Origin of the sequence: Myxococcus dinghuensis (genome assembly GCF_024198235.1) — a bacterium.
Taxonomy (GTDB): domain Bacteria; phylum Myxococcota; class Myxococcia; order Myxococcales; family Myxococcaceae; genus Myxococcus; species Myxococcus dinghuensis.
The window spans coordinates 283533-508233 of the sequence record NZ_JAKCFB010000003.1 but is presented as its reverse complement, the minus strand read 5'-3'; the positions used below and the strand labels follow the sequence as shown (position 1 = coordinate 508233).

At 70.2% G+C, this 224701-nt stretch carries 175 protein-coding genes, 2 tRNA genes, 1 rRNA gene and 2 pseudogenes (1 of these 180 running past the window's edge); 114 read left to right on the top strand and 66 right to left on the bottom strand.

Features of this window, described 5'->3' with window-relative positions:
* A 5S ribosomal RNA gene (gene rrf, locus LZ198_RS43830) occupies positions 1 to 65 on the top strand; the annotation flags it as partial.
* Positions 66 to 231: 166 nt separating this feature from the next.
* Here rrf and LZ198_RS43825 read toward each other — a convergent pair.
* Positions 232 to 654 (bottom strand): annotated as a pseudogene (locus LZ198_RS43825) (zinc-binding dehydrogenase); the annotation flags it as partial.
* A 424-nt stretch (positions 655 to 1078) separates the two neighbouring features.
* Here LZ198_RS43825 and LZ198_RS07030 point away from each other — a divergent pair.
* From LZ198_RS07030 to LZ198_RS07020, 3 genes are all read left to right on the top strand, one after another.
* Positions 1079 to 3958 (top strand): serine/threonine-protein kinase, encoded by a 2880-nt coding sequence (locus tag LZ198_RS07030; RefSeq protein WP_253971096.1) that lies wholly within the window; start codon positions 1079 to 1081, stop codon positions 3956 to 3958.
* Positions 3959 to 4057: 99 nt separating this feature from the next.
* Positions 4058 to 5428, top strand: a complete 1371-nt coding sequence (locus LZ198_RS07025; RefSeq protein WP_253971095.1) for a KamA family radical SAM protein — start codon at positions 4058 to 4060, stop codon at positions 5426 to 5428.
* Positions 5428 to 6675, top strand: a complete 1248-nt coding sequence (locus LZ198_RS07020; RefSeq protein ID WP_253971094.1) for a KamA family radical SAM protein — start codon at positions 5428 to 5430, stop codon at positions 6673 to 6675. Before LZ198_RS07025 ends, LZ198_RS07020 begins: the two co-directional genes overlap by 1 nt.
* A gap of 270 nt (positions 6676 to 6945) precedes the next feature.
* Here LZ198_RS07020 and LZ198_RS07015 read toward each other — a convergent pair whose 3' ends face one another.
* The 3 genes from LZ198_RS07015 to LZ198_RS07005 all read right to left on the bottom strand — a co-directional run bounded on the left by LZ198_RS07015 (position 6946) and on the right by LZ198_RS07005 (position 8791).
* On the bottom strand, positions 6946 to 7656 hold the full coding sequence (locus tag LZ198_RS07015; protein ID WP_253971093.1) for a hypothetical protein: 711 nt from the start codon (positions 7654 to 7656) through the stop codon (positions 6946 to 6948).
* Between the two features lie 151 nt (positions 7657 to 7807).
* On the bottom strand, positions 7808 to 8143 hold the full coding sequence (locus tag LZ198_RS07010; RefSeq protein ID WP_253971092.1) for a hypothetical protein: 336 nt from the start codon (positions 8141 to 8143) through the stop codon (positions 7808 to 7810).
* A gap of 87 nt (positions 8144 to 8230) precedes the next feature.
* Positions 8231 to 8791 carry a hypothetical protein gene (locus tag LZ198_RS07005; RefSeq protein ID WP_253971091.1) on the bottom strand — a complete coding sequence of 187 codons (561 nt, stop codon included), beginning with the start codon at positions 8789 to 8791 and terminating at the stop codon, positions 8231 to 8233.
* A gap of 73 nt (positions 8792 to 8864) precedes the next feature.
* On the opposite strand from LZ198_RS07005, the gene LZ198_RS07000 reads away from it, so the two are divergent.
* The 6 genes from LZ198_RS07000 (at position 8865) to secF (ending at position 15825) form a co-directional block, all read left to right on the top strand.
* On the top strand, positions 8865 to 9974 hold the full coding sequence (locus LZ198_RS07000) for a SpoIID/LytB domain-containing protein (RefSeq protein WP_253971090.1): 1110 nt from the start codon (positions 8865 to 8867) through the stop codon (positions 9972 to 9974).
* 61 nt (positions 9975 to 10035) lie between these two features.
* Positions 10036 to 11121, top strand: coding sequence for a tRNA preQ1(34) S-adenosylmethionine ribosyltransferase-isomerase QueA (gene queA, locus LZ198_RS06995; RefSeq protein WP_253971089.1), 1086 nt, complete (start codon positions 10036 to 10038; stop codon positions 11119 to 11121).
* 6 nt (positions 11122 to 11127) lie between these two features.
* Positions 11128 to 12345 (top strand): tRNA guanosine(34) transglycosylase Tgt, encoded by a 1218-nt coding sequence (tgt, locus tag LZ198_RS06990; RefSeq protein ID WP_253971088.1) that lies wholly within the window; start codon positions 11128 to 11130, stop codon positions 12343 to 12345.
* A 145-nt stretch (positions 12346 to 12490) separates the two neighbouring features.
* The gene (gene yajC / locus LZ198_RS06985) at positions 12491 to 12856 is read left to right on the top strand and encodes a preprotein translocase subunit YajC (protein ID WP_253971087.1); all 366 of its coding nucleotides are present in this window, start codon (positions 12491 to 12493) and stop codon (positions 12854 to 12856) included.
* Positions 12856 to 14628: a protein translocase subunit SecD gene (gene secD, locus LZ198_RS06980; RefSeq protein WP_253971086.1), complete on the top strand. Its 1773-nt coding sequence runs from the start codon at positions 12856 to 12858 to the stop codon at positions 14626 to 14628. Before yajC ends, secD begins: the two co-directional genes overlap by 1 nt.
* A 24-nt stretch (positions 14629 to 14652) precedes the next feature.
* Positions 14653 to 15825 (top strand): protein translocase subunit SecF, encoded by a 1173-nt coding sequence (gene secF, locus LZ198_RS06975; RefSeq protein ID WP_253971085.1) that lies wholly within the window; start codon positions 14653 to 14655, stop codon positions 15823 to 15825.
* A 123-nt stretch (positions 15826 to 15948) separates the two neighbouring features.
* Here secF and LZ198_RS06970 read toward each other — a convergent pair whose 3' ends face one another.
* Positions 15949 to 16548, bottom strand: a complete 600-nt coding sequence (locus LZ198_RS06970; protein ID WP_253971084.1) for a hypothetical protein — start codon at positions 16546 to 16548, stop codon at positions 15949 to 15951.
* Positions 16549 to 16774: 226 nt separating this feature from the next.
* On the opposite strand from LZ198_RS06970, the gene recJ reads away from it, so the two are divergent.
* The gene (recJ, locus tag LZ198_RS06965; protein ID WP_253971083.1) at positions 16775 to 18487 is read left to right on the top strand and encodes a single-stranded-DNA-specific exonuclease RecJ; all 1713 of its coding nucleotides are present in this window, start codon (positions 16775 to 16777) and stop codon (positions 18485 to 18487) included.
* 45 nt (positions 18488 to 18532) lie between these two features.
* Here the strand turns inward: recJ and LZ198_RS06960 are convergent, their stop codons facing one another.
* From LZ198_RS06960 to LZ198_RS06945, 4 genes are all read right to left on the bottom strand, one after another.
* Positions 18533 to 18766, bottom strand: a complete 234-nt coding sequence (locus LZ198_RS06960) for a YHS domain-containing protein (protein WP_234070631.1) — start codon at positions 18764 to 18766, stop codon at positions 18533 to 18535.
* A gap of 179 nt (positions 18767 to 18945) precedes the next feature.
* The gene (locus tag LZ198_RS06955) at positions 18946 to 19704 is read right to left on the bottom strand and encodes a hypothetical protein (RefSeq protein ID WP_253971082.1); all 759 of its coding nucleotides are present in this window, start codon (positions 19702 to 19704) and stop codon (positions 18946 to 18948) included.
* A gap of 11 nt (positions 19705 to 19715) precedes the next feature.
* The gene (locus tag LZ198_RS06950; protein WP_253971081.1) at positions 19716 to 21005 is read right to left on the bottom strand and encodes a hypothetical protein; all 1290 of its coding nucleotides are present in this window, start codon (positions 21003 to 21005) and stop codon (positions 19716 to 19718) included.
* A gap of 24 nt (positions 21006 to 21029) precedes the next feature.
* Positions 21030 to 22079 (bottom strand): hypothetical protein, encoded by a 1050-nt coding sequence (locus LZ198_RS06945; RefSeq protein WP_253971080.1) that lies wholly within the window; start codon positions 22077 to 22079, stop codon positions 21030 to 21032.
* 260 nt (positions 22080 to 22339) lie between these two features.
* On the opposite strand from LZ198_RS06945, the gene aspS reads away from it, so the two are divergent.
* Positions 22340 to 24157: an aspartate--tRNA ligase gene (aspS, locus tag LZ198_RS06940; protein ID WP_253971079.1), complete on the top strand. Its 1818-nt coding sequence runs from the start codon at positions 22340 to 22342 to the stop codon at positions 24155 to 24157.
* Positions 24158 to 24164: 7 nt separating this feature from the next.
* Here the strand turns inward: aspS and LZ198_RS06935 are convergent, their stop codons facing one another.
* The gene (locus LZ198_RS06935; protein WP_253971078.1) at positions 24165 to 25568 is read right to left on the bottom strand and encodes an aminotransferase-like domain-containing protein; all 1404 of its coding nucleotides are present in this window, start codon (positions 25566 to 25568) and stop codon (positions 24165 to 24167) included.
* 129 nt (positions 25569 to 25697) lie between these two features.
* Between LZ198_RS06935 and LZ198_RS06930 the strand changes: the two genes are divergently transcribed.
* Complete coding sequence (locus tag LZ198_RS06930; protein ID WP_253971077.1) at positions 25698 to 26585, top strand: PhzF family phenazine biosynthesis protein; 888 nt, start codon at positions 25698 to 25700, stop codon at positions 26583 to 26585.
* A gap of 387 nt (positions 26586 to 26972) precedes the next feature.
* Complete coding sequence (locus tag LZ198_RS06925) at positions 26973 to 27902, top strand: diacylglycerol/lipid kinase family protein (protein WP_253971076.1); 930 nt, start codon at positions 26973 to 26975, stop codon at positions 27900 to 27902.
* Positions 27903 to 27970: 68 nt separating this feature from the next.
* Here the strand turns inward: LZ198_RS06925 and LZ198_RS06920 are convergent, their stop codons facing one another.
* Positions 27971 to 28633: a type IV pilin protein gene (locus LZ198_RS06920; protein ID WP_253971075.1), complete on the bottom strand. Its 663-nt coding sequence runs from the start codon at positions 28631 to 28633 to the stop codon at positions 27971 to 27973.
* A 218-nt stretch (positions 28634 to 28851) separates the two neighbouring features.
* Between LZ198_RS06920 and LZ198_RS06915 the strand changes: the two genes are divergently transcribed.
* Positions 28852 to 29259: a hypothetical protein gene (locus LZ198_RS06915; RefSeq protein WP_253971074.1), complete on the top strand. Its 408-nt coding sequence runs from the start codon at positions 28852 to 28854 to the stop codon at positions 29257 to 29259.
* A gap of 22 nt (positions 29260 to 29281) precedes the next feature.
* Here LZ198_RS06915 and LZ198_RS06910 read toward each other — a convergent pair whose 3' ends face one another.
* Positions 29282 to 29563 (bottom strand): hypothetical protein, encoded by a 282-nt coding sequence (locus LZ198_RS06910; RefSeq protein WP_253971073.1) that lies wholly within the window; start codon positions 29561 to 29563, stop codon positions 29282 to 29284.
* A 294-nt stretch (positions 29564 to 29857) separates the two neighbouring features.
* Here LZ198_RS06910 and LZ198_RS06905 point away from each other — a divergent pair, with 294 nt between their 5' ends.
* Positions 29858 to 32218: a hypothetical protein gene (locus tag LZ198_RS06905; protein ID WP_253971072.1), complete on the top strand. Its 2361-nt coding sequence runs from the start codon at positions 29858 to 29860 to the stop codon at positions 32216 to 32218.
* Between the two features lie 14 nt (positions 32219 to 32232).
* Here LZ198_RS06905 and LZ198_RS06900 read toward each other — a convergent pair whose 3' ends face one another.
* Positions 32233 to 32955, bottom strand: coding sequence for a DUF2306 domain-containing protein (locus LZ198_RS06900; RefSeq protein WP_253971071.1), 723 nt, complete (start codon positions 32953 to 32955; stop codon positions 32233 to 32235).
* Positions 32956 to 33081: 126 nt separating this feature from the next.
* Between LZ198_RS06900 and LZ198_RS06895 the strand changes: the two genes are divergently transcribed.
* The 4 genes from LZ198_RS06895 (at position 33082) to LZ198_RS06880 (ending at position 36710) form a co-directional block, all read left to right on the top strand.
* Positions 33082 to 34242, top strand: coding sequence for a sensor histidine kinase (locus tag LZ198_RS06895; protein ID WP_253971070.1), 1161 nt, complete (start codon positions 33082 to 33084; stop codon positions 34240 to 34242).
* Entirely contained in the window at positions 34239 to 34880 is a 642-nt protein-coding gene (locus LZ198_RS06890) for a response regulator (RefSeq protein WP_253971069.1), read from the top strand. Before LZ198_RS06895 ends, LZ198_RS06890 begins: the two co-directional genes overlap by 4 nt.
* Before the next feature lie 126 nt (positions 34881 to 35006).
* On the top strand, positions 35007 to 36059 hold the full coding sequence (locus LZ198_RS06885; RefSeq protein ID WP_253971068.1) for a DUF72 domain-containing protein: 1053 nt from the start codon (positions 35007 to 35009) through the stop codon (positions 36057 to 36059).
* A 279-nt stretch (positions 36060 to 36338) separates the two neighbouring features.
* Complete coding sequence (locus LZ198_RS06880) at positions 36339 to 36710, top strand: Smr/MutS family protein (RefSeq protein WP_253971067.1); 372 nt, start codon at positions 36339 to 36341, stop codon at positions 36708 to 36710.
* Here LZ198_RS06880 and LZ198_RS06875 read toward each other — a convergent pair.
* The 4 genes from LZ198_RS06875 to LZ198_RS06860 all read right to left on the bottom strand — a co-directional run bounded on the left by LZ198_RS06875 (position 36692) and on the right by LZ198_RS06860 (position 42899).
* Positions 36692 to 39454, bottom strand: coding sequence for an SNF2-related protein (locus LZ198_RS06875; protein WP_253971066.1), 2763 nt, complete (start codon positions 39452 to 39454; stop codon positions 36692 to 36694). The genes LZ198_RS06880 and LZ198_RS06875 overlap by 19 nt on opposite strands.
* 202 nt (positions 39455 to 39656) lie before the next feature.
* Positions 39657 to 41006 carry a DUF58 domain-containing protein gene (locus LZ198_RS06870; RefSeq protein WP_253971065.1) on the bottom strand — a complete coding sequence of 450 codons (1350 nt, stop codon included), beginning with the start codon at positions 41004 to 41006 and terminating at the stop codon, positions 39657 to 39659.
* The gene (locus LZ198_RS06865) at positions 41003 to 41938 is read right to left on the bottom strand and encodes an AAA family ATPase (RefSeq protein WP_253971064.1); all 936 of its coding nucleotides are present in this window, start codon (positions 41936 to 41938) and stop codon (positions 41003 to 41005) included. Before LZ198_RS06865 ends, LZ198_RS06870 begins: the two co-directional genes overlap by 4 nt.
* 25 nt (positions 41939 to 41963) lie before the next feature.
* Positions 41964 to 42899, bottom strand: coding sequence for a zinc ribbon domain-containing protein (locus tag LZ198_RS06860; protein WP_253971063.1), 936 nt, complete (start codon positions 42897 to 42899; stop codon positions 41964 to 41966).
* Between the two features lie 55 nt (positions 42900 to 42954).
* On the opposite strand from LZ198_RS06860, the gene LZ198_RS06855 reads away from it, so the two are divergent.
* Complete coding sequence (locus LZ198_RS06855; RefSeq protein WP_253971062.1) at positions 42955 to 45108, top strand: peptidylprolyl isomerase; 2154 nt, start codon at positions 42955 to 42957, stop codon at positions 45106 to 45108.
* A gap of 16 nt (positions 45109 to 45124) precedes the next feature.
* Here LZ198_RS06855 and LZ198_RS06850 read toward each other — a convergent pair whose 3' ends face one another.
* Positions 45125 to 46240: an HD domain-containing phosphohydrolase gene (locus LZ198_RS06850; protein WP_253971061.1), complete on the bottom strand. Its 1116-nt coding sequence runs from the start codon at positions 46238 to 46240 to the stop codon at positions 45125 to 45127.
* A 238-nt stretch (positions 46241 to 46478) separates the two neighbouring features.
* On the opposite strand from LZ198_RS06850, the gene LZ198_RS06845 reads away from it, so the two are divergent.
* The 4 genes from LZ198_RS06845 (at position 46479) to LZ198_RS06830 (ending at position 50670) form a co-directional block, all read left to right on the top strand.
* Entirely contained in the window at positions 46479 to 47480 is a 1002-nt protein-coding gene (locus LZ198_RS06845; RefSeq protein ID WP_253971060.1) for an NAD(P)H-dependent amine dehydrogenase family protein, read from the top strand.
* A 16-nt stretch (positions 47481 to 47496) separates the two neighbouring features.
* Complete coding sequence (locus LZ198_RS06840) at positions 47497 to 47946, top strand: MaoC family dehydratase N-terminal domain-containing protein (protein ID WP_234070579.1); 450 nt, start codon at positions 47497 to 47499, stop codon at positions 47944 to 47946.
* Positions 47946 to 48641 (top strand): MaoC family dehydratase, encoded by a 696-nt coding sequence (locus LZ198_RS06835; RefSeq protein ID WP_253971059.1) that lies wholly within the window; start codon positions 47946 to 47948, stop codon positions 48639 to 48641. Before LZ198_RS06840 ends, LZ198_RS06835 begins: the two co-directional genes overlap by 1 nt.
* Before the next feature lie 184 nt (positions 48642 to 48825).
* Positions 48826 to 50670, top strand: coding sequence for an acyl-CoA dehydrogenase (locus tag LZ198_RS06830; protein ID WP_253971058.1), 1845 nt, complete (start codon positions 48826 to 48828; stop codon positions 50668 to 50670).
* A gap of 132 nt (positions 50671 to 50802) precedes the next feature.
* Here LZ198_RS06830 and LZ198_RS06825 read toward each other — a convergent pair whose 3' ends face one another.
* Both LZ198_RS06825 and LZ198_RS06820 read right to left on the bottom strand, forming a co-directional pair.
* A complete protein-coding gene (locus LZ198_RS06825; protein WP_253971057.1) occupies positions 50803 to 51255 on the bottom strand; it encodes an ExbD/TolR family protein in 453 nt (150 codons plus the stop codon).
* 18 nt (positions 51256 to 51273) lie between these two features.
* Positions 51274 to 52005, bottom strand: a complete 732-nt coding sequence (locus tag LZ198_RS06820) for a MotA/TolQ/ExbB proton channel family protein (RefSeq protein ID WP_253971056.1) — start codon at positions 52003 to 52005, stop codon at positions 51274 to 51276.
* Between the two features lie 43 nt (positions 52006 to 52048).
* Between LZ198_RS06820 and LZ198_RS06815 the strand changes: the two genes are divergently transcribed.
* From LZ198_RS06815 to LZ198_RS06680, 28 genes and pseudogenes are all read left to right on the top strand, one after another.
* A complete protein-coding gene (locus LZ198_RS06815; protein WP_253971055.1) occupies positions 52049 to 52879 on the top strand; it encodes a DUF4292 domain-containing protein in 831 nt (276 codons plus the stop codon).
* 60 nt (positions 52880 to 52939) lie between these two features.
* Positions 52940 to 53704 (top strand): GspE/PulE/PilB domain-containing protein, encoded by a 765-nt coding sequence (locus LZ198_RS06810; RefSeq protein WP_253971054.1) that lies wholly within the window; start codon positions 52940 to 52942, stop codon positions 53702 to 53704.
* A 9-nt stretch (positions 53705 to 53713) separates the two neighbouring features.
* Positions 53714 to 54718, top strand: a complete 1005-nt coding sequence (locus tag LZ198_RS06805; RefSeq protein ID WP_253971053.1) for a GspE/PulE/PilB domain-containing protein — start codon at positions 53714 to 53716, stop codon at positions 54716 to 54718.
* Positions 54715 to 55740 carry an ABC transporter ATP-binding protein gene (locus tag LZ198_RS06800; RefSeq protein WP_253971052.1) on the top strand — a complete coding sequence of 342 codons (1026 nt, stop codon included), beginning with the start codon at positions 54715 to 54717 and terminating at the stop codon, positions 55738 to 55740. The genes LZ198_RS06805 and LZ198_RS06800 overlap by 4 nt, the downstream gene beginning before the upstream one ends.
* The gene (locus LZ198_RS06795; RefSeq protein WP_253971051.1) at positions 55737 to 56792 is read left to right on the top strand and encodes an ABC transporter ATP-binding protein; all 1056 of its coding nucleotides are present in this window, start codon (positions 55737 to 55739) and stop codon (positions 56790 to 56792) included. Before LZ198_RS06800 ends, LZ198_RS06795 begins: the two co-directional genes overlap by 4 nt.
* Positions 56761 to 57168 carry a DUF2085 domain-containing protein gene (locus LZ198_RS06790; protein WP_253971050.1) on the top strand — a complete coding sequence of 136 codons (408 nt, stop codon included), beginning with the start codon at positions 56761 to 56763 and terminating at the stop codon, positions 57166 to 57168. Before LZ198_RS06795 ends, LZ198_RS06790 begins: the two co-directional genes overlap by 32 nt.
* 81 nt (positions 57169 to 57249) lie before the next feature.
* On the top strand, positions 57250 to 57882 hold the full coding sequence (locus LZ198_RS06785; RefSeq protein WP_323382070.1) for an RNA polymerase sigma factor: 633 nt from the start codon (positions 57250 to 57252) through the stop codon (positions 57880 to 57882).
* The gene (locus LZ198_RS06780) at positions 57879 to 59342 is read left to right on the top strand and encodes an anti-sigma factor family protein (protein WP_253971048.1); all 1464 of its coding nucleotides are present in this window, start codon (positions 57879 to 57881) and stop codon (positions 59340 to 59342) included. Before LZ198_RS06785 ends, LZ198_RS06780 begins: the two co-directional genes overlap by 4 nt.
* Before the next feature lie 102 nt (positions 59343 to 59444).
* Positions 59445 to 60428: a TadE/TadG family type IV pilus assembly protein gene (locus LZ198_RS06775; RefSeq protein WP_253971047.1), complete on the top strand. Its 984-nt coding sequence runs from the start codon at positions 59445 to 59447 to the stop codon at positions 60426 to 60428.
* A 15-nt stretch (positions 60429 to 60443) separates the two neighbouring features.
* Complete coding sequence (locus tag LZ198_RS06770; protein ID WP_253971046.1) at positions 60444 to 62501, top strand: Tad domain-containing protein; 2058 nt, start codon at positions 60444 to 60446, stop codon at positions 62499 to 62501.
* A gap of 8 nt (positions 62502 to 62509) precedes the next feature.
* Positions 62510 to 63685: a TadE/TadG family type IV pilus assembly protein gene (locus LZ198_RS06765; protein WP_253971045.1), complete on the top strand. Its 1176-nt coding sequence runs from the start codon at positions 62510 to 62512 to the stop codon at positions 63683 to 63685.
* A complete protein-coding gene (locus LZ198_RS06760) occupies positions 63648 to 64463 on the top strand; it encodes a hypothetical protein (RefSeq protein ID WP_253971044.1) in 816 nt (271 codons plus the stop codon). The genes LZ198_RS06765 and LZ198_RS06760 overlap by 38 nt, the downstream gene beginning before the upstream one ends.
* Positions 64460 to 65275, top strand: a complete 816-nt coding sequence (locus LZ198_RS06755) for a hypothetical protein (protein ID WP_253971043.1) — start codon at positions 64460 to 64462, stop codon at positions 65273 to 65275. Before LZ198_RS06760 ends, LZ198_RS06755 begins: the two co-directional genes overlap by 4 nt.
* A complete protein-coding gene (locus tag LZ198_RS06750) occupies positions 65272 to 65499 on the top strand; it encodes a hypothetical protein (RefSeq protein ID WP_253971042.1) in 228 nt (75 codons plus the stop codon). Before LZ198_RS06755 ends, LZ198_RS06750 begins: the two co-directional genes overlap by 4 nt.
* Complete coding sequence (locus LZ198_RS06745) at positions 65496 to 66242, top strand: hypothetical protein (protein WP_253971112.1); 747 nt, start codon at positions 65496 to 65498, stop codon at positions 66240 to 66242. Before LZ198_RS06750 ends, LZ198_RS06745 begins: the two co-directional genes overlap by 4 nt.
* A 129-nt stretch (positions 66243 to 66371) precedes the next feature.
* Positions 66372 to 67100, top strand: a complete 729-nt coding sequence (locus LZ198_RS06740) for a hypothetical protein (protein WP_253971041.1) — start codon at positions 66372 to 66374, stop codon at positions 67098 to 67100.
* A gap of 217 nt (positions 67101 to 67317) precedes the next feature.
* Positions 67318 to 68133, top strand: a complete 816-nt coding sequence (gene cpaB, locus LZ198_RS06735; protein ID WP_253971040.1) for a Flp pilus assembly protein CpaB — start codon at positions 67318 to 67320, stop codon at positions 68131 to 68133.
* A 39-nt stretch (positions 68134 to 68172) separates the two neighbouring features.
* Positions 68173 to 69018 (top strand): type II secretion system F family protein, encoded by an 846-nt coding sequence (locus LZ198_RS06730; RefSeq protein ID WP_253971039.1) that lies wholly within the window; start codon positions 68173 to 68175, stop codon positions 69016 to 69018.
* Between the two features lie 10 nt (positions 69019 to 69028).
* Entirely contained in the window at positions 69029 to 69916 is an 888-nt protein-coding gene (locus tag LZ198_RS06725) for a type II secretion system F family protein (RefSeq protein ID WP_253971038.1), read from the top strand.
* A pseudogene (locus LZ198_RS06720) lies at positions 69900 to 70205 on the top strand (FHA domain-containing protein); the annotation flags it as partial. The gene LZ198_RS06725 and the pseudogene LZ198_RS06720, both read left to right, overlap by 17 nt.
* A gap of 1581 nt (positions 70206 to 71786) precedes the next feature.
* Positions 71787 to 74075 (top strand): hypothetical protein, encoded by a 2289-nt coding sequence (locus LZ198_RS06715; protein ID WP_253971111.1) that lies wholly within the window; start codon positions 71787 to 71789, stop codon positions 74073 to 74075.
* Between the two features lie 34 nt (positions 74076 to 74109).
* Positions 74110 to 75855, top strand: a complete 1746-nt coding sequence (locus LZ198_RS06710; RefSeq protein WP_253971037.1) for an FHA domain-containing protein — start codon at positions 74110 to 74112, stop codon at positions 75853 to 75855.
* Complete coding sequence (gene xseA, locus LZ198_RS06705) at positions 75852 to 77588, top strand: exodeoxyribonuclease VII large subunit (protein WP_253971036.1); 1737 nt, start codon at positions 75852 to 75854, stop codon at positions 77586 to 77588. Before LZ198_RS06710 ends, xseA begins: the two co-directional genes overlap by 4 nt.
* A 48-nt stretch (positions 77589 to 77636) precedes the next feature.
* Positions 77637 to 77987 carry an exodeoxyribonuclease VII small subunit gene (xseB, locus tag LZ198_RS06700; RefSeq protein ID WP_253971035.1) on the top strand — a complete coding sequence of 117 codons (351 nt, stop codon included), beginning with the start codon at positions 77637 to 77639 and terminating at the stop codon, positions 77985 to 77987.
* A 26-nt stretch (positions 77988 to 78013) separates the two neighbouring features.
* Positions 78014 to 78394, top strand: coding sequence for a response regulator (locus tag LZ198_RS06695; protein ID WP_253971034.1), 381 nt, complete (start codon positions 78014 to 78016; stop codon positions 78392 to 78394).
* Between the two features lie 14 nt (positions 78395 to 78408).
* Complete coding sequence (locus LZ198_RS06690) at positions 78409 to 79302, top strand: polyprenyl synthetase family protein (protein ID WP_253971033.1); 894 nt, start codon at positions 78409 to 78411, stop codon at positions 79300 to 79302.
* Complete coding sequence (locus tag LZ198_RS06685; protein WP_253971032.1) at positions 79302 to 81053, top strand: 1-deoxy-D-xylulose-5-phosphate synthase; 1752 nt, start codon at positions 79302 to 79304, stop codon at positions 81051 to 81053. The genes LZ198_RS06690 and LZ198_RS06685 overlap by 1 nt, the downstream gene beginning before the upstream one ends.
* On the top strand, positions 81050 to 81790 hold the full coding sequence (locus tag LZ198_RS06680; RefSeq protein WP_253971031.1) for a TlyA family RNA methyltransferase: 741 nt from the start codon (positions 81050 to 81052) through the stop codon (positions 81788 to 81790). Before LZ198_RS06685 ends, LZ198_RS06680 begins: the two co-directional genes overlap by 4 nt.
* Positions 81791 to 81847: 57 nt before the next feature.
* Here the strand turns inward: LZ198_RS06680 and LZ198_RS06675 are convergent, their stop codons facing one another.
* On the bottom strand, positions 81848 to 83329 hold the full coding sequence (locus LZ198_RS06675) for a hypothetical protein (RefSeq protein ID WP_253971030.1): 1482 nt from the start codon (positions 83327 to 83329) through the stop codon (positions 81848 to 81850).
* Positions 83330 to 84017: 688 nt separating this feature from the next.
* Here LZ198_RS06675 and LZ198_RS06670 point away from each other — a divergent pair.
* The 9 genes from LZ198_RS06670 to LZ198_RS06630 all read left to right on the top strand — a co-directional run bounded on the left by LZ198_RS06670 (position 84018) and on the right by LZ198_RS06630 (position 93092).
* Positions 84018 to 86525 carry an ATP-binding protein gene (locus LZ198_RS06670; protein ID WP_253971110.1) on the top strand — a complete coding sequence of 836 codons (2508 nt, stop codon included), beginning with the start codon at positions 84018 to 84020 and terminating at the stop codon, positions 86523 to 86525.
* A gap of 43 nt (positions 86526 to 86568) precedes the next feature.
* Positions 86569 to 88443, top strand: a complete 1875-nt coding sequence (locus LZ198_RS06665) for a tetratricopeptide repeat protein (protein WP_407667382.1) — start codon at positions 86569 to 86571, stop codon at positions 88441 to 88443.
* A 12-nt stretch (positions 88444 to 88455) separates the two neighbouring features.
* Positions 88456 to 89295, top strand: coding sequence for an alpha/beta hydrolase (locus LZ198_RS06660; protein WP_253971029.1), 840 nt, complete (start codon positions 88456 to 88458; stop codon positions 89293 to 89295).
* A gap of 55 nt (positions 89296 to 89350) precedes the next feature.
* On the top strand, positions 89351 to 89692 hold the full coding sequence (gene bacN / locus LZ198_RS06655) for a bactofilin BacN (RefSeq protein ID WP_046714731.1): 342 nt from the start codon (positions 89351 to 89353) through the stop codon (positions 89690 to 89692).
* Between the two features lie 52 nt (positions 89693 to 89744).
* Entirely contained in the window at positions 89745 to 90068 is a 324-nt protein-coding gene (locus tag LZ198_RS06650; RefSeq protein ID WP_002636698.1) for a bactofilin family protein, read from the top strand.
* A gap of 3 nt (positions 90069 to 90071) precedes the next feature.
* Positions 90072 to 90767 carry a bactofilin BacP gene (gene bacP, locus LZ198_RS06645; protein WP_253971028.1) on the top strand — a complete coding sequence of 232 codons (696 nt, stop codon included), beginning with the start codon at positions 90072 to 90074 and terminating at the stop codon, positions 90765 to 90767.
* 100 nt (positions 90768 to 90867) lie between these two features.
* The gene (locus LZ198_RS43160; protein WP_267145457.1) at positions 90868 to 91896 is read left to right on the top strand and encodes a ParB/RepB/Spo0J family partition protein; all 1029 of its coding nucleotides are present in this window, start codon (positions 90868 to 90870) and stop codon (positions 91894 to 91896) included.
* Positions 91897 to 92466, top strand: coding sequence for an orotate phosphoribosyltransferase (gene pyrE, locus LZ198_RS06635; protein ID WP_253971027.1), 570 nt, complete (start codon positions 91897 to 91899; stop codon positions 92464 to 92466). It begins immediately after the preceding gene.
* Positions 92463 to 93092 carry a hypothetical protein gene (locus LZ198_RS06630; protein WP_253971026.1) on the top strand — a complete coding sequence of 210 codons (630 nt, stop codon included), beginning with the start codon at positions 92463 to 92465 and terminating at the stop codon, positions 93090 to 93092. Before pyrE ends, LZ198_RS06630 begins: the two co-directional genes overlap by 4 nt.
* A 22-nt stretch (positions 93093 to 93114) precedes the next feature.
* Here LZ198_RS06630 and LZ198_RS06625 read toward each other — a convergent pair whose 3' ends face one another.
* From LZ198_RS06625 to nadB, 3 genes are read right to left on the bottom strand one after another with little or no spacing between them, the layout of a single operon-like run.
* Positions 93115 to 93708, bottom strand: a complete 594-nt coding sequence (locus LZ198_RS06625; protein ID WP_253971025.1) for an LOG family protein — start codon at positions 93706 to 93708, stop codon at positions 93115 to 93117.
* Position 93709: 1 nt separating this feature from the next.
* Positions 93710 to 94441 (bottom strand): rhomboid family intramembrane serine protease, encoded by a 732-nt coding sequence (locus LZ198_RS06620; RefSeq protein ID WP_253971024.1) that lies wholly within the window; start codon positions 94439 to 94441, stop codon positions 93710 to 93712.
* Positions 94442 to 94446: 5 nt separating this feature from the next.
* Positions 94447 to 96036 (bottom strand): L-aspartate oxidase, encoded by a 1590-nt coding sequence (gene nadB, locus LZ198_RS06615; protein ID WP_253971023.1) that lies wholly within the window; start codon positions 96034 to 96036, stop codon positions 94447 to 94449.
* Between the two features lie 87 nt (positions 96037 to 96123).
* Between nadB and LZ198_RS06610 the strand changes: the two genes are divergently transcribed.
* From LZ198_RS06610 to LZ198_RS06565, 10 genes are all read left to right on the top strand, one after another.
* On the top strand, positions 96124 to 96810 hold the full coding sequence (locus LZ198_RS06610; protein WP_253971022.1) for a lytic transglycosylase domain-containing protein: 687 nt from the start codon (positions 96124 to 96126) through the stop codon (positions 96808 to 96810).
* Positions 96767 to 98263 carry a tetratricopeptide repeat protein gene (locus LZ198_RS06605; RefSeq protein WP_253971021.1) on the top strand — a complete coding sequence of 499 codons (1497 nt, stop codon included), beginning with the start codon at positions 96767 to 96769 and terminating at the stop codon, positions 98261 to 98263. The genes LZ198_RS06610 and LZ198_RS06605 overlap by 44 nt, the downstream gene beginning before the upstream one ends.
* Positions 98264 to 98275: 12 nt before the next feature.
* Positions 98276 to 98965, top strand: coding sequence for a CDP-diacylglycerol--glycerol-3-phosphate 3-phosphatidyltransferase (gene pgsA, locus LZ198_RS06600; RefSeq protein WP_253971020.1), 690 nt, complete (start codon positions 98276 to 98278; stop codon positions 98963 to 98965).
* A 90-nt stretch (positions 98966 to 99055) separates the two neighbouring features.
* Positions 99056 to 99130: transfer RNA gene (locus tag LZ198_RS06595), tRNA-Gly, on the top strand.
* A gap of 28 nt (positions 99131 to 99158) precedes the next feature.
* Positions 99159 to 99233, top strand: a tRNA-Gly gene (locus LZ198_RS06590).
* A gap of 561 nt (positions 99234 to 99794) precedes the next feature.
* A complete protein-coding gene (locus tag LZ198_RS06585) occupies positions 99795 to 100577 on the top strand; it encodes an ABC transporter permease (RefSeq protein WP_253971019.1) in 783 nt (260 codons plus the stop codon).
* A gap of 9 nt (positions 100578 to 100586) precedes the next feature.
* Entirely contained in the window at positions 100587 to 101879 is a 1293-nt protein-coding gene (locus tag LZ198_RS06580; protein WP_253971018.1) for an ABC transporter ATP-binding protein, read from the top strand.
* Positions 101880 to 101956: 77 nt separating this feature from the next.
* Positions 101957 to 105778: a rhamnosyltransferase WsaF family glycosyltransferase gene (locus LZ198_RS06575; protein WP_323382060.1), complete on the top strand. Its 3822-nt coding sequence runs from the start codon at positions 101957 to 101959 to the stop codon at positions 105776 to 105778.
* A 15-nt stretch (positions 105779 to 105793) separates the two neighbouring features.
* The gene (locus LZ198_RS06570) at positions 105794 to 107776 is read left to right on the top strand and encodes a methyltransferase (RefSeq protein WP_256559293.1); all 1983 of its coding nucleotides are present in this window, start codon (positions 105794 to 105796) and stop codon (positions 107774 to 107776) included.
* Positions 107773 to 109998, top strand: a complete 2226-nt coding sequence (locus LZ198_RS06565) for a glycosyltransferase (RefSeq protein ID WP_253971016.1) — start codon at positions 107773 to 107775, stop codon at positions 109996 to 109998. Before LZ198_RS06570 ends, LZ198_RS06565 begins: the two co-directional genes overlap by 4 nt.
* Before the next feature lie 351 nt (positions 109999 to 110349).
* On the opposite strand, the gene LZ198_RS06560 is transcribed toward LZ198_RS06565, so the two are convergent.
* Both LZ198_RS06560 and LZ198_RS06555 read right to left on the bottom strand, forming a co-directional pair.
* Positions 110350 to 110985, bottom strand: coding sequence for a hypothetical protein (locus LZ198_RS06560; protein ID WP_253971015.1), 636 nt, complete (start codon positions 110983 to 110985; stop codon positions 110350 to 110352).
* A complete protein-coding gene (locus tag LZ198_RS06555) occupies positions 110975 to 112612 on the bottom strand; it encodes a glycosyltransferase family 4 protein (protein ID WP_253971014.1) in 1638 nt (545 codons plus the stop codon). Before LZ198_RS06555 ends, LZ198_RS06560 begins: the two co-directional genes overlap by 11 nt.
* 108 nt (positions 112613 to 112720) lie before the next feature.
* Here LZ198_RS06555 and rfbB point away from each other — a divergent pair, with 108 nt between their 5' ends.
* The 4 genes from rfbB to rfbC are packed head-to-tail and all read left to right on the top strand — an operon-like array spanning position 112721 to position 116092.
* On the top strand, positions 112721 to 113746 hold the full coding sequence (rfbB, locus tag LZ198_RS06550; RefSeq protein WP_253971013.1) for a dTDP-glucose 4,6-dehydratase: 1026 nt from the start codon (positions 112721 to 112723) through the stop codon (positions 113744 to 113746).
* 4 nt (positions 113747 to 113750) lie between these two features.
* Complete coding sequence (locus LZ198_RS06545) at positions 113751 to 114653, top strand: SDR family oxidoreductase (RefSeq protein ID WP_253971012.1); 903 nt, start codon at positions 113751 to 113753, stop codon at positions 114651 to 114653.
* Positions 114654 to 114668: 15 nt separating this feature from the next.
* Positions 114669 to 115550 carry a glucose-1-phosphate thymidylyltransferase RfbA gene (gene rfbA, locus LZ198_RS06540; RefSeq protein ID WP_253971011.1) on the top strand — a complete coding sequence of 294 codons (882 nt, stop codon included), beginning with the start codon at positions 114669 to 114671 and terminating at the stop codon, positions 115548 to 115550.
* Entirely contained in the window at positions 115547 to 116092 is a 546-nt protein-coding gene (gene rfbC, locus LZ198_RS06535; protein ID WP_253971010.1) for a dTDP-4-dehydrorhamnose 3,5-epimerase, read from the top strand. Before rfbA ends, rfbC begins: the two co-directional genes overlap by 4 nt.
* 12 nt (positions 116093 to 116104) lie before the next feature.
* On the opposite strand, the gene LZ198_RS06530 is transcribed toward rfbC, so the two are convergent.
* The 3 genes from LZ198_RS06530 to LZ198_RS06520 all read right to left on the bottom strand — a co-directional run bounded on the left by LZ198_RS06530 (position 116105) and on the right by LZ198_RS06520 (position 117893).
* The gene (locus LZ198_RS06530; RefSeq protein ID WP_253971009.1) at positions 116105 to 116485 is read right to left on the bottom strand and encodes a GFA family protein; all 381 of its coding nucleotides are present in this window, start codon (positions 116483 to 116485) and stop codon (positions 116105 to 116107) included.
* A 22-nt stretch (positions 116486 to 116507) separates the two neighbouring features.
* Entirely contained in the window at positions 116508 to 117377 is an 870-nt protein-coding gene (locus LZ198_RS06525; protein WP_253971008.1) for an EamA family transporter, read from the bottom strand.
* 75 nt (positions 117378 to 117452) lie between these two features.
* The gene (locus LZ198_RS06520; RefSeq protein WP_253971007.1) at positions 117453 to 117893 is read right to left on the bottom strand and encodes an SRPBCC domain-containing protein; all 441 of its coding nucleotides are present in this window, start codon (positions 117891 to 117893) and stop codon (positions 117453 to 117455) included.
* Between the two features lie 49 nt (positions 117894 to 117942).
* Here LZ198_RS06520 and LZ198_RS06515 point away from each other — a divergent pair, with 49 nt between their 5' ends.
* A complete protein-coding gene (locus LZ198_RS06515) occupies positions 117943 to 118272 on the top strand; it encodes a helix-turn-helix domain-containing protein (RefSeq protein WP_253971006.1) in 330 nt (109 codons plus the stop codon).
* Here the strand turns inward: LZ198_RS06515 and LZ198_RS06510 are convergent.
* Genes LZ198_RS06510 through LZ198_RS06495 form a run of 4 tightly spaced genes read right to left on the bottom strand, consistent with a single transcriptional unit; the run spans position 118238 to position 123552 of the window.
* Positions 118238 to 119053 (bottom strand): AAC(3) family N-acetyltransferase, encoded by an 816-nt coding sequence (locus tag LZ198_RS06510; RefSeq protein WP_253971005.1) that lies wholly within the window; start codon positions 119051 to 119053, stop codon positions 118238 to 118240. The two genes, LZ198_RS06515 and LZ198_RS06510, sit on opposite strands and share 35 nt — an antisense overlap.
* A 40-nt stretch (positions 119054 to 119093) precedes the next feature.
* Positions 119094 to 120974, bottom strand: coding sequence for a serine/threonine-protein kinase (locus tag LZ198_RS06505; RefSeq protein WP_253971004.1), 1881 nt, complete (start codon positions 120972 to 120974; stop codon positions 119094 to 119096).
* Between the two features lie 33 nt (positions 120975 to 121007).
* Positions 121008 to 122003 carry a tetratricopeptide repeat protein gene (locus tag LZ198_RS06500; protein ID WP_253971003.1) on the bottom strand — a complete coding sequence of 332 codons (996 nt, stop codon included), beginning with the start codon at positions 122001 to 122003 and terminating at the stop codon, positions 121008 to 121010.
* Positions 121993 to 123552 (bottom strand): PEGA domain-containing protein, encoded by a 1560-nt coding sequence (locus LZ198_RS06495; protein WP_253971002.1) that lies wholly within the window; start codon positions 123550 to 123552, stop codon positions 121993 to 121995. Before LZ198_RS06495 ends, LZ198_RS06500 begins: the two co-directional genes overlap by 11 nt.
* Before the next feature lie 220 nt (positions 123553 to 123772).
* Here LZ198_RS06495 and LZ198_RS06490 point away from each other — a divergent pair, with 220 nt between their 5' ends.
* Together LZ198_RS06490 and LZ198_RS06485 are read left to right on the top strand one after the other, a co-directional pair.
* Positions 123773 to 124849 carry a YihY/virulence factor BrkB family protein gene (locus tag LZ198_RS06490; protein ID WP_253971001.1) on the top strand — a complete coding sequence of 359 codons (1077 nt, stop codon included), beginning with the start codon at positions 123773 to 123775 and terminating at the stop codon, positions 124847 to 124849.
* A 126-nt stretch (positions 124850 to 124975) separates the two neighbouring features.
* Positions 124976 to 125434 carry an RrF2 family transcriptional regulator gene (locus tag LZ198_RS06485; RefSeq protein ID WP_253971000.1) on the top strand — a complete coding sequence of 153 codons (459 nt, stop codon included), beginning with the start codon at positions 124976 to 124978 and terminating at the stop codon, positions 125432 to 125434.
* Positions 125435 to 125507: 73 nt separating this feature from the next.
* Here LZ198_RS06485 and LZ198_RS06480 read toward each other — a convergent pair whose 3' ends face one another.
* A complete protein-coding gene (locus tag LZ198_RS06480; protein ID WP_253971107.1) occupies positions 125508 to 127106 on the bottom strand; it encodes an ABC-F family ATP-binding cassette domain-containing protein in 1599 nt (532 codons plus the stop codon).
* 212 nt (positions 127107 to 127318) lie between these two features.
* Here LZ198_RS06480 and tgt (LZ198_RS06475) point away from each other — a divergent pair, with 212 nt between their 5' ends.
* From tgt (LZ198_RS06475) to LZ198_RS06450, 6 genes are all read left to right on the top strand, one after another.
* Positions 127319 to 128488 carry a tRNA guanosine(34) transglycosylase Tgt gene (tgt, locus tag LZ198_RS06475; protein ID WP_253970999.1) on the top strand — a complete coding sequence of 390 codons (1170 nt, stop codon included), beginning with the start codon at positions 127319 to 127321 and terminating at the stop codon, positions 128486 to 128488.
* Positions 128485 to 129336, top strand: coding sequence for an MnmC family methyltransferase (locus LZ198_RS06470; protein ID WP_253970998.1), 852 nt, complete (start codon positions 128485 to 128487; stop codon positions 129334 to 129336). The genes tgt (LZ198_RS06475) and LZ198_RS06470 overlap by 4 nt, the downstream gene beginning before the upstream one ends.
* Positions 129337 to 130475: 1139 nt before the next feature.
* Positions 130476 to 131297: a hypothetical protein gene (locus LZ198_RS06465; protein ID WP_253970997.1), complete on the top strand. Its 822-nt coding sequence runs from the start codon at positions 130476 to 130478 to the stop codon at positions 131295 to 131297.
* 8 nt (positions 131298 to 131305) lie between these two features.
* On the top strand, positions 131306 to 133804 hold the full coding sequence (locus tag LZ198_RS06460) for a kelch repeat-containing protein (RefSeq protein WP_253970996.1): 2499 nt from the start codon (positions 131306 to 131308) through the stop codon (positions 133802 to 133804).
* Positions 133805 to 133902: 98 nt separating this feature from the next.
* On the top strand, positions 133903 to 134766 hold the full coding sequence (locus LZ198_RS06455; protein ID WP_253970995.1) for an alpha/beta fold hydrolase: 864 nt from the start codon (positions 133903 to 133905) through the stop codon (positions 134764 to 134766).
* Between the two features lie 871 nt (positions 134767 to 135637).
* Complete coding sequence (locus LZ198_RS06450; protein WP_253970994.1) at positions 135638 to 138583, top strand: CBM96 family carbohydrate-binding protein; 2946 nt, start codon at positions 135638 to 135640, stop codon at positions 138581 to 138583.
* Between the two features lie 79 nt (positions 138584 to 138662).
* On the opposite strand, the gene LZ198_RS06445 is transcribed toward LZ198_RS06450, so the two are convergent.
* The 6 genes from LZ198_RS06445 to LZ198_RS06420 form a co-directional block, all read right to left on the bottom strand.
* Positions 138663 to 139181 carry an OmpA family protein gene (locus LZ198_RS06445; RefSeq protein WP_253970993.1) on the bottom strand — a complete coding sequence of 173 codons (519 nt, stop codon included), beginning with the start codon at positions 139179 to 139181 and terminating at the stop codon, positions 138663 to 138665.
* Between the two features lie 98 nt (positions 139182 to 139279).
* Positions 139280 to 140641: a sigma-54-dependent transcriptional regulator gene (locus LZ198_RS06440; protein WP_253970992.1), complete on the bottom strand. Its 1362-nt coding sequence runs from the start codon at positions 140639 to 140641 to the stop codon at positions 139280 to 139282.
* Complete coding sequence (locus LZ198_RS06435) at positions 140631 to 142745, bottom strand: two-component system sensor histidine kinase NtrB (RefSeq protein WP_253970991.1); 2115 nt, start codon at positions 142743 to 142745, stop codon at positions 140631 to 140633. Before LZ198_RS06435 ends, LZ198_RS06440 begins: the two co-directional genes overlap by 11 nt.
* A gap of 114 nt (positions 142746 to 142859) precedes the next feature.
* Positions 142860 to 143651, bottom strand: coding sequence for a DUF3014 domain-containing protein (locus LZ198_RS06430; protein WP_253970990.1), 792 nt, complete (start codon positions 143649 to 143651; stop codon positions 142860 to 142862).
* Between the two features lie 183 nt (positions 143652 to 143834).
* Positions 143835 to 144455, bottom strand: a complete 621-nt coding sequence (locus LZ198_RS06425; protein ID WP_253970989.1) for a DUF2378 family protein — start codon at positions 144453 to 144455, stop codon at positions 143835 to 143837.
* Between the two features lie 80 nt (positions 144456 to 144535).
* Entirely contained in the window at positions 144536 to 145594 is a 1059-nt protein-coding gene (locus LZ198_RS06420; RefSeq protein ID WP_253970988.1) for a LysR family transcriptional regulator, read from the bottom strand.
* Between the two features lie 81 nt (positions 145595 to 145675).
* On the opposite strand from LZ198_RS06420, the gene LZ198_RS06415 reads away from it, so the two are divergent.
* From LZ198_RS06415 to LZ198_RS06385, 7 genes are all read left to right on the top strand, one after another.
* The gene (locus LZ198_RS06415; RefSeq protein ID WP_253970987.1) at positions 145676 to 146575 is read left to right on the top strand and encodes an NmrA family NAD(P)-binding protein; all 900 of its coding nucleotides are present in this window, start codon (positions 145676 to 145678) and stop codon (positions 146573 to 146575) included.
* Positions 146576 to 146700: 125 nt separating this feature from the next.
* Positions 146701 to 147426, top strand: a complete 726-nt coding sequence (locus tag LZ198_RS06410) for a siderophore-interacting protein (RefSeq protein WP_253970986.1) — start codon at positions 146701 to 146703, stop codon at positions 147424 to 147426.
* A gap of 82 nt (positions 147427 to 147508) precedes the next feature.
* A complete protein-coding gene (locus LZ198_RS06405) occupies positions 147509 to 150253 on the top strand; it encodes a bifunctional acetate--CoA ligase family protein/GNAT family N-acetyltransferase (RefSeq protein WP_253970985.1) in 2745 nt (914 codons plus the stop codon).
* Between the two features lie 124 nt (positions 150254 to 150377).
* The gene (locus LZ198_RS06400; protein ID WP_253970984.1) at positions 150378 to 150821 is read left to right on the top strand and encodes a hypothetical protein; all 444 of its coding nucleotides are present in this window, start codon (positions 150378 to 150380) and stop codon (positions 150819 to 150821) included.
* A 154-nt stretch (positions 150822 to 150975) separates the two neighbouring features.
* The gene (locus LZ198_RS06395; protein ID WP_253970983.1) at positions 150976 to 152514 is read left to right on the top strand and encodes a TraB/GumN family protein; all 1539 of its coding nucleotides are present in this window, start codon (positions 150976 to 150978) and stop codon (positions 152512 to 152514) included.
* A 28-nt stretch (positions 152515 to 152542) separates the two neighbouring features.
* A complete protein-coding gene (locus LZ198_RS06390; RefSeq protein ID WP_253970982.1) occupies positions 152543 to 152929 on the top strand; it encodes a hypothetical protein in 387 nt (128 codons plus the stop codon).
* A 261-nt stretch (positions 152930 to 153190) separates the two neighbouring features.
* Positions 153191 to 154381 carry a hypothetical protein gene (locus LZ198_RS06385; protein WP_253970981.1) on the top strand — a complete coding sequence of 397 codons (1191 nt, stop codon included), beginning with the start codon at positions 153191 to 153193 and terminating at the stop codon, positions 154379 to 154381.
* 59 nt (positions 154382 to 154440) lie between these two features.
* Here the strand turns inward: LZ198_RS06385 and LZ198_RS06380 are convergent, their stop codons facing one another.
* The 4 genes from LZ198_RS06380 to LZ198_RS06365 form a co-directional block, all read right to left on the bottom strand.
* Positions 154441 to 155883 (bottom strand): ankyrin repeat domain-containing protein, encoded by a 1443-nt coding sequence (locus tag LZ198_RS06380; RefSeq protein WP_253970980.1) that lies wholly within the window; start codon positions 155881 to 155883, stop codon positions 154441 to 154443.
* Between the two features lie 143 nt (positions 155884 to 156026).
* Entirely contained in the window at positions 156027 to 156365 is a 339-nt protein-coding gene (locus tag LZ198_RS06375) for an HPF/RaiA family ribosome-associated protein (protein WP_253970979.1), read from the bottom strand.
* 223 nt (positions 156366 to 156588) lie between these two features.
* A complete protein-coding gene (locus LZ198_RS06370) occupies positions 156589 to 157989 on the bottom strand; it encodes a right-handed parallel beta-helix repeat-containing protein (protein WP_253970978.1) in 1401 nt (466 codons plus the stop codon).
* Positions 157990 to 158232: 243 nt separating this feature from the next.
* Positions 158233 to 160947 (bottom strand): galactose oxidase-like domain-containing protein, encoded by a 2715-nt coding sequence (locus tag LZ198_RS06365; RefSeq protein WP_253970977.1) that lies wholly within the window; start codon positions 160945 to 160947, stop codon positions 158233 to 158235.
* A gap of 168 nt (positions 160948 to 161115) precedes the next feature.
* Between LZ198_RS06365 and LZ198_RS06360 the strand changes: the two genes are divergently transcribed.
* On the top strand, positions 161116 to 163662 hold the full coding sequence (locus LZ198_RS06360; RefSeq protein ID WP_253970976.1) for a DEAD/DEAH box helicase: 2547 nt from the start codon (positions 161116 to 161118) through the stop codon (positions 163660 to 163662).
* A 6-nt stretch (positions 163663 to 163668) separates the two neighbouring features.
* On the opposite strand, the gene LZ198_RS06355 is transcribed toward LZ198_RS06360, so the two are convergent.
* Positions 163669 to 164151, bottom strand: coding sequence for a hypothetical protein (locus tag LZ198_RS06355; RefSeq protein ID WP_253970975.1), 483 nt, complete (start codon positions 164149 to 164151; stop codon positions 163669 to 163671).
* 320 nt (positions 164152 to 164471) lie between these two features.
* The gene (locus LZ198_RS06350; protein WP_253970974.1) at positions 164472 to 165872 is read right to left on the bottom strand and encodes an FAD-binding protein; all 1401 of its coding nucleotides are present in this window, start codon (positions 165870 to 165872) and stop codon (positions 164472 to 164474) included.
* Positions 165873 to 166786: 914 nt separating this feature from the next.
* On the opposite strand from LZ198_RS06350, the gene LZ198_RS06345 reads away from it, so the two are divergent.
* Positions 166787 to 170875, top strand: coding sequence for a M4 family metallopeptidase (locus LZ198_RS06345; protein WP_253970973.1), 4089 nt, complete (start codon positions 166787 to 166789; stop codon positions 170873 to 170875).
* A 17-nt stretch (positions 170876 to 170892) separates the two neighbouring features.
* Positions 170893 to 172449, top strand: a complete 1557-nt coding sequence (locus LZ198_RS06340) for a hypothetical protein (RefSeq protein WP_253970972.1) — start codon at positions 170893 to 170895, stop codon at positions 172447 to 172449.
* Positions 172450 to 172792: 343 nt separating this feature from the next.
* On the opposite strand, the gene LZ198_RS06335 is transcribed toward LZ198_RS06340, so the two are convergent.
* A complete protein-coding gene (locus tag LZ198_RS06335; protein ID WP_253970971.1) occupies positions 172793 to 173704 on the bottom strand; it encodes a hypothetical protein in 912 nt (303 codons plus the stop codon).
* Between the two features lie 470 nt (positions 173705 to 174174).
* Between LZ198_RS06335 and LZ198_RS06330 the strand changes: the two genes are divergently transcribed.
* On the top strand, positions 174175 to 174813 hold the full coding sequence (locus LZ198_RS06330; RefSeq protein WP_253970970.1) for a protein phosphatase 2C domain-containing protein: 639 nt from the start codon (positions 174175 to 174177) through the stop codon (positions 174811 to 174813).
* Between the two features lie 146 nt (positions 174814 to 174959).
* On the top strand, positions 174960 to 176000 hold the full coding sequence (locus tag LZ198_RS06325) for a tachylectin-related carbohydrate-binding protein (RefSeq protein WP_253970969.1): 1041 nt from the start codon (positions 174960 to 174962) through the stop codon (positions 175998 to 176000).
* 558 nt (positions 176001 to 176558) lie between these two features.
* Here the strand turns inward: LZ198_RS06325 and LZ198_RS06320 are convergent.
* A complete protein-coding gene (locus LZ198_RS06320; RefSeq protein ID WP_253970968.1) occupies positions 176559 to 177008 on the bottom strand; it encodes an ester cyclase in 450 nt (149 codons plus the stop codon).
* 391 nt (positions 177009 to 177399) lie between these two features.
* On the opposite strand from LZ198_RS06320, the gene LZ198_RS06315 reads away from it, so the two are divergent.
* The gene (locus LZ198_RS06315) at positions 177400 to 177552 is read left to right on the top strand and encodes a hypothetical protein (RefSeq protein ID WP_253970967.1); all 153 of its coding nucleotides are present in this window, start codon (positions 177400 to 177402) and stop codon (positions 177550 to 177552) included.
* An 84-nt stretch (positions 177553 to 177636) separates the two neighbouring features.
* Here LZ198_RS06315 and LZ198_RS06310 read toward each other — a convergent pair whose 3' ends face one another.
* A complete protein-coding gene (locus LZ198_RS06310; RefSeq protein WP_253970966.1) occupies positions 177637 to 178206 on the bottom strand; it encodes a hypothetical protein in 570 nt (189 codons plus the stop codon).
* A gap of 255 nt (positions 178207 to 178461) precedes the next feature.
* On the opposite strand from LZ198_RS06310, the gene LZ198_RS06305 reads away from it, so the two are divergent.
* Positions 178462 to 179721: a hypothetical protein gene (locus LZ198_RS06305; protein ID WP_253970965.1), complete on the top strand. Its 1260-nt coding sequence runs from the start codon at positions 178462 to 178464 to the stop codon at positions 179719 to 179721.
* A 704-nt stretch (positions 179722 to 180425) separates the two neighbouring features.
* On the opposite strand, the gene LZ198_RS06300 is transcribed toward LZ198_RS06305, so the two are convergent.
* Positions 180426 to 181340, bottom strand: a complete 915-nt coding sequence (locus tag LZ198_RS06300; RefSeq protein WP_253970964.1) for a DMT family transporter — start codon at positions 181338 to 181340, stop codon at positions 180426 to 180428.
* Positions 181341 to 181370: 30 nt separating this feature from the next.
* On the opposite strand from LZ198_RS06300, the gene LZ198_RS06295 reads away from it, so the two are divergent.
* Positions 181371 to 182294, top strand: a complete 924-nt coding sequence (locus LZ198_RS06295; RefSeq protein WP_253970963.1) for a LysR substrate-binding domain-containing protein — start codon at positions 181371 to 181373, stop codon at positions 182292 to 182294.
* A gap of 108 nt (positions 182295 to 182402) precedes the next feature.
* Here the strand turns inward: LZ198_RS06295 and LZ198_RS06290 are convergent, their stop codons facing one another.
* A complete protein-coding gene (locus LZ198_RS06290) occupies positions 182403 to 183281 on the bottom strand; it encodes an SDR family oxidoreductase (protein WP_253970962.1) in 879 nt (292 codons plus the stop codon).
* Positions 183282 to 183381: 100 nt separating this feature from the next.
* Between LZ198_RS06290 and LZ198_RS06285 the strand changes: the two genes are divergently transcribed.
* The gene (locus tag LZ198_RS06285) at positions 183382 to 184206 is read left to right on the top strand and encodes a helix-turn-helix transcriptional regulator (protein WP_253970961.1); all 825 of its coding nucleotides are present in this window, start codon (positions 183382 to 183384) and stop codon (positions 184204 to 184206) included.
* Positions 184207 to 184782: 576 nt separating this feature from the next.
* Here LZ198_RS06285 and LZ198_RS06280 read toward each other — a convergent pair.
* Positions 184783 to 185478 carry a pirin family protein gene (locus tag LZ198_RS06280; protein WP_253970960.1) on the bottom strand — a complete coding sequence of 232 codons (696 nt, stop codon included), beginning with the start codon at positions 185476 to 185478 and terminating at the stop codon, positions 184783 to 184785.
* 294 nt (positions 185479 to 185772) lie between these two features.
* On the opposite strand from LZ198_RS06280, the gene LZ198_RS06275 reads away from it, so the two are divergent.
* Entirely contained in the window at positions 185773 to 186603 is an 831-nt protein-coding gene (locus tag LZ198_RS06275) for a LysR family transcriptional regulator (RefSeq protein WP_253970959.1), read from the top strand.
* A gap of 24 nt (positions 186604 to 186627) precedes the next feature.
* On the opposite strand, the gene LZ198_RS06270 is transcribed toward LZ198_RS06275, so the two are convergent.
* The gene (locus tag LZ198_RS06270) at positions 186628 to 188982 is read right to left on the bottom strand and encodes a glycosyltransferase family 39 protein (RefSeq protein ID WP_253970958.1); all 2355 of its coding nucleotides are present in this window, start codon (positions 188980 to 188982) and stop codon (positions 186628 to 186630) included.
* 145 nt (positions 188983 to 189127) lie between these two features.
* Here LZ198_RS06270 and LZ198_RS06265 point away from each other — a divergent pair, with 145 nt between their 5' ends.
* Together LZ198_RS06265 and LZ198_RS06260 are read left to right on the top strand one after the other, a co-directional pair.
* Positions 189128 to 191800, top strand: coding sequence for a phosphoenolpyruvate carboxylase (locus LZ198_RS06265; protein WP_253970957.1), 2673 nt, complete (start codon positions 189128 to 189130; stop codon positions 191798 to 191800).
* Between the two features lie 31 nt (positions 191801 to 191831).
* A complete protein-coding gene (locus LZ198_RS06260; protein WP_253970956.1) occupies positions 191832 to 192545 on the top strand; it encodes a hypothetical protein in 714 nt (237 codons plus the stop codon).
* A gap of 22 nt (positions 192546 to 192567) precedes the next feature.
* Here the strand turns inward: LZ198_RS06260 and LZ198_RS06255 are convergent, their stop codons facing one another.
* Together LZ198_RS06255 and LZ198_RS06250 are read right to left on the bottom strand one after the other, a co-directional pair.
* Positions 192568 to 193839 (bottom strand): SGNH/GDSL hydrolase family protein, encoded by a 1272-nt coding sequence (locus LZ198_RS06255; RefSeq protein ID WP_253970955.1) that lies wholly within the window; start codon positions 193837 to 193839, stop codon positions 192568 to 192570.
* 210 nt (positions 193840 to 194049) lie between these two features.
* Positions 194050 to 194640: a hypothetical protein gene (locus LZ198_RS06250; RefSeq protein WP_253970954.1), complete on the bottom strand. Its 591-nt coding sequence runs from the start codon at positions 194638 to 194640 to the stop codon at positions 194050 to 194052.
* A 465-nt stretch (positions 194641 to 195105) separates the two neighbouring features.
* Between LZ198_RS06250 and LZ198_RS06245 the strand changes: the two genes are divergently transcribed.
* The gene (locus LZ198_RS06245) at positions 195106 to 195474 is read left to right on the top strand and encodes a TIGR02266 family protein (RefSeq protein ID WP_253970953.1); all 369 of its coding nucleotides are present in this window, start codon (positions 195106 to 195108) and stop codon (positions 195472 to 195474) included.
* Between the two features lie 31 nt (positions 195475 to 195505).
* Here LZ198_RS06245 and LZ198_RS06240 read toward each other — a convergent pair whose 3' ends face one another.
* The 4 genes from LZ198_RS06240 to LZ198_RS06225 form a co-directional block, all read right to left on the bottom strand.
* Positions 195506 to 195907: a GNAT family N-acetyltransferase gene (locus LZ198_RS06240; RefSeq protein WP_253970952.1), complete on the bottom strand. Its 402-nt coding sequence runs from the start codon at positions 195905 to 195907 to the stop codon at positions 195506 to 195508.
* A gap of 197 nt (positions 195908 to 196104) precedes the next feature.
* Positions 196105 to 197160 carry an alpha-ketoacid dehydrogenase subunit beta gene (locus LZ198_RS06235; protein ID WP_253970951.1) on the bottom strand — a complete coding sequence of 352 codons (1056 nt, stop codon included), beginning with the start codon at positions 197158 to 197160 and terminating at the stop codon, positions 196105 to 196107.
* Positions 197161 to 197163: 3 nt separating this feature from the next.
* Complete coding sequence (locus LZ198_RS06230; protein WP_253970950.1) at positions 197164 to 198171, bottom strand: thiamine pyrophosphate-dependent dehydrogenase E1 component subunit alpha; 1008 nt, start codon at positions 198169 to 198171, stop codon at positions 197164 to 197166.
* A gap of 123 nt (positions 198172 to 198294) precedes the next feature.
* Positions 198295 to 199434: a site-2 protease family protein gene (locus LZ198_RS06225; RefSeq protein ID WP_253970949.1), complete on the bottom strand. Its 1140-nt coding sequence runs from the start codon at positions 199432 to 199434 to the stop codon at positions 198295 to 198297.
* Positions 199435 to 199621: 187 nt separating this feature from the next.
* Between LZ198_RS06225 and LZ198_RS06220 the strand changes: the two genes are divergently transcribed.
* Positions 199622 to 200185, top strand: coding sequence for a hypothetical protein (locus LZ198_RS06220; RefSeq protein ID WP_253970948.1), 564 nt, complete (start codon positions 199622 to 199624; stop codon positions 200183 to 200185).
* 182 nt (positions 200186 to 200367) lie between these two features.
* On the top strand, positions 200368 to 206079 hold the full coding sequence (locus LZ198_RS06215; RefSeq protein ID WP_253970947.1) for an AAA family ATPase: 5712 nt from the start codon (positions 200368 to 200370) through the stop codon (positions 206077 to 206079).
* Between the two features lie 22 nt (positions 206080 to 206101).
* Here the strand turns inward: LZ198_RS06215 and LZ198_RS06210 are convergent, their stop codons facing one another.
* Positions 206102 to 206410, bottom strand: a complete 309-nt coding sequence (locus LZ198_RS06210) for a hypothetical protein (RefSeq protein WP_253970946.1) — start codon at positions 206408 to 206410, stop codon at positions 206102 to 206104.
* Positions 206411 to 206664: 254 nt separating this feature from the next.
* Here LZ198_RS06210 and LZ198_RS06205 point away from each other — a divergent pair, with 254 nt between their 5' ends.
* Positions 206665 to 207216 (top strand): SLOG cluster 4 domain-containing protein, encoded by a 552-nt coding sequence (locus LZ198_RS06205; RefSeq protein ID WP_253970945.1) that lies wholly within the window; start codon positions 206665 to 206667, stop codon positions 207214 to 207216.
* Between the two features lie 283 nt (positions 207217 to 207499).
* On the top strand, positions 207500 to 211774 hold the full coding sequence (locus LZ198_RS06200) for an AAA family ATPase (RefSeq protein WP_323382017.1): 4275 nt from the start codon (positions 207500 to 207502) through the stop codon (positions 211772 to 211774).
* Positions 211775 to 211790: 16 nt separating this feature from the next.
* Here LZ198_RS06200 and LZ198_RS06195 read toward each other — a convergent pair whose 3' ends face one another.
* A complete protein-coding gene (locus LZ198_RS06195) occupies positions 211791 to 212615 on the bottom strand; it encodes an ATP-grasp domain-containing protein (RefSeq protein ID WP_253970944.1) in 825 nt (274 codons plus the stop codon).
* Positions 212616 to 213098: 483 nt separating this feature from the next.
* Between LZ198_RS06195 and LZ198_RS06190 the strand changes: the two genes are divergently transcribed.
* Positions 213099 to 213632: a YceI family protein gene (locus LZ198_RS06190; RefSeq protein WP_253970943.1), complete on the top strand. Its 534-nt coding sequence runs from the start codon at positions 213099 to 213101 to the stop codon at positions 213630 to 213632.
* A 16-nt stretch (positions 213633 to 213648) separates the two neighbouring features.
* On the opposite strand, the gene LZ198_RS06185 is transcribed toward LZ198_RS06190, so the two are convergent.
* A complete protein-coding gene (locus LZ198_RS06185; RefSeq protein WP_253970942.1) occupies positions 213649 to 214737 on the bottom strand; it encodes an endonuclease/exonuclease/phosphatase family protein in 1089 nt (362 codons plus the stop codon).
* A 363-nt stretch (positions 214738 to 215100) separates the two neighbouring features.
* Between LZ198_RS06185 and LZ198_RS06180 the strand changes: the two genes are divergently transcribed.
* Positions 215101 to 215244: a hypothetical protein gene (locus tag LZ198_RS06180; protein WP_253970941.1), complete on the top strand. Its 144-nt coding sequence runs from the start codon at positions 215101 to 215103 to the stop codon at positions 215242 to 215244.
* 22 nt (positions 215245 to 215266) lie between these two features.
* Here the strand turns inward: LZ198_RS06180 and LZ198_RS06175 are convergent, their stop codons facing one another.
* A complete protein-coding gene (locus tag LZ198_RS06175; RefSeq protein ID WP_253970940.1) occupies positions 215267 to 215557 on the bottom strand; it encodes a hypothetical protein in 291 nt (96 codons plus the stop codon).
* Positions 215558 to 215735: 178 nt separating this feature from the next.
* On the opposite strand from LZ198_RS06175, the gene LZ198_RS06170 reads away from it, so the two are divergent.
* Genes LZ198_RS06170 through LZ198_RS06160 form a run of 3 tightly spaced genes read left to right on the top strand, consistent with a single transcriptional unit; the run spans position 215736 to position 221163 of the window.
* Positions 215736 to 217172, top strand: coding sequence for a DUF3375 domain-containing protein (locus LZ198_RS06170; protein ID WP_253970939.1), 1437 nt, complete (start codon positions 215736 to 215738; stop codon positions 217170 to 217172).
* Positions 217169 to 217783, top strand: coding sequence for a DUF4194 domain-containing protein (locus LZ198_RS06165; RefSeq protein ID WP_253970938.1), 615 nt, complete (start codon positions 217169 to 217171; stop codon positions 217781 to 217783). Before LZ198_RS06170 ends, LZ198_RS06165 begins: the two co-directional genes overlap by 4 nt.
* Positions 217780 to 221163, top strand: coding sequence for an ATP-binding protein (locus LZ198_RS06160; RefSeq protein ID WP_253970937.1), 3384 nt, complete (start codon positions 217780 to 217782; stop codon positions 221161 to 221163). The genes LZ198_RS06165 and LZ198_RS06160 overlap by 4 nt, the downstream gene beginning before the upstream one ends.
* Before the next feature lie 25 nt (positions 221164 to 221188).
* Here LZ198_RS06160 and LZ198_RS06155 read toward each other — a convergent pair whose 3' ends face one another.
* The 3 genes from LZ198_RS06155 to LZ198_RS06145 all read right to left on the bottom strand — a co-directional run.
* Entirely contained in the window at positions 221189 to 222157 is a 969-nt protein-coding gene (locus LZ198_RS06155; protein WP_253970936.1) for a class I SAM-dependent methyltransferase, read from the bottom strand.
* Positions 222158 to 222308: 151 nt separating this feature from the next.
* Positions 222309 to 223460, bottom strand: a complete 1152-nt coding sequence (gene mraY, locus LZ198_RS06150) for a phospho-N-acetylmuramoyl-pentapeptide-transferase (protein ID WP_253970935.1) — start codon at positions 223458 to 223460, stop codon at positions 222309 to 222311.
* Between the two features lie 132 nt (positions 223461 to 223592).
* Positions 223593 to 224701: the 3' portion of an FUSC family protein gene (locus LZ198_RS06145; protein WP_253970934.1), read on the bottom strand. The gene runs 982 nt beyond the window's last position; 1109 of the gene's 2091 nt are visible here — the last part of the coding sequence; its start codon lies off the right edge, out of view; its stop codon occupies positions 223593 to 223595.

The following is a 224701-nucleotide window of genomic DNA, read 5'->3' as shown; positions in this document are numbered from 1 at the left end:
TTAAGCCCTCCAGAGCCGATGGTACTCCGCGGGAAACCGCGTGGGAGAGTAGGTCGCTGCCGGATTCTTTTTGAGAAGCCCTCGTCGCCTCGTGCGACGGGGGCTTTTCGTCTTTCTGGGCCCTGGGCGCGGCCGGCGACTTCCCGCCCGGGGGCCTCGAGGCCCCCCGGGGCCCGCCGCGTGGCTTTCAGGGCACGCGCAGCACCACCTTGCCCACCGTCGCGCGTGCGCCTGGGCGGCTTCGGCCAGCTCCACCACCAGCCCCAGCTTCACGGACAGCCTCCGCGCCGCCAGTGCCCGGCCCAGGGCCTCGCGCGCCTGGGCTTGCACTCCCGGCGGGTGCGGCGTGCGCAGCCAATAGGCCGTCACCGTCAGCGATTTCTCATACAGCGACTCCACCTCCAGCGCCGGTGGTGGGCCGCTCGCATTCCCATACGCCACCACCTGGCCGAAGGGCGCCAACGACGCCAGGCTCGCGCCCCACGTCTTCGCGCCAATCGAATCCAACACCACGTCCACCCCGCGGCCCTCCGTCTCCCGGCGCACCCAGTCCGCCAGGTCCCGCCGCGCTCCGTGGATGAACACCGCGTCCGCCCCCACCTCGCGCGCCAGCTCCGCTTTCGCGCCTGTCGACACCGTCGCTCGAGGCGACATCCTGGATGGCGCGAGGATCGTTTCAGTCCTCTGCGCCGCGAATCTCCCTACCTCTCCCGATAGGGCGGGGTGGGCATACCCGGGGTGCTCCCTCGCGGATCAGGGCCTGCGCTCCTGGGGGGCCTCCGAGGATCACCTGGTGACGTGAGGGCGACGCCGCGAGGCCGTTCCTCCACCTGGGAAAGCGGATTTCGCAGGCCTTCCAGCCGCCAACGGACGAAGTCATCCGACATGGGCGGGCGGGGAGGCGTGGTGGGCAGTCCCAAAATGAAGTCAGGAGGTCTCAAGCTGTTGGATTCCTTGAGGATTCGGCCTCTTTCTGCTGTTTGACTCGCTATCAGACCTGGGTCTAGAGTCCCTTACTCCGCCCGGTCTGCGCTCCGCCTGCCGCGGTGCTCACGCCGGCTCCGGGCCGCTCCACGAGATGAAGAAGCCGACCCTTTTTGGGAAGTACCTGCTCCTCGAGCGCATCAACGTCGGCGGCATGGCCGAGGTGTTCATCGCGAAGGCCTTCGGCGTCGAGGGCTTCGAGCGCATCCTCGCCATCAAGAAGATCCTCCCCACGATGGCGGAGGATGAAGAGTTCATCACGATGTTCATCGACGAGGCGCGGATCAGCGTTCAGCTGAACCACGCCAACATCGTGCACATCCACGAGCTCGGGAAGCACGACGACACCTACTTCATCGCCATGGAGTACGTCGCCGGGCGCGACGTGCGGACCATCTTGGAGCGCTACCGGCGGCGCAAGGAGATCATGCCCACGGCGCAGGCGGTCTTCGTCGCCTCCAAGCTGTGTGACGGTCTCGACTACGCGCACCGCAAGAAGGACGCCCGCGGGCAGGATCTGCACATCATCCACCGCGACGTGTCGCCGCAGAACGTCCTCATCTCGTACGAGGGTGAGGTCAAGGTCATCGACTTCGGTATCGCCAAGGCCGCCAACCGCTCGCAGAAGACGCAGGCCGGCATCCTGAAGGGCAAGTTCGGCTACATGAGCCCGGAGCAGGTCCGGGGCATGCCCATCGACCGGCGCAGCGACATCTTCGCCGTGGGCGTGTTGCTGTACGAGATGCTCACCGGCGAGAAGCTCTTCGTCGGAGAGTCGGACTTCTCCACGCTGGAGAAGGTGCGCAACGCGGACGTCCCGCTGCCTCGCGAGTTCAATCCGAACATCCCGCCGGGGCTCGAGAAGGTCGTCCTCAAGGCGCTCGCTCGCGAGCCGGAAGAGCGCTACCAGTGGGGCTCGGACCTCGCAGAGGACCTGATGCGCTTCCTGCTGGCTGGGGATGCCATCTATTCGTCCAAGCATCTGTCCTCGTACATGAAGGAGGCCTTCGCCGAGGACATGCTCCGTGAGGCGGAGAAGATGGAGCGTTACGCCTCCATCGAGCGTCCGGATCAGATCGAGGCCTCGGGCATCACCGCGATTCCTCGCCCCGCGCCCGCGAGGCGCGCGCCGCCTCCCGCCGTGGTCGTCACCGGCCCCGCCGCGGGCCGCTCGCCCACCGCGCCCGCGCACCCGGCGCCGGGCTACATCCCTCCGCCCACGGCCGAGGAGATGGAGGAGATGGACGGCGTCTCCTCGGCCGACAAGACGCAGATCGTCGACTCGACGCAGACCTTCAGCTCCCCCGAGACGCGCGTCGCCGAGAGCAGTGTCCTGGTGGACGACAGCATCACCGGGCGCACGGAGAACCCCATCCAGAGCGGGGGCACTGCGGCCGCGTTCCCCTCGCAGGGCGAGGGTGGAAATCGTCGCGGCAAGAGTGGCCCGAAGGCCCAGGTCGTCATCTCCACGGATGACGAGGCCGAGCCCTATGCCGGCGCGACGATGATCGGCCCCGCGCCCACCGCGCCTCCGGGCCGCTCTCGCGTGGAGGATGAGGCGCCCGAGGAGACGACGGGCAACATGACCATCCCGGCTCCGGGTCGCGTCAACCGCGCCCAGGGGCGCAACACCGCGCCTCGCGTCGAGGAGGAGCCCGCCACGTTCGATGCCCCGATGGATGAGGGGTATCCCGCGCAGGACGACTACCCGCCCGAGGACGAGGGTGGGGCGTACGCGGACGAGTCCCAGGAGGTCACCGGGTCCCAGACCCCGGCCCCCGCACCGAAGAAGGCTCCCAAGAAGGCCGCGCCGGTTCCCAAGAAGCCGACGAAGGTGCCCTCGAAGGGTGGCGCGCAGGGTGGCGACGTCCTCGCGAAGCTCAAGAATCTGCCCAAGCCGGCCCTGTTCGGCATCGCCGCCGGTGTGGCCGTGTTGTTCGTGGTCCTGCTCGTGGTGGCCTTGAGCCCGTCCGGGGGCAAGGTCATGTTCCGGGTCTCCCCGGTGGAGGGCGCCGAGGTCCTGGTGAACGGGCAGAGCGTCCAGCCCAACATGTTGCTGTCGCTGTCCCCCGGTCAGTACGAGGTCGTCGCGAGCGCCCCCGGACACAAGTCCGAGAAGCAGTTCATCACCGTGACCGAAGGGGCGGAGCCGCTCGGCGTGTCGTTCAGCCTCGCCGCCGCCGGGGCGCCGCCCCCGGAAGCCAAGCCCGCCGAGCCTCCGACGCCGCCGCCTTCCACCGTCGTGGACCCAGGCACGGCCACCGCCCCACCGCCGACGCCCACGGAGAACACGCCGCCTCCCACCGAGGTGGCGCAGAACACGCCGCCGCCGACCCAGCAGGGGACGGAGGAGCCCGCGCAGCCCGCCGCGAATCCTGCGACCCCCGAGACCCGGCCTCCGCCGCAGCCCGAGGCGCCACCGCCGGCTCCGAAGACCGTCGTCGCCGTGTTCGAGGGCGAGGATGGCGCGGAGATCGCCGTGAATGGCAAGAGCGTGGGCAAGACTCCGGACGCTCGCTCGGCGACCCTGGAGGTCGGCAAGACCTATCAGTTCACCGCGAAGCTGGCGGGCTACAAGCCGTACGCCGGCAAGTTCCTGGCGAAGGGAGACGGCGAGGAGCAGACGGTCTCCTTCGAGATGGTGAAGGAGGCGCCTGCCCCGACCCCGGTCGCGGAGGCCCCCAAGCCGAAGCAGCCCGCGACCCAGCCGAAGCCGCCTCCGGCGCCCGCCGCGCCGCCCAAGGCCAAGGCCACTGGCATGCTGGCGTGCAGCACGAAGCCCGCTGGCGCGGAGATCATCGTCGACGGCAAGAAGACGGGGCGTCAGACCCCGGTCACCCTCGGCAGCCCCCTGGTGCTCCCGGTGGGCAAACGGAAGATCTCCTTCAAGCTCGGCAACAAGACGACCAAGCCGGTCGTGGTCTCCATCTCCGAGAACAAGATGGAGAAGCTGGTCAACGTTGCCATCGAGTGATCAACCGGGCATGCGCCGCGGCGTCGATTTGTTGAATGAAGTGGCGTCTGGCGCGGTATGACGCCCGGCCCGCGAAGCAACATGCTGAGGTGATGCGCCATGCAGACGACGCCCATCCGGGGCAAGGCAGAGGCCGGCCCCGCGCAACAGCCGTTTTCCTATCCGCTCCGTCGTGAGTTCGTCGAACCCGATTGGCGACGCATCCCGGGGTACAAGGACGTCACCCAGGCGGAGTGGGAGAGTTCGGTCTGGCAGCGGAAGAACACCGTCAAGAACATGAAGGAGCTCCGGGCGACGCTCGGAAACCTTCTGCCTGACGACCTGGCCGAGAGCATGGAGCGCGACCAGCGCGAGCGCGCGACGATGTCCATCCTCGTCCCGCCGCAGATGCTCAATACGATGGATTTCTCGGACCTGTGGAAGGACCCGGTGCGGCGTTACATGCTGCCGGCCTTCGCGGACCGACTGCTGGATTGGCCCAACCACCCCAAGGCCAGCCGCGACAGCCTCCACGAGCAGGACATGTGGGTCGTCGAGGGGCTCACGCACCGCTATCCCACGAAGGTCCTCGCGGAGATGCTCCCCACGTGTCCCCAGTACTGTGGGCACTGTACCCGCATGGACCTGGTGGGGAACGACGTCCCCCAGGTCAGCAAACATAAATTCTCCATCGGACCGAAGGAGCGGTACGAGCAGATGCTCGATTACCTGCGTCGCACGCCGACCGTGCGTGACGTCGTGGTGTCCGGTGGAGATATCGCCAACCTTCCCATCCAGCAGCTCGAGCCGTTCGTCAGCTCCCTGATGGACATCCCGAACATCCGGGACATCCGTCTGGCCAGCAAGGGACTGATGGCCATTCCCCAGCACTTCCTCCAGGACTCCGTGCTCGCGGGCCTGGACCGGCTGGCGAAGAAGGCGGTGGAGCGGGGCGTGGACCTGGCGCTCCACACGCACGTGAACAACGCGGCGCAGCTCACCCCGCTGGTGGGCAAGGCCGTGCGCAAGCTGCTCGACATGGGCTTCCGCGACGTGCGCAACCAGGGCGTGTTGCTGCGCGGCGTGAACGACACTCCGCAGCAGTTGCTCGAGCTGTGCTTCACGCTGCTCGACCACGCGAAGATCCTGCCGTACTACTTCTACATGTGCGACATGATCCCCAACAGTGAGCACTGGCGGGTGTCGGTCGCGCAGGCGCAACACCTGCAGCACGACATCATGGGCTACATGCCCGGCTTCGCGACGCCGCGTATCGTCTGCGACGTGCCCTTCGTCGGGAAGCGGTGGGTGCACCAGGTGGCGGAGTACGACCGCGAGCGGGGCATCTCCTACTGGACCAAGAACTACCGCACGGGCATCGAGGCGAATGACGCCGAGGCGCTCAACCGGCGGTACGAATACTTCGACCCCATCGACTCCTTGCCCGAGGCTGGCAAGGCGTGGTGGCGGGAGCAGACCAAGGCGGCGTGATGGATTCCCCCGCGCTTGCGGCGGCCCTGCCGCTCGAGCCCCGTTCCGCGCGCCCCTCGCTCAGTGCCGAGGGGCGTCGTCGTTTGTTTCCCCAGGCCACCGACGCGGAGTGGGCCGACTGGCGTTGGCATCAGCGCAACGCGGTGCGTGGGATGGCGCAGTTGGAGCGCTATGTCCCGCTGACGGATGACGAGCGCGCGGGCGTGCAGGAGACGTCCGCGCTGTTCCGCATCGGCATCAGTCCGTACTACCTGTCGCTCATCGACCCCGAGCACCCGTTCTGCCCGGTGCGGATGCAGTCCATCCCCGTTCGCGCCGAGGCTCGCGTGCGTCCCGGCGAGTTGGAGGACCCGCTCGGCGAGGACAAGACGCGGCCGGAGGAGTGCATCGTCCACAAGTATCCGGACCGCGTGTTGTTCCTCGCGCTGGATACGTGCTCGGTCTACTGCCGCCATTGCACGCGGCGGCGCATCACCCAGGGCGGCGTGGCGGAGCTCTCCAAGGAGCAGATGCGCCGTGGCATCGAGTACGTGCGCAACCACCCCGAGGTGCGCGACGTGCTCATCTCGGGGGGAGATCCGTTCCTGCTCACCGAGCAACGGCTGGAGGAGCTGTTGGCGCCGCTGAGTGAGATTCCCCATGTGGAGATGATCCGCATCGGGACGCGCGTGCCGGTCTGCCTGCCGATGCGCGTGACGGACGCCCTGGCGAGCACGCTGCGCCGTTACGCGCCCGTCTTCGTCGTCACGCACTTCAATCATCCGAAGGAGCTGACGCCGGAGGCCCGTGAGGCCTGTGAGCGATTGATCGACCACGGCGTGCCGGTGGAGAACCAGGCCGTGCTGATGCGGCGGATCAACTCCGATGCCCGCATCATCAAGGAGCTGTCGCATCAGTTGCTGCGCAGCCGCGTGCGGCCGTACTACCTGCACCAGATGGACGTGGCCGAGGGCTGCGAGCACCTGCGCACGCCCATCGAGAAGGGCCTGGAGATCATCCAGCAGCTCCGGGGCTTCACCACGGGCCTCGCGGTGCCACACCTCGCGGTGGACCTGCCGGGTGGTGGCGGCAAGGTGACGCTCCAGCCCGACTATGTCGTGGAGCGGGGTGAGAAGGAGACGGTGTTCCGCAATTTCAAGGGTGAGCGCTACGCCTATCCGGAGCCCGAGGAGACCGACTGCTCGTGCCCCTACGACGACACGTGGCGGCTCCGGGCGGAGCAGTTCGGCTACCACTCGAAGCGCTGACGGGCGGCCCGCTCTCCGTGGGCCGAGAACGATGCCCGGGGCGGTGCTCTCCGGGCTCGCGGGTTCACGTCGCCGCGCTCCGCACCTGAAGTCCCGTGAGCAAGTGCCCTCGCAACCGTCCGCGCTGACGGCACGACAGTGTCACTGAGCCAGGGGCTTGTGTCGACGCTGCCGCGGAGCTCTCTCGACATCCCGTGAGGCCCGCGCCCGCGTCCGCGCTGACGGCGCGGTGGGACCACTCGTGCGGCCAGGTCTGGCCGATACCGCTCGTCAGTCCGCGTTCGAGCTCTTCTTGCGCGAGTACTTCTTCTTCGCCTTCTTCGTCTCGGTGTTGGAGCGGTGCGGAGCCTTCTTGGCCGGCTTCACGCTTTCGTCCGTTCCAATCTGCACGGGGATGTTGTTCGTGTCGGCGGCTGCCTCGGCTCCCACGGCGCCACCACCTCCAGCGCCGCCGGCCTCCATGGCCTCGTCGTCACCGTCCTCGCCGTCTTCGTCCTCGACGGGGATGCCGATCTCCACCACGGGCGCGTCGCCCTCCAGGGACTCCAGCTCCACGGGGTTCGCGTTGCTGAAGCCCGCCTGGATGGTGACTTCCTTCTCCTCCGCGGGCTTGGCGGCCGCCTGCTTCGCGGACTTCTCCTGCGTCTCCAGCCGCTGATTCTCCGCCGCCGCGCGCTCGTTCCCCTCACGGCCCATCTTCGCGGCGAAGCGCTCGTACTCCTTGGCGCTCACGCCGTGCTTCTCCAACACCGACGCCGTGGCTCCCGCCTGCTTCGCCGCCTGCTGGCCGCGCTCCTCGTTCGACATCTCCGAGGATTTGCGGTCTCCGAACTCCGCGCTCACCTTCTTCATCGCCGCGGCTTCGTCTCGGCGAATCTGCGCGACCTTCTCGGGCGTGAGCTCTCCCCCCTCCGCCGCCGAGGCAAAGCCCGGAAGGACGAGGCACGCAGCCATGAGCAGGGACACGGGACGACGGGACATGAAAGACACTCCTCGGCGGTGACGACGACCCCGCATCTAATCACGCCACCCGGCGCCGGGTATCGGTCAGCCTGTCGCGCGACGTGACTTCCTTGGCTGTTGCCCACGTGGATTCCACGACTCCCCAGCCCTCGTCAGTGGGCAGGGCGGGTCAGCCGTTCTGACAACTGACGCACCCGGAGCGCGCGTCGGAGCACTGCTCCCGTCCCCTCGCGCAACGCGGTGGCAGGTCGTCCCGGTCCGGGTTGCGGTCCACCAGGGCGCAGAGTTCCTCGGCCACGCCGCAGGTCCGTGTCGCCACGTCGCAGCGGTCCTGGCAGGACGCGTCATCCTCGGCGCCATGGGCCCCGAGCTCCTCGAGCCTCGCGGAGGCGCTGTCGATGGCCTCGTCGTCCGTTCCCGCGACGCGGGTGTCCATGTTCTTCGCGCAGCCGGCCACCGCGAGGCTGGCCACGAGCACCCACAGGACCCGGGAACACACGCGCATGGGCGTCCCATAGCCCTCCTTCCTCACCTCCGTCCAGGGCGCCGCGTCCCCGACGCTCGGGGGACGACGCTTCCTTGGCTCACGGGCTCAGTGCCGGTCCGGCGTCGCGGCGGGGGGCTCGGGGGCGGGCGGGGGACGACGGGACGGCTCCCCTGGCCGCGACAGGTACAGGTACGCCGTCAACGCCAACAGCGCGGTGATGGCGAGCCGCCGCAGCCACTCCTCCCGGCGACGCTGGGGAGAGGCCAGATCCTCCTGCGCCGCCGCCTCCAGCCCCCGAGCGACCTCCTCCGACTGCGCCTGGAGGCGCCGACACAGCTCCACCCCGGGGACGAGCCCCGTGGGGACCGGCGAACCCTCACGTTCCAGCGCCGTGGTCAGCATCCGGGCCCAGGCCTCCTCCTCGTCGCGGCCCTCGGGCTCCCTCTGAGGGCTCTCGACCTGCCGCGCCAGCAGCACCACGGCACGCAGCAACTGGACGGAGAAGGCCTCGGAGGACACGCCGTAGAAGGCCGCGCAGTCCCCAGGGAGGTGGCCCGCCACCAGCCGGCGGTTGAGCAACGCGGCGGAACGGGGCTCCAGCGAGCGCAGGGCCTGGACGAAGCGAGGGGCGGTCAGGTGGGGTGGGGTAGGGACGCGGGGTGTCACGGGCGCGCCCATCCTCCCTCATCCGGCGGCCGTTTTCTTGAGGCGCGATCCCACCCTCCTACACTCCCAGGCCATGTTGCGACCTGTTGCACTGCTCCTGTTCCTGTTCGCCCCGCTGAGTGCCCGCGCCGTGGAGACGCTGCGCATCGCCATCGACGACACCGGCAGTGAGGTGAGCATCAAGGGGAAGGGGCTGGGCTTCGGGCCCGACAGCGAGGACGCGACCTACGTCCCCATCCCCACCGACGTGGCCACCGTGCGTCGCCGGGCCGGGAAGCTGGAGGTCAACGGCGCGCCCGTGGTGGGGGACTCGGTGCGCTTCCGCGCGGGCGTGAGCGCCGCGGGCGACGCGGGGGTTCCCGGCAGCGAGCCGCTCAAGGCGGGCAGCACCCAGGTGCGCGGCGACGTCGTCGTCCGCCCGCTGCGTGACGGGCTCCAGCTCATCAACGTCATCCCCTTGGAGGAATACCTCGCCGCGGTGCTCGGCAGCGAGATGCCCGTGTCCTTCCCGCCCGAGGCCCTCAAGGCCCAGGCCGTGGCGGCCCGCACGTACGCGCTCCAGAAGAAGCTGGACACCTACAGCAATGCCTTCCACCTGGGCAGCAGCGTGCTCCACCAGGTGTACGGCGGCGTCAACCGCGAGGACCCGCGCACGCGCGCCGCCGTGGACGCCACGCGCGGCCAGGTGCTCACCTACGAGCTGGCGCCCATCGAGGCCTACTTCCACGCCTCCTGCGGCGGACGCACCGAGTCCGGACAGGACGCCCTTCAGCGGGACCTGCCCTACCTCCAGCCCGTCGATTGCCCCTGTGGCCGGCTGGCCGCGAGCCGCTGGTCCGCCTCCATGTCCGACGCGGAGATCAAATCCGCGCTCAGGCACCCGGCCCAGGGCATGCGCGTGACGAGCCGCACGTCCACCCGCCGCGTGACGCGCGTGACGCTGGGGGACGGCACGACGGTGGACGGGGTGGAGCTGCGCCGCAAGCTCGGCTACACGCGCCTCAAGAGTCTCGACTTCGAGGTGGAGAGGACCGACGGGGGTTATCAGTTCTCCGGTCGCGGTTACGGCCACGGGGCCGGCCTTTGCCAGTGGGGCGCGAAGGCGCTCGCCGACAAGGGCCGGGGTTACGTGGAAATCCTCACCCACTACTACCCCGGGGCCGAGCTGCAGCACCTCTATTGACGTCCCCCACGTCCGGCGCGCTTTCCGTGGCGGCGTGGGGGCTGCTACAAGCGCCACCCCCGTGTCGTCCCGCCTCTCCGACTACGACTTCGACCTGCCCGAGTCCCAGATTGCCCAGGCGCCCCTGGCGACGCGGGACGCCTCGCGCCTGCTGACGGTGAGCCGCTCCTCCGGGGAGCTGGCGCACCGGCGCTTCTCCGACGTGCTGGAGCTGCTGCGCCCGGGCGATGTGCTCGTCCTCAACGACGCCCGCGTCATCCCCGCGCGCCTGCTGGGCCAGAAGGCGGGCACCGGGGGCCGCGTGGAGTTGCTGGTGGTGCGCCCCGCCGCCTCCACGCTGACCTCGGCGGCGCTCGGCGGCGCGCCGGAGTCGCTCGACTGGATCTGCCTGGGCCAGGCCTCCAAGGGGCTCAAGCCCGGCCAGCGCCTCGCGTTCGCCAGCGGCCTGGAGGCCGAGGTGCTGGAGGCCATGGGCGGCGGCGAGTACCGCGTGCGTTTCCACGCGCCGGCAGGGGCCTCGCTCGCGTCGCTGCTCGACGCGGCGGGGAGGCTGCCCCTGCCGCCCTACATCACCCGCGAACCCGACGCGGCCGACGCCGAGCGCTACCAGACGGTGTACGCGCGCGCGTCCGGCGCCGTGGCCGCTCCCACCGCGGGCCTGCACTTCACCGAGGCCACCCTGGCGGCGCTGGAGGCCCAGGGCGTGCGCCGCGTCCACGTGACGCTGGACGTGGGGCCGGGCACCTTCCTCCCCGTGCGCGAGGACGACCTGGACCGGCACCACATGCACCCGGAGCGCTTCACCGTGCCGGAGGCCACCGCGCGCGAGGTCAACGCCGCCCGCGCGGAGGGCCGCCGGGTGGTCGCGGTGGGCACCACGGTGGTGCGCACGCTGGAGTCCGCCACGGACCCGACCACGGGCCGGCTGCGCGAGGGCCCCGGCGAGACGACGCTCTTCATCCGGCCCGGCTTCACGTTCCGCCAGGTGGACGTGCTGCTGACCAACTTCCACCTGCCGCGCTCCACGCTGGTGGTGCTGGTGAGCGCGCTGCTGGGGCGAGAGCGGACGCTGGCCACGTACGCGGAAGCGGTGCGGGCCGGCTATCGGTTCTTCAGCTACGGCGACGCCATGCTGGTGTCGGAGTGAGTCCTCATGGGTGAGCAACAGCAAGGACAGCAGGCGGTGACGGGCGCGGCGGCGCGCGAGCGGGGCGACACGCGGGTGGCGCCGGGGCTGGTGCGCTACGAGCTGCTCCACGAGGACGCCTCCGGCACGCGCGCGCGCCGGGGACGGCTGCACACGCCGCACGGCCCCGTGGAGACGCCCATCTTCATGCCCGTGGGCACCGTGGGCAGCGTCAAGGGCGTGGGGCCGGACGACCTGCTGACGCTCGACGCGCAGATCATCCTCGGCAACACGTACCACCTGATGCTCCGCCCCGGCGAGGCGCTGGTGGGGGAGATGGGCGGCCTGCACCAGTTCGTCTCCTGGAACCGCCCCATGCTCACCGACAGCGGCGGCTTCCAGGTCTTCAGCCTCTCCGAGAAGCGGAAGATCACCGAGGAGGGCGCCACCTTCCAGTCCCACCTGGACGGCGCGCGGCACTTCCTCACCCCGGAGCGCTCCATCGACATCCAGGAGACGCTCGGCGCCGACATCATCATGGCCTTCGACGAGTGCCCGCCCTCCACCGAGGACCGCGGCTACCTGGAGAAGTCCCTGGCGCGCACCACGCGCTGGCTGCACCGGTGCGAGCGCGCGTGGACGCGGGGGCGCTCGTCGCTGTTCGGCATCGTCCAGGGCGGCCTGCACGACGACCTGCGCAAGCGCCACGCGGAGGAGGTGTGCGCCGTGGACCTGCCGGGGTACGCGCTGGGGGGCTACTCGGTGGGGGAGACGCCGGAGGCGATGCACGCGGGCGTGGCGTACTCCGCGCCGCTGCTGCCCCGCGACAAGCCCCGCTACCTGATGGGGGTGGGGACCCCCCTCGACCTGGTCACCTGCGTGGAGCACGGGGTGGACATGTTCGATTGCGTGCTGCCGACCCGTTGCGCGCGCAACGGCCTGCTCTTCACCTCGGAGGGCAAGCTCACCATCCGCAACGCGGCATTCGCCAAGGACCCGCGGCCAGTGGACCCGGCGTGCGCCTGCTACACCTGCCGCAACTTCAGCAGGGCCTACCTGCGCCACCTGTTCGCGGCGGGGGAGATCCTCGCCATGCGCCTGAACACCCTGCACAACCTGCATTACTTCCTCGGCCTCATGGCGGACGTGCGCCGAGCCATCGCCGAGGACCGTTACGCGGCCTTCGCCCGCGAGTTCCGGGCGAGGACACAGGCACAGGAGGCCGAGCGGACCCGTGGTCGCTGAGCGACCGGATGGAAAGCCGGGCTTCCCTCGTTCACTTGCTCACATGGGCCCCCCTTGCTAAGAGGGCCCCCTTTCAGGATGGGTTCCTCGGCTACCGTGGGGGGTCTCCCATCCCAAGCCTTCCTCAACCGACACGAGGCAGTCAGTGTTTGAGAGCTTTTTGATGCTGGCGCAGGCCGGGGGCGGGTCCAGCCCGATTCAGCCCCTGTTGCTGGGCGTAGGTGTGGTGGCGGTCATGTACTTCGTCATGATCCGCCCCCAGCAGAAGCAGATGAAGGAACACCGCAACCTGCTCGCTTCGCTCAAGAAGGGGGATGAGGTCGTCACCGCGGGAGGAATCCTCGGGAAGATCCACCTCGTCGAGGAGCGGGCGGTGCTGCTGGAGATCGCCAGCGGCGTGCGCATCCGCGTGCTGAAGACGTCCATCAGTGCCAAGGGCACGGTGGCCGAAGGCGCCCAGGCGGCGCCCGCCGAAGAGAAGAAGGACGAGAAGAAGAAGGAGGAGAAGTAATGGACCGCGGCTGGTGGTGGAAGTTCGGAATGATTGTCGCGGTGACGCTGGGGACCTTCTGGTTCCTCATCCCGACGTATTACTCGCTGGTGGTCATGGATCGTGACCAGCGCAACAACCTGGCGCTGCTGCAGGAGCGGCTGCCGGCGTGGGCGCCCCCCGCGAAGTACAGGCTCAACCTGGGCCTGGACCTCCAGGGCGGCATCCACATGGTGATGCGCGTGGACACGAAGACGGCGCTCCAGAAGCGGACCGAGCGCCGGGGCCAGCAGATCGCCACGTACATCGCCGACAAGAAGCTCGGCGAGGTCACGGCGGATACGGATCCGGAGAAGCTCCAGCTCACCCTGACCGCGAAGGACCCGGCGACCATGGACGCCATCGAGAAGGACGTCCTGGCCACCTACGGGGACTTCAAGCAGGTCCGCCGCGACGGCGCGACGCTGGTGCTTGCACCGGACGAGTCGCAGACCAACCGCTTCCGCGAGGAGGCCGTGGACCAGGCGATGCTCGTCATCCGCCGCCGCATCGACAAGTGGGGCGTGGCGGAAGTCGACGTGCGCAAGCTGGGCACGGACTCCATCCAGATCTCCCTGCCGGGCCGCAGCAACCCGGAGCAGGCGAAGGAGCTGGTGGGCACCACCGCGCAGCTCGAGTTCCGGATGGTGGATGACTCCAACCCCCAGTTCTTCGCGCAGATGTTCCAGAGCAACCCGCCGCCGGCCGGCAGCAACATCACCCTGGCCGACGAGGGTGGCTTCCCGCAGTTGCAGGCGCCCACGCGCGAGGCGCTGCTGGACTACACCAAGGGCAAGGTGCCGGAGAACCGCGTCGTCCTCACCGAGTGCATCGCCAACCCGATGAAGAAGAACGAGTGCACCTCCTACCGCACGTTCCTCCTGGACAAGAACGTCCCGTTGACCGGCGAGAGCCTGGCGGGCGCGGACGCGTCCGTGAGCCAGATGAACGAGCCCGAGGTGAACATCGCGTTCGACGCCGCGGGCGCGCGTGAGTTCGAGAAGCTGACCGAGGCGGGCGTGGGCAAGCGCATGGCCATCGTGCTGGACGACAACGTCCACACCGCGCCGAACATCAACGAGAAGATCGCTGGCGGCCGGGCCCGCATCACCATGGGCCGCATGGGCGCTCGCAGCTTCAACGAGTGGCTGGGCGAGGCGCAGACGCTGGCGCTGGTGCTCAAGGCGGGCGCGCTGCCCGCGCCGGTGACGGTGGGCGAGATTCGTCAGGTGGGCGCGAGCCTGGGTGACGAGCTCATCAAGAAGGGCAGCCTGGCGGCGCTGATGGGCCTGGGCCTGGTGGTGGCCTTCATGGCCCTCTACTACCGCAAGGCGGGCCTCATCGCGGACATCGCCCTCATCCTCAACGGCCTGCTCATCCTCGCGGGTCTGGCGTTCTTCAACGCGACGCTGACCCTGCCGGGCATCGCCGGCTTCGTGCTGACGCTGGGCATCGCGGTGGATGCCAACGTGCTCATCAACGAGCGCATCCGCGAGGAGCTCAGCCACGGCAAGAGCGCCAAGGCGGCGGTGGACCAGGGGTATGATCGCGCCTTCTGGACCATCTTCGACGCGCACGTGACGGCGCTCATCGCCGGCTTCATCCTGTTCTTCACGGGAACCGGGCCGGTGCGAGGCTTCGCCACGACGCTCATCGTCGGACTGTTGGCGTCGCTGTTCACGTCCATCGTCGTGACGCGCGTCATCATGACCTACTTCGTCCACGGTAAGAACGCGCAGTCGGTGTCGGTCTGACCGGCGGGAGCACGGGAAACTGCCATGCAGATCCTCAAGAACAAGACGAACATCGACTTCATCGGCAAGCGCAAGCCCGCCGTGTTCATCTCCACGCTGGTCAACCTGGCCATCATCGTGGGCATCGCCACGGTGGGGTTCAACTTCGGCGTCGACTTCGCCGGCGGCACGGTGGTGGAGCTGAAGTTCGACCACCCGGTGAGCGCGGCGGAGGTGCGTGAGCGCGCGGAGAAGGGTGGCCTGCACGACGTGAGCGTGCAGAACATCGGCAGCGAGGCGGACAACTCGTTCCTGCTGCGCCTGGGCGGCGTCACGCAGCTGAACGAGGCGAACGCGGAGAAGGCGAAGGCGGCCATCCAGGGCCTGGGCAACGTGCGCAACGTGTACGCGGACCTGGCCAACGGCATCGTGAACTTCCGCTCGGCCACCCCGCTGGACGTGCAGACCATCAAGAAGGCCGTGGAGGACTCCGGCACGGGTGTGCAGGAGGTCCGCGTCCTGGGCGAGAACCAGGGTGGCGCCGGCGTCGACTACCAGGTCGTCGCCAGCGGCATGGCGGACAAGGTCTACTCCGCGCTGAGCGCAGGCCTGGAGAAGCCGGACTTCGAGCAGCGCCGCGTGGACTACGTGGGTCCGCAGGTGGGCAAGCAGCTGCGCAACCGCGGCGTCATGGCGCTGCTCTACGCGATGGTGGCCATCCTCATCTACGTGGCGTTCCGGTTCGACTTCAAGTTCGGCCCGGGCGCGCTGCTGGCCATGCTCCACGACGTCATCATGGTCGCCGGCTACTACCTGGTGAGCCGGCGCGAGTTCGGCCTGACGGCCATCGCCGCGCTGCTGACCATCGTCGGCTACTCGGTGAACGACACCATCGTCATCTACGACCGCATCCGCGAGGACATGGCCAAGTACAAGGGCAAGCCGCTGGCGGAGGTCATCAACATCGCCATCAACGACACCCTGGGCCGCACCATCCTCACCTCCGGCACCACGGCGCTGTCGCTCATCGGTCTGCTGGTGTTCGGCGTGGGCGAGATCTTCGACTTCGCCATGGCGATGCTCGTGGGCATCGTCGTGGGCACGTACTCGTCGGTGTACATCGCCAGCCCGCTCACCATCTGGCTGGATGAGCGCGCCGCGGCCAAGGATGCCCGTCACCGCGGCGGTGACATCAAGCACGAGCCGAAGACGGCGTGAGCCGCCTGTCCACCGCGTCCGCCCGGCACGTCACCGTGCCGGACGCTCGCGGCGGACCCACTCGAGGGCCCTGGACTCCCGGATGCACGGGGGGCAGGGCCCTCGGTGTTTTTCGGGGCGCCGCTAGAAGCGCGCGCCCAGCGTCAGCGAGGCGTCGAGCAGGCCGCCGTCGGTGTCCTCGTCGAGGGCGCCGTCGGCGAAGCCGTCGTTGAGCAGCAGGCGCCAGGTGGCGCGCACGCCCGCGGTGAGCGCCCCGCTGTTGAACTCCAGGCCGGCCGCCAGGGGCAGCTCCTGCATGGTGTCGGAGGCCCACAGGCCCTCGCCCGCGCCCCGGACGTCCACGTAGGAGATGCCCAGGCCCGCCCCGACGAAGGGCCGCACGGCCGTCAGCAGGGGCGGGGAGAGCTTCACCAGGGCGCTGCCGCCCTGGCGCACGAGCGCCGGGCCGTCCCCCAGCAGGCGGTCGTCGGCGATGCCGTTGCGCGAGCCCTCGTAGCCGAGCTCGATGCCCAGGAATGTCGTGGGCTGCACGTTGAGTGTGAGTCCCCACGAGGGGCCGGTGTCGGTGAAATCCCCCAGGTTGCCCGTGTAGTCACCGAGTCCGCCGCGCAGGAAGACGTTCACGTCCCCCCGCTTGGCGTCCTTGCGTTCCTGCGCCGAGGCCGAATCCGTGGCCACCAGCGCGAGGGCCGCCACGGCGACCCAGCGTCCGTTCGCAGTCATGTTTCCTCCCTGTCAGGTTCTGTGCAGACAAGCTGGGCATCGCGCGCATGGCGCGCTCCCCAGAGGCAGACGGGGAGTCGAGCGCACGGCTGAACGCGTGTGCAGGAAGGGAAATGTCGTGCCCCAGGTTGGACTTTCCTCGTCAGACGTCTGGGGTACTGTCCGCGTGTCAAGATTTCGTCCCGGCCGCCGGGTGTCGTCGGTAGGCCGAGGAGGGGAGCTGCAAGTGCGGTGGTTGCTTCCAGACGTGGTCGAGGAGGAGGTGGGGTCGCTGGCCGGGGAGCTGTCGCTCCATCCGCTCGCAGCGAGGGTGCTGTTGCACCGAGGTTACCGCACGCCGGAGTCCGCGTCGGCGTTCCTGTCGGACCGGCTGGCGGACCTGCCGGACCCGTTCCGGATGAAGGGGATGGCGGCGGGCGTGGAGCGGCTGGTCCGCGCGCTGCACGCGCGGGAGAAGGTGACGCTCTACGGCGACTACGACGTGGACGGGGTGTGCTCCACGTCGCTGCTGTACCTGTTCCTGCGTGAGCTGGGCGTTCCGCCGGCCACGTACATCCCCCACCGCCTGGACGAGGGCTACGGCCTCAACATGGGCGCGGTGGAGCGCATCGCCGCGGACGGCACGCGCGTGCTGGTGACGTTGGACTGCGGCATCACCTCCGTGGCGGAGATCACCCGTGCGAAGGAGCTGGGGCTGGACGTGGTGGTGGTGGACCACCACACGGTGCCGCCCACGCTGCCGCCGGCGGTCGCGGTGCTCAACCCGCACCAGCCCGGCTGCGAGTACCCCACCAAGGCGCTCTGCGCCGCGGGCGTGGCGTTCAACCTCTGCATGGGCCTGCGCAAGCGGCTGCGGGACGACGGCTTCTTCGCCACGCGCAAGGAGCCCAACCTGCGCACGATGATGGACCTGGTGGCGCTGGCCACGGTGGCGGACGTGGTGCCGCTGACGGGCGCCAACCGCATCCTCGTGTCGCATGGCCTCCAGGAGCTGACGGCGGCCCGCAGGCCCGGCGTCCGCGCGCTGAAGGAGGCGGCGGGCATGGACCCGGACACGCCCATCACCGCGGGCCAGGTGGGCTTCCGGCTGGGGCCCCGCATCAACGCGGCCGGGCGTCTGCACGACGCGTCCCTGGGGTTGCAGTTGCTGTGCTCGGAGACGCTGGAGTCGGCGCGCGCGCTGGCGTCCGTGTTGGACCGGGCCAACGCGGAGCGCCAGGGCATCGAGAGCCACATCCTCACGCAGGCGCTGGCCCAGGCCGAGTCGCGCAAGGACGCGCGTGGCTTCGTGCTCTTCGACGAGGGTTGGCACCCGGGCGTCATCGGCATCGTCGCCTCGCGCGTGGTGGAGCGCTTCCACCGGCCCACCGTCATGGTGGGCGTGAAGGACGGGGTGGGGAAGGGCTCGGCGCGCAGCATCGAGGCGTTCCACCTGTACGACGCGCTCAGCGGCTGCTCGCACCTGCTCACCAAGTTCGGTGGCCACAAGCACGCCGCGGGCCTGACGGTGGACGCGGACAAGCTGCCCGAGCTGCGCGACGCGTTCGAGCGGATCGCCCTGCAGCGGCTCACGCCCGAGGACCTCATCCCGCGCTGCCGCGTGGACGCGGTGGTGAGTCCGCGCGAGCTGGACGCGACGGCGGTGGAGGCGCTCCAGCGGCTGGGGCCCTTCGGTCAGGGCAACCCGGAGCCGGTGCTGGTGCTGCGTCACCAGATGGCCCGCCCGCGCGTGCTCCCGGCGAAGGCCGGCGGCGTCAGCGGGCACCTCAAGCTGGCCCTGGCGGACGCGCCGGAGCTGGACGCCATCGGCTTCGGCATGGCGGACCGCGCCCAGTTGGTGGCGGGGCCCGTGGACCTGGCCTTCCAGGCCGGCTTCGACACCTTCCGCGGTCAGCGCAAGCTGTCGCTGCGCCTCAAGGACGTCCGCATCGCCGCGTGACGTGCGCGGCGCGTGGGCCCGCGGGTCGCGGGCCCACGCCGCGCCTCAGGCGATGCCCCAGCGCACCCGGCCCGGCGTCATCAATGCGCCCACCCGGGCCAGCTCGTTGAGACGGAAGCGCTCCGCCTGTCGCTCGAACGCGTGGCGGCAGCGCTCCGAGCAGAAGAAGTACCGCCGCTTCTTGTACTCGGAGGATGGTTGGTACTCGGGGGTGTCCAGCTGCTTGCCGCAGACCGGATCCCAATGCTTGCCCTGTCCCTGCCCCTGCACGCCCTTCATGCGCCCTCTCCCCGCCCGTGGGGGCCCCACCGCCCACTCCCGACGGTGGGGATAAGCAGGGCATGTGCCAACCCCCAACCCCTTGGAAACCGAGGGGCGGTGGAGGGCACGGATGGCTGGAGGGTGAAAAACTTCCACGGGCGGCCAGAGGCCGGGCCCGTGGAAGTGTCCGGCGGACTTCAGAAGGCGGCGCCGAGGCTGCCACCCAGGAACATGTCGTTCAGGTAGCCGCGGCGGAAACCCATGAACTCCACGCGGAAGGACAGGCTCATCTTGTTGGTCAGGCGGGGCCTGCCACGGAAGCCCACGCCGTACTGGAAGACGGGCTTCATGCCGTTCACCTTCGTCTCGTCGGCGTCGATCATGAGCGACGACGTCTGGTAGCCGAGACCGCCGCCCAGCTGGCCGTAGAAGCCGAAGGGCGACTTGCCCAGCTTCAGCTCGTACGCGGGCGCGATGGTGAAGTAGTGCACGCCGGTGCTGGTGTTGATGAAGTCCGTGCCGTCGCTGTAGCTGCCGTACGTCCAGCGCAGGTCGGCCCAGAGGTTCTCGCGCAGCGGCTCGAGGTTGAAGGTGCGGCCGTACTCCCACGTCGCGCGCACGCCCATTCCGGCCACCGTCTTGGCGAAGTTGCCCTCGGAGCTGTCGAGCATGAGCGCGCCGCCGATGAGCTCCACGGCGAAGCCGTAGTTCGGGTCGTCCATGTTGGCGAGGGACTTGAAGTCGCCTTCCTCGCCTTCCTCCTCGGACACGCGGCGGAAGTCGTCGGTCTCGTCGACCTGACGGCGGCGGCGCTCGTAGGCGTCGTCGTCCGCCTCCCGCTGCTCGTCGCGGGCGGGTTCGTCGTCCGGGTACTCGTAGGGGGCGTCGTCTTGTGCCAGGGCGGGGGAGGCCGCGAGGAGGCCGCCAACGAGGCAGCGGGTGAGCCAGGTCTTCACGGGGGCGGTCCTCATCCTTCGTTGCCCAGGGGCGGGCAGGTGGTGCCGCCCGCGGCGCTGGCCGGGCAGAGGTTGGGGTTGTTGGTGCCGACGAGCAGGTCCCTGGGAATCTGGAGGTGGTCCATCAGCTCGTTGCACACGGCTTCCTTCAGCCGCAGGTCGGTGACGTGGGTGATGATGGCGCCGGCGGCGACGGCGAGCGTGAACTTGCCCTGGTCCGTCAGGTACTGGCGGGTGAGCTGCTGGAGGCCGGGCGTGGCCACCGTCTCGTCGTCGTACGCGGCGACGATGGAGCGCAGCAGCACGTCGCGCTGACCGGTGGCCTCGCCGGCCTGGTACAGCGCGCTCGCCAGCAGGGTGCCGACCACGTACTCGTAGCCGCTGAACTGGTCCAGGCTCATGTTCCGGAGGTTGTCGCGCAGGGACTGCGTCATGCAGCGGTCGGTGCGCGCCAGGTCGCGGTCGTCGGTGACCGAGCCGAACTTGCCGCCGTGGAAGGACGTGGAGAGGAACCGCGTGTCGCAGCCGTGCGCCGAGCGGCAGGTGCTGCCGTAGGCGTGCAGGTCCGCCAGGCCCTCGTCGAAGGACTTGAGGATGTTGGCGCCCGGGCTGGAGCCCCCCGCGGCCCAGGTGCTGAGCGCCACCGGGAACGGCTGGGCGTCATAGGTCTTCAGGTTGAAGACGCGGTGCGAGTACTCGTGGGCGAGGATGCCGGCGTTGATGGAGAGCGGCGCGCGCTGGAGCTGGTCGAACGGGAGGATGAGGAAGGACTCGTTCGCGGAGAAGTACAGCGCGTTGTCCTTGAGCGGATCCTTGTCCACGTCCGGGAGGACGAACTCCGGGAAGTAGTACGTCCGCACGGGCTCCTTGAAGTCCGCCGTGGGGATGTTGGTGACGTCGTGGAAGTAGTCGAACGCGCGCTCGAGGTTGTAGTACGTCGTCACCATGTTCCAGGTGTGGAAGTCCGCCGGCCACAGCACCCCATCCTGGGTGATGTAGTTGGCCGTCACGTCCCGCCCGGACTCCTTGAGCAGGGCGTTGGCGAAGGACTCCGGCGTGGTGGCGTTCTGGAGGTCCGGGTCGTTGAAGTCGAGGACGATGCGCGCCCCGCCATGCAGGTCGGCCACGTTTCCGCTGAGGCCGACGATGTCGGAGATGGTCTTGAGCTCGACCTCCTGGGGTGTGTACTCCCCGTTGCTGGAGAGCACCAGGGCGCGAACCTTGACCGGGGCGCTCGTGTCGGGCGCACAGCCGGTGGCCAGGCCGAGCACGGCGGTGGTGGCGATGACTGTTCGGAGCATGGGGCCCGTTTTACTCCGGACCGCTCAGAACGTGTATTCCCCTCCGAGTGTCACCATCCCGGAGCGGTTCCGGGGCGGGGTGTCCCCGGCGTCCTCCCCGGAGGACTCCTCCCGGACGTCCTGCTGGAGTGCCACCGCGGCCCACACGCGCAGAGGCGCTCCCAGGCGCACCGTCCAGCGCGTGGAGACGAGGTGTGAGTGGCCCTCGCCGGCCACGTACCGCGTGAAGGCGTAGGCGAGCTGGCCCCGCACGCCGGGTCCAGGCTTCCAGGTGAGGCTGGGGCGGAGGTCGAAGCGGGCGGGGGCGGTGGGGATGCCGGCCGTGGCGTTGACGTCCGCCAGCCGGCGGGAGAGCGCGGCGCCCAGGTCGCGGTTGATGCGCGACTGGAAGCGGCGCAGGAGGCGGCGGGCCTCCACGGCGTTCTCGAGGCGGCGGGAGAGCGTGGCCTCCTCCTCCGAGGTGAACTGGCCGGCGGAGAGCGGATCCTCGCTGTACAGCGTGAGGCCGCCTCGGGCGCCAAGCTCCCAGTGCGTGCCGAGCAGGAGGCGACCTCCCACGGCGGGGCGCGCGGCCCAGAGCACGTCCTCGCGCGTGTACCGGACGGGGGCGCCCGTGGCGGTGGTGGTGGTCAGCTCGCGACTCAGCGGGTAGCGGGTGACGGCCACGCTGGCGTCGCCGCCGAACTCCACGTCCGACAGGCCCGCGGAGTCCCAGGCGGCCGTCACCTGCGCGCCCTGGCTGGCGTAGCCGGTGGTCGCGTCCACGGGGGCCGGCCGGCGCGGCGGCTGTTCGCGGAACAGCTCGACGCGCGTGGACTTGGGCAGGCCCACCTGGAGGGCGGCCGACAGCAGGGCGTGCAGCCCGAGCGACTGGTCGACGCCCACGGTGAGGACGTGGGAGGGGGGCGTGCCGGGCTCCGGGCGGGTGCCCAGGTAGCCGAGCGTGAGGAAGGTGCTGTCGGCGCGCAATTCGACGTCCCCCAGCAGGCTCCAGGCGCGGTAGTCGCGGCCGCCGGTGGCCTCCATGGCGACGGTGGCGTCCCCGGGCTCGGCCCGGACGCACAGCGGGGTCACGAGCAGGACGCAAAGCACGAGCGGGGGCCAGCCCCGTCCCCGGGCTTTCGGGCGGTGCGCGCTGGCGGGCTCCCCCTGCATGCCGGTGAGAACCCGCGAGCGGGGCGGAGGTTGCGCGGCCCCGTGGCGACCGTCAGGAAACACCCCCGATACCGACCGTCTGAGAGCGGTCATGACTGTGCGGACTCCTTGACGCATCGTTTCCACGATCCGTATGGTGCCGCGCCTTTCCCCTCTACGAACAAACGCAGGCGGTCTCCATGGCGGTCCCGTTCATCTCCGAGGTCAAGCGTACCCATTCTTGCGGCCAGCTCACCGCGGCCAACGTCGGCGACGAGGTCGTGCTCTTCGGCTGGGTGCACAATCGCCGGGATCACGGCGGCGCGGTGTTCATCGACCTGCGGGATCGCGAGGGGCTGACCCAGGTGGTGTTCGAGCCGGACCACGCGGAGGCCCACGCCCTGGCCGGCAGCCTTCGCCTGGAGTACTGCATCGGCGTGCGCGGCAAGGTCGTGTCGCGCGGCAAGAACGTGAACCCGAAGATGAAGACGGGGGAGATCGAGGTCAAGGCGAGCGACCTGACCATCTTCAACCGTTCGGAGCCCACGCCGTTCCCCATCGAGGACAACATCGACACCTCGGAGGAGAAGCGGCTGGCCCACCGCTACCTCGACCTGCGGCGCTCGCCGCTGCAGCAGTCGCTGATGACGCGCTCGAAGATGAACGCGCTGACGCGCGCGTACATGGTGGGGCACGGCTTCCTCGAGCTGGAGACGCCGTTCATGGGCAAGTACACGCCCGGCGGCGCGCGCAACTTCCTGGTCCCCAGCCGCATGAACGCGGGCAAGTTCTACGCGCTCGCGGAGAGCCCCCAGTTGTACAAGCAGCTCTTCATGGTCGCGGGCTTCGACCGCTACTTCCAGATCGTCAAGTGCTTCCGTGACGAGGACCTGCGCGTCGACCGCCAGCCGGAGTTCACGCAGATCGACGTGGAGATGAGCTTCGTCAACCAGGACGACATCTTCACCATCATCGAGGGCCTGCTGAAGAAGCTGTGGGGCGAGGTGCTGGGCATCGACGTGCCCACGCCGTTCATGCGCATGGACTTCTACGAGTCCATGGCGAAGTACGGCAACGACAAGCCGGACCTGCGCTTCGGGCTGGAGCACGTGGTGCTCACCGACCTCATCCGCGAGCACGGCGAGGGTGGTGGCGTGCCGATGATGCACGAGGCCGTCCAGGCCAAGGGCATCGTCAAGGCGATGGTCATCCCCGCGGAGAAGGCGATGAGCCGCGCGGAGAGCGACAAGCTGGAGGAGTTCGCCAAGCAGGCGGGCGCCAAGGGCCTGGCGCGCGCGAAGGTGGGCGAGGGGGGCGAGTGGACGCAGTCGCCGCTGTCGAAGACCATCTCCCCGGCGCTGCGCGCGGCCATCAACCAGGCCGTGGGCGCGAAGACGGGCGACCTCATCCTGTTCCAGTTCGGCAAGGAGGCGCTGGTCCACACGGTGATGGCGAACCTGCGCGTGCACGTCGCCAAGAAGCTGGGCCTCATCCCGGAGTACGGCAGCGGCGGCCAGTGGAAGTTCCTCTGGGTGGTGAACCCGCCCCTGTTCGAGCACGACGAGGAGTCGAACACGTGGGTGGCGGCGCACCACGCCTTCACCCGTCCGCACGACGAGGACGTGCCGTACCTCTTGTCCGACCCGGGCCGCGTGAAGTGCCACCGCTACGACGTGGTGCTCAACGGCTTCGAGATCGGCGGCGGCTCCATCCGCCTGCATGACCCGAAGATCCAGGCGGAGGTCTTCAAGGCGCTGGGCATCACCGACGAGGAGGCCCAGGCGAAGTTCGGCTTCCTGCTGGACGCGCTCAAGTACGGCGCGCCTCCGCACGGCGGCATCGCGCTGGGCATGGACCGCCTCTCCTTCCTGCTCACCGGCTCCGAGTCGCTGCGCGACGTGATTCCGTTCCCGAAGACGAAGACGGGCACGGACCTGATGACGGGCGCCCCCGGCGACGTGGACGACAAGCAGCTTCGCGAGCTGCACGTGCGTCCGGTGCCGCTGCCGCAGAAGTAGTCCGGCGTCAGACGATGGAGGCGAGGGGCTCCGGTCCCGCCTCCAGCGTCTCCACGAGCCGCCCGAGGCCCTTCGTCAGCGAGGCGCGGGTGCGCGGTGTCCCCAGGCACACGCGCACCGCGGCCGGCGCGGCGGAGGGCCCCACGGCGAAGACCTCCGAGGGGATGAGGGAGACGCCTCGCCGTCGCGCGTTCGCGGCGAAGCCCTCGGCGCGCCAGCCCTCGGGCAGCTTCAGCCAGAGGTGGTACCCGGCCCGCTCGTCCGGGCGGGGCAGGTGGGCGCCGAGCAGCTCGCGCGCCAACACCATCCGCTCCCGCGCCTCGCGACTCCGGCTGGCGACCAACGCGTCGGCGGTGCCGTCGTGGATCCACCGCGAGGCCACCTCCGCCGTCAGCGAGGGCGTCATGCGCGTGGCGAGCGCGGACTCCTCCGCCAGCCGCTCCACGCTCCCGCCGACGGGGGGCGCCAGGTAGCCGATGCGCAGGCCCGGCGCGAGCAGCTTGGACACCCCCGCGATGAACCAGCACGACTCCGGGAGGAGCGCGTGGAGCGGGGGTGGACGTCGCTCGAGCAGCAGCCCGTAGGCGTCATCCTCGATGACGGTGAGGCCGTGCTTGCGGGCCACCGCGGCGATGCGGCGGCGGCGCTCCTCGGGCATGACGCCGCCCGTGGGGTTCTGGAGATTGGGCAGACAGAAGAGGACCTTCGCGCCCGTGCGGCACGCGGCGTCCAGCGCGTCCGGCACGAGGCCGTGTTCATCCAGCGCCACGCCATGCAGGCGCAGGTGGAGCCTGCTGGCGAGCACCTTGAGGCCGGGATACGTGAGCGCCTCGCAGAGCACGGTGTCGCCCGGGCGGGTGAGGGCGCTCAGCGCGACGTCCATGGCGTGCTGACCTCCGGAGCACACCACCACCTGGGCGGGTGACACCTCCACGCCGAAGCGGGACAACCACGCGGCGCCGGCTTCCCGGTGTGCCTCGTGGCCCGCCTGCGGCGCGTAGTCGAGCTGCTCGGAGAGCCGCGGCGAGCGCGCGAGCGCCTCCAGGGCCGCCCGCAGCGCGGTGGTGGCCGGGTCTCCGGGAGGCGTGGCGGGCCAGTTGAGGCCCAGCTCGACGAGCTTGTCGTCATCGACGGGCACGGAGGGCGCGGGCAGGTGTCGCGGTGTCTCGCGGTGGCGCACGAAGGTGCCCCGGCCCACCTCTCCGCCGATGAGGCCCCGGCGCTCGGCCTCGGCGTAGGCGCGCGTCACCGTGCCCACCGTGACGCCGACCTTCTCCGCCAGCTCCCGGTGGGTGGGCAGGCGGGTTCCCGCCGAGAGGCGCCCGGTCTCGATGTCCGCCCCGAGCGCGTCCGCGATGACCCGATAGAGCGGGCCGTCACGGCCTCGGAGGTCCGGCTTCCAGCTTGTCATGGTGACAATCCCCACGGTTGACGCGCGTCGCGGCGCAATGCATCCATTGTATCCAGTTCGCCGTCGAATTGTATCGACACAATCCGGTCGCGCGGTGGGAGCCGCGGCGCGACGGAAGGGAGCAACGCCATGCAGGTGAGCATCGTCGACGCCTTCACGCAGACACCCGGGGCGGGGAACCGCGCGGGGGTGGTGCTGGATGCCGCGGGGTTGGACGAAGAGGTGATGCAGCGAATCGCGGCGGCGGTGGGCGCCTCGGAGACGGCGTTCGTGCTGTCCGGTCCGAGCGAGGAGGGGGTGCGGCTGCGCTACTTCACGCCCGTGGACGAGATCGACTTCTGCGGCCACGCCACGGTGGCGACGTTCCACCTGCTCGCGGAGCGGGGCCTCCTTCCTCGCTCGGGTGCCACCCGGTTGGAGTGCGCGGCGGGGACGCTGGAGGTGGAGCTGGAGACGGCGGGAGCGCGTGGCAGTCGGGTGTGGATCGTCACGCCGAGACACCCCTGGCTGGAGACGCCCGTCCCGCTGTCCCAGGTGCTCCCGCTGGTGGGCGGGACGGTGGACATGGTGGACACGTCGCTCCCGGTCCATCGCAACGCGCACCGGCTGGTGGTGCCGTTCCGTCGCAGGGAGGATGTCTGGAGCCTGGCGCCGCGTTCGGGCGCGCTCGCGGAGCTGCTGCGTCCCCATGGCGTGAGCGGCGTCTACGTCTTCACCCGTGACACGCGCGAGGCCGGGAGCGTGGCGCACTCGCGCTACTTCGTTCCTGGATTGGGCATCGCCGAGGACCCCGTCACGGGCTCGGCGGCGGGACCGCTCGGCATGTACCTCGCGAAGCAGGGCGTCATCGTGCTGCCCTCCGAGGGCGGTGTCGTGCGCGCGCGCATCGAGCAAGGCGATGCCATGGGCAAGCCGGGACGCATCGAGGTCGAGGTCTCCGGTCGTGCCGGGGCTCCCGAGCGGGCGCGCATCGGTGGCGTCGCCGTCACCGTCTTCGAAGGGACGCTGCGGCCGTAACCGTCGTCTGCCCCCCGTCCGTCGGCGGGGGGCCTGGCCCGTCTCCACGCAGCGGAGGGGTTCACCGCCGCCAGGTGCTTCCGCCGCTGCGTCACATGTTCCCAGGCCAACCTCGTGAAGGAGGGCTGGCTCGTCTGCGTGTTTCCGCGCCGCGGAGCCGCCCACGACCTGGAGCGTGGCCCCGCGCAGGGCGGTCGAGGTGGGGCTCGCTCGGGGGCCGAGGCCACCGCCTGGACAGGGCCGTGACGTCCTGGCTCGCTATGCGGTGCGTCAGCCCCGACGTCGCAGGTGGGGTGAATGGGGACCTTCCGACCTCCGGACGCGTGTCGGGGAGTGGAGTACCGAGCCACAACCGCGTAAACAGGGGCGCTACACGGAGGGGCATCGGTGCCGAAGAAGACGTTCCTGGTGGTCAATCCGCGCAGCGCCAGTGGGCAGACGGGGAAGCGCTGGGTCGAGATTGCCGCGCAGGTGGGGAAGGTGCTCGGGGAGTTCGGGCATGGCTTCACCCAGGGCGGGATGGATGCGGCGCGCCTCGCGCGCGAGGCCATCGAACAGGGCTACGAGTGCATCGTCGCCGTGGGCGGTGACGGCACCCTCAACGAGGTCACCAACGGCTTCTTCCGCGACGGCAAGGTCATCAACCCGGACGCGGCCCTGGGCCTCATCCCTCGCGGCACGGGGGGAGACTTCCGCCGCACCTTCGGCTGGGCGCTGGACCTGGAGTCCTCCCTGGAGCGGCTGCGCACGGACACCACCGAGCCCTTCGACGTGGGGCGGCTGGACTTCATCGACAACGAGGGGCGGCCGGCGACGCGCTACTTCGCGAACATCGCCTCGTTCGGCGTGAGCGCGGTGGTGGCCCGCGAGGTGAACAGCGGCAGCAAGGCGCTCGGCGGCAACTTCAGCTTCGTGTGGGGCACGCTCAAGGGGCTGGTGAAGTACTCCGAGCGCAAGGTCCTCATGTCCACCGACGACAACCCGGCGCAGCCCCTCGACGTCACCGCCGTGGCCGTGGCCAACGGGCGCTACTTCGGCAGCGGCATGTTCGTGGCGCCGGACGCGCTCACCCATGACGGCTTGTTCGACGTCACCATCTGGTCCGGCTACGGCCTGAGTGACTTCCTGCTCAAGTCGAAGGGCGTCTACAGCGGCGCCCACGTCACGTGGAAGGGCACGCGCCGGCTGCGCTGCCGCACGGTCCACGCCGAGTCCGTGGATGGGCAGGACGTCTACCTGGACGTGGATGGCGAGACACCGGGCAAGCTGCCCGCGACCTTCAGGTTGCTGCCCGGCGCCATCCGCCTCAAGGTCTGACACGTCCGCGGCTGCACGGAGCCCGCTGGAGTGCAGGCTCGGGCCGTCCTTCCAGCCGCGGTCGTCACTCAGTGCTGCAGGTCCTTCTCGAGGTGCACGGGCTGACCGGGGGGCGTGGGCTCTCCGTCTTCGCCGGTCAAGGGCAGGGCTCCGGTGGAGATGACCCACACGTCGAACGAGTCGCCCTTGACGAGGTCGCCCACGCAGGCCGCCGTGATTTCACAATCGGGGCAGGTCCCCGACAGGCCGACGACCGCCGCGGCGGCCGGTGGGAGCGCGTCCGGTGTCAGCGGCGGGAAGCGCTTCGGGTCCGCGTCGATGAAGGTGCCGGTGTCCTCTCCGGGGACGGGCTTCGCCGCGAAGTACGCGTAGCGGTTGCCGGGCTCCGGGGCGAAGCCGACCTCGGCGAAGCGGGGCTCGTATCGGTCGTGCTGGGCGCGATACGCCTGCTGCGCCAGGTACCAGCTCTTCAGGTAGGTCTTGCACTCGGCCTGCTTGGCGCGAAGCTGGAAGCGGATGAAGTTGGGGATGGCGATGGCCGCCATGATGCCGGTGAGCGGACAGCACAAGACCAGGGCCACCGCGCCGATGATGGCGGCGATCCACTTGCGGCTGAGTGGCTTGGTCGCGGTCGCGATGTTCCCGCAGGTCTGACATGCGACGGTGGCTCCGGCTGCGACGCCTTGGAGGTCGATGGGGTTCTTGCACCGGGGACACGTCATCTTCGGCATCGAATCTCCTCCTCGAGCGGGCCCGACATCCATCTCGATAGCCGACACCCAGGGGACGGTGCCAGCGGGGAGTCGTGTCGGGGGAGGGTTGGACTATACCCTCTCACGTGGGGCGGGTGACGTGTCTGGCCTGCCAGGAATCCGCCTCGAGGTGTGCGACACTCGGTAGCGCCGCTCCGTTCAACGGGAAGTCGTGCCTGGCGGATGAGGAAGTCGCAATGCGTATCCAGACGCGGGTGTGGGGAGTCCTGGCGCTCTTGTTGTCGACCCCGGCCTGGGCCAGCGACATGTGCCCGATGGTCGTGTTCGTCTTCATCCCCCCGAGTTATCTGCTGGCCCTGGTCGCGGTCCTCGTCGGGATCATCGTCCGGGGCCACAGGGCCGCGAACATCTGGTTGGTCGTGCTGCTGCTCTGTGTCGTGCCCGCCGTGGGGATGTTGATGCTCTGCGTGGAGGGCGCGTATCACGGCTCGGAGCTGCGCCACGAGGAGATGATCCTCCCGACGGTGATCGCGTTCGGTGTCCTGGCGGTCGCTTATGCCTTCAGCCTGTGGCGGCTGTGTCGGGTGCAGCCACCAGCTCCGACGACGGCAGGCTCGGAGCTGGCGCGTACCACGGCCGAGTAGCGGGCTCACCGGCTACGACAGCTCACCAGAACTGCCACGTCAGCGCGGTGGTGACGCCGTTGGTCGAGCAGACGAGCTCGTCCGTGTTCGTCCCGTTGCAGCAGGCCAGGCGGCTGTAGAGCGGCGAGCAGCTCTTCCCGGAGTACAGGGAGCACGCGGGCAGGCCGCTGGTGGAGCACGTCGCGAATTCGGACACCGTCCGGGTGTCCTCGGTGACGGGCTCGGAGGACTCGTCGGCCTCGGGGGCGCCACAACCCAGGAAGGAGAGCGCCGCGCACATCATCACCGCCATTGGTAGTCTCATGGTGCATGCCTCGGAGGGGACTGCGGGGGCTTGTTGCAATATCATGTCTCAAGCATCTGGGTGGCAGATGCTTGCGCCCTGATGGGTAATGTGCGCCCTGTGCCAGGCCTTGTCCGGGCTGGGGCCCGCCGATGCAGCTCCCATGGGTCGAAGCTCCAGGCGTGGTCGCGGATGGACTGACCGGGCCCTGCGGGGCAGACGTTCGGCCTTCCTGCGCAGACTAGAAGACAACTCACCGCGCTCCCCGCTCGCGCGGGGACTTTCCGCTCGTAGCGCCACGCTATCTTCGGGCGCATGGCACCCGATGACGCGCTCGTCGAAAGTGGTGTCGTCCCGGCCTCATCCTCCGCGGACCTCCGGGTCCGCTCCGTCAATGTGCTCGTCGCCGACCCGTGGACGCTGCTGCATACGCAGTACACTCGCAACGCGGAGGAGGTCGTCAGGCAACTGCAATGGCGGTATGACTCGGGACCGCGCCGGGCGGGGCCGTCCTTCCTGAAGCGGCTACCCCTCGGGTCCTATCAAGTCTGTCTTTGGGTCGACTCCGCGCGGCTCCACACCTCCATCGCCAGTCCACCGGGCTACGAGGCGCTCTCCGAGGAGGAGGTCCGGCTCGCCGTCCCACTCGAGACCTCGTGGCTCGTGCGCCTGAAGACCATCCTCCGAGGGCGGCTCTGGGTGTGGTGGACGAAGAAGGGCGCGGGGCTGGATGCCCACGCCACGCTGGACCTGGAGCTGAGGGGCTTCCGTCTGGTGGGCGCGGCGCACCTCGAGCCTTCCCCCGAGGCGGGAGGGCTTCCCCGGCTCTCGCGCCTCCGAATCAGGCCCCAGGGGCGCTTGGAGCTGTCCGCCCTGAGCTTCCTCTCGCTGCCGTTGGATGTCTTCCGGCCCGTCATCGACCCGGAGGGGGGGCTGCGCTTCGAATACCCGCTCGGCGCGTTCCCCCTGCTCGAAATCCCTCCCCTCGGAGAGGCCCTCTTCTCCGGGGTGGTGGTGGTGAGGCCCCTGCCGACGCTGACCTTCCAACTGGTCGGCGAGCTGCTCTTCGACCTCCCCGTGCTGGGCCGGACGCGGGTGCCGTTCTCGTGGTCGATGGACACCGGGCTCCCGGTCCCCCTGGTCGACGAGCTGGCGGCGATGCTCCGAGGCCCCCTGCCTCGGGACTGGGGCGGGCCCCCGCTCGACGACCTCGCGCCGGTGCCTCCGGGGACGGACTTCCTCGCGCCCGCGTGGGTGCTGGAGGAGGGCATCGCGGCGCACCTTCCGCATGGCGCCCTCTTCGAAATCAAGCGAAGCCCTCCTCCGAAGCAGCCCGTGTACGAGGGCTACGTCGACTCGGCCATCTGGACCGGTCACTACCTGGCGGCGGAGTCCCTGCGCCATGCCGTGGCGACGACCGCCGAGGGACGTGCCGCGGCCCTGGCCCGCGTCCGGCAGACCATGGAGGGACTGCGCAAGCTGTTCGAGGTGACAGGTGTTCCCGGGCTCGTGGCCCGCGCCGCGCTCCCCGACGACGCTCCCATCCAGACAGAGCCTCCCTTCGCCCATCCCCAGGACCATCTGGACCGGTACTACGGGCCGGTGACGTTGGACGGCCGGGACTGGCACGGCTTCGGGCGCGGAGACAAACCGCCGAGTCGAGACACGTACCTCGGGGTGCTGTTGGGGTTGGCGTACGCCTTCCGCTTCGTGGAGGACGCGGAGGTGAGGGCCGCGTCGGCCTCCCTGGTGACCGCGATGCTCCAGCATCTGCTGAGCCACCACTGGAACGTGGTGACGCCCAGGCGCGAGCTGTCCGAATGGAGCGCCGCGACCGCGGGCGGCCCCTTGGAGCCGGAGGAGTCCCAGCCCATCGTCACCACCTTCTTCAACCAGTTCACCCACCAGCTCGCCTTCCTCCGCGTGGGGAAGACGGTGAACCCGACGGCGTTCGGCGCGCTCTACGACAGTGTCGCGGCGGCCGCGGGGGCCTCGTGGCTCACGACGTGGGGCGCGGCGGCGGAGCCGCTGGAAGAGCCGTGGAAGTTCAACCTCGGGCATGCCTCGGCGTCGTTGCTGCTCCTCCTCGAGGACGCGCCCGCGCCGCGGGACGGATATGTCCGCATGTTCGAGCTGCTGCGCCACGGCGTCGCGCACCACCGCAACGCGTACTTCGACCTCGTGAGCGTCCTCGTGGCGCTCCCCGAGCAGCGACAGGCGCTGCTCGACGGTCCCGGGGGCTACGACCCGACGGTGACGCTCGCGGAAGAGATTCGCGCGCTCCTCCACGAGTGGCTCCTGCGACTCCAGCAGGTTGCCTCGCCCACGGGGATGCCGACCCTGAAGACGCCCGACCCGGCCTATCTCCAGTCCCTCTATCCCGACCGCGTCGCACCCTATGCGCCGCAGGGACGGAAGACGCCGGTCTCGTGGTGCAGCGTCTGGGCGCTGCCGGTCCACAAGCGGCCCGGGAGCCACATGGAGTTCGTGTGGCAGCGGCATCCCTTCGAGACCGGGTTCCTCGCGCCCTTGCCTCCCTGGCCCCCCATGCTGCCGCATGACCCGGCGCGGATCGCCATCGACCCGGGCCAGCCTGATACCGAGGCTGCCGGGGTCGACTACCTGCTCCCGCTCTGGCTCGCCGTGTACCTCGGCGTCCTCCCCAGGCCCGAGTAGGGGGGCCTGGGGGCTCACTCCCCGGAGAGTGCGGGTGGCACGGCGTCGGACGGCGTGCTCGTCGCGGTCGGGCGGGGCGAGAACTTCTGGCGGTAGTAGCGCTTCCAGATGCGCAGCCCCGTGACGCCCACCACCGTGGGCGCGAGGAACACCGCGAGCTGCATGCCGCTGATGCCCAGGTGCCGCGCGTTCACCACGAGGACCGCCGTCAGCGTGCCGATGCCCGAGGTCACCATGGCGCCCATGTGCTGGAACCACCAGTGCATGCGCTCCTTGGGCGGGTTGAGCCAGTAGTGCAGCGTCGTCGCGCCCGTGTAGATGCCCACGGGCGCGAAGCCCCACAGCAGCGGCACGTGCATCACCACGCCCCAGCCCGCCGTGAAGAGCCCCAGGCCCAGGAGGAGCCCCGCCATGGCCAGGTCGAGCAGGCTCCGGTGCGCGCCGGTGCGGTGCCTGGCGCGCAGCACCCGCACGCCCAGCGAGGAGGCCGCCGCGCTCTGCGCGCTCAGGTAGATGAAGAAGAGGGCGGTGGAGCGCGCGGCCGGCTCCAGGACGAACCGCGACCCGGAGAGCACCAGCGCCGACGCGGCGACGACGCCCATGGCGCCCACGTACACCCAGCCCACGCGGCGGTGCAGCGTGCCTCCCTTCCTGGCCACCAGCGGCAACCAGAGCGAGATGAAGCCGACGACGCCCGCGGCGATGTGGATGGAGCGGGCGAGCGAGAAGAGCGTCATGGGTGTCTCCGACGAACGGCGAGTCGGGAGTCAAGGTACGCAAGCGCTCCAGGGCCCACATCTGCGGGAAGTCACACCGCGCGCATGTGACTTCCGGCACATGCCCCGGGGCGCGGTGGACGCCCTATGCTGCGACGCATGGCCCAGCGGCACGGCGCGACGAAATCCCCCGCCACCCGGCGACTGTTCCTGGCGGCCGGGTTGCTCACCTGGGGCGTCGTCGGCTCGACGCACGCGGGAGACCTCCTGCGTGCAGGGCCGACGTCCGAGGCACTGCCGTGGCTCGCGGCGTTCCTCGTCTTCGGCGTGGCCTACTTCCGCAACGCGGCCGCCGACGATGTCGGCAGTGTTCCCCTGCTGGCGCTCGAGACGCTGTCGGCGCTGGTCGTCGTGGCGACGGGCCGCACCGGGGTGGATGGCGCGCTGCTGGCCATCGTCGCGGCCCAGGCCCCCGAGCTGCTCTCGCAGCGCCGTGCGGTGCTCTGGGTGGCCGCGCAGTCCGCGGCCCTGGTGGGCGTCTACCTCTGCTTCCATCCGCTCGCGGGTGCGCTCATCCAGGGGCTCATCTTTTTCGGCTTCCAGGGGTTCACGCTCGCGTCGGCCATCGTCATGGTGCGCGAGGCCCAGGCGCGCAGGGAGCTGGCGCGGCTCCACGCGCAGCTTCAGTCCACGCAGATGCTGCTGGCGGCCCGGGAGCGGGAAGGGGAGCGGCTGCGCATCGCGCGCGAACTGCACGACTCGTTGGGCCACCACCTCACCGCCCTGTCCCTCAACCTGGAGGCCGCCGTGTACACCGCGAAGGACACGCCCTCCGCCGAACACCTGCGGCGCGCCCGCGAGGCCGCGCGGACGTTGCTGTCCGAGGTCCGCGAGACGGTGTCGGCCCTGCGCGACACGCCGCCGCCCCTGCGCGATTCGCTGCGCGCGCTCGTGGCCAACACGCCCGGCCTGACGGTCCACCTCGACGTGCCGGAGGACCTCGAGGTCGCGTCGTCGGAGGCGGCGCATTCGCTCATCCGCTGCGTGCAGGAGGTCCTCACGAACACGCTGCGCCACGCGCGCGCCACGCAGCTGTGGGTCCGCATCGAGTCCTCGGAGGCCGGTGGGGTGCGCGTCGTCACGCGGGATGACGGGCTGGGCGCCGAAGCCCCCGTTCCGGGCGCCGGGCTCACGGGCATGCGCGAGCGCTTCACCCGGTTGGGTGGCGACGTGGCCTGGCGCGCGGAGGCCGGGCGGGGCTGGGAGCTGGAGGCGTGGTTGCCGGCGACGGCGAGGGGTGAATCATGATTCGACTCGTGCTGGCGGATGACCACGCCCTCGTCCGACAGGGACTGAGGAGCCTCCTGGACCTCACCCCGGACCTGCGGGTGGTGGGCGAGGCCGTGGATGGAGAGGACGCGCTGCGCAAGGTCGCGGAGCTGGACCCGGACGTGGTGCTGATGGATGTGCGCATGCCTCGGATGACGGGCCTGGAGGCGCTGCGCGCGCTGCGCGGCGACTCGCCCCACCGCCGCGTGGTGCTGCTCACCACCTTCGACGAGGACGCCGCCATCATCGAGGCGCTGCGCGCGGGCGTGCAGGGCTTCCTCCTCAAGGACGTGTCCCTGGACGAACTCGCGGACGCCATCCGCCGCGTGCACGCGGGCCAGACGCTGCTGCCGCCCGGCGTGGCGGAGCGGGTGGCGCGCGGCATGGCGGAGGTGCCCCGGGACTTCCCCCACGCGCAGTTGCCGGAGGGCCTCACCCGCCGCGAGGTGGAGGTGCTGCGGCTCATCGCCCGGGGCTTGAGCAACCGTGAAATCGCCGAGGCGCTCGGCACGGCCGAGGGCACGGTGAAGAACCAGACCTCCAGCATCCTGTCCAAGCTGGGCGTCCGCGACCGCACGCGCGCCGTCCTCCGGGGCATGGAGCTCGGCTGCCTGTAGGGGAGACATCCCGCTTGGGTCACCCCGTGTTCTGGGGCAACCTCCTGAATCCTGTCCGGCCAGGCGTTATGCCCGCCGGGGGGGCGGCACCCACGGGAGGTGTCGTCAGGACTCGGGAGATGTCCGATGGGCCAGCGCGGACCTTCACAGCTCGACCTCTTCACGGGCGCGCCCGTGGAGGCACCGACCCGGGGGCGCTCGCGTGCCCAACCTGTGGAGTCCGCTTCCCACCCGGAGGCGCTCGTCACGCTCGGGCGTGAGCTGCCCTCCGGCATCTACCTGGGGACGTCGTCCTGGACCTTCCCGGGTTGGACGGGGCTCGTGTACGACCACGAGGCCAGCGCGTCCCAGCTCGCGCGCGAGGGCCTGGCCGCGTACGCGCGCCACCCCGTGCTGCGCACGGTGGGCATCGACCGGACGTTCTACGGCCCCATCTCCGCGAGCGCCTTCGCGGAGTACGCGGAGCAGGTGCCGGAGGACTTCCGCTTCCTCGTGAAGGCCCACGAGGCCTGCACCCTGGCGCGCTTCCCCATGCACGAGCGCTACGGCGCCCAGCGGGGGCAGTCCAACGACCGCTTCCTCCACGCGGCCTACGCGGAGGAGGCCGTGGTGCGCCCCTTCGTCGAGGGACTGGGCGACAAGGGCGGGCCGCTCGTCTTCCAGTTCCCACCGCAGGACCCGCAGGTGCTGGGCGGCGTCGCGCGCTTCGTGGAGCGCCTCCATGCCTTCCTCGCCGCGCTCCCCAAGGGGCCGCTGTACGCCGTCGAGGTGCGCAACGAGGAGCTGCTGACGGAGGGCTTCGCGCAGGCGCTCGCGGACGTGGGCGCCTGCCCCGTGCTGGCGGTGTGGGCGCACATGCCCTCCATGGGCATCCAGGCGAAGCGGACCCGGGCGCTGGAGGCGCGGGCGCTGGTGGTGCGGTGGATGCTCCCCCCGAACCTCGGCTACGAGGAGGCGCGCGCCCGCTACGCGCCTTTCGACAAGCTGGTGGACGAGGACCTCCCCACGCGGGACCTGCTGTCACGCGCGTGTCTCGCCGCCGTGCGGCGCGAGCGCCCCATCTTCGTCACCATCAACAACAAAGCGGAGGGGAGCGCGCCGCTGTCCGCCGTCAGACTGGCGGAGCGCATTGTCACGAGCAGAACGACGGAGGGGCACCAGGGGAGCGTCTCATCGTGAACGGGGCTTGCCTCCGTGCATGAGTCTTGCTTACCTGTTTGGGCATGATGTCCGTCACCGTGGCAGCGCTGATGGTCCAGATGATGACAGCCGGCGGGGCTGGTGCGCGCGGTGAGCGTGCGGACGAGCGTCGTGACTCGGCGTCGGCGGACGACACGGGCAAGCACCTGTCGGCGCTGAAGAACGAGGTCGCCGCCCTGCGCTCGCAGTATCAGCAGGCCCGGGAGCGGCGCCGGCTGGAGGCGGAGCGGCTCAAGCGCGAATCGGGGGAGTGGACGAATGAGCCCCAGGCGCCTGCCGCCGCAACGGACGGACGAGCCGCCACTCCCTCCGGAGGGGGACGCCCCTCCGCCCGGTGAGGACGAGGTCGTCGAGCTGCCGATCGACGGCACGCTGGACCTGCACCCGTTCCGCCCCCAGGACGTGAAGGACCTGGTCGTCGAGTACCTCTGGGCGTGTCGCCAGAAGGGCCTGCTCGACGTGCGCATCATCCACGGCAAGGGCACCGGCGCGCTGCGGCGCACGGTGCAGGCGCTGCTGCCGAGGCTGCCGGAGGTGGAGTCGTTCCACTCCGCCTCCGAGCGGGACGGCGGGTGGGGCGCGACGTGGGTGCGCCTGCGCCCGCCGGAGCCTCAGGAGAGCCAGAAGTAGGCGGACGCGATGAGCGCGCGCTTCTCGGCGACCTTCGCCTTCTGGGCGAGCTCGGCCAGCTGGCGGTCCTTGGAGGCGTAGCGCTTCTCCTCCTCGTTGCGCAGCGAGGACAGCTTGCGGCGGTACTCGCGCTCCATCCGGTCCGCGTTGGCGCGGGCCTTGGCGCGCTCGGCCACGTCCTCCTCCGCGGACACCAGCTTGCGCGCGTCGGCCCAGGCCTGCCGGGCCGCGTCCACGCCCTCGCGGGACTCCATCAGGCAGTCCTCCACGTAGCGGTCCGCGCGCTCCTTGGCCTTGTCCAGCTCCAGGGCGTTGCGGCGCTCGGCGGCGCGGAGGATCTCGTCCTTCGCCGCGACGAGCGACTGCTCCTGCATGAGCTGCACGGACACCGGCGCGGGCTGGCGGCGCTTCTCCTCCTTCGCGGCCAGCTTCACGAAGTGCGAGCCGTCCTGGAGGGGCAGGGCGCGGAAGTTGCCCTCGCGGTCCTTCACCAGCACCAGGTGGACGAGCTTCTCCTCCGGCTTCAGGCCCGTCGTCTCGAACTTGTAGCAGAACCACCAGCCCTCGCTGCCGGCCAGCCGGGCCAGTCGTGAGGGCAGGCCCGCGGCGTCGAGCTGGAGGTAGCTGACCGCGTCCTGCTTGCGCTCCTTGACGGCGTAGGCGGCCTTGGCCACCTCCAGCCGCCCCGACGTGCGGCTGCCCAGCACGGAGTTGGTGAGCGCGCGCGCCTCCTGCTGCCGCTTGGCGAGCGCCTCCTTCGTGGAGTCGTTCTGGCCGCGCAGCCGGCGGCGCACGTCCCCGTCGAAGCGCTCCAGCACCACCGAGCGCATCTCCGTCATGCGCTTGCTGATGCGCTGCTCCATCTCCGAGCGCAGCCGGTCGAAGGCGGCGTTGATGTCCTCGACCTTGCGGCAGGACTGGTAGATGTCGAGCACCCGGCGCTCGAAGTCCACGCCGCTCTCCAGCGCGCCCAGGATTTCGTCCGACGCCCCGAAGACGCCGTCGAACAGGTTCAGCTTCTTCTCGAGCAGCTCGAACAGCCGCGCGTCCGCCGCGTTGGAGCGGTTGAGGAAGTTGATGACCAGCACGTCCCGCTGCTGTCCGTACCGGTGGCAGCGGCCGATGCGCTGCTCCACCCGCTGCGGGTTCCACGGCAGGTCGTAGTTCACCACCAGGTTGCAGAACTGGAGGTTGAGGCCCTCCGCGCCGGCCTCGGTGCAGATGAGGATCTGCGTCTTGTTGCGGAACTCGTCCACCAGCGCCCGGCGCTCCTCGGGCGTGCCGGCCATGTCACCGGACAGGAGGGAGATCTTCCCCCGGTAGCCGTTGTCCGACAGCAGGTTGAACAGGTACTGCTGCGTGCGCTTGGACTCGGTGAAGATGAGGGCCTTCTCCGGCCAACCGTGCGCCTTCATCACCGTGAAGGTGCGGTCCAGGCCGCGCTTGAGCGCCTCGCCCTTGGCGTTGACCTTGATGGAGTCCGCCAGGTCCGCGTACTGCCGCAGCTCCCAGACCTCCTGCTCCAGCACGCGGATGTTGGGCGCCTTGGCCGGGTCGTCCGACCACTCCTCGCCCTCCTCGACGAACTGCTTGGCCTCCTCCGGCTCGAACATGGCCAGGGCCTGCTGGCCCAGCTTCGCCGCGGCCAGCCGCTTATCCAGGTTGTCGGAGAGCCGGCGCAGGGTGGGGGCGATGGCGTACGTCGAGGACGCCAGCAGCTTGCGGTAGCACAGCGTGAGCAGCGTCTTCTTGCCCGGCTCGATGGCCGCGGCCTCCGAGCGCTGCAGGTACTCGCTGACCTTCTCGTAGAGGTCGTGCTCCTCAGGCGAGGGCGTGAAGTCCTCCACGATGGAGCGGCGGTTGGTGTACCGCACGTACTCGCGCACCTGCCGGCGCAGCGTGCGCTGCACCACGGGGGCCAGTCGCTCCTTCAACTCGCACGCGGCCGCCTCCGACATGCCGCCGCCCTCGTCCACCCGGTAGCGGGTGCGGAAGGCGTGCTCGGGGCCGAGGATCTGCTCGTCCAGGAGCGACATCAGCCCGAACAGCTCCATCAGGTCGTTCTGGAGCGGGGTGGCGGTGAGCAGCAGCTTGGGCTTGCCGGCCAGGGACGCGCGCAGCGCCTGGCCCATCTTGTTGTTGGCCCGGTGCGCGTTGCGCAGGCGGTGGGCCTCGTCGATGACGATGAGGTCCCAGGGAATCTCCGACGTCAGGTGCGCCTTGTTGGCCGCGAACGGGTGCGAGCAGATGACGGGGAAGGGCTGGTCGAAGCAGTTGCCCGTGGCCCGGACGGTGCGGCCGTCCACCAGCACGCTGTCCAGGTCGAACTTCTCGCGCAGCTCGCTGTTCCACTGCGCGCGCAGCGTGGCGGGCGCGAGGATGAGGATGCGCGTCTTCCCCTCCGCCATGAGCTGGGCGATGACGAGCCCCGCTTCGATCGTCTTCCCGAGCCCCACCTCGTCGCCCAGCATGCAGCCGCCGCGCGACAGCGAGTCGAGCGCGAACATGGCGCCCTCGACCTGGTGCGGGTTGAGGTCCACCTTCGCTTCCGACAACGCGCCGGCCAGACGCTGCTGCGTGTCACCACTGCGTGCGAGCAGCTCCTCGGCCAGCAGTCGCTCGTGGAACGGCGTCAGCGTGCGCGCCGGCTCCTGGGCCTCCATCGCCCGGGCCGCGACCGCCGCCGCGTCCGCCTCCACCTCCACCCTGAGTCCCCTCGCGACCTCCGCCAAGTCCATCTCCATCCGTGCTGTTTCGGGGTGCCCACCGATGCGGCAGGCGAGAGAGACCGGCCATTTTGTTGACGGAGCCGGCGCTGTAAAGGGGGTCGTCTCCGAGGCCGAAAAATCGGCCTCCGCGCGATTGGCACGCGATCTCGCGAGCGATGCGCGCTCGCGGCGTGCGTGCGCGATGCACGAACTTTCCACTGGACATGGCTCGAGAGGGCTACAGCAGTCCGCGGGCCTTGACGTCCAGGTACGTGTTGAGCGCGGCCGCGCCGAAGCCGGTGGCCGGCGCGCGCACGACGAGCGCTCCGGCGTCGCGCAGCGTGGACGCCGTCCGGCGGTACTCGGATTCCAGCCGCGTGGCGGCCTGGCGCGCGTACGCGTCCTGGGCCTCGAGGGGGACGTCCATGGCCGCGTCGCGCACGTCCTCGTCGAGCAGCGACGCGACGACGGGCAGGTGCCGGGGCCTCAGGGCCAGCGTGCGGGTGAGCAGGCCCGCGGAGGCGTCCGGGTCCACCAGGTCCGTGAACAGCACCACCAGCGTCCTGCGCGACTGGCGGGCGAAGGCGAAGTCGTAGGCGCGGCCGTAGTCGCTCTCCTCCAGCGCCGCCTCGACGCGGTAGAGCGATTCGGTGATGAGCCGCAGGTGCTCGTGGCCCTTGCGCGGCGGGAGGAAGGCCGTCACGTCGCTGGCGAAGGCCATGACGCCCACGACGTCCCCGGCGTCGAGGCCCACCTTGGCCAGTCGCAGCGCCGCGTCCACCGCGTGGTCCAGCTTGCGCCGGCCGTGGACCTGGCCCGCCATGTGGCGTCCACAATCCAACAGCAGCAGCACCGGCTGGTGTCGCTCCGGCTGCCACGTGCGCACGAGCGTGTTGGCGTGGCGCGCGGAGGCCTTCCAGTCGATGTGGCGGTAGTCGTCTCCGGGGCGGTACTCGCGCAGCGACTCGAACTCACGCCCCTCGGACACGCGCCGCCGCACCGTCCGGGCGGAGGGGGCGTCCGCGGCGCGCGCCAGCGCCAGGGCCTCGCTGGAGAGCGCGGTGAGGTCCGGGTACACCTTCACCTGGCAGGCGGAGGGGACGCGCACCTGGCGCATGCTCAGCCCCAGCGGGCCCGTCAGCCGCAGGTGGAGGTCCCCGAAGTGCGCGTCGCCGCGAGCGGGCGGGGTGATGAAGTAGGTGAGCCGCGCGGGCGGGGCCGCGGGGCCGGGGCTCCGCGCGGGCAGCGTCACGGCCTGCCGGTGTCCGGCGCTCGTGACGTCCAGCGGGGGCTCGTCGCGCACCTCCAGGCGCAGCGGCGAGGCGCCCGCGTCGAGCCGCTCCAGCGTGAGGTGGACGGGGTTTCTCACGCCGGAGGACAGGATGGCCTCGACGTCGCGCCGCACGGCCACGTCCGAGGCGCGCGGGGCTCGCAGGAAGTCCACTCCACACAGGACGAGGACGGCCACGTCCAGGGCGAGGGCGAGCCAACCGAACGCGGGGCTCGCCACGGTCAGCGCGGCCGGGACGAGTCCCACGGCCAGCAGCGCCACCGCGAGCCCCGTGGGGACGGGACGGCCCTGGCTCACCGGGGGACCTTCACCCGCTCGAGCGTCTGCTTGAGGACGTCGTCGGCGGTGACGCCCTCCACCTCGGCCTCCGCCTTGAGCAGCAGCCGGTGGTTGAGGACGCTGGAGGCCACGCCCTTCACGTCGTCGGGCGTGACGAAGTCGTTGCCCATGAGCGCGGCGCGGGCCTTGGACGCGGCGAGCAGGGCCTGGGCCGCGCGGGGGCTCGCGCCCAGCTTCACGCGCGGGTTGGCGCGGGTGTCGCGCACCACGGCCACCACGTACTGGAGGATGGAGTCGTCGCACGTGACGCGCGCGGCGCGGGCCTGCAGCTCCATGAGCGTGGGCGCGTCCAGCACCCGGTCCACGGAGGGCGGGCGCCCCTCGCGCTGGTGGAAGGTGCGCAGCATGGTCGTCTCCGCGTCGACGTCCGGGTAGCCCACGCGCACGCGCATCAGGAAGCGGTCCAGTTGGGCCTCCGGGAGCGGGTAGGTGCCCTCCAGCTCCAGCGGGTTCTGTGTGGCCACCACGAAGAAGTGCGGCGGCAGCGCGTGGGTGACGCCGTCGATGGTGACCTGCCGCTCCTCCATGGCCTCCAGCAGCGCGGCCTGGGCCTTGGGGGGCGTGCGGTTGATTTCGTCCGCCACCAGCACTTCCGTGAAGATGGGGCCCTTCACCAGGCGGAACGCGTTGTCCTGCGGCTGGAAGACGTTGGTGCCGAGGATGTCCGCCGGCATCAGGTCCGGCGTGAACTGGATGCGGGTGAACAGCAGGCCCAGGGCGCCCGCCATGCTGCGCGCGGTGAGCGTCTTGGCCACGCCCGGCACGCCTTCCAGGAGCACATGGCCGCGCGCGAGGAAGGCGGTGACCAGGTCCGCGAGCACGCGGGGCTGACCGAAGACGGTGCCGCCGAGCGCCGCGGTGAGTCGGGAGAGGGGAGAGGCGTCGGACATGGCGCGTGGGGAGCGGAAGGTGGGGTCAGTCGTTGCGGCGCAAGCCGAGGAAGGCGCCCACGAGCGAGGCCACCGCGCCGAGCAGCGCGATGAACACCCCGAAGCTGGGTGACGAGTTCATGATCTCCTCGTTGCCGATGTCGTTGGGCACCAGCGTCGTGTCCGAGGAGACCTTGATGAAGACGATGCACCAGATGAGGCACAGGAAGGTGCCGAGCAACTGCGCCATCCACGGCACCACCTGATTGATGTTCGGGAACGTCTGGCGCACCCGCACGCCGATGGCGGACATCACGAACAGCGCGAGGACGACCGCGACCACGCCGGTGCTCATCAATCCGAGCACGTCTCCGTCCGCCGCCGTCTCCTTCCACGGCACGAAGGCCGACACGATGATGGCGGCGGCGCCGTAGAAGGCCACCTTGTCGCCGGTGTTCATCGCCCCCAGGAGCTCCTTGGCGTCCTGGATGAGCTCGTCCGGGTCGGCGATGGGCTGGTTCCTCGCCGCTTCCTCCTCGCGCAGGCTGCGATCCCACGGGTCGGACCCCGGGTCCTCGACCTGCTGGGGCGCGGCGCGCCGGGGCGCCGGGCCCGAGCCACCCCGGGAGGGCGCGGCGGGCCGCGACGCCCGGGGAGGCGCGTTGCGGACGACGTCGTTCATGTCGCGGATGTTGGTGGCGTCCGGGTTGGACGGAGCGGGCCGCGCGCCGGACTTCGCCGGGCGCGGGCGGGCCGGAGGCTTGGGGGCCGGGACGGGCGCGGCGCGCGCGTCGGTGGACTCCTCGTCGTTGTCCGCGGGCGGCGCGTCCGAGAGGAACGAGCCGTCGATGATGTAGTCGCAGACGGGACAGATGGACGTGTTGGCGGCTACCTTCGAGCCGCAGCCAGGGCAGTTCAGGACCGGCGCTCCTGCTGAGAGATGCGAACGCGCATCCTCGGAGCGCGGGGGCGCACGTGTCAAACGCCATGCGCCCTAACCCCTGGATTCTCACGGAGATTTGGCCTAGGCCCACCGCATGCGCCGCGCACGTCTCCGTCGTCTCCCGAGTCTGTCCCTGGCCCTCCTCGTCGCCGCCTCCGGTTGTGTCCGCGCGGTGCCGGGGCGAGACGCGAATCCCCCGGATCCTCAGGCCCTGGCCCGCATCCAGGACTGGGAGGACCGCCGCTCGCTCGGGGACGGCCAGTTGTCGGCGTGGGTGGGCGGGGCCGAGGACCCGCGTGTCCGCGCCCGGGCGCTGCGCGCGCTGGCTCGCATCCAGGACGTGACCACCTCCCCGGCGGTCATCGCGGCGCTGCGGGACGCCGATGCGCGGGTGCGTGGCGAGGCGGCGTTCGCGGCGGGCGAGCTGGCGCTCGCCTGGGAGCCCCTGACGGAGGACGAGCGGGCGGCCCTGGCGGGCCCGCTGCTCGACGTGGAGGCCAAGGAGGAGGACGCGTCGGCGCGGGCGGCGCAGTGGGAGGCGCTCGGTCGGCTCGCGACGCCGCCAGCGTTGGAGCGCCTGGTCGAGCGGCTCGGGGACAGGGACGTGGACGTCGCGGGCCACGCGGCGCTCGCGCTGGGGGTCGCCGCGAGGCGGGGTGGGGCGGCGGTCGTGAAGACCGTGCCCCTGGCGCCCGTGCGCGGGCTGCTCGCGGCGAACAACCCCGTGGAGGTCCGATATGCCGGTGCCTATCTGCTCGCGACCGCGAAGCGGACCGAGTCGCTTCCCACGCTGCGCGCGTGCCTGGCGGATGACGAGGCCGACGTGCGCGGCCTGTGCGCGAAGGCGTTCGGGGACGTGGGTGGGCCCGAGGACGCGATGGTGCTCGGACGGCTGCTGGACGACACCGTCCCACGCGTGGCGGCGGAGGCGGCGCGCTCGCTGGCGAAGCTGGCGGCGACGTGCAGCGGCCCGTGCACGGCGGTGGAGGCCCTGGAGCCCCTGGCGGCGCGGGCGAAGCGCGTGGCGCGCGGGCTGCCCCCGCCCGAGTCGACGGCGACGGGGGCGTCCTCTCCGGTGGAGACGCTGGCGCGCTCGGCGGAGGGCCATCCGCTGCTCGCCCTGGCGCAGCAGGGGCTGCCCGACTTCGGCGCGCCGTTGCTCAACGCCCTGCGGCTGGCGCTGGCGGACGCGGAGCGTGGGGCCGCCTCCGAGCTGGCGCGCGCGGACCTGGGTTGGCTGGACTGCCGGCTGGCGGCGGCGCTGGACCGACAGCGCGGGGTGGTCGCGGACACGGGCCACTGCGGCTTCGGTCGGGTGTCCGAGGCGCGGCGGCTGGCGCTGGGGCTCCGCGAGGTGGCCCAGTCCCCGGTGAAGACGCCCGCGGCGTTCGCGGTGGGCTACCTCAATCACCCGTCTCCCAGCGTGCGGCTCACCGCGATGGAGGTGCTCGCCGAACGCCCCGCGCCCCGGACCGCGACCGCCGTGCGGCCCCTGCTGGGCGGTGAGGACCTGGTGGTGGCGGGCGCCGCCGCCGCGACGCTCGGGCGGTTGAAGGACGAGGGGGCCTTGCCCGGCGTGGAGGCGCTCGCGGACCGCGTGCCGTCCGAGCCGGACCTGGCGGACCCGGTGGCGGGCGCGCTCGTCGCGCTCCAGGGGCCGGCCGCGGAACCGCGCCTGCGGCAGTGGCTGTCGTTGCCCCATGCCAACGTGCGCCGCGTCGCGGCCCAGGCGCTCACGCAACTCACCGGACAGCCGGTGCGCTCGTCGCGCGTGGAGCTCCCGCCCTACGCCTTCCGCCCGGAGCCCGCGCCGGCGGGAGCCGCGCTCGTGCTGCGCACCGACAAGGGCGACATCACCGTGCGGCTCGACGACGCGCAGGCGCCCCTCACCTCGGGCAACCTGTTCGCGCTGGCGCGCAAGGGGTACTTCAACGGCGTCACCTTCCACCGCGTGGTGCCGGACTTCGTCGCGCAGGGCGGAGACCCCCGAGGGGACGGGGAGGGCGGGCCCGGGCACGCCCTCCGCTGCGAGATGACGCGGCGGCCGTACACCCGGGGCACGCTCGGCATGGCGTTGTCGGGCAAGGACACCGGCGGCAGCCAGTTCTTCTTCACGCACGCGCCCCAGCCACACCTCGATGGCCGCTACACGGCCTTCGGCGAGGTGGTGTCCGGCCTGGACGTGGTGGACGCGCTCCTCGAGGGCGACGTCATCCGCGAGGCGCGGGCCGTGACGCTCACGCGCTGACGCGGGGCGGGGCGCGTCACCCGCCGCTGGCGCGGGCCAGCGGCGCGGGCGGGCCGAGCGGATGGCGGTGCCACCGCTCCAACTCGTCCGCTTCCATGGACTCCACCTGGTGGCGGATGCGCTGCCACTCCGTCTCCGGGACGTTGAGGAAGGCCTCGGCCAGGGTCGGGTCGAACTGCGTCCCGGCGCACCGGCGGATCTCCTCCCGGGCCACGCTCATGGGCCGTCCCTTGCGGTAGGGGCGGTCGGAGGTGATGGCGTCCACGGTGTCCGCGATGGAGAAGATGCGCGCGCCGATGCCGATGTCCTCGCCGGCCAGCCCCTGGGGGTAGCCCTTGCCGTCCCAGCGCTCCTGGTGCTGCAGGACGATGGTCGCCGCCTCGTGCAGGTACGGCATCTTCGCCATCATCCGGTAGCCGAACTCCGGGTGCTTGCGCATCTCCACCCATTCGTCCGGCGTGAGCGGCCCGGGCTTGAGCAGGATGGAGTCCCGCACGCCAATCTTGCCGATGTCGTGCAGGAGCGCGCCCTGCTCCACCACGTCCAGCGCCGCGCCCGTCAGCCCCACCTCCTCCGCCAGCCGCCGCGAATAGAGCGACACGCGACGCGAGTGCCACTGCGTCTCCGTGTCGCGGTAGTCCAGCGCGCTGATGAGCCCGTCCAGCAGGCCCGTGGTGCGCTCCACGACCCGCCGCTCCAGGTCCTGGTTGATGGCCACCAGCTCCGCGTTCTTCTGGGCCACCTCGGCCGTGAGCCGCTCGTTGGCCTCCACCAGCCGGAAGTGCTCGAAGGCCTGGCGCACGCTGCTGGTCAGGTCGCTGAGCGACCACGGCTTGCCCAGCAGCCGGAAGACCTCGCCCCGGTTGACGGCCTCGGACGCGGTGCGGAAGTCCGCCGCCGCCGTCAGCATCAGCCGCACCGCCCTGGGGTTCTTCTCGCGCAGCACGCCCAACAGCTCGATGCCGTTGAGGTACGGCATCATGAAGTCCGTGAGCACGACGTGGAAGCCTGTCTCCCGAGCGGCCAGGGCAGGGTCGCTGTGGCTGACCACTTCGTAGCCCTCCGTCTGGAGGATCCGGGAGAGCGCGGCGAGGATGAGAACGTCGTCATCCACCACGAGGATGCGGTCCATGCTGAGGAGGTCTCCGGCAGAGGCGGGCTTCGGGTCGTTATACACGCCTTCTGTCGGCCCCAAACAGAGGCCCAAACGACCCATCCGCGCTTGCAAGCCCCGGAAATCCTTGGAGGTTCTCCCTGTCCGCAAGATGCGGGGAACCAAGTGTGCTTGCCTGCCCGCCAAGGTGTGATTTATGGTGGGCGGCATCGCCGAACTTCAACGCTAACCCCTTGTAATCCTGGAGCAATCTCCGATGGCTAGAGCCCCAGCAGGGCCGGTGCCGGTGGTGGTGATGGGGCTGGGATTCATCGGGCAGGAGATCGCCAGGGCGGCGCTTTCCAGTCCCGAGGTGGAGCTCATCGGGGCCGTGGATACACACGCTTCCCTGGTTGGTCGCCCGCTGGGCGACGTGCTGGGAGGTCCCGCGCCACGTGTGAAGGTGGTGGACTCGCTGGAGAAGGCCGTGGGCCGCCGCAAGGGCGCGGTGCTGCTGCACGCCACCGGTTCGCGGCTCCCGCAGGTGATGGAGCAGCTGTTGTCCGCGGTGAAGCTGGGCCTGTCCGTCGCGAGCACCTGTGAGGAATTGGCCTTCCCCTACCTGAAGTACCCGGAGCTGGCGGACAAGCTGGACCGCGCGGCCGAGCGCGCCGAGGTGTCCGTGGTGGGCGCGGGCGTCAACCCGGGGTTCGTGCTGGACCGGCTGGTGGCCACCGCCGGACAGGTCTGCGGCCCGGTGCGGCGGGTGACGGTGACGCGGGTGGTGGACGCGCGCACGCGCCGAGAGGCCCTGCAGCGCAAGGTGGGCGCGGGCCTGACGGAAGAGGAATTCTTCGAGTTGGTGGATGGTGAGCAGCTCGGGCACGTGGGCCTGGTGGAGTCCGCGGCACTCGCGGCCCTGGGCCTCGGGTTGGATTGCGACGACTACGAGGAAGAGGTAGCCCCTGTCTTCGCGGAGGAGGACATCTCCGGCGGCGCGTTTGCCGTGAAGAAGGGACGTGTGGCGGGCATGTTCCAGTCGGTCGTGGGGTTGGAGGACGGGCAGGAGCGGGTGCGACTGGAGCTGACCATCGCCGTGGGGGCGGATGAACCGAAGGACCGCATCGAAATCGACGCGGATCCTCGACTGGTGTTGGAAATCCCGGGGGGAGTGGCGGGCGACCGGGCCACCGCGAATGCGCTGGTGAATGCCGCGCCACGCTTGACGGCCGCCGAAGCAGGGCTCCTCACAGTGCTCGAGCTTCCGGCCGGACGTTAGAGTCAGGAGAGGGATAATGCTGGACAAGAACGCGATCGGCCGCGCCTCGCCGCCGACGCTCAACGAAGTGGAGAAGGGTGCCATCCGCCGCTTCGCGGAGGCCATCGGCGACTACAACCCGATCTACTACGATGAGGAGTACGCGCGCGCCTCGGGCTATCCCACCATCATCGCGCCTCCCACGTTCCCTGCCTCGTTCCATTCGGCGGCGGACCTGCGGGAGCTCCTGGGCGTAGGCATCAAGAGCCTGCTGCACGCCGAGCAGGGGTTCGACTACGAGCGGCCCATCTTCGCCGGGGACCGCATCTACGTCTCCACCCGCGTCGCGGACGTGTCCGAGCGGCAGGGGATGTCCGGGAAGATGGACATCGCGGTCATCGAGGACGAGGGCCGCGACGAGGAAGGCAATCTCGTGTTCCGCGCGCGCCGGACGCTGGTGGTCCGCGCCGCCAAGGAGACGCCGTGATGCCCGCGCGCAAGCTCTACTTCGAGTCCATCCGTGTCGGCGACGAGCTGCCGGCACTGGCCAAGGCCCCCGTGGACCGCGTCCAGCTCTCGCGCTACGCGGGCGCCTCCGGCGACTTCAACCCCGTCCACGTCGACGAGATCTACGCCAAGAGCGTGGGCATGCCGAGCGTGTATGCCCCGGGCATGCTGGTCATGGGCATGCTCGGCCAGCTCATCAGCGACTGGGCCCGCGGCGGCCAGATGCGGCGCTACAACGTGCGCTTCATCAAGATGGTCTGGCCCGGCGACACCGTGGTCTGCAAGGGGCGGGTGAGCAACCGCCACGGCACCGGCGGCCGCTACTACGTGGAGATCGACCTGTGGGCGGAGAACCAGCGCGGCGAGCTGGTGATGAAGGGCTCCGCGCAGATCCAGTTGTTCTATTCGCTGGAGGACGAGAACCGGCAGCGCTCGGGACAGGCCCCGCTCGTCATCGAGGTCCCCCGCGAGAGCCTCGCCCCGCCTGCTCCCACGACCGCCTCCTCGCCCGCCTCCTCTCCGGGCGACGTGCCCTCCGCCTCCGACGAGGATGACGAGGACGACGAGGCGTCGGACGAGCGCCGCGGCGGCGCCACGTCCAAGAAGACCGCGCCTCGGGAGAAGCCCGCCGCGAAGACGGCGACGCTGCCCTCGGCCCGGAAGGCCAAGAAATAGCGGTTGGCCATGGCGGTCCCTTGCCCCGTGGGGAGGGCGGCTCATCCGGCCCCCTCAACGCGGGGTGTCATTCAGGGTTGACTCAAAAATCAGCCGCCGCCACACTTCCTGTGTCTCATTCGCGCCGCTGACCCGGGACCCTCCTGCGTGGGGGTGGGCAGCGAGCCGTCACGCAGGAGTGGCCATGTCCGCCGGCATCAACACCTACAAGACCGACCTTCGAGAGATCTTCTTCACGTTGTTCGAGCAGTTCGGCTTCGGCCAGGTGGCCGGTCAGGCGCCCTATGACGCCTGGGGCTCCGACGAGGCGAAGGCCGTCTTGACGGAGACCTACCGCTTCGCGCGCGAGGTCCTCGGGCCCCTCAACTCGGTGGGCGATCGCGAGGGCTGCCGGGTGGAGAACGGCTCCGTCCTCACGCCGACGGGCTTCAAGGACGCGTGGAAGAAGCTCTACGAGCAGGGCTTCAAGACGGTGTCGGTGAGCCCGGAGCACGGCGGCCAGGGCGCGCCGATGATGCTGCAGGTGACGGTGGAGGAGCTGCTGTCGGGCGCCAACACGGCCTTCAACATGTACCCGGGCCTGTCGTTCGGCGCGGCCGAGGTCATCGCCGAGTGCGGCACGAAGGACCAGCAGCACCTGTTCGTGGAGCGCATGCTCAACGGCACGTGGGGCGGAACCATGTGCCTCACGGAGCCGCACGCCGGCTCGGACGTGGGCGCGGCCAAGTCCACCGCGCGCCGCAACGGCGACGGGACGTACAACATCAAGGGGACGAAGATCTTCATCTCCGGCGGCGACCACGACATGGCGGAGAACGTCATCCACCTGGTCCTCGCGCGCATCGACGGCGCGTCCCCCGGCACCAAGGGCCTGTCGCTCTTCATCGTCCCCAAGCTGCGCATCAACAAGGACGGCTCGTCCGGCCAGGCCAACGACGTCACCGTGGGCTCCATCGAGCACAAGATGGGCATCAACGGTTCGGCGACGTGTGTGCTGAACTTCGGTGAGAACGACGGCTGTCTGGGCGAGCTCGTCGGCACCGTCGAGCACGTCGGCATGAGCCAGATGTTCAAGATGATGAACGGCGCGCGCATCGCCGTGGGCATCCAGGGTGTCGCGCTGGCGGCGGCCGCCTACTTCAACGCGCTGGACTACGCGAAGGACCGCAAGCAGGGCTCCCACTTCACCAAGTGGAAGGACCCCACCGCGCCGCGCGCCGCCATCATCGAGCACCCGGACGTCCGGCGCATGCTGCTGGACATCAAGTCCCACGTGGAGGGCATCCGCGCGCTGGTCATCAAGCTGGCCATGCACACGGACAAGGCGCGGCAACTGGCCGGCAAGGACGACGAGGCGGCCACCTACCACAAGGGCCAGGTGGAGCTGCTCACCCCGCTGGTGAAGTCGTACGGCTCCGACCAGGCCTTCCGCCTCTGCGCGCAGGCCATCCAGGTCTACGGCGGCGCGGGCTACATCCAGGACTACCCGGTGGAGCAGTACACGCGTGACTCGAAGATCTTCTCCATCTACGAGGGCACCAACCACATCCAGGCCATGGACCTGGTGGGCCGCAAGCTGGGGCAGGCCGGCGGCTCGCACTTCCAGCAGTTCATGGGCGACGTGGGCGCGTTCATCGAATCGTACCGCGAGCACCCCGTGTACGGCGACGCGGTGAAGACGCTCGCCAGCGCCCAGGAGGCGCTGATGTCCAGCGCGATGACGGTGTTCGGCTGGTCGCAGGACGGCGCCAAGTTCCCGCTGATCCCGCTGTCCGCCAACCGCTTCCTCACGATGATGTCCGAGGTCGCCGTGGGCTGGCTGCTGCTCGACGCGGCGCTCATCGCGGAGAAGGCCAAGGCGGACCTGTCCGCGGACCACCCGGACCGCGCCTTCTACGAGGGCAAGAAGTTCAGCGCCCTCTTCTACGCCCGCAACGTGCTGCCCGGCGTGGAGCAGGCCGCGCGCCTCATCGCCATCGAGGACACGTCGCCCATGGACATCACCGACGGGATGTTCGCGTCCGTCTGAGGTCGGCGTCGGCCGGAGGGGAGCGCCCGCGCGGGTTCCCCTCCCGGGCCAGACGCGGAGAAGGCCACCGGGGCGAGTGCCCGCGGTGGCCTTCGTGTTTCCAGGAGGTCGGTGTGGCTTCGGCGTGGCGGGCTATTCGCCCTCGCGCACGCCGATGGCGAGCTGGGCGAGGCCGGCCTTCTTGGCCAGCTCCATCACTTGCACCACGGTGCCGTGGGGGACCCCCTCGTCCGCCTGGACGATGACCACGGTGTCCGGGTCCTTCTGCTTGGCGTCCTCGAAGGACTTCTTCAGCTCCTCCTCGCTGACGACGTTGCCGGCGACCATGAAGCGTCCGTCCGCGAGCACCGCCACGGACATGTCCGTGGTGCGGGCGGTGACGTCCGCGGCGCCGCCCTTGGGCAGGTTCACCTTGAGGCCGGACTTGGCGCCGCCCCCCGGGCCCTGCTGCACGATGACGGAGCTGGTCACCATGAAGATGATGAGCAGCACGAGGAAGATGTCGGTGAGCGGGGTGATGTTGATCTCCGCGAAGACGCCCTCGTCGCCGTCCTCGTTGGACCCCGGTGTCTTGCCCATGCCCATGGTGCGTGCTCCCTGGCCCTAGGCGGGCTGCGTGTCCACGCGGGTCGCGGTGGCCGGCGGCTGCGAGTCCCGGGAGATGACGGGCTCCGGCGGAGGCGGGGGGCTGCTGGCGCGCTCCTTGAGCAGCTCCGCGAACTCGTCGCCCAACAGCCGCAGCTCCACCTGCACGCGCGACAGCCGGGCCTGGAAGTAGTTGTAGAAGACCATCGCCTGCACGGCGACGAGGATGCCCACCGCGGTGGCGACGAGCGCCTCGGAGATGCCGGTCATCACCGCGCCGGTGCCGCCGGTGCCGCCGGACGACACGTCGAGGCCCAGGTCCTTGAACGAGCGCATGATGCCCGCCACGGTGCCGAACAGGCCCACGAACGGGGTGATGGACCCGATGGTGGCGAGGATCCACAGGTTGCGTCGCAGCCGCAGGCCCACCTGGGCCCGCTCGCGCTCGACGGCGGCCTCCACGCCCGCGCCACCGGACGTGCGCGTGCGCTCCCAGCGGTCGAAGCCCGCCAGGAAGATGTCGGCGGCGACGGCGTCGGAGCGCTCGGCCGCGGTGCGGGCTGCCGCGACGTCGCCGCGCAGCAGGTGCTTGTTGACTGCCTCGCCCAGGAGGCGGGAGCGCTCGCTCACGCCCCACAGGGCGATGAAGCGCTCGACGGCGACGATGAGGGCGCCCACGGAGGCGAGCAGCAGCAGGGCCAGGGTGACGCCGCCGAGGCGGAGGTAATGGAGGATGTCGTTCAGGCTCATTGGTGGGTGACCTGGCAGGGCGCCATGGCCCAGACTAGATGATATGAACCGCGCAGCCGCCGCAATCTTCCTGGCAGTGCTCTGTTCGGCCTGCCCCAAGCGCATCGAGTTCGGTCCGGAAGGCCAGCTCACCGACGCCGAGCAGGTCTTCCAACGCGTCCGACAGAACCAGGACAACGTCGCGTCCCTGGAGGGCGACGCCAAGCTCCACGTCGACTCGCCCCAGCAGAGCGGCACCCTCGGAATGTTTCTGTCCGTGACGCGGCCGGGGCTGCTCCACCTGGAGACCTTCGACTTCTTCAACCGGCCGCTCGCCTCCCTGGTGGCGGACGGCACGCGCTTCGGCCTGTATCAGGCCCAGACGAATACCTACTACCAGGGACCCGCGAGCCCGCAGAACGTGTCGCGGTTCCTGCCGGTGGTGCTGCCGGGCGAGGAACTGGTGGCCATCATGCTCGGCCAGGTGCCGCTGCTCCCGCCGGAGCGGATGACGCTCGAGATGGACATGAAGGAAGGGGTCTACGTGCTGACGCTCTTCCGCGGCCCCGCCACCCAGGTGCTACAGGTTCACCCCAAGTACCTGCGCGTGGTGAAGAGCCAGGTGCGCGGCGTGCCGGGCTACGACCTGGCCTTCGACGACTTCCTCGAGCGCGGCAACCTCATCTTCCCCGGGCGCGTGGAGCTCATCGCCTCGCAGGCGAAGACGAAGATCCAGCTGCGCTACCAGCAGGTGAAGCTGAACGGGCGCCCGGACCTGACGCTCTACGACCTCGCTCCCCCGGAGGGGGCGAAGGTGGTGGAGGTGGATGACGCGGGGCGCGAACTGGCCGCGCCGCCCCCCGAGTCGACTCCGCCCCCGGCGCCGGGTTCCTGACCTGGCAGGCACGGAAGAAGGAGCGCGGACGCCGGAGTCGGGTAGAGTGGCCCCCACGACATGGCACAGATCAAGCTCGGAGAACTGCTGATCAAGGCGAACGTGCTCCAGGAGAGCCAGCTGAAGGCCGCGCTCGCCGAACAGGCGAAGTGGGGCGGGAAGCTGGGGGAGATCCTGGTCCGGATGAGCCTCGTGTCCGAGGACATCCTGGTGCGAGCGCTCTCCAAGCAGCTCGGCATGCCGGCGGTGAACCTGGACGCGGTGCAGATGGTGCCGGCCCACGTGAAGGCCAAGATTCCGTCACAGACGGCGCGGGACTTCTCCGTGCTGCCGTTGCAGCTTCGCGACGAGGGCAAGACGCTCGTGGTGGCGATGTCGGACCCACTCAATGTCCGCATGCTGGACGAACTGCGCGCCGTCACCAAGTGCCGCATCGTCCCCAACGTGGCGGGCCGCACCTCCATCGCCCGGGCCTTCGCGCGCATCTACGAAGAGAACATGGAGCTGGAGGACGCGGACACCAACTTCAAGGTGGTGGACGCCCAGGGCCGCACGGTGGTGAAGAACCTGAAGGACCTGGACCCGGCGGCCGCGGCGGTGGCCTCCGCGCCCAAGCCCGCGCCACCCCCCGTCGCGGCCCGTCCCGCGCCGCCGGTCATGGAGGTCCCGTCCCGCAGCGCCCCAGGAGGCAGCCCGGCGGACCTCCTGCGCAGCGTGGAGGAGGTCCAGCGCAAGGAGGTCGCGGCGCTCAAGGCCATGGTGGAGCTGCTCATCGAGAAGGGTGTCTTCTCTCGCGACGAGTACCTCGCGAAGGTCAAGCGGTAGTCCGGCCCCATGCGCAAGAAGATTGGCGAGCTGCTCGTCGAGGCGGGAGTCGTGACGGCGGAGCAGGTGCGGGTGGCGCTCGGGCGCCGGGGTGCTCCGGGGACGCAGCGGCTGGGTGAGGTGCTGGTGGCGCAGGGCGTGTGCGCGCCCATCCACGTGGCACGAGCGCTGGCGGTCCAGCACGCGCTGCCCTTCGTGGAGCTGCCGGAGGAGATTCCGTCCGAGGTGTCGTCGCTCGTGTCGCTGGACTTCCAGTCCGAGCACCGCGTCCTGCTGTTCCGCAGCGAGGTGGAGGGCCGCAGCGAGCGCATCCACCTCGCGGTGGAGGACCCGGGGGACCTCACCCTCGTGGACGAGCTGCGCTTCCAGTTGCGCAAGCAGGTTCGCGTGTTCGTCGTCGCGTCGGATGACCTGGACGCCGCGCTGGCACGTGCCCGGGGGGAGCCGTTGGACATCGTGGAGGCCATGGCGCTGGAGGAGGACGACGCCGCAGGCGCGCCCCCGCCGGTCGCCGCTGGTACGCCGTTGGAGTGGGACATGCCCGAGACACCGAAGCCCCCAGCGAAGCCCGCAGCCCCCGCCGCTCCCGCTCGCCGTCCCGGGACGCCCCCGCCGCCGCCCGCCGAGGCGTTGTCGGGGCAGGGGGGAGATGCCCTCGACGACCTGCTCGGCGTCCGCGCCGCGGCGGCCCGTCCTCCGCCCCCGCCGCCCATCCTGGAGGCGGACGAGGAGGAGGAAGAGGCGTCCGCCGACAAGCCCCGCGTCCCGGTGGTGATGTTCGGCGGCGCGGCGAAGGGCTCGCGGCCGGCGTTGGCGCTGACGCCCACGCCGGATTTCTCCGATGACGACCTGGCCATCCTCGACGACCTGGAGCGCATGTCGCGCGGGGACGAGGCGGTGCTGGACACGGAGAAGGTGAAGCCCGCGCGCATGGTGGCCAGCCTCATCCGGTTGCTCATCCGCAAGGGGCTCATCCAGGAGGTGGAGTTCCTGGAGGAGCTGGCCAAGAAGTGACGGGCGCGGCGCGGCCTTCCGGGGACGGCCCCCTCCTGGACGTCCGGGGGCTCGTCGTGGAGTTGGCTCGGGATTCAGGGCCCGTGCGCGCGGTGGACGGCGTGTCCTTCAGCGTGGCGCCGGGAGGGACACTCGGCGTGGTGGGCGAGAGCGGCTGTGGCAAGAGCCTCACCGCGTTGTCCGTGCTGCGCCTGGCGCCGGAACCTCCGGTGCGCGTCGCGGCGGGGCAGGTGCTCTTCCAGGGGCAGGACCTGCTCGCGCTGCCCCAGGACGCGCTGCGCCGGGTGCGCGGTCGCCACGCGGCCATGGTGTTCCAGGAGCCGATGACGTCGCTCAATCCCGTCTTCACGGTGGGAGAGCAGATCGCCGAGGGCGTCCGGCTTCACCTGGGCGCGTCGCGCTCGCAGGCGCGCGAGCGCGCGGTGGAGATGCTCCGGCAGGTGGGCATCCCCGCTCCGGGCGAGCGCGTGGACGCGTGGCCCCACCAACTGTCGGGAGGCATGCGGCAGCGGGTGATGATCGCCATGGCGCTCGCGTGCGACCCGGCGCTGCTCATCGCCGACGAGCCGACCACCGCGCTGGACGTCACCATCCAGGCGCAGATCCTCGAGCTGCTCAAGCGGCTGCAGGCCGAGCGGGGCATGGCGGTGATGCTCATCACCCATGACCTGGGCGTGGTGGCGGAGAGCTGTGACACGGTGGTGGTGATGTACGCGGGCCGGGTGGTCGAGCACGCCCCGGTGCGGGAGCTGTTCGCGCGGCCCGCGCACCCGTACACCGCGGGGCTCTTGCGCTCGTTGCCGGCGTTGGCCCGGGGGCAGGAGGAGGGCGCTCCGGGGGCGCGGCGCAGGCTCCGGGCGATCCCCGGCATGGTGCCCTCGTTGGGGCGGCTGCCCACCGGATGCGCCTTCCGGGAGCGGTGCGACCGCGCGCAGGAGCTCTGCGCGCGGGTGGCGCCGGTCCTCGAACCCAAGCGGGGCGCCCAACTGGCGGCCTGCCACCACCCGGTGCCCGCGTCATGACGGAAGGACCGCTGCTCCAGGTGGAGGGATTGAAGGTCCACTTCCCGGTCCGCGGAGGGCTGCTGGGGCGGGTGCGCGGCGCGGTGCGCGCCGTGGACGGCGTGTCGTTCGACGTGGCGCGAGGCGAGACGCTGGGGCTGGTGGGGGAGAGCGGCTGTGGCAAGAGCACGTTGGGGCGTGCCCTGCTGCGGCTCGTCCCGTCCACGGAAGGCCATGTCCGCTTCGACGGGCAGGACCTCACCCGGATGTCCCAGCGCGCGCTGCGTCCGCTGCGCCGGCGGATGCAGCTCGTCTTCCAGGACCCCTACGCGTCGCTCAACCCGCGCATGACGGTTCGAGACATCCTGGGGGAGCCGTTCGACATCCATGGCCTGGCCCGAGGCCCCGGTGAGCGCGAGCGCGAGGTGGCGGCGCTGCTGGACGCGATGGGGCTGCCGCGCGAGGCGATGGGGCGCCAGCCGCACGAGTTCTCCGGCGGGCAGCGACAGCGGCTCTGCATCGCGAGGGCCATCGCCCTGCGTCCGGACCTCGTGGTGGCGGACGAGCCCATCAGCGCGCTGGACGTGTCCATCCAGGCGCAGATCGTCAACCTGCTGGTGGACCTGCAGCGCGAGCGCGGGCTCACCTATGTCTTCATCGCGCACGACCTGAACATCGTGGAGCACGTGTCCACGCGCGTGGCGGTGATGTACCTGGGCCGCATCGTGGAGCTGGCGCCGTCCGCGGCGCTCTACCGCCGTCCTCACCACCCGTACACGCAGGCGCTCCTGTCCGCGGTGCCGGTGCCGGACCCCGGCCATTCCCGTCCCCGGTTGTTGGTGCCGGGAGAGCCTCCGTCGCCCCTGGCCCCGCCGCCTGGGTGTGCCTTCCATCCGCGCTGTCCCCAGGCGATGGAGCGCTGTCGTCACGAGTCGCCGCCGTTGTATCCCCTGGGGGGAGGCCACGCCGCGGCCTGCTTCCTGGCGGAGGCGGAGTCTCGACAGGCCGCGCCCGCCCCGTTGTCCGCAGGAGGTGTCGACGGTGTTCTGGCTCAGTCACCATCACCCGGATGAGTACAACCGCACGTACCTGCTCGGAGGGCTGCGGGTGTGCGCGCGGTGTCTGGGCACCTACCCGGTGATGCTGGCCGCGATGGTGGGCCTCTTCGCCGCGCGGGCGCCGCTCCACTGGGCGTTCGACGTGCCCGCGGTGCTCCTGCTCACGTTGCCGGCGCTCGTCGACTGGGCGGTGGGACGCTTCCGTCCGGTCTCGGGTTCCAACGCGGTGCGCACGGCGACGGGTGTCCTGCTGGGTCTGGCGCTCGGCCGTTCGCTCCACGTCCACCTCCAGCGGCCGCTGCCCGTCGTGCTCCTGGCGCAGGCGGGGCTGGTGACAGCGGTCGCGCTCCCTGTCATTCTCGCCACTTACCAGAGGCCACGTCCTGGATAGACCGCCGCGAGCCGTCGCCCGTTAAGAGGGCACGGGTTGAGGGTGGGCCGAAGTGAGCGTGGCTCCACGAGCGATGGGGGAGTGTTGGGACCGGAAACCTCAGACGAGCGGCTGATGCTCGCCTTCCAGGCGGGGGATGCTCGTGCCTTCGAGGTGCTGGTGCGAAGGCATCGGACACCGGTGTTCAACTTCATCCTTCGCTTCGTCGGGCACCGCGCACGGGCCGAGGACGTCCTGCAGGAGACGTGGCTGAAGGTGGTACGCAGCGCCGGCGAATACCAGGCGAAGGCCCGCTTCACGACGTGGGTCTACACAATCGCGAGGAACCTCTGTGTGGACAGCGCGCGCAAAGAGAGCTACCGCCAGGCCGCGTCGCTGGAGGCCCCGGTGAACGGGGCGGACGGCGACGAGGGCCGGGCGCTGGGCGAGGCGCTGCCGGACGCGGGGGCGAGCCCCGAGCGTGGCGCCCACAACGCGCGCCTGCGCCCCCTGCTGGAGCGGGCCCTGGCGTCGCTGCCGGACGAGCAGCGCGAGGTCTTCATCCTCCGCGAGTACAGCGGCATCCCGTTCAAGGACATCGCCGAGGTGACGGGCGTCTCGGAGAACACGGTGAAGAGCCGCATGCGGTACGCGCTCGATGGCTTGCGCCGGCGCCTGGCGGAGCTGGGCGTGGACGGCGACCTGGCCGAGGATGGAAGGACGGTGGTGGGATGAAGCCGCAGAACCTCCATGCGCACGAGGACCGGCTCCTCGACTTCGCCTACGGCGAACTGGCCGCACCGGACGCGCAGGCCGTCGAGGCACACCTGCAGGGCTGCACCCGCTGCACCCAGGCGCTCGCCGACATCCGGGGGGTGCGCGTCACCATGGCCCACCTGTCGACGGAGAGTGCCCCCGACGCGGGACTCGACTCGCTGCTGGCCTATGCGCAGCAGGCCGCGCGTCGCGCCGCGGAGGGGCCGGCTCCAGCGCCCTCGCGTTGGCGCCGGTGGCTGCTTCCCGTCATGGGGCTCGCGTCGGTGGCGATGGTCGGTGTCTTCGCCCTGCGCAGCGTGGCGCCGGTCGCCGAGGCTCCGCTCGCGCTCCGCACCAACGCGGACCTGAGCCGCCAGGTCGCCGAGGCCGTTCCCCCCGAAGCGCGCCACCCGACGTCCTCCGCGGCGCCCCCGGCCCCGGCTGAGGCACCCATGGCGATGGCCATGGCGCCAGCCCCGGCGCATGCCGAGCCGTTCGACGGCGAAGCCCCCAAGGAGTCGTATGCGAAGAAGGCTTCGTCGACGCGGGCGAAGGCGGAGCTCGAGTCTGGCCGGGCCGAGGGCTGGGAGAGCGCTGGGAGCGGCGGAGGACTGAGTGGGGCGGTGGCCCAGGGGCCTCGTGGTGGCGCCGCGGCGAAGTCCAAGGCTTCGGGGCAGTCGGTCTCGGACCCGCCCGCTCTCGGGCAGAAGGAGAAGAGCGTTCCGAGGAAGCCTGAATCCGTGGAAGGCGGTGCCCTGGATAACCAGGTGGCCGTGGCCGAGGCGCGGCGGGAGCCCTTGCGGCTGGGGGGCTCGACCTCGCGCGAGGAGGCCGAGTCCTCGTTCGACGATCTCGCCGGGATGGAGAAGGACACGGACGACATGGCACCTCCGCCCGCCGCGCCTGCCCTGGCGGCCGAGGCTCCACGCAGGGATGCCGCGGTCCAGCGCCCGGCCCCCAGTGCTCCTGCCGCGGCCATCCCGGGGCAGGGTGGGGTGGAGACGAAGGGGGGCCGGTTGCCGCCCACCGCGTCCAGGTCCCGGTCGCTCCCGTTGCCCGCGAAGAAGCTGGATGATGACCGGTTGGGCGGTGCCCCTGCGACTCCTCCGCAGGATGCGGACAAAGGTGGGAGGCCCTCCTCGATGGAACTCTCCCGCCAGGCGCAGGACGCGAGGCGCTCGGGGAACCGGGAGCTGGAGGTGAACCTGCTTCGCCAGGCGCTCTCCGTGGAGACCTCTGGGACGGAGCGTCTGGGCCTCCTCAACCGGTTGTGTGACGCGGAGTTTGCACTGGGGCGACGGCGGGAGGCACAGGCCGCCTGCAACCAGGTCCTGTCGGAGGCGCCGGGTTCCAGCGCGGCGCAGGTGGCCCGCTCCCGGCTGATGCGGCAGGATGGCGCCCTCGAGGCACCGGCCGCGCCTTCTCAGCCCACGGAGTAACGCCGCCCGCTTTCCCAGGAATTGAAAAGAGGGGAAAGGTAAGCGCAGGTCTGTCCATTTGACCGATGCGTAAGCGGGGTGGCGATCGGGATAATGGGTGGCATGGGACAGGAACGAGACTCGCGGTCGCGGGGGGCGGCCGGAAGGCAATCTGGCCAGGCGGCGGTGGAAGCGGCGATGATCATGCCGCTGGCCGTCTTCATGACGCTGGGGATCATCCAGCTCACGCTGATCCAGCACGCCAAGCTGATGACCGAGTACGCCGCGTACCAGGCGGCGCGAGCCGGTATCGTCTGGAACGGCAACAACGAGCGCATGCATGACGCGGCCATCGTCGCGCTGCTGCCGACGTTGGGCCGCACCGACGACATCGGCAACCTGGCCAAGACCTTCGCCATCCACCAGATCTACGACTCGGCGATGCGCACGCTGAACTTCGGTGGTGGCGTGGTGCCGCGCACGGTGAACGGCTCGAACCTGTTCGGCCTCATCCGCGTGGACACCATCAACCCGGCGTACTTCACGCCCATCGACACCATCTGGAAGCTGCGCTCGGGCTACAACTGGCAGGAGCTCGACTTCGACGGCGCCGACAGCTTCCCGGAAGTCCCCTCGTTGGAGAACAAGATCCGCAAGTTCTTCAACCTGCCGGAGCCGGACGACTCGGAGATCGTCTACCGCAAGGCCACGCGCCTCACCATCCGGTTGCGCTACTTCTACGAGATGAAGATCCCGTTCGCGAACTGGATCATCTTCACGGCGTGGTACGCCTCCAACGCGAAGGTCGCGCTCCATGGCGCCATCGACCGCGCGACGATCGTCCCCAAGGCCAACATGATGGCGGATGGCAACATCACGCCCCTGGCGGCGCTGGGCAAGGGCATCGAACACGAGAAGGGCTACGACTCGATGTACCCCGCGGAGATGTGGGTCCTCTGGGGGCTCGCCACCGGCAGCATCCCCCTCGTCTCCAGTCTCGTGGGCAAGCGCTACTTCATCCCGCTGACTTCGACATACACCATGCGCATGCAGTCCAACTTCCACCGGAAGTGGGTCATGCACCTCAACCCCGACTGGGGCATGTAAGAGGAAGCCCGCACCATGTTCACCCAGATCCTCCGACAGAGCTTCCGCCGTCAGGAAGGCCAGGCCCTCATCCTGGCCGCCTTGATGGTCCTGGTGATGTCCATCGCGGTGTTGACCACGGTCAACATCGGTCACACCGTCACGGAGCGCGTGCGTCTGCAGAACACCTCGGACGCGGCCGCATACTCCATGGCGGCCATGGAGGCGCGCGCCTTCAACTTCTACGCGTACGCGAACCGCACCCAGGTCTCGCACTACGTGTCGGCGATGATGTGGCACTCGCTGCTGTCGCTCATCTACTCCGCCGAGGCGTTCTTCACGGACCTGTTCGGGTTCATGAAGACGCTCAACCCGTGCGCGGGCAAACGCAAGAAGCTGTGGATCGTCCTGTGTCCGATCCTCGAAGTGGTTCCGTATGTGGGGCAGGTGATCAAGGCCGTCAACAAGATCATGTCGCTCTACAAGACGGCGTTCCTCCAGCCCCTCCAGCAGGTCATCAAGGCGGCGAACCCGGACAGGATCATCGGCAGGATGTTGATCCCCGCGCACCGTGTGCTCAACGGCGTGCTCTACTTCGCGTCCCAGGCGGTGATGATGTCCGCGTCCACGCACGTGACGCAGACCACGCAGGGCGTGCTCGACGCGAACGACAAGAACCTGAACTCGATGGCGAGCCAGCTGGCGACGGGTATCTACAGCCAGTGTCTCTTCAGCCAGGCGCACAGCGGCGCCGCGGGTGGCAAGCCCCTCAATCCGGGCACGTGGAAGAACCCCTTCGGCGCGCTGGACGTGACGAAGAAGGATGCGAACGATCCGATCGCCCGCGCCAAGCGCTCGATGGGTGGCATCACCAACGGCACGCGCTACGCGTGTGACCACTCTGGTGGCATCTGCCCGGAGCGCTTCACCACCTCGCGTGAGCTGGGTGACGTCCTCCCGCTGCCGGACGCGCTGGGGTTCTTGCGCGACATGCTCAACAACGGCGTGAACGCCCCCGGCATCATGGAGTTCAAGAAGATGGGGCAGACGCGCATGCTGTCCGCGACGTTCCCCAGGGCCCAGAACGTCATCAACTCGCGCAACTACATCCGCGACTGGAATGACAACCTCTACCCCTGGGGCATGACGGCGCAGGGCGACAACATGGGCGCCGACGACCTCTACTGGCTGAAGCTCGGCCCCGCGGAGATCGACGTGGGCGTGGGCAAGGCGGACAACCCGCTGTCCTGCAACAACAAGGACCCGTACACGCGCTGCTTCGGCGACAACCGCAAGGGCCTCAACGACAAGGGAAGCACCAAGCTGCCCTTCCAGGCCACGATGAAGCCCAGCGTGTGGGCGCTCAACGACACGGACTCCGGCTCGAAGAAGGGCGGCGTGCACTGGCGCATCCACTACCCGCAGAACAGCGAGGGCTGGAGCAACCACCGCGCGCCGAGCGGCCCCGAGCGCCAGGTCGGCATCCACGAGGAGAAGGTCTGCGTCCTCCAGCTGTTGATCTGCTGGTTCAAGGTGAGCGTGTACACGGCCAACGTGCGCCCCGCCCAGGACGGCAACCACCCGTGGGGTGGCGTGACGCCCTTCATGCACTTCGAGCCCGGCCAGTACAACGACAAGTTCTGCAACCCCACTTCGAACGCGAACATCCAGAAGGTGGAGACGCGTGAGAAGGACTTCAACCAGCCCTCCGCCTGGGTGGCGCTGAACAAGTCGCCGGACGAGATCGTGAACAAGGGCAACGTCGATGGCACGGGGACCAACGCTCCCGCGCTGCTCAACGACGGAGGCAAGGTGAAGTTCGCCTTCACGCCCGACACCGAGGGCCTGGAGATGCTCAACAACCGCAAGAAGTTCCTGAGCCTCGTCGAGGGCCTCAACGTCATCTCGCGCGGCCAGACGTACTACCACCGCCCGGGCAACTGGACGGAGCAGCCGAACTTCTTCAACCCGTACTGGCGCCCGCGCCTGGCCTCCGTGTTCCAGGGGCGCAACCAGCTGCCGGCCATTGGTCCGATGATTGACGCGCTCCCCGGTCCCATCCAGGGCCTGGGCTCCAAGATCATCACCCACTGAGGACTGCGATGAGCTCCCCGAAGATTCGCCAGAGGTCCCGTCGAGGTGCCGCCACGGTCGAGTTCGCGCTCTCCGTGCCGGTCCTCGTGATGATCCTCATGTTCAGCATGTACCTCACGGAGTTGGTGAGGGCGAAGCTGAAGCTCCAGGAGATGGCGCGCTACGCCGTCTGGGAGATGACCAGCTACACGCTGTCCGACTTCGCCAAGGGCAACCACGACTCGGCCTTCGAGGTCGCGCGCAAGGAGACCAGCGACGAGCTGATCGAGCGCTTCAAGGACATGGACTCCGTGGAGCCCAACGCGCCCCTGGCGGGCCTCATCGTCCGCTACTCCGGCGTGCAGGGCACCATCACCAACAAGGAGATCCCCTTCATCGAGTCCGGGATGCTCCCCGGCAGCACCAGCGAGGGCGGCGGCTTCGCTGGCGCCATCCTCGGCGCCGTCAATGGCGGCGCGGGGGCCCTGCTGAACACGTGGGGCTTCAACAACAAGGGCTGGGTGGAGTCCGCCGTCCAGATGAACTTCGAGAACGTCATCCTCCCGAAGAGCTACCTGGACGAGGGCACCGGTCCCGGCGGGTTCTTCAAGTCGGACACGTTCGGTGGTCAGAACCTGGCCAGCATCCCGCTGAAGGCGAAGTACTCCATGTACGCGAACGGCTGGCACATGCCGGACGGTGGCGATGCGGTGGTTCGGGATCGCCGCGCGGGTAACCACCGTTCGGGCAGCCAGCCCCACGGCATCTACGAGCAGGTGGGCCGGATGAAGTTCCTCGGCCTGGGCAACGTGATGTCGGGCCTGGGTATCGGCGGTGTGCTCGACTTCCTGGGGAGCTTCCTGCCGAACTTCTTCGGCACCTTTGTCGTGGCGCGCAACTACGGTATCGATCCCCAGCAGAAGAGTAAGTGCAACGGTCTCACCACCTACGATGCGACAGCCAGCAGCGGTCTGCATGCGATGAGGGACCTGCTGGACCATGACCGCCCCGACTGCTTCGACACCGCCCCCTTCCGCGACGAGATGTCGTACGAGAAGAGCGCCTACATCCAGCTGTTCCAGGCACGGGGTCCGCACTTCATGGGCTGCAAGAAGGCCATGGCGGACGACCCTTCTGACGGAACGGGCCCGCAAGAGGCCACGAGCCATGACGAGCAGGACGACAAGATCCGCTGCATGCAGTAGCGCGCTGGGAGGCCTGCTCCTGCTCGTGCTGCTGGCGGCGACGCCAGCGGCGGCCGAGCAGGAGCTGCCCGTGTACCCGGGCACCCTCCACACGCGCATCGGCAGCGACCTCGTGATTGGCGGCGAGTACTACCGCCTGGCGTACTTCACGACCACGGACCCCATGAAGAAGGTGGCCGCGTACTTCGCCCAGAAGTGGCGGGACGAGGGCTATCCGACGGTCGTCGAAGGGGACCTGGAGGAGGAGGCGGTGGTTTCCGCGCTCTTCACGCGCGAAGGACTCCAGCGCGGCGTCGTGCTGCGCATGCACCAGGGCAAGACGGTGGGTTTCACCGCGCTCCGGGACTTGTGGACGCGCCCTCCGAAGGCGGCGCCCAAGGGGCTGGTGAAGCTCGAGGGCACGGTCTACAGCCAGGACCTGGCGACGCGGGACGACCCGGGTGGCTCGCAGAACCGCACGTCGCTGGTGGCGGGTGACCTGTCGGACGTGCAGCAGCGGGTGTCCGGGGAGCTGACGCGCCAGGGCTTCGAGCCAGTGCGGCACACGGCGACGAAGCTGGGAGGCACCACACAGGTGACCATGGAGCACGCGCGCAAGGGCGAGCAGGTGATGACCACGTTGTCCCAGGTGGACGAGGGGATGACGGCGGTGGTGCAGACGTGGGTGGGCTCGGATCGCATCGACGCCGTTCCCAACGACGACGCGGTCCGCAAGAGCCGCGAGGCGTGGGAGCAGGAGCAGAAGGCGAAGGCGAAGGCGGAGGGCAAGGGGCGATGAAGGGGCTGATGCTGGCGGCCGTGCTGCTCCTGGTGGCGGCACCCGCGCGGGCGCAGGACAACGCCGCCGCGCAGGTGATGTCCCACTTCGCCAAGGGTGTGCGCAGCGCGAAGGCGGGGGATTGGGTCACCTACCGCTTCGATGGTGGCGGCATGCGCGTGTACTACTGGCGCATGGCGGTGGTGGGGGAGGAGAAGGACAAGCTCGGCCGCGACGCGACATGGGTCGAGATGGAGGCGGGAACCCACCCGGCCATGAAGTCGCCGCTCATGCAGATGCGCATGCTGGTGGCGCGCGAGGGCGAGCAGATCAACTTCGACGCCATCACCCGTCTCTACATCGGGGGTCCGTTCAGCCGTCCCCAGGAGTACTCGGACGAGGCGCTGGCGCACGTGATGAAGAAGATGGGGCAGGAAGCCGCCGAGAGCGGCAAGCCCGACCCGGAGGACGACAAGGAGCCGCCGCTGCCCGCGGGTCTGAAGCCCGTGCTACGCTCGGGCAAGGAGACGCGCCTGATGACGCTGGCGGGCACGGTGACGGCCGTGCAGTTGGAGCTGATGGTGAAGCGCACCGTCGTCAAGCGCATGTGGCTCAGCCGGGAGATTCCGTTGCTCCAGTTGGCGAAGATCGAGATTCCCGGCATCGCCCACTCGATGGAGGTGGCGGAGTACGGTATCGACGCCAAGCCGCGCATGCTGATGCCGCCCCCCAACCTGCCCAAGGTCCAGCTCGAGTATGCGGACCGTGTCTTCCCGGACCTGCCGACCGGGGAGCCTTCCAAGGATTCCGAAGCACCGGAGAAGCAGCCATGAACTCCATGAAGACGCCGCGCTCGCGCGCCCGCGCCCCCCGTGGGCAGGCCATGGTCGAGTACTCCATCCTGAACTGGGTGCTCGTGGTCGCGCTCATCATCGGCGCGTCCGTGAAGATCCGGTGGACGGATGACGTGCAGTCCAACGTCATCGACCTGTTCATGCAGTCGTACCAGATCTACTACGACTCCTTTTACTTCGTGCTGAACCTGCCGTTCCCGTGACGACCCGAAGCGTTGCCGCGGCGCGCTCGCCTCTGGCGCTGCGCCTGATTCATGCGGTCATCTTCCTCGCGATGACCGCGGGGGTGCTGGTGGTGGCGCGGCCGGAGTGGGAGCACCTGTTGCTGGCGCTGAACCAGCCGTTCCATGCGGGCGCGGCACCCCGGGTGCCGCTGCTCGCGGGGGCCGTGGTCGCGGCGGTGGGGGGGCTGGCCATCGGCCTCGCGCTGTTGCGTGGACGCTCGGCCCCGCTGTGGGCCTCCGCCGTCGTGCTGCTGGGCGTGGCGGGCACCGTGGCGGGCGGCAACGGGCGGGGGCTGATGGAGAACCGCTCCGAGGAGTCCGGAAACCTGGCCATCCTGCGGGTCGCCCGGCGCGTCCACCTCACCATGATTCAAGAACTCCAGGCCCACGGAGAGGTGCCCGTGGAGCCCTCCGCCTGGCAACAGGCGCTGGCGAACGCGACGCCTCGTGACGACGTCTTCCGCACGCAGGACTTCAAGCCGCTGCCCATGCAGCTCAAGTGGCTGGAGTCCGAGGAGGCGAAGCCGGAGCCGATGATTCCAGGCACCCTCTGGGCCTTCGTGACGCCGGACGGCATCGGCTTCAGCCTGCGGATGGTGGGGCTGAAGGGAGGCAAACCCGCCCTGCTGCCGGATGACCGGGGCCAGGACCTGGTGTTGCGCGGCCTCTACAACCCCGACCTGCCCGCGGCGCCTCCGACCCCCTCTTCGAATATTCCCTGAGACGCTCGGGAAACGTGGGTGTTGCCCTCGACCCGGGAGTCGGCCAGTCTCTGCCCACCTCATGACGCGGTGGCCCATGGCCGGAGGGGGCCACGTTCCGCGTCGGACGACGAGGACAAGGAGCGCGAGATGGCGCATTCGGCCTGGAAGTGGATGGTCGTCGCGGTGACCGTGGTGGGCGTAGGCGTGGCGGCATGCAGCGACGATGACGAGCCCGGTCCGGGGCCCAGTGATGGGGGCTTCGACGCGGGGGTGAACAAGGAGCGCCCGGGCTTCGGCGAGGACCCCGGGACCATCATCGGAACGGCGTTCACCTTCCCGTCGGGGGTCGAGCTTGCCGGCCCCATCTACGGCGCCGACGAGGTGACCGGTGAGTGTGACAACGGCGTGTCCCCGCTGGGTACGGGCCAGGCCGTGCGCATCTGCGTGCCGCTGCGCAACCTGTCGGGTGCCCCCGTGCTGGTGACGTTCCCTCCGGGGCTCACCATGATTCACGTCGGGGACAGCCGTATCCAGAACGGCATGTTGATTGGCCGCATCCGCGTCAACGTCCCGCCCACGGGCGGCGGCCCCGGTGGCATCGACGCCGGCACCGATGGTGGCGTCGACCCCAACGCCTTCGTGGTGCCGTTGCACCTGTATTGCCTCAACGAGCAGCGCGGCCCGTCCGAACTCAATGCCCCCTACGCCCTGGGGCCCGTCTCCACCGACGAGGACATCCAGGAGCTGCTCCGACTGCTGGAGGGCAAGGTCATCGACGACCAGGACGCCATCGACGTCGTCCAGCACGCGCTCTACAGCATCACCGAGGGCAACGGTCTGACGAAGGAAGACCGCGACGCCATCGACGACCTCTAACGCGTCGCGTTCCAGCGCTCCGGTGGAGGCTCCGGGGCGCTGGAACGATGCGGGATGAGATGCCGCTGCGGGAGGTGCTTTTGACACCCGCTGTATTGGACGGCTAACATCGCGCGCCATTGGCGCCAAGGTGCGCCTTGTTGGCTTTGGATTTCTACACCCATCGGACCGCCTTCGCCGCAGAACGGCGCCCCCCCGTTGTGGAGGTTCCTGAATCATGTTGAAGGGCAAGACTCCGCTCGTCGTCGCGCTCGTGCTCGGCCTTCTGGCCGGCGTCATCGCGTACTCCGCCATCAAGAAGAAGGAGGCGGACGTACGTCGCGGTTGGAACCTGGTGCCGGTCGTCGTGGCCGCGCAGGACATCCCGGAAGGGACCGTCATCACCTTCGAGATGATCTCCCAGCGCTCCGTGCCGGAGCAGTTCGTCACCTCGTCGGTCGTCCGTCCGGACTCCGCGTCGTACGTGGTGAACCAGAAGGTGCTCGTGGCCCTGCAGGCGGGTGACCCGCTGCTGTGGAGCCAGTTCGAGACGACGAAGGCCGCCGAGCGCCTGTCGTCGAAGGTGCAGAAGAAGATGCGCGCGATGACCATCGAGGCCAAGAACACCACGGCCGTCGGTGGCTGGATCCGCCCCAACGACCACGTGGACATCATCGGCACGTTCCGCGATCCGCAGACGGACGAGAACGTCGGCGTGACGCTGCTGCAGAACATCATCGTGGTGGCGACGGGCAAGATCACCGGCACCACGAACGTGAACCTCATCCCCGAGGGCCAGCGCGACTACAACAACGTGTCGCTGATGGTGCTGCCCGAGGAGGCGGAGATCCTGGTGCTCGCGACGGAGCTCGGCGCGCTGACGCTCAGCCTGCGCAACGAGGACGACGTGGACCTCATCGAGGAGCGCGGCCGCGCCACCATCAGCACGCTGCTGTCCGGCGAGCGTACCCGCGTGCTGGAGATCAAGCGCCGGGAGATCATCCAGATCATCAAGGGTGGCAGCGACAAGGCCGCCGCCGCCGGCGCTCAGTAACCGGCGCACGCCCACGGCTGCCCAGAGGGAACCGCGCGCATGTTCGCAGGTATCGTTCTCCTACTCGTCACCGGCTCGGTCTTCTTCTTCAGCCTGGTGATCTTCAGCGTCCTGTCGAAGGCGTATGAGCAGTACCAGGAGCGCTACGTCGCCAAGTCGATGAACGACTTGAGCGACATGTTCCTCTTCATCGATGCGCGCCAGATGTTGGTCCTCAACATCGCGTGCATGTGCTTGCTGGGCATCCTGTCGTACATCATCTTCAACCCCATCCTGGCGGTGCTGGCGACGGTGTTCGGCTTCTTCCTGCCGATGCTGATGGTCAAGCACTACCGCAAGCGCCGCATCAAGAAGTTCAACGTGCAGTTGGTGGACGCGCTGCAGGCCATGGCCAACGCGTTCAAGGCGGGTCTGACCTTCCCGCAGGCCATCGAGCACGTGGCGCGCGAGGCGATGGCTCCGCTGTCCCAGGAGTTCGGCCTCTTCGTGAAGGAAGTGAAGCTGGGCGTTCCCCTGGAAGAGGCGCTCATCAACATGGGCCGCCGGGTGGGCAGCGACGACCTGGAGCTGGTGGTGGTGTCCACCAACATCGCGCGCCAACTGGGCGGCAACATGGCGGAGATGTTCGAGACCATCTCCACGGTGATTCGCGAGCGCTTCCGCCTGGAGGGCAAGATCGACGCGCTCACCTCGCAGGGAAAGCTGCAGGGGTGGATCGTGGCGGCGATGCCCGCGGTGCTGGGCATGGTGCTCAACTACATGCGACCGGACCTGATGGAGCCCATGATGGACCACTACTTCGGGTGGATCCTCGTGGTGATCATCGCCATCATGGAAGTGATGGGCATCCTCATCATCCGCCGCATCGTCAACATCGATATCTGAGGGACGTGCCGTGGACATCCTGACGCAAGTGTTGGTCGGCAGCTCAGCGCTCCTGTTCGCGGGCGCGGTGGGCTTCCTCGGGCTCGGCCTGTACCAGACGCTGTTCGAGACCTTCTTGTCGGAGGTCCGCGACGAGTCTTCGGGCGGCATGAAGGGCTTCGGCTCGGTGGCCATCCGCCGGCTGGGCGCGTTCAACCGTCGCTTCATCTGGCCCAGCTACGAGGCCAAGTCGCGCCGCAACCTCATCAAGGCGGGCGAGCCCCAGGGCTACAAGCCCGAGGACATGATGGCGCTGCAGGAAGTGAGCGCCGTGGTGGGCCTGTTGATGGGCCTGTTCATGCTGAACGGGCTCGGTCAGAACCTGGTCTGGTCGGTGCTGTTCCTGCTCTTCGGCATGTACTACCCGCTGCTGTGGCTGAACGACCAGGTGAAGAAGCGTCACCTGCAGATCAGCCGCGCGCTGCCGTACAACCTCGACCTCCTGACGCTGTCGGTGGAGGCGGGTCTGGACTTCACGGCCGCGCTGGCGAAGGTGGTGGAGAAGGGCAAGGCGGGCCCGCTGCGCGAGGAGCTTCAGCTGGTGCTCAAGCAGTTGAAGATGGGCAAGACGCGCGAAGAGGGCCTCAAGAGCATGATCGTCCGCGTGGACCTGCCGGCGCTGACGACGTTCGTCACGGCGCTCATCCAGGCCGACAAGATGGGTACGAGCCTCGGCAAGGTGCTCCGCATCCAGTCGACGCAGATGCGCATCGACCGCACGCAGCGCGCGGAGAAGCTCGCCGGCGAGGCGCCCGTGAAGATGCTCTTCCCGCTCATCGCGTGCATCTTCCCCACCGTGTTCATGGTCCTCTTCGGACCCATCGTGTTCCAGTTCTTCTTCGGTGATCTCGCGGGGTGACGTCGAGGGGGCTCCTCTGCCATTCCGGCTCGCCATCACCCGCGGTCCCCAGGCAGGGAGGGAACTCGTCTTCGAGCAGGCCGAACTGAAGTTCGGCCGGACCTCGGAGAACGACGTGGTGCTGAACGACCACGGTGTCTCCCGCCTCCATGCCCGCCTCGTCGTTCGGGGCGGGCAGGTGTTCCTCGAAGACCTGGGGAGCGCCAACGGCACCACGCTCAACGATGTGCTCGTCGAGGGCTCCCGGCCCGTGGGGGATGGGGACCGCGTCGGCATCGGGGCGGTGGAGTTCACGTTCTTCGCGTCGTCGCAGGCAGGGCGCGGCGGCGTGTCGCGGCCCTCGGCTCGAATCGCGGTGGGGCCGCCTCCCGGCATGGAGGCGCCGCAGGAGTACAGCCCCACGGTGGAGTTTCCCGTCCCCAAGCCCACGCGGCCGCGCGATGCGCAGGGCCCCTCTCCGCGGGAGGCGCAGGCGCTCGAGGAGCGGACCGCGACCGAGATGCCCTTGGTCGCTGAGGATGGCCCCGAAGAGAGCACGGCGATGCTGGCACCCGCGGCGGTGTTGGCTCAACTCGATGTGGCTTCGGTTGCGGCGGCATTGCCCCCGGTGGCGGACGATGGCCCCGAGGAGAGCACGGCGATGCTGGCACCCGCGGTGGTGCTCGCTCAACTGGGCAAGGTCGCACCCGCGAAGCCGCCAGCTCCGGTGCCGTCGACTCCCGCGCAGTCGCGCCCCGACATGGCGCGGGGGCTTGTTGCCGAAGACGGTGCCTCGACTCCTCGGACGAGGACCGTAGAGCGTCCGACGGTGGAGCGTGGACCGACGACCGAGGGTCCCAAGCCGAGGGCGCCGCATCCGGGACTCTTCACGGACGAGGAGCGCACGTCGTCGACGGGGCCTCGAGGCGCGGATGAGGGGGAGTCGACGCTCCCTCCGTTCTCGGAGGATGACCCCGAGGAGAGCACCGCGATGCTCTCGCCCTCCGCGGTGCTGGCCCAGTTGTCTCCCGTGCGTCCTCCCGGGGTGGCGGGTTCCTCGAACACCGCGGTTCCGTTCGCGGTGCCCCCGCCCGAGGAGCGGACCGAGACGTTGCAGCCGGGCTCCGCGAAGAGAGGGCTCTCGGCTCCATTGCTCGATGAGCGGACGGAGAACCTGGTCCCTGGCACGGTGGCGCGTCCCGAGCCCACCCGAGACGTGGTCTCGCCAGCTCCTGGCATCGCGAAGCCGCCGGTCCCACCGACGCAGCCCCCTCCGAAGCCTTCGCTGACGACCAGCTTCCCTGTTCTCGTGGCGGCGCCGTCCCTGACGAGAGCCATCCCCGTTGTGTCGGCGAGCGCGGGTTCTCCGCCAGTAGCGCCTCCCACCGCGCCCAAGTCCGTCCCTCTCGTTCTTTCCTCCGAGCCGAAGACCCTTCCTCACGAAGGACGCGCTGCTGGCGCTCCCATGCCCAGCGTGGCCTCGCGAAGTGCGACGGGGGCTGTGCCCGCCGTACCAGGCATGCCCCGTGGTGTTGTCGCAGGAGGTCTGTCGACTCCGCCCTCGGCTGGCGCCGGTGTCGCGCAAGCACCTGGAGTCGCGAGGCCCACGGGCGTGCCGGGACAGGCCCCTGTCCTCGCGAAGTCTGCGCCGACAGTGGCTCCCGTGAAGCAGGTGGGGGTTGCTGCCGGGCAGGGCGTGTCGGCGGAGTCTCCGCGTTCCGGTCCTGTCTCGCCAGGCGGTCCCACGGCGTCGCCGGCCGGCCGGCCCCCCTCGGCAGTGGGTGGGCCAGCTCCCGTCGGTGTTGGCTCGCCGGGAATTGTCGGAGCCGCGCCGCGCGGTCCGCCCATCCTGAGCGCAGCGCCAGTATCCGTGAGCCCGTCCCCCGGAGGCATGACGGGCAGCGACAAGCCCCCGCGTCGTCCCACGCTCGAAGGCGCATCGCCCGCGCTCGCTCGGCGTGAGGCCGAGCGCCCGTCTCCGAGTACGTCCTTTCCCGAGCGCACGAACGCGGCGGAGCGGGGCGTCCAGTCGATAGGTCTGCCTCGAATCTCCGAGGAGGAAGTGTCGGAGGTCTCGGGCGTCGAGGAACTCTCGGACTCGGCCATCTCGAGCATCGAGGAGGGCGACCAGACGTTGCCTCCCATGTCCATGGGGGGGGCCGAAGCCGACGCGGACCCGGTCGTCTCCGATGCGCCCGTCGCCTCCTCCTCTCACGTGGGCACTGGCTCGAGGATCGAGGAGGACGACCAGACGTTGCCGCCCATGTCCATGGGGGCGTCCGACGTCGACGCAGACCTGGTTGTCCCCAGTGCGTCCCCGCGCGTGGGTACTGGCTCGAGGGTCGAGGAGGACGACCAGACGTTGCCTCCGATGTCGTTGGAGGCGGCGGACGCCGACGAGGACCTGGGTGTCTCTGGTGCGTCCTCGCGCATGGGCACTCGCTCGAGGGTCGAGGAGGACGACCAGACGTTGCCTCCGATGTTGCTGGACGAGGCCGACGCCGACGAGAACTCACTCGTCCCCGATGCGCCCGTCGCAGCGTCCTCGCGGGCGGGCGCTGGCGCGTCGTCTGGAGCCGGTCCGGACGCGGACTCCGAGAAGACGTTCGATCTCCTCGAGAACGTCCCTTCCGCTGCCTCGCTTCCCAGCGCTGCCCCGAAGGTGTCCCCGACGCGGATGTTCGGCGCCGCGACCGTACCTCCGGCGTTCCCTCCAGGCGTCGACGTGGGGCAGGGGCCTTCAGGTTCTCGTCCATCCGCGGCCCCTCCAGGGCCTCCCAGGGGACTGTCACCTCCGGACTTCGGCGACGAACCGACCCACATCAAGGTTCCGCCCCTGACCGCGCAGGCGACGGGCAGGGCGGCCCCGCCCACCACGAGGCCCGAAGGACTCACCGCAGGGGGCACTCCGCCCGCGCCCGCGCTGCGAGCCTCCGACTTCGACGACGTTCCCGCCCCGAGCGTGGCGCGCGTCGGACCGCCGGTCAGCGAAGGGGACGAGGGGCCGACCCTCGCTCACGTTCCACCGACCGTGGGCGCACCCATCGCCAGCGAAGTGCCCGACTACGCCATCACGCCCCAGGTGGCTCCTGCTTTCATCGCCGCCCCCGCCCGGGCGAAGGCCCCGCGCATGCTGGCCCTTCCCGCGCCGGATGACGCGCCCACGCCAGCGCACCAGGTCGTCCCTCGCCTCGCGACCTCGTCGGCATTGGTCGCGGCGAAGGCTCCTGCGGCGCCCACGGCCGCGGAGCTCGCCAGGAGACGCCGGGAGCTTGCCAGCACGAGGTGGGGACAGCTCCTCCTGGGCTGGCGCGCGCTCCCCCTGGCGCGCCGGCTCCTGGCCATCACCGTGTCGCTCTTCGTGCTGGGCGTCGCGAGTGGCGCGTTGATCCTCGCGTTCCGCAAGGTGGTGGCCTCGGGCGCCGGGGCACTGGAGCCCATGGCCCTGGGCGTCGAGCCAGTGGTGGACTCCTTCGGTGTGGGAGAAGGTGTGAAGTGGGTCCACGCCGACGAGAAGTCCTTCGACTTCCAGTTCGTGGCGCCGACCCGGGCCGTCGCGCTGCTGCACTACCAGGCCAGCGGCATCGCCTCGGAAGAGGTGAGCATGGTCCTCAACGGGGCGAATATCGGGTGGATCCCCCCGGACACGCTCTCCACCGCCGAGCGCGAGCTGGAGGTCATCCTCCCGGCGAGACTGCTCAAGCGCGGGGTGATGAACCACTTCGTCTTCGACAACGTCCACAACCCTCCAGGTCAGGACGCGTGGCGCGTCTGGAACCTCCGCCTGGAGGTCTTCCCCGTCCCGGAGCTTCCCCCAGAGGAGCTGCTGAGCAAGGCGCGTGAGTACGTCTCGACGGCGGGGCGCTACTATGAGACTCGGGGGGTAGGGGCGGAGAGCCTGTTCCGGGCCTGGCAGCAGTATCGCTTCGCCTGGATTACGCTGGAGGCGCTCGACCCCAAGCCGGACCTCTACCAGGACGTTCGATACCGTCTCGCCCAGGTTTCAGCCGAGCTGGACCATCAATGTGCCCAGTTGATGCTGGAATTCCAGCGCGGCGTGCAGTTCCGAAGCGCGCGACAGGCTCGGGCTGCGCTGCAAGAAGTGAGCAGGCGCTTCCCTACGACCGAGCATCGCTGTCACAATCTCGCCCAGGAAAAGGCGTTCGAGCATGAGCTATAAGCGCGTGCTCATTTCAGGAAGTCGGTGATTCCCCATGTCGAACGGTTCCCCTCCTGCTCGTCGCAGGCCTCCTTCCGGGACGTCCACGGGCGGGACCGGAGCTCGCCCTGCGGCGCGCAGGTCTGCTCCCGTTGCCGCCGCCGTGCCGGCCTCGTCCGGTTCCCGTCTCGTCGTCATCGCCGGTCCCAAGGCCGGTGACGAATTCTCGCTGGAAGACGGCGAGTACGTCATCGGTCGAGCGGCCGATAACCCCATCTGCATCCCGGACACGTCCGTGTCCCGCAAGCACGTGATGGTGCTGCGCAGCGGGGCGGGCTGGGCCGTCAAGGACCTGGGGTCTGGCAACGGAACCCTGGTCAACGGCGACGCCATCGAGGATGAGGTTCCGCTGTCCAATGGCGACGTCATCACGTTGGGCGACACGGAGCTGCGCTTCGAGGATGTCTCCAACTCCACGATGATGGTGGCCGCGCCGCCGCCGCGCCGCCCTGGTGCCGCCGCCGCGCCGGCGTCCGGAGCGCGTGGCCCCATCCCCGCGCGCCCCGGTGCGCGTCCGGAAGGGGGGCGCGTGCGCAGCTCCCGCTTCGCGGCCAAGCCCGAGCCGACCCCCGAGCAGTTGCTGCGCAAGAAGCGGCTGATGCTGCTGGGCGGCGGTGTCGTCTTCGTGCTCTGCGCCCTGCTGGTCGTCCTGAAGGTCAAGCAGGACAACCGCAACGCCGAGGACCTCAAGACCTCCATCCAGGTCCAGGAGCGCAAGCAGCAACTGGGCTCCATCTTCCAGGACGCGAAGAACCTGGTGCGCGAGGGCAAGTGGGTCGAGGCCAAGGCGAAGCTCGAGGAGCTGTCGGAAGCGGCGCCGGACTACCCGGGCGTGAGCGACTACCTGGAGCACGCCAAGCGCGAGATCCCCATCCAGCAGAAGCTGGTCGAGGCCAAGACCGCGCTCGCGAAGAAGGAGGTCGGCGCCGCCGCGGCGGCGCTCGCCCAGGCTGGTGAGAGCCAGTTCCTCTACGAGCAGGTGAACGCCGCGAAGCGCGAGCTGTCCGACGTCGCGGACAAGCGGACGCGCGAGGCGCGCACCGCGTTGGACAATGGCCAGTTGGATGCGTCGAAGGCCATCACCGACGACGTGCTCAAGGCCTTCCCGGAGCACCGCGACGCCAAGCTCATCAACGAGCAGGCGGTGCAGGCCATCGCCGTGCGTGACGCGCCCAAGCCGGTGGCGCCCACCGTGGCGCCCAAGCCCTGGGAGCCCGCGGTGGACCGCTTCCGTGACGGCGACATGTCCGGCGCGGTGGCCATCCTCAACGCGTGCATGTCGCGCACGCCGCAGTGCAAGAAGCTGCTGGCGCAGATGACGGAGTTCGGCACGCTCTACAAGCGCCTCGAGGACCTGGACGCGAAGGGGCTGTCGAAGTTGCTGCAGCTCGACAAGGAGATCACCGACGGGCGCACCAGCAAGATGGCGCGCAACGCGGGCACGCGCGCGGCCACCATCTTCTACAAGGGCGCCACCGCGGCGAAGGCCGCCGGGCAGTGGGCCCGGGCGATGGAGTACTCGCGCCGCGCGCTCCAGGCGGACCCGGGCCACGCCGGCGCCACGAACATCATCAGCGAGCTGAAGACGAAGGCGCGGGACCTGTACCTCCTGGCCTACTCCCTGAAGGACGGCAGCCCCGAGGAGGCGCTGCCCAAGTTCAAGGACGTCGTGGCCATGACGCCTCCCGAGGACGAGTACCACGACAAGGCGAAGACCTGGGTCGAGAAGCTGTCGCGATGAAGAAGCGCAAGGGCGTGGGTGGCGAGGTGCCCCCGGTGGTCTCCGGCCAGGGGGATTTGTTCGGCGCGCTGGCCCCCACGCCCGCGCCCTCCGTGCCCGCGCGAGCGGCGGTGTCGCCCATGGTGGCGGCCCCGCCGCGCAAGCCGCCGCCCCCTCCCGTCGACTCGGACGGGACGGGGCTCCTGGGGCCCATGGAGGGGGCTCCGCCACCGCCGCCCAAGCCCGAGCGCTCGGTGCTGTCGGTGGGGGAGCTGACCCGCCAGCTCAAGCAGACGCTCGAATCCCGCTTCGCGCGCGTGCTCGTGCGCGGCGAGGTGACGGGCTTCCGTGGGGCGAACGCGCGCGGGCACTGGTACTTCTCGCTGAAGGACGCGGCGGCCTCCATCGACGCGAAGGTCTGGGCGTCGATGGCGGGGCGCATGCGCTTCGCGCTGCGTGACGGCATGGAGGTGCTGGCCGAGGGCAGCGTCGACCTCTACGAGCCGCAGGGCCGCTACAGCCTCATCGTCTCGCGGCTGGAGCCGGTGGGCGAGGGCGCGCTGGCGCTCGCGTTCGAGCAGCTCAAGGCGCGACTGGCGGCCGAGGGGCTCATCGGTGAGCGCCGCGTGCGTCCGCCGCGCCCGCTGCCGTTCCTGCCTCAGCGCATCGGCGTGGTGACGAGCCGCACCGGCGCGGCGCTCCAGGACTTCCTGCGCGTGCTGCACTCGCGCAACCCCCGGTTGAGCGTGCTGCTCGCCGACGCGCGCGTGCAGGGCGAGGGCTCCGCGCCGGAGGTGGCCCGGGCCATCTCACGACTGGGCCGCAGCGACGTGGATGTCATCGTCGTGACGCGCGGTGGTGGGTCGGTGGAGGACCTGTGGACGTTCAACGAGGAGGAGGTGGCGCGCGCCATCTTCGCCTCGCCCGTGCCGGTGGTGTCGGCCATCGGCCACGAGATCGACTTCACCATCTCCGACTTCGTGGCGGACTGGCGCGCGCCCACGCCGAGCGCGGCGGCGGAGCGGCTGGCGCCGGTGCTCGCGGACCTGGAGCTGTCGCTGGCGACGCAGGCCGGGCGACTGCGGCGCGCCATGGAGCGCCGCATCCTCGAGCTGCGTGAGGAGCAGGGGCAGCTCGCCTCCCGACTGGACGACCCCCGGCGCGCCATCAACCACCAGCGGCTGCACCTGTCCGAGCAGGTGGAGTCGATGATGCGCGTGCTGCGCCCCCGCGTGCGTGAACACCGCGAGTCGCTGCGGGCGCTGACGGAGCGTCTCCAGCGCGCCCGGCCGCAGGCTCGGCTGGGGGAGCAGCGTGCCCACCTGCTGAAGCTCGCGATGCGGCTGACCGAGGCGGCGCGGGCGGACGTGGCGGCGCGACACGCGACGCTCTCCACGGCGCGACTGGGGTTGGAGCGGGTTTCGCCCGCGGCGCTCGTCGGCCGCGAACACGCCCGGCTGGCCGCACACCAGGCACGGCTGCTGGCGCTCCAGCAAGGCGCGCTGGCGGATGCGCAGCGCCGGTTCCAGCGTCTGGAGGGGCGGCTGGACGCGATGAGCCCGCTCAAGGTGATGTCGCGCGGATATTCGGTGGTGTTCCGTCAGCGGGACGGCGCGGTGGTTCGCGCCGCGTCCGACGTGGTGGTCGGGGAGCGGTTGGGCATCAAGCTGGCAGTGAACGGGGCGAAGACGCTGGGCGGATGTGAAGAAGTCGAAGCCACCGTCACCGCGCTGAAAGGCCCGGTGGACTGCTGACGGGGCTCCCTCTAGAGTCCCGCGCCCCGAACGGGGAGGTGGAAGGCCGTGGCGAAGGCGGACAAGTCATCCAAGGTGGACAAGGCGGCGGAGGCCGACGTTCCCAGCCAGTACGGGGACGTCGTGGCCCGTCTCGAGGAGACGGTGGGGCGGTTGGAGAGTGGCAACCTCTCCCTGGAGGACTCGCTCAAGGCGTTCGAGGAAGGCATCCGTCTGGTCCGCCGGGGCGAGAAGCTCCTCACGGAGGCGGAGCAGCGCATCGAGCAGTTGTTGCAGGACGAGGATGGCAACGACGTGGTGGCCCCCCTGTCGGTGGCGGCCCGTCCGGCGCCCCAGGCCCAGCCGGCGCCCAAGGCGCCCGCTCCCCGTCCCCCTCCCGAGGATGACGTCCCGTTCTAGGCGGTGCGGGACGCCCACGTGCCGGCATGTCGAAGCCGAAGATCACCATCGTCGACGATGACCGCGACACGCGGGAGCTGCTCGCGACGGCCCTGGAGGACGAGGGCTTCGAGGTCACCCTCGCGGCCAACGGGTTGCGGTTGATCGCTTCCCTGCAGTTGCACCGCCCTCAAGCCATCCTCCTGGACGTGAACATGTCCTGGATCGACGGCTTCGAGTTGTGCAAGGCGGTGAAGAAGAACGAGCACTTCCGGGACATCCCCATCATCTTCATCAGCGGACGGGGAGATTCCGAGGACAAGCGGCGCGGCCGGGAGGTCGGCGCCGCGGACTACTTCGTCAAGCCCCTGGACATCGAGAAGCTCGTCGGACGCATCCGCGAGCTGGTGGCCCCGGCGGCGACCTAGAGGAGTACCGACGGTTGGCCCCCTTCGACCTGGAAAGCTACCTGACCACCCAGTCGTCACGGGTGGAGACGATGTTGCGAGAGCGCCTCGATCGGCTCGGGCCCGCGGGAGCACCTCCCCGGCTCGTGGAGGCCATGCGCTATTCGCTGACGGCGGGGGGCAAGCGGCTGCGCCCCATCCTCTGCCTGACGTTCGCGGACGCGGTGGCGCGCGCGTCGCTGGTGTCGGCGTTGGCCGGGGACGCGGCGAGCTCGCTCGAGTACGTGCACACGTATTCGCTCGTCCATGACGACCTGCCGGCCATGGACGACGACGACTTCCGCCGGGGCCGACCCACCAACCACAAGGTGTACGGCGAGGGCATGGCCATCCTCGCGGGCGACGCGCTCCTGACGGAGGCCTTCGCGTTGCTGGCGGACGGGCCGGAGCCGGTGCGCGCCGCGCTGTGCCGCGAACTGGCGGTGGCCTCGGGGGCCGTAGGCATGGTGGGCGGCCAGGTGCTCGACACCGCGGAGGACCGCCCCGCGGACCTGGACTACCTGGTGCGCATGCACCGGCTGAAGACGGGCGCGCTCATCCGCGCCGCGTGCCGCATGGGGGCGCTGGCGGGCGGCGGCGACGGCGAGGCGCTGGCGCGGGCGCAGATCTACGGCGACGCCGTGGGACTGGCCTTCCAGATCGCCGACGACGTGCTCGACGTGACGGCCACGCGGGAGCAGCTCGGCAAGCCCGCGGGCGCGGACGCGGAGGCGGGGCGCTTCACCTTCCCGGCGGTGGTGGGCCTGGAGGCGTCGCGGCGCATGGCGAACGAGCACGTGTCCCTGGCCATCGAGGCGGTGCGTCCGCTGGAGGGCGAGGGAGGGCCGCTGGCCGCCCTGGCGTGCTACGCGGTGGAGCGGAAGTCCTGATGGCGGAGCTGCTGGCGCGCGTCGCCTCGCCGTCGGACGTCCGGTCTCTCCCGGAGGACGTGCTGCCCCAGTTGTGCGCGGAGCTGCGCGAGGAGATCATCGCCATCTGCGGGCGCGTGGGCGGGCACCTCGGCGCGTCGCTGGGCGCGGTGGAGCTCATCGTCGCGCTGCACCGGGTGTTCCACTCGCCCACGGACGCGCTGCTGTTCGACGTGGGCCACCAGACCTACGCCCACAAGCTGCTGACCGGCCGCCGTGAGCGGATGCACACGCTGCGGCAGGCGGGCGGCGTGGCGCCGTTCCTCGACCCGAAGGAGAGCCCGCACGACGCGCTGCTCGCGGGGCACTCCTGCACGGCGGTCTCCGCGGCCCTGGGCGTGCTGGAGGGCCGGCGGGTGATGGGCCAGCGAGGCCACGTGGTGGCGGTGCTGGGAGATGGTGGGCTGACGGGAGGCCTCACCTTCGAGGGATTGAACAACGCGGGGGGCAGCGACCTGCCGTTGGTGGTCGTGCTCAACGACAACCAGATGTCCATCAGCGCCAACGTGGGGGCCATCCCCGCGCTGTTGCGCACGCGGGGCGCGCGGGACTTCTTCGAGGGCCTGGGCTTCACCTACCTGGGCCCGGTGGACGGTCACGACCTGGGCGCGCTCGTGCGAGCGCTGCGCGAGGCGCGCGCGTCCTCGCGTCCCGTGGTGGTGCACGCGCTGACGCTCAAGGGGCGGGGCTTTCCACCCGCGGAGGCGGACGCGCAGACGCGCGGGCACGCCATGGGGCCCTATGAGTGGCGCGACGGGAAGCTCGTGCGCTCACGCGGAGGGCATCGCACCTTCAGCGAGGCCTTCGCCGCGGTGCTGGAGGAGGCGATGGCGGCGGACTCGCGCATCGTCGCCGTCACGCCCGCGATGCTGGAGGGCTCGGCGCTCAACGCGCTGAAGGCGCGCTTCCCGGACCGGGTCCACGACGTGGGCATCGCCGAGCAGCACGCCGTCACGTTCTGCGCGGGGCTCGCCGCCGCGGGAGCGCGCCCGGTGTGCTGCATCTACTCGACCTTCCTCCAGCGGGCATACGACCAGGTCATCCACGACGTCTGCCTGCCGGGCCTCCCCGTCATCTTCGCGGTGGATCGCGCGGGGCTGGTGGGCGCGGATGGTGCCACGCACCAGGGGACGTACGACGTGTCCTCGCTGCGGCCGCTCCCGGGACTGAGCCAATGGGCGCCCGTGGTGGGCGAGGACCTCGTGCCCATGCTCGCCACGGCGCTGGCGTCGCCGGGGCCGTCCGTCATCCGCTTCCCCCGGGGGACGCTGACCCCCGCGCCGCCGGAGGTCGAGGTGGGCGTTGCCCCACTGTCGGGGGCGCGCTGGCTGCGGCGCGCCGAGCACCCGCGCCTCACGCTGGTGACGTTGGGGCCGCTGGGCCTCGCGGCCCTGGAGGCGGTGCGGGACGAACCGACGTGGAGCGTGCTCGACGCGCGGGGCGCCTCGCCGCTCGATGCGACCGCGCTCCTCGAGGCCTCCGCATGTGGCCATGTCGTGGTGGCGGAGGAGGGGACGACGCGTGGCGGCCTGGGGAGCGCGGTGCTGGAGCTCTATGCCGAGCGTGGCGCCTCCCCGCGTGTCCACCTCCTGGGGATGCCGGATGACTTCGTGCCGCACGGCGACGCTCGGGCGCAGCGCGCGGAGCTGGGGCTGGATGCCTCGGGCCTGAGGCGTGCGGGGCGGATGCTGCTGGAAGGGAGCGCGCGGTGAAGCCTCGCAAGGAGCGCCTCGACATCCTGGTGGTGGAGCGCGGGCTGGCCGAGTCGCGCACCAAGGCCCAGGCCCTCATCCTCGCCGGGCAGGTGGTGGTGGCGGACCAGCGGGTGGACAAGCCCGGTTCGCTCGTGCCGGTGGAGGCGGAGCTGCGCCTCAAGGGCGAGGTGCTTCCCTACGTCTCCCGGGGCGGGCTGAAGCTGAAGGCCGCCATCGACCGCTTCGGGCTCGACGTGCGGGGCAAGGTGGGCGCGGACATCGGCGCCAGCACGGGTGGCTTCACCGACTGCCTGCTCCAACACGGCGCGGTGCGGGTGCACGCCATCGACGTGGGCTATGGGCAGCTCCACGAGAAGCTGCGGACGGACGCGCGCGTGCGCTCGCGCGAGCGCGTCAACGCGCGCTACCTGACGGAGGAGGACCTGCCGGAGAAGGTGGGTGTCGTCGTCATCGACGTCAGCTTCATCTCGCTCACCCAGGTGCTTCCGGCGGTGCTGCCCTTCCTGGAGCCCGGAGGCCTGCTCGCGGCGCTGGTGAAGCCCCAGTTCGAGGTGGGGCCGGACCGCGTGGGCAAGGGAGGCGTGGTGCGGGACGCCGCCGCCCGCCAGGAGGCCATCGACACGGTGACGGCCTTCGTGCGCGCCCAGGGCCTCACCGTGCGCGGGCTGATGGACTCGCCCGTGCCGGGCCCGGCGGGCAACGTCGAGGCACTCCTCGTCGCCGAGCGGGCCTGACGGGACGCGGGCACGGCGCGCGGACGGGCCGCCGTGCCCTTCGCTGGCGTCGACGGCCTACTGGGGCCGCGCGCTGCGGTACTGCGTCGAGGGCTGCGTCTGCAGCAGCTTGAGCCCGGTGCGCAGCCAGACCCGGTTCGTGCTGTCCAGCGCGGCGCCCAGGGACACGGGGACCTGATAGCGGAACAGCTCGCGCGACTCGCCGGAGCTGCCCGCCTGCTGGTCCATCCCGACGATCTCCACCGGCAGCGTCGGCGTCGAGCCCGTGGGCGCGGGCGCGCTGAGGAAGAAGAGGTCCGTCGAGGACGCCGGCAGGAGGAGGTGGCGCACCTGGAGCGCGCCGTTGGCGTCCACCGAGCGCTGCTCCTTGTTGCGGATGGCGCCCGTGGTCGAGTCCAGCACCCACACGCGCTGCGTGGTGATGGCGGCGACGCGGCTGCCACTGGCGTACGGCACCACGCCCACCACCTTGCCCGCGAAGGAGCGGACCCACTTGGAGTTCGTGCCCTGGCAGCCGTCTCCCACCGTGACGCAGGCGGTGACCTGCGACTGGTCCGTCCCGGTGATGAAGCCCAGGTACACCAGCGCGCCGTCGTCGCTGAACGACGCGATGGGCAGCGGCGGCGTCGACGTGGAGCTCACGTTCTCCGTCTTCTTGTACTCGGCGCGGAGCTGCCCCGTCGTCGTGTCGACGACCTCGACGATGATCGACGCGCGGTTGTTGATGAACGGGAGCTGCGAGGCGATGAGCACGGTGTTGTCGCCCGTGACCAGCGGCGCGGCCAGTGCGTTGCCCACCTCGAGCTGGCGCGTGTAGCGCCACTTCGTCTGGCCCACGCCGAGCCCGCCGGAGGACTGGTGGGAGACGCGCACGACGTCACCGGACATCATGCGGATGAGGGCGTCGCCATCTCGCAGCACCGACAGGGACTCGACCTCCATCGTCGCCTCCGTCTGCGAGGCCAGCGCGAAGCTCTCGTCGATGGCGAACGCACCCGACCCGGGCGTCCACACCCATCGCTTGCCGGTGACGCTGTTGCGGTCGGTGATCTGCGTGGAGCCGTTGCAGGGGAAGGGCACGGTGATGCTCGTGCCGACGCCCCCGTTGGCGCCGTGCCGGTACATCGTCTCCAGTCCGCCCGCCGTGGCCTTGCCGCAGCTCAGGAAGGACATGGTGCTGCCGGTGCCGTCGATGGCGAACGGGTGGGCGTAGACCTGGCCGCCCTGCGGGTCCTCCACCACCTTGCTGACGGGGAAGAAGATGGCCGGCTGCGGCAGGGACGTGTTCTTCCGCCCGTCGTCGCAGATGGCCTCCGCCGTCAGGGACAGGCTCGCGGCGATGCCCACCAGCGGGTCGCTGTAGCGGATGTCACTGGCCTGCAGCTCCAGGGTGGTGGAGCCGGTGGCGTAGGGGAACGTCTTGAGGAAGGTGGTGCGGTCGTAGACGTTCAGCGTCGTCACCGCGTCGCAGCCGGTCACGTTGACGATGAACTTGAGCGACAGGCCCGCGACGTTCCCCTCGGGGACGAGCAGGGTCACCTGGGGAGGGTCCGGCGTCGGGGGTGGCGGATCCCCGCCACACGCGACGGCCAGGCCGGATGCGAGTACGAAGATCGTGCGCCATGCACGCCGAGTCACAGGAGAGTGGAGCATGGCACCGCACTCTACCTCGCTCCCTCCCTTCCGGCATCCTCCCGGCCTCCGGGCCGCCGCGCGGCGGGATGGCGGATTCCCTGCGCGCCAGGCCAGGGTCCGTGATAGCCGCGCGGTCCCCCCTGGCGCGGTGGCTGCGCGACGGGTGGGAGGCACGAGGTCGGGACGACGAAGGTGAGGACCCCACGATGAGCGCCGCACGACGGCTCGACGGCACGCACGCAGGGCGACCAGACCGCCGCCAGGACGCGGGAGGTGGGGAAGCTTTCGCGTGCCTCGTCGTTCCGGGGCGCGCCTCGCGATATCCGGTGGATGGGACGCCCGGAGTCGCTCGGGGGCCACGCGGGCGGGCGCGGTGGCCCACTGCGGAAAGCCACGATGGGCGGACCCCCGCTTCGACCGTACACACTTTTCCTGGCTTGTCTGGATGTGCGCCGCTCTGGCCCACGGACCGGATCAGCGGCATGATCGGGATTCGAACCATGACCCCTTACGCACTCAGCGGGTTTTTGCAGCCTCCCCACCCGGTCCCTCCGAGGGACCCCGGGGCGCGAGGTTCACTGTGAGAGTCGAGATGCAGCCGGAGCAGCGGGGACGCGTGCTGGTGGTCGCGGGCAAGGAGGCCGGCGACGCACTCATGGAGCGGCTGACCGCGAGCGGCTACCACTGCGCGGCGGCGGAGCGAGAGAGCGGGTTGGTGGAGGCGGCGGACTCGCTGCAACCGGAGGTCGTGCTGCTGTCGGCCAGCGCGAAGCGCGCGGCGGAGCTGCTCGAGACGCTGCGCCGCGTCGAGCGGCTCCAGCGGGTGCCGGTGCTGGTGGACCTGGGCAAGGCCCGGTCCGCGGAGGCCTTCAAGCGGCTGGCCGTGGATGACTGGATTCGCGGCGCGGACGAGGTCGTGCCCCGGCTGGAGGCCGCGCTGCGCGCCGGACGGATGCGCGACCGCGAGGAGCGGGTGCGCCTGCGCATGGGGATGCTCCTGGAAATCACCCAGGCGGCCACCAGCTCGCTGGAGCTGGAGGAGATCCTCCGCATCGCCGTGGACAAGGTGGGGCGCGTCACCGGGACGGACCGGTGCTCCGTGGTGCTGGTGGAGGGCAGCCACGCGCGCACGGGCCGGGTGGTGGCCACGCAGGAGGACCCCAGCCTCGTCCAGTTGGACATCGAGGTGGCGCGCTACCCCGAGCTGCGCCGCGCCCTGGAGACGCGCGAGCCGGTGCTCATCGAGGAGGCCCAGCGAGACCCCCTCATGGCGGAGGTGCGCACGTCGCTCGTGCCCCTGGGCGTGAAGTCCATCCTGGTGCAGCCGCTCATCTGCCAGGACGACCTGCTGGGCGCGCTGTTCCTGCGCATGTCCCGCATGGACGTGTCCTTCGGCCGCGACGAGCAGGAGTTCACCCAGGCCGTGGCGGGCGTGCTGGCCAACTCCATCCGCAACGCGCGCCTGCACACGGCGGTGAAGAAGAAGCGCGAGGACCTGGAGCTGGCGTACGTGGAGCGCTACCACGAGCTGCTCGAGGCCAACCGCCGCCTGAAGGAGCTCAACCGGCTCAAGGACGAAATCATCGCGGTGGTGAGCCACGACCTGCGCGCGCCCCTCCAGGTGCTGCTGGGCCACGGCCGGCTCCTCCTGGAAGGTCCGCTGGAGTCGCAGCAGAAGCAGTCCGCGGAGGCGATGATCCGCCAGGGCAAGAAGATCCTCGGCCTGGTCGAGTCGCTGCTGGAGAAGGGCAAGGGCGAGGCGGCGCGGCTGTCCATCGAGCCGCGCGTGCTGGACGTGGCCCAGTTGTGCCGCGACGCGGTCAACGAGCTGGAGATCCTCGCCGCCGAGCGTGGCGTGGCGCTGCGGGCGGACTGCCCCGACAGCCTGATGCTCATCGGCGACGAGGTGAAGCTGCACGAGGTGCTCCAGAACCTCATCACCAACGCCATCCACCACGCGCGCGACGCCGGAGAGGTGGTCGTCTCCACCCGCCGGCTGTCCCGTCCGGACGGGGACGCCGCGAAGGTGTGCGTGCAGGACGACGGCGTGGGCATCCCCCAGGACGAGCTGCACCTGGTGTTCGACCGCTACCGCCACGGTGGCAAGGGCACGGGGCTGGGGCTGGCCATCTGCAAGGAGTTCGTCGAACTCCACGGCGGGGAGATCTGGGCGGAGAGCCCGCCGGAGCACGGCTGCCTCTTCGTCTTCACGCTGCCGCTGGCGCAGGAGGCGCCGCGCAACCCGCGCCCGGTCATCGCCGCGACGTCGGTGTCGGAGCAGCCGCGCGTGCTGGTGGTGGAGGACGAGCCGGAGATCGCCGCCGTGCTGTCGGAGGTGCTGCGCTCGAAGTATCGCGTGGAGGTGGCGCGCGACGGCGCGGAGGGCCTGGCGCGGGCACGCGCGCAGCGGCCGGACCTGGTGGTGATGGACGTGTTCCTGCCCAAGCTGGATGGCCTGGACGCGGCCATGGCGCTGAAGTCCTCGTCGGACACGGCGAACATCCCCGTCATCCTGCTGTCCGCCCACCAGGGCGTCGCGGAGAAGGTCCGCTCGCTCAACCTCGGGGCGGTGGACTACATGAGCAAGCCGTTCAACGCGGTGGAGCTGCTCAACCGCACCGAGCGCGCCCTCAAGCTGCGCCAGGGTGAGCGTGAGCAGATGGAGCGGGAGAAGACGAACCCGCCCCTGCAGCGCCGCACCGGCAGCGACCCCGCCACCGGGCTCCACGACCGGCGCGGGCTCCTGCTGCGCCTGGAGCAGGAGCTGGCGCGCAGCCGGCGCTACCACCGGGCCCTGAGCCTGGCGGTGCTGCGCCCGGACCGCCCGGTGGAGCCGGTGCCCGGCAACATCGCGGACATCATGCGCAAGCGGGTGCGCCATCCGGATGCCATCTCCCACCTGGGCGCCGGTGTGTTCGTGGTCGTCCTGCCGGAGTGCAACGCGGAGGCCGCGCGCAACGTCATCAGCCGTCTGCTCCCGGACGTGGAGCGGGCGACGGACATCGAGTACCGGTCGTCGGTGGCGGACGTGAGCCAGGACAGCGACCCGGTGGAGAAGCTGCTGGAGAAGTTGGGGGCACCACCCCCGGAGGCGAGCTGAGGCGCCTGCACGGCGCCGGGGGCCGCGCTAGACTTCCCCTCGCGTGAGCCCCTTCCGCCGCCCCGCCTCCGTCCTGCTCGTCGCCCTGCTGGGGTCGGCCGCGCTCGCGGCCCCACCGCCCCACCGCCCGCACGTCGACCGGGAGGCGATGCGCGAGGCCATGGACGCGGCCGCCACGGACGAGGGGGCGTTCTCCTCGTCGGCCAGCTACGGCCACTACCTGCGGGCGAGGCTGGCCCACCACGCGGGGGACCACCGCGCCGCGGTGGACGCGCTGCGTCTGGCGCTGGCCACGGATGAGGGCCACCCCCTGCTGCTCACCCGGCTGGCGGAGGAGTATGCCCGGCTGGGCGACCTGGAGAAGGCGGAGCGGGAGCTGCGCCGCGCGGTGGAGCGCGCCCCGGCGTACTACCCGGCCCACGTGCTGCTGGGCCGGGTGCTGCTGGAGTCCGGGCGGCTGACCCGCGCCCGCCTGCACCTGCGTCGCGCCATCGCCCTCAAGCCGCGCGAGCCGGAGGCGTACCTCGTGCTCGCCCAGCTCTTCCTGGAGTCCGGCGCCGCCGACGAGGCCGTGAAGGTGGTGGATTCGCTGGCCCGGGCCCTCCCGGGAGAGGCGTCCGGCTACCGGCGCCTGGGCCTGGCGCTGGCGGAGCGGGGAGATACCCGTCGCGCGGAGCGGCTCCTGGTCGAGGCCGCCGCGAGGGACCCCGGCGACGTGGAGGTGCTGGGGACGTTGGCCCGGCTCTACGAGGAGACGGACCGGCCCTCCCTGTCCGAGGAGACGCTGGCGCGGGCCCTGGAGCGGGAGCCGGACAGCCACGAGGTGCTGATGGCGGCCGGTCGCTCCGCGCTGAAGGCCGGCTCCATGGTGCGGGCGCGCGCGTACTTCGACCGGCTGCTGTCGCTCTCCGGCGAGCCCGAGACGGCGGTGCGGGTGGCCTTCAGCTACCTGTCCGCACGCGAGCCCACCGCGGCCGCGGAGGTGCTCGAGTCCGCGCGCCGCACCGGCGCCAAGGAGCCCCGCCTGGACTACTACGCCGGGCTGGTCCACGAGCGGATGCGCCGCTTCTCCGAGGCGGCGGACGCCTTCGCCAGCGTGCCGGAGGACTCGGACGTCTTCCAGGATGCCCGGCTCCGGCGCGCCCGGTGCCTGTCGCTGGTGGGGCAGCACGCACCCTCGCTCGCGCTCCTGCGCGACGCGCTCCAGGCCTCGCCGCAGGACCCGGAGGTGCGCGCGCAGTACGCGCGGGCCCTCGAGCGGGGTGGGGCGCCGGCCCGCGCGGTGGAGGCGCTGAAGGAGGCGCTCGGTCGCACCGGCTCGCCGGTGCTGTACGACGCGCTGGCCGCCACGCTCCACCGGCAGGGGCGGGGCACGGAGGCCCTGTCGCTGCTGCGCGACGCGGTCGCTCGCAACCCCCGGGACGAGGTCCTCCAGTACGTCCTGGGCTCCGCCTTCGAGCGCCAGGGCGACCTGTCCAACGCCCAGTCGCGGATGCGGGCGGTCCTGGAGATGGACCCGGACAACGCGCCCGCGCTCAACTTCCTGGGCTACCTGATGGCCCTGGCGGGAAAGGACCTGGAGGAGGCGGAGCGGCTGGTGCTGCGCGCGCTGGAGCTGCGCCCCGACACCGGGGCCTATCTGGACTCGCTGGGGTGGGTGTACTTCCGGCGGGGGGACCTGCCGCGTGCGGTGGAGGCCCTGGAGCGGGCCTCCGCGCTGGCGCCGGACGAGCCGGTCATCCTCGAGCACCTGGGGGACGCGTACCAGAAGTCCGCCCGGGGCGCGGAGGCGGTGGGCGTGTGGCGGCGGGCGCTGGAAGTGCTGACGCTGGAGCCGGAGGCCGCCGCGCCTCCCGGGCAGCGCGAGGTCCTGGAGCGCAAGCTCAAGGCGCTATCCACGGGTGCGCCGGGCCGCTAAGTTGTGAGCCCTATGGCGCGTCATGACGAGGGCTACTTCACCAGCAGGGACGGGACGCGGCTCTTCTGGAGGAGCAGTCTTCCGGACTCCGAGCCGCGCGCGCACGTCGCGATCATCCATGGCTACGGCGACCACTTCGGCCGCTACCGCTACGTCGAGTCCGCGCTGCTGGCGGACGGCTTCGCCGTGCACGGCTTCGACTACCGGGGCCACGGGCGCGCCGAGGGGCGCCGGGCCTACTGCGAGACGTGGCCGTCCTACGTGGACGACCTGGAGGTGTTCTGGGAGCGCGTGCGCGCGGCCGCGGGCGACAAGAAGACCTTCGCGCTGGGGCACAGCCACGGCGGACTGATGGCGGCCCACTGGGCGGGGGCCCGCGCCGTGGAGGGACTGACCGGGTTGGTGCTGTCCGCGCCGTACTTCAAGCTGGCCATCTCTCCGCCGGCGGTGAAGGTGATGGCCGCGCGCGCCGTGGGGAAGCTGGTCCCCTGGCTGGGCATCGCCTCCGGCCTCAAGGTGGAGGACCTGACCACGGACGTGGAGGTCCAGCGCCTCACCCGCGAGGACCCGCTCTACCTGTCCATCGCCACGCCTCGCTGGTTCATCGAATCCACGAAGGCCCAGGCGGAGGTGATGCCGCTGGCGCCGAAGATTCGAGTCCCGCTGTTCGTGCTGTGTGGCGCCGCGGATGGTGTGGCGGCCCCGGCGGCGGCGAAGACCTTCTTCGAGGCGGCGGGCTCGACGGACAAGAAGTTCCTGGAGTACCCGGGGATGAAGCACGAACCCCTCAACGAGGTGGGGCGCGCGGAAGTGTTCCGGGATATCTCCGGCTGGATCTCCGCGCATCTCTGACATAATCAAGGCGCTCGGCTCCTCGGTGGGAGCGGGCTCTGGGTGAGGTCACCGCATGGCAACGGGTGAAACGGGCATCATCGGCAAGGGCATCGTCATCAAGGGCAACCTCACCGGAGGTGGGGACCTGGTCATCGAAGGGCGGGTGGAGGGGCAGATCGCCCTGAAGAACCACCTCACCATCGAGAGCACCGGCAAGGTGCAGGCGGACATCCGGGCCGAGGAGTTGACCATCAACGGCGAGGCGAGCGGGAACATCGACGCCTCCACCCGGGTGGCCATCAACGCTTCGGCCAAGGTGGCCGGCGACATCAAGGCGCCTCGCGTCGTCATCGAGGATGGGGCCGTGTTCAACGGCTCCATCGAGATGGACGTGCGGTTGCCGGACGACATCTGAAGCTCACGCCGCGCGTACGGCACACACCTTTCGAGAGGGGCGGACAACACTCATGGCGAATACGGTCATTGGTTCGAGCATCGTCATCGACGGGGAGATCTCCGGGGACGAGGATCTGGTCATCCAGGGCACCGTGAAGGGGAAGATCTCCCTCAAGGAGAGCCTCTACGTGGAGGGCAGCGGCGTCGTCGAGGCGGACATCGAGACGCAGAACGTGGAGATCGCCGGTCGCGTGACGGGCAACATCGTCGCCAGCGACAAGGTCGAGCTGAAGACGGACTGCCGCGTGGTGGGCGACATCAAGGCCCCGCGCATCCTCATCGCCGACGGTGCCTCCTTCAAGGGCAACGTCGACATGGACATGAAGGAGCGCTGATTCGTGGCCACCCCCAAGGAGTTGAGCGCAGACGCCGTCAACAACACCGTGGTGGGGCCCTCCATCCTCATCAGCGGCAAGTTGACCGGTGACGAGGACCTCACGGTCCGGGGCCGCGTCGAGGGCGAGCTGACGCTCAGCCGCACCCTCATCGTCGAGCCCTCGGGCGTGGTGAAGGCGAACGTGGCGGTGAAGAACGCCATCGTCAGCGGCGTGGTGGTGGGCAACATCAACGCCACCGAGAGCGTGGAGCTGACCCGCGAGGGCCGCATGGTGGGCGACATCCACGCCCCCCGCGTCATCATCGTGGACGGCGCCAGCTTCCGCGGCCGCGTGGACATGGGCGACGTGGAGCCCGGCCGGCTGCCGGCGGAGCGCCCCGTGGTGGCGCGTCCGACCACCGTGGCGCGTCCCACGACCCCCGCCGCCCGCCCGTCGACCACGCCTCCTCGGCCGCCGGTGGCGCCGTCCCGGCCCACGCAGGCCACGGTGGTGGCGCGTCCCACGCCGCCGCCCCCGCCCGTCGCGCGTCCACCCCAGAGCAAGCCCCTGCCGCCCCCCCCGCCTCCGCGGGCGGAGCCGCGCCCGGCCGCTCCGGCGCCGGTCGTGGAGCAGACGGCCTCTGCCGAGCCGCCAACGCCCTTCGCGGTGGGTGCTGGCGCGAAGAAGAAGGTCGTGGTGAAGAAGAAGACCCGCTAGAGCCCGCCTCCCGCGCCGCCGGACCTCCGGTCGCGCGGGAAGTGGGTAGACCAGGGGTGCCACCATGGACGCCGAGCACAGGGTTGACGGACAGGAAGGGATGCCGGGATCTCCGGACGGGGGCTCGTCGTCGACGTCCGAGCAGGTCTCGGCGCGTGGCGGCGAAGCCGTGCCCGAAGGTGGGGTGGGTGCCGAGGCCCGGCCCGAGGAGCCCCGCGCGGGTGAGGAGGCGTCGTCCTCCCAGGTCGTCCCGCGCGACGGGGAGCCCGCCGCGTCCCAGACGCAGCAGAACGGAGTGGAGGGCGTGAGCGGCGCGGTGTCCCCCGAGGGCGCCGCCGCCGAGCCCCCCGCCACGTCGGCGGAGCCGGCGGCACGGGAGCCCGACGCGGCGAGCGACGTCGAGGCGTCGGGCGACGTCGAGGCGTCGGCCGAGGCCCCGAGCGACGTCGAGGACGCAGCGGGTGCGAGCGAGGACGAGGACTCGGAGGAGTTCGAGCCGCTGGTCGCGCCCGAGGAGCGCCTCGCCGGCCGCGTGGTGACGGTGTTGATGCCGTTGGAGCGGCTCGAGGACGAGGCCTCGTTCCGGCTGCGCCCGGAGGGCGACGTGTCGGGCCTGGCCACGGACATCGCCCGGCTGGGGCAGTTGTTCCCGGTGGACGTGCGTCCCCTGGGCGGTGAGCGCTTCCAGTTGGTGTGCGGCTTCCGGCGCGTGGCGGCGCTGCGCTTCCTCAAGCGCGACGCGGTGCAGGCGCGTGTCCACACGGACCTGTCGGACGAGGACGCGCTCCTCATGTCGCTGGCGGAGGCCATCCACGCCACGCCGGTGGAGCCGGAGGTGCTGGAGGCCAAGCGCGACCAGCTGGAGGCCCAGGGGCGCCTGAGCGCCGCCGTGGCGGACATGCTGGAGAAGGCGCTCGCCACCGAGGAGTCGCTGGCGCCCGAGGGCGTGGAGGAGGAGATCGACGCGGACGAGCTGGCCGCGGACGTCTCCCAGCGGTTGGGCGCCATCAACCAGGACCTGTCGCTGCTCGCGGACGTCTTCGCGTCGCTGGACGAGTCGAGGCGCGCGGAGCTGCTCATGCAGCTGCGCTACTCGTCCGAGCTGGTGGCCTATCTGGAGGGACTCTAGGTGTTCGCGGATGCCCTGGTGCGTGATCGCGCGCGGCTCCTGGAGCTGCTCACCCAGCGCTCCTTCGAGCGCCGCCGCGTCGTCCTCTCGTCCGGCAAGGAGTCGGACTTCTACATCGACTGCAAGCGCACGGCGCTGCTGGCCGAGGGGCACTTCCTCATCGGCCGGCTGTTCCTGGACGCCATCCGCCGGGAGGCCCCGGAGGCGGTGGGCGTGGGCGGCCTGACGCTGGGCGCGGATCCGCTGGCGTCGGCGGTGAGCCTCACGGGCTACCTGTCCAGCCACCCGCTGGCGGCCTTCATCGTCCGCAAGGAGCCCAAGGGCCACGGCACCGGCCAGTGGATCGAAGGGCTCAGCGGCCTGGGCGCGGGCGCGAAGGTGGCCATCGTCGAGGACGTCGTCACCACGGGGGGCTCCACGCTCAAGGCCATCGAGCGGGCCCAGGCCGAGGGGCTGACGGTGCTGGGCGCCTTCGCGCTGGTGGACCGGCTCGAGGGGGGACGTGAGGCGGTGGAGGCCGCGGGCCACCGGCTCACCACGTTGTTCACCCGCAAGGACTTCATTCCGTGAAGAAGCTTCTCGTCGCCGGGGCGCTGGTGGGCGTGCTGTCCGGTTGTTCCACCACGCCCCCGGCCGTCGGCGAGCAGGCCCCGACGCTCCCGGACGAGCGCGCGGAGCAGGCCTACCGGTTGCTCCTCGCGCGCTACTCCGGCCAGGACCAGATCTACGACGGCTTCGACACCCGCCTCTTCGCGGGCGTGACGCTGCAGACGCTGAAGTTCCGCGAGGCGCGGGTGAAGCGCCAGGCCGTCTTCCAGATGCTGCCCACGGCCAAGACGGAGCAGCTGCTCGCGGAGGAGCGCGCGGAGGCGTCCCAGGTCCACGAGTTCTTCCTGGGCGTGCACGTCAACGACTACCGGTACCTCGACTTCGACTTCAAGCGCTCCATCTGGCGCATGGCGCTGGTGACGCCGTCGGGCGAGGTGACGCCCACCCGCATCCGCCGCCTGGGCCGCGCCGACCTGGAGATGCGCGCCTACTACCCGTACACGAGCGTGTTCTGGGTGGGCTACGAGGTGCAGTTCCCCACGACGATGGCCAACGGCGAGCCCGTGATTCCGCCGGGCACGGGGCACGTGACGTTCCGCCTGGCGTCGTCGCTGGGACAGGCGCAGCTCACGGTGGCCGCGGAGTAGCGGCCCGGCCCGCGTCCGCGTCTCAGGTCTGCTCGGGGCGCTTCAGCCACTTCTCCGTCGCCGCGAGCGTGGGGCCCTGGAGCAGGCGCTCCACCAGCGCCGCGGGCGAGTCGCTCACCGCGAAGGGGAGGGCCTGCTCGGCGGGGACGAAGCCCTCTCCCGCGAGGTGCCGGGCCATGGCCACCAGCGGCTGGTAGAAGCCGAGCGTGTCGAGCAGCCCCATGGGCTTGCGGTGCAGGCCCAACTGCGCCCAGGTGATGATCTCGAACAACTCGTCCAGCGTGCCGAAGCCGCCGGGCAGCGCGATGAACGCGTCCGAGCGCTCGGCCATGAGGGCCTTGCGCTCGTGCATGGACTTCACGCGGATGAACTCGGTGAGGCCCAGGTGGGCAATCTCCCGCGCGCCCATGAAGTCCGGCAGCACACCCACCACGCGGCCTCCCGCGGCCAGCGTGGCGCTCGCCACCGTGCCCATGAGGCCCACGCTGGCGCCGCCGTAGACGAGCGTCAGCCCGTGGCGCGCCAGCTCCGTGCCCACGAGCCGGGCCGCCTCCGTGTACTCCGGGTGGGTTCCGGACCGGGAGCCGCAGAACACGCAGACGCTGCGCACGCTCATGTCAGAAGGCTCCGCGCTTCTCGGGGTGGGCCGCGTAGAGGGCCACGAGCGCCGTGAGGAAGAGGATGATGGGCAGGGCCCGGGCGTACACGAGCCGGCCCATGCGCAGGGCGAGTCCGCACGGCAGGCCGAAGAGGAAGCCCCCCAGGTGCCCCGACCAGCTCACGAAGGGCAGGAGGCTGAGCACGGCCACCTGGACCAGCCAGATGCCCAGCTCCCGCCGGCCCTGTCTCGTGGCGATGGAGAGCATGGCCCCGGCCCAGCCGAGAATCATGCCCGAGGCCCCCACCATGGGCGTGTCGAAGTTGAACAGCAGCGAGAACGCGGACGCGCCCAGCGCGGTGACGAGCGACAGCCCCAGGAAGCGCAGGCTGCCGATGCCGCGCTCCAGCGTGAAGCCCAGCGTCACCACCACGGACATGTTGAAGACCAGGTGGAGGATGCCGCCGTGCTCCACCGCCGCACCCAGGAGGCGCCAGTATTGGCCCGCCTGGACCGCGGGGCCATACAGCGCCAGCAGCGGCAGGCTCCGTGAGCCGAAGGACGGCAGCACGCGCGCCTCCTCGAGCACGAACATGGCCACCGACAGGCCGATGATGGCGTAGCTGACCCACGGGCGGGGCAGGGCGGGGCGGACGGCGGGTGGCGGGGCGAAGGGGGGCCCACCACCAGGGCCCTCCGGGCCAGGCCGTCCGCGCGGGTCGTCGAGGATGTGGCGAGGTCCGGAGGACATGGCGTTCACACCTCTCGCGAGAGGACGGTGTCGCGGGGCCCGTGGAGGTCGTCCACGTGGGGGTAGTCGAGCGTGTAGTGCAGCCCGCGGCTCTCCTTGCGGCGCGCCGCGCAGTCGACGATGAGCATCGCCACGTCCGCGATGTTGCGCAGCTCGATGACGTCGCGGGTGACCTTGAAGCGCCAGTAGTAGTCGCGGATCTCCTCGCGCAGGAGCTGCAGCCGGCGCCGGGCGCGCATCAGCCGCTTGTCCGTGCGGACGATGCCCACGTAGTTCCACATGAGCCGGCGGATCTCATCCCAGTTGTGGCTGACCACGACGCTCTCGTCGGACTCCACCGCGCTGCCCGGGTCCCACTCCGGCGGGTCCTCGCGGGGCGTGGGCAGCGACGCCAGCTCCTCCACCGCCGTCTTCACCGCGCGGTGCCCGAAGACGAGCCCCTCCAGCAGCGAGTTGGACGCGAGCCGGTTGGCGCCGTGCAGGCCCGTGCAGGTGACCTCGCCGATGGCGTACAGCCCCGGCACGTTGGTGCGCCCGTGGAGGTCCGTCACCACGCCGCCGCACTGGTAGTGGGCCGCGGGCACCACGGGGATGGGCTGCACGGCGATGTCGATGTTGAAGGCCTTGCAGGTGGCGTAGATGTTGGGGAAGCGCTCGGCGAGGAACGCCCGGCCCATGTGCGTCATGTCCAGGTACACGCACTCGTCGCCGGTGCGCTTCATCTCCGCGTCGATGGCGCGCGCCACCACGTCGCGCGGGGCGAGCGCGCCCAGCGGGTGGTAGCGCTCCATGAACGTCTGGCCGCCCTTGAGCCGCAGCTTGCCGCCCTCGCCGCGCAGCGCCTCGCTGATGAGGAAGCTCTTGGCCTCCGGGTGGTACAGGCAGGTGGGGTGGAACTGGTAGAACTCCATGTTCGCCACCTGGGCGCCCGCGCGGTACGCCATGGCCACGCCGTCACCGGTGGCCACGTCCGGGTTGGACGTGTACAGGTACACCTTGCCCGCGCCGCCGGTGGCCAGCACCGTCACCCGACCGAGGAACCGCTCGATGCTCCCGTTCTCCAGGAGCGCGTACACCCCCAGGCATCGGCCGGCGCCCGGCCGCGGCACGTGCCGGTCCAGGATGAGGTCGATGGCGGCGGTGTTCGGGAAGAAGGTGATGTTCGGCGTCTCGTCGCACTTGGCGAGCAGCGCGCGCTGCACCTCGCGGCCGGTGAGGTCGTGCGCGTGGATGATGCGGCGCGCGGAGTGGCCGCCCTCGCGCGTCAGGTCGAACTCACCGGAGGTGTGCCGGTCGAACTCCGCGCCCAGTTGCACCAGCTCCCGGATGCGCCCCGGTCCCTCGCGCACCGTCACCTCCACCGCGTCCCGGTGGCACAGGCCCGCGCCCGCCACGAGGGTGTCCTCGATGTGCGCATCGAACGAGTCGGTGGGGGCGAGCACGCTGGCGATACCGCCCTGGGCATAAGCGGTGTTGCTCTCGCTGCGCTCCCGCTTGGTCAGCACGGCCACGGTGCCATGCCTGGCTGCTTGGAGGGCGAACGAGAGGCCCGCCACGCCGCCTCCCAGGACGAGAAAGTCGAACCGATGGGGCATGGCCAACAGGCTTAATGGGTGTAAGTGCTGGAAACAAGGCGATTTCTTGAGGACTTTCCGCCCCTTGAATAAGGTTGGTGCGCCGATATGCGTGCCATTCCCGCGCTCCTCCTCGCCGTGCTGCTGTTCCCGCCGTGGGCGGGGGCGGCGGACGCCGTCTTCCGGTACGTCGAGAAGGACGGGACCATCGTCTACACGAACGTCCCGCCCACGGGGGGCAAGCGCGCCACGAAGATGAAGGGCGGGTTCGCCCAGGCGCCGGCCAAGAGCGCCCCGGTGGTGGGGCGTTCCCGGACGCCGCCGGAGCTCGACCCCCACATCGCGGCCGCGGCGCTGCGCTACCGCATCCCCACCGCGCTGGTGCGCGCCATCATGCACGCGGAGAGCAACTTCAATTCGAACGCCCTGAGCCACAAGGGCGCCAGCGGGTTGATGCAGCTCATGCCGGCCACGGCGTCGGACATGTACGTGAAGGACATCTTCGACGAGCGGGACAACATCGAGGGCGGCGTGCGCTACCTGCGGGTGCTCGCCAACATGTTCGACGGCGACATGGTGAAGATGATCGCCGCGTACAACGCAGGCCCGGACGCGGTGAAGCGCTACGGCGGCAACGTTCCCCCCTACGAGGAGACGCAGGGGTACGTGCGCAAGGTGCTCCAGCTCTACTACCACTACAAGGAGCGCGAGCGGCCCGCCGAGGGCGGACCCCGCGAGTCCACATCCCAGAATGACGACGCGCGCGAAGGGGCGGGCGGAGACGAGCCCCGCTGACGACGAGTTCCTCCAGCAGATCCACCGGGGCGGGGAGCTGCTGGCCGCCAACAAGACCCTCGAAGCGAAGGAGTTCCTGGAGCGCGCCCATCAGCTCCAGCCCCGGAACGAGAAGGCCCAGAACCTGTTGGGCCTGTGCTACTTCAAGCTCGGCAGCTTCGACCGCGCCGCCGAGCTCTACGAGATGCTCGTGCGCGACAACCCGGTGGACCCGACGCTCCGGGTCAACCTGGGGCTCGTCTACCTGAAGACGAACGCCCTGCAGCGCGCCGTGCGCGAGTTCGAGACCGCCACCGACCTGGCGCCCGAGCACCAGAAGGCCCAGAACTACCTGGGCCTCGCGCTGGCGCAGATGGGCGAGTACGGGCGCGCGCGCGAGCACTTCCTGCTCGCCGGCAGCGACGCCATGGCGGACAAGATGTCGCGAGCCATCGCGGGGGAGAACTACGCCCGCGGCACGCCCGCTCCGGTGCCACCACCGGCCGCCGCCGCCGCCCGCCCCGCGCCGGCCACGCGCGAGGAGGCCTCCGTGGTCCCTCCGCCCGCGCCGCCTCCGGAGCCGGAGGAGGAGGACATCCGGTTCGCCGAGGACGAGGGCCCCAGCGCCCTCACCGACGGCGAGGTGACGCCGGTCCCCGCCGCCCCGCCGGAAGAGCCCGCCTCGCCACCACCTCCGGCCCCGGTGCCGGCGGTCGTCGAGAAGTCCGCGGTCCCCCTGACGAAGCTGCAGTTGACCCGGGTCGCCGCGCCCGCGGTGGCCCCCGCGGACAGCGAGCCCGCGCCGCGCCGCGCCGCGGGGACGGAGTCCACCACGCCGGTGTTGGGGGAGCTGGCGCCGTCGCTGGCGCTGGAGGGGGCGGGCGCCGGAGGCCCCTTCGTGCTGGGGCGCGGCTCGTTCTCCATCGCGGTGGAGGGAGAGGTGCTCACGCGGCTCGACGGGCTGGTGGCCATCCAGGGCCAGCTCGCCTTCCAACCGGAGATGAAGCGCTTTCGCGGCCGGGCCACGGACAAGCCGTTCGGGGACGGGGGCTCGCGCATGGTCCGCGCGCGCGGCAAGGGCGTGCTGCACCTGGAGCCCGCCGAGCGGCGCACGCTGCTCGCGGTCGACCTCGGTGAGGACTCGGCGTACTTCCGCGACGAGTACCTCTTCGCCTTCGAGGAGCCGGTGATGTTCGAGAATGGCCGGGTGCCGTCGGACATCGCGCCGGACCTGGACCTGGTCCACCTGCGCGGCCAGGGGCGGGTGTTGCTCAGCCTGCCGGGGCCGCTGCGCTCCGTGGCGGTGCGCCCGGAGGAGGCGGTGACGGTGCCCTTGACGCACCTGGTGGGCTGGCAGGGCAACCTCACGCCCCGGGTGGTGCCCCTGCTCAAGTCACCCAGCGGGGAGGCGCTCCGGGCGGCCGTGGAGCTGGGCGGCGAAGGTTTTGCCCTCATCGCCCTCGGCCTCCGCTAGAAGGAGCGCGCCATGGCCACGGACCGAGCGACCCGGAAGCAGCGCAAGCGGGAGGAGCGTGCGCGCCGCCGCGCGGAGCGCAAGCCGAGCGTGCTGGTGCAGGAGTTCTGGAACCTGCCCAACATGCTCACGTTGGGGCGCATCCTCCTCATCCCCCCCTTCGTCTGGCTGATGTACGACGCCGACCCGCGCAGCTCCCTGTTCGCCGGGCTCGTCTTCGCGCTCGCCTCCATCACCGACGTGGTGGACGGCTACCTGGCGCGCAAGTGGAACCTCATCACCGTGGTCGGCAAGTTCATGGACCCGCTGGCCGACAAGCTCATCGCCATGGCGGCGCTGGTGATGATGGTGCGGCTGGGACGTATCGCGGCGTGGGTGGTCATCGTCCTGCTCGCGCGCGAGTTCATCGTCAGCGGCCTGCGCACCATCGCCGCCAGCGAGGGCATGGTCATCGCCGCGGGGCAGGAGGGGAAGTGGAAGACCTCCCTCCAACTCGTCGGCATCATTTCACTCTGTGTTCACTACGTGCACCCACTGGAGCTCGGCTCGTTCAGCACGCCGGTCGACTACAACCTGGTGGGCAAGGTGCTCGTGTACCTGTCCGGCGGCTTCTCCGTCTGGAGCGCCGTCGTCTATTTCCGGGCGTTTCTCGCCATGCTCGCGAAGCGAGGAGACGAGGCACCGGTCGCGAAAAGTGTTTGACGTGTCCGGCACGGCTCTATATACCGCACCTCACTTCGGACGCGCCGCCCACACAGCGGAGCCGACGGAGTCTAGCGACTGCCGGATTCTGCGGGAATAGCTCAGCGGTAGAGCATCGCCTTGCCAAGGCGAGGGTCGAGGGTTCAAATCCCTTTTCCCGCTCCAAGAAAAGTCAGCAGTCGCTGGTGCACATGCGGGAATAGCTCAGCGGTAGAGCATCGCCTTGCCAAGGCGAGGGTCGAGGGTTCAAATCCCTTTTCCCGCTCCATCAAGACGTTCGACGGCCGGAATCTCCTCGTGGGATTCCGGCCGTTGGCGTTTCAGGGGCCTCGCGCGCTGGCCCGCATGTCGCTCGCGAGCCGCTGCGGGGACGTGTTCCCGACGTCCAGGTCGGGTCCCTTCGACACGACCTCCCGGGTTCAAGAAGCGCGGGCGCGTGTTCCACCTCACGCGACGTCGACGCGCATGGTCTGCTCGGCGCGTCACCGTCCGATTGGGTCGGATGACGCCTTCCGTCGTGGTGGGTCACCGCCGCGCTGGTGGAAATCTGAGGCGTCGCGGACACACGCGTCCGGCATGCGCGTGGGGGGCCGCGCGTCGCGGGCCTGCCCGGTGGGGAGGGAGGAGACGTGGGGCGCGGACACTCGGATGCCCTCGCCGCCGACGTGTCCACTCGACGGCGACACGGCGCGGCTGGCGAACGACGCGCGACGTGGAGGCGGGGGCCTGCCCTGGAGACGGACGGCCCGGCGGATGCAGTGACGAGACGCCTCGTGTTCCCCGTCTACCTCGCATCCTTCCTTGGCCCTGCTATATGAAGGGCCCCCTCATGATCCGCCTCGTCCGTGAACTGTACCAGTACCGGGGCTTGCTCCTCAGCCTCGTCCAGCGGGAGCTGAAGGCGCGCTATCGCGGCTCGTTCCTCGGGTTCCTCTGGACGTTCCTGAACCCCACGCTGCACATGCTGGTGTACGCGCTGTTGTTCACCGTGGTGATGCGGCAGAACACCCCCAACTACGCCTACTTCATGTTCGTGGGCCTGCTGCCGTGGATCTGGTTCTCCTCGTCGCTGAGCGCGGGCGCCAGCGCCATCAGCGACCGCCGCGACCTGATGACCAAGGTGCGCTTCCCCGCGCAGGTGCTGCCCACCACGGTGGTGGTGACGAACCTCTGCAACTACATGCTGTCGCTGCCGCTGATGCTGGTGCTGGGGGCCTTCTACGGGCAGCTCCCCACCTGGCACGTCATCGCCTTCCCGTTGGTGGTGGCCATCCAGCTCGTCTTCACGCTGGCCATCGTCTACATCCTGGCCGCCATCAACGTGGCGTTCCGGGACCTGCAGCACATCGTCAACAACGTGCTGACGCTGTGGTTCTTCACCACGCCGGTGCTCTACCAGACGTCCACCATCCAGGATGAGCGCATGCGCCTGGCGGTGCTGACGCTCAACCCCATGTCGAGCCTGCTCGTCTCCTACCAGGCCATCTTCTACGAGCACCGGTTGCCGGACGCCGGACCGCTGGCGGGGCTGGCCGTGTTCTCCCTGGTGCTCCTGTGGGGCGCCTCGACGATCTTCGAATCCCGCCGCGAGGAGTTCGCGGAGTCCATCTGAGCGGTCGCCATGCAGGAATCCATCGACGCCATTGTCTTGCGCGACGTCGTGAAGAGCTTTCGGAAGCGCACCATCCGAGGCGAGTACACGACCTTCAAGTCCGAGCTGCTCCGCTGGCTGCGGGGCGAGCGCAAGCCCCGGGAGGCGGGGCTCATCACCGCCCTGCGCGGCATCAACCTCAACATCCCCCGGGGCAAGACGGTCGCCATCATCGGCCGCAACGGTTCGGGCAAGAGCACCCTGCTCAAGCTCATCACCGGCATCTACGCGCCCACCTCCGGGGTGATGGAGATCAACGGGCGCATCTCCGCGCTGCTGGACCTGGGCGCGGGCTTCCACCCGGACTTCTCCGGCCGCGAGAACATCCTCATCAACGGCATCATCCTGGGCATGTCCCGCGCGGAGGTCCGCGCGCGGATGGATGAGATCATCGCCTTCAGCGAGCTGGGGGAGTTCATCGACGAGCCGGTGCGCACCTACTCCAGCGGCATGTACATGCGCCTGGCGTTCGCGGTGGCCACGCACGTGGACCCGGACATCCTCATCGTCGACGAAATCCTCGCCGTGGGCGACGAGCACTTCAGCAAGAAGAGCCTGGCGAAGATGAAGGAGTTCAAGCGCCAGGGGAAGACCATCGTCCTGGTGACGCACGACCTGAACACCGTGGAGCAGTGGTGTGACCTGGCCGCGTGGATCGACGGAGGCTACATCCGCCGGGTGGGCCGTCCGTCGGACGTGGTCACCGAGTACAAGCAGGCCATCGCGTTGGCGGAGGCGCAGGACGTGGCCTTCACGCCCCCGGCGCTGACGGAAGGGGGCGGCGCGCTGCCGGAGGTGTTCGGCGTGGGTGGGGAGGCGCCGGTGCGCATCAGCGGCCTTCGCCTGACGGACACCGCGGGAGGGGAGTGCCCGCACCTGTCGCCGGAGACGGCGGTGGAGGTTCGCGCGGACTTCTCCGCCCAGGGGCGCTGCGAGGACGTGGAGTTCGAGGTCGCCCTCCAGGCGGCGGACGGCAAGACGCTCTACGAGACGAGCACCCGCGTGGAGTCGGTGGCCCTTCCGGACGAGCTCCCCGCGTCCGGCCGGATGCGGCTCGTGTTGGAGCGCCTGGGGTTGTTGGCGGGCAGCTACGTGCTCCAGGTGACGGCGCGCACGCGCGGCGGCGAGTCCACGGAGCGGTGTCCCTTCGTGGTGAACTCCTCGGTGGCGGAGCGCGGGGTGTTCCGCCCCGTCCACCACTGGGTGGTGGAGTCGGTGCCGGTGCCGGTGGCGCCAGCGCTGGTGGGCAACTCGCATCCCTGAATTTCCGGGCGGGCGCGTCGTCATGGGCCGGGGGGCGTGTGCTCCCCGGGGCCCGGGCGCGAACGAGAGAGGGGGTCATGGCGGTGAAGACAATGCTGGAGAAGCTCGCGTCCGACGTGGGGGCGCCGGATGCCGCGCCAGGGGCCGGGGAGCTGGCGGCGATGGTGGCCGTGGTGCGCGCCTTGTTGGACGAGCGGCGCCCCTGCCTCCCGGAGAGGTGCGCGGAGGTGACGGCCCTGGAGGCCGCGCTGCGGCTGCTCACCACGCGGCTCCATCAGGCGGCCCCGGACGGCGCGCATGCGCTGTCGCCGCTGCAGGAGGCCGCGCGGCTGGCGGTGCCGCACGAGTTCGCGGTGCCGGAGTCCCACCGGCGCGACCACGTGGGCAAGGTGGTGACGGCCACCAAGCGCGCCTTCATCGACGGGCTGCACCCGTTCCACGTCGAGTCCCTGCGCCCGCAGGCGGACTTCAACAAGGCCGTGGTGCGCGTGCTGGAGTACCTGGGCGTGCACCGCGCCCTGGGCCTGCGCGAGGACGTGTCCGCCTGGGTTCGCGCGCAGTTGGAGCCGAAGGCGGACCCCACGCGGTGGCGGGTCGCCCGTTCGCACCGGGGTGGGGCCCTGGGCTCCGTGGTGGAGGCGGCCAAGCGCTCCTACCTGTCCGCGGTGGGGCCCGTGCTGGAGGGCCTCTTGCGAGGCCAGGCGGCATGGAACCGGACCCTGGTGGAGGCCCTCGTCGCCGCGGCCGCCCCACGCCCCCCCGACGAGGCGACGGGCGCGAAGTGGGTGGCGGAGCTGTGCGAGCGCAACGACCCGCTGCGGCCGGAGGTGCTGCCGCGGGCGCTGCGTGCTGGAGGCCCCTTGTGGACGGAGCTGCTGCGCCGTCAGACGCGCTTCAACGAGCAGGCCGTGCTGGCGCTCGCGGGCGTGCTGGGGACGCGCACGCCGCCGCCCCGGCCGCCGGAGCTGGGGGACTACGAGGGCTGGTGCGCCGCGCGCGAGGCGGGGGACATCCAGGCCGCGCGCGAGGCGGTGGCGGCGCTGGCATCGCGTCCGCTCGTGTCGCTCGTCACGCCCGTCTACGACACGCCCGAGCCCTTCTTCCGCGCCTGCGCCGAGTCGGTGGCGGCCCAGCTCTACTCCGACTGGGAATGGGTGCTGGTGGACGACGCCAGCACGGCGCCGCACGTGGCGGGGATGCTGCGTGAGGCGGCCTCGCGGGACTCCCGCATCCGGGTGGTGACGCTCGAGCGCAACGGGGGCATCGCGAAGGCGACCAACGCCGGCCTCGCCGTGGCCCGCGGGGAATGGGTGGGCTTCCTGGACCATGACGACACGCTGGCGCCGCACGCGCTGGCGGAGTGGGCGCTCGCGGTGGCGGCGGAGCCCTCGCTCGACGTCGTCTACAGCGACGAGGACCGGCTGGACGCGGAGGGGCGCCGCGCCGCGCCCTTCTTCAAGCCGGACTGGTCGCCGGACCTGCTGCGCTCGGTGAACTACGTCTGTCACTTCCTCGTCGCGCGCAGGGCGCTGCTGACGGAAGTGGGCGGCGTGCGCGAGGGCTTCGACGGCTCCCAGGACTACGACCTGATGCTGCGGCTGAGCGAGGCCACGCGCGGCATCGGCCACGTGCCGAAGCTGCTGTACCACTGGCGCGCCAACCCGGCGTCGTTCTCCAGCCAGGCGGCGGGGCTCGCGAAGGCGACGGACGCGGGCGTGCGCGCGCTGCGTGAGCACCTGGCCCGCCTGGGCGAGACGGCGGAGGTGACGAGCCCCGCGCCCACGCAGTACCGCGTGCGCTACCCGGTGCGAGGGACACCCAAGGTGTCCATCATCGTCCCGTTCAAGGACCGGCCGGATCTGCTGGAGCTGCTCATCCCGGGCCTGCTGTCGCGCACCACGTATCCGAACTTCGAGGTGCTGCTCGTCTCCAACAACAGCACGAAGCCGGAGACCTTCGCGCTGCTGGAGCGGTTGACGGACCCCCGGCTGGTGAAGCTGACGTGGGACTTCCCGTTCAACTACCCGGCCATCAACAACTGGGCGGCGCGGCAGGCCACCGGGGAGCTGCTGCTCTTCCTCAACAACGACATGGAGGTCGTGGACCCAGGGTGGCTGGAGGAGCTGGTCTCCCAGGCGCAGCGCCCGGAGGTGGGCGCGGTGGGGTGCAAGCTGCTCTTCCCCGAGGGGACGGTGCAGCACGCGGGCGCGGTCGTGGGCATCACCGGCATGGCGGGCCACCCGTTCTGGCGCCTGCCGGATGGTCCCATCTCCACGCCCTTCGGACACACGGGGTGGACGCGCAACTGGCTGTCCGTCACCAGCGCGTGCGTCATCTTCCGCCGCTCGGTGTTCGAGGCGGCGAAGGGCTTCGACGAGCGCTTCCAGGTGTGCGGCAGCGACGTGGACATCGGCCTGCGGCTGAACCAGCAGGGCCTGCGGGTGGTGTACACGCCGCACGCGCGCCTCATCCACCACGAGTCGGCCAGCCGGCGCGCGGACGCCGTCCCGGAGTCCGACTACTGGTGGTCCTACGTCGCGTACCGGCCCTGGCTGGGGCCCCGGGGCGACCCCTTCTTCAACCCCAACCTCTCGCTGCTGGGCACGGACTGCTCGCTGCGGCGACACGAGGAGACGGGGGAGACGCTGGCCCTGCGCACGCTGACGCACGACGTGCCCAGCGCGCGCGACGCGTCGCTGGAGGACCGGGCGCGCACCCAGCGCCACCTGATCGACCACCTGGACGCCCTGGACTCCACGCCGGAGGAGGCGAAGGCCTCGCGCGAGGGCGCGCCGGCGGCGCTGGCCTCGCTGCGCAGTCGGGGGAAGGTGGAGACGGCGACGTGGTTCATCCCCGCCTTCGGCCACGTCTACGCGGGCATCCACACGCTGTTCCGCTTCGCGGACCTGATGCAGCGGCGTCACGGCGTGCGCAGCGACTTCGTCGTCTACGACAAGCCCGGCGCCAGCCCCGGGGACTTCGAGGCGCGCGTGGCGCCGGTGTTCCCCGGCGCGGTGGGGGCCTTCCGCGTCCTGTCCGGCGCCGCGTCGCTGGCGGAGCTGCCGGCCTGCGACCTGGCCATCGCCACCTACTGGACCTCCGCGTACCAGGTGCTGCGCCATCCCCGCGCGGGGGTTCGCGCCTACTTCGTCCAGGACTACGAGCCGATGTTCTTCGCGGCCGGCACGCAGTCCGCGCTCGCGGAGCAGACGTATCACCTGGGCTTCCAGGGCATCTTCAACACGCCGGGCCTGCGCGACACGGTGAAGGCCCTGCACGGCATGGATGGCTTCGCCTTCGAGCCCGCAGTGGACGGCGCGCTCTTCCATGACCGGCGCCCCGCGCGCAAGGGCCCCGTGCGCGTCTTCTTCTACGGACGCCCGGGCAACGAGCGCAACGGCTTCGAGCTGGGGCTCGCCGCGCTGACGCGACTGAAGCGCGAGCTGGGGCCCGCGGTCGAGATCGTCACCGCGGGCGCGGAGTGGAATCCGGAGTCCTATGGTGTGCGCGGGCTGGTGACGAACCTGGGAGTGTTGCCCGCCGAGCGCACCGCCGCGCTGTATCGTGAATGCGACGTCGGTCTGTGCTTCATGTTCACGAAGCATCCGTCGTATCTGCCGCTGGAGATGATGGCGTGTGGGGTGACGGTGGTGACCAATGACAATCCAGCGAACCACTGGCTGCTCGAAGACGGCGCGAATTGTCTGCTGACAGCACCTTCTCCATCCTCCGTGTTGGCCTCCTTGCGCAGGGCGGTGTTGGACGTAGGGCTTTGTGCTAGCTTGGGGGCTCGCGCCGCCGAGCGGGTGCGCCGTACGAGCTGGGAACAGCAGGTGGACCGGATGATGGACCACCTGCTCGCGGCGGACGCTGGAAGGCTGCGGTCCATCCTGGAGTGAGGTTCTGACGGGCGTATGTACAAGGAACTCGACAGCACAGAGGACAGTCTTCAGTTCTGGAAGTCGACCCGCGGTTCTGACTATCGCGAGGTGACGCTCGCATCAGAAGGTCCAGGGACGGCGCTGCATGGTCGCCAGACGCGCGTGCTCGCCACTCTGCTGAAGGCTGAACAGCGTCGCGGTGATGCGACGCTCGACGTCCTGGAGTTCGGTTGTGGTTTCGGTCGGCTCGCCGGCCCGGTCGCCGCGCTGCCGGGCGTCCGCTACCACGGGTACGACGTCTCGGTGTCGATGACGGAGCCGCTGCGGCAGGAGCCGCCGCCCTCCGTGTCCCCCGTCGCCGAGCGAATCTTCCACGGAGACTCGCCTCGCAAGGTCCTGGCGGGACGCTCCTTCGACTGCGTCTTCTCCGTCTCCGCGCTCGGCTACACCCCGAGCGGGCGTATCACCGGCTTGATGGAGGAGCTCGGGGACCTGGTGCGTCCCGGTGGGTCGCTCATCCTCCTGGAGAACCCGCTCGTTCCCGTGAGCCTCTGGGACTTCTCGTCGCGCCCGGGGCGGTGGCTGCATCCCTTCGCGAGCCTGCTGCCGGAAGGCTGGGACCTGCATCACGCCTCGGAGCCCGTGAGTGGACAGGACCTGTACCTCCTCAAGCGAAACGCGGAGGGAGGGCGCCGCTACTTCCAGGTCGGGAACCTGGAGGACGCGCGGAGCGAGTCCCAGCCGCTCGGGCTCCAGACGCTCCACGAGAGCGCGTTCCTCCGGCTCCTGGACTGGTCGGAGAAGGCCAGCGAGCAGCTCTCCCGCCCGGAGGATGCGCGCATCGCAGAGCTGTCCCAGCAACTGAGCACGGAGGCGGAGCGTCTCGCCCGGCGTCAGCGGCTGCGCTCCTTGTCGGATGACCTCGCGCGCTTCCGGGCGCCGCGCATGTCGCCGCCCGAGGTGAAGCCTCTGTCCACGCCGTCGAAGGCCCTGCCCGCCGTGGTGACCGACGCGGCGCTCGACACGCGCTGGGCGCACGAGTCCGCGCGGTTCAACGGCGTGCTCCACCTGTTCCACCAGGACTGGCACGGCATCCGCGCGGCGGCGGGCTACTTCCCGGGGCGGAAGATGGCCATCCCCTCGGAGCGGACGCTGGAGCGACACGACCTCCTCGCCGCGCTGGCCTACGTCGAGAAGAGCCTGTGTCACACCGTCATCGTCCATGCCTTCTCGCCCACGGCGCACCAGGTCGTGGAGGCCCTGCGCAAGGCGCTCGGCTCCTCGATTCGGCTGCTCGCGCTCTGGCACGGCTCGACGGCGCAGTTCCCGAACCCCATCGAGATCGACTACTTCGGCCAGCTCGTGGAGTTGCAACGGCGAGGCATCCTCAACGCCGTGGCGACCGTGAAGCCCGGGATGCACCTGCTCGCGGAGGAGGTCTTCCCGAAGACGGTGCTCAACGTACCCCCGCGGATGTCCGAGGCCGAGCGCGGCCGGCCGCCGTCGCGGCCCACGCGCGAGGCCTTCATCCCCATCCCCAACGACTGGCGGAAGAACTTCTACACGAACCTATTCGCCGGGCATGCCTCGTCGCGCCTCGACACCCTCCATGTCACGGCGACGTATCTGATGCCGGAGGCCCTGCGCGGACCCAAGCGCGTCGTCAGCGTGCCGCGCCCCGACCGCGCGACGATGTTCGATCTGGTCCGCCGTTGCGACATCGTGCTCAACGCCTCGTTGTCCGAGTGCCAGCCCATGACGGCGCTGGAGGGGCTCGTGCTCCGCGTGCCGTGTCTGCACGGTCCGCTCGCGTTGGGGGCGTTGGATGCGCATCCGTACCAGAAGCTCACCCAGATGGTTCACGTGGATTCGGTGGAGCGCGTGAGGGATGCCATCGACCAGGTGTTGGAGCTGCGGGAGCGGTCTCCGGCCGAGCTGACCGGGATGATGATGGACTACGAGCGTGTGTTGACTCAGGAGGCGTTCCGGGTGCTCGAGGAGTTCGTCCAGTCATGAGTCCTCGTCGTGTGTGTCTCGTCACGGACGAGCTCTATCCGTTCACCCAGGGGGGAATCGGTCGGCTCGTCCACAACTTCGTCATGGACTCGTTGCGGCGGGAGAGCTCCGTCGAGCTGCACCTGCTCTTCCCCTCCACCGTGGCGGTGGTGCCCTCCGCGATCGAGGCGCACTTCGGCGGTGGGGTGCGCGCCCATGTCGCCCAGTCCCGAGGCACCTGGGACCTGCGCTTCGACGAGGGCGGCGTCTACCCGCCCCCAGGGGCCTTCACGGACACGTTCCAGCACGCGACGTCGCTGGAGCTGATGCTCCAGCTCCGGCGGCTCGAGGCCTCGGGCCTCCATTTCGACGTCATCGAGTTTCCCGACTACCTGGGGTGGGCCTTCTGCACGCTGCAGGAGAAGCTGCTCGGGGGGGCGTTCGCGAACACGGAGGTCGTGGTCCGGCTGCACTCGACCTTCGGCATCATCGCCCAGATGGAGCGTCAGCTCCTCACCAAGGACAATCACGGTCAGTCGGAGCTCGAGCGCAAGGCGCTCCTCGACGCGGACCGCGTCATCGCGCACCTGCCGCGGGTGGCGGACTTCAACCACGCCTTCTATCGCTTCCCGGAGCAGTGGAAGCAGAAGGTGACCTGCCAGTTCCCGCCGGTCGCGCTGCGGACCGACGCGAGCCTCCGGTCTCGCGAGTGGGAAGTGCCGGACCTGCTCTTCGTCTCCAAGGTGCAGCGCTTCAAGCGCGCCGACCTGTTCGTCCGAGGCGCCGCGACGTTCATGCGCAACCACCCGGAGTACACCGGGCGGGCGGTGCTCGATTGCGTCATGGTGCCCGGTGAGCACCTGGACTGGGTGAAGTCGCTCGTTCCGGCGGACCTGCGTCCGCGCTTCGTCTTCACCGGCCCCAGCAAGGACCGCGAGGCCCTGATGCGCCGGGGCATCGTGGTCATCCCGTCGGACTACGAATCCGTCAACCTGGCGGCCTACGAGGCGTCGTCGGTGGGCGCGCCCCTGGTGCTCAACGGCGAGTGCGTGGCCTTCGCGCCGGGCAGCCCGTTCGTGGACGGCGTGAACTGCTACACCTTCGATGGCTCGGTGAACGGCCTGGCGGAGGCCATCGCGCGCGCCTGGAAGTCCCCGGACCTCCGCCCCGTGGAGTGGACGGCGGATGTCCCGTACTGGGAGACGCCGGACCCGCGTGCCCGGCGCGCGCGCGCGACGACCGCGCGGACGCCGCTCGTCAGCGTGCTCATCACCAACTTCAACCTGGCGCGCTACCTCCCCGAGGCGCTGGAGAGCATCGCGGAGAGCACCTATCCCGAGGTGGAGATCATCCTCGTGGATGACGCCTCCACGGACCCGTTCGACCACGCGATGATGGAGCGCATCGCGGTCGCCTCCGAGGACGGTGGGTCGAACCTCCGGCTGATCCGCAACCCGGTCAACCGTGGCTTGCCCGCGTCGCGCAACATCGCCCTCGACGCGGCTCGCGGCGAGTACGTCCTTCCGCTGGACGCGGACGACTGCATCGGTCCGCGCTTCATCCAGCTCGCGGTGGAGGCGCTGGAGCGCCACCGGGAGTACGACGTGGTGGTGCCCGCCACGGGTTACTTCGACTCCGACGAGGCGTTGGCGGAGCGGCGCTTCTGCGACTACGCCATGTTCCTGGGGGATTGCCCCTCCCTCGGGATGGTGGCCAACCGTCTCTCCTCCGCCACCTCGCTGATGCGCCGTTCGCTGTTCGAGCACACGCGCTACGACGAGCGGCTGCGCAGCTACGAGGACTGGGACCTCTACCTGCGCCTCACGCATGCCGGGCACCGCTTCCTGGTCACCAACGCCATCCACTTCCACTACCGCCGCCGAGGCGGTTCGATGATTTCGGGCGTCAACCCGCGCCGGCACCTGGAGCTGCTCAATCAGCTCCACCGGAACCTCAAGCACCCGCTGCCGGCGGGCATCCAGTTGGATCCGTTCCTGCTCCTCGCCGTCGCACCCGAGGCCCCGCCGCCGGCGCCCGAGGTGAAGGTGGAGGTGGTGCATCGGCTCCATGGCGTCATGGACCGGGTGAACGTCTCGCTCAAGCGGCTGCCGTTGCTCCACAAGGCGCTCAAGTACGCCGCGTCGGGGTTGACGGCGGGAACGGATGGAAGCCGGCCCACGCGCTATGTGCTGGCGGATGCCCTGAACAAGCGCGTCCGGACGATCGCCTCGTCCATCCGGTAGGGCGGGCCCGCGTCGGCTCGGGGGCGGGGATGCCCGGAGTCGATGCGGGATGCTCCCAGCTCGTGGCGGGTCCACAGCAGTGCGGGGCTTGGGGGGCGAGTCCCCTCGTTCCCTCCGAGCTGCTGGACCCCTCCTCTTGGTGCGTGAATGCGGAGGGCTGTGTGCCCGGGTCGTGCGCCCGCTGTGTGTTCGGGCCCCGCCTTCACTCCCGTTGTCCGGCGTGCCGACGTGGTCCTCTGCTTGGCGCGTGACGGCGGAGGGCTGTGTGCGCGAGTGGGGCGCCCGCAGTGTTGTCGGGCCCCCGACTTCGCTCGCCGTCTGGCGTGCCGACGGAGTGCTCTGCTCAGCGGTTCATCGACGACCGCCGCGCCCCCGTCCTCCAGCACGTGCGCCACGGCCCTGACGGTTCACCGGCCCTCCGGGCTCGGGCGGTGGGGCGCGTGTCGAGGCACCATCGGGAGGCTGTGTGGCCGTGGGCGCGCTGCCGTGGTCGGAGGCCCCGGCGGGACTCGTGTCCGGTGATGCCTCTCGCGTGGCCACACGCCCGAGCGCCGCGGCTTCGATGTTCGCGAGGCGGCGATCCATCTCCTGCCGCCAACTGGCCTGGGCTCGTGCGTGCTCGCGCTGCACGTCGTGGATGGTGGCGAGCGCGTCGAGGATGGACTCGTTGAACTCGACCTGCTTGCGCAGGGCTTCGTTGATGAAGGGCTGGAAGAGGAGGCGGAAGGCGCGCTTGGCCAGGACGAGCGCGGGGCCACTGAGCCCCCCGCGATGCGAAGTCACCGGCCCCGCGTAGCGGCTGTCCATCTTCCCCCGTGCCTCCTGGAGAAGCGCGGGCCACGGCGCGGGTGGGCTGGCGTTCGCGGACCGCTCCAGGGTGTGTCGCAGCGCCTCGGCTGCTTCCGGTGAAGGCGCGGGGAGTCTCCGGGTCTCCTCCGCCACGGCCTCGGCCGTGGGGCTGGTGGTCAGCAGGTCTTCAGCGCGCAAGGGCCGCACCTCGTGAAGAGGAAAGGGCGTTCAACAGGGTTTCCACGGCGGAGTCCAGCCGTGACGAGTCCATGGGCACGAGCCGCGCGCCCAGGTGTTGCCGCGCGGCCTCCAACGCAGAAGGAGCGTCCGACGGCTCGAAGACGCCCCAGGCCCGTGGGCCGACGCGCGGCGCGAGCGCCTGGGCCGTCAGCGTCTCCGCGCCCAGCAGGACCACCTTCCCGGACGAGACGCGGACGGCGCTCTCGAGCGAGGACGCGCCGGGCAGGGCGCCCACGCCCCGTCCCACGGGCTGGTCCGGCGTGAAGTGCCACACCGGGACTCCTCCCACCTCCGTCGTGGTGCGCGGTGCTCCGGAGGACGGCGTGCCCCTCGGGCTCAACGCGAGCACCCGCGCGCCGGGCAGGCGCTCCGCCAGTCTCCGGGTGAGCTGGGTGGCTGCATCCCGAGGGCGCACCGTGAAGCCTGGGCACACCAGCTCCACGCTTGCCTGGACCGTAGGCGCAGGCTCTGGCGCACGCCGCGCCGCGAGCACCTCGTCGAAGGCCTCTCGCACCCGCCGGGCCACGAGGTCCTGGGAGAGCGTGGTCAGGTGTCGACGCTGCGCCTCGAGGACCTGCGCGCGCAGCGAGGGTCGCCTGTCCAGGACGGCGAGCAGCTCCGCGACATCCTCCGGTGCGTCGGTCAGCGTGGCGAGCCCGGCTCCGCCCATCGTCTCGGGAACGGCCGCCGCGCCGTAGGCGACCACGGGCACGCCCCGGTACATGGCCTCCAGGAGGGGCACGCCGAATCCCTCGTGCCGGCTCATGGACAGGTAGGCCGACGCCGTGGCGAAGCACGCGGACAACTGCGCCGCGCTCACGCGTCCCAGGAAGTGGACGCGCTCCGCGCCGAGCACGTCCTTGAGTCCGTGCAGAGAGGCGCCATAGGCGCCGTCACGGTGCAGGTATCCCGCGACGACGAGCCGGCTGCGCGGTTGGTAGAGCCGCTGATACGCCGTGAAGACGCGCAGCACGTCATCCACCTTCTTGCTCGGCACCGCGCGGCCCACGAAGAGGATGTTGGCGCAGCCATCGGACAGCTCCGCCTGGAGCGCGGGGTCCGCGGGGGCGTCGAAGGCCGTCCAGTCGATGGCGAACGGGAGCAGGGAGACGGACATGAAGCCCGCCGCCGTCAACTCCTCCGCGCTGAAGCGCGAATACGCGAAGCCATGGTCCACGAGCGGACGCAGGGCGAGCAGCTCATCGCGGGCCGCGTCGCAGGCGGCGGCGACCTTGCGCTCGAACCCCTCGAACAGCCGAGCAGGCGTTACGTTGTGGTACACGAGCAGCTTGCGACCGGGCGTGCGAGCGATGAGTGGCACCAGGCGCGACTCGAAGCTGTGGTGGATCACCCAGACCGTGTCATCCGTCGCATCGCGGGCGCAGTCGCGCACGTGCCGGACCTGGTCCTTGCACGCGTCGTCCCAGTCCTCGGCGTAGATCTCCGAGGGATGACCCCACTGGCGCAGCAACCCCTGGAGGTAGCGCACCTGGTTGCCCACCGCGTCGCCCCAGGCGAGACGTGGCAGGAGCTGGTGGATGGCCCGAGGCCCCGACGTCGGGGGGCTGCGTCGCTGTGTCCTCACGCCTGGGTCCCTTAGCCCCGCGAGAGGGTGCACACAAGCCCGGCCTCCCTGGTGTAGAACCCCTCGGCGACGGGAGGCCCCTTCCCGACGATTCGAGGCTCGCGGCACATGAACGTATTGGTGACAGGAGGCTGCGGCTTCATCGGCTCCAACCTCGTGAGGTACCTGCGGCGCGAGCGACCCGACTGGACGGTCGTCAACCTCGACAAGCTCACGTATGCGGGCAACCTGGAGAATCTGTCCGACCTCGAGGGCGACCCCCGCCATGTCTTCGTCCGGGGCGACGTCGGCAACCGGGAGCTGGTCGAACACCTGATGGCGAAGCACGCCGTCGACGCCGTCCTTCACCTGGCGGCAGAGAGCCACGTGGACCGCTCCATCCTCGGGCCGGAGGTGTTCATCACCACCAACGTGCTCGGCACCCAGCAACTGCTGGAGGCGAGCCGCGCGCGAGGCGTGAAGCGCTTCGTCATGGTGTCCACCGACGAGGTCTACGGCTCGCTCGGCCCCACGGGGGCCTTCACCGAGTCCTCGCCCCTCAAGCCCTCCAGCCCGTACTCCGCCAGCAAGACGAGCTCCGACCTGGTGGCGCTGGCGTACCACCACACGTTCCACATGGACGTGGTGGTGACGCGCTGCTCGAACAACTACGGGCGCTACCAGTTCCCGGAGAAGCTCATCCCGCTCATGGTGGTCAACGCGCTGCACGACAAGCCGCTGCCCGTCTACGGCGACGGCGCCAACGTGCGCGACTGGCTGCACGTCGAGGACCACTGCCGCGCGCTGCTGCTCGCGCTGGAGAAGGGCCGGGCCGGCGAGGTCTACAACATCGGCGGTGGGGCGGAGCGGCGCAACATCGACATCGTGAAGGCCATCCTCGGCCTGGTGGGCAAGCCGGAGAGCCTCATCCAGTACGTGAAGGACCGGCCCGGGCACGACCGGCGCTATGCCATCGACCCGTCGAAGAGCCGCGCGGAGCTGGGTTGGACGCCCGTGCACACCTTCGAGCAGGGACTGGCGGACACGGTCCACTGGTACCTGGAGCACCGCGCGTGGTGGGAGCGGGTGACGAGCGGCGCGTACCAGCGGTACTACGAGACGCAGTACGTGCACCGCCTGCAGGGGAGGGCGTGACGCCATGCGAGTGCTCGTCACGGGCTCCAACGGGTTGGTGGGCAGCCGCGTCTGCTCCCTCTTCGAGAAGGGCGGCCACACGGTGGTGGGGCTGGGGCGCGGCCCGCGGCGGACGGGGGGCGAGTACGGCTACGCGTCCGTCGACCTGACGCGCGAGGCGGACGTCGCCAGCGCGCTGAAGGCCGCCGCCCCCGACGTCGTCATCCACTGCGCCTCCATGACGGAGGTGGATGCCTGCGAGAAGGACCCGCAGGCGGCGTACGCAGGCAACGTGAATGCGACGGCCGCCGTGGCCCGGAGCGCGCAGGCGGCCGGGGCGCACCTGGTCCACGTCTCCACCGACTACGTCTTCGACGGCGAGGCGGGACCGTACGACGAGGCCGCGGTGCCCAACCCCCGCGGCGTCTACGCGGTGACCAAGCACATGGGGGAGCAGGCCGCGCGGGTGCTCGCGCCCGGCTGCGCCATCGCGCGCACGGCGGTGGTCTATGGCTGGCCGCCCGTGGAGGGCCGGCTCAACTTCGGCGCGTGGCTGGTGACGAACCTGGAGAAGGGCCAGCAGGTGAAGCTCTTCGAGGACCAGGTGGTGTCGCCGAGCCTGGCGGACAACGTGGCCGCCATGCTGGTGGAGCTGGGCGAGCGGAGGCTGGGCGGCACCTGGAACACGTGCGGCGGCACGGTCATCGACCGGGTGGGCTACGGCCGGGCGCTGTGTGACGTGTTCGGGTTCGACGCGGGGCTCATCGTCCCCACGCGCATGGCGGAGCTGAAGCTGCCCAGCCCCCGGCCACTCAAGGGCGGGCTGAAGACGGACAAGGCGCGGACCCAGCTCGAGGCGAAGCCGCTGGAGCTGGCCGAGTCGCTGGCGCGCTTCCACGCGACGTGGAAGGCCGCGCGCGGACACTGACTCGCAGAGGTGACAATGAAGGGCATCATCCTCGCTGGCGGTTCGGGCACGCGGCTGTACCCGCTGACGCGCGTGGTCAGCAAGCAACTGCTCCCCGTGCACGACAAGCCGATGATCTACTACCCGCTCAGCACGTTGATGCTGGCGGACATCCGCGACGTGCTCGTCATCTCCACGCCCCAGGACCTGCCTCGCTTCCGCGAGCTGCTGGGGGACGGCGCGCAGTGGGGCATGCGCTTCCAGTACGCGGAGCAGCCCCGGCCGGAGGGGCTCGCGCAGGCGTTCGTCATCGGTCGGGACTTCGTGGGCTCGGACACGGTGTCGCTCATCCTGGGCGACAACATCTTCTACGGCCACGGCCTGAGCGCGCTGGTGCGCGAGGCGGCCCGGCGCACCTCGGGCGCCACCGTGTTCGGCTACTACGTCAAGGACCCGGAGCGGTACGGCGTGGTGGAGCTGGGGCCGGGCAACCGCGCGCTGAGCATCGAGGAGAAGCCCGTCGCGCCGAAGTCGAACTACGCCGTCACCGGGTTGTACTTCTACGACAACCAGGTGCTCGACATCGCGGCGGGGCTCAAGCCCAGCAAGCGCGGCGAGTTGGAGATCACGGACGTCAACGCGGAGTACCTGCGGCGCGGCCAGCTCGACGTGGAGCTGATGGGTCGCGGCTACGCGTGGCTGGACACGGGCACGCACGAGTCGCTGATGGAGGCGTCCAACTTCATCGAGATCATCGAGCGGCGGCAGGGGCTCAAGGTGTCGTGCCCGGAGGAGATCGCCTTCCGGATGGGCTACATCGACGCGGCCCAGTTGCGGGCGCTGGCGGAGCCCATGCGCAAGAACGAGTACGGCCAGTACCTGCTGGCCCTGGCGGAGAATCGGGGCGCGGTGTCATGAAGGTCATTCCGCTGGAGATTCCGGAGCTGCTGCTCATCGAACCCAAGGTGTTCGGGGACGACCGGGGTTTCTTCATGGAGCTGTTCCACGCGAAGCGGTACGCGGACGCCGGCATCGCCGGGCCCTTCGTGCAGGACAACTACTCCCGCTCCACGAAGGGCACCGTGCGCGGGCTGCACTTCCAGGAGCCTCAGGGACAGGGGAAGCTCGTCCAGGTGCTCGCGGGCGCGGTGTACGACGTCGCGGTGGACGTCCGCCGGGGCTCGCCCACGTTCGGTCGCTGGGCGGCGGTGGAGCTGTCCTCGGACAACCGGCGGCAGCTCTGGATTCCACCCGGCTTCGCGCACGGCTTCTGCGTCGTGAGCGAGTCGGCGGACTTCCATTACAAGTGCACCACGCTCTACGCGCCGGAGATGGAGCGCGCCGTCGTGTGGGACGACCCGGACCTGGCGATTCCGTGGCCGGTGAGCGAGCCGCTCATCTCCCCCAAGGACGCGCGCGCCCCCCGACTGAGGGACGCGACGGTGCTCCCGTCCTACTGAGCCGGCGTCGGCCTACCGCGGGTTCTGCGGCAGTCCGTCGACGAGCTCGTAGTAGTCGCCCTTGTCCGCCACGAAGATGTGCTTCTCCACGTGGGTGCCCGTGGGCGTGTCGAACGCGCCCATCGCGATGGCGATGAAGTCCCGGTGCACCGGGTCCCAGAAGAGGCTGGCGCCGCAGACGGAGCAGAAGCCCCGCCGGACCTTCTCGGACGAGTGATACCAGGTGACCTTGTCCTCACCGTGGATCGTCACCGCCGAGCGGGGAAGGTCGGTGGAAACCCAATAGTGGCCGGACGACTTGCGGCACAGCGTGCAATGGCAGGCGTCCGGCGGCTTCAGCGCCTGGGTGACTTCGAACCGGACGGCCCCGCAGAGACAAGACCCCTTGTGCATGAGCGCTCCCTTTGGGGGGAATCTAGCGCTGGCGCGCCGAGGCCGCGCTACCGACGGACGCCGAGATGATGAGGCCGACGGCCACCCATTGGGTGACGGAGAGCTGCTCCGCGAGGAACACCCGGCCCGCGAGCGCCCCGAGCGCCGGTTCCAGGCTCATCAGGATGCCGAAGGTGCGCGTGGGCAGCTTCTTGAGGGCGAACATCTCCAGTGAGTAGGGCAGGGCGCTCGAGAGGATGGCGATGCCCAGCGCGGGGAGCATCAACGACGGATTGAGCAGCGCGGTGCCCGCGCTGGCGACCCCCACCGGCACGGCGACCAGGGCCGCGACGAGCATGCCCAGCGAGGCCGCGGTGCCGCCGTGGACGGAGGCGCCGGCCTTCTGTCCGAAGAGGATGTAGAGCGCCCAGCACGTCCCCGCGACGAGCGCCCAGGCCACGCCCACCCAGTCGAGGGTCCCCGACGCGCCGGAGAGTGGGAGGATGAGCAGCACGCCGGCGATGGCGAGCAGGGCCCACACGAAGTCGATGGGGCGGCGGCTGGAGAGGATGGCCACCGCGAGCGGCCCGGTGAACTCGATGGCGACGGCGATGCCCAGCGGGATGCGGGCCAGCGCCAGGTAGAACGTCAGGTTCATCACCCCGAGCGACGCGCCATACACGACGATGGCGCGCAGCTCCTGGCGCGTGAGGCGGTGCCGCCACGGGCGCCAGAAGGCGAGCAGGATGAGCGAGGAGAAGACGAGCCGCAGCGCCGTCGTCCCCTGGGCGCCCACCATGGGAAACAGCCCCTTCGCGATGGAGGCCCCCACCTGGATGGAGCCCATCGCGGCGAGCAGCAGGGGGATGGCGACGGCGATCGGGCTGGGTCGCTTCGGGTCTTGCGACGACATCGCGCGCACCTTGTCACGTCCGGGGACGGGACCCCAGGACGAACCGCGACGCGGGGAGGGCGCCCGAGCGGCCGCTCAGAAGGCTCCTCCCGCTCGCAGGTTGATGCCGTGCTCGAGGTACGCCTTGAGGCACAGCATCATGTGCATCCAGCCCCCGCAGTTGTCGTAGGACGCCGCCTGCCCGACAGGGTCTTCCCGCCAACCGGACTCGCTCACCTGCACCAGCGTGTTCTTCGCGTCGATGACCTTGAACTTCATCTCCACGCGCGTGTCGTAGCCCCCGCCCGCGGCCTCCCACTCGAAGACGATGCGCTCGTCCTGGCGCACCTCCCGGACGACGACGTCGTGCTCGCCAGGGACCTCCGCGAAGCGCCACTTCACCGTCGTCCCCTCGATGAGCGGCGCGCTGGCCGCCTGGACGAAGTAGCCGCTGAGCTTCCTGGGATTCACCACGGCGTCGAAGACCTCGGACACCGGCTTCTGGACCTTCAACTGCACCTGGAACTTCAACTCCATGGGGGCCTCCGGGCTTGGGTCCTGCGTCGATATGTTGTAGTTTTATAACATGTCGAAGGTCGCTCGGGACGACTTGATCTTCAAGGCGCTGGCGGATTCGCGGCGGCGGGAGATCCTCGACCTGCTCCGCGACGCGCCCCGGACGACGGGGGCGCTGTGCGAGCACTTCGCGGCGTCACTGGACCGTTGCACGGTGATGCAGCACATCGGCGTGCTCCAGAAGGCGGAGCTCGTCATCGCCGTGCGCGAGGGGCGCACGCGGTGGAACTATCTCAACGCCGCGCCCATCCAGGAGATTCGGGACCGGTGGCTCTCGCCGTATTCGGTGGAGGCGGTGGGGGTCCTCACCCGGCTGAAGCGGGACCTCGAAGGGACGTGAGGCGCGCGTGGGCGGGGATGCTGGCGTGCGCGGCGTCGCACTCCTCGCAGCCGGTCGCGGGCGCGCAGAGGAAGGCGAGGGGCTCGCGGGAGAGCTGCTCCACGGCGACGGCCACGAGGTCCCGCGCGTCGCACAGGCGCGCGTCCGCGTGGCCCACCTTACCCTCCCGCTGGAGGCCTCGCGCGCGGAGCCAGTCATCCGCCAGACGGAAGCCCTGGCAGCAGTGGTCGGTCTCGGCGATGGGCACCGAGCAAGCGACGCCGTCGACCTCGACGACACATGGATGGGAGACCGAGTACGGCACGCCGGCCAGGGCCTCCGCGAGGTGGAGCGTCGTGTCCTCGCCGTGGCTCACTCCGAGCAGGAGCACCTGGCCCCCGAGGTCATGCACGTGGCCCACGGGGCTGTCGGGGCCGTGCGGAGGGGAGAGGGGTTGGGGGCGGCAGATGGCCTCGGCGTGAGGCCCCTCGGCGGCGAACGAGCCTCCCGGGTGCGTGCTGCGCACGACGCCCGGCTGTCGCCAGAAGAGCTCCGCGGTGATTCCCATGTCCGAGGTGGGCGTCGTGCGCGGGTCGAACACGCTCTCACCGTCCGTCATCGTGGGCATCACCAGGGTGCCCATGTCGCCCAGCGCCGCGCGGAGGGCTCGAATCAACCCGAGCGGTCCTCCCTCGACGGGGCGCACGGCCCTGAACGCGGTGTGGACCAGGAGCACGCCGCCCTCGCGGACTCCGAGCGCCCGGAGCTGCGCCACCACCTCGTGTCCGCCGACCTCGTTCATCCTCGTCTCCGGAAGGGAGGCCGCCTGGGGGCCGCGTCCTTCAGTCGGACACGTCGGGCGGCAGCATCCGCTTGCATCGCTGGAGGCCACGCTGGGCATCCGCGAGCTGAGGGTAGTCCTTCCTCAGCGCCTTGTAGACGCCGATGGCCTGCTCGCAATTCCCGTCGTTCTCCTGCGCGCGGGCCCGCGCCAGCCGCTTCGACGCGTCCTCGATCTTCGTGCCCAGCTCCGCGAGCTTCGGCTCGACGGCATCCAGGCCCAGGCTGCGCGCCAGCGCGAGCTTCTCCGAGGCCTTCGCCAGCTCGCCGTCGTTGAAGTCGTCGCTGATCTCGATGAGGCGGTCCTGGGCCTTCTCCAGGCGGCGGTCCATGGCCGGGTCGGCGGCCTCGGCCACGTCGGAAGGCCTCGGGTCCACGGGCTGCACGGGGGGAGGGGGCCTGGGCGCGCCCATGGGGTGGGGGACTGGCGGGCGGTCGTCCAGGGGCGGCGGAGGGTGCCCATGCCCCGGCGGTGGAGGTCCACGGTCGGGTGGCGGGGCCGGTTGGGCGCCCGTTCCCAGCAGGGATGTGAGGCGAGGGGGCTCCTGCGTCGGGCCCGTGCTTCGCATCACGACGACCGCGATACCGCCCAGCAGCAGCGCGCCCGCGATGCCCAGTCCCAGCATCCACCCGCCACGCGAGGAGGGGGGCGCCGCGTAGGGGGACATGGCATGCGCCGTCTTGTTGAAGCCGCCCGGCCCCACGCGGAGCCCGGTGTCCGGCGCGCCCGGCGAGGGCTGCGTCAGCGGAAGGGGCGCGACCCGGCCCGTGTCGTATTTCCCCGGGTCCACGGTGGACGGAGCGGGCGTCGCCGCGCCGCGGAGCATCGTGTCCTCGGTGCCGTCGCCGTACAGCATCGTTCCGGGGCGCGACTGTTCGGCGGTGCCCGCGCGCACGGCGGGGCTGACGCCGCTGATGGGCGGCCGTCCCGTCATGGTGGGGAGGGCGTTGCTCAGGTCGACGGCGAAGGCCTCCATCGTGGTGTAGCGCTCCACGCGCTTCTTCGCGGTGGCCTTCTGGATGACGGCGTCGATGGCGGGCAGGTCCAGCTCCGGCACCACGTCCACCAGGCGGGGAATGGGCTGGTGGACCTGCTTCTGCATGATTTCGGCGACGCTCGCGCCGTCGAAGGGCTGCACGCCGGTGAGCAGCTCGAAGAGCACGACGCCCACCGCGTACACGTCCGCGCGGGCATCCACGTCCAGGCCCATGGCCTGCTCGGGCGACATGTACCGGGGCGTGCCCGCCACCGCGCCCTGCGCCGTCAGCCGCGTGGCGCCGTCGATGATGCGGGCGATGCCGAAGTCGAGCACCTTCGCGTGCCAGCCGCGCAGGCCCTGCCGGACCATGACGTTCTCCGGCTTCAGGTCCCGGTGGACCACCCCGCGCGCGTGGGCGAAGGCCAGCACGTCCGCCACCTGGAGGATGATGTCCCCGGCCTCGTGCACGTTCAGCCGGCCCACGGACGCCAGCAGGTGCTTGAGGTCATCGCCCTCCACGTACTCCATGGAGAGGTAGAGGCTGCCCTCGTCGTCCTGCCCGAAGTCGTGCAGCGTCACCGCGTTGGGGTGCGCGACGCGCGCGTAGCTCTTCGCCTCGTTGAGGAAGCGGCGGGCCACGTCCGGGTCCATGGACAGGCCGCTGTTGAGGAACTTCATCGCCACCTGCTGGCCGATGCCCACCTGCTCCGCGAGGTACACGGAGCCCATGCCGCCCTGGCCCAGCCGCTTCAGCACGCGGTAGCGGCCCGCGACGACCTTCCCGAGCATGCGGTCCACGGCGGGCTCCGCGACCTTCAGGAGCTCCGTGCCCCCACAGGACGGGCACACCCCGTTCAACGCTTCGTGCTGCGTCTCGCATCGCTGGCAGATGAAGAGCGCCATCCAGGTCCTTCCAGGCAAAGAGGTCGGCCCGCGTCAGCGCGACGCGGTGGGGGGGTAGCGCTGGAAGAGCAGCCGCTCGAGCTCCTTCGCGCCCGCCTCGGGGGACGTCCCCTGCGCCACCGCGACCCGCAGGAGGTCCGTGCGCGGGTCGTTGGGCAGCTCCTGCTCCATCATCGCCAGCGCGCCCCCGAGGTCTCCGGCGCGCTGCAGCGCCGTGGCCCGCCAGACCTTGTACTCGCTGCGCTCGGGGGCCGCCGTGGTCGCCCGGGCGAACTGCTCCTGCGCCCGGTTGGCGTCACCCGTCTGGAGCAGCACCATCCCGTCGAGGAAGGGCGCCTGGGCGTCCGCCTGGGCGACGGGCTCGCCCGTGTCCTTCGCCAGGTCCAACAGCTCCCGCGCCTCGCGAAGCTGGGTCACCGGGACGGCCTCGCCCGCCAGCGCCCGCTGGTGCAGCTCGCCGGCCGTCGCGCGGCACTGCGCGCTCAGCCGCTGGCCCATCTCGCCCAGGTCCGCGCCCAGGTAGCCCTCCGCCACGAGCGTGCGCAGCGCCTCCCCCGCGGAGTCCGCGCCCCGCAGCTTCCGGGCCTCCAGCGCCTCGAAGAAGCCGGCCTTCAGCTCGACGTGGCGCGCGGTCAGGTCCGGCGGCACCTTGTTCTTCTTCTTCTTGCGCGCGGCCTTCAGTTGACGCTCGCACAGCTCCAGCTCGCCCTGGGCCTTGCGCCGCTCCTGGACGTCCGGCGCGCTGCGCAGCCACGCCTTGTACGCCGCGCATGCCCCCGCGGTCTCCTTGGCGCCCATGCGCGCGCGCGCCAGCCCCAGGTAGGCGGGCAGGAGGGTGGGGTTGGCCCGGGTGGCCTGGAGCAGGAGCCGCGACGCGTCCGCGTACTTGCGCTTGTTGTAGAGCTTCGTGCCCTCGGCCACGAGCGCGTCCGCGTTGCCCACCGAGGGGCCCACCAGCGGCTGGGCCCAGGCCGCGCCACACACCAGCACCACCCACGTCATCAGCAGTCGGCGCGTCTCAGAACGCATAGCCCACCCCTCCCCGGAAGTTGCTCGTCCCGGCGATCTTCGACAGCAGGGAGAAGCCCCGCTGGTACGCGACCGACGCGTACAGCCCCTCGTAGATGAAGACGCGCGCGGTGGCCTGTCCGCCCGCGTGCACGTCGATGGCGTACAGCCCGTCCTTGAAGCGCGGCGAGAGGCCGGAGCCGTCGTCCTCCTCCTCCATCAGCGCGCCGCGCACCTCGACGCCCGCCTGGATGGCGAACGACACGGGCCCCAGCACGTAGCGCAGCTGCGGCTGCAACGCGCGCAGCGACAACATCTGCACCTTGGTGTCGAACTGCGTCAGCCCGTCCACGCCGGGGCCCTGCACGCCCGCCGGGACGTTGACCCCCACCGTCCACACGTCCGCCGTGGAGTACCAGGTGGTGCCCACGAACATGACGCCGAAGTACTGGCCGTAGTGGCCGTACTCGAGCCCCAGCCCGCGCATCTTCCGCTTGCCGGGCGAGCGCACGTTCTGGGTGCGCACCGCGTCCAGGCCGCCGTTGGAGCCCATGGGCCGGGTCTCCAGCGTGTCGGACGTCAGCGTCGTGAACTCGTAGGAGGCCTCCAGGTAGCTGCGGCGCGCCAGGGTCGCCTCCTGGCGCCGACGCATGGCCAGCTTGAAGGCCTGCATGGAGGTGGGCTTGAGCGCGCGCTCGAGCGTGTACGTGGCGCCCGGGGCGATCTCCGCCTGGACCTCCTGCGGCTCGTAGCCCTCCAGCGCGAGCCGCAGCGTGCGCGTCCCGGGCTGCACGCCCCGGTCCACCGCGTCCGCGCCCACGCGCTCTCCGTCCACGTAGATTTCGGTGCCCTCCGGGAGCGCCTTCACCACCAGCCGCGCGGGCACCTTCTCCAGCGACGGCTTCAGGGCGACGTGCTCGCGCGAGGCGACGACGCGCGTCTCCTCGCGGGGCAGGTGCGACGCCAGCTCGAAGCGGAAGGTGTGCTCGCCCGGCAGCACCTCCGTGGAGTACGGCGTCACGCCCACCTTCACGCCGTCGATGAACACCGTGGCGCCCGAGGGCTCCGTGTGGGCCTCCACCGTGGCGTTGAGGGACAGGAACTTCACCAGCGCGCCCGCCAGCGCCTTGTCGAACGACGGGTTGCTCGTCTCCGCCTGGGCGCGCGCGCCCGTCTCCGGTCGCACGCTGCTGGCCCGGAAGCGATAGCCCGCGTCGTCCTGGCCCACCTGCAGGAGCACCACGCGCTCCAACCCGAGCGACGTCAGGTAGGCCTCCAGCGGCTCCCGACAGCGCGCGCCCCCCGCCAGACACGACAGGTCCCCCGCGCGGCCCTTCAGGTGGGTCGCCAGCGCCGCCGACCCGATGAGCTGCCGGGGCTTCACGTCCTCCGGCAACAACCCGGCGATGCCTTCCTCCGTGCGCTTCACCAGCGAGTCCTGGCCTGGGTACATCGGCTGAACGAGCCACAGCGTCTGCGCGGGAGCCTCCGCGCGAGGGGAGGCCGTGGTGCCTGGCGTGGCGCTGGCCACCAGGGCCAGGCTGACACTCAGGAGAGAGGCAACGAACATTGCGTCCTCGGGGTGGACTTGGGCGTGTGTCGGTGAACGCTCGGTTGCCCGGGTAGGTCAGGGGCTCGACGTCCCCTGTTTCTTACTGGATGGAATGTTTTTCAGGAAGACGCTCGCCTGGGGGAGGGCCGTCCCGGAGCGGGTGCGACCCGGGGGCGGCTCCGGCAGGCGGGGTACGTGCCCATCCTTCCCCTGGTCTCACCGTGTGTGTGGAGGCGAGATGGTGCTCCCTGGCAAGGGGATGGGGTGGCTGGAGTTCTTCAAGCTCCTCAAGGAGGAGTGGACGCGCGACGACGTCGGGGACGTGGCGGGGGCCTTGACGTTCCGGGCGATCCTCGCCCTGTTCCCCTTCCTCCTGTTCCTGGTGTCGTTGGCGGGAGTGCTCATCGACCCCAACCAGGCCCAGGTGCTCATCCACGAGCTGGGGAAGGTGGCGCCCAAGGAGGTCACGACCATCCTGGGGCAACGCATCCAGTCGCTGGCGGACAGCAACCCGGTGGGGCTCCTGACGGTGGGCGGCGTGGGCGCGGTGTGGGCCGCGTCGGGGGGCATCGTCGCGTTGATGGTCGCGCTGAACACGGCCTATGGCGTCGAGGAGACGCGGCCGGTGTGGAAGCTGCGGCTCGTCGCGGTGGCGACGACGTTGATGGCCGCGGTGGTGGCCATCGTCGCGGCGCTGGCCGCCGTGGTCACCCCCGCGCTGGCGCGGAAGCTGCCGGAGCCGGCGTCCTCCATCGCGCAGTGGCTGAGGCTCCCGGTGGCGGGGCTGCTGATGATGTTCCTCTGGGCGATGCTCTATTACGTGCTGCCCAACGTGAAGCAGCGGTTCCGCTTCATCACCCCGGGCTCCGTGGTGGGCGTCATCATCTGGGTCGTGGCGTCGTGGGCCTTCTCCAAGTACGTGGCCAACTTCGGCAAGTACGACGTGAACTACGGCGCCATCGGCGGCGTCATCGTGCTGCTCTTGTGGATGTGGCTGTCGTCGCAGGTGGTGCTGCTGGGCGCGGAGATCAACGCCCTCCTCGAGCAGCGCTCTCCGGAGGGGAAGGCGCCGGGGCAGCACTCACCGGACGAGGGCAAGGCGGTGGTGGCCACCAAGACGGAGCTGGAGTCGGCGGGCGCGCAACTCCCCGGCTCGCGGGAGTTCCAGCCCGTGGTGGACCCTCGGACAGGGGGCCCCATGGCCGGGAACGCCCCGCCGAGGCTGGGGCAGACCCCCCTGGTGGCCGCCGCGAAGTGGGCCGCGGGCCTGGGCCTGGGGGTCTTCTTCCTCCGGCGGAGCACGTCCCAGCGCTGACGCGTCGGTCCGTCCGTTCGTCGAGCGGCCCCGGCGCGGCCGGGAAGTCGGCCCATCCCGGGTTGCACCCGGGGGCAGTGGACGATAGGTAACCCTTGACGTTCCAATCGCCTCCCCGGAGGGTGAGTGAACAGCCGATTCACCATGGCGGCGCACATCGTGGCGATGCTCGCGAAGGAGTGTGACGAGGCCCGTGAGCCCATCACCTCCGAGACGATGGCGCGCAGCATCCAGACGAACCCCGTCGTGGTGCGGCGGCTGTTGGGCGACCTGGGACGTGCGGGCCTGGTGGAGACGAAGCGGGGCGCCCGGGGCGGGGTGAAGCTGGCCCGTCGCCCGGAGACGATGACGCTCCGCGACGTCTACGAGGCCGTGGAGGAGGGCGTGGAGCTGTTCGGCCGCCACCCCACGGAGCCCTCGGCGGAGTGTGTCGTGGGGGCCTGCGTGGCGGATTACCTCGAGGGCGTCTTCGGCCGCGCGGAGGCGGCGCTGAAGAAGAGCCTGGAGGAGACCACCGTCGCGCAGATGTCCGCCGCGCTGCTGGCCCGCTTCCGCGACGCGGCGGGCGCGGGCCAGGCGAACTGAGCGACTCCCGCGGCGCCATCGCCCGCCACGGCGGACTCCCCGGAGGGAGTCGACGCCCTGGCGGACGCGGTGACTACCGGCGACGCAGCGCCGCGTCGGCGTGCTTCTCGAGGAACTCCGAGTAGGGGCCGTTGAAGTCGAGCACCTCCTGGCCCGCCTGGAGCGACCAGACGCGGGTGGCGACCTCGGAGATGAGCTCCTGGTCGTGGGTGACGACGATGACGGTGCCCTCGTACTTCTGGAGGCCGTCGGCCAGCGCGGAGATGGACTCCAGGTCGAGGTGGTTGGTGGGCTCGTCCAGCACCAGCACGTTGTCCTGCATGATCATCAGCTTGGAGAGCAGCAGGCGCACCGTCTCGCCACCGGAGAGGGTGTCCGTGTTCTTCATGCGCTCCTCACCGGAGAAGAGCATGCGGCCGAGCACGCCGGAGATCTCCTCGTTGGTGAGCTTGTCGTGCAGGTCGCGCAGCCAGCCGAAGCACGTGGTGCCCTTGCGCACCACGCCGTGGTGGTCCTGCGGCAGGTAGCCCACCGACGCCTGGTGACCCCAGCCGATCTTCCCGGAGTCCGGCTCCAACTGGCCGGCGATCATCTTCACCAGGGTGGACTTGCCCACGCCGTTGCGGCCGATGACGCACACCTTCTCGCCCTTGCACACCAGCGCGTTGAAGGGGCGGATGACCGGCGTGCCGTCGAAGGACTTGCTGATGCCCTCGATCATCAGGGTCTGCTTGCCGCTGACCACCTTCTGGTCGAAGCGGATGAAGGGCCGCGCGATGTTCGAGCGCTTGAGGTCGTCCGACTTGAGCTTCTCGATCTGCTTGATGCGGCTCTGCACCTGCGAGGCGCGCGTACCCGCGCTGAAGCGCGCCACGAAGTCCTGGAGCTGGGCGATCTTCTTCTTCTTCTCTTCCGTCTCCGACTCGATGCGGCCACGCACCTGCGCCTTCTGGCGCACCATGTCGTCGTAACCACCCGTGTACTGGATGATGGTTTCGTAGTCGATGTCCGCGATGTGCGTGCAGATGGAGTTGAGGAAGTGCCGGTCGTGGCTGATGGTGATCAGCACGCCCTCGTACTCGTGGAGGAAGTTCTCCAGCCAGCGGATGGAGTCGATGTCCAGGTTGTTCGTGGGCTCGTCGAGCAGCAGGCCCTCGGGCTTGCCGAACAGCGCCTGGGCGAGCAGCACGCGCAGCTTGAGGCCGCCGGTCAACTGCCGCATCGGGCCCTCGTGGGTCGACTCCTCGATGCCCAGACCCGCCAGCAGCGTCGCCGCGTCACTCTCCGCCGAGTAGCCGTCCTCCTCGGCGATGACGCCCTCCAGCTCGCCCAGCCGGTTGCCGTCCTCCTCCGTGATGTCGGACTTGGCCAGCAACTGGTTCTTCTCCGACATGGCCTTCCACAGGGGCCCGTTGCCCATGAGCACCACGTCGAGGACGCGGTCCTCCTCGTAGCGGAAGTGGTCCTGGCGGAGGATGCCCAGCTTGCGGGGCCGGACGATGCTGCCCATGTCCGCTTCCTCGTCTCCGGCGAGGATCTTCATGAACGTGGACTTGCCGGCCCCGTTGGGGCCCGTCAGGCCGTAGCGGCGGCCCGCGGAGAAGGTGACGTTCACCTCCTCGAAGAGCTTCTTGGGCCCGTAGGCCTTGGAGACGTTGATGACGTTGAACATGGCGGGGGCGTTGTAGCGGAAATGACGCAAGGCGGCCAAACAAGCGTGATGCCCCGCGTCCGGCCCAGGCGCGGGACATGGGGAAACGCTCGGGACGCGACGGAAAATGCCCTGGAATGCCAGGGTTTTGTGGGCCAGGACGCTCGGAGGGTGGGGGGACGGGCGACTCGGATGCGGTAGCCGGAGGGCATGACGGGTATAAGGCCCCGCCCATGGCCGTCCGCTTCGAGCTCGTCACCACCGACCCCACCGGCGCCCGCGCCGGCGTCCTGCACACCCGCCGCGGCTCCTTCAACACCCCCATGTTCATGCCGGTGGCCACGCACGCCGCCTTCCGGCACCTGGCCATGGAGGAGGTGAAGGAGACCGGCGCCAGCATCCTGCTGGCCAACACCTACCACCTGATGCTCCGGCCCGGCGCGGAGGTGTTCAAGCGCTTCGGGGGCATCCACCCGTTCATGCAGTGGGACGGCGGCGTGCTCACGGACTCCGGCGGGTTCCAGATCTTCTCGCTGCCCGAGGACCGCCTCATCACGGAGAAGGGGGCGCAGTTCCGCAGCTTCTACGACAACAGCCGGCAGCTCCTGAGCCCGGAGTCGAGCATCGCCATGCAGCAGGCGATCAACTCCGAGATCATGATGGTGCTGGACGTGTGCATCGACTCGCGCACGGACGAGGTGGGCACGCGCGAGGCCATGGAGCGCACCCACCGCTGGGCGGTGCGCAGCCTGGCGGCGAAGGCGAAGGTGGACACCGGCCAGGCGCTGTTCGGCATCGTCCAGGGCGGCGTGTTCCCGCACCTGCGCGACGAGAGCGCGGCCTTCCTCACGAAGCTGCCCTTCGACGGGTTCGCCATCGGCGGGCTGGCGGTGGGCGAGACGAAGGTGGAGCGCGAGGAGATGACCCTGCGCACCACCGCGTCCCTGCCGGCCGACAAGCCGCGCTACCTGATGGGCGTGGGCACGCCGACGGACCTCATCGAGGCGGTGCTGCGCGGCGTGGACATGTTCGACTGCATCATCCCCACGAAGATGGCGCAGCAGGGCTACGCGTACACCTTCCAGGGGCTGGTGCGCATCACCCGCAGCGTGTACCGGCTGGCGGACGAGCCGCTCGACGCGGAGTGCGACTGCTACGTGTGCAAGCGCTACACGCGCGGCTACCTGCAGCACCTGATGCGCGGCAAGCACCACCTGGGCTCGCGCTTCCTGTCCGTGCACAACGTGCGGCACTACCAGAAGCTCATGGGCCGCATCCGCGCGGGCATCCTGTCCGGGACGTACGACCAGGTGGCGCGCGAGCTGAAGGCGGCCGTCGCCACGCCCAAGGACCTGAAGGAAGAGGCGAGCGCGCGGGCCGTGACGCTGAAGGAGGTCGGGTGAGCGCCGACGCGGAGGCGAATCCCCGCGACGGGGACTTCGAGCTCGTCACGCTGCGCAACGGCTCGCGCGCCGTGCGCCACCTGGGCCACGGAGAGGTGATGCACCCCTCCGTGGGCCCGTGGAAGGAGGCGCTGGGTCTCTACGTCGAGCAGCCCCGGCTGGCCGAGAAGCTGCGGCAGTCCGGGCCGCCGCTCGTCATCCACGACGTGGGGCTGGGCGCCGCGACCAACGCGGTGGCGGCGCTGACGTGCGCGCGGGAGCTGGGCGCCGAGCGGCGGCGCCCGCTGGAGGTCGTGAGCTTCGAGGTGGACCTGGCCCCGCTGCGGTTGGCGCTTGCGGACCCGGAGGGCTTCCCCTTCCTCCAGCCGTTCCAGGAGGCGGCCCAGGCGCTGATGCGCGACGGGGTGTGGGAGGCGGACGGGCTGCGCTGGCGGCTGCACCTGGGGGACGCGGTGCCGTTCCTGGACGGGGCGCTGCCGCTGGCGGACCTCGTGTACTTCGATCCGTTCTCCCCGGCGTCGAACCCGGACATGTGGACGGAAGCGGTGCTCGCGCGCGTGCGGCGCCACTGCCGGGTGGAGGGGGAGGGGGCGCTGTTGCTGACGTACAGCGCGGCGACGCCGACGCGGGTGACGCTGCTGCTCGCCGGGTTCTTCGTGGGCGCGGGCGCGGCCACCGGGACCAAGGGCGAGACGACGGTGGCCTCCACGCGGCGCGAGGCCCTCGCCGCGCCCCTCGCCGAGCGCTGGCTGGAGCGGTGGAAGCGCTCGTCGTCGCGTGCCCCGCACGGCGCGCAGCTCACGCCGGAGCTGGAGTCCCGGGTGCTCGCGCATCCGCAGTGGCGCTGAGGGAGATTCGCGCAGAGTCTTCCCTCGGCCATGCATGGACGAGGCGTCACAAAAGGAAAGGACGCCCGCGTACGGATTCCCGCCGTCGGGGCGCCCTCCTCATCGGGGTTCGATACCCCATCGACGTCAATCCACAGTGGGGCAGGGCCCAGCGAAATCCGAGGACCCTGCCACCTGGATTGAATCACGGGCAGCCAGAGCCCTCGACCCAGCCGCTGGCGCAGCAGGCAAACGTATGCCCGTTGGTTCCCGTCGCGGTGAACCCGCAGTAGGTCTCCGACGGAGGGATCGGGATGCCGCAGACGCTCGTGGTACCGTCGCTGGCGCAATAGCCAGAGGCGCAATCCTCGTTATGCGTGCACGCGCTGCCAGGCCTCCATCCCGTGTAGCAGGTGCAGGGAGGCGGCGGACAGCTCGTGCCCGCAATCCAGCTGTTCCCACAGCAGACGTAGGAGTTGCCGTCGGTCCCCGTGGCGCTGAATCCACAGTAGGTATTTGCTGGTTCGATCGGGATGCCACAGACCCGGGTGGTGCCGTGGTCCGCGCAGTAGCCCGAAGCACAGTCTGAGTTGGACGTGCAGGGGGCACCAGCCGTGTAGCCGTTGAAGCAGGTGCAGGAGTCGAGACTTGACTGGCTATCCGTCAGCTCGGTTTTCGTTTCGGTCGAAGTTCCGCAGCCAGAAGCAACCAGCGCCAAACAAAGAAGAGTGCCTGCGATGACAGGCTGAATGACTCTCATGGGATACTCTCCGGAAGAGGTGAAGTGTTGACCAGTCGATATCAGGGCTCCTGTCGTGCATCAAATGGTTTGTTGGGTTGTCCTGGAATGAAGGGGGATCGTGGCTGCGTCGATTCAAAGTTCTGGGCCGGCCGGAAAGCGAGAGGAAGAGATCCAGTGGGGTAAGGTGCTGTCTCCCGCTACATCAGGACGCGCAAGAAATGCGCGGAGCTCGCGCTGGAATTGGCTCCAGTGTAGGGGTTGTCATCGTTGTGTTCCTCCTGAACCGATCATTCCCTTGACATGAGAAGGTAGACATTGGGGGTGTTCGTTGCCCGACAGTCCAGGGGTGCCCGCTCGCCAGGCGCCTGTGTTTGTCTTCATCTGTGGACGCACGACTGGCTGAAAAATCGTGGAGCCCATGAAGATACCCGACTGGAAACGCCCGTTGCTTGCGGTGGTCGTCTTGTCGTTGTGGTGTGGCGCGCTCGCGCCGCGAGTCGCCGGGGCGGAGGCGCCCAGCGCGGTGCAGCCCTATGTGTTGTCCGCGGCCCGGCTCTACAACGACCTCGAATACGAACAGGCGTTGGAGCAGATCACCCGGGGCAAGCGCCACTCCAAGAGCGAGGCGGACGACGTCCTGCTGTCTCTCTATGAGGGCGTCATCCTGGCGGACCTCGGGAGGACCCCCTCGTCCGACGCGGCCTTCAAGGCGGCCCTGTTCCTCCAGCCCGACGCGAAGCTCCCCCTGGCCGTCTCCCCCAAGGTCTCCGAGCGCTTCGAGACGGTGCGGGCCCAGGTGAAGCGCGAGCTGGACGCCGCCGCGGCGACGCGACGGCCGGAAACCCCCCGTCCCCCCGTCGTCGCGGCGGCGCCCCCCGATTCGACGCCCGCGCCCGTCCTCCGGGAGGACGTCTCCCGCTGGCGGCGCGCGTGGGTGCCGGCGGCGATCGGCGGTGGGCTGCTCGCGGGCGCGGGGGTGACGTTGTTGCTGTCGCGAGGCGAACACTCCCGGCTGACGGGAGAGGGCAAGGCCATCCAGACGACGGGCGACCTGAAGGACAGCGCCTCCCGTGGAAAGACATATCAGACGGTGAGCGCGGTGCTCGCCGGTGCGGGCGTGGTGGGGCTGGGCGTGGCTGCGGGATTGTATCTGCGGGGTGGCGGCTCGGGTGTCCAGCGAACGGAGCTGTCGCTGAGCACCGATGGGACCTCCGCCTTCGTCTCCGGGAGGTGGCCATGAAGGCCTGGATGAGGACGCTCCTTCTGCTCGGGGCGAATGGAGTGGTGCTGGGCGCCTGCGTCGACTTCGACGAGGACCAGAAGACGTTCTGCAAGACCCACCCCGAGGTCTGCGCGCCTGCCTTCGAGGAGACGCCGGCCTCCGTGTTCTATGTCGAGAAGGAGGGCTCGCTGAGCCTCCATGCCGTGGCGAAGGACCCGGCGGGTGACGCGCTGCGGTTCTCGTGGACCTCGAACCTGGGGACCTTCGGGGCGCCGCGCGATACCGCCACGTCGACCGAGATCACGTGGAGCGCCCCCGACTGCGTGCCTCCCGCGGGGGTGTCCTTCTCGCTCACCGCGAGCAGCACCCGGGAGGCCTCCGCCGTCGTGACGTTCGCCGCCATCGGCATCCCGGAGTGTCCGACCGTCGAACGACGGGGGGACGTCTCGTTGGCGCGGTCGGGGCCCGCGGCGACTGCCCTGTATTCGGGCTGGGTGCTGGTGACGGGCGGCGAGGTCTCGGGCTCGGCGGTCGACACCGCCGAGGTGTATTCCCCCAGGGAGCTGACCTGGTCCACCATCGTCAAGATGCCCGTGGCCCGGGTGGAACACGTCCCGGTCCGGCTCGATTCGGGGCAGGTCCTGATGACGGGGGGACGCAATGCGGGTGGCGCCATCAAGACCGCCGATCTGTTCTCCCCGGACCCGGACCGGTGGTCGTCCACGGCGAGCGCCTCCGTCGGCCGCTACGGCCACGCGGCGGTGCTCCTGGACGATGGGCGGGTGTTCGTCACGGGCGGCTTCGATGGCAAGGCCCTGGTGACGACGTCGGAGCTCTACACCCCGGCGCATGATGACCAGCCCGCGGTCTGGGCCACCACGCGCAATGCCCCCGTGGCTCGCAACCATTGCGTCGCCACCCTCCTGGACTCCGGACGGGTGCTGGTGACGGGGGGAATCACGGACGGCGCGGCGTATCCCGGCAGCGCCGACATCTATGACCCGGAGACGGGGACCTGGTCCCAACTGGATGTCCTGGGCGCGGGGAGGATCCACCACACGGCCACGTTGCTGCCCTCGGGTGAGGTGCTCGTGACCGGGGGCTCCAACGGCAGCGGGGTCCTGGGCTCGTCGGTGCTGGTGGACGAGGAGAACCATCGGGTGGAGGCGGCCGTGGCGCTCACGACTCCGCGGGAGCACCACACGGCGACGCTCTTGCCGGATGGGCGGGTGTTGGTCGCGGGTGGGCGAGACGCCCAGGGGACGGCGCTCGCTTCGACGGAGCTCTTCGATCCGGAGCGGGGGACGTGGGCCCCCGGTCCGGCCCTGCGGGTGGCGCGGCATCATCACGCCGCCGTGCTGATGACCTCCGGCAAGGTGTTGCTGGTCGGTGGTGATGGCGCCAGCGGCACGCTCGCCTCCTCCGAGGTCTTCGAGCCGGGGACGCGGACCTGGACGCCCATGCCGCGCTTGCTCACTTCCCGTGAGCGCCTCGTCTCCACGCGCCTCGAATCCGGCCTGGTCCTGGTGATGGGAGGCCGCAGCGACAACCCCTCGCCGCGGACCTACCTGTCGGACGTCGAGTGGTACGACCCCTCGACCGGGCAGTGGAAGGGGCGTGCGCCGATGAAGTCGGCACGGGGCGACCATACGGCGACGCTGTTGCTCTCGGGGGAGGTGTTGGTGGCGGGGGGATACAACGGCTCGTTCGTGTCGGGCACGGAGGTCTTCGACCCGGTAGCGAATCTCTGGGCCGAGAAGAAAGTGCTCGCGGATGGACGGGCGTTCCACACGGCCACGCGGCTTGCCTCGGGCAAGGTCCTCGTGGTGGGGGGGCTGGGCAAGGACGGCGCGCTCGCCAAGGCCGAGCTCTACGACCCGAGCTCGGGAGCGTGGTCGTCCGCGGGCAACCTCGCGGTGGCCCGTCTGGACCACACCGCGACCCTGTTGCCATCGGGGCAGGTGCTGGTGACGGGCGGGTATACGACCGCCACCCTCCGCCAGGGAGAATGGGTCCAGGACGCGCCTTGCCGGACCGCCGAACTCTACACCCCGGACAAGGGAGAGAATGGGACGTGGTCGACGCTCCCGAGCATGACGTACAACCGCGGGAGCCACACGGCGACCCTGCTGCCCTCGGGGAAGGTGTTGATCGTCGGGGGATTCAGCTCGGCGCACTCGGTCATGGATGGGACCACGGTCCCTTTCGCGGAGCTCTACGATCCGGTGGGCAATGGGTGGGCTCCCGCTGGCGAGCTCGAGGAGAGCCGTGGGGGGCATTCCGCCACGCTCCTCCCTTCGGGGAAGGTGCTCGTCGTGGGGGGCTTCGGAGGCTTCGAGGATCGCTTCTATCTCGGCCACTGCGAGCTCTATGACCCGGGTTCGAATCAGTGGGACCTCACCAGCAACATGCTGACCCCCCGCGAGGACCCGGCCGTGACGCTCCTGACTTCCGGAAAGGTGCTGGTGGTCGGCGGGCGCGGCTATGACGGGGTCCAGGGCGATTCGGAGCTCTACCTCCCGTGAGGTGAGGGGGCCCGGGAGGCAGGCGGGCCTCCGGTGCTCCCCCCGAGTCGGGCTCGGGGGGAGACAGCCGCGGCGGTTCGCGGTATCCGACGGGGGCCATGACGAAGGCCCTCGAACTGGACGAGTGGGGCGGCACGGGACCGGTGCTGCACCTGGCGCACGCGAACGGCTTCCCGCCCGGGACGTACCGCAAGCTCATCGAGTCCCTGAAGTCTCGCTACCGGGTCGTCACCGTGCGCACGCGTTGCATGGTTCCAGGCACCGTCCCCACGGACATGGAGACGTGGGATGACATGGCGGAGGACCTCATCGGGGCCCTGCGGGCCGCGCGCCTGGAGGGCGTCATCGGGGTGGGGCACAGCATGGGCGGAGTGGCGACGTTGCTGGCCTCGGTGAAGGCGCCCACGCTGTTCCGCGGAATCGTGGCGCTGGACCCGGTGCTCATCACCGGGCGGCGGGCGGTGTTGCTGCGGTTGCTCTCCTGGGTGGGCCAGCGCCACCGCGTGCCGCCCGCGAGCCTCGCGCGCCGGCGCCGGGAGCGCTGGACGTCCCGGGAGGAGGCGGCGGCGAGCTACCGCAAGAAGCCGCTGTTCCGCGCCTTCGACGCGGACTGCTTCCAGGACTACGTCGCCCATGGCCTCACGGAGACACCTGACGGTGGCCTCCGGTTGACCATCCCCCGCGACTGGGAGGCGCGGGTGTTCGAGACGAGCCCGAAGGACGTCTGGCGCGCGCTGCGCTCCGTGAGCGTGCCCACGTTGGTCGTGCGCGGCCAGGAATCGGTGACGCTCACCTCGGCGGCGCTGGCCCGCGTCCGGCGGGCGCTCCCTGGCGTCCAGGTGGACGAACTGCCGGGAGGACACCTGTTCCCGCTGGAGCACCCGGACGCGACGGTGCGTCGGGTGCTCGCGTTCCTCGGTGCGCTGGAGCCTGGAGAGGACGCGGCGCGGCGAGCGCGATGACCGCCGGGCCCTTTTGTTCGTGGACCCGGGATCGTCCTTCTCTCTCGTCAATCACCTCGACCTGGTCCACCCGTTCGAGCGCAGCGATCCCTTCGGCCGCACGCTATCCGCAGGGGATATAGCCATTGACGACGACGCACCTCCACTCCTTTTCCTGTCCGAGGTAGGTGCAGGACGACTGATCGGCATTGCAGTCGAAGACGCCGCAACTCCGATACTGTCTGTGCTGTGACTGGCTGCAGCACGAGTTGTCGAACGTCCAATCCAAGCAGATGTACGTGCGCTGCGCCTGCGATTGAGTCTCCAGCTCCAAGGTCTCAGTGGGGCCCGAGACCCCTGACTCTTCGCCCTCTGGCGCCACGCCACACGCAGTCACCGCGCCCAGGAAGAATCCTCCAATCACAAGCCACAGCTTCATCTCCAAGCCCTCCCTTGATGGTGAGTCCCATGCTGGATGTCTGAACAGCGTCTCCCTCGGGACCCGTTCGACGAAGACGCCACCCCGTACATTGCACGCAGCGTGTACTCCTGAACAGGCAATTGTGAGCAGTGTTGGCGGTGTCCCTGGAAGTGTCCGGTCCGGTCGGAATGCCAGGATTCAGCGGGGTGATTCACTCGCAAATCCATGGTGCGGCGGCGGGCGACAACGAGGCGCTGTGGAAATCATTGTCGCGGCTGGCTTGTGCGGGAGGACACGCCTCGACCCGTCGTCGCCGGGCTCCCGGTTGCATTGGCCCACCTGTTGCTCACGCATCGTCCCGGCTGGACCTGAGGGAGAGATGCCGTGAGCCAAGCAGCGAGCAGTGTCATGAGGTGGGGTCTGGGTGTGGCGATGATGGTCCTGGGTGGGTGTGGAAGTTCCCACGCGGACGTGTCGAGTTCCCAACCGCCCGCGGGCGCGCGCAAGGCCGCGCTCGTCACGCGGACGGTGACCTTCGAAGCGGCGGCGGACACGCACGTCGTGGCGACGTCCCCCACCACGAGCTTCGGTTCGTCGCCGACGCTGGAAGTGGACCGCTCGCCCGAGTCGGAGGCGTACCTGCGCTTCTTCATCGGCCCCTTCGAGGGGACGGTGACGACGGCGCGTCTGCGCGTCTACGCGATCGACGGTTCCTCGGACGGGCCCTCCGCGCACGACCCGCGCCTGGCCGGTCGCAACTGGAACGAGCGGACGACCTGGGAGACGCGGCCCGAGCGGTCCAACACCCTCCTCTCCAGTGCGGGCCCGGTGGCCAGTGGGACGTGGATCGACCTGGACGTCACGGACATCCACGTGTCCCAAGGGGCATTCACCGACCTGCATCTGCTCGCGGACAGCACGGATGGCGTGACGTTGGCGTCGAGCGAGCACCCCGACCCCACCTTGCGTCCCAGACTCGTGCTGACCGTCGAGTCCGCGGAGGACCATCCCGCGCATCCCTCCCGTCCAGTCACCATCTCCGCCCCTCCCGCTACGTTCCTTCCCATTGCCGACACGTACGTCTCGTCCGACGCGCCGACGTCCTCCGCGGGAGGGGCCGCGGAGGAGCTGCGGGTCGGCGGCTCGCCTCGACGCGAGGCGCACCTGCGCTTCGACGTCCAGGGCCTGACGGAGACCGTCCAGCGCGCCGTGTTGCGGATGACGGTGGGCATGGACGCCACCGAGGCGGGGCCGTCCGTCTACGCGACGGAGGGCGCCTGGAGCGAGGCGACCGCTACCTGGAACTCGCGCCCGACACGGGTGGGCCGCACCCTGGACCAGGTGCCCTTCCTCATCGGCCTCGGCGACGTGGACTACGACGTGACAGCGCAGGTGACGGGGAATGGGCAGGTCACCTTCGGCCTGTACGGCGAGTCCGCCGACGAGGTGGCCTTCGTCTCGCGCGAGTTCTCCGCGCCGTTGTCACCTCGGCTCCTGGTGTGGACGGGCGCGCCGCGGAACGCGCCCGGCGATGCCTGCATGACGCGTGAGGAGCTGCTCTCCACCACGGTGCTCCCTTCGCGCGACACCTACGTCACCCAGGCCCAGCCCGCGACGACCTTTCATCGGGAGGCCTCGCTGCGGGTGGATGGGGCTCCCCAGGCCATGAGCTATCTGGACTTCGACGTGAACCTCGGCGCGGGCCAGGTCCAGCGGGTGCTCCTCCAGCTCTACGCCCTGGACGCGGCGAACGACGGTCCCCAGTTGTTCCGTGTGCAGCCGTTCGAGCCCGCCACCACGGATTGGAATCACCGTCCGGCGCTCATCGGGGGCCCGGTCGGTGACCTGGGCGCGGTGAAGCGGAACCAGTGGGTGGAGTACGACGTGACGGCCGTGGTGACGAGCTCGGGGCGCCACACGTTCGGGCTGCGCCAGGACTCGACGGATGGGCTGCGCTTCGCCTCCGTGGAGGCCGCGCGGGAGGCCCTCCTCGACGCGGCGCCTCGCCTCGTCATCGTCACGAAGAGCGCCCCCTTCTGTTCGTACCGGGGGACGCTGCCCTCGGGCTCCACGGCGCGGGTGACCCACTCGAACCGCCGCGAGTCGGAGCGTGTCCGGCACACGGCGTCGGCGCCGGATGGAGGCTTCGCCGTCGTCAGCGCGGTGGAGCAGGTCCAGGATGGTGACTACTGGCTGCCGCAGACGGACGTGCTGACGCTGCACAGGGCGGATGGCGGCGTCGCGTGGACACGCGAGTTCTCCCAGCCGGACGTGGAGTTGCGCCGCGTGGCGGTGACGGCGCTGGGCAACGTGCTCGTCGCCGGCGAGTACTTCGGCGCGCCGGACCTGGGCAAGGGAGCGCTCCCCCAGGGCCGGGGCCTGTTCGTGATGAAGCTCACCCCGGCTGGCGTGGTGGACTGGACGCGAGGCTTCACCGCCTGGTTCGACATGGGCGAGGAGCGCGTCGACAACTCCATGCAGGTCCATGACCTGGCGACGGACGCGCACGGCAGCACCGTGTTGGTGGGCAGCTTCTGGGGCTACACGGACTTCGGCGCGGGGCCGGTCTACTCGGGCAAGAACATGCCCTACGACGACGAGTACCCGAACTCCTTCGTCCTGAAGCTCCAGTGGGATGGGGCCTATCAGTGGGCGCGGGTGCTCGACGCGGACTCGCTTCGGGGGACCCATGCCCGGAGCGTCGTGGTGGACGCGCAGGAGAACGTCACCGTCGGAGGCTGGGCCGGGCGGGGGACCGACTTCGGGGGTGGGGCCATCGCCACCAACAGCGCGTTCGTCGCGCGCTGGAGCCCAGCAGGCGCGTACCAGTGGTCGTGGACCACGCCCGTCGTGTTCAGCGAGGTGTTCTCCGTGGGCGTGTTGCCCGACGGGGGAGCGGTCTTCTCGGGGACCTTCGACGGACGCCTCACCTTCGCGGGGCAGGAGCACGTCAGCCCCGAGCCGGATGACGGCTACGATGGCAGCCGCGCGGCGATGCTGGGGCGGTTGAGCGCCACGGGGCAGGAGCTGGTGCTGCGTCACTTCTCCGACGAGGGGACGTTCGGGAGTCTCGCCTTCGGAGACCTGGTCGTCGATGCCTCGGGGAGCATCTTCACGTCACAGTCCGGCTGGGGGCGCCTCCTGGGGCTGGGGGACGTCGGGCTGCCCGAGTCCGTCGCCCCCATGAGGCCGACGCTCGCGAGCTTCGCGCCCAACCTGGACACGCGCTGGGTCCGCGTCCTCGCGCCCCTCCAGGACACGTCCCTCCATGGCGATGCGCCCATGCTCCAGCTCGCACCGCTCACCCATGGAGCCCTGGTGACGGGGGACCTCGGCGCGGCGCTCGAGTTGGACGGCACGTGGTACATGCCGACGAACCTGCGCATGGACTTGCTGCACATCCATATGCGGCCGTGACGAGGCGCTGACCTCGTCTCGGCGCTCCGGTCCTCGGGTCCAGCCCCTCATCGGCTCGCCTGGCGAACGTGGGGGGCCGTCACTCCGCGCCGCGGGTCGAGTGCGCCCCGGCCGACACGTTCAGCTCCGCGCGGCGGTTCTTCGCCAGCTCGGTGGACGACAGCGGGCGCTCCTCGCCGAAGGAGAGGGTGGCGATTCGCGCCGGTGCCACGCCGAGCCGACGCAGGTAGTCCTTCACCACCGCGGCGCGGCGCTGGCCGAGCGCGAGGTTGTACTCCGTGGTCCCCAGCTCGCAAGTGTGCCCGCTGATGCTCACCCGCGAGTCGGGGTGGCGGCGCATGGCCTCGGCGAGCTGCAACAGCGTGTCCTGGAACTCCGGCCGCAGCGTCGTGGAGTCCAGCTCGAAGTAGACCGGCTCCAGGTCCAGCGGGAGCGCGTCCTGCTCCGTCGTCGAGACGACGGGGGCGGCTGCCTGCTGGGGCGGGGCCACCGTGGACGGGGGCCGGACCGCCGTGGAGGAATCGGGTTGGACCTGGGTCCTCGCGGCGCAACCCGCGAGGCTGGAGACGACGAGGAGGAGTGGAAGGTAGGGGCGCATGCCTTCCTCCCAAAGCATGCGCCGTGCCGTGCAATCGCTCCTCGAAAGCGGAGGCCGCCAGACCCGTGCGGTCTTGCACTCCGCACGGGCGTGTGTGGCTATTTGCCTTCGGAGCGCTCGCGGCGGTGGATGGTGGAGACGTCGATGCCGAGCAGTTCGGCGGCCCGCGTCTTGTTCCCCCCGCACCGGGAGATGGCCCAGGCGATGTACTCGCTCTCCAGCCGGCGCAGCGGAATCACCTCGCGCTGCGCCTCGACGAGCGGATGCTGCTCCGGGGCGCGCTCCGCGAGGTGGGGTGCGAGCTGCTCCAGGTCGACCGTCTCCTGGGTCCCCAGCACCACCATGCGCTCCACCAGGTTCTCCAGCTCGCGCACGTTGCCGGGCCAGCGCAGGGTGCTCAGCGCGGCCATGGCCTCCCGGGAGAAGCGCTGGACGGGCGAGCGGGGGTTGCGGGTGCGCGCCTGCGCGAGGAAGTGCTCGGTCAGCGCCGGGACGTCCTCGGGGCGCTCCCGCAGCGCCGGCGCCCGCAGCGTCACCACGTTGAGCCGGTAGAAGAGGTCGGCCCGGAAGCGGCCCTCCTTCACCCGCGCCTCCAGGTCCTGGTGCGTGGCGGCCACCACGCGCACGTCCACTGTGCGCGAGCCATCCGCGCCCACCGCCCGCACCTCGCCCTCCGCGAGCACGCGCAACAGCCGCGCCTGGAGCTCCGGCGCCATGTCGCCAATCTCGTCGAGGAACAGCGTCCCGCCGTCCGCCTCGACGAACAGGCCACGCCGCGCGCTCGTCGCGCCGGAGAACGCGCCCTTCACGTGGCCGAACAGCTCGCTCTCCAGCAGGGCGTGGGGCAGGGCGGTGCAGTTGACGGCGACGAAGGGCCCCTCCCGCCGCGTCCCCTCGAAGTGCAGGGCGCGGGCGATGAGCTCCTTGCCGCTGCCGCTCTCCCCGCGCACCAGCACGGGGGAGGAGGCCCAGGCCACGCGCTCCACCAGCTCGTAGAGGGCCCGCATGGACGCGCTGCGCCCCACCATGGCGCCCAGGCTGCCCCGGTCCGCCGCCTGCTGCTTGAGGGTGCGGTGCTCGGCGCGCAGCCGCCGCTCCTCCAGCGCGCGCCCCACGTACAGCCGCACCTCGTCCAGGCGGAAGGGCTTGGCGAAGTAGTGCCAGGCGCCGCGCTTCATCGCCTCCACCGCGTTCTCCACGCCGCCGAACGCCGTCATCATCAGCACCGGCAGGTCCGGGTCGAGCTTGCGCGCGGCCTCCAGCACGTCGAAGCCGTCCACGTCCTTCATGCGCAGGTCGCAGATGACGGCGTCGTACACGGCCTGGCGCAACTGGCCGATGGCCTCCGCGCCGCCCGACGCCACGTCCACCGTGTAGCCGGCGTCCGCCAGGGGCTCGCGCAGCATCTGTCCCATCTCCACGTGGTCGTCGACGACGAGGACTCGGGCTCTAACCAACATGTTGCTCCTCTCGCGCGGGGGCCGCCGCCGGCCAGCGCAGGATGACGCGCGTCCCCTGGGAGGGCGCGCTGTCCAGCTCGATGCGCCCGCCATGGTTCCGCACGATCTGCGCCACCATGGACAGGCCCAGGCCGGTGCCCAGCCCGCGCTTCTTGGTGGTGAAGAAAGGGTCGAAGACCTGATTCAAGTGTCGCGGAGCGATGCCACAGCCATCGTCCTCGACGGTGATGCACACCCGCCCCCATGCCCCCGGCGCGTCCGCCTCCGCGGTCGCGGCGCTCAGGCGCACCCTCCCGCCGGGCTCGCACGCGTCACACGCGTTGAGCACCAGGTTGACCAGCACCTGCTGGAGCTGGTCCGCGTCCGCCGCCAGCGCGGGAAGCTGCGGCGGTATCTCCATCTGCAACGCCACCCGTCGCCGCTCCGCCTCCACGCGCAGCAGCTCCTCGACCGCCCGGACGACAGGGGCCAACGCCACCGCTCGCGACTCCGCAGGCTGCAACCGGGAGAAGTCCAGCAACTGGCGGATGGTCCGGCTGACCCGGTCGATCTGCTCGACGATGGTCCCCAGCCCCGGGGACTGCGGGTGCTCCGTCCCCAGCTTGTCCTGCACGTACTCGGCGCGCCCCCGGATGACGCCCAGGGGGGTTCCGATTTCATGCGCGATGCCCGCCGCCAGCACGCCCACGGTGGCCAGCTTCTCCGCGCGCAGGAGCTGTCCCTCCAGGGCGCGCAGGCTGCTCAGGTCCTCCAGCACCAGCAGCGTGCGGACGTCCGGCTGGTGCGGCTCCAGCGGCACCGCGTGGACGTTGTACTGGCCCTCCTCCTCGAAGAGCCGCAGCGGCTCGCCGTGCAGGCTGCGCACCCGCCCGTCGCTCACGGCCGCGCCGACGAGCTCCTCCAGGCGCTGGATGACGGGGGCATGGGCCTGGGGGAAGGCGGCGGCGAGCGTCGAGCCCACCACGTCCGGCGGCATGCGCGAGGCGAGCGCGCGGTTGGCGGCGGTGATTCTCCCGGAGGTGGCCAGGGCCAGCACGCCCGTGGGGATGTGGTCGAGGATCTTCTGCGTCTTGTCGTGCAGGTGGGCCAGCCGGCTCGCATGGCGCAGGCTCTCCTTCAGCGCCACCGCGCGCGTGCGCGCCAGCACCACGTACACGCCGAAGGCGATGAGGAAGCCCGACACGAGCAGCGCCGCCAGCGACAGGCGCACCACGAGGCTGCGCTCGTGCGAGCGCAGCACCCGCGTCGAGGACACGGTGGCCACCGGCCAGGCCGCGCCGTTCTTGAAGCGCACGGGCGTGAAGCTGGCCACGGCCTCCGCGTCCCCCAGGCCCAGCCGCGTCGCCTCCGCCCGGTCGATGACGAGCGTGCCTTCCTCGCCCGCGCGCATGCGGCGGGCCAGCGCGGCCAGTCCCGGGACGCGGTCCGCGTCCGTGCCCAGCTTCTGGTACCAGTCCGCCAGCGCCGGGGCGCTCAACGCCGTGGGGACGCCATGCGCGCCGAGCAGCAGCAACTGCGTGTCGCTCTCCGTGGTCAGCAGCTTCAGCGGCGCGAAGAGGGGCGCGGAGTCCACCAGCACGACCACGGCGCCACCGCCCTCGGGCGTGTCCTCCGGGAGCGACGTGCCGAAGGCGCGCAGCCACCCGGTCGTGTCCCCCGAGATTGGCGGCGACGCGTAGATGTGTCCGGAGGGGTTGCGCAGCGCCTCGGCCGCCGTGGCGCGGATGACCTCGGAGGGGTAGTTGCGCGCGAGCGCCGCCCCGGTGCGCTTGTCGAGCAGCCGCAGCCGCTCCTGGCCGTCCGGTCCGAAGACGATGATGGCCTTGTACTGACCCACCGCCTCCAGGAGCGCGCGCAGCTCGCGCCGGTGCTCCTCCACGGTGCCGGGCTGCGACAGCAGCTCGCCGGTGAAGCTCAGGTCCTCGCCCACGTCCTCCAGGGACTCGGACACACCTCGGGTGGCCTCCTGGAGCTGCGCGTTGCGCTCCCGGGCGAACTGGTCCACCAGTGCCTGCCGGTCCCTCCGGATGAAGTGGAAGGCACCGCCGATGACACCGGCGAGCGCCGTACACAGGAGCAACACGGGCAGGACGGAGGAGCGCATGAGGGCAGATACCAACATCCCGGCGCGCGGAGTGAGTCCGTGCTCGCCTTCACTCCAGGCGGGCACGGGGTCCGTCGTCCCCTCGGCCGGGCGGCGCAGGCGTCCCACCCCGCCTCAGGGTCGCGAGGCCTGCTGGGTGAGCTTCAGCTGGACCTCGCGGACCTTGCCCTGGATGAGGCGCAGGTTGGCCGGGCCCATCCGCAACAGGTGCTTCTGCGCGGACGTGAGCGCCTCCAACTGCGGGTCCGCGTACACGTACAGCGCGCCCTTGGCCAGCACCTCCACGTCCCGCTCCAGCACCGGCACCGCGAGCACCTGCTCGAAGGCGCGCAGCAGCGTCGCCTCGAACGAGCTGCCCGGCGGCGCGCTCTCCTGGTACAGGCGCTGGGCCAGCGTGCGCACCTCACGGTAGGTGTCCACCAGCAGCGTGGCGTCCAGGCTGCCCACCACCCGGCCCACGGTGTCGTAGCGGGTGTAGCCGCGGGGGGCCACCAGGGTGCGCCCCTCCTGGGTGCGGACCTGGAACTCCCCGGTGGGGGCCAGGAAGGCGACCAGCGCGCGGGGGCTGTCGCCCTCCGCCATGTTGGAGACGACGCCCACGAAGCGCCGCAGCAGGTCCGCCTCGCGCAGCCACGCGCCGAACTCGGCCAGCGACGAGGCCCCCGACAGGCGCGCGCGCAGCAGGGTGTCGATTTCGGCGGTGGGAGGGAGGGGGGCGTCCGGTGCTCGGGCCACCACCGCCGGCGGGGCCATGGGGACCGTCGCGACGGGGGCCTCCGGCTTCCCGTGTAGCAGTCCGTGCCAGGCGCCTGCTCCCGCCAGCACCACGGCCACCAGAATCACCAGCCCCCAACCCACGAGCGCGCCACGCTCGAGCTTCACCATCGCACCACTGCCGTTGTCCATGTGTCCTCCGACCGCCGGACCCACGGATTGCACCGGTGATGCCAGGGAACGCGCGCGCTCGCTCCGGCGCGACTTCCCTCGGAGGCCTTCGCGCGGAGGCGCTCGGCCAGGGCCGCCCGCCCGCTGACCGGGCGTGGCGTTCCGCGCGGCGCCATGGCGGATTGCCACGCGCGCCGCGCGCGTTCAGGCGCGAGGTCGGGACGCGCCCGCCGCGCCATCGTCCGGAGGGGGCAACACCGACTCGGCGGTGACCTCCTGCCAGCGGATGTGGAACGTGGCCGACGTGCCGTCGAACTCCTCCGGCAGCACCACGACCCGCCAGCCGCCACACAGCTCCACCGCGCGCGCCAGCAGACCCGCCGCGAACGTCGGCAGGTCCGCCAGGACATCGTTCATCCGGAGCTCCACGAAGGTGGGGCTGCGCTCAACGATTTCGACCACACTGAAGTTGTTGCCGGCGCGAAAGCCGATGCCCGAGCGCAGCAGCATCCTCCGGGGGCCCGCCAGCCGGACGACGCCCAGCAGCGCGCGGCCGAAGAAGGTGCCGAAGTAGGCGTCCATGAAGCGCTCGCCCAGGGAGTAGTAGGCGGCCTCGGCGGGGACGCCGCCATAGACGTGACCCGCGGCGATGCGCAGGAACTCCTTCCACTGCTCCAGCGTGTACGTCCGCTCCAGCTTCTGGTCGAGGTCCAGCCCCGCACGGCGCAGGTGCTCGCGGCACGCCGGCGTGAGGCGGTTCTCGAGGGCGCGCACGAAGAGCGCTTCCACGGTTTGCGTGAAAATCAGCTTCTCGGAAGAAGTCATAGGGTCGCACCCTACACCGGTCGGCCCGTCGGATGCTCGCCCACAGGTGAATCCGTGTTCAGTGCCCCTGTCGGCGGGCGTCAGCGGGCCTGTTTGGGGCTGGCGGGCCTAGGAATGTCGCGGGGTTGGCGGAGGGGATGATGCGCCGCGGCAGCGCGGCTCACCATGCTCCGGAGCCACTGGTGCGCCGGGTCATCGTCGAATCGCTCGTGCCAGACCTGGAAGACGTCGAACGGGCGCAGCTCGACGGGGGGCGGCAGCAGGCGTAGCGACCCCAGGTCGACGAACAGCTCGGCGAGCGTCCGGGGCGCGGTGAGGATGTGGTTGCCGCGTGTCACGGAGAGCGCGGCCGTGAGGAAGTAGGGGAGCCGCAGGCCGATACGCCGCGTGCGGCCCAGGCGCTCGAGCGCCACGTCCACCGCCCCGGCCCCCTCGCCCTTGGGGCTGATGAGCACGTGGGGCAGGCTCAGGTACGTCTCCAGGTCGAGCGTGTCCTTCACCACGGGGTGCTCCCGGCGGACCACGCACACGAAATCCTCGCGAAACAGCTTTCCCTGCCGCAGCGAGGGGGCGGGTTCGGGGAAGGCGGCGATGACGATGTCCACCTCCCCGCTCTCCAACAAGGAGGGGACCTGGGGCACCACGAGGTTGCGGACGATGAGGTCCACCTGGGGCGCCTCCTCGCCGAGCAGCTCCAACAGTCCCGGCAGCACCGCGGCGGCGAAGTAGTCCCCCGAGGCGAGGGTGAAGCGCCGCGCCGAGGAGCGGGGCTCGAAGACGGATTCGTTGCGCAGGGCCCGTTGCACCTCCAAGAGTCCGCGATGGAGGGGCGTGGCGAGCTGCTCGGCGCGTGGGGTGCGCACCATCCCCCCACGCCCCCGGATGAGCAGCGCGTCCCCCAGCAGCTCCCGTAGCTGGGCGAGGGTGTGGCTCATGGCGGACTGGGTGATGCCCAGCTTCACCGCGGCCTTGGTGACGCTCATCTCGGAGAGCAACGCGTCCAAGGCCACGGCGAGGTTGAGGTTGATGCCCGCCAGGTCCACGCCGGTGTTCGTCGGCTGGGGGGACGGAGGTCGGGGCTCGGGCGGCCCGGGACGGGGGGCGCGAGCGCCCTTCCGGCCTATATGTGCCTTGCTCATGTGCTCATGAATAACATGCAGTGGTCTCATGATGTGGCGGGGAACACCATGACGCCATCTCGCAGTCCTCTGGAGCTGGTCATGAGCATCGTCATCAACACCCCGAACGGAAACATCGGTCGTCCCCTGGTGCGGCACCTCTTGGCGGGCGGAGCCCGTGTCACCCTCATCAGCCGCAGCGCGGACAAGGTCGCGGACCTGGTGAAGGCGGGCGCGAAGCTGGTGGAGGGCTCGACGGACGACGCGGCGGTGCTGGACGCGGCCTTCGCGGGCGCCACCGCGGTGTTCTGGCTGACCCCTCCGGCGGCGCGGCCGGACTTCTTCGCGTGGTCCGAGGGCGCCGCGCGGCTGGCGGCCCGCAAGGCGCGGGCGCACGGCGTCCGGCGCGCGGTGGTGCTGTCCAGCATCGGCGCGCAGAACGGTCGGGGCACGGGCCCGGTGGGCGGGCTGCTCGCGGTGGAGGAGGCCTTCAAGGCGGAGCTGGCGGACGTCACCATCCTCCGTCCGGGCTACTTCATGGAGAACCTCCTGCGGGAGGTGCCGTCGCTGGCGAGCGCGGACTCGCTGTTCATGCCCCTGCAGGCGGACCGGAAGACGCCCTTCGTGGCCGTGGCGGACATCGCGCGCAAGGCGGCGGACGTGCTGCTCGACGGGGCGTGGAAGGGGCACCGCATCGTGGGCATCCACGGCGCGGCGGACGTGACCTACACGGAGGTGGCGGCCATCCTCTCGGAGGCGCTCGGCCGCCCCGTGCGCTACGTGCAGGTGGGCATGGACGACACGCGCAAGGCGCTCGTGGGATATGGGATGCCCGGGTTCATGGTGGACCTGTTCACCGAGATGTTCGGGGCCTACAACGACGGACGCATGAGCCCCGCGGAGTCGCGCAGCGCGGAGACCACCACGGCCACCGCGCTGGCGACGTGGGCTCGGGAGGTCCTGAAGCCGGCGGTCGACCAGGCGCGCGCGTCGGCGGCGTAGGGCGTCCGGCTTCACACTTCTTCATCCTCGCGTCACGCGTGTTCATCCCGCTGGCGCGGGGACGGGGGAAGATGCCCTCCACGAACCGGGTGGGCTGCGCCACCCCTTCGGCGGGAGCGCGAGGAATGGCTTCGGGGCTGGCGTTCATCAATGGGGTGTTGGGGCGGTTCCTCTTCCGGGAGGGACAGGTGGCGCGGGTGCGGGAGGTCTCCGCGCGCTTCCGCCTGGTGGAGCTGGTGGGCGAGGCCCTGCGCGACATCGAGTGGAGCGCGGGCGACAAGGTGCAGGTGTACCTCCCGGACGTGGGGCTGATGCGGACGTACACGCCCTTGATGTGGGACCGGCAGCTCGGGGCGACGCGGTTCCTCGTCTACCTGCACGGCGACGGTCCGGGGGCGCGGTGGGGGCGCACGGTGAAGGTGGGGGACCGCTGCCGGTTCTTCGGGCCTCGGGGCACGCTGGCGCTCGAGTCGCTCTCCGGGCCGGTGGTGCTCTTCGGCGACGAGACGTCGTTCGCCGTCGCGCACACGCTGCGCGCCCTCCGCCCCGACGCGAGGAGCGCGGAGTTCGTCTTCGAGGTGTCCTCGCCCCAGGAGTCGACCGCCGTGCTGGCCGAGCTGGGCCTGGGCGAGGCGTTCGTGGTGGCCCGGCGCGATTCGGACGCGCACCTGCCGGAGTTGGAGGCGAGGCTTCGCGAGGCCCTGGGCCGCCAGCCGCGTGCGCACCTGGTCATGACGGGGCGGGCGCAGGCCATCCAGTCGCTGCGAGGACGGCTGCGCTCGGGCGACGCGGTGGTGGCGGGCCAGAAGGTGAAGGCCTACTGGTCGCTGGGGAAGGCCGGCCTGGACTGACACGCCGTCGTGACCGTTGCCTCACTGTCGGGAACGGTGGGGCTTGCGTGCGAGCACGGGGCGTTTCAAACACGGGCTTCGCATGGACTCTCGCGCGCCTGGCCCTGGCCCCCGGAAGACGGACCCCTCGTACAACGTGCTGCACCAGCAGCACACGCGTCAGCCCCTGGACGTCCTCTTCAAACCGCGCGCGGTGGCGGTGGTGGGGGCCAGCGAGCGACCGGGCAGCGTGGGGCGCACGGTGCTGTGGAACCTCATCAGCAATCCCTTCGGCGGCACCGTCTATCCCATCAACCCGAAGCGGCAGAACGTGCTCGGCATCCGCGCGTGGCCGTCGCTGCGCTCGCTGCCGGAGCCGGTGGACCTGGCGGTGGTCGTCACGCCCGCGCCGGCCGTGCCGGACGTCATCCGTGAATGCGCGGAGGTGGGCGTCCAGGGCGCCATCATCATCTCCGCGGGCTTCAAGGAGACGGGACCGGAGGGTGCGCGACTGGAGGCGGAGATCCTCCAGATTGCCCAGCAGGCGCGCATCCGCATCATCGGCCCCAACTGCCTGGGGGTGATGCGGCCCCCCACGGGCTTCAACGCCACCTTCGCCGGGTCCATGGCGCGGCCGGGCAACGTGGCCTTCATCAGCCAGAGCGGCGCGCTCCTCACGGCCATCCTCGACTGGAGCCTGCGGGAGTCGGTGGGCTTCAGCGCCTTCGTGTCGGTGGGGTCGATGCTCGACGTGGGCTGGGGCGACCTCATCGACTACCTGGCGGATGACCCGCTCACGCGCTCCATCCTGCTGTACATGGAGTCCATCGGCGACGCGCGGGCCTTCCTGTCGGCCGCGCGCGAGGTGGCGCTGACCAAGCCCATCATCGTCATCAAGGCCGGCCGCACCGCGCAGGCGGCGAAGGCCGCGGCCTCCCACACGGGGACGTTGACGGGCAGCGACGAGGTGCTCACCGCCGCGTTCCGCCGCTCGGGCGTGCTGCGCGTGGACTCCATCTCCGACCTCTTCTACATGGCGGAGACGCTGGCCCGGCAGCCGAGGCCCGCGGGGCGCCGGCTCACGGTGCTCACCAACGCGGGGGGCCCGGGCGTGCTCGCCACGGACGCGCTGGTCTCCGGCATGGGCGAGCTGGCGGTGCTGGGCGACGAGACCCGCAAGGCGCTGGACGCGTTCCTGCCGCCGCAGTGGAGCCACGGCAACCCCGTCGACGTGCTGGGCGACGCGGACCCGGAGCGCTACGCGAAGGCGTTGGAGGTCGCGGGGAAGGACCCGAACAGCGACGGCCTGCTGGTCATCCTCACGCCGCAGGACATGACGGAGCCCACGCAGACCGCGGACCGGCTCAAGCCCTACGCGAAGGGCCTGGGCAAGCCCGTGCTGGCCAGTTGGATGGGGGGCTCGGAGGTGGCCGCGGGCGAGCGCATCCTCAACGACGCGGGCATCCCCACCTTCAACTATCCGGACACGGCGGCGCGCATCTTCAATTACATGTGGCGCTACACGTACAACCTCGCCGGGCTCTACGAGACGCCCACGCTGGCGGAGGAGCCCGCGGGGGGCCAGGACGCGGCGCACCGGCTCGTGGACTCGGCGCGGGCGGCGGGGCGCACGCTGCTGACGGAGTACGAGTCGAAGCAGCTCCTCGCGGCCTACGGGATTCCCACGGTGGAGACGCGGCTGGCCACCACGGAGGACGCGGCCGTCGCGGAGGCCGAGTCGCTCGGCTTCCCGGTGGTGCTCAAGCTCCACTCGCTCACGGTGACGCACAAGACGGACGTGGGGGGCGTGCGGCTGAACCTCGTGGACGTGGACGCCGTGCGCGCGGCATTCCGGGGCATCCGGGAGTCGCTCGCCGCGGCCGGGAAGGCGGAGGCGTTCGACGGGGTCACCGTGCAGCCCATGGTGCGGCTGGGGGGCCAGGAGCTCATCATCGGGAGCAGCCCGGACCCGCAGTTCGGACCGGTGTTGCTGTTCGGCACGGGCGGGACGCTGGTGGAGGTGTTCAAGGACCGGGCGTTGGGGCTGCCGCCGCTGAACACCACCCTGGCGCGGCGGATGATGGAGCAGACGCGCATCTACACCGCGCTCCAGGGCGTGCGGGGCAGCAGGCCCGTGGACCTGAAGGAGCTGGAGCGGCTGATGGTGCGCTTCAGCCGGTTGGTGGTGGAGCAGCGGTTCGTCAGGGAGATCGACATCAACCCACTGCTGGCCTCTCCGGAGCGCCTGCTCGCGCTGGACGCGCGGGTGGTGCTGCATCCGGCGTCGGTGACGGAGGCGCAGTTGCCCCGGCTGGCCATCGCGCCGTACCCGCAGCAGTACGTGGCGCCGTTCCGGATGAAGAACGGGGAGGAGCTGCTCCTGCGCCCCATCCGACCGGAGGACGAGCCGAAGATGGAGCGTTTCCACCGGACCCTGTCGGAGCAGACGGTGTTCATGCGGTATGCGGGGCTGATGCAGTTGAGCACGCGCGTGGCCCACGAGCGCCTGTCGCGCATCTGCTTCAACGACTACGCGCGGGAGCTGGCGCTGGTGGCGGAGCAGCGGGACGGCAACATCATCGGCGTGGGGCGCCTGACGCGGTTGCGGGGCACGTCGGACGCGGAGTTCGCCATCCTCATCAGCGACCAGGTCCAGCACCAGGGGCTCGGGTCGGAGATGCTGCGCCGGCTGGTGGAGGTGGGACGCGACTGGGGCATGCGACGCATCGTCGCGGACATCCTCGCGGGCAACCGCGCCATGCAGGGCGTCAGCAAGGGCCTGGGCTTCAGCATCGTCCCGCACGAGGAGCTGTCCCCCGACATGGTGAAGGCCGTGAAGGTGCTCTGAGCGACGTTGCCAGCATCCACAATCCGTCGCTCGGGGCTGGGACGATTGCCGCTGCCCTGCTTCCTGAATTACGAGGCCGCGTCTGGTTTGAGCCGGGCGTGTCTGTATTCCATTGGGGGTTGCCGTGGCTTTTCGTCGTTTCGTCGTCCAGTGCATGGTGCTGTCGTTGACGTCGTTGTCCCTGGTGCTCGGCGCGGGGTGTGGCGCCGGGGCTCCCGAGGCGGGGAGCGAGGGGCTCGAGTCCTCCCTGCCGGAGGAGGCGTCGCTGGAGGTCTCCGAGCAGGAACTCCAGAACTGCAAGGCCTACAACTACTACCATGACGAGGCCCGCAATCCTCGGGGGCCGAACCGTTGCTCCAACTCCTGTGACTGCGACGGCATGCGCACCTGCAGCAGCTTCGGCTGGTGCCAAGGCGTCGCGCGGCCGCCGGTGAGTTGCACCAGTCCGCAGTACTACTGGAACGAGGCCTGGAATCCCCAGGGCCCCAATCGCTGCAACTCCTCGTGTCAGTGTGACGGCCGCCGCACCTGCAGCAGCTTCGGCTGGTGCCAGGGCACCGCGCGCTGAGGTGGGGCCGGCCCGGCGGGTGGCCGGCGTGAGCCCCCCGCCGTGAGACGGCTCCGAGCGCGAACGGGCCATGCCCTCGGAACGAGACATGGCCCGCGATATCCCGCCTGGGTTGCATCGTTACCCATGACGTCGTCCGACCCGTGGAGGAACGATGCGCCTGTGGGTGTCCTTGATGTCGTGCCTGGCCTTGATGGGATGTGCGGCCCATCGCAACGACCTGTCGTATCCGGATCGGGAGGCGATCTACGACCGACCGCTCGAGGAGATGTGGCCGGAGGTCCGGGGCTTCTTCACCCGGAACGAGCTGCCCTTCCGCGAGGATGAGGGCAGCAGGGTCCTTCAGACCGAGTGGCGGCAGGAGTTCGGCGGTTCGAAGGTGTCGGGCTTCTGGCACCGCTACATGGTCGTGGGTCGCCGGGAGACGCCCACGTCCAGCAAGCTGCAGATCTTCCGCATCACCAAGAGCCAGAACAAGGCGCTGTCCGAGCCGGGCAAGGAGCTGGACTGGAGCACCACCCGGGCGCTGTGCGTGGAGAAGAAGGGGGGGATGGGGGGCGGTGGTTGTTCCGCCGAAACGCCGACCACCGAGGCCGGCTTCAGTCAACCCATCACGTCTCCGGATGACTGGGAGGCGGTCATCGACTCGCCCAAGGGCGAGACCTCCTTCTTCATGGAGTCCGCCCAGGGGCAGCGAGACCTGTTGATGGAGTGGCGCGTGTTCCGCGACCTGTCGCCGCGTCTGGCGAAGGAGGAGAACGCGCCCAAGCCGGTACAGGTGGCCAAGGCGCCGACGGCGAAGGAGGCGCCATCCCAGGCCGCGGTGGAGTGCGGGCTTCCCATCCTCGGGCTGGGCAAGCAGGTGAAGCCCGGGCGGGTGATGCTCCTGGGGGAGCTGCACGGCACACGCGAGGTCCCGCGCTTCGTGGCGCAGGCCGCCTGTCAGGCGGCGGTGGCCGGAACTCCGGTGACGGTCGGGCTGGAGCTGCCCCTGGAGAGCCAGGCACGTCTGGACACCTTCGTGGACAGCGCGGGCACGGAGGAGGACTGGTTGAAGTTGATGGACGCTCCCTTCTGGCGCAATCCCTTCCCGGATGGTCGCGGCAGTGAGGCCGTGGCGAACATGCTGGAGCAGTTGCGGGTGCTGCGCTCGCGCGGCGTCGACGTGGACGTCTTCGTGTTCGACCACCCGAAGGACAACGGCCAGCAGCGAGAGGTCGCGATGGCGGCGACGGTGGCCCACCAGGTGGAGTCCGCGCCGGAGCGCTTCTACGTGGTCCTGTCCGGCAACATCCACTCCCGGACCCGCAAGGGGCTTCCCTGGGACAAGGCCTACCGCCCCATGGGGCTGCTGCTGGATGACCGGCTGGACGAGGTGGTGTCGCTGGACATGGCGTACGACAGCGGCTCGGCGTGGATCTGCGCCGTGGACGACCAGGGTGTGAAGGACCGGCTGGACTGCGGCGTTCGCGACGCGAAGGGCAAGGACAACGGCAATCGCTTCTTCGTCCACACGTGGGAGTCGAGGAGCGCCGACGGCTACCACGGCGTCTTCTATGTGGGCCCGGTGAACGCCTCCGCTCCGGCGGTGCAACGCGGGCTGGGCCGGCCCGGGGCGGACGACAACTCCGTCCATCCGGCACCGGACGAAGGCTGGAAGCTCGCCGGGGTGGGGGTTCCTCCCGGTCGATGAACGCCGGTTCACCATCGATGAGTCGTGGATGCGCTGGGGCCTCGCGGCGCTGCTCGTGGGCTCCATCCTCCTCGTCGCGTTCGTCCTGTCCAGAGCGAGTGGTTGGAGCCGCCTGGCCCGGCGCCAGCCTCGTTGCGGCGCGGGGGGCTGGGGCCGGGTCGGATGGATCGACTACCGGTCGTGTCTCGTCGTAGGCGGCGACGCGCGCGGGCTCTACCTCGTGCCCGTGCTCCCATTCCGGCCCTTCCATCCTCCTCTGCGCATCCCCGGGTCGGAGGGCTGGTCGCGCACGCACGACAACGCCTGCTTCCTCCTCGACGTCGTCCGCTTCGACGTGGGCTCGGGGATGCCGCGGCTCCAGCTCCAGCCCTCCGCGACCCGGTCCTTCGACGCCTACCGGGCATCCTCGACGTGACCGGCGCGCCGCCCGCACGCATCATTGCGCGCACCTCCGATACGCGAATTTTCGCGTGTGCGTGTTTGCGACATTTCTCCGGGATTTCCGTTCAGCGGGTGTGCAGGTCGGGCGGCACCCCGTGCCGAGGAGCCTCGCGTCCGTCGGGCCGGTAATGCGGATGTGGGTGCATCTGTCACTCGACTGCATCAAATCCAACGTCACCAGGGTCGCCTGGGGGCCGCGCCGTGGGGCGTGGCCGCATGCAACGGAGAGTGGAAGATGAAGTCGGTGAACGGTTTGGGATGGGGTGTGGTGCTCCTCACGGGGCTCGTGGGCTGTGGTCAGGAGGCGAAGGAGCCGGCGCCCGCTCCGGCGCCGGAGCAGGCGGAGATCTCCGCGGTCGAGCAGGAGGCGCGCTTCCTGAATCCTCCTGCGGGCTGCACGGAGGTCTCGATGGGGGAGCTGTACAACGGCATCGAGCTGACGCCGGTGCAGTACGAGCGTCAGCCGACGTTCCGTGGCGACCTCGTGAACTTCGGCGGCAACGCGACGCGGGACGAAGTCCGCATCCGCCTGGACATGAAGACGCACCCGGGCCTGTATGACCTGGCCCAGGGTGGGGCCAACACCTTCACCTGCGACCAGTGTGTCGTCGGCTACCAGGACATCGGCACGTCCGCGCAGAAGCTGTTCGTCGCGGAGTCGGGCGCGCTGCTGCTCGCGCTGCAGGTCTCGGCGCAGCAGACCATTGGCGCGCTGTCGAACGTGGTGCTGCGCGAGTCCGTGGTGGCCACTCCCACGTCCGGTCCCTACACGGGCTCCGCGGTGGTGCCGGGCGGCGAGTGCCGGTGGATCCGCTTCGCGACGTGGAACACCGTGCGTCCCGGCGGGTGTGATCCGCGCCAGGGCTCGCTGACGTCGAACCTGCCGGGCACCGCGTGTGTCGCCGACGACTACGCGGCCACCGACGGCACCCTCCAGCGCGCGCTGGGGACCAAGACGCAGGGCGAGGCGTGTACCGCCACGCCGGGCGACGGCGAGTACGCCCTCGCCACCACGGACTGCAAGCAGGGCTTCGCCTGTACCGACCTGGTGAGCGACGACGCCCAGTGCCTCAAGACGTGTGACTACATGGCCGCCAACCCGGGCTGCCCCTCGGGCACCATCTGCGGTGTCTACGGCTTGTGCATCGAGCAGGCCGTCCTCGAGCCGTTCGGCTTCGCGTTCGACACGGCGCTCATCGGCGAGCCGTGCAGCCAGTCCTTCACCGAGTTCTGCGGCGTCGAGGGCGCCCGTGGGACGTGCTTCGATCCGGACGGCGCCGCGGGCCCGCAGGGCGCGACCTGCCACCGCTATGCGCGCGCCCGCTCGGACTGTGGCCCCGGCGAGGAGCTGGGCTACATCTACTACCCGCTGGTCGGTGGCGGCGGGGATCGCGGCTACGGCTTCTGCTACCACGACGGTCGCTGAGCCTCACCCGCGTCCGCTTCCCCCCGCCCGGCGCGCGTCGGGCGGGGAGGGCCGGGCCGTCACCGGAAGATGGGCAGGCCCTTGCGGATGCGATGGAAGAGGGCGTGGTTGTCGAGCCGCGCCGGCTCCGCCTCCTCGCCATCCCCGGCCGGTTCCTGCTCCCGGAAGCACTCCGGGGTGAAGAGCTGCTCGAGCCGCTCCGCGACGTCCTCGCCGCACTGGTACGTGTCCAGGTCGAAGTGGTGGTCTGCCTCGACGGTGGCGAGGACGCAGTGGTCGTCCTCGATGACGACCCGGGCCCGGATGCGCTCCGCGGCGAGGATGTGGTCGTTGTAGTAGCCGAGCACGACGTCCCGCGCGTGGATGTCCCCCCCGACGGTGAACTCGCAGTCCGTGAAGAGGCCGTGGCAGCGCAGGTCTCCCAGGATGACGACGAGCGAGCCGTTCGCCCAGTCCTTCACCACGCCGCGCACGGTGACGGAGCCCGTCACCGCGAATGGGGCGAGGAGGTCGAGGTCTCCGTCCACCTCCAGGTCGCCGTGATGGAAGAACGGGGCCCTCAGGTCCTGTGCGCCCTTCAATCGCACCGTGCGTGGCGCCACGCCCAGCGCGCTGGCCACCCGCCGGAGCATGTCCAACGAACTCGACGGGTCTCCGTAGCCATGCAGGCCGGTGGCGATCTCCTGGGCGGAGTCGAACGCGTGGGAGAAGGACAGCGTCGCGGCGCCGAGCTCGGCGCGAACGGCCGCGGCGTCGATGGGGAAGGGCGCGAAGGGGTCCTCGCTCCAGGGGAAGGGGACGCTCGGCTTGCCGCCCGCGCCCTCCAGCGCCTGGATCGCCCGGTTGAAGCCCGGCGTGCGCTGATTGTGCGCGACCCAGGGCTTGCCCATTTCCCGCAAGGCCACCCCGAGCGGCGTCCGGCCGAGCCCGTCGATGGCGTTGACGTCCGCGCCTCGCTCCAGCAGGAGCCGGACCTGGGCGTCGTGACCGAGGTTCGCGACGCGGTGCAGGGGCGTCCGTCCCTGGGCATCCCGGGCATCCACGACCGCGCCCGCCTCGAGGACCTCCTTCAGGAGGCGCGCGGAGGCCGGAGTGAACGCGCCCCCGCGCGCGTCCTTCACGTCGGAGGGGGCCGTCGCGCCGGCGGCGCGCAGCAGGCGGATGAGCTCCATCGCCCGGGCTTCGCCTGGCCCCTCGTCCTCGACCGTGGAGGCGCACAGCAAGGGTGTCCGTTGGTGGACGTCGCGGGCGTTCACGTCGGCGCCGGCGTCGACCAGCGCCTGGGCGACCTCCAGGCTCGGCAGGGGCTCACTCTTCGAGGAGGGCGGGCGGACGGCGAGGTGGAGGGCCGTCATGCCGTGCTCGCCGGGGGCGCTCACGTCCGCGCCCTGGGACACCCAGCGCCGGACGGCCTCCGCGTCGAGTTCCGCGTGCCAGCGCGCCTTGCTGCTGCAGATGGAGCGCAGGGCCAGTGTCGCTTCGTTGTCTTGCCGCACCGTCATGCGTGAGTCCCTCGGGGCCTGATGCCCGAGGGAGTCTCGTTGCTTCACCCCGGCTTGTCACGACCGCCGGGAGGCACCGGGCAGCGTCGACCGCCGCTGCCCGGTCGGGACATCCGCGGGCCCTGGTGAAGGACCGCGTGCCTTCACGGACGATGATGCGCGTGCAACCCGTCCGCGTAGTGCTGGAGCTGACGCCGCGCGGCCTCGAAGGCGTCCGTCACCGCGAGGTAGGGGTCCTCGTGGCTCGTCGCGTCTCCCGGCTCCCCGTCCGCCGTGATGTCCTTTCCGGGGACGTGCAGGTCCACCCGCACCCGGAACTGCTTGCCGTGCTGCTTGTGCCGGTGAGGCTCGTCCACCACCACGTGGCAGCCCACGATGCCGTCGAAGAACTGCTCGAGCTTCTCCGCGTGGTCTCGGATGTGCTCGTTCAGGGCCTCGCTCGTCGCCATGCGCCGATAGGTGATTTGCAGTGCGCGCTTCATCGTCGCCTCGGGTCTTGCCCCCGCGTCGGAGGCTGGGGTGTTCGACCCGAGGGAATGCATCGCCCCTGCCATGGGCAACCCAGCGGATTCCCTGGGGATGGGGCGGTGGTGGCTGCAGGGTTTGCGTGGGTGGAGGCGCGGCCCGCAGCGCCTGCGGCCCGCCGGCGCGCGGCGAGCCACGAAGGCCGGGGGACGGGCACCCGGCAGCAGGGCGGGTCGCCTGCTAGCGCGTCATCGTCGGCACGCCCCGGGGAGTTCCGCTGCGGGTGGGCGTGAAGCTCCGGGTGGAGGACTGGTCCAGGGCCGAGGGGGCCAGCAGGGTGCGCCAGGTGTTGTAGTCACCCTCCCAGAGCTGGTTGGTGAGGGTGAAGTTCCCGGTGGCGCCCTCGTAGCGGTTGCGGTCCATGCCCACGCCCGGGCGGCGGTTGTTGGCGCCCAGCCGCACGAACAGCCGCATGTCGCGCAGGACATTGTCGTAGACGCGCATCCCGGAGACGGTGTTGGGCTCGTCCGCCGCCAGCCGCAAGCCCGCGTCGTGGGTCCGCGCAATCGTATTGCCGATGATGTGCGCGCCCTCCGCCTTCACGATGCGGATGCCCTGCCCGTTGCTGCGCTGCGCGTAGTCGAAGATGTCGTGGATGTAGTTGTCCTCGATCTGCACATTGACGGGGATGTCGATGTCGTTGTTCCCGCCGATGGACACGCCCCGGCCGGCGTTGGCGATCTCATTGGAGATGATCTGCACCTGGGTGGCGTTCTCGTGGACGAGGACCGCCTCGCCCGCGGACGTGGTGGCCTGCCACGGATAGGCCGCGACGTTGGGGAAGTCGTAGATGGCGTTGAGGTGGACGAGGACGTCTTCGCACGCCTTGATGTCGACGCCGTTCTCGCCCGCGGCATGCAGCCGGTTGCGTTCGATGAGCAGCGTGGAGGGCCGGCCGCCGTCGGACTGGCACTGCACGCAGTCCCCGGAGACGTCGTGGATGTTGTTCTCCGTGATGAAGATGCCGCGGGACACGCCCCGCACCGCGATGCCGTGCGAGTCCGTGTTGGTCTTGCTGAAGTCGTAGATCTCCGTGTCGTTGACGAGCACGAACTCCGCGTAGCTGATGACGACACCGCCGCCGGCCCGACCGCCGTGGATGACGGCGTCGTGGAGCTGCGAGCAGGTGGTTCGTGTCTCGAAGAGGACGCCGAAGGAGGGGCGGGCCTGGATGTCCACCTCGAGGTGCTGGAGGATCCAGTTCGGTTGGCTCACCATCACCAGGCTGCCCACGTTGGCGGCGGTGGGGAGGATGCGAGGCCGGGTGGAGGTCGGCACCCCGCGCAGGACGATGGGCGCGGACGGCGTGCCGGGACGGGCGCCCTTCTCGGGGGTGATGGCGACCTGCTCGGGGTAGTTCCCCGGGCGCACGAGGATGGTGTTGCCGGGCTGCGCGACCTTCACCGCCTCGGTGATGGTGCGGTAGGGGTTCTCGTTGCTCCCCAGGGGCCGCGTGCGGTTCCGGGGGCCCGAGCTCGCCACGTACAGCGTGGTCCCCGTCGCGTCCTCCAACTCGGGGCAGTGTTCGTAGAACAGGTCCGTGGTGAACGCCGGCGCCAGTCGCCCGGAACGTGTCCCCAAGGCCTCGCGCTCCCACGGCTCCGCCTGGGGCTCTTCGGCTGTCTCCGAGCCACAGGCGACGAGGCCGCCCCAGGTGAGTGCCACGCACGCAAGCCGCAAGAGTGCTCTTCCCGCCCAATCCTTCTCCATGACTGCCCCCTTCATTGGACCATCCACCGCAGGAGCCATGGTTGTAACGGGGCAGGCCTACATCAACCTCCCTGCCCCAAAGGGTGGTTGGAGCGGCGTGCGGGGTGAGGCGCGCTACTTCGTCTCGAGATTCAGTTCGAGGTCGAAGGACACGTCGCTGGAGGCGGCGTTCCCCTGCTTCACCATCACCGCGATGAGGTTCTCGCCGACGACGAAGGGGGCGCCGTCGAGGGTGGCGGTGCTGGTGACGGGGTCCTTGAGGACGTTGCTCGCGTAGGCGCCGTGGGCGAGGCCATTGTCGGTGAAGCGCGAGTAGACGGGCTTGCCATTGACCCAGATGGCCACGCCGTCGTCGTGCAGCACGCGGAGGTTGGCGGAGCGGATGGGCTCGTGCAGCGTGAGCTTCTTGCGGAAGTAGACGCTGGGTTGGCTGGGGGACAGCTTGTTGAGGACGGTGTGCTCGTCGCCGTCGCCATAGCCGAGCTTGCCCGGGCCCGACCTCCATTCCTTGTCGTCGAAGCCGAGCTGGGTCCAGCCCGGCCCCGGGTCCACGCCGCGGTCGTCGAACTTCCAGTATTCACCGAAGGCGACGGCCTGGAAGCGCGGGCTGGTGGAGATGGTGAAGGCGGTGTCGGTGACGTCCGCGACGTCCGGCCGGGCGGCGTCCCGGACGCGCAGCCGCGCCCGCGTGGTGAGGGTGTTGGGGACCGTCCACTCGTAGAACCCCGTGTTCGCCACGGTGGCCTCGACCGTCTTCCAGGTCGCGCCGTCATCCGGGGAGAACTGCACCTCCACCGCCTGCACCCCCGCGCCGTGGGTCATCCACTGGAGCATCTGCACGCTGCCGGGGCGCATGACCTCGCCGCCCACGGGCGCCTCGAAGAAGAGGGCGTCGTGCTGCATGCCGTCCGTCGTCACCTTGAGCTCCAGGTCGAAGGAGAGGTCGGAGGAGGTGGCGTTGGCCTGCTTCACCACGACGGCCAGGGAGTTCTTGCCCATCTTGAAGCGGGAGCCTGGGATGCTCGTGGTGCTGAGGGTGTTGTCGGCGCTGGCGCCCTGGGCATAGGCGGCGTGGGCCAGGTCGGGCACCAGCTTGGAGAACACCTGCGCGCCGTTGAGGAACACCGCCACCCCGTCGTCGTGAATCACCTGGAGCTGGGCCGTCTCCACCATGCCGTGGAGCTCGAACTCGCGGCGGAAGTACACCGACGGTTGCCGCGGCGTGGTCATCAGGAGCTTCGTGCGCTCGTCGTCCTCGCCGAAGCCCAGCTGCGCCGGCCCCTTCTTCCAGGTGGAGTCGTCGAAGGTGGGGGACGTCCAGTCGGCGCCGGGGTCGACGTTGCGGTCGTCGTAGCGCCACTCGGAGCCGAAGGCGACGGCGGTGAAGCCGGGCTGCGGCGGTGGCTGCGTGGGGGGCGGCGTCATCGCGGAGGCGCCGATGCGGAGGATCTTCGCCACGGAGGGCACGCCCCGCGCGTTGAGCAGGAACAGCATGTAGTGGCCCGGCGGCGCGAGGTTGGGGTTCGCGGGCGCGGTGAGGGTCAACCCTCCGTTGGACGCGGTGAAGCGCAGGCGCATGAAGCGCTGGTTCTCGTCGAAGGCGTGGGTGACGGAGCCCAGCCGGATCCACGCCACCTTGGTGATGGCGGCCGCGTCCGGCGTGGTGACGCGGAAGCTGTCGCCATAGTCGACGGCGGTGGGCGCGGCGGTGATGGTGGGCCGGGCGCCCTTGAAGAGGTAGGGCGGGGAGAAGACCTGCATCGTCCTCACGCCGCGCCCGCCCGCCGACAGCACCCGCGCGTCCGGCAGCAGCAGGGTGGTGGAGTGGTAGCCGCGGTACGCGGACGCGCGAGCCAGCTCCGTCCACTTCTCCGTCACCGGGTCCCACAGCTCCGTCTCGTAGCGGGGGTACTTCGGGTTGTCGGTCCCCGGGCCGCTGTGGCCGCCGGTGACGAGCACCGTCCCGTCGGGCAGCAGCGTGCTGTTCTGCTGGCGCCGCACGTAGCGCATGGGCGCCACCGTCCGCCACACGGGCTTGGCGGCGTTCAGGTCGATGACCTCCACGTTGTTGGTGGGGGGATTGTCGCCGCCGGTGAGGATGACCTTGCCTTCGTCGTACATCGCCGCGCTGCCCGCGTTGCGGCTGCTCGCGTAGTTGGTCCGCGGGCCGGTGCTCCACGAACCTGCCCCGGCGACGTCGAGGAAGCGCGCGGGCTTCCAGTAGCCGGCCATCAGGTTCTGTCCCGAGGGCGTGGTGAACATCCACGGGTAGTACATGAGCTCCAGGCTCGCCCCGGTCAGCGTGCGCCAGCTGTTCTTCGACGGCTGCCAGATCTGCGGAATCAGGTTCTTGGACCGGTCCTCCTTGGCGCCGCCAATCACCAGCAGGTCGCCGCTGGGCAGCGTGGTGACGGTGGGGTACCAGCGGCCCGCGTTCATGTTGGGCAGCCGCGTCCAGGTGTTCTTGAAGGGGTCGTAGAGGCTGGCGTAGGGCAGGCCGGAGTCGTCCGCGATGTGGCCTCCGGCCACCAGCAGCCGCCCGTCCGCGAGGAAGGCGTGTCCCGCGCAGAAGATGTTGTAGCCGGCGGGGGGGAGCGCCTTGAGCTCGTCGGTGTCCGGGTCCCACAGGTGGGGCTTGTCCCCGTCGGCGAACTCGGAGAACCACATCACCTTGCCGGTGGGCAGCAGGTGCGTGTGCACGGCGGGATGGGGCCAGTTCTGCACCGCGGACCACTTCCCGGAGACGGCCGGGTCGGTGGACTGCGCCCGGGCGGGGACGGCGAATGCCCAGACAACGAGGAAAGCCAGACGCAACGTGCGCTGCTCCACGTTTGCCTCCTTGGGGGTCGAAGGAAGGGCCAAGGGTAGGCACGGGGCATGCGCTCGCCATCGTTCGAGCGGGCAGTGGCAACGCCGAGGATTGGACCTTGGCGCGGGGGGCGGGGCCGGATTTCACAGCGGACGGGAGCGGGTGGGTGCTCTAGAGTCCGGCCGGTGATGGCACCCACCGAGTCCCAGGCACCACTCGCCGCCCTGCTCCCCAAGAAAGGAGAGCCGCCCCTCGACGCGGACGGCATCCTCGACCGCTTCGTCGGCTACGTCGCGGCCAACGGGCTGAGCCTCTATCCCGCGCAGGAGGAGGCCATCCTGGAGTTGCTCGGGGGCAAGCACCTGTTCCTGAAGACGCCCACGGGCTCCGGCAAGTCCATGGTGGCCCTGGCGCTGCACTTCAAGGCCATGGCCGAGGGCAAGGTCTCCTTCTACACGTGCCCCATCAAGGCGCTGGTCAACGAGAAGTTCTTCGCGCTGTGTGACGCCTTCGGCGCGGAGAACGTGGGCATGCTCACCGGCGACGCCAGCATCAACCGCGACGCGCCCATCATCTGCTGCACCGCGGAGATCCTCTCCAACCTCGCCCTGCGCGACGCGGGCGCCCGGGTGGACTACGTCGTCATGGACGAGTTCCACTACTACTCCGACCGGGATCGCGGCGTGGCCTGGCAGCTGCCGCTCATCGCGCTGCCGCGGACGACGTTCCTGCTGATGTCGGCCACGCTCGGCCCCACCCACATCATCGAGGAGAGCCTCCAGAAGCTCACCGGCCGCGAGGTCGCCACGGTGCGCAGCGCGCAGCGCCCGGTGCCGCTGGACTTCGACTACCGGGAGAGCGCGCTCCACGAGACCATCGAGGACCTGGTCGCGCGCAAGAAGTACCCCATCTACCTGGTCAACTTCACGCAGCGCGCCGCCGCGGAGCAGGCGCAGAACCTCATGAGCGTGGACTTCTCCACCAAGGAGGAGAAGGAGGCCATCCGCGTCGCGCTGATGGACGCGCCCTTCGACACGCCGTACGGCAAGGACTTCCAGCGCTACCTGCGCCACGGCATCGGCATGCACCACGCCGGCCTGCTGCCCAAGTACCGCCTGCTGGTGGAGAAGCTGGCGCAGGGCGGCCACCTCAAGGTCATCAGCGGCACGGACACGCTGGGCGTGGGCGTCAACATCCCCATCCGCACCGTGCTCTTCACCCAGTTGTTCAAGTTCAACGGCGAGAAGCTGGCCACGCTGAGCGTGCGCGACTTCCAGCAGATCGCCGGCCGCGCGGGCCGCAAGGGCTTCGACAACGAGGGCAGCGTCGTCGCCCAGGCGCCCGAGTACGTCGTCGAGAACATCAAGCAGGCGGCGAAGGAGGCCGCCGGCAAGAAGAAGGCACCCAAGGCCAAGCCGCCGCAGAAGAACTTCGTCCAGTACGACCGCAGCACCTTCGAGCGGCTCCAGACGGGCATGCCCGAGCCGCTCGAGTCGCGCTTCGCGGTGTCGCACGGGATGATCCTCAACCTGCTGCAGAGCGACCACGTCCGGGGCACGGGGGGCTACCGCCGGCTGGTGGAGCTGGTGCAGCGCTGCCACGACTCGGACTTCCTCAAGCGCCGCCACCTGAAGGAGGCCGCCCGCGACTTCCGCACACTGCGCGCGGCGGGCATCGTGGAGGTGGTGCGGGGCGAGGGGAGCGCCGGGGCCTCGGTGAAGGTCTCGCAGGAGCTCCAGCACGACTTCAGCCTCAACCACACCCTGTCGCTGTACCTGCTGGAGACGCTGGAGCTGCTGGACCCCACGACGGACACCTATGCGCTGGACGTGGTGACGCTGGTGGAGTCCATCCTGGAGAACCCGGAGGTGGTGCTGTACGCGCAGCTCAGCCAGCTCAAGGGGGAGAAGATCCAGGAGTTGAAGGCGCAGGGCATGGAGTACGACGACCGGATGGAGGAGCTGGAGAAGCTGGAGTGGCCCAAGCCCAACCGCGACTTCATCTACGGGACGTTCAACAAGTTCGCGCAGAAGCACCCCTGGGTGGGCGAGGAGAACATCCGCCCCAAGTCGGTGGTGCGGGACATGTTCGAGCGCTTCATGTCCTTCCACGACTTCGTGCGTGAGTACGGCCTGCAGCGCAGCGAGGGCGTGCTCCTGCGCTACGTGAGCGACGTCTACAAGACGCTGGCGCAGACGGTGCCGGAGCGCTTCCGCACGGAGGAGGTGGAGGACTTCATCGACCACCTGCGCGCCACGCTGCGGCAGGTGGACTCCAGCCTGCTCGACGAGTGGGAGCGCATGCGCAACCCGGGCGCCGTCGTCGAGGCGAAGCCGGTGGTGGAGCTCAAGCCGAAGGAGCTCACGGAGGACCCGCGCGCCTTCGCGGCCCGCGTGCGCGAGGAGCTGCACCGGCTGCTGCGCGCCCTGGGGCAGAAGCGCTACATGGACGCGCTGGCGCTGCTGGACAACCCGCTGGGCGAGTGGACCGCGCCCAAGCTGGAGCAGGCCATGGTGCCGTACCACGAGGAGCACAAGGTGGTGGTGCTCACGCCCCAGGCCCGCAGGCCCGCCAACACGTTCCTCAAGGAGTCCGGGCCGCGGCTGTGGGAGGTCCAGCAGCGCATCATGGACCCGGAGGGCCACGGCGACTGGATGCTCGACTGTGAGATCGACCTGCGCGACCGGCGCCTGGACGACGGCCCCATCCTCATCCTTCGCCGCATCGGTCCGTAGCGTGGTTCATCCCCCGGCGACGGGGGCCATCGCCGCCTCGACGTCGAGCGTGGTCTCCTCGACGTCGTAGTCGCCCTTGCCATCCGGCACGAGCACCAGGCGCCAGTCATGGGTGGAGAGGACGACGTGCTCCGCGTCGCACTGGACGTCGACCTCGGCGTCCTCCACGGTCCACGAGCCCACCCAGACCGTCACGTGCTGCACGCACTCCGTCTCGCCGCACTGCTCCGTGCTGGCGACCCAGAGCCGGTCCTGGGGAGCGACCTGGCAGGCGACCGGCTCCACGTGCCGCAGGCGTGGGAGCGCCAGGTCGTCGTCCGGGGCGCCGTCGAACAGCTGCACGAACCCCTCCGGGGCCTCGAGCGCGGGCTCCCGCACGTCCGTGTCGGTGGGAGGCTCCGCTTCGACGGCGGTCGGCTTCGCCACGGCGAACGGCGCGGCCAGCGCGCCACACAGCACAGCCACCTTCCAACCCCGCGTCATCCACATGACCTTGTTCTCCCGCGCGACGGCTCGGTCGCGACCTGTGCGCTGGGAGATTGCAAGGCATGGACCGGCCTTGCGTGTGGCCAGGGAGCCACGCTCCGGGCTTCACCGTGGCTCGGGGCCCCCGCCCGCCAGGGGAGGTCACGGCGCTCCGAACGAAGCCCCGCGCGACCTCACCCTTGGCGCGCGCCGGCGGCGAAGCCCGAGTCGTCCGAGGGTCCACCGTGAACCGCAGGCGCGAGCGAGAGGTGGCGTAGCGGCCTCAGCGCGACGCCCATGGACCAGGCGCCGAGCCTGAGGAGGCCCCTCCTGGGGAGCGTCGCTCAGAAGATGCCCTGGCCGGGGGTGAGGAGGCGGTCCGGGTCGTAGCGCCGCTTCGCGTGCTCGAACCGCCCCCAGTCCGGGTGGAAGTGGCGGCGCCAGTCGGCGGGGCTCAGTGGCACGGCATCCACGGGATAGAGCTTCCCGCCGATGGCCGTGAGCCGGTCGAAGATGGCGCGGTTCTTCCGGACGAGGGCGGCGACGTTCTCCGGCGTCGGAGGAATGGCGGTGCGCAGCAGCGAGAAGAGGAAGACGTGTCTGTCGTTGGGCGTGCGCAGGAAGGGCGTCGTCAGCTCCGAGGACCGGAAGGGATAGAGGAGGATGGGCCCCTGTCCCATGTCGGCCTCGGTGGTCTGGGAGAGGACCTCCTGGACGAAGGACTCGGCGCAACGGGCGGGGACGAACATGTCCAGCCAGGGGTGGGGGAAGCCCCAGATGCCGAGTTGCTTGAGCAGCTCGACCAGCGGCGCGAGCCGATTGGCGAAGTCGAAGTAGCTGCCGTCGCTCACCTGGAGCGTTCCCGGCTGGTAGCCCAGGCCCGCGAGCAGTCTCGCATCGTGCGGCTCCGCGCCCGGGGTGAAGTACTTCACCACCTCGAGCTGATACGCCCGGCCTCCACCGGTGGTGACGGCGGAGCCCTCGACGTAGTCGAAGCGACCGTCCTCGATGAGCCGCCGCTGGTCCGCCATGAAGCGATGGAGGTCTTCGTACCGCGCGGTATACGTCCGAGCGCGGGGCGGCACGTCGACGAGCCGCACCCTCGCTCGCACGATGATGCCGAACTGGCCCAGGCCCGAGCGCACGGCGTCGAAGAGGGGACGCTCACGCCGGCGCGAGCACCGCACGAGCTCACCCCGCCCCGTGACGACGTCCATCTCCAGGACGTTGTCCACCTGGAGGCCCCAGCGGAACGCCTGCCCGCCGATGCCCCCCGCCGAGAGCGTCCCACCGATGCTCAGCTCGATGTAGTCGGTCAGCACCGGCGGACTCTTGCCGTGGGGAAGCGACGCCTGGAGCAATTCGTGCCACCGGACGCCCGCATCCACCCAGGCGCTGTCCTCGTCGAGCTCGTGGAGGGTCGACAGCGTGGACATGTCGATGACGATGCCCGCCGCCACCTGGGACTGGCCGAAGGTGCTGTGGCTTTCCCCGAGGCCCCGAGCGGCGGCGATTCGGAGGCCCTGTCGCCGCGCGAAGCGGACCATGGCCACGATGTCCTCCACCGAGCCGGGGACGAGCACCGCCCACGGCGTGTGGTGGAGGATGTGGCCGAAGTCCTCCGCGGCCGCCGTCCGCGAAGCCGTGTCCAGCAGCAACGCCCCCTCGAGTGGCGGTAGGGGGACGGTGCCAGCCTCCTCCGTGGAGGCCCAGCTCCGGCTCTCGGGATCGAATGCGACCGCCACCAACGCACCTTGGAGCAACGTCCTCCGGGAGACTGTTCGCCTCGACATTCACGCCCCCTTGTTCGTCGGGGACTCCTAGCCCGAGGACTCCCTCCCAACAATCGCCCTCGGGCGCACTCGCAGGGGAATGCGCTCCCGCGAGCGGTGGGGGCGCCACGCTCGTCCCCCAGTGGCGTGCCTGGAGATGTCTTCGGCGAGTGGCCGAGGGGCTCGGTGCGCGGCGGCGCTGAGGGCTGTTCCAATGGGCCTGCGTGGCATTTTGCCATGCAATGGCAGACACGGGCGATGTCTGGTGTCGGCAGTGACTTCGCGCCTGTGTGTCGCTCGAGCTCGCTGCCTTGCGGGCGATAAGACCAGATTTCCATGTCAGACAAGTCTATTGGGTAGATTTCTGTGTCTATGTATTTCGATCGAGAGGGGGCGCAGTCACACGAAGCGTGGGAGTGACACGGACTTGTCGCAACTCCCGTTTCACTCGGGGGAGCAGGCAGGAGCGAACAATCGTTCGGCGCAATTTGCCCGTGTTCGGCGCAATTTGCCCGTCGCACACGACCCGATGTGAAGCCGTCGTAACTCGGTGTGTGTCATTGTCCGTTTCGTGGCCCCCCTGTTTCTTTATGGTCTCGAAACTGTATACTGATGAGTAATTACGCTGAGCATGGAACAAAGGTCCGAGATGGTTCGGCCCCCGAGCCATGCGCGTGATCCTTCCAGCGGCGGCACGCCACCACTGGTGCTGACGGTGGGAGTCCCCCCGAACGCAGTGTGGAGTCAGATCCATGTCCAAGCCGTGGCCTCGGTGGCCTCTGCTCCTCGCCGGCTTTTTCTCGGCGAGCTCATCCCTCGCGGCTGAGAAACTCACGCCCGTTGGCCAGCCCGCGCTGGCGCAACTCCAGGTCAGGGAGCCCTCCCGCGTGGCGGAATCGCTGGCGAGCCTCAAGTCGCAAAGCCTGAAACTCGGGCTGGGCTCGCGGGACGACTTCCAGCTATCCAGCTCTAGCACGGACCAATTCGGTCAGACGCACGCGCGCTTCGCGCAGACCTACCAGGGCGTACCCGTGTGGGGCGCCATGGCCATCACCCACCAGGGGCAGTCCGCGCGCGACCTCCGCATCACCAGCGAGGGCCTGCGCAAGGGCATCCGCCTGGACATGACGCCCACGCTGGACGCGAAGTCCGCGGTTTCGAAGGCCACCCGGGAACTGGCGCCCAAGGGCGAGTTCGGCGCCGCGCCGACGGGCGAGCTCATCGTCTACCCCCAGACGCGGCTCGTGAACCGCTACCCCGGCAAGCCCGTCGCGTTGCAGAACGCCGCGGACTTCGACACGGTGGTCGTCGCCTACCGGCTCGCGTACCACGTGCACACCGAGCTCGAGAACGCGCAGGACGGCGTCAAGCACACGGACTTCATCATCGACGCGCACTCGGGCGACGTGCTGAAGAAGTGGGACTCGCTCCAGACGGCCGCCGCCAAGGGCCTCGGCCGCTCGCAGTACAGCGGTGAAGTCCCGTTGGACGTCTTCCAGAACGCCCAGGGCCTCTTCGAGCTGCGCGACGTCACGCGCGCCGGCGGCGAGGGCATCCGGACCTACGACGTCAACCACGCCGCCGTGCAGAACGGCGTCGTTCCGACGCTGACCCTCTACACGGACGCCGACAACGTCTGGGGCGACGGTCAGAACTACATCGTCGGTACCAACAACACCCTGAGCACCAATGGTCAGACGGCCGCCGTCGATGCGCACTTCGGCCTGCTGGCGACGTGGGACTTCTACAAGAAGATCTTCGGCCGCAACGGCGTGGATGGCTCCGGCTCGCCCACCTACAACCGGGTGCACGCCGGCAACCTCTACAACAACGCCTTCTGGAGCGATGGCTGCTTCTGCATGAGCTACGGCGACGGCTCGTTCCCGGCCGCCGGCGGGTTCAGGTCCATGGGCGTGCTCGACGTGACGGGCCACGAGATGACCCACGGTGTCACCTCGCACACCGCCGGCCTCATCTACGAGGGCGAGTCGGGCGGCCTCAACGAGGCCAACTCGGACATCTTCGGCACCATGACGGAGTTCTGGGTGGCCAACGGCCGCGGCAGCACCATCGGTGATACCGGCGGCAACTGGCTCATGGCCGAGCAGCTCAGCGCCTTCCCGCTGCGCGTCATGTTCCGCCCGTCGCTGGACGGCGCGAGCGTGGATGCCTGGTTCCCCGGCATCGGCAACATCGACGTGCACTTCAGCAGCGGCCCGATGAACCGGGCCTTCTACTTCCTGTCGCAGGGCGTACAGCCGCTGTCCGTGGGCACCGACTACTCCAGCACCTACCTGCCCGCGGGCATGAGGGGCATCGGCAACGACAAGGCGGCGGCCATCTGGTACCGCGCGCTCACCGTCTACCTGTTCCCGTCGTCCAACTACATGTCGGCCCGCACCGGCAGCCTCCAGGCCGCGGCGGACCTCTTCGGCTCCCAGTCCAATGAGTACCGCGCGGTGCAGAACGCCTTCGCGGCCATCAACGTGGGCTACACCGCCGCGACGTACGACGACCGCACGGCCCCCACCGTCGCCGCGAGCGTCTCTGGCAGCGCGCCTGTCTTCCAGCTGCGTGCGCAGGCCGACGACAACGTCGGCGTGGCCCGCGTGGAGTTCTATGTCGACGGCGCCCTGGCGGGGAACGTCTCCGCCCAGCCGTACCAGCTCCCGCTGGACGCGACCTCGCTGTCCAATGGCGAGCACCAACTGGTGGCGGTGGCGTTCGACGCGGCCGGCAACTCCGCCGCGTCCGCCCCGGTGAGCTTCACCGTCGCCAACAGCTTCGATCAACTCCTGTCGGACCCGGGCTTCGAGCTGGCCGGCCAGGGCTGGATGGCGGACCCGCCGGAGAACATCAACTTCCCGGTCTCCTCGGGCACGCACTCCGGTCAGGGCTACGTGTGGCTCAACGGCTGGGGCACGACGCACGTCGACCGGCTGTGGCAGGACGTCAACATTCCGGCCGGCGTCACCAAGGCCGCGCTGACCTTCTTCCTCAACCTCACCACCTCCGAGACGACGACCACCGCCGTCCGCGACACGTTGACGCTGCAGGTGCGCGACACCTCCGGCACGGTGCTCGGGACGGTGGCGACGTGGTCCAACCTGGACGCGACGCTGGGCTGGGTACAGCAGAGCGTGGACCTGACGGCCTACGCGGGCCAGACGGTGCGCATCTTCGTGGAGGGCAGCGAGAACGCTTCGCTCCCCACCAACTTCCAACTGGATGACTTCTCGCTGCGCGTCACCCACGCGGAGGATGCCGAGACGCCCCGTGTGAAGGCCAGCATGGTCTTCTCCGGCACGCGCGTGGGCTACTTCGCTGAGGTGTCCGACAACGGCTTCGTCAACGCGGTGGAGTTCCTCGTGGACGGCGTGTCCCTGGGCAACTCGGTCAAGTCGTTCACCCGGGTCGTCAACCTCTCGACGCTGACGGCCGGGGCGCACACGCTCGTTGCCCGGGCCACGGACGCGGGCGGCAACGTGGGGGACTCTCCCGCGGTGACCTTCTACGTCGATACCACCGCCACCCAGCGCGTGCTCAATCCCAGCTTCGAGACCGCCGCGAGCTGGACGGGTGCGACGACGCTGTCGGGCTCGTCGGGCATCTTGAACAACGCGTCCTTCGCGCACACGGGCAGCCGCTTCTACATCTTCTATACCAACGCGGGTCCGGCGCGGCACTCCGTCCGTCAGTCCGTGGCCATCCCAGCGACCGCGACGTCGGCCATCTTCAGCTTCTGGCTGCGCATCTACAACGGTGCGTTCACCGACGCCGTGGCCCACCACACCTTCAGCGCGAAGGTCCGGGATGCTACCGGCGCCGAGCTGGCGACGCTGAAGACGCTCTCCAACGTGGATGACACCAACGCGGAGTACTTCCAGCACCGCTTCGACCTGACCGCGTACCGGGGGCAGACGGTGCAGTTGTTCTTCGACGTGGACCAGACGGCCGCCGCGCAGATCCCGGGCGAGGTCACCCAGTTCTTCCTGGACGACGTCAACCTGGTCACCTCGACCCAGGACGACATCCAGAGCCCCACGCTCTCCGCGGCGGTCGAGGGCAGCTACGGGACCGTGCAGCTCCGGGCCACCGTGAGTGACAACGTGTGGACGGCTTCTCTCGCGTTCGCGGTGGACGGCACCCCGGTGAGCTCGTTCACGGACGTCGAGGGCGTCTACGCGACGGCGTTCGACACGAGGAACCTGTCCAACGGCGCGCATGAGTTCAAGGCGACGGCCACGGACAAGGCGGGCAACACGACGGAGCGCACGGTGACCTTCGAGGTGCGCAACTCCACCATCGAGGACCAGGGTGCGCCGCACATCACCGCCAGCGTGGAGGGCATGTTCGAGACCTACACGATGCGGGCCGAGGCCACCGACGACACGGGCGTGACGCACGTGGAGTTCTACGTGGATGGCGCGCTGAAGGGGACGAGCACGTCCGAGCCGTACACGCTGCCGCTGTTCCCGATTCCGCTGGCGCAGGGGGAGCACGTCCTCGAGGCGGTGGCGTACGACGCCTACGGCAACTGGTCCAAGGCGACCACCACCTTCACGCTCCGGCCCGTCACGGTGGAGTTCGCGGAGCCGCAGTACGTGATTCCGGTGGGTGACTCCGTCGCCCTGCGGGCGAACGTGGCGAACGCGGTGAACACGGCGGTGACCTGGTCCGTGGCGGAGGGCCGTATCTGCGGCACCGTCAGCGAGGACGGCGTCTACGTCGCCCCGGTGGTCCGTGGCCTGTGCCACGTGTCCGCGGTGAGCGTCGTGGTTCCGACGGCGAAGGCCGTGGCGACCTTCCGGGTCTACACGGGTGACATCAACGGCGACAACATCGTGGACGGAGAGGACATGGGCCTGCTCGCGCAGGACTACGGCACCAACGGCTCCGAGGAGACGAACCTCGATGGCGTCGGCTCTGTGAACGACAACGACATCACCCTCTTCGTCAGCCAGTTCGGACGGTAATCCCCATGAAAACGTGGATGAAGCTCATTGTTCCGCTCCTGTTTGGGGCGCTGGTGGCCTGCTCCGACTCCGACTCGGGGCCGGTGACGGTGACTCCGAAGACCGTCACGGTGAAGGCCGGCGAGAAGACGACCTTCAGCGCCTCGGTGAAGGACGCGAAGGACCCCCGCATCCTCTGGTCCGTGGAGGGAGGAGACTCCCACGGCACCATCAGCAGCGCGGGCATCTACACCGCGCCGGCCCAGGCCGGCACGTACACCGTGGTGGCCACCAACGCGGTGGACACCTCGAAGAAGGACACGGCCACCGTCAAGGTGGAGGCCGTCCAGACGCCGACGGTCATCGTGAAGGTGTCGCCGGAGGTGGTGACCATCGGGCAGGGGACCGTCGCGAACTTCGCGGCGGAGGTCTCCGGTTCCTCCATCACCGCGGTGCAGTGGTCCGTGGAGGGTGGCGACGAGAACGGCACCATCAGCAGCACGGGCCGGTACACGGCGCCGGACAAGGCGGGCACGTTCACCGTGACGGCCACCAGCGTGGCGGATCCGACGAAGACGGGTTCCGCCACCGTCACGGTGGAGCCTGTCGTCGTCGGGGAGGTGCAGGTGGCGGTGAGCCCCTCGTCGGCCAGCACCACCTGGGATGGCACCGTCCAGCTGACCGCTGAGGTCACCGGCACCAACAACCTCGCGGTGCAGTGGTCCGTGGAGGGTGGCGACGAGAACGGCTACGTCAGCAGCACGGGCGTGTACCGCGCGCCGAAGAAGACGGGCACGTTCACCGTGACGGCCACCAGCGTGGCGGACTCGACGAAGAAGGCCTCCGCCTCCATCAAGGTGGACCCTGTCGTCGTCGAGGCGGTGGTGGTGACGGTCTCTCCGAAGACGGGCACGGTGGTGCAGGACGGCTCCTTCGCGCTGTCCGCGCAGGTCACCGGGACCAACATCCTCGCGGTGCAGTGGTCCGTGGAGGGTGGTGACGAGAACGGCACCATCAGCAGCACGGGCGTGTACCGGGCGCCGCGCCGCGCGGGCACGTACACCGTGACGGCCACCAGCGTGGCGGATTCCTCGAAGCACGACTCCGCCGTCATCACCGTGCCCGTTGCCAGCACGGTGAACTACGTGGACCCCACGGGTACGGGCTGGCGCCTGGTTCGCAACGCCAGCCTGTCCTCGGGTGACACGCTGGTGCTGGACCTGGTGGGCCCCACGGGCCAGTCCGGCCGCGGCGCGGACCTGACGCTGGGGCTGGATGCGGCCACCGCGTCCTGGTCCACGGTGGATGGCTCCGAGTACGTGGCCAACGGTGGCTACGACCTCGGCGCCGCGCCCCACCTGTTCAAGTCGGGCGTGAAGGGCACCACGCTGAGCGTGGGCGTGTACCAGAAGGGCGCTCCGGCGCGCGCGTACGACGGCGCGCTGCTGTCCGTGGCGCTGACCGTGACGACCATCGCCGAGACGCCGGCCGGTACCGCGGTTCCGCTGAAGGTCATCAAGGCGCACGCGCTGCCGGCTTCCGGCTCGCTGCAGGCCATCGACGTGGCGGTGGGTACCATCACCACCGCGCAGTAGCCCTGAGCACGAAGCAGTGAGAGCGGCGGCCTTCCTCAGGGAGGGCCGCCGTTTTCATTGGGGCGTCCGACATGGCGCGAGCCCGTCGAGCCCTCGACTCACAGGCCGATGTTCCCGGGGCTCATCTCCGTCCAGCGTTGGAAGGCGCGTCGCAGGGCTCGTGCATCCGAATGGCCTGCTTGATGCCGGCGGTGTCCTGGCGCGGGGACGTGGTAGCTAGGCCGGGGGTTGTCCCGCACATCCGAGCGGGTCCTCGGTGCCTGTCTGACGTGACGCTCATTCGGATGAATATACGGACCGGCGGCGCGATGGGGACTCCGAGCCGTGCCTCCAAGGCGTGGCGCTACGGGGACGACACAATCCTGTTCTCGCGCCCGCGCTCCTCGTAGTCGGGCCAGCCGAAGTGGCCTTCGTACTCCTCGACACCCAGCTCTGCCGTGGCCGAGGCGCGCAGGGCCTCGAACTGGCCGCTGGCGCGCATCTCGAGAAGCGTCGCGACGAGCATCTTCCCCAGGAACTCTTCGAGCCGCGCGTGTGCCTCGGGTGTGCCCCAGGTCTCATCCGCGCGGGCCGCGAGTCTCGCGCCATCGAGGCCCACCAGGGGCGGCCTGTGCTCCTTCACGTCGGCCCACCGAGGGACGAGAAGCTCCGCGAAGCCGAAGTGAGTCATTGCGGTGCCACGTCCCGGCTCGGCCGTCGGGTCGAGATCGAAGCACACGTTCAGCGTCCCGTTGTCGGTGGAGTACATGAGCTCCAGTCGCTGGAGCGGCCGTGTGTCCTGGCGCCGGGCGAAGGCCTTCACTGCCTTGGCGAGGAACTTCGCGACGCGCTGGCGCTCCTTGCCCAAGTCCAACGGGGCGACCTTCTTCTTCGGGGGCAGCTCGACGTAGTACGAGGCGCGGAAGGCACCCTCGGTGCCCTCCCACGGGGCCAGTGCGATGAAGGCCTCGGTCTCGTGGCCCTTCTCGTTCATCAACACCAGGTCACACCAGTATGTTGGCTGCGGATGCAGGCGCTGCGTGCGGAAGATGGACCACCGGGGCTGCACGAAGGGCTTCAGCGTCGCGCTCTTGACGCGAAAGCCGTCCTTGCCGAGTCCGCGGATGAAGCTGTCGTTCTGGCGGGGAGGGCCGGCCTCGGGAAAGTCGGGATGCTCGTGCGCCCGCAGGCCGGACCAGTCACAGGCATCGAACAGCTCGCGCCAGTGCGCCACGAAGGCAATGGCGCCTGGGGGAGGGGGAGGAGAGGACGTCATGCGTTCGCTATACCGCAACGGTTGCGCGGCTTGGGCTCGTCCTCGTGGTCCGGACTCATGTCTTCCGGGGGCGTCTCGTCATCCGGCGAGACGCGTGCACATGACGCGCAACCAGCGGGCCCGGGATGTTGCCAGGTACGGGCTCCGCGAGTCGAAGCCCCGAACCCAACCTGGGGCTGACTCGTCGTTCAGCCTGCGCTTCAAGCGGGGAGCGACGGGGGCCGCATCGCTATTCAGGGCGGCACGTGTGGGGCGTCCCACGAGCCGTCCGTGCCGTTCTACAGGGCGTGGAGTCCTTCAAGGCTCGTCCCAGGGCTGCGCGCGGGCCTGGGACCTACCGGCGGGAGTGTTCGTGTGCATCGAAATGTGGGTCAACAGGCTTGTCGGCAAGGCGTCAGCAGGGGCGTGGGCTGCTGGAGTGGGACGACGTACGGTCGATGGCATGTGAGAGTCGTTACTGAATGCGACCCATGAGCGATTTCGAGACGGCGTGGCATGTGGAACCGGCGGGCGAGGTGGGGGCGGACCGCGTGCTGGTGCTGACGCGAGGGGACGCGACAGTGCTCGTGGTGGCGGATGGGGCGGGGAACTCCCGACGTGGCGTCGAGGCCGCGGAGGCCGTGCTGCGTGGCGTCCAGGACGCCGTGGACGCCGGGGCCGACGTGGAACGTGAGGAGACCTGGCGCGATGTGCTGGTGCGCTGCGATGCGGAGCAGGTGGCCTCGGGACGAGGCGGAGAAACCACCGCCTTGGTCGCCTGTGTCACCCGGCGGCGCGTGGTGGGGGCCAGCGTGGGGGACTCGGAGCTGTGGCTGTTCCACGGAGGCGCATCGACCGCGCTGACGGAGCATCAACACCGCAAGCCCCTGCTCGGCAGTGGGCAGGCGCGGCCCGTCACCTTCGACCTCGCGTGGAGCGGCGGCGTTCTCGTTGGCGGATCCGACGGTTTGTTCAAGTACGTCGACCTCCGTCGCATCCAGGAGCACGCGGGCCTCGCCGACGCAAACGCAGCAGTGCTCACGCTGGCCGCGCTGCCTCGACTCGCGAGTGGCGCGCTCCCGGATGACGTGGCACTCGTCCTTTGCCGCCCGAGCGTTCCAGTCCCTTGACTCCGTCCTGGCTCTCCCGATGTTGTTGAGCCATTCCCATCCCTAACTCTAGGGATTGGCACGTCCCACGCCCCGCTACACAATACATACCGAGGCGGACACGTCACGACGCGTCCTGCCTTCGAATCACTCACCGGGAGTCGTCGATGTTCAAGCGCGCGACCGTACTCGCGATGCTTTGTTGCGCAGGTCTACTCGGCTGTATCGCGTCCTCGGAGGGCGTGGACGAGACAACGAGGGCTGTCGATGACCCAGCACACGAGAGCGACCCACGACAGGAAGCAATCTCTGCCGCGAGCTACAGCAGCAGCTTGATCCGTCTGCTCTACACGGGCAATGGCAGCACACCGGTCGACAGTGGCCTCCCCCACGTCGGACGGATATTCACGGTCCGGACGAATGGCGATCTCGCCTGGTACAGATATACCGGCTACGGCGAGGCGGATCGCTCCGGTTCGCTGGGGTGGGCCCCGAACACCGGCAACCCTATCGGCAATGGGTGGCAGCACGCCTTGCACGTTGTCGGGGGTGGGGATGGGGTCGTCCTCGCGGTTCTGCCTGACGGGCTCCTGCGCTGGTACAAGTACCTCGGCGATGGACAGGCCGACCGGTCCGGGGCCACGGGTTGGCATCCGAACTCGGGAAACGCGATTGGCAACGGCTGGAGCGGGTTCGTGAATCTGTTCGCGATTCCTCGCCAGGGCCGCTCGAAGGCGATTACCCTGTTCGGCGTCGAGCCCAATGGCAATCTTCGCTGGTACCAATACCTTGGGGAAGGGCAGTCCGACCCATCCGGGGCGACGGGTTGGCACCCGAACTCGGGAAACATCGTGGGGAATGGCTGGGCTGCGGGTGTCCAGCGGATCGTCGCCTCCCACGATATCTTCGTGGTGAATACCGACGGCACGCTGCGCTGGTTCCGATACAACGGGACGGGCGTCGCGGACCCGCGGGGGGGCACGGGGTGGCATCCGAACTCAGGCAACCCGATTGGCCGTGGATGGCAGAACTTCCTGCATCTCGCCGCGGGAACCACCGACGTCTCCGGGTTCAGCACGGTGCTCTACGCCGTCGCGCAGAATGGCGACTTGCTCTGGTACCGTTACAATGGCCTCGGCGAGTACGACCCGACCGGCAGTCTCGGGTGGCGGGTGAGGAGTGGCAATCCGATAGGCAATGGCTGGTAGTGGAATCCAGCGTTCCGGTTGTTGGCTCATGCTTCCACATCGCTCCTGTCCTGACACTTGTCGGAGACCGTGAGTCGGGAAACTTCGGGGGCAGATCGGTTCGCTACGAGCTTCTGGGCCTGGCGTGGCGGCGCGCTACCAAAGGCGCGCCGCCAACGACCTTCAATGGTTCTCGTTTGCGGCCACTGTCGAGACTGAAGAGACGTGGCGCCGTCATCCCCAGTGGCTCGATGTGTGCGAACCCGATGGGGATCCGGTCAGGGCGCCGATGCTGTGGCCCGACAGCCGTCACATCGCTGCGAACGGGCCCGGGGGCATCTTCCTCTGGAGGCTGGCAATCGGTGGGGGCACGCGGGTCCTGAGGACGGGTGCCATCCGTCGGAACGGAGAGTCCTCGTGCGGGTCATGGCCTTGTCGCTGGGGGTGTAGCGCCCCAATGGATGAGACATGCGTGTTCTTCGCCGCGGGTGAGGATGGGTGAGGCTCGCCCCGGGATTCGGGCGAGCCTCGGTTCTTCTCAGGAGCACGCCGGCCCAACTACATCGGTGTCGTGCAACGTCAGAGCGCCTTGACGAGCGCGAGCTGCGTCATGGCCATGAGGCCATCGTCCAGGCCGATCTCTTCGACGATCTTGCCGTTGAGTACCTTCAGCACGGTCGTGCCGGTGAAGTGCATCTTGCGGCCGGTCGCGGCGGGAAGGCCGCCGAGCAGGAAGTCCTTGAAGGCGGGCCCGGTATGCGTGCCGCCGCCTTCCCACTGCCCGACGACGTAGTCTCCCTCTGCGATCAGCGCGGCCGTTCCCCAGAAGTTGAGGTCAGGGAACGCCTCGCGGAAATCGGTCATGAACGCCTTGATGTCGGCTCGGCCTCGGCGAGGCGCGTGAAGCGAGTACTTGAGCAGCATGTCCGGCGCGGCGAGCTCGTCCACGACCGCGAGGTTCACGCTCTTCCCCCAGAACTCGGTGAACCAGCGACCAACGACGGCCTTGTTCTCATTCTCTTTGCTCATTTGGAGAGCGTCCTTTCATCGACGTCGAAACGTCATCGAGTTGCTCGGTGACGTGGACAGGAAGTAGTCGAGAGCCGCTTGGTTCGAAATCCGGTTCTTGCTCCTAAAATCACGCGGCCCGGGCGCCGGCTTCATCGAGATTCAGCGGTCATCCTGACTCCGCGAAAGCGATTCCGCGTTCCGGTGAGCGTGGCTATCTTCCCCTGGCGTGCAGCGTGCCTGGGCTTCCGTTCCTTCGACACCGCCGTGTTCTCTGGCCGACCATCCAGTCCTTGGAGGAGGAGCAAGGTCATGAAGGTCAGAATCGCCTACATCGAAGAGCCGCCGTTCTATTGGACCGGGGATGGACATCGCGCTACCGGCGCGGACATCGAACTGGCGGACTCGGGGCATGGCCCTGCGCAACGAGCACCTCTTCGAACTGACGAGCTTGGGGACGCACCTCGTGCGCCCCCGGGTGAAGTGCTTCGGCACGGAGGCCAGCGGAACGCTCAGCCTCCTTCAGACCGGGATCTGGACCCTCGTCGACACCTACGGTGACTGACTCGCAGGGATTGTCGTTGTCGAACCTGCGGGGCGGCAGCTCGACCCAGGGAGGTGTCTCGAGAAGTCCTGGGGCGGAGGAGCTTCAGACTTCCTCGAAGTCTGCTCCCGTGAGCCGGGCGCGCTCCAGGACCAGCTTGATGTGCTCCGAGACGATGAGCGCATCGGACCAGCCCCAGATTCGAAACACCTGGGCGCCGTCGACCTGACTCGGGTCAATCCGCATCCCGACGATGTCGCGGTAGTGACCAAGCTCGTCCGGTCGTCTATCCTCTGGCTTCCAGACCTGTATCGCTTCAGATGCCTTGTCATCGATGCATCGGATGAGTGTCGTGGCCACGAGAACCCGGTACTCATCCCGGCAGCCCTGGATGCTCACGGGCATCAGTTGAACTTCCTGGGGAGAATACTCCTCCAAGAGCGCTGCCATCTTGACGTGGACCACGGGAGTCCTGTCGGCACCCGCCAGATTGAAGTCGCGCCGACGCCCCGTCTCTCGAAGACGAATCCTCAGGCCGACAGGGGCATGCACGGGTCGGCCCGAGGTGAACGCCGTCGGGTCTTCCAGCTCCTGGCCCTGTCCGTCCAACAGGGGTCCCAGGGACCAACCGCCGGCCGGCACAGCTTCCTTGATCCTGAAGTATCGAGTCCGCATCTTCGACGTTCCAGCGACCTCATTCACCTCGCGACAGAAGCTTCCGGAGGTGTGTCGCGGAGTCTGGGCTCCGTAGGCGAGACTGTAAAGCACCCTCGTGATGGCGCCGGGGGCGCTCGAGCTTGGGGCGCGGATGGAGAGACGGTAGCCTGACGCCCCATGAAGGCACTGTGGCCGTTCGTCCTCGCGCCCCTCTTGGTCCTGGCTCCGGCTCTCGAGGCGCGGGCGCAATATGTCGACCGTCCTGGTGAGTGGATGCTCGCCGAGACGGAGACGATTCAGTCCTCCGATGAGGACCTGGTGCTGGTGTCCCAGGCGAACACGCCCTTCGTGCTCATCTCCCGGGAGCTCGACGTGATGGCGGGGGACCTCGTCGTCCTCAAGGGGCAGGTGCTCGCTACGGAGAACCGGCTGGATGGGTCCACGGGGAGGGCCACCGTGTGGCTGGCGAATGGCACATCGCGCGTGTCGCCGCTGCTCTCCAAGGACCTCAAGCGCCGTGGCGGCAACCACCATGGCGGCCTCGAACTGGACGGCTTCCTGCTGGCCGACCGCGACCAGACGCTGGTGCTCCAGCTCTGGGTCAAGACGAACGGGCCGGACATGACCTTCCATCGGTCTTCATACTCCCGCCTGATGTTCGAGCGGTATCGGCCGACCGGCGCCGGCGGCGAGGGCCAGTTGCTGACCACACTGTCGTCGGCGAGGAATGATCGCTCGACGTTCTCCTTCGGCGTCGACGCGCCGTTCTCTCGCGTGAACCTCCTCGAGATGGACCTGGGGCCACGCGCGCTGACGGACCGCGTCTACCTGACGGCGCGGGGGGCGGCGGAAGTCCGCCCCGGCACGGCGTCGATCGACATGTTCGGGACCGAGGTCTTCTTCAACAACCAGCGGCTCTCCGTCCGGACCGAGAATGCCACCCCGGAGAACTATCGACTGACGCAGAACGCGTTCGGCTGGGCGTCGCCGCGCAACGCGGGGGAGGCGCGGTCGTCGGTCATCCAGGCCCAGGTGTATGGCGCGAACGGGCAAGGGCTGCTGACGAATCTCCAGTTCGCGAACCTCCAGGCGCTCGTCTTTTCCAGTGTGGGCCCCGGGCTCCCCCTGGTTCGCGTCCAGCGCCTCTATCCTTCCCGCAACCTGGAGGTCCTGCCGGATGGTGTGGAGGTCTCTCTGGGCGACATCCCGGTGGAGGTGAATCACCGCGCAGTCCTCCGAGTGGCCGCGCAGCTCCAGGGGGAGGGGACGACAGGCTCCGCGCCGATGAGTTGCTATCTACGAATCGAGGTCCTGAAGGATGGCGTCGTCCAGGCCCGCTCGCCCTTCGCCACGCGCTACATCAGCGCGGCCTATCGGGGCATGGCCCTACGCAACGAGCACCTCTTCGAACTGACGAGCCTGGGGACGCACCTCGTGCGCCCCCGGGTGAAGTGCTTCGGCACGGAGGCCAGCGGAACGCTCAGCCTCCTGGAGACCGGGACCTGGACCCTCGTCGACACCTATGGTGACTGACTCGCAGGGATTGTCGTTGTCGAACCTGCGGGGCGGCAGTTCGACCCAAGGGGGTGTCTCGCGAAGTCCTGGGGCGGAGGAGAAGTTACTGCGCTCTTGGCATCCTGAAAGGGTAGCGCATGACCATGAGTTTTGAAGTCCGGTTGATTGATGCCGGCCCGAATTTCCTTCAGGTCGCCGCCAGAATACGGCCCCTCCTTGGAGCGGCCCCCAAACAGGTGTTGGATCTCGTCAGATCGCCACCGATGACCGCGGCCCGGAACCTCTCACGAGAGGATACGAGGTCGCTCATTGCCGAACTGCGAGACCTCGGAGCGACCGTGGAGGGCCGTGTCTGTGAGTGTGGTTGCAACACCTCTCCGGATCATTGAAGCGTAAACGGTCGCGCGCCCCCTTCCTGTCTGGGCCTCCAGATAGGGCACGGTGAGGACTTACGCTTCTTGGGTTCCACGAGAGCGGCGATAGTCACCGCGCTCATGCCGCCGCGATGCTCTTCCTCCTCTGTGAATTGTATGCACCGTTCGAGATGGTGACCCCGTTCCGGTGTCTCACCGATTCGATGTTCCGGGCTCTCGAGACATTGGAGAAGCTGTGCTGGCCGGCCAACGCGGAGGCCGCGGTCGGAGCTCTCCGCGCTGCTCTCCTCGATTCACGGGAGCGCAGAGGGCCGATGATCGTGGATTGGTGATTGAGAAAGCTCTTCTCTATCGACGGGTGGGTGTCACTTCATTCGCGATCTCGTACACCCACGGTTTCCAGAGCTTGAACCCGATGGTGCAGCCTGCGATCAGTAGCAGCCCCATCCCCTGAATCATCGAGAGCGGGTGGTCGTAGAGCGACCAGTCGATCAGGATCGCGACGAGCGGATAGATGAACGTCAGACTCGCGATGGCCGGTGTTCCGAGGCGCGGATAGGCCGCATACATGAGTACGTAGGCGATACCCGTGTGGAGTACGCCGATCCCGGTCAGCCATCCCCATGAGGAAGACGGGACCGAATGGTTCGAGAATGGCGCGAGCAGAATGGCGCCAGTGAGCGTCTGGAAGAGAGCCATCACCTCCGGACGCAGTCGGCCGAGTTGCTTCGCAAGAATCGTCGACACCGCGTAGAGCAGCGCGGCGAGAAGCGTGAGCGCGATGCCAAGGAACCATTGGGGGCCACCCGTCGAGGAATGTCTCACTGCGCCGCTTGCCAGAATGACGCCGATGAAGGCTCCGACGATGAAAGCGATCTGAACGGGCGAGGCCCGCTCGCCCAGGAAGACGACGCCGAGCAGGACGACGAAAAAGGGCTGAATGTGATAGACGATGGTCGTGGTCGCGATCGTCGTCATTCCGAAGCTGGCGAAGAAGGCGATCCAGTTCATCACGATACAGACGCCGACCGTGACGGCCATGACCATGCTCCGCCACGAAAGCGAGCGGTCCGGCAGATAGCCACGAATCAGGCACCACGCTCCGAGGAACAGGCTCCCGAAGGCGCACCGCCAGAACACGACAGTCACCGGGTCCAACCCCGTCTCCGTGACGAATGCGCCGACCGTGCCGAGGAGCCCCATCGCGAGCGCGAGGCTGAGGGGAGGGGAGAGGAACGGTCTGCGGGAGGTCTCGTCGGTCATGGGGCACTTGGCAGGAGAGTCCCGGCCACCTTGCTGCGCCCTCATGGTTCAATCAAACGAATAGAATTGGAGGATTTCCCGCGTTATGTTGATGGCATGGTGCGACATCCGCTGGACCTCGAGCTCTTGCGAACGTTCGTTGCCGTCGCGGAGAGCGGCAATTTCTCCAATGCGGCTCCACGGGTCGGGCGAAGCCAGTCAGCTGTCAGCATGCAGATGCAACGGCTCGAAGAGGAGCTGGGGCGTCCGTTGCTGGTGCGGATGCCGCGCAGCGTCGTTCCGAATGCCGCTGGCAATGATCTGCTCCTCTATGCGCGTCGCCTCTTGAAGCTCTCTGACGAGGCGCGGGCGGTGGTTTCGCGTCCCGAGGACACTGGCACCGTCCGCCTGGGTGTGCCGGACGACTATGCCGCTTTCCTGCTGCCGCCGGTGCTCGCGCGATTCGCGGAAGACCATCCGCACGTGAACGTCGAACTTGTCTGTGAGCCCTCGCGGTTGCTGGTCGCCGCGGTCGAGGAGGGCCGCGTCGATCTGGCGATCGTCACACGACTTCCGTCACAGCCGTTCGAGGTTCTGCGCAAGGAGCAGTTCGTGTGGGTCGCGGCATCGAATCATGTCGCGTGGTCGCAGGACCCGCTGCCAGTGGCGCTCTTCGAGCCGGGATGCGCTGCGCGGATGAACGTCATCAACGCTTTGAGCGCCGCCAATCGTGGCTATCGCAGCACCTATTCGAGCGCCAGCCTCCTCGGCCTTTGCGCCGTGGTGCAAGCCGGGCTGGCGGTGGCGGGCCTTGCCGCTTCGAGTGTGCCGCCGACGCTCAGGGTCGTCGGAAAGGCGGAAGGCTTGCCCGCCTTGGAGCCACTCGACATGAGCCTGATCCGCAGCGCTGCTTCGACGACGGCCGTGGTCTCCCGGCTGGACGACTTCCTCAGAAGGATCCTGAGCGGACCCTGATTCGACTTGGTCACATCCGTGAGGGCAGCTGCGGGGCTGATGGCCCTGTTTCAGAGCGGGCAAGTGGAGTGACACCTTCGCTGACGGGCCGCCGCCGTTCGCGGGGGCTCAATCCTCGCAGTAGCGAGGATCCGCGATGTCCGCCAGCAACGGGGGTCCGTTGGGTTGCCAGCCCAGTGCCGCCCGTGTGCGCTCGCTCGCGGCCGGCATGTCGGCCCCGGCGAAGTCCGCGAACCAGCCGAAATGCTCGCGGCCGCGCGACTCGACCGGCACGCCCAGACGACGGCCGATGGCTCGCGCAATGTCGCGCATGGGGACGCCTTCTTCCGCGATGGCGTGATAGGCGCGCTCACTTACGCCGGTCTCCAACGCCAATCGATACAGCCGACCGGCATCCGACACGTGCACGGCCGGCCAGCGGTTCGAGCCCTCGCCGATGTAGGCCGATACACCCGTCTCGCGCGCCAGTCGGAGCAGGATGGGAATGAAGCCGTGGTCGCCCACTCCATGGACCGAGGGCGCCAGCCGCACCGTGGCCGTGCGGATGCCGCGCTCGGCCAGCGCGATGGCCGTGGTCTCGGAGCGACGCGGATAGTCGGGGTGGGACATGGGCACGTCCGCCTCCGTGGCGACGCGGCCGGGCGCCAGCATCGCCACGCCGGAGGTGACCAGCAGCGGTTTGTCCGTGCCAGCCAGGGCTTCGCCCAGCACTTCGATGGCGCGCTGGTCTTGCCGGGCGTTGTCGGCGAACTTCGAGAAGTCGTGATTGAAGGCCGTGTGGATGACGGCCTCGGACCGTCGAGCCGCGTCGGCCAGGGTGGCCAGGTCGTCCAGGGTGGCGCGCAACACCTGGGCGCCCGTCTGAGCCAGCCTCGCCGCCTTGTCCTCCGAGCGGGCCAGGCCAAGCACCTGGTGCCCGGCCGCCAGCAGCTCCTCGATCACCCGGGAGCCGACCCAGCCGGTGGCACCGGTAACGAATACGCGCATTTGCACCTCCTGTTTCCGTGGGGAGGCGCAGTGTGGGCGGGTTGCTCATCCTGTTAAAGTCGAGAGGTTATCCAGGTATGACCTTCAACAGGATGGGCACATGGGTAAGGAGTCTTCGCTGGGCGCCTTTCTCCGGGAACGGCGTACCCGCCTCGATCCCGCCGCGCTGGGCTATCCGGCTGGTCGGCGACGGACGGCCGGGCTGCGGCGTGAGGAGGTGGCCCAGCGCGCCAACATCAGCCCCACCTGGTACAGCTGGCTGGAGCAGGGGCGCGGGGGCGCGCCTTCGGCGCAGGTGCTGGATCGCCTCGCGCAGGCGCTGCTGCTGACCGACGTCGAGCGCGAGCACTTGTTCCTGCTGGGGTTGGGGCGGCCACCGGAGGTGGAGTATCGGCCCGTCGAAGGCGTCACGCCGCGCTTGCAGCGCGTGCTGGACGCCATGGGCGCTTGCCCGGCGATGGTTCGCACCGCGACCTGGGACATCGTGGCCTGGAATCGCGCCGCGGCGGTCGTGCTGACCGACTACGGCACGCTGCCGCCGGATCGCCGCAACGTGCTGCGCCAGATCTTCCTGAACCCGAGGGCGCGCGAGATCAACTTCGATTGGGAGGCGGTGGCACGGTTCGTCGTCGGCGTGTTTCGCGGCGATGCGGCGCGCGCTGGGGCGGCTCAGAGCGTGCAACCGCTCGTGGATGAACTTTGCCGCGACAGCCCGGAGTTCGCGGCGATGTGGCGCGACAACGATGTGAGGAGTTTCGGCGAAGGTGTGAAGCGGCTGCGCCATCCCGTGTTGGGCACCCTCGCGCTGGAGTATTCGTCTTTCGCGGTGGAGGGCCGACCCGATCTGGCCATGCTGGTCTACATCCCGGTGGATGAGGCAGATGCGGTGACGATCCGCGAGTTGATCGAGGACAAGGCCGAATAGGCGTTGCCGCTTTCTGGTCTCCCACTGGAGCGGCTCGAGCCCGACGACCTGGTCCCGACCCTGCCGTCAGGTCGACCTGCGCGATGGACAACTCGGGCTTGGCCTCGAGCGCACTCTAGCTTGTCGAATGGTGTCCAGAATGTCCGAACCCCTTCACCGCGTGCGACGGACCATCGCCGAGTGGACCGAGGCGCTCGGGCTTCTGGACCACAAGGTCGACTTCTATGGTCAGTGGCTGAGCAGTGGCAGGCGGCCGCCACGGGACTTCGCGGCAACGCCTGGCAGAAAGAGGAGTCTCCCAAGATGAGCAGCATCGACAACAAACGGCTGATGCAGGCCATCTTCGTCGAGCTCGCCAAGGGCAACGGCAAGCCCTTCGTCGAGGCCATGTCCGAGAACTTCAGTTGGACCATCGCCGGCCCGTCGAGGTGGTCGCGTAGCTGGCGGGGCAAGCACGAAGTGATGGAGGGCCTGATTCTGCGTGGAGCCCCTCGGGAGCGCCGCGAAACCGACGCGGCTCCAGGTGGTCCATGGCTTCCTCGCCCTCCGTTGGGCGCCGCTCCGCCTGACACAGGCTCAGGCGAGGTCCAGCCAGAGCACCGCACCCTCGCTGTCGGACGAGACGTGCACCGTCCCGGGTCCGACTTCGAGCCCTTCACCGAGCACGAGGTCGAGAGGAGCCGCGCCGCCAGTCGATGTGACGCGTACGCGAGCGGTCATCGCGAGCAGATACCCTCGGCGCGAGCCTTCGACGGTGAAGCGCTCTTCGTTCCCCACCGCGAGGTCCACCCACCACACGCGGGCATCGGCTCGAAGTGGCATCTGGGGGTCACCCGCGAGCAGGTGGCGTCCTCGTCCGGCAAGCTCCCGTGTGAAGTACGCGGGCACTCCGCCAAGGGTGTGGGGCCTGAACCAGATCTGAAGCATCCGCGTCGGGGTGTCGGTGTCGTTGCCTTCGGCATGGACGATCCCGTTGCGTGCGGAGATCAACTGGGCGGACCTCGGGCCGAGGACGCCGCCGTGCGCCTGGTCGCCGTGATGGGACAGCGAACCTTCGAGCACGACGCTCAGGATCTCCATGTCGCGATGAGGGTGGAGCGGAAAGCGCGAGCGCGGCGCGAACGTCGCGTCAGCGAGCACGAGCGCCGGCCCCAGGTTTCGTCCTTCTCCTGCCCTGGCGCCCACCGTCGCCACGAAGTGATCTCGGAGCGAGAGCCACGACAAGGTGGTGGTGGGCAGGGAGTCGATGGGGCGATGAACGAGATGATGCATGGATGGGTCCCTAGGCCGAGAGCAGCCGACCAACGCGAGGGCGCCGCCCCCGAGGAGCGCGGTGCGTCTGCGCAACGTCACGACTCGAGCCCGGATGGCGCGTCGAACACGTAACGCCATCCCCTTTGGGTCCCCCGTCGCAAGATGTCCGAGAACGCGGCGGGGCTCGGGTCGATGTGACGAAGCGTCTTCATCGGCTTCCTCCTGGGGCCGTCGTCGAGTGGCGGCGCGCGAAACAATAGCCTTCGCCCCGCGCTTGACGATGTTGCTTCTCCGCACAGAGGATGTGCGTCGATGCACATCTCCTGGGATGACCTCCAGACGATCGAGGCGTTGGTGCGAACGGGCAGCGTCGAGGCCGCCGGACGCGAACTGTCGCTTCGGCACTCGTCGGTATCCCGTCGCATCGCGGCGCTCGAGGCGAGGTTCGAGTCGGCGCTGTTCGTGCGTGGCGCGCGGCTCGTGCCGACTCCGCTCGCGGTGCAGATCGCGGCTCGCGCCGGACCCATGCGAACGCAAGCCGCCGAAGTCGAGGGATTGCTGACGACAGAGCAGCGGGAGCGGCAGCGGCGCCTGGTGATTACGGCCAGCGACGTCCTCGCTCCGCTCCTGTTCCTCGCGCTGTCCTCGGTCGCTCCGAACCAATCCGTGGAGGTGCTGGTGAGCGACCAGGAGATGGAGCTGGTGCCGGGGCGTGTCGACCTGGCGCTTCGGCCGAAGCACGACCCGCGTGGCGCGCTCCGCGGACGTCGCCTCGGGCGGTTGCGAATCGGGGTCTATGGCGTCTCCAGTGGGATGACGAACTGGATCCTCCCGAGTCCGGCGCTCCGTGCCAGGACCTCCATGAGGTGGTGGCGACACGTTCCAGAGGATGCACCTGGGGCCGTGTGGTGTGACTCGCTGCTCGGGATCCGTGATGCGTGCCGGGCTGGGCTCGGACGCGCCGCGTTCCCGAGCTTTCTCGCCCACGGAGACCCGCGACTCCGATTGGAGAAGGAGCTCGAAGGGGGACCTCCGCTCTGGCTCCTCGCACCGGCTGCTCGTGAGGTCAGGAAGGAGTTGAAGGAGACCCAGGACGCTCTCTTCCGGGCGCTGCGGGCCGCCGAGGGAGCCTTTGTCGGGTAGCGCGGTGGGCCTGGGCCCAACGGCTCAGGGCGTGGTGCCGGAGCGCGCCTGGGGTGGGGTGGGGGGCGGCGGAATGGGGACACCGGGAGGGGAGAGCCTCGCCAGGTCTCGGACGAACTCCGCGAGTCCGGCGTCCTTCGGGGCGGCGGCGCTCGCGCGCGCGGCCAGGGACTGGGCCAGCTCCAGTCGTCCAGCGCGCAGGTGGTGCTCCGCGGCCAGGGCGAGGACCCCGGGCGAGTCGGGCGCCTGCGCGAGCCTCGTGGCCACGGCGGCCTCCAGGGGGGCGGTGGGGAAGTTGAAGCCGGGCAGGGTCCGCAGGGCACGCGTATAGGCCTGGAGGGCCTCGGTGGAACGCCCCAGCCCCGCGAGCGCGGCGGCGCGCAGGTGCAGGGTGACGGCGAGGTCGGGGATGGTGGCCAGCACCGCGTCGGCGTCCTCCAGCGCGCCCGCGAAGTCGCCCCAGCGCAGGCGCGCGAGGCCTCGCGCGTGTCTCGCGCTCGACACGTCGTGCAGCGAGAACAGCCTCGCCTCCCAGGCCGCGCGCTGTGCCTCCGCCTGACCGGGCAGGGCCTCCGCCGCGGCCACTCCGAAGGCCAGGGCATCCAGGGTGCCACCGCGCCGCGCCAGTGAGTCCTCCGCCGCGTGCAGCGCACCCACCCGGTCTCCCTCCTCGAGCAGGCAGTCGGCCCGCACCAGCGCGGGGTCCAACGAGGTGTCGTAGAGCGCGCCGCGGTAGCCCGCCGCCTCCGCCAGACGCGCGGCCTCCAGCGCCTGGTCGCAGTGGCCCGCCCTGCGCGCCAGCTCCGCGGCGACGTAGAGGTCCAGTGGACTGTCCATCCCGAGTCGCTCCACCGCGATGGCTCCGGAGCGCTCCGCGACGGAGGGCGCCTCGAAGGGGACTCCGCGCACGGCCCGGGCGAGCGCGGTGAAGGGGTTGGCGGCCTGGAGCTGCTCGAAGGCCCGGGTCGCCTCGTCATAGCGCCCGGCGCGCACCGCCGCGTTCAGCACCGCCCCCTGTCCACCCACCGCCTCCGTCCTCGCGAGCATCCGGTCCACGTCCCGCACGAAGGGGAACAGCGTGGGGAGCAGGAGGCACGCCCCCAGCGTGCCCGCCAGGGCCCCCAGCGCGCGAGGCCGTCGCCGCGCCTCGAAGGCCCCCGCCGCGAGCGCGCCGGTGAGCAGCGCCCAGGCGGGCAGGGCGGCGAGCCGGTAGCGGCTCACCACGTAGAAGCCCACGGCGAGCGCAGCGCTCGTGGCGAGGTAGAGCGCGACGAGGCCGATGGGCTGGCGCCGCGCGAGCGCCACGAGCAGCCCCGCCAGTCCGAACAGCCCCAGCACCTGCGCGCTCAGCAGGGGCCACGCGGAGAGCCGCTCGTCGGCCGCGCGCACCTCGGCGATGTCGTGCCCCTCCGGGCCGAAGAGGAAGAAGGCCAGCTTGCGGCCCTGCAACCCCAGGAACGTGCCGGGCTCCTCCAGCGCGAAGTTCAGCGTCTTGCGCATCCAGAACAGCTCGGTGGCGGACGGCGAGAGGTCCGCTCCGGCCTCCGCGCGCGCGAACTGGCGGTAGAGGCTGTGCGCGTGGTCGGGGCGCTCCGCGGAGCGGAACTGGGCCTCGTACTGCTTGACCAGCGTCGGCGCCTGGGCGCCCAGGCCGGTGCCCTCCGGACGGTTGCCCATGTGCAGCACCGCCCCCGCGCTCATCGTCGCCCCCAGGTGCGAGCCCACCGTGGCGCGGATGACCTGGGCGGGAAGCCAGCTCGAGAACAGTCCCGTCGCCACCAGCAGGCCCACCACGCGCAGCCGGCCGCGTGCCGGCGTCCCCCGCGTCTCCCACGCGAGCCACGCTCCGGAGAGCACGAGGATGGCGAGGCCCGTGGGGCGCGTCGCCCCGGACAGGCCGAGCAGGACGCCCGCGCCCACCAGCCACTTCGGCCGGAAGTCCGGCCGTCCCTGGGCCAGGAGCGCGAGCGCGCCGAGGTTCAACACCATCACCAGCAGGTCGGGCTCCAGCGTGGCCTCGTAGACGAGGACGGACGTCGTCGCGGCGACGAGCGCGGCGGCCACCAGGCCCACGGCGCGCGAGAACAGCCGCGCCCCCAGCACGCCCACCGCCGCGAGCCCGAGCGCGCCCGCGAGACTCTGCACCCAGCGCAGGGCACCGGGAGACAGCGCGACGTTGAGCAGCAGATACAACGGGCTGAAGTCCGCGCCCTGCTCGGGGAGCATCCGCCCCGACGTCAGCAGCCGGGCGCTGTCGGGGTACTTGGTGAACATGCTGTCCGGCAGCAGCCACAGGCCCAGCACGACATGCACCACACACACGGCCAGCAGGGCGATGGGGAAGGCCTCTCGCCGGGACAGGAGACGGCTTGTGCTCACGGCCGCGAACCATAGCGGATGTCTCACGCCCGGGGTGTGATGGCCTGCCCGCCCGGTGCGTCCCCCGGGGCCCCACGTCCAGTGCGCGGCGAATCACGCTCATCGGGCGGGCACGGGCAGGCGGAAGCGGTTAGCGTCCCGCGCCATGGCTCGCATGCGTCCCGTGGATCAACCCCTGCGTCGTGATGTCCGCCTGCTCGGCCGTCTGCTGGGGGAGGTGCTCGTCGAACAGGAGGGGCAGGCCCTGTTCGACCTGGAGGAGGAGGTCCGGAGGTTGGCCATCCAGCGGCGCCGGGGGCCCCTGGCGGGGCGCCGCGCGTCGGCGGCCGAGCTGGCGGAGCTGCTCAAGAAGCTGCCCCTGGGCGAGACGGAGCCGGTGCTGCGCGCCTTCTCCGTGTACTTCCAGTTGGTCAACCTCGCCGAGCAGCACCACCGCATCCGGCGGGCGCGCGCCCACGCCAGCGTCGATTCACCGGGGCCGCAGCGTGGCTCGGTGGAGGCCACGCTGCTGGCGCTCAAGGACGCGGGCATATCCGCCTTGCGCGTGCGGGAGGCGCTCCGCGCGATGCGGGTGACGCTGACGCTCACCGCCCACCCCACGCAGGCGGTGCGGCGCACGCTGCTGGAGAAGCTCTACCGGATGGCGGGCCTCCTCGAGGAGCGCGACCGCTGCGAGCTGACGCCCCGCGAGAGCGCCGACAACCTGGAGTCGCTGCGCGAGGAGATCACCACCCTCTGGCAGACGGACGAGCTGCGGCGCGAGCGGCCCACCGTGGGCGACGAGGTGAAGAACGTCCTCTGGTACGTGGAGGAGGTGCTCGCGGGCGAGGTGGCCGAGCTACCGGAGCTGCTGGCCTGGGCCTTCGAGCGCGCCTATGGCGAGCCGCTGGGGGCGGTGGACACGCCCGTGCGCATCCACTCGTGGGTGGGCGGCGACATGGACGGCAACCCGCTGGTGACGCCGGAGGTGTTCGCGGACACGCTGCGCGCCCACCGGGCCCGCGGGCTGCGCATGCTGGTGCACGAGCTGGAGCGGCTGGGCGGCATGCTCTCCCAGTCGGACCGCCACGCCCGGCCCTCGGAGGAACTGCTGCGCTCGCTGGAGCGCGACGCGGCGGAGCTGCCCGAGGCGGAGCGACGCCTGGGGCCTCGCACCGAGGGCGAGCCCTGGCGCCGCAAGTTGCGCTTCATGGAGGAGCGGCTGAACCAGGCCCTGCGGCACGTGCTGGCCCAGCGCACCGGTGAGGCCGGCGCGCTGCCCGCGGGCGCCTACCGTACGCCGGAGGCGCTGCTCGCGGACCTGGACCTGCTCGTGCGCTCGCTCGAGGAGGCGAAGGCGGCGCGTGCCGGCGTGCGGCAGGTGCTGCGCATCCGCGAGCGCGTCTGTGCCCTGGGCCTGTCGCTGGCCGAACTGGAGGCTCGCGTGCCGGCGGAGGACGCGGTGAGCGCCGCGGCGTCGCTCGAGCCGGGCGGCCCCCCGCCGACGGAGGGCGGGCGCCGGCTGCTGGAGGTCCTGGCGCGGCTGAAGGAGGCGCAGGCGGAGGCGGGCGAGCCGGCCTGCCGCACGCTCATCCTCAGCATGGCCAGCACCGCGGAGGACGTGCTCGCGGCCTTCCGGTGCGTGAAGCATGCGGGCCTGTGGGATGCCCGGCGGGGCTGCGCCACCGTGGACGTGGTGCCCCTGTTCGAGCAACTGGGCGCGCTCGACGGCGGGCCCCAGGTGCTGCGCACGCTCTTCGCGGACCCCGAGTACCGGCGCCACCTGGATGCCCGCGGGGCGCAGGAGGTGATGGTCGGATACAGCGACTCCGGCAAGGAGGTGGGCCTGCTCGCCGCGAGCGCGGCGCTCTACCGCGCCCAGGTGGCCCTCACCGAGGTGTCGCGCGAGGCGGGCGTGCCGCTGCGGCTGTTCCACGGGCGCGGCGAGTCCGTGGCCCGGGGCGGTGGCCCCGCGCAGGAGGCCATCCTCGCGCTGCCGCCCGGCGCGGTGGCGGGCGGCTACAAGGCGACGGAGCAGGGCGAGGCGCTGGACCACAAGTACGCGCGGCCCGAATTGGCGCGCCGCACGCTGGAGCTCGTCCTGGGCGGCGTGCTCCAGCACCACCTGGACGCGCAGCCGCGCCCCTCGGCGGAGGACGAGCTCGCCTTCCGCGCCGCCTTCGACACCCTGGCGGAGACGGGCCGCGTGGCGTACCGCGCGCTCGTCTGGGACGACCCGCAGTTCCTGGCGCTGTTCACGGCCGCCACGCCCGTGGAGGAGATCTCCGCGCTGCCCATCGGCTCGCGCCCCAGCAAGCGCAAGGCGGGGGGCCTGGAGACGCTGCGCGCCATCCCCTGGGTGTTCTCCTGGACGCAGAACCGGGCCATCCTCCCCGGCTGGTACGGCGTGGGCTCGGCGCTGGAGGCCTTTTCCAAGGCGCCGGGCGGGGCGGCGCTGCTCAAGCGCATGTACCGCATGTGGCCCTTCTTCAAGGCCGTCATCGACAACGTCACCATGGTGCTGGCCAAGTCGGACATGGCCATCGCCGGGCGTTACGCCGCGCTGGCCCCGGCGGCCACGCGCGCCCTGTGGCGGCGCATCCAGAAGGAGCACCGGCGCACGCGCAAGCAGGTCAAGAAGCTCACCGGCGAGGCGAAGCTGCTGGACCACAACCCCCAGCTCCAGCGCGCCATCTCCCTGCGCAACCCCTACGTGGACCCCATGTCCTTCCTCCAGGTGGAGCTGCTGCGCCGCAAGCGCGAGGGCGTGGGCGACTGCGACCGTCCACTGCTGCTCTCCCTGAACGGAATCGCGGCCGGCATGCGCAACACCGGTTAGTGTCTTCCCGCGGGACTGCGAGGAGGAAGGGATGCCCCAGGACACGTTCACCGTGGAGGAGGTCAACCCGAAGCACGGCTTCGCGAGGCTGCGGCCGGACGCCGGGGGAGGGCTGGTCAACACGTCGCTCTACCCGGAGCCGGAGTCGGGGGAGCCTCCCTTCCAGCTCCGTGTCGGGGACCGGGTGAGGGCCGAGCGCCGGGGCGTGTCCGCCTCCGAGGTGCGCTGGGTGTCGCGCGCCGAGCCCCCGGCGGAGCTGGTGGAGCGCATGGGCGAGCTGCTGGCGAAGCTGGAGCAGTGGGAGCTGAAGGTGCCCGCCACGGCGTATGACCTGGCGGAGCACCACTGGCGCGTCAGCCGCGAGGACCCGCTGCGCCAGGAGCTGTTGGCCCAACTGCCCACCTTCTTCGACTGGGAGCTGTCGCACCCCTACGAGGACGCCTCGCTGCTGGAGCGGCTGGAGGCGGCCATGCAGCCCTACCTGCCGGGCTTCGGCGTGAAGCCCGTCCAGGGGCGCGACGTGTTCGTGGTGGAGCCGGAGCCCGTCGAGGTCCCCGCGGGCCCGGGGGACTGGGACGCCCCCGCCACCACCTTCGAGCCCCTGCTGCACCAGGTGAACACGCGGCTGGAGGGCGCCCACGCGCCGGTGCGCTGGGTGCCCCTGGCGAACGACTGGCTCCTGGCCCCGCCCGCCCTGGCGGACCTGCTCGTGCTGCACAACGTCCTCGGCCCCGGGCCCGCATGAGGCCCGGGGTGGGGCGCCAGACCTACTGGACGCCCTTCTCGCGCAGCACCCGCGCCACCTCGGCGGCGATGGCCTTGTGGCCCTCGGCGCTCGGGTGGATGCCGTCCGCGCCGTAGCCGTCGAGGTAGCGGTGCACGTCGTCGGGCCTGCGCGTCACCGCCTCCGTGTCGATGACCTCCGCGCCCGTGCCGCCCGCGCGCAGCCACGCGTTGAACTGGAGCCGCTGCGTCTTCACCAGCGCATAGGCGCCGTAGTTCGTCTTCTCCTTCGGCAGCAGCGTGCCCACCCAGACGTGGCAGAAGGGCTCCAGCCGCTGCACCAGCACCAGCATGCGCGCCTCCATCTGCTCCTCCGCGCCCGTCTCGCCCAGGTCGTTGGTGCCCAGCAGGACGATGCAGTCGGTGACGCCGGTGACGGCCAGCACCTCGTCGTCGAGCAGCCGCAGGGCGTCGTAGAAGCCCTGGCCGCTGACGCCCGCGTTCACCACGGGGATGCCCAACTGCGTCTCCACCAGCGACGGCCACGCGTTGCGCGTGTCGTTCGTCAGGTCCATGTAGCCCTCGGTGATGCTGTCCCCCAGGGCGATGAAGGCTCGGGACGGGGGCCCCTCGACCTCCACCGTGGCCACGCCCACCGAGCGCTCGAAGGCGTCACCGCCCAGCGCGGACGTCGTCAGCGCGTGGGTGCCCGAGCGGACCAGTCCGCCGGGGAAGGCGTTGATGGCGCTGGCGGCCAGCGCGCCTCGCACCTCGAAGGTGATGGCCAGCTCGTCGTGGAAGGACACCGGGAAGTCCGTCGGGTCCGAGCGCACCAGTTGACGGGGCGTCGCCGTGAAGCCCGGCTTGCCACCGAACGTCAGCGCCACGGGCGGCGTCAGGAGCGTGCCGTCCGGGGCCGCGCGCGCCACCGTCGCGCGCTGGAGCACGAGGCTCCCGTCCCCGGCGCGGAACGTCACCTCGACGCGCTTGCCCGCGCGCGCCACCGGGATGCGCATGCGGAACGTGGTGAGGGCGCCCACGGAGTGCGACCAGCGCAGGGCCTGGTGGAAGCCGGGCTGGAACGTGTCCGGAGGGGGCGGTGGCGCGGGTGGCGGCGTCTCGCTCTCCTGTCCGTTGTCGTCGACCACCGGCGCCACGTCGACGGGGACGTCCGGACGTTCGACGCCCTCCGTGGGCTCACTCGTCTCCGCGGAAGGTTCCTCCGAGGTCGGTGCCTCCGCGTTGCTGGAGGAGCACCCCCATTGCACGCTCGCCACGCACGCCAGGGTCCCGAGCCACGTTCGCCACATTCGCATCGTCGCTCCCTCCCGACGACGCAGGATGTACACCCCTCCCCCCGGCGACAGGCATTCGCGCCATGCAACCCGCGAGGCCTTCGCCGCACGCTCCCCCGGTCTCCGGCGGGACGGACACGCGCCTTTCCTCGCGGAGCGCACCGTCGGGGCTTGCATCACCCCCGCGCTACCGACGCGGGTGGCGAAGTTGCCCGGAGTGGGAACCGCGTTTCACGGTAGGCACGCACCCACCCCCGCGTTGCCGCTCAACGGCCGGCACGTGCCCGAGGAGCAGGCGGGCGGCCCTCCAGGTCTGCACAAGGGACGGCACGTGAGCCCCACGCCCGCCGCCACGCACGCGCTGCCCGGCGCGCACTGGTTGCTGAAGTCGCAGGACTCGCCCGGACCTCGGGTGCCACTGCCCGCGCACACCGGACCGGAAGAGGAGGGGTAGCAGCTCAACGGCGCGGCGCAGGCCTGCGCGAACGGGTCGCACGGCTGCGAACGCTCTCCACACAGGAGCGGCAGCTCCGGCGTCCCCGCCAGCCGCAGCACGGTGTTGCAGGCCTCCGAGGCGTCACACTGCGTGGAGGTGTGGCAGAGCCGCCGGCAGGAGAACGCCGTGCCGCCGTCGTCCTGGCGCTCGTCCTTGCAGAACAGGCCCGCCTCGCACGTGTCGAACGCGAGCCCGGCGTCCGTCGGCGCCAGCGTGCAGCGCGCGCCCTCCGTCGCCGTCCCCGCCGCCACGCACCGCCGCGACGTCACGCCGCCGGCTCCCGCGTACGTGCAGCGCAGGCCTGCCGCGCAGTCCTGCTTCACCACGTCGCACTCCGCCGCGAAGCACCGGCTCCCCGTCCCGCCCCCCGGAAGGTTCGCGAAATGACAACTCTCCCCGGCCCCGCACCCCTCCTGCCGCGCCACGTCGCAGGCGAGGCCCCCATCCTGGAGACCTCCGTCTCCCCGGGCACCGCCGTCTATGCCGGAATCCCCGGACGACGAGGGTTCGTGGTCGTCATTGTCATCGCAAGCGGCCAGGGCGAGTGACAACACCAGGGACCCGAGCCACACCCAGAGCCGCATGCGCATCCCTTCCTCCCACGTCGAATCCGCGTGGGCACATACCCGATGCCACTCATTCGGCGGGCCCCACTTGAATCGAGGCTGGAAAGCAGCGGACACTTGCTGGAATGACCGGGGCCCGAGGGGTGGCCTGGCGCGTCAGAATCCTGGACGTCGACGGGAGGCGGGCGTGGTCGCCAGCAGGGAACCTGGGGGTAGCGGGTGCACATGACTAGCAAGGCGGCGGAAGCAGAGATGGCGGGAGCGGACGCGGCCACATACGCGAACCGGCGGGCCGATGAGCGCGTCACCGCCCGGTTCGCGGTGCGCTTCACGCAGCAGGAGGACGCCGCGCGAGCGCTGCGCGTGTTCTCCATCAACGTATCGGCCGGCGGCCTGTGCCTGCGCACGCGCAAGGCCTACGACGTGGGCTCCAAGGTGAGCCTGTCCATGGACATCGCCGGCGAGGAGTTCCACCTCACGGGCATCGTCGCGTGGGTGCGCGACGAGCAGGAGGCCATCGGCGTGCGCTTCACGGACGTGAGCGACGAGGACCGCACGCGCCTGCAGCGCGTGGTCGAGCGCTTCAAGCGCTGAGCGGCGCCGCCACCCGGGAGGGTGGGGGCCTCTAGCGGCGCCCTTCCGTCTCCACGTGGCGGAACACGCCCGCGTCGATCTCCGAGAAGCCGCACGCGGTGTAGAACTCGCGCGCCTCCGGGGTGGTCGTCATGGGCGAGACGAGCTGGAGCTGGCGGGCGCTGAGCACCTTGCACCGCTCCAGGATCTGCTTGATGAGCGCGCGGCCCACGCCCCGCCGGCGCCAGGACTCCGTCACCACCAGCTCGTCGATGGTGGCCACCCGGCCGCGCAGCCGCAGTTGCGGCCGGTGGGAGAAGGACACCATGCCCACGGGCCGGTCCTGCGGGTCGCCCGCGACGAAGATCTCAATCTCCGGATGACTCACCACCCAGTGCACCGTCTGCTGGTCGGTGCCCTGCGGATAGCCCAGCTCGCGCAGCAGTGACGCCATGGCCTCGGCGTCGCCGCGTCGCGCACGGCGAATGCGGAAGGCGGGGGCTTCGGCTCCAACGGGGGTGACGGTGCGGACGATTGGCTGTGACAAGGCAGTTGGGAGTCTAACGAAAGGGCCGCCGCTCCTCCAAAGAGGAACGACGGCCCCGGTGCTTCCGTGGGCCCGGGCCCACGGGGTGTTTGTGGGTGTGGCCCTTACGGCTGCTCGTGGGCGAGCGTCCGCAGCGCCGTGGTGATGTCGTTCTGCTGGGGCACGGAGGCCATCTCCAGCGTGTCGGCCAGGCCGATGCCGGGGAGGAACTTGCCGGCGAGGAGCTTCGGCGCGGCGAGCAGGGAGTAGAACAGCTCCTCCACCGTGCGCCGCATCAGGTGCTCACCGAAGTTGGTGACCTCCGTGTCCTCGTTGACGAAGAGCACGCGGCCCGTCTTCTGGACGGAGGCCTTGATCATCTCCCAGTCGTACGGCCACAGCGAGCGCAGGTCGATGACCTCCACGCTGAGGCCCTCGTCGGCGAGCGTGGCGGCGGCGCGCGCGCACAGGGGCAGGGTGCGGCCGTAGCTGACCACCGTCACCTGGGTGCCCTCGCGCACGAGCTTGCCCTTGCCGATGGGCACCGCGTACGCCTCCAGCTGGGGCCACTGCGGCACCCACTGGGAGCGGTCGCCCAGCGGCGCGTCGATGAGCTTCGACAGCGCGCGGTCGTCGTCCGGCTCACCCGGGATGCGCTCCTCGCCCTTCACGCGCAGCAGCGCCTTGGGCTCCAGGAACATCACCGGGTTCTGCTCCTTGCAGGCGGAGATGAGCAGGCCGTACGCGTCCAGCGGCGTGGAGGGCATGACCACCTTCCAGCCGGGGATGTGCGTCATCGTCGCGTCGAACGAGTGCGAGTGGTAGATGGACCCGCGGATGCCGCTGCCCACCGGCGTGCGCACCACCATGGGCAGGTTCCAGTCGCCGTTGCTCGACCAGCAGGTGTTGCCCGCCAGCTTGAGCAGGTCGATGGTGTTGTAGACGTAGTCGCAGAACTGGATCTCCGCGACCGGACGCCCGCCACCCATGGCGATGCCCATGGCCGCGCCGATGATGCCGCGCTCGTCGAGCGGCGAGTTCCACGTCGTCTTCAGGCCCTGCGTGCAGGTGAAGACGCCGCCCAGCGGCGCGCCCACGTCCTCGCCGAAGATGTCCGTCACACCGAGGTTCTCCTCGGCGTAGTGGAGGGCCATGCGAATGGCCTGTGCCATGTTGGCCATGGGTTACTTGTCCTCCGCGAAGATGTGCTTCCAGATGCTTTCCGGGTCGGGCAACGGCTCGTCGCGCGCGGTGCGGGCGGCGGCGGCCATCTCCTCCGTGTAGCGGTTGCGCAGGTCGTCCATCTGCTGCCGCGTCAGGACGCCCTCCTGCTCCAGCCGCGCCTCGAAGTTCTTCAGGCAGTCCACCTCTTCCGACACGTAGTTCGCGCCGGACGCGGAGGAGTGGCCGTACAGGCGCGACACCATGGCCTCCAGGAGGAAGGGCTTGCGCTCCTTGCGCACGTACTCCATGGCCTCCTTCAGCTCCTGGTACGCCACCACCGGGTCGTTGCCGTCGATGGTCTTCGACTGGATGTTGAAGGCCTTGCCGCGGTCGCTCACGCGCGTCTCGCCGTGCTGGCCGTCACCCGCCGTGGAGATGCCCCACTTGTTGTTGGTGACGATGATGAGGATGGGCAGCGGGTTGGCGGGGCGGCTCGACCACACCAGGCACGAGGCGAAGTCGCCCTCGGCCGTGCCCGCGTCGCCGCCGGTGACGATGGTGATGCCGTCGCCGCCCACGCGCTTCTGCACCATGGCCGTGCCCGGCGCGATGGCGTACTGCACCTCGATGGGCGAGCTCACCGGCGCCACGTTGTACTTGCGCAGCGAGAAGTGGCCCGCGAAGTTGCGGCCGCCGGAGTAGGGGTCCGTCGCGGTGTTCTTCATCTGCCGCAGCGCGCCGATGGGCTCCTCACCCAGGGCGAGCAGCGTGCCGGACTGGCGGTAGTGGGCGTGCAGATAGTCGTATTCCGGACCCTGGCCCTTCTTCATCAGCAGGCCGAGCGGGACGTTGAACGCCTCCTCGCCGGGACCGCCGATCCAGAAGTAGCCGTGGCCCTGCTTGTACATCTGGATGAGGCGCTCCTCGAGGGTGCGCGTTTTGACCATCAGGTCGTGGATGCGGACCAGCAGCTCCCTGTCGAGTGGGAGCGGCGCGGACGATTCTTTGATGAGGCGGGGTCGAGACACGCGCGGGCTTCCTCGGGCTGGAGGGGACGCCCCTATAACCCGGATGCGCCCCCATTTCTCAAGTCGAACACGACCCCTGGGTAACCCATCAGCCAATGAGGCGCGGGTGGCGCGGCGCGGCAATCAGCCTCGCTCATCCGACTTAGGAGCGCGAGCGTGTCGCAAGGCGGTGACGCGGTCCGCCAGCGAGCGCTCGCCGGTGGTCCGGGCCCTCGCGGCGATGGCCTCCAGGGCCTCCTCCTCGAGGTGCGCGGCGCGGGGGCCCGACAGGAGCGCCGCCAGCTCCGCGGTGCGCCCGGCCTCCAGCAGGGCGAGGACGAGCGCGTGCGCCGTGCCCGGAGAGGGCGCCCGGGCGAAGGCCTCCTGGAGGGGGCGGACCGCGAGCGTGGACAGGCCGCTGTCGAGCAGCAGGCGTCCCACCACGGCGGGGTCGTGAGGGGGCTCGAGGTCCCGGGTCTCCTGCACGACCTGGGGTGCCTCGGCTTGCGCGGGTGCGGGCGAGGACTCCGGCGGCGTGGGCGCCACGGGCGCGCGTCCGAGCAGCTCGTCCAGGGTGACGGCGCCGGCCGTCGAGCGGCGACGGATGCGCACGCTCCGGGGCGCCGCCGCGGACACGGGGGCGGGCCGGGGGAGCCGGCGTAGCTGCTCGAAGTTCATCACCCCGATGGTGAGCGCGAGCAGGCCGAGCCATATCTGGCCGCTCCAGACGCTGTAGCCCGCCACCAGGGCCGCGGTGGCGATGCCCACGACGTGCAGGTGCCGCTCGTAGCGGTAGCCCCTCCAGGCCCGGACCAGCGAGGCCAGCAGGTGGCCTCCGTCCAGGGGCTGGAAGGGCAGCAGGTTGAACAGGCCCCAGCCGACGTTGACCCAGAGCCACATGCCGACGACCTGACCCACGCGGCCGTCCAGCGCGCCGGGCGGGGCCAGCCGCGTGGCGGCCCACACCAGCCCGCCGACGAGGAATCCGGCACCCGGGCCGGAGAAGGACACCCACGCGGACTGCAGGTGCGTCAGCCGGCCCGTGTCCTCGCCATGGGCCGTGCCGCCCATGCCATGCAGGTCGATGCGCGCCGCGCAGCCGAAGCGCCGGAAGGCGAGCGCGTGGCCCAGCTCGTGGATGAGCACGGCCGCGAACGCCACGGCCATCCACAGCGCCAGCAGCGCCGGGTCGCGCGCGAAGCCCCACCCCGCGGCCAGCGTGGTGAGGAAGAACAACGGGTGGACCCGGACCGGGAAGCCGGCCACGTGGAAGTGCGGCCTCATGAGGGCCCCATGGTAACGCCCGGCCCCTGCTTTCGCGCGGCCAACCGCTCCGCGTCGCCCCGTGGGGTGAGGCGCGGCTGGGGGCGCGGGGACCACCTCCTCCGGAGGCGTGGGTCGGAGTATCCTCACCGCTTCGTCCTGGCCAGGGGCCGGGGCAGGCGAAGAATCCGAGACGGGGGAGTCCGACATGCATGACACGACGTTCCGGGGCCACGGCTGGCGTCCGGTGGTGAAGGCGCTGCGTCTTCCGCTGGTGGTGGTGTGCGCGGTGCTGACCATGGGCAGTGGCATGGGCAATCCGGGCTGCGGCGGTGGCGATTCGTCGCCCACCCAGGGGCGCGGAGGGGAGATCCAGGGCACGTACGTCCTGCGGTTCGACGACGCGTCCTCCCTGGGGGCCGACTGCGCCGCGTCCGGGGTGTCACTGCCGCAAGGCAAGACACTGGTGCTCTCGCGTCCATCGGACGGGGTCGAGGTCACCGCGACGCTCGAGGGCGAGTCCTTCGACCTGACGGGAATCTACTTCGGGGGTGGGGTGATGTCGCTCGACCTCACCGGTCGCGCGCAACGGTGGGGGCGCGAGGAGTCACCGTTCTTCCTGCGCTATGTGTTCGAGGGGGACTTCTCCCAGGACCCGACGCGGGCGGACGAGCAGGTGACCTTCTCGGGGACCTTCCGCGTCACCCACGAGGACACCGTGGAGGGACAGCCCCGGTGCTCCGTCGAGCGGGGCTTCACCGCGACGCGCTGAAGCGACGGTGCGCGGGGCCGAATCGTTCGATTCCCGCGCACCGCGGCCCTGGCATGTTGGCGATCGAGCGGGAGCCGCCCTCCACCCCTGGACAGTCTGGCGGGGAGCTTCGTTAGCTCCGAGGGCACCCGGATCCGTCGTCATGTGCACCTTCTCCGGGGGGACTGCCGTCGAGGGCCGTGATGTGGGAGCTGCCCGGCTACCAGGATGTTCGGAGAGTCTATCGAGGTCACCGGTTCGACGTGTTCCGCGCGTGGACGGACGCGGGCGCGCCGCGTGTCCTCAAGGTGGTCCGTGAAGGGCCCCTGGCGGACAGCAGCACCGCCATGCTGCGCCATGAACACGACATGCTCCGCGACCTGCGGGACGTGCCGGGCATCGAGCGGACGGTGGCGCTGGAGGACGTCGCGGGACTGCCCGCGCTCGTCCTGGAGGACGCCGGGCCCTGCGACCTCCAGGAGTGGTTGCGCAGGGGGCCCCTGGACGTCGACGTGTTCCTGGAGCTGGCCGTGGACGTCGCCGGATCGCTGGGGGCGCTGCACCGCCACCGCGTCATCCACCGGGACCTGAGTCCCGCCAACCTGGCGGTCGCACCGGGCGGTCGGCGGCTGGTGATGATCGACTTCGACCTGGCCACGCGGATGCCGGGGCTGGCGCAGGATGCCGGCGTGCCGGGTGGCTTCGAGGGGACGCTGCGCTACATCGCGCCCGAGCAGACGGGGCGCCTCCAGCGGCTCGTGGACCACCGCGCGGACCTCTACGCGCTGGGCGCGTCCTTCTACGAGATGCTCACGGGTGAGGCGCCGTTCATGTCCACGGACGCCGCGGAGCTGGTGCACACGCTGCTCGCGCAGCCCCCCGTGCCGCTCGTCGACAAGAACCCCCGCGTGCCCTCCATCCTCTCGGAGTTGGTGCAGCGCCTGCTCGCCAAGGTGCCCGAGGAGCGCTACCAGAGCGCCGAGGCCCTGGCGGAGGACCTGCGCGAAATCCAGCGCCGGTGGCGCGGCCCGGAGTCGTCGGCCATCGCCTTCGAGCTGGGCCGCCACGACCTGGCGCGGGAGCTGGGCCTCCCCGAGCGCCTCTACGGACGCGAGGCGGAGCTGGCCGTCCTGGACGCGTCCTTCGCGCGGATCCAGCGCGGCGCGAAGGAGTGGCTCGTGCTGTCCGGGGCGTCTGGTAGCGGGAAGACGGCGCTCGCCGAGTCGCTGCACCGCCACATGCAGGGGCGCGGGCGCTTCCTGTCCGGAAAGTGCCCGGAGCTCGAGGGGCAGACGCCCTATGCCTCGCTGGTGGAGGCCGTGAGCGGCCTGGTGGAGTCGCTGCTGGAGCAGCCACCGGAGGAGGTGGATGCGTGGCGGCGGCGCCTGCAGGAGGCGCTGGGCGTGCAGGGCCGCGTGCTCACGGACATCCTGCCGGAGCTGGAGCGGCTGGTGGGCGAGCAGCCGCCGGTGGCGGTGCTGGGCCCCAAGGAGTCCGGCACGCGCTTCCACCTCGTGTTCCAGGCCTTCCTGCGCGACCTGGCCACGGCCCAGGCGCCGCTGGTGGTCTTCCTGGACGACCTGCAGTGGGCGGACGCGGCCACGCTCGAGTTGTTGGAGCGCCTGGCGGCGGACTCGGAGCTGCACCACCTGCTGCTGCTGGGCGCCTTCCGGCCCACGGGCTGGGGGACGGGACACCCCCTCGCGCGGCTGCTGGCGTCGCCCACGGGCGCGCCCTCCCGACAGGTGGAGCTGGGGCCGCTCGGCCTGGAGGCGCTCACGTCGCTGTGCGCGGACGCGCTGCGCTGTGGCGTCGCGCGCGCCCGACCGCTGGCCACGCTCGTGCTGGAGAAGACGGCGGGCAATCCCTTCGCCGTGGACCACTTCCTGCGGCACCTGCACCGCACGGGGCTCCTGACGTACGACCTGGAGGTGGGGGCGTGGCGCTGGGAGCTGGAGCGCATCGCCCGGTCGGACGTCACCGACAACGTCGTCGAGCTGATGCTGGAGGCCATCCGCCAGCTCCCGGAGGGCACGCAGCGGCTGCTGGAGGTCGCCGCGTGCATGCGCGGACCGGTGGACCTGTGGCTCCTGTCGCGGGTGGTGGACCGGTCCGTGGAGGCGACGGCGGGGGGCCTGTGGTGCGCCCTGCGCGCGGGGCTCCTGCTCCCCGAGGGGCGGGGGCCCCGCCACGCGCCGGGGGCGGGGGATGCGCCCGTGGAGGCCTCCGCGTCTCGCCGGACGACCTACCGCTTCGCGCACGACCGGGTGCGGCAGGCGGCGTATTCGCTGCTGTCGGACGACGAGCGCGCGCGGTGGCACCGGCGCATCGGCGCGCGGATGTGGGAAGACGCCACGGGGCCGGAGGCGGAGCGGCGCGTGTGCGAGGTGGTGGACCACTTCCACCTGGGGGGCGATTGGATGGAGGACGCGGAAGGGCGCGGGTGGCTCGCCGACCTCAACATCCGCGCGGGCCGCAAGGTGCGGGATGCCTCCGCGTTCGGCTCCGCGCTGGCCTACTTCACCCGCGCCATGACGCTGCTGCCGGAGGACGCGTGGCACACGCGGCCGGCGCTGATGCTGCGGCTGCACCAGGAGGCGGCAGAGTGCGCGCAGCTCTCCGGAAACGGGCCGCTGGCCGAGCGCCTCATCGACACGTCGATGGACCACGCGACGACGCCCCTGGAGAAGGCGGACCTGTTCGCCCTCCGCATGAGCGCGGCCGTCCTGGACCGCGACCACCGGGCGGCGCTGGCCCACGCGCGCGAGGGACTGCGGCTGTTCGGCATGGAGCTGCCGGACGGCGACGCCACGGCGGCGTTCCAGGCGGAGCTGGCCTGGGTGGAGGTGAACCGGCGGGGGCGCACGGAGGCGGAGCTGCTCTCCGCGCCGGCCATGGAGACGGAGGCGGAGCTGGGCTGCATGCGGCTGCTCATGAGCGCGGGCATCGCGGCCTGGTTCTCCGACCCGCCGATGTTCTCCTTCATCTACACCCGGATGCTGAACCTCACCCTGGCGCACGGCAACTCGCTGTATTCGGCCTTCGCGTACGTGTGCTTCGGCCTCGTCTACGGCGAGTCGAGGGGGGATTACGCCCAGGGCCACCCGTTCAGCCACCTGGGCGTGGAGCTGGTGCGCCGGCTGGGGAACCCGCGCGAGGAGTGCCGCGTCCTCGCCGCGTTCGTGTTCTACCTCCGCCACTGGCGCGAGCCGCTGCGCTCCTCGATGCCGCTGCTGCGCCGGGGCATCGCCGCCGGACTGGAGAGCGGCGAGCCCCAGTACGTCGCCTACCTGCTGGCGTCCGCGAGCTTCACCCGGCTGCGCCTGGGCACGGAGCTGGACCGCGTCCACGCGGAGGTGGAGTCCGCGCTGGCCTTCGACCGCAAGAGCGGCCAGCACGCCATGGCGGACATGCAACTGGCGCTGCGCCAGGCGGTGCGGTGCCTCCAGGGGCGCACGCGCGAGCGCGCCAGCTACGACGACGCGAGCTTCGACACCCGGACGTTCCTCTCCTCCTCGCGGGGCGACCCGACCATCCTCGGGCAGTTCCAGCTCCTGCGGTTGCAGACCTCGTTCCTGGTGGGGGACCTGGCGGGGGCGCGGGAGATGCTCCGCGCGTCGGAGGAGTCCCTGCGCTTCATCCAGCCGCTGTTCAACGTCACCGAGCACACCTTCTTCGCGGCGCTCACCCTGGGCGCGAGCGCGGACGCGGTGACGGGCGAGGCGCGCGCCGCGCTGGTGTCCGGGGTGGAGGCGGCGCTTCGGCGCTTCCAGCACTGGGCGAGGAACTGCCCGGAGAACTTCCGCCACCGCCAGCGGATGATGGCCGCGGAGGTGGCCCGGTTGGAGGGACGCCTGGCGGACGCGGCGGAGCTGCTCGACGAGGCCATCGACCGGGCCCGCGAGGAGGGCTTCCCTCAGGACGAGGCCCTCGCGAACCTGCTGGCGGGGCGGCTCTATGGCGCGCAGGGCCGCAAGCGCGTGGCGTCGCTGTACCTGCGCGCCGCGCGCGAGGGCTTCGCCCGGTGGGGCGCCAAGGCGGTGGTGGCCGCGCTCCAGGAGGAGTTCCCCGACGTCCAGGCCCAGGAGCCGGGGATGTGGGAGCGGGCCGTCACGCCCACGGGGGACGACTTCCGGGGCGCGTCGCTCGACCTCTCGAGCATCCTCAAGGCGGCGCAGACGCTCTCCGGCGAGGTCGCCCTGGAGCGGCTGCTCGAGAAGTTGATGGCGGTGTGTCTGGAGGTGGCGGGCGCGCAGCGCGGCGCGCTGGTGCTCGAGGAGCAGCGGCGGCTCGTGCTGGAGGCGGTGGGCGCGGTGGGGGAGCCCGTCTCCCGCGTCCACCTGCCGCTCGTGGGCTCCGAGCACGTGCCCGACTCGCTCGTCGGCCACGCGTACCAGAGCGGGGACGCGGTGGTCCTGGGCGACGCCGCCCACCAGGGGCGCTTCGTGGCGGATGCCTACGTCGTGCGCCAGCGCGTGAAGTCGGCGCTGGTGGTCCCCATCCGCCGCCACGCCCGGACGATGGGCGTCCTCTACCTGGAAAACAACCTGGCCACCCACGCCTTCACCCCGGACCGCGTGAGGGTGCTCCAGCTCCTGTCGTCGCAGATGGCCATCTCCCTGGAGAACAGCCTGCTCTTCGAGGAGCGGCGCCGCGCGGAGGGGGCGTTGCGCTTCCTGGCGGAGTCCAGCGTGCTGCTCGCCGAGTCGCTCGACTACGAGGCCACGCTGGCGCGGCTGGCGCGGCTGTGCGTGTCGTCGCTCTGCACGGTGTGCACCATCGACGTCGTCGACGCGTCCGGGGGCATCCACCGGCTGGCCACCGCGCACGCGGACCCCTCCATGGAAGGGGTCTCCCGCGAGCTGCGGGACGTGTACTCGCCTGGATGGGACGCCACGGTGCCCGCCGTCACCGTGCTGCGCACGCGCGAGCCCCTGCTGATTCCGGAGCTGAGCGACCGGCTGCTGGAGGCGCTGTGCCGGGACGCGCGGCACGTGGAGCTGATGCGGAGCCTCCACGCGAACACCCTCATGGCCGTGCCGCTGCTGGCCCGGGGGCGGACGCTCGGGGTCATCTCCCTGGTCTCGTCGGAGCCGGGGCGGCACTATGGGCCCGCCGACCTGGAGTTGGCGCAGGAGCTGGCGCACCGCGCGGCCATCTCCCTGGACAACGCGCGGCTGTACCGCGAGGCGCAGGACGCCGTCCGCCTGCGCGACGAGTTCCTCTCCATCGCCGCGCACGAGCTGTACACGCCCATCACCGCGCTTCAACTGTCGGTGCAAGGGCTGGCGCGCAGCGAGGCGCCCTCGCGCGAGGCCCTCCAGCGCACCTCTCGCGCCACCCAATCCCAGACGCGGCGCCTGGCGCACCTGGTGGACGAGCTGCTCGACGTGTCCCGCATCCAGACGGGACGCCTCCACCTGACCCTGGAGTGGGTGGACCTGGCCGCGGTGGTGCGCGACGTCGTGGAGGGCATGTCCGACGCCTTCTCCCGCTCCGGCTGCGCGCTCGAGCTGCGGCTGGGCGACGGTTGCGTGGGGCGGTGGGACCGCGTGCGGCTGGAGCAGGTGGTGACGAACCTGTTGTCCAACGCGCTCAAGTTCGGCGCGGGCCGGCCCATCGACGTACTCGTGGACGGCGGCGACGGGCAGGTGCGGCTGTGTGTCCTCGACCGGGGCATCGGCATTCCGGAGGAGCGACTCCCGCACATCTTCGGCCGCTTCGAGCGGGCCGTCTCGTCGCGCGAGTACGGAGGGCTCGGCCTGGGCCTGTTCATCGTCCGGGAGATCGTCGGCGCGCTCGGTGGACGGGTCCGGGCGGAGAGCACGCTCGGCGCCGGCGCGCGCTTCATGGTGGAGCTGCCCTGTCAGGGGCCCGCGCAGGCCCGGCCGCTCGTCGAGGCCACGGCGTCCTGAGCGCCACCCGCGGACGTCGGACTCAGTCGTGCGTGCCGATGTGCTGGTCGCCGTGCCGCTCGCAGACCCAGTGGAAGGCGCACGAGCACGCCACCGCCCGCGCGTGCACGCAGCACCTGCCACCGAAGTGCTCCGGCAACTCCACCGCATCGTCCTCCGACGGCGGGTCCGGCAGCAGCAGCGGGGCGTCCCTCCCGGACTCCGCGGGGACACTGTCGCAGCAACCCCGCGTCATGCAGCGAGGGCACCGCGACAGCTCGCAGTTGGCGCACCAGTCGAAGATTTCACCGGCGCCACCGCGCCGCTCACATCCACCACAGGTGTCGAACATGGCCGACCTCCAGGCTCACGTGAACGAGGGTAGGGAGGGGGTCTGACAACCGGGCCCGGCGGACGCGGCGTGAGCGCCTCCGGGCCGGCGTCAATCAAGCGTCATTTCGAGCGGTGTCCAGGGGTGGATCCTTCCGTCGGTGAACGCCGGATGCGTCGTCTGTGCCTCACTGAACGGTTGATCCGGGTGCGCCCCTTCCGCATGGACCAAGCTGGGCGCATGGGTCGAGCGGTTCGTTGGAGGAAATGGAGTCCATGCGAAGGGAACGGCGGATCATCGGGGTCTTCGGATCGGGCAAGGAAGATCATGTCGAGCGCGTCATCCCCCTGGCGAGGTGGATCGCCGAGGCGGGCTTCGACCTGCTCACCGGCGCGGGCAGCGGCGTCATGCGCGCGGCGGCGGACGCGTTCGTCCAGGTGGAGGGCCGCCGGGGCATCTCCATCGGCATCGTCCCGGGCACCGTGCACGACGGTGACTACCTGCCTCGCACCGGCTATCCCAACAAGGGCGTGGAGCTGGCCATCTACACCCACCTCCCCTTGAGTGGGGAGCAGGGCACGGATCCCCTCAGCCGCAACCACATCAACGTCCTGACGCCCCATGTCCTCGTCGCCCTCCCGGGTGGGGCGGGCACGGTCGCCGAGGCCAGTCTCGCCCTGCGCTACGGCAAGCCCATCATCCTCTTCGGACCTCCCGAGTCCTTCCGCCGCTTCTCGTCGGAGCTGGAGCGCACCGACTCGCTCGAGCGCGTCACCGAGTTCATCCTCGACTCCCTGAGGGAGCCCTCCCGCCTCGCCATGCAGTGAACAGGGAAAGCTGGCAAAGCGAGATTAGAATCAAGGGAGCGGGAAGCAGACGCGGAAAGCGACTAGGATGGGGAGAGGGGGAACTCCAGCTCCTCGTCGAAGGGTCGAGAGTCCCGTTGCCCTCGTGCGTCGCCATGATCCGTGTCGAACCTCCACCTGACCGCTGGTTCCCCGTCGTCGCGATGACGCCCCACTCGCGCCCCCATGTCCGCGGGCGGGGCCTGGTGTGGCGGGGGAGCCACGGGGTGGGCGCGCGCGGGATGCGGGTCTGAGGGGGCGTTCCATGTCGTCGGTGGACATCGACCTGGTCCTCTCATCGCTGCGTCCGTACATCCCCGGGGCGCTGATCCGCCGCCTCGAGCACACGGATGCGCACGCACTGCCTCCGGTGGAGCCGGTGCGGGGCGCCGTCCTGGTGCTCGACATCGCGGGCTTCACGCCCATCGTCGTCAGCCTGAGCGGGGCGGGCCCCCGGGGGATCGACGCGCTCCAGCGGCTCCTGCGCAGCTACTACACGGAGATGATCGACGTCGTGCGCGCGCACGGCGGCGACATCTACCAGTTCGCCGGTGACTCCATCCTGGCCTGCTTCGAGCCCGGCCAGGGCGAGCAGGACACGGACGCGGTGCAGCGGGCGGCGCGGTGCGCGCTCGACGTGCAACGGCGGCTGGCGCGCTTCTCCCAGTTGGAGCTGCTGGGGCAGCGCTTCAGCGTGTCGTCCCGAATCGGCGTCGGGGTGGGGGAGTCGCATCGCATCGTGCTCGGCACGACGGGCATGTGGATGCACCCGGCGCTCATCGGCCGGCCCCTGGAGCAGGCGGTGGCGGCGGAGAAGCGCGCCCGGGTGGGCGAGGTGCTGCTCAGTCCGGAGGCGTGGGCGCTGCTCCCGGACCTGGCCCGGGTGGGCGAGGAGCGTGACGGTGTGTTCCGCCTGGAGCCCTCCGTGCCGCTGCCCGTGGGGGCGCCGCCGTCCTATTCGTCCAAGGGGGGCGAGGAGCTGGTGGGGCGGTGTGCCCTGCTGCTGCACCCGGTGCTCTTCACGAAGATCACCACCGCCCACCAGGAGCTGGGCGGCGACTTCCGCGACGTCACCTGCTTCTTCGTGCGCTTCCAGACCGACCACTCGCTGGCGGACGTGGAGGCCTACACCCAGGAGCTGAACGCCTTCTACGAGTACGTCCAGCGCGAGAGCGCCCACCACGGTGGCGTGCTGCTGATGACGGACTTCACGGACAAGGGCAACGTGCTCTACGTCCTGTTCGGCGCGCCCACGGCCCAGCAGAACAAGGAGGTCCTCGCCAGCCGGCTGGCGTGCAAGCTGTTGCGCGAGCGCGAAGCCTTCCCGTACGTGCGCGAGCTGTGCATCGGCATCGCGACGGGGCACGCGTACTTCGGGGACATGGGCTCGCCCTGGCGCAAGGGCTACTCCGCGCTGGGCGAGGTGGTGAACATGTCCGCGCGCCTGATGGCGTACTCGGACGGCCCGGGCATCCACATCGACGCGCACACCGAGCGCAAGCTGCAGCAGGGCGGCTTCGTCACCGAGTTCGTGGAGGACGCGCGGCTCAAGGGCGTCTCGCGCCCGGTGCCCGTCTACCGGCTCAAGGCGGAGGTGCGCCGCAGCCTGTTCCTCAAGGGGCGGGGCGGCATCGTGGGCCGCCGGCGCGAACTGGACCTGCTCCACCAGGCGGTGCTCGAGTCGGCGGCGGGCAGCGGGCGCGTGTGCGTGGTGTCCGGCGAGGCGGGCATCGGCAAGTCGCGGCTGGGGGCGCGGGTGGTGGAGGAGGCGGAGTCGCGTGGCGCCCGCAGCCTGTACGGCGTCTGCTATTCGTACGAGAAGTTCACGCCCTTCTTCCCCTGGAAGGAGGTGCTCGTGCAGTTGTTCGGCCTGCACGAGGGCGACGACGTGGACGCGCGCCTGGCCCGGCTGCGCGAGGGCATGTCGGGGCTGGAGGTCGTCGGTCCGGAGTGGATTCCGGTGCTGGCGGGCATCCTCGGCCTGGACGTGCCGGAGGACCCGGAGACGCGGGGGCTGGACGCGCGGCGCAAGAACCAGCGCGTCTTCCAGATCATCTTCGAGCTGTTGGAGAAGCGCTCCCGCGAGACGCCCCTGCTGCTGTTGTTCGAGGACCTGCACTGGGCGGACAACATCTCCGTCGACCTCATCGAATACGTGGCCTCCCGCGTGGCGGCGCTGCGGGTGACGCTGCTGGTGACGATGCGGCCGGGGGAGCAGCTCAAGAACGTCAAGGACGTGCCCGGCGTGCGCCTCCTGGAGCTGTCCAACCTGGAGGACGAGGACACGCGCTCGCTGCTGCGGGTCCACCTGCGCATGGACCCGCCGGATCCATCGCTGGAGGAGCTGCTGCTCGGCAAGGTGCAGGGCAATCCGTTCTTCGCGGAGTCCATCGTCCAGGGTCTGGTCGAAGGTGGCTACCTGGGGCCGGTGGCGCCGGGGGCGACGCAGATGGAGCTCAAGCGCAGCCTCCAGGGGCTGGCGCTGCCGGACTCCATCCAGGACGTGGTGCTGGCGCGCATCGACCTGCTCAGCGAGACGGAGAAGCTGGTCGTGAAGGTGGCGTCCGTCGTGGGGCGCATCTTCACGCTGGACGCGGTGGAGGCGCTGGTGCCGGGCTCGGTGTCGCGGCAGCGCATCCGCGACGCCATCGACACGCTGACGCACATGGGGCTCATCGTCCTGGAGCTGGAGGAGCCCTTCACCTGCATCTTCAAGCACATCGTCATCCGAGACGCGGCCTACAACACGCTGCTGGTGTCCTCGCGCGAGGACCTGCACCGGAGGATGGCGCGCTTCCTGGAAGTCCGCGCGGGGGACAACCCCGTCGCGTCGGCCGGTATCCTCGCGTACCACTTCCTCACCGGGAACGACGAGGTGAAGGGGCTGGAGTACACGCTGATGGCGGCCCGCAGCGCGCGGGGCCAGTACGCCAACGACGACGCGGTCCACCACTACAACCGCGCCATCGAGATCCTCTCCGGCACGGTGGCGTTGGATCCGGACGAGGTGCTGCTCAAGACGCGCCGGGTGATGCAGGAGCTGGCGGAGACGCTGCTGCAGGCGGGCAACTACGGCGGCGCCATCCACATGTTCGAGCAGTGCCTGGCGGACGAGGAGCTGGTGACGCGCCAGGCGGAGATCCACCTGGGCCTGGGCAGCGCGCACCAGGCGAAGGGCGAGTCCCCCAGGGCACTCCAGGAGCTGGAGATGGCCATGGAGCTGCTGGGCCGCCCCATGCCGCGCAGCTCGTTCGCGCTGGTGGGCCGCACGCTCGTGGCCTTCGGGCTGCATCTGCTCTACGGGCTGTTCCCGTGGCTGGCGCGGCCCCTGGGGCCGAAGCTGCCGCAGTACCTCAAGCAGTTGTCCACGCTGATCTCCCTCATCAAGATCTACTACTTCGCGGACATCAAGAAGCTCTCGTGGGCGACGATGGTGGCCGCGGTGATGGCGCAGCGCGCGCGCACGGAGCATGGGCTGAGCCTGGCGAGCAGCTACTACGGCGCGCTGCTGTTCGGCTCGGGCTTCCTGGGACGGGCGGCGCACTGGTGTGCCCGGGCGCTGGACTACGCGCGGCGCGCGAGAGACCCCGCGGCGGAGGGCATCGCGCTCAGCCGGCTGTCGGCGCTGGCCATCTTCAACAACGACCTCACGCGGGCCTCGCAGTTCGGCGAGCAGGCGGTGGCGCTGCTGCGGCAGGTGCGCGACATGTGGGAGGTGCAGACCGGGTTGATGCTGCTGGGGGCGAGCCTCTTCCTGTCCTCGCGCTTCGAGGCGGCGGAGAAGACCTTCGTGGAGATGGGGCAGGTGGGGGCGGACCTCAACGCGCTGATGCACCAGGGCTGGGCGCACTCGTGGATTCCGCTGACGCGCTACCTGCGCGGCGAGGGCGACGTGGGTGAGCTCTGCGCGGAGCTGGAGCAGGGCTTGCGCATCAGCATCGAGGTGCAGGACCTGGCCAACCAGTGCGCCAGCCTCAACCACCTGGTCAACGTGACGGTGCGCGAGCACCAGGTGGAGGAGGCGGGGCTGATGGCGGTGCGCGCGGACGAGGCGCTGTTCCGCTACCCGGTGCTGGTGCCCTTCCTCCAGATTGGCCTGGTCGACGCGGCGGAAGGGGCGTTGTTCGCGCTGGAGCAGGGCGCGGTGGCGGTGCCCCGAGAGACGCTGTGGGCCATCGTCGACCGCTGCCTCTTCAAGGCGCGCCTGCTGGGGTATCGCTACGAATACCTGAAGGGACCCGCGCTGCGGGTGACGGCGCGGGCGCTGGCGCTGAAGCGGGGCCCCGAGGCCGCGGAGCCGCTGTTCCTGCGCGCCATCGCGGTGCTCGAGGCCACGCCCAACGTCTGGGAGACGGGCGTGGCGTACCTCGACGCGGGGGTGGCGCTGCCGCATCGCCGCGCGGAATTCCTCTCGCGGGCACGCGAGCTGTTCGACCGCATCGGCGCGAAGGCGGAGCTGCGTCGGCTGGAGCGGATGGAGGCCGAGTTCGTGCTGGCGCCCACGCTCCAGGCCACGTCGCCCGTCGTCGCCACGACGTGAGGCGTGGGGAGTCCCCTCACGCGCGCAGCTTCGCCCTCAGGCACTCCGCCAGGGCCTCTCTCAGTGACTCGGGGAAGCCGGACAGGCCCGGCGTGTCGTTGCACTCGAGCAGGACGAAGCGACCGTCGCGGTCCTCCAGGAAGTCGAGCGCGACGATGTCCGCGCCCAGCCGCTCCCGCGCCCGCCGCGTGTACTCGACGAGCTCCTCTGGCGGATCGATGACCTGGTGCTTGCGCGTCTGGACATTGGCCTTCCAGCCCGCGCCCGCCCGGGACATGGCCCAGGAGCGGTCCCCGATGGCCAGACAGCGCACGTCCCGCGCGTAGTCGATGAACGGCTCCACCGTGGCGTAGTCGTCGGCCGCGAACAGCAGGTCTGCCACCTCGAACCACTCGGAGGCGTCGCGGACCCGCGTCTTGCCGTAGCCCCCGTGGTGGTTGCCCACCTTCACCACGAACGGCGCGGGCCGCGCGATGCGCCGGACCATGTCGTCTCCCACCGCGACGTCGAACGGGATGACCGGCAGTCGCGCCGCGCGGAGCTCGGCCAGCATCGACAGCCGGTCGTGGCAGCGCACCAGCGTCTCCGCCGGGTTGACGCAGGGCACGCCACTGAGCCGCAGCAGGTCCAGCACGGTGCGGTGTTTCGGCGTCGGGCGAATCGCCCCCACGCGCCAGAGCACGCCGTCGAGCCGCACCGCGGCCTCGCGGGTGATGCACCACAGCTCGCCCTCGCGCAGCACCCACGAGGACTCCTGGAGCCGGACGGGGACGACGTCGAAGTCGGGGAAGCAGGCGGACCAGTACGGCTCGCCGTTGATGATCGCGATGGTGCGTCGCATGGCCGCTTCGTGAGTGATGGACGGGGCTGGAGGAAGAACGTCGCCGGGACGCCCGAGTGTACGCGCCATGGGGGTACGGTCGCTCCTGCCGCGAGGACTCGCGGTGGTGAGCACGCGGTGGAGGTCTGCGAGAGACATCCACCGCTTCCCGGCACACCGGTCGCCCGGAGGCCGATACCTTGGGACCGTTAGTAGGGGCGTGTCGGACGCGAACGGCCGGACATCCCGGCGACGCGAATCCTTCACGGCGCGTTCAGACAATCATGACTCGGCCAGACGGGAATTCATGCATGGCCTGACATCACCGCGCGTTTGCTCATGCGCGATGTCATGTCGCATTCACATCGCGTTCGTGCTCGATGCAGCGCGACAAGAATTGGCCAAGCAGAGTGCTTCTCTTCTTAGAATGCTGGGGTCATCGACATCCCCCCAACGTCGATTCCGACACCTCAACTCGACTCACACCGACGAGCGCTCCCCCTCATGCCTGTCACCACCTGGAACATCGATTCCGCGCATTCTTCTGTCTTGTTCATCGCCCGCCACATGGTCGTGGCGCGCGTCCATGGCCGCTTCGAGCGGGTCTCCGGCGTGCTGCGCGTGGACGCCGACCTGCCGACCCAGGGTGAGGTCGAGATGAGCGTGGAGGCGGCCAGCATCTACACGGGCGCCGCGGACCGCGACACGCACCTGCGCTCCGCGGACTTCCTCGACGTGGAGAACGCGCCGAAGCTCATCTTCAAGAGCACGGGCACGGAGCCCACGGGGGGCTCCGGCTTCCGGCTGCTGGGCGACCTGACCATCCGCAACGTGACGAAGCCCGTGGTGTTCGAGGCGCGTCACGCGGCCACGTCGAAGGACCCGTGGGGCGCCACGCGCCTGCTCTACACCGCGCGCGCCGCCATCAACCGGTCCGACTACGGCATCCGCTGGAACAAGACGCTCGACAACGGCGGCTGGCTCGTGGGCGAGCGGGTGGAGCTCGAACTGGACGTCCAGGCGATCCCCTCGACCTGAGCCGACGGCCGCCGCGTCAGCGCACCGGCAGGAAGTCCGCGTGGACGGCGGCGTGGTCCGAGCCGCCGAAGCCACTGTTCCCCTCGCGCACGGCCCGGAACGAGCCGGCCACGTATCCTCCGCCCCCGCCTCGCGCGAAGAAGAGGTGGTCGATGGCCTGCCGCTGCCCGGAGTACACGTAGGTCCACGTCTGGTCCGTGGGCCGGTCGCTGGCGACGCGCAAGAGGTCGCCTCCCTTCTCCAGGGCCTGCAGGGGCTCGGAGCCCGGCACGTCGTTGAGGTCTCCGCCCATCACCACCAACGCCTGGGGCGAGCGGGCGGCCACCTGCGAGACGATGTCGCGCGTGGCCTCCGCCTCCGCGAGCCGGCGTCCGGGGTCGTCGTTCACCTTCGACCGGAAGTGCGCCGCGAAGACGATGACTTCCGCGCCGTCCACGTCCAGGTGCACCTCTAGGAGCTCGCGCGAGAAGCGCGTGGACGAACCGTCCGGACGCACCAGGGGGCGCTCGCGATGTCCGTACACCGCGGTGATGGGGTGTGCGGAGAGCACCGCGACGTCCACCGAGGCGGGCTCGCCCGTCTCCCCGAGGACCCCGTGTGGCAGCCGGGGCAGCCGCGCGAGGAGCGCGTCGAGTCCGACCTGGGTCTCGACCTCCGCGAGCAGCACCACGTCCGCGTCGAGCGAGGCGATGGCCGTGGAGAGCTTGCTCACCTGGTTCTCGAAGGCGGTCGGCGAAGGCAGCGCCTCGTAGTTGGAGCCGCCGCAACTGCCGGAATCACAGACGGTGTCGAAGAGGCGGTGGACGTTGAACGCGGCGATGCGCACGGCCCCCTTGTCGATGGGATCCGGCGTGGTGCCGGGCGCGTCGTCGGGGGGCGGGCGCCCATCGCAGCCGACGAGGCCGAGCACGAGGCCGAGCCACAGGCCCGTGCGGAGGAAGGTGGGACGGGACGCGCCGACGCGGGTCGGGCGGAGTGAATCACGGACGAAGGGGAGCCACATGCCGGCCGGCAGCGTAGCATCGCGTCGCGCGTGGACCCGCTCCGTCACGTCGGAGTCGCCGCGGTTGCACTTCCAGCGCGAGTTGGTAGGGTCCTTTTCCACTTCGAGCCACCCGGCGCTTTCCCGATGGCGGCCCCTCCAGGACGGAGCGGGTCGTAGGGCGCCCCAGGTGGCGCGTGCCTTCCGCGGCCGACGTGACACCCGGTGCAACGGGCCCGGAGGCGCGAGGTGCAGGGTGACCGACAGGACGGGTGGCCTCCAGCGTGCCCGCTGGAGCATGGGTCCGCGCGCTGAACGACAGCCGGCCCGCCTTGCGGGGCATGAGGCGTTGGCCCGCCGAACGGAGACGCGACGCCAGCCCCCGTCAGGGGTTACGACTTCCATCAGGCAGTCTGGAAGCGCGGCCCCCGCCTGCGGTTCGCGGAGATGTTGGACTAGTCTGGTGTTGTTGGAGGATGCGTGACCATGTTCTGGGAAATTCTGATTGGCGCGGCGGCGATGACGCTCATCACGGTCCTCTTCACCGGACCGGGGATGTGGAGTTCGAGCTGGGGCTGGAACAAGAACAAGCCCGAGCGGAAGAACCCACCGTCGGACCCTGGCAAGTAGGCAGCGGCAGGAACGGGCGCGGCTACTGACAGATACCCGGGCAGTCCGCGCCCCGGCCGGGCAGGCAGGTATCCAAGGGGTCGTCCACACAGTCCGCCTCGGGGCCGGAGGCATCGCAGCGCGCGAGCGCCAGGCCCCCGCAGCACTCGACGAAGCCGTCGGGGACGCCACACGTCGCGGTCAGGGTGCGGCAGTCGCCGCCCGCGGACGGTCGGGCGAAGATGCTCCGCTCCTCGCAATCCTCGTCGTCACCACAGGCGCTGGAGCACATCGCGACCACGGCCACGAGCACGGCTCTGGGAAGTGAGGTCATGTCGCCATCTCCGCAGGAGGAGGGCCGGACAGTCCAGCTTTTCGCGCGAATGCTGTCACCTGCGTGGCGGTCCCGGCGACAGGCTCGCCTTCCAACCAGACAAGGGTGACGCGCGGGCGTCGCGTGCCCACCTGTCGGGTCCCCCTTCCATGTCAGACCCCCCTTGTATGGGTTTGCCATGGACTTCACGACGCTCGAAGCGCTGCGTCTGAAACACCCGGCCTGGCGGTTGCTCGTCGCGGACCATGCGCCGTTCATCGCCAGCTTCCTGCACCGGTGCTTCATCACCACGCATGCGCGGGCGCTGGCTCGCGCCGAGCTGGCCTCGCGGTTGGAGTCGCACCGGGAAGAGGTGCGCGCGTGTCGGGGGGGCGAGGCCTTTCCGCGCGAGGCGACGGCCTATCTCGACGAATGGGCGGCGGACGAGGCCGCATGGCTGAGGAAGTTCTACCCCCCGGAGTCGGAGGAGCCGCACTTCGACCTGACCCCCGCGGCGGAGCGGGCCATCCGTTGGCTGGAGCAGCTCACCGAACGCCCCTTCCTGGGAACCGAGTCCCGGCTGCTGACGGTGTTCCAGTTGGTGCGGGAGATGGCGGAGGGCATCGCACCGGACCCGGCGGAGCGGGTGCGGGAACTCGAGCGGCGACGGGAGGCGCTCGACGCGGAGCTGGCGCTCGCGCGGGCGGGGAGGGTGGCGCGGATGGAGGACGCCTCCCTCAAGGACCGCTTCCAGCAGCTCTCGGACACCGCGCGGGGATTGATGTCGGACTTCCGCGCGCTGGAGGAGGAGTTCCACGGGCTCGACCGCAAGGCGCGCGAGCGCATCGCCACGTGGGAGGGCACACGCGGCGAGCTGCTGGAGGCGGTGCTGGGGGAGCGCGACGCCATCAGCGACTCGGATCCGGGGCGCAGCTTCCAGGCCTTCTGGTCCTTCCTCATGTCGCCGGAGCGGCAGGAGGCAATGACCCAGGACCTGGAGCGCGTGCTGGCCCATCCCGCCGTCCAGTCACTCCAACCCGACGGGCGCCTGGCTCGTGTCGTCTTCGACTGGCTGGAGGCGGGGGAGCACACCCAGCGCACCGTGGCGCGGCTGTCCGGTCAGCTCCGTCGCTTCCTCGACGACCGCGTCTGGTTGGAGAACCGGCGCATCCTCCAACTGCTCCGTGGCATCGAGCGCCACGCGCTCGCGGGGCGTGACACGCCGCCTGGTGGGGACTTCATCGAACTGGACGCGCCGGTCCTCTCGCTGGAGCTGCCCCTGGAGCGGCCCCTGTTCATCCCTCCCTCGCTCGCCAGGATGGAGGAGGTGGAGGCGCTGGACGCGAGCGAGGAGGTCCCCTCCGACGCGCTCTACGCGCTGACGTCGGTCGACAAGGCCCGCCTGAGGGACAACGTCCGCGCGGCGCTCCAGGGCCGGGAGCAGGTCTCCCTGCAGGATCTGGTGCGTGTCCATCCCCTCGAACACGGCCTGGCGGAGCTGGTCGTCTACCTCGGGCTGGCCTCCGAGGATCGGCGTGCGTCCATCGACGACGCCCGTACGCAGGACTTCCTCTGGTCCGACGCGAGCGGCCGTCGCCGCCGGGCCACCCTTCCCCTGGTGCTCTTCCTCCGATGACGAACGTCGCCCCGAATCCCTCCACGGCACAGGACGCGCTGTCGTTCGTGCTCGTCTCCCTCATGAAGGGGGTCGTCTACCGGGACGAGAGCCCCGGGACATGGCAGTCCCTGCTCCAACTGCGCGCGCGGGTGAAGGACCAACTGGGGGTGCTGGGCCTCCAGTTGATGCTCGACGAGGCGGAGGGCCACGCGTTCCTGCGTCAGCGCGCCGCCTCGGACGGGGCCCCGGAGCTGCCGCGACTCGTGGCGCGTCGACAGCTCGGGTTCGGCGTCAGCCTGCTGCTCGCGCTGCTGCGCAAGAAGCTCGCGGAAGCGGACGCCTCCGCAGAAGGCGGGCGGCTGGTGCTGCGGCGCGCGGAGCTGCGCGAGCTCGTCCAGCTCTTCCAACCCGAGGGCACCAACGAGGCGCGGTGGAGGGATCGCGTGGACGGGGACATCGAGAAGGCGGTGTCGCTGGGATTCCTGCGCCCGCTGGGCGAGGCGGGGGACACGTTCGAAGTCCGGCGCATCCTCAAGGCCTTCGTCGACGCGCAGTGGCTGGGGGACTTCGAGCAGCGGCTCGCCCGGTATCGGGCCCATCTCACGGAGTCGACCGGAGGTGTGGAGTGACGACGGCGAACGCACTGACGCAGGCGGAGCTCCTGGACGTGGGGGCGCCGAACGAGCGCGCGGGGTTCCGGCTGCACCGGTTCGAGGTCTTCAACTGGGGCACCTTCCATCAGCGGGTGTGGCACCTCGACCTGCACGGTGAAAGTGGCCTGCTCACGGGGGACATCGGCTCGGGCAAGTCGACGTTGGTGGACGGGCTCGTCACGCTGCTCGTGCCCCCGCAGAAGCTGGCCTACAACAAGGCTGCGGGCGCGGAGTCCCGCGAGCGTTCGCTGCGCTCGTACGTGCGGGGCCAGTACAAGTCCGAGCGGGGCGAGGCCGGACAGGGGGCCCGGCCCGTGTTCCTCCGCGACGCGCCCACGAGCTCCGTGCTGTTGGCCCACTTCCACAACGAAGGGTATGGCCAGGACGTGACGCTCGCGCAGGTGCTGTGGATGCGCGACGCGGACAGCCCGCCCACGCGCCTGCACGTCGTCGCGGACGGGCGGCTCTCCATCGCGGAGCACTTCTCGCGCCTGGGCTCGGACCTCAACGCCCTGAAGAAGCGCCTGCGCGCGCTCGCGCCGGAGGTCCACGAGACCTTCCCACCCTACCAGGCCGCGTTCCGCCGCCGCTTCGGCCTGGAGAACGAGCAGGCGCTGGACCTGTTCCTCCAGACGGTGTCCATGAAGTCCGTGGGGAACCTCACGGATTTCGTGCGTCAGCACATGTTGCCGCCGTTCGAGGTCGAGTCGCGGCTGGCCGCGCTCACCGAGCACTTCGACGACCTGCACCGCGCGCATGAAGCCGTCCTGAAGGCGAAGCGGCAGGTGGGGCAGTTGACGCCGCTGGTCGCGGGCTGTGAGCGTCACGCGGCGCTCACGGCGGAGCTGGACGCGGCGCGTGGTTGCCGGGAGGCGCTGCGCCCCTGGTTCTCCGAGCAGAAGACGCGGCTGTTCGAGGCGCGGCTCGCGGAGCTGGCGCAGGGCGGTGAGCGGCTGCGCCTGGAGGCCGAGCGGCTCCGGGACGGACGCGGTCAGCAGTTGTTGGAGCGGGACCGCCTCAAGCAGGCCATCTCCGCCAGCGGCGGCGACCGGCTGGAGTCTGCGAAGCTGGAGCTGGCCCGACGCCGGCGCGAGCGCGACGACCGGGCGCTGAAGGCGGACCGCTACACGCGCATGGCCCAGGCCGTGGGCCTCTCCGCCGCGAGCGACCTGGAGATGTTCGTCGCGAACGGCCGGGCCATCCAGCGCCAGCGCGAGACGACGGCGGCGGAGCTGGCCGAGGCACGCACCGCCCAGGCCGAGCTGGGCATGGACCTGCGCGACCTCAAGCGCTCGCACGAGGTGCTCTCCGTCGAGCTGGAGTCGCTGCGCCACCAGCGCTCCAACATCCCCGCGCGCCTGCTCCACCTGCGGTCGCGGCTGTGCGCCGACCTGGGGCTGTCCGAGGAGGCGCTGCCCTTCGTGGGAGAGCTCCTGCGGGTCCGCGACGAGGCGCAGGCCTGGACGGGCGCCATCGAGCGCGTGCTGTCCTCCTTCGGCCTGTCGTTGCTGGTGGCGGACGGGGACGCGGCGCGCGTGAGCCAGTGGGTGGAGCGCACGCACCTCGACCAGCGCCTGGTCTACTTCCGGGTGCGTGACGAGGGGGCGGCGCGCGCCCTCGAGCCGCAGCCCGCGTCGCTGCTGCACAAGCTGCTCGTCAAGCCTGGCACCCGCATGGCGCGGTGGCTGGAGGCGCGGCTCGCGTCCGGCTTCGACTACGTCTGCTGCGACACGCCGGAGCAGTTCGCCCGGCACCGGCAGGCGCTCACCCGGGCGGGGCAGGTGAAGACGGGGGGCGAGCGGCACGTGAAGGATGACCGGCGCCGCGTGGACGACCGCTCCCAGTGGGTGTTGGGGTGGACGAACGACTCCAAGCGACGCGCGGTGGAGTCCGAGGCGCGGGCACTGGAGGCTCGCCTCCAGGCCGCCACGGCCCGCATGGTGGACGTGGAGGCGCGCGGCAAGGGCCTCCAGGTGCGGGCGGAGCTGCTGGGGCAACTGGCCGTCTTCGACTCCTTCGTCGAGCTGGACTGGCGGTCGGTCGCGGGGGACGTCCAACGCCAGGAGGAGCGGCTGCGGGAGCTGGAGTCCGAGTCCGACGTGCTGCGCGGCTTCGAGCGGCAGCTCTCCACCCTCGAACGGGAGCTGGCCGCGACGGAGGAGTCCCTCAAGGCGGTGGAGAAGCGTCAGGGCCGCCAGGAGGAGCGGGAAGAGGCGACGCGACGGGCGCTGGCCTCCTGCCAGTCCGCGGCCCAGGGCGCGGCGGACGACGTCCGGGCGTTCTACCCGCGCGTGGCAACGTTGTGCGACGAGGCGCAAGCGGGCGCCGCGCTGGACGCGGAGACCTGTGACGAGCGGGAGCGGCTCCTGCGCGAGCGGCTCCAGGCCCGCATCGACGCGGAGGGGCGCAAGCTGGAGAAGGCCCGGGACGCGCTGGTCGGCGCGATGCAGGCCTACCGCGCCGCCTTCCCGCAGGAGACGCAGGAGGTGGACGCGAGCATCGACGCCGCGCCGGCCTACGCACGGATGCTCCAGTCGCTGCGCGCGGACGACCTGCCGCGCTTCGAGGCCCGCTTCAAGTGCCTGCTCAACGAGAACGCGCTGCGGGAGGTGGCCAACTTCCAGGCGCAGTTGCACCGCGAGCGACACGCCATCCGCGAACGCGTGGCCACCATCAACCGCTCCCTGCGCGCCATCGACTACAACCCGGACCGGTACATCGTCCTGGAGGCGGCGCCCTGCCTGGACGCCGACATCCGCGACTTCCTCCGCGAGCTGCGCGCCTGCACCGAGGGCGCGCTCGACGCGGCGGGGGAGGAGGCCCGCGCCGAGGAGAAGTTCCTGGAGGTGAAGCGCATCATCGAGCGCTTCCGGGGGCGCGAGGGCTCGGCGGACGCGGACGCCCGCTGGACGCGCCGGGTGACGGACGTGCGCAACTGGTTCACCTTCTCCGCCTCCGAGCGGTGGCGGGCGGATGACCAGGAGCACGAGCACTACGCGGACTCCGGCGGCAAGTCGGGCGGCCAGAAGGAGAAGCTCGCGTACACGGTGCTCGCCGCGAGCCTCGCGTGCCAGTTCGGCTTGCAGTGGGGCGAGACGCGCTCGCGCTCCTTCCGCTTCGTCGTCATCGACGAGGCCTTCGGGCGCGGCTCCGACGAGTCGGCGGCGTATGGCCTGGAGCTCTTCCGGCGGCTGGACCTGCAGTTGCTCATCGTGACGCCGCTGCAGAAGCTGCGCGTCATCGAGCCGTACGTGGCCAGCGTGGGCTACGTCCACAACGAGGAGGGGCGCCGCTCCCGCGTCCGCCACCTCACCATCGAAGCCTACCGCGCCGAGCGAGAGGCCCGGAGCGCGTGAGGCGTGGCTCGGCCCGCTCCCCGCGTCAGGAGCGGACGGCGGAGACGATGACGTACTCGTCGCAGTTGAACCGGGTCAGCCAGTGGAGCTCCTCGAACTCCATCCCCCGGGCGTGCCTCACGTCCGAGCGCACCTGGGCGAGGGAGCGGCTCTCCGGAGGGGACGCGGCGGCGCGTGTCCCCCGGAGCGCCGCCAGCGCCGTGTTGACGGCGGGGAAGACGTCGGAGGCGATGGACGTCAGGCGGATGGCCTCGAAGCCCGCCCGGCCCAGCTCCGCCGCATAGCGCTGCGTCGTCCAGACGTTGGCCTCCGGGAAGGCATACCGGCCGCGCCAGTACCGGTGGCGCAGGCGCCGCCGCAGCCCCACGCCCGTCTCCCGGTCCGTGCGCTGGCAGAGGTCCGCGACGACGAGCCGCCCCCCTGGCCGCAGCACGCGCGCGGCCTCGCGGAGGAAGTCCTCGCGGGTGCGGAAGTGGATGGCGGACTCCAGGGCGAAGACGACGTCGAACGCGTCCGCGCCGAAGGGGACCCGGGTCGCGGAGCCCAGCTCCAGGCTCACCACCGGCTCCAGGCCCAGCAGGCGCATCCGCTCCCGGCCGACCCGCACCTGGTGGGGCGTGGCGTTGAGCCCGACGATGCGGGCGGGGCGGTAGTCCTCCGCCCAGAGGATGTCCTGGTCCGCGTACCCGAAGCCGCAGTCGAGCACCGCGTCCGCCTCCCTCAACCCCGCGGTCGTCGCCAGCAGGTGGGCGAGCCGGGCCTGCGCCGCGGCGAACAGCTCCCCGGCGCGCTCGCAATTGCTCTCATCCACCCGCTCCACGTCCCGCCAGTACCCCAGGTTGCGCCACAAGGGCTCCCGCCCCGTCCGCACCTGGACCTCCCCGGGGCCCGGCAGCCCCGTCACCCAGGCGTCCGCCTCCGTCGCATCGAAGCGCTCCGGCTCCGCCAGCACGGCGTTCTTGAGCTGTCTGGCGACCTCGAGGACGTCGAACATCCCGGACCTCCTTCCCGCAGTGCCCGTCATTATGACGCGCATTGCGGGAATTGAGGAGGTGTGGGTGGACGTCAGGGATTGCCTGTCTTCGGCGCGAGGCGTCAATGCCTCGCGCGGCCCGGCGCGGTGAGAGGGATTCGGCCGGGCGGGGTCAGCGAATCTTGAAGAAGATGAGCAGGCCCAGGGCGAGGGTGAAGACGGAGATGAGGTGGAAGCGCCAGATGATCTTGGAATTGACGGCCTGGGGCGAGTCGAAGCGACCCTGCCACTTGAGCTGCAGGTGGTGGTGGTAGGGCGCCTTCAGCAGGAGGCGCGCGCCCTGGCCGTCCGAGGACAGCCTCCGCGTCAGCTTGAAGCCGGTGATCTGCAGCGCGACGGAGAGCAGCTCGACGACGAGCACGACTCCGACGATGGGGAGGAACAGCTCGATCTTCAGCAGCACGAAGATGATGCCCACCGCGCCGCCCAGGCCGATGGCGCCGGTGTCCCCCATGTAGATCTCCGCCGGAGGGCTGTTGTACCAGAGGTAGGCGCTCAGGGCGCCCACGAGGCTCAGGCAGATGGGGAACAGCTCGTCCGCGCCGGGCAGGTGGGGGATGAGGAAGTAGCGGGCGAAGACGACGTTGCCGGAGAAGTACGCCACCACGCCGGCGAACAGGGACGTGGTGATGAGCGGCACGGAGACGAGCGAATCGAGGCCGTCCGTGAAGTTCGCGCCGTTGGCCGTGGAGGTGATCACCAGCGTCATCAGGATGATGAAGGCCCAGTTGGGCAGGCTGGGGAACCAGATCTCCGGCTTCACGAACGGGACGCTGATCTGCCCGGTGAGACCGGGGATGAACTTGTACGCGAAGATGGCGATGACGAACGACAGGCCCAGGTAGAGCAGGAGCCGCACGCGCGCGGAGATGCCGTCCGCCTTGGCCTGGTAGTCCGCGCGGGACATCTTCCCCAGCGCGACCAGCCGCTTGTTGCGGATCTTCGCCAGGTCATCCACCGCGCCCACGGCGCCGTAGGTGACCAGGATGATGAGCGTGGAGACGGAGTAGGCGTTGAGCTGGGAGAAGCACAGCGAGGTGACCAGCACCGCGAACACGAGCAGCATGCCGCCGAGGATGGGCGGGGGCTCGCGCTTGCCCTGCTCGAAGTCGGACGTGGCGTTGTAGCGCTTCAGGAAGCGGATCCACCACGGCATCCCCACCAGCACCAGGAACGTGGCGAGGAAGAAGGCGGCGCCGGCCCGGAAGGTGCGGTCCTCGAAGAGGTGGATGCCGGTGAGCTGGTACAGGAGGAGCGAAATCATGGAGCGGACCGGAGGGAGCGTTCGGTGCGGCGGAGAGGCCTCCGCCGGAGCTTGGGGGCGAAGGCGTAGGCCCTCGCCCTCGCCGTGTCAATTGGTGAAGGCTCGCCTGGTCCGCGAGGGCTGTTGGATGTCTCACGTCAAGGACAGCTTCTGGACCGCGCCGTGGAGGATTTCGAGCTGCCGGGGGACACGCTCGATGAGCTTGCCGGACACCGGGTCGTCGACGAGGTCCCGCACGGGGAGCGAAGGGATGGGGGGCGGTGTCTGGCCCTGCTTGAGCGAATCGGCGAGCGAGTCGAGCGCGCCGCTGGCCCGGCTGGCCACCACCTCGAGCATGTCCGAGGATTGCGCGACGGCCTTCTGCTCTCCGAGCGCGGTGACTGACGCGGCGAGTCGGCGCGAGTAGGTGAGCAGGGCCATGGCCGGCTCCAGGCGGTGGGCGGGGCCGCGGTACTCCGCCATGAGGCGCTCGAACGACGCCTCCGCGTCCAGCAGGGCCAGGCCGAAGTCGCGCCGGGCGGCGTTGACCTGCGGCTCGCTGCCGCTGCGGCTGGCGGCGACCTGGCGGAAGTAGTGCCCGTCCGCGCGCAGCACGCTGGCGGCCGCGTCCGGGAAGCGGCGCCGCTCCGGATAGGGCCACAGGAGCCACACGCCCGTGAGGGCCAGCGCGCACGCCACGAGCACGCCCAGGGCGCGGTTCTCCGCGACGGACCAGTCCCCGGTGCTCAGCGTGGCGAGCAGCAGGAAATCCGGGGTGAGGAGGATCTGGAACGCGCCGAAGTTGAGGGGCAGCAGGGAGACGGACGTCGCGGTGAGCAGGCCAATCACGAGGATGAGCACGTACTGCGAGCCCACCACCGTGGCGATGACGGCCGCGAGCGTGCCGCCCAGGAGCGTGCCGGTGACGCGCTGGAGCGCGCGCTCCTCGGTGTTGGCGGAGTAGGGCTGGAGGATACCGATGGCGGCGAGCACCACCCAGAACGGCTCGCCCAGCTTCAGCACGCGCGTGACGATGAGCGCCACCGCGGCGACCGTCCCCGCGCGCAGGGCGTGACGCAGCGCCACGGAGTGGGGGTTGAGGTTCTCCTTCAGCGTCTGGAGCAGGGGGCGGTGCTGCATCAGCGCGAGCGCCGCCTCGGGGTTGCCCACGGAGACGGGGTCGCCACGCCGCATGTCCGTCGCGGCCCGCTGCGTGGCGCTCGCGCATTCGCGCAGCCGGGCGAGCAGCTCCAGCACGGAGA

What these genes read in the sequence shown, in the direction of transcription:
- LZ198_RS06825 (WP_253971057.1), bottom strand. Translation starts at nt 51,255, where the DNA reads ATGGGCATGGGCAAGACACCGGGGTCCAACGAGGACGGCGACGAGGGC.
- tgt (WP_253971088.1), top strand. Translation starts at nt 11,128, where the DNA reads ATGGGTGAGCAACAGCAAGGACAGCAGGCGGTGACGGGCGCGGCGGCG.
- LZ198_RS06515 (WP_253971006.1), top strand. Translation starts at nt 117,943, where the DNA reads ATGTCGAAGGTCGCTCGGGACGACTTGATCTTCAAGGCGCTGGCGGAT.
- LZ198_RS06460 (WP_253970996.1), top strand. Translation starts at nt 131,306, where the DNA reads ATGAGGACGCTCCTTCTGCTCGGGGCGAATGGAGTGGTGCTGGGCGCC.
- LZ198_RS06175 (WP_253970940.1), bottom strand. Translation starts at nt 215,557, where the DNA reads ATGACCTCACTTCCCAGAGCCGTGCTCGTGGCCGTGGTCGCGATGTGC.
- LZ198_RS06190 (WP_253970943.1), top strand. Translation starts at nt 213,099, where the DNA reads ATGCCTGTCACCACCTGGAACATCGATTCCGCGCATTCTTCTGTCTTG.
- xseA (WP_253971036.1), top strand. Translation starts at nt 75,852, where the DNA reads ATGAAGAAGCGCAAGGGCGTGGGTGGCGAGGTGCCCCCGGTGGTCTCC.
- LZ198_RS06245 (WP_253970953.1), top strand. Translation starts at nt 195,106, where the DNA reads ATGACTAGCAAGGCGGCGGAAGCAGAGATGGCGGGAGCGGACGCGGCC.
- LZ198_RS06740 (WP_253971041.1), top strand. Translation starts at nt 66,372, where the DNA reads ATGGCGCATTCGGCCTGGAAGTGGATGGTCGTCGCGGTGACCGTGGTG.
- LZ198_RS06905 (WP_253971072.1), top strand. Translation starts at nt 29,858, where the DNA reads ATGGCACCCGATGACGCGCTCGTCGAAAGTGGTGTCGTCCCGGCCTCA.
- LZ198_RS06890 (WP_253971069.1), top strand. Translation starts at nt 34,239, where the DNA reads ATGATTCGACTCGTGCTGGCGGATGACCACGCCCTCGTCCGACAGGGA.
- LZ198_RS07000 (WP_253971090.1), top strand. Translation starts at nt 8,865, where the DNA reads ATGTTGCGACCTGTTGCACTGCTCCTGTTCCTGTTCGCCCCGCTGAGT.
- LZ198_RS06315 (WP_253970967.1), top strand. Translation starts at nt 177,400, where the DNA reads ATGGCCCTGCGCAACGAGCACCTCTTCGAACTGACGAGCTTGGGGACG.
- LZ198_RS06525 (WP_253971008.1), bottom strand. Translation starts at nt 117,377, where the DNA reads ATGTCGTCGCAAGACCCGAAGCGACCCAGCCCGATCGCCGTCGCCATC.
- LZ198_RS06205 (WP_253970945.1), top strand. Translation starts at nt 206,665, where the DNA reads ATGCGAAGGGAACGGCGGATCATCGGGGTCTTCGGATCGGGCAAGGAA.
- LZ198_RS06770 (WP_253971046.1), top strand. Translation starts at nt 60,444, where the DNA reads ATGTTCACCCAGATCCTCCGACAGAGCTTCCGCCGTCAGGAAGGCCAG.
- rfbB (WP_253971013.1), top strand. Translation starts at nt 112,721, where the DNA reads ATGAACGTATTGGTGACAGGAGGCTGCGGCTTCATCGGCTCCAACCTC.
- LZ198_RS06660 (WP_253971029.1), top strand. Translation starts at nt 88,456, where the DNA reads ATGGCGCGTCATGACGAGGGCTACTTCACCAGCAGGGACGGGACGCGG.
- LZ198_RS06685 (WP_253971032.1), top strand. Translation starts at nt 79,302, where the DNA reads ATGGCGGAGCTGCTGGCGCGCGTCGCCTCGCCGTCGGACGTCCGGTCT.
- LZ198_RS06670 (WP_253971110.1), top strand. Translation starts at nt 84,018, where the DNA reads ATGCAGCCGGAGCAGCGGGGACGCGTGCTGGTGGTCGCGGGCAAGGAG.
- LZ198_RS06255 (WP_253970955.1), bottom strand. Translation starts at nt 193,839, where the DNA reads ATGCGAATGTGGCGAACGTGGCTCGGGACCCTGGCGTGCGTGGCGAGC.
- LZ198_RS06930 (WP_253971077.1), top strand. Translation starts at nt 25,698, where the DNA reads ATGCAGGTGAGCATCGTCGACGCCTTCACGCAGACACCCGGGGCGGGG.
- LZ198_RS06500 (WP_253971003.1), bottom strand. Translation starts at nt 122,003, where the DNA reads ATGCGTTCTGAGACGCGCCGACTGCTGATGACGTGGGTGGTGCTGGTG.
- LZ198_RS06820 (WP_253971056.1), bottom strand. Translation starts at nt 52,005, where the DNA reads ATGAGCCTGAACGACATCCTCCATTACCTCCGCCTCGGCGGCGTCACC.
- LZ198_RS06275 (WP_253970959.1), top strand. Translation starts at nt 185,773, where the DNA reads ATGCACATCTCCTGGGATGACCTCCAGACGATCGAGGCGTTGGTGCGA.
- LZ198_RS06750 (WP_253971042.1), top strand. Translation starts at nt 65,272, where the DNA reads ATGAACTCCATGAAGACGCCGCGCTCGCGCGCCCGCGCCCCCCGTGGG.
- LZ198_RS06585 (WP_253971019.1), top strand. Translation starts at nt 99,795, where the DNA reads ATGATCCGCCTCGTCCGTGAACTGTACCAGTACCGGGGCTTGCTCCTC.
- LZ198_RS06355 (WP_253970975.1), bottom strand. Translation starts at nt 164,151, where the DNA reads ATGTGGATGACGCGGGGTTGGAAGGTGGCTGTGCTGTGTGGCGCGCTG.
- LZ198_RS06335 (WP_253970971.1), bottom strand. Translation starts at nt 173,704, where the DNA reads ATGACGTCCTCTCCTCCCCCTCCCCCAGGCGCCATTGCCTTCGTGGCG.
- LZ198_RS07010 (WP_253971092.1), bottom strand. Translation starts at nt 8,143, where the DNA reads ATGCGCGTGTGTTCCCGGGTCCTGTGGGTGCTCGTGGCCAGCCTCGCG.
- LZ198_RS06155 (WP_253970936.1), bottom strand. Translation starts at nt 222,157, where the DNA reads ATGTTCGACGTCCTCGAGGTCGCCAGACAGCTCAAGAACGCCGTGCTG.
- LZ198_RS06310 (WP_253970966.1), bottom strand. Translation starts at nt 178,206, where the DNA reads ATGCGGACTCGATACTTCAGGATCAAGGAAGCTGTGCCGGCCGGCGGT.
- LZ198_RS06835 (WP_253971059.1), top strand. Translation starts at nt 47,946, where the DNA reads ATGCCCGCGCGCAAGCTCTACTTCGAGTCCATCCGTGTCGGCGACGAG.
- LZ198_RS06730 (WP_253971039.1), top strand. Translation starts at nt 68,173, where the DNA reads ATGTTCGCAGGTATCGTTCTCCTACTCGTCACCGGCTCGGTCTTCTTC.
- LZ198_RS06430 (WP_253970990.1), bottom strand. Translation starts at nt 143,651, where the DNA reads ATGGACAACGGCAGTGGTGCGATGGTGAAGCTCGAGCGTGGCGCGCTC.
- LZ198_RS06895 (WP_253971070.1), top strand. Translation starts at nt 33,082, where the DNA reads ATGCTGCGACGCATGGCCCAGCGGCACGGCGCGACGAAATCCCCCGCC.
- LZ198_RS06900 (WP_253971071.1), bottom strand. Translation starts at nt 32,955, where the DNA reads ATGACGCTCTTCTCGCTCGCCCGCTCCATCCACATCGCCGCGGGCGTC.
- LZ198_RS06195 (WP_253970944.1), bottom strand. Translation starts at nt 212,615, where the DNA reads ATGCGACGCACCATCGCGATCATCAACGGCGAGCCGTACTGGTCCGCC.
- LZ198_RS06455 (WP_253970995.1), top strand. Translation starts at nt 133,903, where the DNA reads ATGACGAAGGCCCTCGAACTGGACGAGTGGGGCGGCACGGGACCGGTG.
- LZ198_RS06375 (WP_253970979.1), bottom strand. Translation starts at nt 156,365, where the DNA reads ATGAAGCGCGCACTGCAAATCACCTATCGGCGCATGGCGACGAGCGAG.
- LZ198_RS06530 (WP_253971009.1), bottom strand. Translation starts at nt 116,485, where the DNA reads ATGCACAAGGGGTCTTGTCTCTGCGGGGCCGTCCGGTTCGAAGTCACC.
- LZ198_RS06505 (WP_253971004.1), bottom strand. Translation starts at nt 120,974, where the DNA reads ATGGCGCTCTTCATCTGCCAGCGATGCGAGACGCAGCACGAAGCGTTG.
- LZ198_RS06865 (WP_253971064.1), bottom strand. Translation starts at nt 41,938, where the DNA reads ATGTCCGACGCCTCTCCCCTCTCCCGACTCACCGCGGCGCTCGGCGGC.
- LZ198_RS06840 (WP_234070579.1), top strand. Translation starts at nt 47,497, where the DNA reads ATGCTGGACAAGAACGCGATCGGCCGCGCCTCGCCGCCGACGCTCAAC.
- LZ198_RS06320 (WP_253970968.1), bottom strand. Translation starts at nt 177,008, where the DNA reads ATGAGCAAAGAGAATGAGAACAAGGCCGTCGTTGGTCGCTGGTTCACC.
- LZ198_RS06775 (WP_253971047.1), top strand. Translation starts at nt 59,445, where the DNA reads ATGGGACAGGAACGAGACTCGCGGTCGCGGGGGGCGGCCGGAAGGCAA.
- pgsA (WP_253971020.1), top strand. Translation starts at nt 98,276, where the DNA reads ATGGCCACGGACCGAGCGACCCGGAAGCAGCGCAAGCGGGAGGAGCGT.
- LZ198_RS06710 (WP_253971037.1), top strand. Translation starts at nt 74,110, where the DNA reads ATGTCGAACGGTTCCCCTCCTGCTCGTCGCAGGCCTCCTTCCGGGACG.
- LZ198_RS06410 (WP_253970986.1), top strand. Translation starts at nt 146,701, where the DNA reads ATGGCTTCGGGGCTGGCGTTCATCAATGGGGTGTTGGGGCGGTTCCTC.
- LZ198_RS06240 (WP_253970952.1), bottom strand. Translation starts at nt 195,907, where the DNA reads ATGGCGTCACTGCTGCGCGAGCTGGGCTATCCGCAGGGCACCGACCAG.
- LZ198_RS06490 (WP_253971001.1), top strand. Translation starts at nt 123,773, where the DNA reads ATGGTGCTCCCTGGCAAGGGGATGGGGTGGCTGGAGTTCTTCAAGCTC.
- LZ198_RS06305 (WP_253970965.1), top strand. Translation starts at nt 178,462, where the DNA reads ATGCTCGCCGAGACGGAGACGATTCAGTCCTCCGATGAGGACCTGGTG.
- LZ198_RS06420 (WP_253970988.1), bottom strand. Translation starts at nt 145,594, where the DNA reads ATGAGCAAGGCACATATAGGCCGGAAGGGCGCTCGCGCCCCCCGTCCC.
- LZ198_RS06415 (WP_253970987.1), top strand. Translation starts at nt 145,676, where the DNA reads ATGAGCATCGTCATCAACACCCCGAACGGAAACATCGGTCGTCCCCTG.
- LZ198_RS06385 (WP_253970981.1), top strand. Translation starts at nt 153,191, where the DNA reads ATGAAGTCGGTGAACGGTTTGGGATGGGGTGTGGTGCTCCTCACGGGG.
- LZ198_RS06650 (WP_002636698.1), top strand. Translation starts at nt 89,745, where the DNA reads ATGGCGAATACGGTCATTGGTTCGAGCATCGTCATCGACGGGGAGATC.
- LZ198_RS06235 (WP_253970951.1), bottom strand. Translation starts at nt 197,160, where the DNA reads ATGGCCAACATGGCACAGGCCATTCGCATGGCCCTCCACTACGCCGAG.
- LZ198_RS06885 (WP_253971068.1), top strand. Translation starts at nt 35,007, where the DNA reads ATGGGCCAGCGCGGACCTTCACAGCTCGACCTCTTCACGGGCGCGCCC.
- LZ198_RS06445 (WP_253970993.1), bottom strand. Translation starts at nt 139,181, where the DNA reads ATGCGCCCCTACCTTCCACTCCTCCTCGTCGTCTCCAGCCTCGCGGGT.
- LZ198_RS06405 (WP_253970985.1), top strand. Translation starts at nt 147,509, where the DNA reads ATGGACTCTCGCGCGCCTGGCCCTGGCCCCCGGAAGACGGACCCCTCG.
- secD (WP_253971086.1), top strand. Translation starts at nt 12,856, where the DNA reads ATGGACCGCGGCTGGTGGTGGAAGTTCGGAATGATTGTCGCGGTGACG.
- secF (WP_253971085.1), top strand. Translation starts at nt 14,653, where the DNA reads ATGCAGATCCTCAAGAACAAGACGAACATCGACTTCATCGGCAAGCGC.
- LZ198_RS06265 (WP_253970957.1), top strand. Translation starts at nt 189,128, where the DNA reads ATGGCTCGCATGCGTCCCGTGGATCAACCCCTGCGTCGTGATGTCCGC.
- LZ198_RS06610 (WP_253971022.1), top strand. Translation starts at nt 96,124, where the DNA reads ATGCGTGCCATTCCCGCGCTCCTCCTCGCCGTGCTGCTGTTCCCGCCG.
- LZ198_RS06620 (WP_253971024.1), bottom strand. Translation starts at nt 94,441, where the DNA reads ATGTCCTCCGGACCTCGCCACATCCTCGACGACCCGCGCGGACGGCCT.
- LZ198_RS06225 (WP_253970949.1), bottom strand. Translation starts at nt 199,434, where the DNA reads ATGAGGCCGCACTTCCACGTGGCCGGCTTCCCGGTCCGGGTCCACCCG.
- LZ198_RS06810 (WP_253971054.1), top strand. Translation starts at nt 52,940, where the DNA reads ATGGCACAGATCAAGCTCGGAGAACTGCTGATCAAGGCGAACGTGCTC.
- LZ198_RS06565 (WP_253971016.1), top strand. Translation starts at nt 107,773, where the DNA reads ATGAGTCCTCGTCGTGTGTGTCTCGTCACGGACGAGCTCTATCCGTTC.
- LZ198_RS06200 (WP_323382017.1), top strand. Translation starts at nt 207,500, where the DNA reads ATGTCGTCGGTGGACATCGACCTGGTCCTCTCATCGCTGCGTCCGTAC.
- LZ198_RS06215 (WP_253970947.1), top strand. Translation starts at nt 200,368, where the DNA reads ATGTGGGAGCTGCCCGGCTACCAGGATGTTCGGAGAGTCTATCGAGGT.
- LZ198_RS06970 (WP_253971084.1), bottom strand. Translation starts at nt 16,548, where the DNA reads ATGACTGCGAACGGACGCTGGGTCGCCGTGGCGGCCCTCGCGCTGGTG.
- cpaB (WP_253971040.1), top strand. Translation starts at nt 67,318, where the DNA reads ATGTTGAAGGGCAAGACTCCGCTCGTCGTCGCGCTCGTGCTCGGCCTT.
- LZ198_RS07025 (WP_253971095.1), top strand. Translation starts at nt 4,058, where the DNA reads ATGCAGACGACGCCCATCCGGGGCAAGGCAGAGGCCGGCCCCGCGCAA.
- LZ198_RS06480 (WP_253971107.1), bottom strand. Translation starts at nt 127,106, where the DNA reads ATGTTCAACGTCATCAACGTCTCCAAGGCCTACGGGCCCAAGAAGCTC.
- LZ198_RS06580 (WP_253971018.1), top strand. Translation starts at nt 100,587, where the DNA reads ATGCAGGAATCCATCGACGCCATTGTCTTGCGCGACGTCGTGAAGAGC.
- nadB (WP_253971023.1), bottom strand. Translation starts at nt 96,036, where the DNA reads ATGCCCCATCGGTTCGACTTTCTCGTCCTGGGAGGCGGCGTGGCGGGC.
- LZ198_RS06805 (WP_253971053.1), top strand. Translation starts at nt 53,714, where the DNA reads ATGCGCAAGAAGATTGGCGAGCTGCTCGTCGAGGCGGGAGTCGTGACG.
- LZ198_RS06390 (WP_253970982.1), top strand. Translation starts at nt 152,543, where the DNA reads ATGCGCTGGGGCCTCGCGGCGCTGCTCGTGGGCTCCATCCTCCTCGTC.
- LZ198_RS06495 (WP_253971002.1), bottom strand. Translation starts at nt 123,552, where the DNA reads ATGTTCGTTGCCTCTCTCCTGAGTGTCAGCCTGGCCCTGGTGGCCAGC.
- rfbC (WP_253971010.1), top strand. Translation starts at nt 115,547, where the DNA reads ATGAAGGTCATTCCGCTGGAGATTCCGGAGCTGCTGCTCATCGAACCC.
- LZ198_RS43160 (WP_267145457.1), top strand. Translation starts at nt 90,868, where the DNA reads ATGCCGGGATCTCCGGACGGGGGCTCGTCGTCGACGTCCGAGCAGGTC.
- LZ198_RS06220 (WP_253970948.1), top strand. Translation starts at nt 199,622, where the DNA reads ATGCATGACACGACGTTCCGGGGCCACGGCTGGCGTCCGGTGGTGAAG.
- tgt (WP_253970999.1), top strand. Translation starts at nt 127,319, where the DNA reads ATGGCCGTCCGCTTCGAGCTCGTCACCACCGACCCCACCGGCGCCCGC.
- rfbA (WP_253971011.1), top strand. Translation starts at nt 114,669, where the DNA reads ATGAAGGGCATCATCCTCGCTGGCGGTTCGGGCACGCGGCTGTACCCG.
- LZ198_RS06935 (WP_253971078.1), bottom strand. Translation starts at nt 25,568, where the DNA reads ATGACAAGCTGGAAGCCGGACCTCCGAGGCCGTGACGGCCCGCTCTAT.
- LZ198_RS06760 (WP_253971044.1), top strand. Translation starts at nt 63,648, where the DNA reads ATGACGAGCAGGACGACAAGATCCGCTGCATGCAGTAGCGCGCTGGGA.
- LZ198_RS06830 (WP_253971058.1), top strand. Translation starts at nt 48,826, where the DNA reads ATGTCCGCCGGCATCAACACCTACAAGACCGACCTTCGAGAGATCTTC.
- LZ198_RS06210 (WP_253970946.1), bottom strand. Translation starts at nt 206,410, where the DNA reads ATGTTCGACACCTGTGGTGGATGTGAGCGGCGCGGTGGCGCCGGTGAA.
- LZ198_RS06605 (WP_253971021.1), top strand. Translation starts at nt 96,767, where the DNA reads ATGACGACGCGCGCGAAGGGGCGGGCGGAGACGAGCCCCGCTGACGAC.
- LZ198_RS06440 (WP_253970992.1), bottom strand. Translation starts at nt 140,641, where the DNA reads ATGTTGGTTAGAGCCCGAGTCCTCGTCGTCGACGACCACGTGGAGATG.
- LZ198_RS06920 (WP_253971075.1), bottom strand. Translation starts at nt 28,633, where the DNA reads ATGCCGAAGATGACGTGTCCCCGGTGCAAGAACCCCATCGACCTCCAA.
- LZ198_RS06850 (WP_253971061.1), bottom strand. Translation starts at nt 46,240, where the DNA reads ATGGACCGCATCCTCGTGGTGGATGACGACGTTCTCATCCTCGCCGCG.
- LZ198_RS06545 (WP_253971012.1), top strand. Translation starts at nt 113,751, where the DNA reads ATGCGAGTGCTCGTCACGGGCTCCAACGGGTTGGTGGGCAGCCGCGTC.
- LZ198_RS06180 (WP_253970941.1), top strand. Translation starts at nt 215,101, where the DNA reads ATGTTCTGGGAAATTCTGATTGGCGCGGCGGCGATGACGCTCATCACG.
- LZ198_RS06570 (WP_256559293.1), top strand. Translation starts at nt 105,794, where the DNA reads ATGTACAAGGAACTCGACAGCACAGAGGACAGTCTTCAGTTCTGGAAG.
- LZ198_RS06325 (WP_253970969.1), top strand. Translation starts at nt 174,960, where the DNA reads ATGTTCAAGCGCGCGACCGTACTCGCGATGCTTTGTTGCGCAGGTCTA.
- LZ198_RS07020 (WP_253971094.1), top strand. Translation starts at nt 5,428, where the DNA reads ATGGATTCCCCCGCGCTTGCGGCGGCCCTGCCGCTCGAGCCCCGTTCC.
- LZ198_RS06290 (WP_253970962.1), bottom strand. Translation starts at nt 183,281, where the DNA reads ATGCGCGTATTCGTTACCGGTGCCACCGGCTGGGTCGGCTCCCGGGTG.
- LZ198_RS06845 (WP_253971060.1), top strand. Translation starts at nt 46,479, where the DNA reads ATGGCTAGAGCCCCAGCAGGGCCGGTGCCGGTGGTGGTGATGGGGCTG.
- LZ198_RS06960 (WP_234070631.1), bottom strand. Translation starts at nt 18,766, where the DNA reads ATGAAGGGCGTGCAGGGGCAGGGACAGGGCAAGCATTGGGATCCGGTC.
- LZ198_RS06575 (WP_323382060.1), top strand. Translation starts at nt 101,957, where the DNA reads ATGGCGGTGAAGACAATGCTGGAGAAGCTCGCGTCCGACGTGGGGGCG.
- LZ198_RS06950 (WP_253971081.1), bottom strand. Translation starts at nt 21,005, where the DNA reads ATGCTCCGAACAGTCATCGCCACCACCGCCGTGCTCGGCCTGGCCACC.
- LZ198_RS06795 (WP_253971051.1), top strand. Translation starts at nt 55,737, where the DNA reads ATGACGGAAGGACCGCTGCTCCAGGTGGAGGGATTGAAGGTCCACTTC.
- LZ198_RS06510 (WP_253971005.1), bottom strand. Translation starts at nt 119,053, where the DNA reads ATGAACGAGGTCGGCGGACACGAGGTGGTGGCGCAGCTCCGGGCGCTC.
- LZ198_RS06330 (WP_253970970.1), top strand. Translation starts at nt 174,175, where the DNA reads ATGAGCGATTTCGAGACGGCGTGGCATGTGGAACCGGCGGGCGAGGTG.
- mraY (WP_253970935.1), bottom strand. Translation starts at nt 223,460, where the DNA reads ATGATTTCGCTCCTCCTGTACCAGCTCACCGGCATCCACCTCTTCGAG.
- LZ198_RS06285 (WP_253970961.1), top strand. Translation starts at nt 183,382, where the DNA reads ATGGGTAAGGAGTCTTCGCTGGGCGCCTTTCTCCGGGAACGGCGTACC.
- LZ198_RS06765 (WP_253971045.1), top strand. Translation starts at nt 62,510, where the DNA reads ATGAGCTCCCCGAAGATTCGCCAGAGGTCCCGTCGAGGTGCCGCCACG.
- LZ198_RS06625 (WP_253971025.1), bottom strand. Translation starts at nt 93,708, where the DNA reads ATGAGCGTGCGCAGCGTCTGCGTGTTCTGCGGCTCCCGGTCCGGAACC.
- LZ198_RS06260 (WP_253970956.1), top strand. Translation starts at nt 191,832, where the DNA reads ATGCCCCAGGACACGTTCACCGTGGAGGAGGTCAACCCGAAGCACGGC.
- LZ198_RS06170 (WP_253970939.1), top strand. Translation starts at nt 215,736, where the DNA reads ATGGACTTCACGACGCTCGAAGCGCTGCGTCTGAAACACCCGGCCTGG.
- LZ198_RS06395 (WP_253970983.1), top strand. Translation starts at nt 150,976, where the DNA reads ATGCGCCTGTGGGTGTCCTTGATGTCGTGCCTGGCCTTGATGGGATGT.
- LZ198_RS06780 (WP_253971048.1), top strand. Translation starts at nt 57,879, where the DNA reads ATGAAGCCGCAGAACCTCCATGCGCACGAGGACCGGCTCCTCGACTTC.
- aspS (WP_253971079.1), top strand. Translation starts at nt 22,340, where the DNA reads ATGGCGGTCCCGTTCATCTCCGAGGTCAAGCGTACCCATTCTTGCGGC.
- LZ198_RS06425 (WP_253970989.1), bottom strand. Translation starts at nt 144,455, where the DNA reads ATGACTTCTTCCGAGAAGCTGATTTTCACGCAAACCGTGGAAGCGCTC.
- LZ198_RS06435 (WP_253970991.1), bottom strand. Translation starts at nt 142,745, where the DNA reads ATGCGCTCCTCCGTCCTGCCCGTGTTGCTCCTGTGTACGGCGCTCGCC.
- LZ198_RS06300 (WP_253970964.1), bottom strand. Translation starts at nt 181,340, where the DNA reads ATGACCGACGAGACCTCCCGCAGACCGTTCCTCTCCCCTCCCCTCAGC.
- LZ198_RS06815 (WP_253971055.1), top strand. Translation starts at nt 52,049, where the DNA reads ATGAACCGCGCAGCCGCCGCAATCTTCCTGGCAGTGCTCTGTTCGGCC.
- LZ198_RS06755 (WP_253971043.1), top strand. Translation starts at nt 64,460, where the DNA reads ATGAAGGGGCTGATGCTGGCGGCCGTGCTGCTCCTGGTGGCGGCACCC.
- LZ198_RS06880 (WP_253971067.1), top strand. Translation starts at nt 36,339, where the DNA reads ATGAGCCCCAGGCGCCTGCCGCCGCAACGGACGGACGAGCCGCCACTC.
- LZ198_RS06715 (WP_253971111.1), top strand. Translation starts at nt 71,787, where the DNA reads ATGACGGGCAGCGACAAGCCCCCGCGTCGTCCCACGCTCGAAGGCGCA.
- LZ198_RS06520 (WP_253971007.1), bottom strand. Translation starts at nt 117,893, where the DNA reads ATGGAGTTGAAGTTCCAGGTGCAGTTGAAGGTCCAGAAGCCGGTGTCC.
- LZ198_RS07030 (WP_253971096.1), top strand. Translation starts at nt 1,079, where the DNA reads ATGAAGAAGCCGACCCTTTTTGGGAAGTACCTGCTCCTCGAGCGCATC.
- bacN (WP_046714731.1), top strand. Translation starts at nt 89,351, where the DNA reads ATGGCAACGGGTGAAACGGGCATCATCGGCAAGGGCATCGTCATCAAG.
- LZ198_RS06855 (WP_253971062.1), top strand. Translation starts at nt 42,955, where the DNA reads ATGCGCCGCGCACGTCTCCGTCGTCTCCCGAGTCTGTCCCTGGCCCTC.
- LZ198_RS06165 (WP_253970938.1), top strand. Translation starts at nt 217,169, where the DNA reads ATGACGAACGTCGCCCCGAATCCCTCCACGGCACAGGACGCGCTGTCG.
- LZ198_RS06380 (WP_253970980.1), bottom strand. Translation starts at nt 155,883, where the DNA reads ATGACGGTGCGGCAAGACAACGAAGCGACACTGGCCCTGCGCTCCATC.
- LZ198_RS06360 (WP_253970976.1), top strand. Translation starts at nt 161,116, where the DNA reads ATGGCACCCACCGAGTCCCAGGCACCACTCGCCGCCCTGCTCCCCAAG.
- LZ198_RS06910 (WP_253971073.1), bottom strand. Translation starts at nt 29,563, where the DNA reads ATGAGACTACCAATGGCGGTGATGATGTGCGCGGCGCTCTCCTTCCTG.
- LZ198_RS07015 (WP_253971093.1), bottom strand. Translation starts at nt 7,656, where the DNA reads ATGTCCCGTCGTCCCGTGTCCCTGCTCATGGCTGCGTGCCTCGTCCTT.
- LZ198_RS06465 (WP_253970997.1), top strand. Translation starts at nt 130,476, where the DNA reads ATGAAGATACCCGACTGGAAACGCCCGTTGCTTGCGGTGGTCGTCTTG.
- LZ198_RS06695 (WP_253971034.1), top strand. Translation starts at nt 78,014, where the DNA reads ATGTCGAAGCCGAAGATCACCATCGTCGACGATGACCGCGACACGCGG.
- LZ198_RS06280 (WP_253970960.1), bottom strand. Translation starts at nt 185,478, where the DNA reads ATGCATCATCTCGTTCATCGCCCCATCGACTCCCTGCCCACCACCACC.
- LZ198_RS06875 (WP_253971066.1), bottom strand. Translation starts at nt 39,454, where the DNA reads ATGGAGATGGACTTGGCGGAGGTCGCGAGGGGACTCAGGGTGGAGGTG.
- LZ198_RS06340 (WP_253970972.1), top strand. Translation starts at nt 170,893, where the DNA reads ATGAAGCTCATTGTTCCGCTCCTGTTTGGGGCGCTGGTGGCCTGCTCC.
- LZ198_RS06915 (WP_253971074.1), top strand. Translation starts at nt 28,852, where the DNA reads ATGCGTATCCAGACGCGGGTGTGGGGAGTCCTGGCGCTCTTGTTGTCG.